Origin of the sequence: Pseudomonas sp. GM17 (genome assembly GCF_000282175.2) — a bacterium.
Taxonomy (GTDB): domain Bacteria; phylum Pseudomonadota; class Gammaproteobacteria; order Pseudomonadales; family Pseudomonadaceae; genus Aquipseudomonas; species Aquipseudomonas chlororaphis.
This window is the reverse complement of sequence record NZ_CP124732.1, coordinates 5,816,576-6,043,597: the sequence shown is the minus strand read 5'-3', so window position 1 is coordinate 6,043,597 and position 227,022 is coordinate 5,816,576. Positions and strand designations below refer to the sequence as shown.

Annotated in this window: 211 protein-coding genes, 1 tRNA gene and 6 pseudogenes (2 of these 218 only partly in view); 120 read left to right on the top strand and 98 right to left on the bottom strand. The window is 62.8% G+C overall.

The window, feature by feature from the left end:
* Positions 1–334, bottom strand: partial view of an ornithine carbamoyltransferase gene (gene argF / locus PMI20_RS26985; protein WP_009045370.1) — the beginning only. Its footprint begins 587 nt before the window's first position; 334 of the gene's 921 nt are visible here — the first part of the coding sequence; its start codon is at positions 332–334; its stop codon lies beyond the left edge, outside the window.
* Positions 335–841: 507 nt separating this feature from the next.
* Here argF and plzR point away from each other — a divergent pair.
* From plzR to grxD, 3 genes are all read left to right on the top strand, one after another.
* A complete protein-coding gene (gene plzR / locus PMI20_RS26980) occupies positions 842–1,135 on the top strand; it encodes a PlzR type 4 pili assembly inhibitor (RefSeq protein WP_007922422.1) in 294 nt (97 codons plus the stop codon).
* Between the two features lie 126 nt (positions 1,136–1,261).
* Positions 1,262–3,370 carry a molybdopterin oxidoreductase family protein gene (locus PMI20_RS26975; RefSeq protein WP_007922424.1) on the top strand — a complete coding sequence of 703 codons (2,109 nt, stop codon included), beginning with the start codon at positions 1,262–1,264 and terminating at the stop codon, positions 3,368–3,370.
* Between the two features lie 96 nt (positions 3,371–3,466).
* Positions 3,467–3,805: a Grx4 family monothiol glutaredoxin gene (gene grxD, locus PMI20_RS26970; protein ID WP_007922425.1), complete on the top strand. Its 339-nt coding sequence runs from the start codon at positions 3,467–3,469 to the stop codon at positions 3,803–3,805.
* Between the two features lie 130 nt (positions 3,806–3,935).
* Here the strand turns inward: grxD and bfr are convergent, their stop codons facing one another.
* Positions 3,936–4,409, bottom strand: a complete 474-nt coding sequence (gene bfr / locus PMI20_RS26965; protein ID WP_007922427.1) for a bacterioferritin — start codon at positions 4,407–4,409, stop codon at positions 3,936–3,938.
* A 201-nt stretch (positions 4,410–4,610) separates the two neighbouring features.
* Positions 4,611–4,829, bottom strand: coding sequence for a bacterioferritin-associated ferredoxin (locus PMI20_RS26960; protein ID WP_007922430.1), 219 nt, complete (start codon positions 4,827–4,829; stop codon positions 4,611–4,613).
* A gap of 326 nt (positions 4,830–5,155) precedes the next feature.
* On the opposite strand from PMI20_RS26960, the gene PMI20_RS26955 reads away from it, so the two are divergent.
* Positions 5,156–5,758, top strand: coding sequence for a peroxiredoxin (locus PMI20_RS26955; RefSeq protein ID WP_007922432.1), 603 nt, complete (start codon positions 5,156–5,158; stop codon positions 5,756–5,758).
* A 70-nt stretch (positions 5,759–5,828) separates the two neighbouring features.
* On the opposite strand, the gene rnt is transcribed toward PMI20_RS26955, so the two are convergent.
* Entirely contained in the window at positions 5,829–6,503 is a 675-nt protein-coding gene (gene rnt, locus PMI20_RS26950; protein WP_007922434.1) for a ribonuclease T, read from the bottom strand.
* On the bottom strand, positions 6,500–7,546 hold the full coding sequence (gene pyrC / locus PMI20_RS26945; protein WP_007922436.1) for a dihydroorotase: 1,047 nt from the start codon (positions 7,544–7,546) through the stop codon (positions 6,500–6,502). The genes rnt and pyrC overlap by 4 nt, the downstream gene beginning before the upstream one ends.
* A 156-nt stretch (positions 7,547–7,702) precedes the next feature.
* Between pyrC and PMI20_RS26940 the strand changes: the two genes are divergently transcribed.
* The 3 genes from PMI20_RS26940 to PMI20_RS26930 all read left to right on the top strand — a co-directional run bounded on the left by PMI20_RS26940 (position 7,703) and on the right by PMI20_RS26930 (position 10,931).
* Positions 7,703–8,611, top strand: coding sequence for a flagellar protein MotY (locus PMI20_RS26940; RefSeq protein WP_007922437.1), 909 nt, complete (start codon positions 7,703–7,705; stop codon positions 8,609–8,611).
* A 126-nt stretch (positions 8,612–8,737) separates the two neighbouring features.
* A complete protein-coding gene (locus tag PMI20_RS26935) occupies positions 8,738–9,955 on the top strand; it encodes an argininosuccinate synthase (protein WP_007922439.1) in 1,218 nt (405 codons plus the stop codon).
* A gap of 349 nt (positions 9,956–10,304) precedes the next feature.
* Complete coding sequence (locus PMI20_RS26930; RefSeq protein WP_007922442.1) at positions 10,305–10,931, top strand: response regulator transcription factor; 627 nt, start codon at positions 10,305–10,307, stop codon at positions 10,929–10,931.
* A gap of 192 nt (positions 10,932–11,123) precedes the next feature.
* Here PMI20_RS26930 and PMI20_RS26925 read toward each other — a convergent pair whose 3' ends face one another.
* The 8 genes from PMI20_RS26925 to metG form a co-directional block, all read right to left on the bottom strand.
* A complete protein-coding gene (locus tag PMI20_RS26925) occupies positions 11,124–11,303 on the bottom strand; it encodes a PA3496 family putative envelope integrity protein (RefSeq protein WP_007922443.1) in 180 nt (59 codons plus the stop codon).
* Between the two features lie 107 nt (positions 11,304–11,410).
* Entirely contained in the window at positions 11,411–12,049 is a 639-nt protein-coding gene (gene nth / locus PMI20_RS26920) for an endonuclease III (protein WP_007922445.1), read from the bottom strand.
* A 7-nt stretch (positions 12,050–12,056) separates the two neighbouring features.
* Positions 12,057–12,656 carry an Rnf-Nqr domain containing protein gene (locus PMI20_RS26915; RefSeq protein ID WP_007922446.1) on the bottom strand — a complete coding sequence of 200 codons (600 nt, stop codon included), beginning with the start codon at positions 12,654–12,656 and terminating at the stop codon, positions 12,057–12,059.
* Positions 12,649–13,260 (bottom strand): RnfABCDGE type electron transport complex subunit G, encoded by a 612-nt coding sequence (locus PMI20_RS26910; RefSeq protein ID WP_007922447.1) that lies wholly within the window; start codon positions 13,258–13,260, stop codon positions 12,649–12,651. Before PMI20_RS26910 ends, PMI20_RS26915 begins: the two co-directional genes overlap by 8 nt.
* Complete coding sequence (locus PMI20_RS26905) at positions 13,257–14,252, bottom strand: RnfABCDGE type electron transport complex subunit D (RefSeq protein ID WP_007922448.1); 996 nt, start codon at positions 14,250–14,252, stop codon at positions 13,257–13,259. Before PMI20_RS26905 ends, PMI20_RS26910 begins: the two co-directional genes overlap by 4 nt.
* On the bottom strand, positions 14,239–15,459 hold the full coding sequence (gene rsxB, locus PMI20_RS26900; protein ID WP_284170338.1) for an electron transport complex subunit RsxB: 1,221 nt from the start codon (positions 15,457–15,459) through the stop codon (positions 14,239–14,241). The genes PMI20_RS26905 and rsxB overlap by 14 nt, the downstream gene beginning before the upstream one ends.
* Positions 15,456–16,043 carry an Rnf-Nqr domain containing protein gene (locus PMI20_RS26895; protein WP_007932688.1) on the bottom strand — a complete coding sequence of 196 codons (588 nt, stop codon included), beginning with the start codon at positions 16,041–16,043 and terminating at the stop codon, positions 15,456–15,458. The genes rsxB and PMI20_RS26895 overlap by 4 nt, the downstream gene beginning before the upstream one ends.
* Before the next feature lie 132 nt (positions 16,044–16,175).
* The gene (metG, locus tag PMI20_RS26890; RefSeq protein WP_007932694.1) at positions 16,176–18,227 is read right to left on the bottom strand and encodes a methionine--tRNA ligase; all 2,052 of its coding nucleotides are present in this window, start codon (positions 18,225–18,227) and stop codon (positions 16,176–16,178) included.
* A 195-nt stretch (positions 18,228–18,422) separates the two neighbouring features.
* Here metG and apbC point away from each other — a divergent pair, with 195 nt between their 5' ends.
* A complete protein-coding gene (apbC, locus tag PMI20_RS26885; protein WP_007932696.1) occupies positions 18,423–19,517 on the top strand; it encodes an iron-sulfur cluster carrier protein ApbC in 1,095 nt (364 codons plus the stop codon).
* Between the two features lie 69 nt (positions 19,518–19,586).
* Here the strand turns inward: apbC and PMI20_RS26880 are convergent, their stop codons facing one another.
* Positions 19,587–20,345: an SDR family oxidoreductase gene (locus PMI20_RS26880; RefSeq protein ID WP_007932698.1), complete on the bottom strand. Its 759-nt coding sequence runs from the start codon at positions 20,343–20,345 to the stop codon at positions 19,587–19,589.
* 163 nt (positions 20,346–20,508) lie between these two features.
* On the opposite strand from PMI20_RS26880, the gene PMI20_RS26875 reads away from it, so the two are divergent.
* The 4 genes from PMI20_RS26875 (at position 20,509) to groL (ending at position 24,023) form a co-directional block, all read left to right on the top strand.
* A complete protein-coding gene (locus tag PMI20_RS26875; protein WP_007932700.1) occupies positions 20,509–21,240 on the top strand; it encodes a HugZ family pyridoxamine 5'-phosphate oxidase in 732 nt (243 codons plus the stop codon).
* 66 nt (positions 21,241–21,306) lie between these two features.
* Positions 21,307–21,783 (top strand): FxsA family protein, encoded by a 477-nt coding sequence (locus PMI20_RS26870; RefSeq protein ID WP_007932702.1) that lies wholly within the window; start codon positions 21,307–21,309, stop codon positions 21,781–21,783.
* A 253-nt stretch (positions 21,784–22,036) separates the two neighbouring features.
* On the top strand, positions 22,037–22,330 hold the full coding sequence (locus PMI20_RS26865; protein WP_007932704.1) for a co-chaperone GroES: 294 nt from the start codon (positions 22,037–22,039) through the stop codon (positions 22,328–22,330).
* 49 nt (positions 22,331–22,379) lie between these two features.
* Positions 22,380–24,023, top strand: a complete 1,644-nt coding sequence (gene groL / locus PMI20_RS26860) for a chaperonin GroEL (RefSeq protein ID WP_007932705.1) — start codon at positions 22,380–22,382, stop codon at positions 24,021–24,023.
* A gap of 152 nt (positions 24,024–24,175) precedes the next feature.
* On the opposite strand, the gene PMI20_RS26855 is transcribed toward groL, so the two are convergent.
* Complete coding sequence (locus PMI20_RS26855) at positions 24,176–24,919, bottom strand: phosphatase PAP2 family protein (protein ID WP_007932711.1); 744 nt, start codon at positions 24,917–24,919, stop codon at positions 24,176–24,178.
* A gap of 219 nt (positions 24,920–25,138) precedes the next feature.
* Between PMI20_RS26855 and colR the strand changes: the two genes are divergently transcribed.
* The 5 genes from colR (at position 25,139) to PMI20_RS26830 (ending at position 28,910) form a co-directional block, all read left to right on the top strand.
* On the top strand, positions 25,139–25,822 hold the full coding sequence (gene colR / locus PMI20_RS26850) for a two-component system response regulator ColR (protein ID WP_007932712.1): 684 nt from the start codon (positions 25,139–25,141) through the stop codon (positions 25,820–25,822).
* Positions 25,812–27,092, top strand: a complete 1,281-nt coding sequence (locus tag PMI20_RS26845; RefSeq protein ID WP_007932713.1) for a sensor histidine kinase — start codon at positions 25,812–25,814, stop codon at positions 27,090–27,092. Before colR ends, PMI20_RS26845 begins: the two co-directional genes overlap by 11 nt.
* 189 nt (positions 27,093–27,281) lie before the next feature.
* Entirely contained in the window at positions 27,282–27,962 is a 681-nt protein-coding gene (locus PMI20_RS26840) for a class I SAM-dependent methyltransferase (protein WP_007932714.1), read from the top strand.
* A 4-nt stretch (positions 27,963–27,966) separates the two neighbouring features.
* Complete coding sequence (locus PMI20_RS26835; RefSeq protein ID WP_007932715.1) at positions 27,967–28,680, top strand: lipopolysaccharide kinase InaA family protein; 714 nt, start codon at positions 27,967–27,969, stop codon at positions 28,678–28,680.
* Positions 28,681–28,682: 2 nt separating this feature from the next.
* Positions 28,683–28,910 (top strand): hypothetical protein, encoded by a 228-nt coding sequence (locus tag PMI20_RS26830; protein ID WP_037004964.1) that lies wholly within the window; start codon positions 28,683–28,685, stop codon positions 28,908–28,910.
* Positions 28,911–28,969: 59 nt separating this feature from the next.
* Here PMI20_RS26830 and PMI20_RS26825 read toward each other — a convergent pair whose 3' ends face one another.
* The 10 genes from PMI20_RS26825 to PMI20_RS26780 all read right to left on the bottom strand — a co-directional run bounded on the left by PMI20_RS26825 (position 28,970) and on the right by PMI20_RS26780 (position 43,141).
* Positions 28,970–31,993 carry a multidrug efflux RND transporter permease subunit gene (locus tag PMI20_RS26825; protein WP_007932718.1) on the bottom strand — a complete coding sequence of 1,008 codons (3,024 nt, stop codon included), beginning with the start codon at positions 31,991–31,993 and terminating at the stop codon, positions 28,970–28,972.
* 13 nt (positions 31,994–32,006) lie between these two features.
* The gene (locus PMI20_RS26820; protein ID WP_007932719.1) at positions 32,007–33,158 is read right to left on the bottom strand and encodes an efflux RND transporter periplasmic adaptor subunit; all 1,152 of its coding nucleotides are present in this window, start codon (positions 33,156–33,158) and stop codon (positions 32,007–32,009) included.
* 136 nt (positions 33,159–33,294) lie between these two features.
* On the bottom strand, positions 33,295–34,392 hold the full coding sequence (locus tag PMI20_RS26815; RefSeq protein WP_007932720.1) for a DUF1513 domain-containing protein: 1,098 nt from the start codon (positions 34,390–34,392) through the stop codon (positions 33,295–33,297).
* Positions 34,393–34,394: 2 nt separating this feature from the next.
* On the bottom strand, positions 34,395–35,459 hold the full coding sequence (locus PMI20_RS26810; protein ID WP_007932721.1) for an imelysin family protein: 1,065 nt from the start codon (positions 35,457–35,459) through the stop codon (positions 34,395–34,397).
* 30 nt (positions 35,460–35,489) lie between these two features.
* Positions 35,490–36,917, bottom strand: coding sequence for a di-heme oxidoreductase family protein (locus PMI20_RS26805; protein WP_007932722.1), 1,428 nt, complete (start codon positions 36,915–36,917; stop codon positions 35,490–35,492).
* A 313-nt stretch (positions 36,918–37,230) separates the two neighbouring features.
* The gene (locus PMI20_RS26800) at positions 37,231–38,574 is read right to left on the bottom strand and encodes an imelysin family protein (RefSeq protein WP_007929763.1); all 1,344 of its coding nucleotides are present in this window, start codon (positions 38,572–38,574) and stop codon (positions 37,231–37,233) included.
* A 163-nt stretch (positions 38,575–38,737) separates the two neighbouring features.
* Complete coding sequence (locus PMI20_RS26795; RefSeq protein ID WP_007929764.1) at positions 38,738–40,789, bottom strand: putative bifunctional diguanylate cyclase/phosphodiesterase; 2,052 nt, start codon at positions 40,787–40,789, stop codon at positions 38,738–38,740.
* A 305-nt stretch (positions 40,790–41,094) separates the two neighbouring features.
* Entirely contained in the window at positions 41,095–41,691 is a 597-nt protein-coding gene (locus PMI20_RS26790) for a superoxide dismutase (RefSeq protein ID WP_007929765.1), read from the bottom strand.
* A gap of 440 nt (positions 41,692–42,131) precedes the next feature.
* On the bottom strand, positions 42,132–42,734 hold the full coding sequence (locus PMI20_RS26785) for a LysE/ArgO family amino acid transporter (RefSeq protein ID WP_007929766.1): 603 nt from the start codon (positions 42,732–42,734) through the stop codon (positions 42,132–42,134).
* Positions 42,735–42,739: 5 nt separating this feature from the next.
* Positions 42,740–43,141 (bottom strand): ACT domain-containing protein, encoded by a 402-nt coding sequence (locus tag PMI20_RS26780; RefSeq protein ID WP_007929768.1) that lies wholly within the window; start codon positions 43,139–43,141, stop codon positions 42,740–42,742.
* A gap of 96 nt (positions 43,142–43,237) precedes the next feature.
* Between PMI20_RS26780 and PMI20_RS26775 the strand changes: the two genes are divergently transcribed.
* The 4 genes from PMI20_RS26775 (at position 43,238) to PMI20_RS26760 (ending at position 47,121) form a co-directional block, all read left to right on the top strand.
* Positions 43,238–44,131 (top strand): LysR family transcriptional regulator ArgP, encoded by an 894-nt coding sequence (locus PMI20_RS26775; RefSeq protein ID WP_007929770.1) that lies wholly within the window; start codon positions 43,238–43,240, stop codon positions 44,129–44,131.
* 84 nt (positions 44,132–44,215) lie between these two features.
* Entirely contained in the window at positions 44,216–45,208 is a 993-nt protein-coding gene (locus tag PMI20_RS26770; RefSeq protein ID WP_007929773.1) for an NAD-dependent epimerase/dehydratase family protein, read from the top strand.
* A 106-nt stretch (positions 45,209–45,314) separates the two neighbouring features.
* On the top strand, positions 45,315–46,151 hold the full coding sequence (locus PMI20_RS26765) for a hypothetical protein (protein ID WP_007929777.1): 837 nt from the start codon (positions 45,315–45,317) through the stop codon (positions 46,149–46,151).
* A 133-nt stretch (positions 46,152–46,284) separates the two neighbouring features.
* Entirely contained in the window at positions 46,285–47,121 is an 837-nt protein-coding gene (locus tag PMI20_RS26760) for a cache domain-containing protein (RefSeq protein ID WP_037035532.1), read from the top strand.
* Between the two features lie 50 nt (positions 47,122–47,171).
* Here the strand turns inward: PMI20_RS26760 and PMI20_RS26755 are convergent, their stop codons facing one another.
* Positions 47,172–48,689 (bottom strand): MDR family MFS transporter, encoded by a 1,518-nt coding sequence (locus PMI20_RS26755; RefSeq protein ID WP_007929778.1) that lies wholly within the window; start codon positions 48,687–48,689, stop codon positions 47,172–47,174.
* A 77-nt stretch (positions 48,690–48,766) separates the two neighbouring features.
* On the bottom strand, positions 48,767–49,951 hold the full coding sequence (pobA, locus tag PMI20_RS26750) for a 4-hydroxybenzoate 3-monooxygenase (RefSeq protein ID WP_177323809.1): 1,185 nt from the start codon (positions 49,949–49,951) through the stop codon (positions 48,767–48,769).
* A 186-nt stretch (positions 49,952–50,137) separates the two neighbouring features.
* On the opposite strand from pobA, the gene PMI20_RS26745 reads away from it, so the two are divergent.
* Positions 50,138–51,028, top strand: a complete 891-nt coding sequence (locus PMI20_RS26745; protein ID WP_007929780.1) for a helix-turn-helix domain-containing protein — start codon at positions 50,138–50,140, stop codon at positions 51,026–51,028.
* Positions 51,029–51,043: 15 nt separating this feature from the next.
* Here PMI20_RS26745 and PMI20_RS26740 read toward each other — a convergent pair whose 3' ends face one another.
* Positions 51,044–51,220, bottom strand: a complete 177-nt coding sequence (locus PMI20_RS26740) for a hypothetical protein (protein WP_007929787.1) — start codon at positions 51,218–51,220, stop codon at positions 51,044–51,046.
* 138 nt (positions 51,221–51,358) lie between these two features.
* A complete protein-coding gene (locus tag PMI20_RS26735) occupies positions 51,359–52,264 on the bottom strand; it encodes a LysR family transcriptional regulator (RefSeq protein WP_037035534.1) in 906 nt (301 codons plus the stop codon).
* A 144-nt stretch (positions 52,265–52,408) separates the two neighbouring features.
* Between PMI20_RS26735 and PMI20_RS26730 the strand changes: the two genes are divergently transcribed.
* On the top strand, positions 52,409–53,293 hold the full coding sequence (locus tag PMI20_RS26730; RefSeq protein WP_007929792.1) for an MBL fold metallo-hydrolase: 885 nt from the start codon (positions 52,409–52,411) through the stop codon (positions 53,291–53,293).
* A 76-nt stretch (positions 53,294–53,369) separates the two neighbouring features.
* Positions 53,370–53,984, top strand: coding sequence for an NAD(P)-dependent oxidoreductase (locus tag PMI20_RS26725; protein WP_007929793.1), 615 nt, complete (start codon positions 53,370–53,372; stop codon positions 53,982–53,984).
* A 158-nt stretch (positions 53,985–54,142) separates the two neighbouring features.
* On the opposite strand, the gene PMI20_RS26720 is transcribed toward PMI20_RS26725, so the two are convergent.
* On the bottom strand, positions 54,143–55,024 hold the full coding sequence (locus tag PMI20_RS26720; protein WP_007931235.1) for a LysR substrate-binding domain-containing protein: 882 nt from the start codon (positions 55,022–55,024) through the stop codon (positions 54,143–54,145).
* A gap of 153 nt (positions 55,025–55,177) precedes the next feature.
* Between PMI20_RS26720 and PMI20_RS26715 the strand changes: the two genes are divergently transcribed.
* On the top strand, positions 55,178–56,815 hold the full coding sequence (locus PMI20_RS26715) for a 5-guanidino-2-oxopentanoate decarboxylase (protein WP_007931233.1): 1,638 nt from the start codon (positions 55,178–55,180) through the stop codon (positions 56,813–56,815).
* Positions 56,812–58,260, top strand: a complete 1,449-nt coding sequence (locus tag PMI20_RS26710; RefSeq protein WP_007931231.1) for an aldehyde dehydrogenase family protein — start codon at positions 56,812–56,814, stop codon at positions 58,258–58,260. Before PMI20_RS26715 ends, PMI20_RS26710 begins: the two co-directional genes overlap by 4 nt.
* Positions 58,261–58,392: 132 nt before the next feature.
* On the opposite strand, the gene PMI20_RS26705 is transcribed toward PMI20_RS26710, so the two are convergent.
* Entirely contained in the window at positions 58,393–59,322 is a 930-nt protein-coding gene (locus PMI20_RS26705) for an AraC family transcriptional regulator (protein WP_007931230.1), read from the bottom strand.
* Between the two features lie 331 nt (positions 59,323–59,653).
* Between PMI20_RS26705 and PMI20_RS26700 the strand changes: the two genes are divergently transcribed.
* Complete coding sequence (locus tag PMI20_RS26700) at positions 59,654–60,019, top strand: antibiotic biosynthesis monooxygenase family protein (RefSeq protein WP_007931229.1); 366 nt, start codon at positions 59,654–59,656, stop codon at positions 60,017–60,019.
* A gap of 9 nt (positions 60,020–60,028) precedes the next feature.
* The gene (locus PMI20_RS26695; RefSeq protein ID WP_037035873.1) at positions 60,029–60,301 is read left to right on the top strand and encodes a hypothetical protein; all 273 of its coding nucleotides are present in this window, start codon (positions 60,029–60,031) and stop codon (positions 60,299–60,301) included.
* 43 nt (positions 60,302–60,344) lie between these two features.
* Here the strand turns inward: PMI20_RS26695 and PMI20_RS26690 are convergent, their stop codons facing one another.
* Positions 60,345–60,974, bottom strand: coding sequence for a flavin reductase family protein (locus PMI20_RS26690; protein ID WP_007931227.1), 630 nt, complete (start codon positions 60,972–60,974; stop codon positions 60,345–60,347).
* 143 nt (positions 60,975–61,117) lie between these two features.
* Entirely contained in the window at positions 61,118–61,543 is a 426-nt protein-coding gene (locus tag PMI20_RS26685) for a hypothetical protein (protein WP_007931225.1), read from the bottom strand.
* 373 nt (positions 61,544–61,916) lie between these two features.
* On the opposite strand from PMI20_RS26685, the gene PMI20_RS26680 reads away from it, so the two are divergent.
* Complete coding sequence (locus tag PMI20_RS26680) at positions 61,917–62,672, top strand: COG4705 family protein (RefSeq protein ID WP_007931223.1); 756 nt, start codon at positions 61,917–61,919, stop codon at positions 62,670–62,672.
* A gap of 131 nt (positions 62,673–62,803) precedes the next feature.
* Here the strand turns inward: PMI20_RS26680 and PMI20_RS26675 are convergent.
* The 4 genes and pseudogenes from PMI20_RS26675 to PMI20_RS26660 all read right to left on the bottom strand — a co-directional run bounded on the left by PMI20_RS26675 (position 62,804) and on the right by PMI20_RS26660 (position 69,102).
* Positions 62,804–64,125 (bottom strand): annotated as a pseudogene (locus PMI20_RS26675) (MFS transporter).
* Between the two features lie 212 nt (positions 64,126–64,337).
* Positions 64,338–65,672: a two-component system response regulator MifR gene (gene mifR / locus PMI20_RS26670; protein ID WP_007931200.1), complete on the bottom strand. Its 1,335-nt coding sequence runs from the start codon at positions 65,670–65,672 to the stop codon at positions 64,338–64,340.
* On the bottom strand, positions 65,666–67,432 hold the full coding sequence (locus PMI20_RS26665) for a sensor histidine kinase (protein WP_007931198.1): 1,767 nt from the start codon (positions 67,430–67,432) through the stop codon (positions 65,666–65,668). The genes mifR and PMI20_RS26665 overlap by 7 nt, the downstream gene beginning before the upstream one ends.
* A gap of 146 nt (positions 67,433–67,578) precedes the next feature.
* Positions 67,579–69,102 carry a fumarate hydratase gene (locus tag PMI20_RS26660; RefSeq protein ID WP_007931196.1) on the bottom strand — a complete coding sequence of 508 codons (1,524 nt, stop codon included), beginning with the start codon at positions 69,100–69,102 and terminating at the stop codon, positions 67,579–67,581.
* A 359-nt stretch (positions 69,103–69,461) separates the two neighbouring features.
* Here PMI20_RS26660 and PMI20_RS26655 point away from each other — a divergent pair, with 359 nt between their 5' ends.
* The 3 genes from PMI20_RS26655 to PMI20_RS26645 are packed head-to-tail and all read left to right on the top strand — an operon-like array spanning position 69,462 to position 72,278.
* A complete protein-coding gene (locus PMI20_RS26655; protein ID WP_037035869.1) occupies positions 69,462–70,568 on the top strand; it encodes a GGDEF domain-containing protein in 1,107 nt (368 codons plus the stop codon).
* Complete coding sequence (locus PMI20_RS26650; protein WP_007931193.1) at positions 70,561–71,499, top strand: iron-sulfur-binding ferredoxin reductase; 939 nt, start codon at positions 70,561–70,563, stop codon at positions 71,497–71,499. The genes PMI20_RS26655 and PMI20_RS26650 overlap by 8 nt, the downstream gene beginning before the upstream one ends.
* 29 nt (positions 71,500–71,528) lie before the next feature.
* Complete coding sequence (locus PMI20_RS26645) at positions 71,529–72,278, top strand: enoyl-CoA hydratase-related protein (RefSeq protein ID WP_007931192.1); 750 nt, start codon at positions 71,529–71,531, stop codon at positions 72,276–72,278.
* A gap of 196 nt (positions 72,279–72,474) precedes the next feature.
* Here PMI20_RS26645 and pyk read toward each other — a convergent pair whose 3' ends face one another.
* Positions 72,475–73,926 (bottom strand): pyruvate kinase, encoded by a 1,452-nt coding sequence (gene pyk, locus PMI20_RS26640; protein ID WP_007931191.1) that lies wholly within the window; start codon positions 73,924–73,926, stop codon positions 72,475–72,477.
* Between the two features lie 157 nt (positions 73,927–74,083).
* Here pyk and PMI20_RS26635 point away from each other — a divergent pair, with 157 nt between their 5' ends.
* Positions 74,084–74,458, top strand: a complete 375-nt coding sequence (locus tag PMI20_RS26635) for a hypothetical protein (protein WP_007931190.1) — start codon at positions 74,084–74,086, stop codon at positions 74,456–74,458.
* A 152-nt stretch (positions 74,459–74,610) separates the two neighbouring features.
* On the top strand, positions 74,611–74,970 hold the full coding sequence (locus tag PMI20_RS26630) for a PilZ domain-containing protein (protein WP_037035875.1): 360 nt from the start codon (positions 74,611–74,613) through the stop codon (positions 74,968–74,970).
* Positions 74,971–74,973: 3 nt separating this feature from the next.
* On the opposite strand, the gene PMI20_RS26625 is transcribed toward PMI20_RS26630, so the two are convergent.
* Genes PMI20_RS26625 through PMI20_RS26600 form a run of 6 tightly spaced genes read right to left on the bottom strand, consistent with a single transcriptional unit; the run spans position 74,974 to position 81,722 of the window.
* Positions 74,974–76,305, bottom strand: a complete 1,332-nt coding sequence (locus PMI20_RS26625; protein ID WP_007931181.1) for a DUF58 domain-containing protein — start codon at positions 76,303–76,305, stop codon at positions 74,974–74,976.
* Between the two features lie 13 nt (positions 76,306–76,318).
* Complete coding sequence (locus PMI20_RS26620; RefSeq protein WP_007931180.1) at positions 76,319–77,344, bottom strand: AAA family ATPase; 1,026 nt, start codon at positions 77,342–77,344, stop codon at positions 76,319–76,321.
* Positions 77,341–78,504, bottom strand: a complete 1,164-nt coding sequence (locus PMI20_RS26615; RefSeq protein WP_007931179.1) for a DUF4350 domain-containing protein — start codon at positions 78,502–78,504, stop codon at positions 77,341–77,343. The genes PMI20_RS26620 and PMI20_RS26615 overlap by 4 nt, the downstream gene beginning before the upstream one ends.
* Positions 78,501–80,039, bottom strand: coding sequence for a DUF4129 domain-containing protein (locus PMI20_RS26610; protein WP_007931178.1), 1,539 nt, complete (start codon positions 80,037–80,039; stop codon positions 78,501–78,503). The genes PMI20_RS26615 and PMI20_RS26610 overlap by 4 nt, the downstream gene beginning before the upstream one ends.
* Positions 80,026–81,003, bottom strand: coding sequence for a stage II sporulation protein M (locus tag PMI20_RS26605; RefSeq protein WP_007931177.1), 978 nt, complete (start codon positions 81,001–81,003; stop codon positions 80,026–80,028). The genes PMI20_RS26610 and PMI20_RS26605 overlap by 14 nt, the downstream gene beginning before the upstream one ends.
* A complete protein-coding gene (locus PMI20_RS26600) occupies positions 81,000–81,722 on the bottom strand; it encodes an RDD family protein (RefSeq protein WP_037035865.1) in 723 nt (240 codons plus the stop codon). Before PMI20_RS26600 ends, PMI20_RS26605 begins: the two co-directional genes overlap by 4 nt.
* A gap of 182 nt (positions 81,723–81,904) precedes the next feature.
* Here PMI20_RS26600 and sbcB point away from each other — a divergent pair, with 182 nt between their 5' ends.
* Positions 81,905–83,335: an exodeoxyribonuclease I gene (gene sbcB, locus PMI20_RS26595; RefSeq protein ID WP_007931175.1), complete on the top strand. Its 1,431-nt coding sequence runs from the start codon at positions 81,905–81,907 to the stop codon at positions 83,333–83,335.
* A 104-nt stretch (positions 83,336–83,439) separates the two neighbouring features.
* Here sbcB and mvaT read toward each other — a convergent pair whose 3' ends face one another.
* Positions 83,440–83,814 (bottom strand): histone-like nucleoid-structuring protein MvaT, encoded by a 375-nt coding sequence (gene mvaT / locus PMI20_RS26590; RefSeq protein WP_007931174.1) that lies wholly within the window; start codon positions 83,812–83,814, stop codon positions 83,440–83,442.
* Positions 83,815–84,152: 338 nt separating this feature from the next.
* Here mvaT and purU point away from each other — a divergent pair, with 338 nt between their 5' ends.
* Complete coding sequence (purU, locus tag PMI20_RS26585) at positions 84,153–85,001, top strand: formyltetrahydrofolate deformylase (RefSeq protein WP_007931173.1); 849 nt, start codon at positions 84,153–84,155, stop codon at positions 84,999–85,001.
* Between the two features lie 93 nt (positions 85,002–85,094).
* Positions 85,095–85,277 (top strand): hypothetical protein, encoded by a 183-nt coding sequence (locus PMI20_RS26580; RefSeq protein ID WP_007931171.1) that lies wholly within the window; start codon positions 85,095–85,097, stop codon positions 85,275–85,277.
* Here the strand turns inward: PMI20_RS26580 and gpgF are convergent.
* The 5 genes and pseudogenes from gpgF to PMI20_RS31060 all read right to left on the bottom strand — a co-directional run.
* On the bottom strand, positions 85,264–86,259 hold the full coding sequence (gpgF, locus tag PMI20_RS26575) for a glucosaminyl phosphatidylglycerol flippase (protein WP_007931170.1): 996 nt from the start codon (positions 86,257–86,259) through the stop codon (positions 85,264–85,266). The two genes, PMI20_RS26580 and gpgF, sit on opposite strands and share 14 nt — an antisense overlap.
* Positions 86,256–87,032 carry an N-acetylglucosaminyl phosphatidylglycerol deacetylase gene (gene gpgD, locus PMI20_RS26570; RefSeq protein WP_007931169.1) on the bottom strand — a complete coding sequence of 259 codons (777 nt, stop codon included), beginning with the start codon at positions 87,030–87,032 and terminating at the stop codon, positions 86,256–86,258. The genes gpgF and gpgD overlap by 4 nt, the downstream gene beginning before the upstream one ends.
* Positions 87,025–88,146 carry an N-acetylglucosaminyl phosphatidylglycerol synthase gene (gene gpgS, locus PMI20_RS26565; protein ID WP_007931168.1) on the bottom strand — a complete coding sequence of 374 codons (1,122 nt, stop codon included), beginning with the start codon at positions 88,144–88,146 and terminating at the stop codon, positions 87,025–87,027. The genes gpgD and gpgS overlap by 8 nt, the downstream gene beginning before the upstream one ends.
* Before the next feature lie 171 nt (positions 88,147–88,317).
* Entirely contained in the window at positions 88,318–89,082 is a 765-nt protein-coding gene (locus PMI20_RS31065; protein ID WP_370686811.1) for a methyl-accepting chemotaxis protein, read from the bottom strand.
* A gap of 93 nt (positions 89,083–89,175) precedes the next feature.
* Positions 89,176–90,207: pseudogene (locus tag PMI20_RS31060) on the bottom strand (HAMP domain-containing protein); the annotation flags it as partial.
* A gap of 180 nt (positions 90,208–90,387) precedes the next feature.
* Between PMI20_RS31060 and PMI20_RS26555 the strand changes: the two are divergent.
* Entirely contained in the window at positions 90,388–91,875 is a 1,488-nt protein-coding gene (locus tag PMI20_RS26555) for a helicase HerA-like domain-containing protein (RefSeq protein ID WP_009045300.1), read from the top strand.
* Positions 91,876–91,890: 15 nt separating this feature from the next.
* On the opposite strand, the gene PMI20_RS26550 is transcribed toward PMI20_RS26555, so the two are convergent.
* Positions 91,891–92,346: a DUF721 domain-containing protein gene (locus PMI20_RS26550; RefSeq protein ID WP_007931160.1), complete on the bottom strand. Its 456-nt coding sequence runs from the start codon at positions 92,344–92,346 to the stop codon at positions 91,891–91,893.
* A gap of 306 nt (positions 92,347–92,652) precedes the next feature.
* Here PMI20_RS26550 and secA point away from each other — a divergent pair, with 306 nt between their 5' ends.
* From secA to PMI20_RS26530, 4 genes are all read left to right on the top strand, one after another.
* Entirely contained in the window at positions 92,653–95,394 is a 2,742-nt protein-coding gene (gene secA / locus PMI20_RS26545; RefSeq protein WP_007931158.1) for a preprotein translocase subunit SecA, read from the top strand.
* A gap of 123 nt (positions 95,395–95,517) precedes the next feature.
* Positions 95,518–96,735 carry a bifunctional glutamate N-acetyltransferase/amino-acid acetyltransferase ArgJ gene (gene argJ / locus PMI20_RS26540; RefSeq protein ID WP_007931156.1) on the top strand — a complete coding sequence of 406 codons (1,218 nt, stop codon included), beginning with the start codon at positions 95,518–95,520 and terminating at the stop codon, positions 96,733–96,735.
* Between the two features lie 104 nt (positions 96,736–96,839).
* On the top strand, positions 96,840–97,472 hold the full coding sequence (locus PMI20_RS26535) for a glutathione S-transferase (RefSeq protein ID WP_007931154.1): 633 nt from the start codon (positions 96,840–96,842) through the stop codon (positions 97,470–97,472).
* Positions 97,469–98,407: a Nudix family hydrolase gene (locus PMI20_RS26530; RefSeq protein ID WP_007931153.1), complete on the top strand. Its 939-nt coding sequence runs from the start codon at positions 97,469–97,471 to the stop codon at positions 98,405–98,407. The genes PMI20_RS26535 and PMI20_RS26530 overlap by 4 nt, the downstream gene beginning before the upstream one ends.
* Before the next feature lie 75 nt (positions 98,408–98,482).
* Here the strand turns inward: PMI20_RS26530 and PMI20_RS26525 are convergent, their stop codons facing one another.
* From PMI20_RS26525 to PMI20_RS26515, 3 genes are read right to left on the bottom strand one after another with little or no spacing between them, the layout of a single operon-like run.
* Positions 98,483–99,061, bottom strand: a complete 579-nt coding sequence (locus PMI20_RS26525) for a cob(I)yrinic acid a,c-diamide adenosyltransferase (RefSeq protein ID WP_007931151.1) — start codon at positions 99,059–99,061, stop codon at positions 98,483–98,485.
* Between the two features lie 2 nt (positions 99,062–99,063).
* Positions 99,064–101,100 (bottom strand): sensor histidine kinase, encoded by a 2,037-nt coding sequence (locus tag PMI20_RS26520; RefSeq protein ID WP_007931149.1) that lies wholly within the window; start codon positions 101,098–101,100, stop codon positions 99,064–99,066.
* A 45-nt stretch (positions 101,101–101,145) separates the two neighbouring features.
* Positions 101,146–102,063 (bottom strand): putative 2-dehydropantoate 2-reductase, encoded by a 918-nt coding sequence (locus tag PMI20_RS26515; protein ID WP_007931146.1) that lies wholly within the window; start codon positions 102,061–102,063, stop codon positions 101,146–101,148.
* A 146-nt stretch (positions 102,064–102,209) separates the two neighbouring features.
* On the opposite strand from PMI20_RS26515, the gene PMI20_RS26510 reads away from it, so the two are divergent.
* Together PMI20_RS26510 and PMI20_RS26505 are read left to right on the top strand one after the other, a co-directional pair.
* The gene (locus PMI20_RS26510; protein ID WP_007931144.1) at positions 102,210–102,695 is read left to right on the top strand and encodes a YajQ family cyclic di-GMP-binding protein; all 486 of its coding nucleotides are present in this window, start codon (positions 102,210–102,212) and stop codon (positions 102,693–102,695) included.
* A 137-nt stretch (positions 102,696–102,832) separates the two neighbouring features.
* Complete coding sequence (locus tag PMI20_RS26505) at positions 102,833–103,672, top strand: mechanosensitive ion channel family protein (protein WP_007931142.1); 840 nt, start codon at positions 102,833–102,835, stop codon at positions 103,670–103,672.
* Between the two features lie 191 nt (positions 103,673–103,863).
* Here PMI20_RS26505 and PMI20_RS26500 read toward each other — a convergent pair whose 3' ends face one another.
* The gene (locus PMI20_RS26500) at positions 103,864–105,228 is read right to left on the bottom strand and encodes an OprD family porin (RefSeq protein ID WP_007931140.1); all 1,365 of its coding nucleotides are present in this window, start codon (positions 105,226–105,228) and stop codon (positions 103,864–103,866) included.
* A gap of 922 nt (positions 105,229–106,150) precedes the next feature.
* Here PMI20_RS26500 and PMI20_RS26495 point away from each other — a divergent pair.
* Entirely contained in the window at positions 106,151–106,576 is a 426-nt protein-coding gene (locus PMI20_RS26495) for an HIT family protein (RefSeq protein ID WP_007931138.1), read from the top strand.
* A 3-nt stretch (positions 106,577–106,579) separates the two neighbouring features.
* On the top strand, positions 106,580–106,786 hold the full coding sequence (locus PMI20_RS26490) for a SlyX family protein (RefSeq protein ID WP_007931136.1): 207 nt from the start codon (positions 106,580–106,582) through the stop codon (positions 106,784–106,786).
* Positions 106,787–106,864: 78 nt separating this feature from the next.
* Here the strand turns inward: PMI20_RS26490 and PMI20_RS26485 are convergent, their stop codons facing one another.
* Entirely contained in the window at positions 106,865–107,470 is a 606-nt protein-coding gene (locus PMI20_RS26485) for a cold-shock protein (RefSeq protein ID WP_007931134.1), read from the bottom strand.
* A gap of 457 nt (positions 107,471–107,927) precedes the next feature.
* On the opposite strand from PMI20_RS26485, the gene PMI20_RS26480 reads away from it, so the two are divergent.
* The 17 genes from PMI20_RS26480 (at position 107,928) to PMI20_RS26400 (ending at position 121,243) form a co-directional block, all read left to right on the top strand.
* Complete coding sequence (locus PMI20_RS26480) at positions 107,928–108,401, top strand: Dps family protein (RefSeq protein ID WP_007931133.1); 474 nt, start codon at positions 107,928–107,930, stop codon at positions 108,399–108,401.
* A gap of 261 nt (positions 108,402–108,662) precedes the next feature.
* A complete protein-coding gene (locus PMI20_RS26475; protein ID WP_007931131.1) occupies positions 108,663–108,884 on the top strand; it encodes an FmdB family zinc ribbon protein in 222 nt (73 codons plus the stop codon).
* Between the two features lie 96 nt (positions 108,885–108,980).
* Positions 108,981–110,756 carry an aspartate--tRNA ligase gene (aspS, locus tag PMI20_RS26470; protein WP_007931129.1) on the top strand — a complete coding sequence of 592 codons (1,776 nt, stop codon included), beginning with the start codon at positions 108,981–108,983 and terminating at the stop codon, positions 110,754–110,756.
* A gap of 116 nt (positions 110,757–110,872) precedes the next feature.
* Positions 110,873–111,619, top strand: a complete 747-nt coding sequence (locus PMI20_RS26465; protein ID WP_007931120.1) for a YebC/PmpR family DNA-binding transcriptional regulator — start codon at positions 110,873–110,875, stop codon at positions 111,617–111,619.
* 156 nt (positions 111,620–111,775) lie between these two features.
* Entirely contained in the window at positions 111,776–112,300 is a 525-nt protein-coding gene (ruvC, locus tag PMI20_RS26460; protein WP_007931118.1) for a crossover junction endodeoxyribonuclease RuvC, read from the top strand.
* Positions 112,301–112,414: 114 nt separating this feature from the next.
* Complete coding sequence (ruvA, locus tag PMI20_RS26455; protein ID WP_007931117.1) at positions 112,415–113,023, top strand: Holliday junction branch migration protein RuvA; 609 nt, start codon at positions 112,415–112,417, stop codon at positions 113,021–113,023.
* Positions 113,024–114,082 carry a Holliday junction branch migration DNA helicase RuvB gene (gene ruvB / locus PMI20_RS26450; protein ID WP_007931115.1) on the top strand — a complete coding sequence of 353 codons (1,059 nt, stop codon included), beginning with the start codon at positions 113,024–113,026 and terminating at the stop codon, positions 114,080–114,082. It abuts the gene before it with no gap.
* A gap of 139 nt (positions 114,083–114,221) precedes the next feature.
* Positions 114,222–114,689, top strand: a complete 468-nt coding sequence (ybgC, locus tag PMI20_RS26445; RefSeq protein ID WP_007931113.1) for a tol-pal system-associated acyl-CoA thioesterase — start codon at positions 114,222–114,224, stop codon at positions 114,687–114,689.
* Positions 114,679–115,374 carry a protein TolQ gene (tolQ, locus tag PMI20_RS26440; protein ID WP_007931111.1) on the top strand — a complete coding sequence of 232 codons (696 nt, stop codon included), beginning with the start codon at positions 114,679–114,681 and terminating at the stop codon, positions 115,372–115,374. The genes ybgC and tolQ overlap by 11 nt, the downstream gene beginning before the upstream one ends.
* Before the next feature lie 14 nt (positions 115,375–115,388).
* On the top strand, positions 115,389–115,841 hold the full coding sequence (gene tolR, locus PMI20_RS26435; RefSeq protein ID WP_007931110.1) for a protein TolR: 453 nt from the start codon (positions 115,389–115,391) through the stop codon (positions 115,839–115,841).
* Complete coding sequence (gene tolA, locus PMI20_RS26430) at positions 115,841–116,920, top strand: cell envelope integrity protein TolA (RefSeq protein WP_007931108.1); 1,080 nt, start codon at positions 115,841–115,843, stop codon at positions 116,918–116,920. Before tolR ends, tolA begins: the two co-directional genes overlap by 1 nt.
* 38 nt (positions 116,921–116,958) lie before the next feature.
* Positions 116,959–118,218 (top strand): Tol-Pal system beta propeller repeat protein TolB, encoded by a 1,260-nt coding sequence (gene tolB, locus PMI20_RS26425; protein ID WP_007931107.1) that lies wholly within the window; start codon positions 116,959–116,961, stop codon positions 118,216–118,218.
* A 52-nt stretch (positions 118,219–118,270) separates the two neighbouring features.
* Positions 118,271–118,768 (top strand): peptidoglycan-associated lipoprotein Pal, encoded by a 498-nt coding sequence (gene pal / locus PMI20_RS26420; protein WP_003178634.1) that lies wholly within the window; start codon positions 118,271–118,273, stop codon positions 118,766–118,768.
* A 6-nt stretch (positions 118,769–118,774) separates the two neighbouring features.
* Positions 118,775–119,599 (top strand): tol-pal system protein YbgF, encoded by an 825-nt coding sequence (ybgF, locus tag PMI20_RS26415; RefSeq protein ID WP_007931106.1) that lies wholly within the window; start codon positions 118,775–118,777, stop codon positions 119,597–119,599.
* Between the two features lie 166 nt (positions 119,600–119,765).
* Entirely contained in the window at positions 119,766–120,413 is a 648-nt protein-coding gene (gene queE, locus PMI20_RS26410; protein WP_007931105.1) for a 7-carboxy-7-deazaguanine synthase QueE, read from the top strand.
* A 1-nt stretch (position 120,414) separates the two neighbouring features.
* Entirely contained in the window at positions 120,415–121,104 is a 690-nt protein-coding gene (gene queC / locus PMI20_RS26405; protein ID WP_007931104.1) for a 7-cyano-7-deazaguanine synthase QueC, read from the top strand.
* Between the two features lie 63 nt (positions 121,105–121,167).
* Positions 121,168–121,243 (top strand) — tRNA-Lys (locus PMI20_RS26400).
* A gap of 100 nt (positions 121,244–121,343) precedes the next feature.
* Here PMI20_RS26400 and PMI20_RS26395 read toward each other — a convergent pair.
* Complete coding sequence (locus PMI20_RS26395) at positions 121,344–122,228, bottom strand: helix-turn-helix domain-containing protein (RefSeq protein ID WP_007931103.1); 885 nt, start codon at positions 122,226–122,228, stop codon at positions 121,344–121,346.
* A 421-nt stretch (positions 122,229–122,649) separates the two neighbouring features.
* On the opposite strand from PMI20_RS26395, the gene PMI20_RS26390 reads away from it, so the two are divergent.
* The 12 genes from PMI20_RS26390 (at position 122,650) to PMI20_RS26335 (ending at position 133,423) form a co-directional block, all read left to right on the top strand.
* Entirely contained in the window at positions 122,650–122,841 is a 192-nt protein-coding gene (locus PMI20_RS26390) for a Flp family type IVb pilin (RefSeq protein ID WP_007931102.1), read from the top strand.
* Between the two features lie 694 nt (positions 122,842–123,535).
* Positions 123,536–123,727, top strand: a complete 192-nt coding sequence (locus PMI20_RS26385; RefSeq protein WP_007931101.1) for a Flp family type IVb pilin — start codon at positions 123,536–123,538, stop codon at positions 123,725–123,727.
* Between the two features lie 27 nt (positions 123,728–123,754).
* Positions 123,755–124,273 carry an A24 family peptidase gene (locus tag PMI20_RS26380; RefSeq protein WP_007931099.1) on the top strand — a complete coding sequence of 173 codons (519 nt, stop codon included), beginning with the start codon at positions 123,755–123,757 and terminating at the stop codon, positions 124,271–124,273.
* A gap of 14 nt (positions 124,274–124,287) precedes the next feature.
* Positions 124,288–125,607 carry a DUF8689 domain-containing protein gene (locus PMI20_RS26375; RefSeq protein ID WP_007931096.1) on the top strand — a complete coding sequence of 440 codons (1,320 nt, stop codon included), beginning with the start codon at positions 124,288–124,290 and terminating at the stop codon, positions 125,605–125,607.
* A 16-nt stretch (positions 125,608–125,623) separates the two neighbouring features.
* Complete coding sequence (gene cpaB / locus PMI20_RS26370; protein ID WP_007931094.1) at positions 125,624–126,430, top strand: Flp pilus assembly protein CpaB; 807 nt, start codon at positions 125,624–125,626, stop codon at positions 126,428–126,430.
* A 37-nt stretch (positions 126,431–126,467) separates the two neighbouring features.
* A complete protein-coding gene (locus tag PMI20_RS26365) occupies positions 126,468–127,805 on the top strand; it encodes a TadE/TadG family type IV pilus assembly protein (protein ID WP_007931093.1) in 1,338 nt (445 codons plus the stop codon).
* Between the two features lie 8 nt (positions 127,806–127,813).
* The gene (locus PMI20_RS26360) at positions 127,814–128,284 is read left to right on the top strand and encodes a TadE/TadG family type IV pilus assembly protein (RefSeq protein ID WP_007931091.1); all 471 of its coding nucleotides are present in this window, start codon (positions 127,814–127,816) and stop codon (positions 128,282–128,284) included.
* Complete coding sequence (locus tag PMI20_RS26355; protein WP_007931090.1) at positions 128,284–128,787, top strand: TadE/TadG family type IV pilus assembly protein; 504 nt, start codon at positions 128,284–128,286, stop codon at positions 128,785–128,787. Before PMI20_RS26360 ends, PMI20_RS26355 begins: the two co-directional genes overlap by 1 nt.
* Positions 128,781–129,998, top strand: a complete 1,218-nt coding sequence (locus PMI20_RS26350; RefSeq protein WP_007931087.1) for an AAA family ATPase — start codon at positions 128,781–128,783, stop codon at positions 129,996–129,998. The genes PMI20_RS26355 and PMI20_RS26350 overlap by 7 nt, the downstream gene beginning before the upstream one ends.
* A 3-nt stretch (positions 129,999–130,001) precedes the next feature.
* The gene (locus PMI20_RS26345; protein ID WP_007931085.1) at positions 130,002–131,435 is read left to right on the top strand and encodes a TadA family conjugal transfer-associated ATPase; all 1,434 of its coding nucleotides are present in this window, start codon (positions 130,002–130,004) and stop codon (positions 131,433–131,435) included.
* Between the two features lie 2 nt (positions 131,436–131,437).
* Complete coding sequence (locus tag PMI20_RS26340; protein ID WP_007931084.1) at positions 131,438–132,424, top strand: type II secretion system F family protein; 987 nt, start codon at positions 131,438–131,440, stop codon at positions 132,422–132,424.
* A gap of 27 nt (positions 132,425–132,451) precedes the next feature.
* Positions 132,452–133,423 carry a type II secretion system F family protein gene (locus PMI20_RS26335; protein WP_007931083.1) on the top strand — a complete coding sequence of 324 codons (972 nt, stop codon included), beginning with the start codon at positions 132,452–132,454 and terminating at the stop codon, positions 133,421–133,423.
* Between the two features lie 74 nt (positions 133,424–133,497).
* Here PMI20_RS26335 and PMI20_RS26330 read toward each other — a convergent pair whose 3' ends face one another.
* The 3 genes from PMI20_RS26330 to PMI20_RS26320 all read right to left on the bottom strand — a co-directional run bounded on the left by PMI20_RS26330 (position 133,498) and on the right by PMI20_RS26320 (position 135,850).
* Entirely contained in the window at positions 133,498–133,770 is a 273-nt protein-coding gene (locus PMI20_RS26330; RefSeq protein ID WP_007931082.1) for a DUF3613 domain-containing protein, read from the bottom strand.
* A gap of 2 nt (positions 133,771–133,772) precedes the next feature.
* The gene (locus PMI20_RS26325; protein ID WP_007931081.1) at positions 133,773–134,495 is read right to left on the bottom strand and encodes a tetratricopeptide repeat protein; all 723 of its coding nucleotides are present in this window, start codon (positions 134,493–134,495) and stop codon (positions 133,773–133,775) included.
* A gap of 107 nt (positions 134,496–134,602) precedes the next feature.
* Entirely contained in the window at positions 134,603–135,850 is a 1,248-nt protein-coding gene (locus PMI20_RS26320; protein WP_007931080.1) for a type II and III secretion system protein family protein, read from the bottom strand.
* A gap of 514 nt (positions 135,851–136,364) precedes the next feature.
* Between PMI20_RS26320 and nadA the strand changes: the two genes are divergently transcribed.
* The gene (nadA, locus tag PMI20_RS26315; protein ID WP_007931079.1) at positions 136,365–137,423 is read left to right on the top strand and encodes a quinolinate synthase NadA; all 1,059 of its coding nucleotides are present in this window, start codon (positions 136,365–136,367) and stop codon (positions 137,421–137,423) included.
* Positions 137,424–137,485: 62 nt separating this feature from the next.
* On the opposite strand, the gene PMI20_RS26310 is transcribed toward nadA, so the two are convergent.
* The 12 genes from PMI20_RS26310 to arcD (PMI20_RS26255) all read right to left on the bottom strand — a co-directional run bounded on the left by PMI20_RS26310 (position 137,486) and on the right by arcD (PMI20_RS26255) (position 152,111).
* Positions 137,486–137,974, bottom strand: coding sequence for an RDD family protein (locus tag PMI20_RS26310; protein WP_007931077.1), 489 nt, complete (start codon positions 137,972–137,974; stop codon positions 137,486–137,488).
* 98 nt (positions 137,975–138,072) lie between these two features.
* Positions 138,073–138,285, bottom strand: coding sequence for a cold-shock protein (locus PMI20_RS26305; RefSeq protein ID WP_007931076.1), 213 nt, complete (start codon positions 138,283–138,285; stop codon positions 138,073–138,075).
* A 393-nt stretch (positions 138,286–138,678) separates the two neighbouring features.
* On the bottom strand, positions 138,679–139,803 hold the full coding sequence (gene gcvT / locus PMI20_RS26300) for a glycine cleavage system aminomethyltransferase GcvT (RefSeq protein ID WP_007931068.1): 1,125 nt from the start codon (positions 139,801–139,803) through the stop codon (positions 138,679–138,681).
* A 41-nt stretch (positions 139,804–139,844) separates the two neighbouring features.
* A complete protein-coding gene (locus PMI20_RS26295; RefSeq protein WP_007931066.1) occupies positions 139,845–141,221 on the bottom strand; it encodes an L-serine ammonia-lyase in 1,377 nt (458 codons plus the stop codon).
* A 159-nt stretch (positions 141,222–141,380) separates the two neighbouring features.
* Positions 141,381–144,239, bottom strand: coding sequence for an aminomethyl-transferring glycine dehydrogenase (gcvP, locus tag PMI20_RS26290; protein WP_007931062.1), 2,859 nt, complete (start codon positions 144,237–144,239; stop codon positions 141,381–141,383).
* Between the two features lie 9 nt (positions 144,240–144,248).
* Entirely contained in the window at positions 144,249–144,632 is a 384-nt protein-coding gene (gene gcvH / locus PMI20_RS26285) for a glycine cleavage system protein GcvH (protein WP_007931060.1), read from the bottom strand.
* 434 nt (positions 144,633–145,066) lie between these two features.
* Positions 145,067–146,575: a transcriptional regulator GcsR gene (gene gcsR, locus PMI20_RS26280; protein ID WP_007926266.1), complete on the bottom strand. Its 1,509-nt coding sequence runs from the start codon at positions 146,573–146,575 to the stop codon at positions 145,067–145,069.
* Between the two features lie 235 nt (positions 146,576–146,810).
* On the bottom strand, positions 146,811–147,173 hold the full coding sequence (locus PMI20_RS26275; RefSeq protein WP_007926267.1) for a DUF5064 family protein: 363 nt from the start codon (positions 147,171–147,173) through the stop codon (positions 146,811–146,813).
* A 63-nt stretch (positions 147,174–147,236) separates the two neighbouring features.
* Positions 147,237–148,166: a carbamate kinase gene (gene arcC / locus PMI20_RS26270; RefSeq protein WP_007926268.1), complete on the bottom strand. Its 930-nt coding sequence runs from the start codon at positions 148,164–148,166 to the stop codon at positions 147,237–147,239.
* A gap of 145 nt (positions 148,167–148,311) precedes the next feature.
* Complete coding sequence (locus PMI20_RS26265) at positions 148,312–149,322, bottom strand: ornithine carbamoyltransferase (RefSeq protein WP_007926269.1); 1,011 nt, start codon at positions 149,320–149,322, stop codon at positions 148,312–148,314.
* Positions 149,323–149,390: 68 nt separating this feature from the next.
* On the bottom strand, positions 149,391–150,647 hold the full coding sequence (arcA, locus tag PMI20_RS26260) for an arginine deiminase (protein WP_007926270.1): 1,257 nt from the start codon (positions 150,645–150,647) through the stop codon (positions 149,391–149,393).
* Positions 150,648–150,683: 36 nt separating this feature from the next.
* Complete coding sequence (gene arcD / locus PMI20_RS26255; RefSeq protein ID WP_007926272.1) at positions 150,684–152,111, bottom strand: arginine-ornithine antiporter; 1,428 nt, start codon at positions 152,109–152,111, stop codon at positions 150,684–150,686.
* A 448-nt stretch (positions 152,112–152,559) separates the two neighbouring features.
* Between arcD (PMI20_RS26255) and arcD (PMI20_RS26250) the strand changes: the two genes are divergently transcribed.
* The gene (gene arcD / locus PMI20_RS26250) at positions 152,560–153,987 is read left to right on the top strand and encodes an arginine-ornithine antiporter (protein WP_007926275.1); all 1,428 of its coding nucleotides are present in this window, start codon (positions 152,560–152,562) and stop codon (positions 153,985–153,987) included.
* Positions 153,984–154,841, top strand: a complete 858-nt coding sequence (locus PMI20_RS26245; protein WP_007926278.1) for a DNA-3-methyladenine glycosylase family protein — start codon at positions 153,984–153,986, stop codon at positions 154,839–154,841. Before arcD (PMI20_RS26250) ends, PMI20_RS26245 begins: the two co-directional genes overlap by 4 nt.
* A gap of 179 nt (positions 154,842–155,020) precedes the next feature.
* Here the strand turns inward: PMI20_RS26245 and PMI20_RS26240 are convergent, their stop codons facing one another.
* The 9 genes from PMI20_RS26240 to gap form a co-directional block, all read right to left on the bottom strand.
* Positions 155,021–156,370 (bottom strand): CoA transferase, encoded by a 1,350-nt coding sequence (locus PMI20_RS26240; RefSeq protein ID WP_007926285.1) that lies wholly within the window; start codon positions 156,368–156,370, stop codon positions 155,021–155,023.
* 183 nt (positions 156,371–156,553) lie between these two features.
* Entirely contained in the window at positions 156,554–158,692 is a 2,139-nt protein-coding gene (locus PMI20_RS26235; protein WP_007926287.1) for a methyl-accepting chemotaxis protein, read from the bottom strand.
* A gap of 218 nt (positions 158,693–158,910) precedes the next feature.
* The gene (locus tag PMI20_RS26230; protein WP_007926296.1) at positions 158,911–159,312 is read right to left on the bottom strand and encodes a YbaN family protein; all 402 of its coding nucleotides are present in this window, start codon (positions 159,310–159,312) and stop codon (positions 158,911–158,913) included.
* A 136-nt stretch (positions 159,313–159,448) separates the two neighbouring features.
* Positions 159,449–160,057 carry a biliverdin-producing heme oxygenase gene (locus PMI20_RS26225; protein WP_007926298.1) on the bottom strand — a complete coding sequence of 203 codons (609 nt, stop codon included), beginning with the start codon at positions 160,055–160,057 and terminating at the stop codon, positions 159,449–159,451.
* A 151-nt stretch (positions 160,058–160,208) separates the two neighbouring features.
* A complete protein-coding gene (locus PMI20_RS26220; protein ID WP_007926303.1) occupies positions 160,209–162,806 on the bottom strand; it encodes a TonB-dependent receptor in 2,598 nt (865 codons plus the stop codon).
* 122 nt (positions 162,807–162,928) lie between these two features.
* On the bottom strand, positions 162,929–163,912 hold the full coding sequence (locus PMI20_RS26215) for a FecR family protein (protein WP_007926304.1): 984 nt from the start codon (positions 163,910–163,912) through the stop codon (positions 162,929–162,931).
* Positions 163,913–164,015: 103 nt separating this feature from the next.
* On the bottom strand, positions 164,016–164,534 hold the full coding sequence (locus tag PMI20_RS26210; protein WP_007926306.1) for an RNA polymerase sigma factor: 519 nt from the start codon (positions 164,532–164,534) through the stop codon (positions 164,016–164,018).
* Positions 164,535–164,608: 74 nt separating this feature from the next.
* Complete coding sequence (locus PMI20_RS26205; protein WP_007926308.1) at positions 164,609–165,073, bottom strand: methylglyoxal synthase; 465 nt, start codon at positions 165,071–165,073, stop codon at positions 164,609–164,611.
* 129 nt (positions 165,074–165,202) lie between these two features.
* Positions 165,203–166,207: a type I glyceraldehyde-3-phosphate dehydrogenase gene (gap, locus tag PMI20_RS26200; protein WP_007926310.1), complete on the bottom strand. Its 1,005-nt coding sequence runs from the start codon at positions 166,205–166,207 to the stop codon at positions 165,203–165,205.
* Between the two features lie 223 nt (positions 166,208–166,430).
* Between gap and edd the strand changes: the two genes are divergently transcribed.
* The 11 genes from edd (at position 166,431) to PMI20_RS26145 (ending at position 180,208) form a co-directional block, all read left to right on the top strand.
* Positions 166,431–168,257, top strand: coding sequence for a phosphogluconate dehydratase (gene edd, locus PMI20_RS26195; RefSeq protein WP_007926313.1), 1,827 nt, complete (start codon positions 166,431–166,433; stop codon positions 168,255–168,257).
* Entirely contained in the window at positions 168,254–169,210 is a 957-nt protein-coding gene (locus PMI20_RS26190) for a glucokinase (protein ID WP_007926315.1), read from the top strand. The genes edd and PMI20_RS26190 overlap by 4 nt, the downstream gene beginning before the upstream one ends.
* Before the next feature lie 213 nt (positions 169,211–169,423).
* Positions 169,424–170,155, top strand: coding sequence for a response regulator (locus PMI20_RS26185; protein ID WP_007926317.1), 732 nt, complete (start codon positions 169,424–169,426; stop codon positions 170,153–170,155).
* A gap of 31 nt (positions 170,156–170,186) precedes the next feature.
* On the top strand, positions 170,187–171,614 hold the full coding sequence (locus PMI20_RS26180; RefSeq protein WP_202949040.1) for an ATP-binding protein: 1,428 nt from the start codon (positions 170,187–170,189) through the stop codon (positions 171,612–171,614).
* 244 nt (positions 171,615–171,858) lie between these two features.
* Complete coding sequence (locus PMI20_RS26175; RefSeq protein WP_007926321.1) at positions 171,859–173,118, top strand: D-mannose isomerase; 1,260 nt, start codon at positions 171,859–171,861, stop codon at positions 173,116–173,118.
* A gap of 118 nt (positions 173,119–173,236) precedes the next feature.
* Positions 173,237–174,544, top strand: coding sequence for an ABC transporter substrate-binding protein (locus PMI20_RS26170; protein ID WP_007926323.1), 1,308 nt, complete (start codon positions 173,237–173,239; stop codon positions 174,542–174,544).
* 183 nt (positions 174,545–174,727) lie between these two features.
* On the top strand, positions 174,728–175,636 hold the full coding sequence (locus PMI20_RS26165) for a carbohydrate ABC transporter permease (protein WP_007926330.1): 909 nt from the start codon (positions 174,728–174,730) through the stop codon (positions 175,634–175,636).
* The gene (locus PMI20_RS26160; RefSeq protein WP_007926331.1) at positions 175,629–176,474 is read left to right on the top strand and encodes a carbohydrate ABC transporter permease; all 846 of its coding nucleotides are present in this window, start codon (positions 175,629–175,631) and stop codon (positions 176,472–176,474) included. Before PMI20_RS26165 ends, PMI20_RS26160 begins: the two co-directional genes overlap by 8 nt.
* Before the next feature lie 3 nt (positions 176,475–176,477).
* The gene (locus tag PMI20_RS26155; protein ID WP_007926334.1) at positions 176,478–177,638 is read left to right on the top strand and encodes an ABC transporter ATP-binding protein; all 1,161 of its coding nucleotides are present in this window, start codon (positions 176,478–176,480) and stop codon (positions 177,636–177,638) included.
* A gap of 121 nt (positions 177,639–177,759) precedes the next feature.
* Positions 177,760–179,109 carry a carbohydrate porin gene (locus PMI20_RS26150; protein WP_007926337.1) on the top strand — a complete coding sequence of 450 codons (1,350 nt, stop codon included), beginning with the start codon at positions 177,760–177,762 and terminating at the stop codon, positions 179,107–179,109.
* Positions 179,110–179,353: 244 nt separating this feature from the next.
* Complete coding sequence (locus PMI20_RS26145) at positions 179,354–180,208, top strand: D-hexose-6-phosphate mutarotase (RefSeq protein WP_007921951.1); 855 nt, start codon at positions 179,354–179,356, stop codon at positions 180,206–180,208.
* A gap of 103 nt (positions 180,209–180,311) precedes the next feature.
* On the opposite strand, the pseudogene PMI20_RS26140 reads toward PMI20_RS26145, so the two are convergent.
* Positions 180,312–181,171: pseudogene (locus tag PMI20_RS26140) on the bottom strand (MurR/RpiR family transcriptional regulator).
* Between the two features lie 209 nt (positions 181,172–181,380).
* Here PMI20_RS26140 and zwf point away from each other — a divergent pair.
* From zwf to PMI20_RS26125, 3 genes and pseudogenes are all read left to right on the top strand, one after another.
* A pseudogene (gene zwf / locus PMI20_RS26135) lies at positions 181,381–182,849 on the top strand (glucose-6-phosphate dehydrogenase).
* A complete protein-coding gene (gene pgl, locus PMI20_RS26130; protein WP_007921957.1) occupies positions 182,836–183,549 on the top strand; it encodes a 6-phosphogluconolactonase in 714 nt (237 codons plus the stop codon). Before zwf ends, pgl begins: the two are co-directional and overlap by 14 nt.
* Before the next feature lie 17 nt (positions 183,550–183,566).
* Positions 183,567–184,232 (top strand): bifunctional 4-hydroxy-2-oxoglutarate aldolase/2-dehydro-3-deoxy-phosphogluconate aldolase, encoded by a 666-nt coding sequence (locus PMI20_RS26125; RefSeq protein WP_007921959.1) that lies wholly within the window; start codon positions 183,567–183,569, stop codon positions 184,230–184,232.
* A 286-nt stretch (positions 184,233–184,518) separates the two neighbouring features.
* On the opposite strand, the pseudogene PMI20_RS26120 reads toward PMI20_RS26125, so the two are convergent.
* A pseudogene (locus PMI20_RS26120) lies at positions 184,519–185,705 on the bottom strand (aminotransferase class V-fold PLP-dependent enzyme).
* Positions 185,706–185,715: 10 nt separating this feature from the next.
* Entirely contained in the window at positions 185,716–185,952 is a 237-nt protein-coding gene (locus PMI20_RS26115; RefSeq protein ID WP_007925076.1) for a DUF3820 family protein, read from the bottom strand.
* Between the two features lie 204 nt (positions 185,953–186,156).
* Here PMI20_RS26115 and PMI20_RS26110 point away from each other — a divergent pair, with 204 nt between their 5' ends.
* The 4 genes from PMI20_RS26110 to PMI20_RS26095 all read left to right on the top strand — a co-directional run bounded on the left by PMI20_RS26110 (position 186,157) and on the right by PMI20_RS26095 (position 189,836).
* Complete coding sequence (locus PMI20_RS26110) at positions 186,157–186,624, top strand: ferritin-like domain-containing protein (protein WP_007925077.1); 468 nt, start codon at positions 186,157–186,159, stop codon at positions 186,622–186,624.
* 156 nt (positions 186,625–186,780) lie between these two features.
* Complete coding sequence (locus tag PMI20_RS26105; protein ID WP_007925078.1) at positions 186,781–188,769, top strand: FUSC family protein; 1,989 nt, start codon at positions 186,781–186,783, stop codon at positions 188,767–188,769.
* Positions 188,756–188,962, top strand: a complete 207-nt coding sequence (locus tag PMI20_RS26100; RefSeq protein ID WP_007925079.1) for a DUF1656 domain-containing protein — start codon at positions 188,756–188,758, stop codon at positions 188,960–188,962. The genes PMI20_RS26105 and PMI20_RS26100 overlap by 14 nt, the downstream gene beginning before the upstream one ends.
* 10 nt (positions 188,963–188,972) lie before the next feature.
* A complete protein-coding gene (locus tag PMI20_RS26095; protein ID WP_007925081.1) occupies positions 188,973–189,836 on the top strand; it encodes an efflux RND transporter periplasmic adaptor subunit in 864 nt (287 codons plus the stop codon).
* A 56-nt stretch (positions 189,837–189,892) separates the two neighbouring features.
* On the opposite strand, the gene PMI20_RS26090 is transcribed toward PMI20_RS26095, so the two are convergent.
* Both PMI20_RS26090 and PMI20_RS26085 read right to left on the bottom strand, forming a co-directional pair.
* Positions 189,893–190,363 carry a MaoC family dehydratase gene (locus PMI20_RS26090; RefSeq protein WP_007925083.1) on the bottom strand — a complete coding sequence of 157 codons (471 nt, stop codon included), beginning with the start codon at positions 190,361–190,363 and terminating at the stop codon, positions 189,893–189,895.
* Between the two features lie 52 nt (positions 190,364–190,415).
* Positions 190,416–191,360, bottom strand: a complete 945-nt coding sequence (locus PMI20_RS26085; protein WP_007925085.1) for an alpha/beta hydrolase — start codon at positions 191,358–191,360, stop codon at positions 190,416–190,418.
* A gap of 224 nt (positions 191,361–191,584) precedes the next feature.
* Here PMI20_RS26085 and fadD2 point away from each other — a divergent pair, with 224 nt between their 5' ends.
* The gene (gene fadD2 / locus PMI20_RS26080; RefSeq protein WP_007925086.1) at positions 191,585–193,273 is read left to right on the top strand and encodes a long-chain-fatty-acid--CoA ligase FadD2; all 1,689 of its coding nucleotides are present in this window, start codon (positions 191,585–191,587) and stop codon (positions 193,271–193,273) included.
* Between the two features lie 389 nt (positions 193,274–193,662).
* On the top strand, positions 193,663–195,351 hold the full coding sequence (fadD1, locus tag PMI20_RS26075) for a long-chain-fatty-acid--CoA ligase FadD1 (RefSeq protein WP_007925088.1): 1,689 nt from the start codon (positions 193,663–193,665) through the stop codon (positions 195,349–195,351).
* A gap of 165 nt (positions 195,352–195,516) precedes the next feature.
* On the opposite strand, the gene PMI20_RS26070 is transcribed toward fadD1, so the two are convergent.
* On the bottom strand, positions 195,517–195,894 hold the full coding sequence (locus PMI20_RS26070; protein WP_007925090.1) for a hypothetical protein: 378 nt from the start codon (positions 195,892–195,894) through the stop codon (positions 195,517–195,519).
* A 227-nt stretch (positions 195,895–196,121) separates the two neighbouring features.
* Between PMI20_RS26070 and PMI20_RS26065 the strand changes: the two are divergent.
* From PMI20_RS26065 to def, 3 genes and pseudogenes are all read left to right on the top strand, one after another.
* Positions 196,122–196,312 (top strand): annotated as a pseudogene (locus PMI20_RS26065) (CsbD family protein).
* A 173-nt stretch (positions 196,313–196,485) separates the two neighbouring features.
* Complete coding sequence (locus PMI20_RS26060) at positions 196,486–197,433, top strand: YihY/virulence factor BrkB family protein (protein WP_007925094.1); 948 nt, start codon at positions 196,486–196,488, stop codon at positions 197,431–197,433.
* A 2-nt stretch (positions 197,434–197,435) separates the two neighbouring features.
* Positions 197,436–197,975: a peptide deformylase gene (gene def, locus PMI20_RS26055; RefSeq protein WP_007925095.1), complete on the top strand. Its 540-nt coding sequence runs from the start codon at positions 197,436–197,438 to the stop codon at positions 197,973–197,975.
* A gap of 84 nt (positions 197,976–198,059) precedes the next feature.
* Here the strand turns inward: def and PMI20_RS26050 are convergent, their stop codons facing one another.
* Positions 198,060–198,497 carry a GNAT family N-acetyltransferase gene (locus PMI20_RS26050; RefSeq protein ID WP_007925097.1) on the bottom strand — a complete coding sequence of 146 codons (438 nt, stop codon included), beginning with the start codon at positions 198,495–198,497 and terminating at the stop codon, positions 198,060–198,062.
* 365 nt (positions 198,498–198,862) lie between these two features.
* Here PMI20_RS26050 and PMI20_RS26045 point away from each other — a divergent pair, with 365 nt between their 5' ends.
* The 9 genes from PMI20_RS26045 to PMI20_RS26005 all read left to right on the top strand — a co-directional run bounded on the left by PMI20_RS26045 (position 198,863) and on the right by PMI20_RS26005 (position 209,928).
* Positions 198,863–199,807: a fatty acid desaturase gene (locus tag PMI20_RS26045; RefSeq protein WP_007925099.1), complete on the top strand. Its 945-nt coding sequence runs from the start codon at positions 198,863–198,865 to the stop codon at positions 199,805–199,807.
* A 22-nt stretch (positions 199,808–199,829) separates the two neighbouring features.
* The gene (locus PMI20_RS26040) at positions 199,830–200,621 is read left to right on the top strand and encodes a phosphate/phosphite/phosphonate ABC transporter substrate-binding protein (RefSeq protein ID WP_007925100.1); all 792 of its coding nucleotides are present in this window, start codon (positions 199,830–199,832) and stop codon (positions 200,619–200,621) included.
* Between the two features lie 219 nt (positions 200,622–200,840).
* Positions 200,841–201,356 carry a sigma-70 family RNA polymerase sigma factor gene (locus PMI20_RS26035; RefSeq protein ID WP_007925101.1) on the top strand — a complete coding sequence of 172 codons (516 nt, stop codon included), beginning with the start codon at positions 200,841–200,843 and terminating at the stop codon, positions 201,354–201,356.
* Position 201,357: 1 nt separating this feature from the next.
* Positions 201,358–202,317 (top strand): FecR domain-containing protein, encoded by a 960-nt coding sequence (locus PMI20_RS26030; RefSeq protein WP_007925102.1) that lies wholly within the window; start codon positions 201,358–201,360, stop codon positions 202,315–202,317.
* Positions 202,318–202,545: 228 nt separating this feature from the next.
* Positions 202,546–205,200 carry a TonB-dependent receptor gene (locus PMI20_RS26025; RefSeq protein ID WP_007925103.1) on the top strand — a complete coding sequence of 885 codons (2,655 nt, stop codon included), beginning with the start codon at positions 202,546–202,548 and terminating at the stop codon, positions 205,198–205,200.
* 93 nt (positions 205,201–205,293) lie between these two features.
* Positions 205,294–206,307, top strand: a complete 1,014-nt coding sequence (locus PMI20_RS26020; protein WP_007925104.1) for an ABC transporter substrate-binding protein — start codon at positions 205,294–205,296, stop codon at positions 206,305–206,307.
* Positions 206,308–206,513: 206 nt separating this feature from the next.
* Positions 206,514–207,443 (top strand): aliphatic sulfonate ABC transporter substrate-binding protein, encoded by a 930-nt coding sequence (locus PMI20_RS26015; RefSeq protein WP_007925105.1) that lies wholly within the window; start codon positions 206,514–206,516, stop codon positions 207,441–207,443.
* Between the two features lie 5 nt (positions 207,444–207,448).
* A complete protein-coding gene (locus tag PMI20_RS26010; protein ID WP_007925107.1) occupies positions 207,449–208,453 on the top strand; it encodes an ornithine cyclodeaminase family protein in 1,005 nt (334 codons plus the stop codon).
* The gene (locus PMI20_RS26005) at positions 208,450–209,928 is read left to right on the top strand and encodes an HAL/PAL/TAL family ammonia-lyase (RefSeq protein WP_007925108.1); all 1,479 of its coding nucleotides are present in this window, start codon (positions 208,450–208,452) and stop codon (positions 209,926–209,928) included. Before PMI20_RS26010 ends, PMI20_RS26005 begins: the two co-directional genes overlap by 4 nt.
* A gap of 70 nt (positions 209,929–209,998) precedes the next feature.
* On the opposite strand, the gene gstA is transcribed toward PMI20_RS26005, so the two are convergent.
* Entirely contained in the window at positions 209,999–210,604 is a 606-nt protein-coding gene (gene gstA, locus PMI20_RS26000; protein WP_007925110.1) for a glutathione transferase GstA, read from the bottom strand.
* A gap of 96 nt (positions 210,605–210,700) precedes the next feature.
* Here gstA and PMI20_RS25995 point away from each other — a divergent pair, with 96 nt between their 5' ends.
* Positions 210,701–211,573, top strand: a complete 873-nt coding sequence (locus PMI20_RS25995) for a LysR family transcriptional regulator (protein ID WP_007925112.1) — start codon at positions 210,701–210,703, stop codon at positions 211,571–211,573.
* 67 nt (positions 211,574–211,640) lie between these two features.
* Here PMI20_RS25995 and PMI20_RS25990 read toward each other — a convergent pair whose 3' ends face one another.
* From PMI20_RS25990 to PMI20_RS25975, 4 genes are all read right to left on the bottom strand, one after another.
* Positions 211,641–212,150, bottom strand: coding sequence for a hypothetical protein (locus tag PMI20_RS25990; protein ID WP_007925114.1), 510 nt, complete (start codon positions 212,148–212,150; stop codon positions 211,641–211,643).
* A gap of 169 nt (positions 212,151–212,319) precedes the next feature.
* Complete coding sequence (locus tag PMI20_RS25985; protein ID WP_007925116.1) at positions 212,320–213,741, bottom strand: MFS transporter; 1,422 nt, start codon at positions 213,739–213,741, stop codon at positions 212,320–212,322.
* A 289-nt stretch (positions 213,742–214,030) separates the two neighbouring features.
* On the bottom strand, positions 214,031–214,660 hold the full coding sequence (locus PMI20_RS25980; protein WP_007925118.1) for a glutathione S-transferase family protein: 630 nt from the start codon (positions 214,658–214,660) through the stop codon (positions 214,031–214,033).
* A gap of 82 nt (positions 214,661–214,742) precedes the next feature.
* Entirely contained in the window at positions 214,743–215,174 is a 432-nt protein-coding gene (locus PMI20_RS25975; protein ID WP_007925120.1) for a PACE efflux transporter, read from the bottom strand.
* Between the two features lie 150 nt (positions 215,175–215,324).
* Between PMI20_RS25975 and PMI20_RS25970 the strand changes: the two genes are divergently transcribed.
* Complete coding sequence (locus PMI20_RS25970) at positions 215,325–216,248, top strand: LysR family transcriptional regulator (RefSeq protein ID WP_007925122.1); 924 nt, start codon at positions 215,325–215,327, stop codon at positions 216,246–216,248.
* Between the two features lie 10 nt (positions 216,249–216,258).
* Here the strand turns inward: PMI20_RS25970 and PMI20_RS25965 are convergent, their stop codons facing one another.
* Positions 216,259–217,218 carry a LysR family transcriptional regulator gene (locus tag PMI20_RS25965; protein WP_007925124.1) on the bottom strand — a complete coding sequence of 320 codons (960 nt, stop codon included), beginning with the start codon at positions 217,216–217,218 and terminating at the stop codon, positions 216,259–216,261.
* Between the two features lie 66 nt (positions 217,219–217,284).
* Between PMI20_RS25965 and PMI20_RS25960 the strand changes: the two genes are divergently transcribed.
* Positions 217,285–217,902 carry a LysE family transporter gene (locus PMI20_RS25960; protein ID WP_007925126.1) on the top strand — a complete coding sequence of 206 codons (618 nt, stop codon included), beginning with the start codon at positions 217,285–217,287 and terminating at the stop codon, positions 217,900–217,902.
* Positions 217,903–217,909: 7 nt separating this feature from the next.
* Here PMI20_RS25960 and gntR read toward each other — a convergent pair whose 3' ends face one another.
* On the bottom strand, positions 217,910–218,941 hold the full coding sequence (gene gntR, locus PMI20_RS25955) for an HTH-type transcriptional regulator GntR (protein WP_007925129.1): 1,032 nt from the start codon (positions 218,939–218,941) through the stop codon (positions 217,910–217,912).
* Between the two features lie 215 nt (positions 218,942–219,156).
* Here gntR and PMI20_RS25950 point away from each other — a divergent pair, with 215 nt between their 5' ends.
* Together PMI20_RS25950 and PMI20_RS25945 are read left to right on the top strand one after the other, a co-directional pair.
* Positions 219,157–219,690: a gluconokinase gene (locus tag PMI20_RS25950; protein ID WP_007925131.1), complete on the top strand. Its 534-nt coding sequence runs from the start codon at positions 219,157–219,159 to the stop codon at positions 219,688–219,690.
* An 83-nt stretch (positions 219,691–219,773) separates the two neighbouring features.
* Entirely contained in the window at positions 219,774–221,126 is a 1,353-nt protein-coding gene (locus PMI20_RS25945; protein WP_007925132.1) for a GntP family permease, read from the top strand.
* 191 nt (positions 221,127–221,317) lie between these two features.
* Here the strand turns inward: PMI20_RS25945 and alaC are convergent, their stop codons facing one another.
* Positions 221,318–222,529 carry an alanine transaminase gene (gene alaC / locus PMI20_RS25940; protein WP_007925133.1) on the bottom strand — a complete coding sequence of 404 codons (1,212 nt, stop codon included), beginning with the start codon at positions 222,527–222,529 and terminating at the stop codon, positions 221,318–221,320.
* 254 nt (positions 222,530–222,783) lie between these two features.
* Here alaC and PMI20_RS25935 point away from each other — a divergent pair, with 254 nt between their 5' ends.
* The 3 genes from PMI20_RS25935 to PMI20_RS25925 all read left to right on the top strand — a co-directional run bounded on the left by PMI20_RS25935 (position 222,784) and on the right by PMI20_RS25925 (position 224,821).
* Positions 222,784–223,446, top strand: coding sequence for a LysE family translocator (locus PMI20_RS25935; protein ID WP_007925134.1), 663 nt, complete (start codon positions 222,784–222,786; stop codon positions 223,444–223,446).
* A gap of 68 nt (positions 223,447–223,514) precedes the next feature.
* A complete protein-coding gene (locus PMI20_RS25930) occupies positions 223,515–224,003 on the top strand; it encodes a GyrI-like domain-containing protein (protein WP_007925135.1) in 489 nt (162 codons plus the stop codon).
* Between the two features lie 320 nt (positions 224,004–224,323).
* Positions 224,324–224,821, top strand: a complete 498-nt coding sequence (locus tag PMI20_RS25925; protein WP_007925139.1) for a GNAT family N-acetyltransferase — start codon at positions 224,324–224,326, stop codon at positions 224,819–224,821.
* A gap of 112 nt (positions 224,822–224,933) precedes the next feature.
* Here PMI20_RS25925 and PMI20_RS25920 read toward each other — a convergent pair whose 3' ends face one another.
* Both PMI20_RS25920 and PMI20_RS25915 read right to left on the bottom strand, forming a co-directional pair.
* Positions 224,934–225,539 carry a pyridoxamine 5'-phosphate oxidase family protein gene (locus tag PMI20_RS25920; RefSeq protein WP_007925141.1) on the bottom strand — a complete coding sequence of 202 codons (606 nt, stop codon included), beginning with the start codon at positions 225,537–225,539 and terminating at the stop codon, positions 224,934–224,936.
* A gap of 20 nt (positions 225,540–225,559) precedes the next feature.
* Entirely contained in the window at positions 225,560–226,045 is a 486-nt protein-coding gene (locus PMI20_RS25915) for a GNAT family N-acetyltransferase (protein WP_037034506.1), read from the bottom strand.
* Positions 226,046–226,241: 196 nt separating this feature from the next.
* On the opposite strand from PMI20_RS25915, the gene PMI20_RS25910 reads away from it, so the two are divergent.
* Positions 226,242–226,676 (top strand): YybH family protein, encoded by a 435-nt coding sequence (locus PMI20_RS25910; RefSeq protein WP_007925144.1) that lies wholly within the window; start codon positions 226,242–226,244, stop codon positions 226,674–226,676.
* A gap of 67 nt (positions 226,677–226,743) precedes the next feature.
* A protein-coding gene (locus PMI20_RS25905) for a YciI family protein (protein WP_007925146.1) crosses the window boundary here: on the top strand, positions 226,744–227,022 show its 5' portion. Its footprint extends 66 nt past the window's final position; only the first 279 of its 345 coding nucleotides appear in the window; it begins with the start codon at positions 226,744–226,746; its stop codon lies off the right edge, out of view.

Sequence of the window (227,022 nt, the reverse complement as noted above, 5' to 3'; positions counted from 1 at the left end):
TCAGGGTGCTATGGGCAAAGGTACGGATCATCACCGCGTCGAGCATGCGCGACATGACGATGGCGCAGTCGCTGATCGGCTCGCCGCGACCCAGTTGGGTGTCGCGCGGGGACAGGAAGATTGCCTGGCCGCCGAGCTGGATCATGCCGGCTTCGAAGGACAGGCGGGTGCGGGTAGACGACTTCTCGAAAATCATCCCGAGAACGCGGTTTTTCAGGGGCTCGAAGAGTACGCCGCGGTTACGCAGGTCCTTCAGCTCGATGCCTCGACGAATCACGCTGACCAGCTCTTCGGGCGTGCAATCCATCAGGGAGAGAAAGTGCCTTGCGCTCATCATTAACTACCTTTTTGCAACAGACCGCAGATACTCAAAGCCTTGTTTTATCGAGAAACGGGCGAGACCTGCGGCGAAAGCCGCACGGGGCGACGAAATAGGGGAAGGCGCGATCTTATAATTAAATGTCGCGTCTTACCAATAGCAGGCTTGGTTTCTAAGGCTTTCACCACTTGCAGCGAGTGGCCTGGGCCAAAAAAGTGGGCCATTCGTGACGTTTTACAGCATGTTCAGATGGGCCCAGTCGGATGTGGAGTCAATCCACTTTGCATAGGTCCGCAGCAGCATTTGTACACTGCGCCTCGGCCGCTTTGCAACGCGCCTCGTGGCGCATGCCGCTATCAGGCATATGGCTGGCGCGGGCTGGGTTTTTCTCTGCCTGGCTCTTGGGCACTTCGAGCAGGGCGGGAAATGGAAAGGCTCGCGGCAGGGGATCTCGGCAGAAATATTTCCTCAGGCAAAGGGCTGGGGTTATAAATGCGCACCGGCAACAGGGAAGTGCTTGGAATGGACTCGAAAGAACAGCAACTGAAGACACTGTTGGGGTTGACGACGCGAACCCTGACCGACCTGACGGCATCGATCACCTCGATGTCCTTCGAGTTGCTACGCAGCGAGGACAGCACCACGCGTAACGCCGCGCGACAGATGATCGAGCGCATGCTGACCATCAGCAGCAATCTCGATGAGCATTGGCGGCTGCTTGCCGAATTCAGCGGGGTGCAGGGCGGTGAGGCGCCGATGGACGGCATGACGCCGATCGCCCGGCAGGACGATCCACCGAGGCTGCCCTCCAACTGAGTCATCGGCTGGCTTGATGCTTGCCGATTCACAGGATGAACGTCTCTGGTGCTGATGCCGGTCTGGCACCATAGTTTTGTTCCCGCGGCCTGACGCTGGCCGCCCCGAATAAAATAGAGACTGGCCATGACCAAGACTCTCCATCACCGTGCCTGCCACCTGTGTGAAGCCATCTGCGGCTTGACCATCGAAACCACCGAAGTCGACGGCGCCGGCCCGCAGATCACCTCGATCAAGGGCGATGCCCAGGACAGTTTCAGCCGCGGCCATATCTGCCCCAAGGCGGTGGCGCTGCAGGACATCCAGAACGACCCGGACCGGCTGCGCCAACCCATGCGCAGGGTCGGTGGCGATTGGCAGGCGATCGAGTGGGACGAGGCCTTCACGCTGGTGGCCGAGCGCCTGGCGGCGATCCAGGAGCGGCACGGCAACCATGCGGTGGCGGTCTATCAGGGCAATCCCAGCGTGCACAATTATGGGTTGATGACCCACAGCAACTATTTCCTCGGCCTGCTGAAAACCCAGAACCGCTTTTCCGCCACCTCGGTGGACCAGTTGCCGCAGCACCTGAGCAGCTACCTGATGTATGGCCATGGGTTGCTGCTGCCGATCCCGGATATCGATAACACCGATTTCATGCTGATCCTGGGCGGCAACCCGCTGGCGTCCAACGGCAGCATCATGACCGTGCCGGACGTGGAGAAGCGCCTGAAGGCGATCCAGGCGCGAGGCGGCAAAGTAGTAGTGGTCGACCCACGGCGCAGCGAGACGGCGGTCATGGCCGACCAGCATGTGTTTGTCCGTCCCGGGGGGGATGTGGCGCTGCTGTTCGGCATGCTGCATACGATTTTCGCGCAGGGGCTGACGCGTGACAGCCATCTGCTGGTGGACGGCCTGACCGAGGTGCGTGAGGCCATTTCCCGTTTCAGTGCCGAAGCCATGAGTCCTTTGTGTTCGGTGCCGGCGCAGCAGATCCGCCAGTTGGCGCGCGACTTCGCCGCAGCGGACAGGGCGGTGTGTTATGGCCGGATGGGTGTGTCCACCCAGTCGTTCGGTACCCTCTGCCATTGGCTGGTGCAACTGCTCAACCTGGTGACCGGTAACCTCGACCGGGTCGGCGGCGCTCTGTGCACCGAGCCGGCGGTGGATCTGGTGGCAGCGACTTCGGGCGGGCACTTCAATGCCTGGCAAAGCCGGGTTTCCGGACGCCCTGAATATGGCGGCGAACTGCCGGTCTCGGCCCTGGCCGAAGAAATGTTGACCGCAGGCGAAGGGCAGGTACGGGCGCTGATCACGGTGGCCGGTAATCCGGTGCTCTCCACTCCCAATGGACGGCAGTTGGAGCAGGCGCTGGAGGGCCTGGAGTTCATGCTCAGTATCGACCTGTACATCAACGAAACCACCCGTTATGCGGACCTGATCCTGCCATCGACCTCGGCCCTGGAGAACGATCACTACGACACCACGTTCAATATGTTCGCGGTGCGCAATGTCAGCCGCTTCAACCGGGCGATCCTGCCCAAGCCGGAAGGCGCGCTGCATGACTGGGAAATCTTCGTCGGCCTGGCCAGGGCCTTCGCCGCGCGGACCGGCAAGGAGCTCAAGCCGACCGTGCCGCCGGCACAGATGATCGACAGGGGGCTACGAGCGGGGCGGTATGGCGAGGCGTCCGGGTTCAATCTGTCGGTGGCGACGCTGGCCGACCACCCCCACGGGATCGACCTGGGGCCACTCAAGCCCAACCTGGCAGCGCGCCTGAAAACCGAGAACCGTCGGGTACAGGCCGCTCCCGCGGCGATCATGGCGGACCTCGAGCGCTTTGCCGCGTTGCAGGCTCCGGCAGCCGATGAGCTGGTGATGATCGGCCGGCGCCATGTACGCAGTAATAATTCGTGGATGCACAACTACCATCGGTTGGTGAAGGGCAAGCCACGGCACCAGTTGCTGATGAATCCCGATGATCTGGCCCGGCGAGGGCTGACTGACGGACAGCGCGTGCGGGTCAGTTCGCGGGTCGGGGCGATCGAGGTGGAAGTCCTTGCCAGCAGCGAGATGATGCCCGGGGTGGTCAGCCTGCCCCATGGCTGGGGGCATGGTCGGCCGGGGGTGCAGATGAGCATCGCCATGGCCCAACCCGGGTCGAGTGCCAATGACCTGACCGACGAGCGTCAGCTGGACGAGTTATCGGGCAATGCGGCGCTCAATGGTGTGCCGGTGACGGTGGAGGCGGCCTGAGGAGTCTGTCGGAGAGGCCGAGCATGGCGCTCGGCTTTCCGTTACAATGCGCCACCGTGTCGACAACAGAGTCGGAAAGTTCAGCCGAGGTGCTCCATGGATATCATCGAAACTATTAAAGAGCAGATTGCCAACAACACCATTCTGCTTTACATGAAAGGCTCGCCGAATGCCCCGCAGTGTGGCTTTTCCGCGAAAGCCGCTCAGGCCGTGATGGGATGTGGTGAGAAGTTCGCTTACGTGGACATCCTGCAGAACCCGGAAATCCGCGCCAACCTGCCTAAATACGCCAACTGGCCTACTTTCCCGCAACTGTGGGTAGCCGGCGAACTGGTCGGGGGCAGCGACATCATGGCTGAGATGTTCGCCAATGGTGAGTTGCAGACCCTGATCAAGGCCGCCGCTGAAAAAGCCGCTGCCAAGACCGAAGCCTGATTTGCCCCCTACAGGAGCGACAAGTTCGCTCCTGTAGGGTTGTGTGGATTTATCCACGCAATTAAAAAGCCCCGCCCTCGTGAAGAGAGGCGGGGCTTTTTTATGGGGTGAAGCTTTTGCTTGGGAGGAATTACTCGTCGCCCATCTGCGATTGCAGGTAGTTCTCCAGGCCGACTTTATCGATCAGGCCCAGTTGGGTTTCCAGCCAGTCGATATGTTCTTCTTCCGATTCCAGGATGTCTTCCAGCAGCTCGCGGCTACCGAAGTCGCCGACCGATTCGCAATGGGCGATGGCGGCTTTCAGGTCGGCATGGCCGGTGCGCTCGATGCGCAGGTCGCACTCGAGCATTTCCTTGGTGTGTTCGCCGATGTGCAGCTTGCCCAGGTCCTGGACGTTCGGCAGGCCTTCGAGGAAGAGGATGCGCTTGATCAGCTTGTCCGCATGCTTCATCTCGTCGATGGACTCGTGGTATTCGTGCTTGCCCAGCTTGTTCAGGCCCCAGTCTTCATACATGCGTGCGTGCAGGAAGTACTGATTGATCGCGACCAGTTCATTGGCAAGGATCTTGTTGAGATGCTGGATGACTGTGACGTCGCCTTTCATGATGGGGTCCTGCCCTGTAATTAGCGGTATATAAGGCAGAGTCTGAGCCGCACGATGATTAGTGTCAAACCTAAGTTATTGAATAATATATGAAAATTAATCGGAATAAGAATGTTTGTGTTCCGCGTTTTGACGCTAAGCGATTGAATTACAGACATAAAAAAGCCGGACACGAAGTCCGGCTCTTTTAAATGGCGTTAATTACGCAACATTAAATTCTACTGGGTAAGGAATCGCTGGCTGGCTGCTTTGCAGTTCGGTCAGGGTTTCACGTACCACCTGCTTGGCGAGGCAGGCACATTTGCCACATTGACTGGCCACGCCGGTCGCTTGGCGTACTTCACGATAGCTGCAGCAACCGTCGTAGATTGCATCGCGGATTTGTCCGTCGGTGACGCCAGTGCAGAGGCAGACATACATAGGGTGAGAACCGTCGCTGGTTATGGCTCAATGCGATGGATCTTAATGTTAACGAGAATGATTGTCAAAGTGGTTTCCTGGGGCTTTTTGCCAGATGCGTATCTGGCAGACGAACGGTTTTTTCTAGCACGGGTGACGAGCTGTCCAGCAGGGCGACTTTTTTGCGGCCTGAATCCGGGAGATGGAAAAACCACTAAGGACAGCTCAAAAACGCGGTGTATGATGTGCGGTCCTTACGAAGCGGGATCGAGTCACAGGGCTGTCGCTTGGCGGCGGCAAACTGGGCTGGGTCTCATTCTTCATTCGATCACACCAGGAGATATCCAATGAGCGTACTCGTAGGCAAACAAGCCCCTGACTTCACCGTTCCCGCCGTTCTCGGCAATGGCGAAATCGTCGACAGCTTCACCCTGTCCTCGGCCATCAAAGGCAAATACGGCCTGGTGTTCTTCTACCCGCTGGACTTCACCTTCGTCTGCCCGTCCGAGCTGATCGCCCTGGACCACCGCATGGCTGACTTCAAGGCACGCAACGTTGAAGTGATCGCGGTTTCGATCGACTCGCACTTCACCCACAACGCCTGGCGCAACACCCCGATCAATGCCGGTGGCATCGGTCAGGTCCAGTACATCATGGCTGCTGACATGAAGCACGACATCGCCAAGGCCTACGACGTTGAGTCCGAAGGCGGCGTGGCTTTCCGTGGCGCGTTCCTGATCGACGACAAAGGTGTCGTTCGTTCGCAGATCGTCAACGACCTGCCGCTGGGCCGTAACATGGAAGAGCTGATCCGTCTGGTCGACGCTCTGCAGTTCCACGAAGAGCACGGCGAAGTCTGCCCGGCCAACTGGAAGAAAGGCGACAAGGGTATGACTGCTTCGCCAGAAGGCGTTGCTGCTTACCTGAGCGAGAACGCCGGCAAGCTGTAAGCCACGCTTCACGCATAAAAAAACCGGCCCCAGGGCCGGTTTTTTTATGCGCGGTCGTTCAGCGGCAGTATCAGTCGTTGAAATCTTGCCAGCCGCCCATTTCCTTCCAGCGATTGACGATGCCGCAGAACAGGTCGGCAGTCTTCTCGGTGTCGTAGCGGGCGGAATGCGCCTCACGGCCATCGAAGTCGATATCGGCAGCCTGGCACGCCTTGGCCAGCACGGTTTGGCCATAAGCCAGGCCGGCAAGCGTCGCGGTGTCGAAGCTGGAGAACGGATGAAACGGGTTGCGTTTCATGTCCAGGCGCGCGACAGCCGCGTTGAGGAAGCCCAGGTCGAAGCTGCTGTTGTGCCCGACCAGGATCGCGCGCTTGCAGCCATTGGCCTTCAGCGCCTTGCGCACGCTGCGGAAAATATCGTTCAGCGCGGTTTCTTCACTGACGGCCATGCGCAGAGGATGGTCGAGCTTGATCCCGGTGAACTCCAGCGCCGCGGCTTCGATGTTGGCGCCTTCGAAAGGCTCTACCCGGAAAAACAGGGTGTGTTCGGGGAACACGAAGCCCTTTTCGTCCATGCCGATGATGGTCGCGGCAATTTCCAGCAAGGCGTCGGTGGCCGAGTTGAAACCACCGGTTTCAACGTCGACGACTACCGGCAGGTAACCACGAAAGCGTGCCGCCATTGGATGACGCGAGCCACCACCGTTATGACCGTCCTGCTCGTCGTCGAAATGGTCTTCACTCACGCGTGTTCCTCCAGCAGGCGCCAGCGCAGTTTTTCACCGGCGCGCAGCGGGATGACGGTCAGCTCGCCGAAAGGCAGGCTGGCAGGGGCGGTCCATTCTTCACGAACCAGGGTGATGCGATCGGTGTTGGCCGGCAGGCCATAGAAGCGTGGGCCGTTGAGGCTGGCAAAGGTTTCCAGCTTGTCCAGCGCGTTGCGCTGTTCGAAGGCTTCGGCGTACAACTCGATCGCGGCATAGGCGGTGTAGCAGCCGGCACAGCCGCAGGCCGCTTCTTTGGCATGCTGGGCGTGGGGCGCGGAGTCAGTGCCGAGGAAGAACTTCTGGCTGCCGCTGGCGGCGGCGTCGAGCAGCGCTTCCTGGTGCACGTTGCGCTTGAGAATCGGCAGGCAATAGAAGTGCGGGCGAATGCCGCCAACCAGCATGTGGTTGCGGTTGTACAGCAGGTGATGGGCGGTGATGGTCGCGCCAACGTTGGCCGAGGCCTCGTTGACGAACTGCACGGCGTCACGGGTGGTGATGTGTTCGAACACCACTTTGAGCGTCGGGAAGCGCTCGACGACACGGCGCATGTGCTCGTCGATGAACAGCTTCTCGCGGTCGAACACGTCGACTTCACCGCGGGTGACTTCACCGTGGATCAGCAGCGGCAGGCCGGCTTCGGCCATGGCCTCCAGCGCCGGGAAGATCTTGTCGATGCTGGTGACGCCCGAGTCCGAATTGGTGGTCGCACCGGCCGGGTAGAGCTTGGCGGCATGGACGAAACCACTGGCCTTGGCCGCGCGAACTTCTTCGGGCTGGGTGCGATCGGTAAGGTAGAGCACCATCAGCGGCTCGAAGCGGCTGCCGGCCGGCCGCGCAGCGAGAATGCGCTGGCGATAGGCGTCGGCTTCAGCGGCGTTGCGCACCGGAGGTACCAGGTTAGGCATGATGATGGCGCGGCCAAAGGTGCGCGCGACATCCGCGACAGTATTGGTCAACACGGCACCATCGCGAAGATGAATATGCCAGTCGTCGGGACGCAGCAGGGTCAGGCGGTCGGACATTGGGGATTCCAGGCGGGTCAAACTCCAGTGAATGCTACCGGAAAAGACTCTTCCAGGCACTCGCTATCAAGTTTTGCGTGAAGCTTCCGATATCCCGAAGGTATGCCGTAAACAGGCATTTCGATTTTCGTGATGTACAAGTCAGTGGAGCCTCCCGTGCGCCAGCGTTATCTAGCCTTGCTCAGTGTGTTCGCCAGTCTTCCCGCGATGGCGCTGACTTTCCAGACTCGCCTGGAGAGCATTGAGTGGACGGTCGAAGGCGATAAATTCGAGTGCCGTCTGAGCCAGCCGATCACCGATTTCGGTTCCGGGGAGTTCGTGCGTCGCGCCGGCGAGCAGGCGACCTTCCGCCTCAAGGCCTACAACCCGATGCTCGCTGGCGGTTCGGCCACTCTGCTGGCGGCGGCGGCGCCGTGGCAGCCGGGACGGGGCGACATCAACCTGGGTTCGGTACGGCTCGGCAGCGGCGATGTGCTGTTCAACAGCTCGCAACTGCAGGCCGGGCGACTGATCGGTGGATTGATGGATGGGCGCAGCCCGGTGGTTCGCCACTACTCCCGCGAGGGTGGGGTGTCCGAGGTGCGCTTGTTGCCAGTCAAGTTCAGCAAGGCGTATGGCGACTACCAACGCTGTGTCGCCAAGTTGCTGCCGAAGAATTTCGATCAGGTCAGGCAATCCGAGGTCGGCTTCCCCGGGGGCGGCATCGACCTGGACGCCAAAGCCAAGGCCAGGCTGCAGGTGATGCTCGAGTTTCTCAAGGCCGATCCGACGGTCAATCACATCCAGCTCGATGGCCACTCGGACAATAGCGGTAACCGCTTGACCAACCGTGACCTGTCGCGGCGCCGGGCGCTGGCGGTGATGGAGTTCTTCAAGGCCAATGGCATTCCCGAGTCGCAGATCGAGATGCGTTTCCACGGTGAGCGCTACCCGTTGGCGCCCAACACCAATGCGGCGAACCGCACGAAGAATCGTCGAGTCAACGTACAACTGCAACGTGTCCCGGTCGCAGAGAAACCGGCACCCCAGGCTGCTGCTCCCGCCAACGCCGCGGCGACTTCCTGAAACGGCTGTCGTCGCCCGCTCGACATAATCTGTCGCTTCGTCGTCATAAGCTGTCGCGCCTCTGTAAATTATCCGCGTTGATCGGTAGACTTGACGGCTTTCCGTAGAACCCCGTGGAGTGATGGCATGGCGGACGTAAACAAGGTCGTTCTGGCGTATTCCGGCGGCCTGGACACTTCGGTGATCCTCAAGTGGCTGCAGGATACTTATAACTGTGAAGTGGTGACGTTCACCGCTGACCTGGGTCAGGGCGAAGAGGTCGAACCTGCACGTGCCAAGGCGCAAGCCATGGGCGTGAAAGAGATCTACATCGACGATCTGCGCGAAGAGTTCGTCCGCGATTTCGTTTTCCCGATGTTCCGCGCCAACACCGTTTACGAAGGTGAGTACCTGCTGGGTACCTCCATCGCTCGTCCGTTGATCGCCAAGCGCCTGATCGAGATCGCCAACGAAACCGGTGCCGACGCCATTTCCCACGGCGCTACCGGCAAGGGCAACGACCAGGTTCGTTTCGAACTGGGCGCCTACGCCTTGAAACCAGGGGTGAAAGTGATTGCTCCTTGGCGTGAGTGGGACCTGCTGTCCCGCGAGAAGCTGATGGACTATGCCGAGAAGCATGCGATCCCGATCGAGCGTCACGGCAAGAAGAAATCCCCGTACTCGATGGATGCCAACCTGCTGCACATCTCCTATGAAGGCGGCGTGCTGGAAGACACCTGGACCGAGCATGAAGAAGACATGTGGCGCTGGACCGTCTCCCCGGAGAAGGCTCCCAACACCCCGACCTACATCGAGCTGACCTATCGCAACGGCGACATCGTGGCGATCGACGGCCTCGAGATGACCCCGGCCACCGTGCTGGCGACCCTGAACCGCATCGGCGGTGAAAACGGCATCGGTCGTCTGGACATCGTGGAAAACCGCTATGTCGGCATGAAGTCCCGCGGCTGCTACGAAACCCCTGGCGGCACCATCATGCTGCGCGCTCACCGGGCGATCGAATCGATCACCCTGGATCGTGAAGTCGCTCACCTGAAAGACGAGCTGATGCCCAAGTACGCCAGCCTGATCTACACCGGCTACTGGTGGAGCCCTGAGCGTCTGATGCTGCAACAGATGATCGACGCCTCCCAGGCCCACGTGAACGGCGTGGTTCGCCTGAAGTTGTACAAGGGCAATGTGATCGTCACCGGTCGCAAGTCCGATGAGTCGCTGTTCGATGCCAACATTGCGACCTTCGAAGAAGACGGCGGCGCCTACAACCAGGCGGATGCGGCTGGCTTCATCAAGCTCAATGCCCTGCGCATGCGTATTGCGGCCAACAAGGGTCGGACTCTGTTCTGATGCCTTGAGTCGTTTTAAAAGAGCCCCGCCATGAGCGGGGCTTTTTTATGCCTGATGTTTTAATCGATCAAGCGGGTGTCTGGAGACCATAACTAAAAGTTTCCACTGGCCATTGTTTCAATGGGACCTCGACTATCTTTCAGTCTGTTCTTTTCAATACGAAGTGTAGGAAAGTCAGGAGTGGTTATATATAGGGGGCGACGTTCAATTTTTCCTTGTAGGGCAAATCCGTATTGTTTGTAAGGAACTTCTCGGGGCGATGCTGGCCCAGGGCATGGCCATGCCACGGGCCAAATGACTGGGTTATGGTGTTTGCTTGAAAAACCAATAGCGGACTCTGGACTTACCCATGAAGAAAGTTTTGATCGTAGATGATCATCCCGTCACTCGTCTGGCTGTGCGCATGCTGATGGAGCGGCACGGCTTTGAAGTAGTTGCCGAGGCGGACAATGGCATGGATGCCCTGAAACTGTCTTATGAACATGTTCCAGACATCCTTATTCTTGATATTGGTATTCCCAAACTCGATGGCCTGGAAGTTATCGCCAGACTTTCGTCAAAAGCCATGTCGACCAAAGTGCTGGTATTGAGCCTGCAAGTACCTGGGCCTTTCTCCATGCGCTGCATGCAGGCTGGTGCGGCGGGTTATGTGTGCAAGCAGCAGGACATCACTGAATTGATCAGTGCCGTCAGGGCAGTCCTGGCCGGCTACAGTTATTTTCCCAACGAAGCCTTGCATACCCTGCGCTCGAGCCTGGGCATCGCCAGCGAGGAGGGGATGTTGTCCAGCCTGTCGGGTCGAGAGTTGATGGTCCTGAAGCAACTCGCCGGTGGGCAGACCAACAAGGAGATTGCCGAGGGCCTGTGCTTGAGCAGTAAAACGGTGAGCACCTACAAAAGGCGGCTGTTGGGGAAACTCAACGCCCGCTCGCTGGTGGACCTGATCGAGTTTGCCAAGCGCCATCAGCTGGTATGAAGGTTGAGGCGCTACAACAAGGCACGGAAGGAAAAAAACAGCGGCTTTTGCGAGCGTTCATTGCGTTGCGGGCCGGCCGGTCTGTCGGCGATGTTGGATCCCTCAGCCGCGCATGGCCTGGTTTGAAAAGAAGTGACTTGGAATGTTGGCTGGTGTAACAAAAAAGCCTCCGTCAAAGGAGGCTTTTTGTTACTAAAGATCAAAGTCGTAATCGGCCAGTTGCTTTTGCAAGCGCCGCTCTTCCAGAAGGTTGTCGATGGTCCGACGTTTGCTCAAGTTGGTCTTGGCCACCTCTACCACAGGCTCTGCATCTTCTGTTTCAACAGGGGTGAAGTCGTCTTCTACGTCCAGTTGTTCTTTGCCAGTACTCATAAGGTTAACTCCAGGCTAAGACTGCCATTGGCGCTCCTTATATCGATATTCTCGGGACTGGTAAAAAAGATTTTTTCAATCGACCTATCATCAAAATCAATAGTTGCTCAATCGTCAGAGGTCTTGTGCTTGTATTCGCACAGGTCCTCGATCCGGCAGCTTCCACAGCGCGGCTTGCGGGCCAGGCACACATAGCGGCCATGGAGGATCAGCCAGTGATGGGAGTCGAGGAGATACTCCTTGGGCACGAATTTCATCAGTTTCTTTTCGACCTCCACGACATTCTTCCCAGGGGCCAGCCCTGTGCGGTTGCTGACCCGGAAGATGTGCGTATCGACGGCCATGGTCAGTTGGCGGAAAGCCGTATTGAGTACCACGTTGGCGGTCTTCCTGCCGACGCCTGGCAGGGCTTCGAGCTCTTCCCGGGTCTGCGGGACTTCGCTGTTGTGCCGTTCCACCAGCAGACGGCAGGTCTCGATCACGTTTTTAGCCTTGCTGTTGTACAGGCCGATGGTCTTGATGTACTCGGACAGGCCTTCGACGCCCAGGGCATAGATGGCGGCCGGCGTATTGGCCACGGGGAAGAGCTTGGCCGTCGCCTTGTTGACCCCGACATCGGTGGACTGGGCCGAGAGAATCACGGCAATCAGCAGCTCGAAGGGCGACGAATAGGCCAGCTCGGTTTTCGGTTCCGGATTGTCTTCGTGCAGCCTGCGGAAAATTTCCAGGCGTTTTGCGGCATTCATGGGTGAGTCATTTCCTTGAAGGCGGTCGATGTGAAGTCGAAGAAGCGGCCCAGGCTTGCCTGGCGGCCAGCAACAGCCCCAGCAGGATAAAACCGCCAGGTGCGAGTGTAAGCAGGTGCAAGCCGCCCCGGGCGGTCAGAACCCAGCCTGGCCAGTCGACGTCGTTCATTCCCAGCAGCCATTGCAGATGATTGCCGATCGAGCCACTGCCGAAGGCTTCGCGCAATGCACCCAGGATAATCAGCAGCAGGCAGAACTGGCCGGCGAAACGCAAGCGCACGGGGCGCAGGAAAAAATCCTGGTATTCCAGCACTACGCATTGCACGGCAATTAAGCCCAGGTAGAGGGCCAACTGTTGTTGCAGCTCGAACGCCCAGGCCTGCGCGGCCAGCATGGCACAACTGGTGAGCGTGGCGCTGAGCAGGATACTGGCGCCCAGGCGGCCCTGGCCAGCCAGGCGTGGGCGCAGGGCATTCATGCACAGGCCGAATACCGCGCTCACACAGAGAAATACCAGGGCCAGCCCCAGGGCCTTGACCAGTGAGTCGCTGGCGCCGATCAGCGGCGCGAGCATCAGGGCGTTCTGCAGGGTCGAGGATTTATTCATGGGCGGGACTTCCCAGCAGTTGTTCGCGGTGCTCGTCGAAGTAACGCAGGCTGTCGTGAATCCCCTCGACCACCGCCCGTGAGGTGATGGTGGCCCCGGCCATCTGGTCGAATTGGCCATTGTCTTTTTTCAGCGCCCAGCCGGCGTCGCCCGGATCACCCAGTGACTTGCCGATAAAACCCTGCAGCCAGGTATTCGGGCGCTCGGCGATGCGCGCGCCCAGCCCGGGCGTTTCCGAATGCCGCAGAGCTTTGCTGCCCAGCAGTTTGCCGTTGGCGGCGACGCCGATCAGCAGCTCGATCGGGCCGCCATAACCGCTGACCTGGCTGCGCAGCAGCACAGCGCTGGGTTGGCCGTTGCGCGTGGCGCGATAACCGGCGAGCAGGGTGCTGTGGCTGAGCTGGATGTTATCGATGGCCAGCGGCTGATCCAGCGGCTGATTGTCGTAGCTGTCGACGGGCAGGAGATCCAGCAGGTTGCGTGCCTGGATGGCGCGCTGTTCGCGCTCGATGCGGGGAGCCGTCGTCTGCTGGACGAAGAAAGTGCCAGTGGCGCCGACAGCCGCCAGCAGTGCCAACACTCCCAGACTCGTTGCGCGGTTCATGGCAGGGAAGGCTCGGGAGGCGGAGTAGCCAGGCGCTCCAGGGCGGGGACGGCGAGGTTCATCAGCAGTACGGCGAAGGCGACACCGTCCGGGTAACCGCCCCAGGTGCGGATCAGGTAAGTCAGCAGGCCGACCCCGACCCCGAACAGCAGGCGTGCCTTTGCGTTCCTCGGGCCGGAGACCGGCTCGGTGACGATAAAAAAGGCGCCAAGCATGGTCGCGCCGCTCAGCAGATGGAAAAACGGCGAGCCGTGGGAGTCCGACCCGGAACCGTTCCAGCACAGCAGGCTGATGACGAACAGGCTGCCGAGCATGCCGGCCGGGGCGTGCCAGCTGAACACCCGTTGCTGCAGCAAAAAGGCGCCGCCGGCGAGAAAGGCCAGGTTGACCCATTCCACGCCCTTGCCGCCGAAATGGCCGAAGGCGGCATTGCCGGCGAACAGTTCATCGATGGTCAGGCTCTTGTTGATGCGCAGGCTGTCGAGTGCCGTGGCCTGGGCCCAGGCATCGGGCGCCGTGCTGTCGAGGGCTATGCCGAAGATCTGCTGCAGGCCGCCCAGCAGGTCCAGGCCATGGGAGGCCGGCCAATGAGTCATCTGCTGGGGGAAAGAGACCAGCACCAGGGCATAACCGAGCATCGCCGGGTTGAACGGATTCTTGCCGACGCCACCATACAGGTGCTTGCCGAACAGCAAGGCACAAGCGGCCGCGCTGACTGTCAGCCACCACGGGCAATACGGCGGCAAGGCCAGGGCCAGCAAGGTGGCGCTGACCAGGGCACTGCCATCGCCAAGGAAAGGACGCAATGGCCACTGGCGCAATCGCAGCACCGCGGCTTCGACGGCAAGGGCGGTGGCACAGGCCAGCAGCAGGTTGATCAGAATCCCCCAGCCAAACAGCCAGAACAGCGCCAGCAGCCCCGGCAGGGTCGCCAGAAGCACACGCTGCATGGCTTGTCGCAGGCGTTCGTCCGGTTGCTCAAGGGGCGTCATGGGCTTGTACCTGGCGCTCGGCTTCGGCCAGTCGCTCGCGGGCCTTGGCCAACAGTGGCGGCGGGGTGTCGCTGTGACGCTCCAGCTTGCTGACTTCTGCCCGTGCGTAAGCCAGTTCGGTTTTCAGTTGCCGCAGGCGGGCGTCGATCGGGCGTTTTTCGACCCGTACCAGATTGGGCGCCGGTTGCCCGCTTGCTTCTTCGGTCGTGTGCAAGGCCTGTTCTGCGTCTTTCAGTGCCTGCTGCAGACTGGCCAGTTGCTCGGCAGGCGCCTGGTTGGCCTGGGCCTTTTTCAGTTCCGCGCGGCGCATCGCCAGCTGGATTTTTGCGCGCTTGAGCTCGGCGTCTTTGGCCGGGGGCGCCGAGGCCACGGTTTCGACCGTGGTTTCGGCCGCGCTTTCGAGCTGGGCAAGAGCCTGTTCGGCGGCCATGAACTGGCGCTGCAGGACGATCAGTTGCGACTGTTGCTCGAAGGTCGGCGGATGGCCGAAGGCTTTCAGCGATTTGTTCAACTGGGCCCGGCTCATCGCCAGATCGATCTTGGCTTTTTTCACCGCCGCATCGGCGGCGGCCGCCTTTTGCGCGCGCACCCGCTCGATGGCCGCCTGCACCGGGTCCAGGCTGGTTTCACTGGGCTGCGCCGCACGTTGCGCGCGGGCGGCACGTTCAGCCTGCTTGTGCTGTTCTTCGCGTTGCAGCCGGGCATTGCGGCGCTCGAAGCGCTGGCGCGCGTGATCGCGTTTGGCGGTCCGGGCGCGCAGTTCTTCGAGACCGGTGGCCAGGCCGCCGACGATCGGCAATACGTCATTCAGCGGCAGCGGATGCATCTCGATACAGTCCACCGGGCACGGCGCCACGCAGAGATCGCAGCCGGTGCATTCGTCGATCAGCACCGTGTGCATCTGCTTGGCCGCGCCGACTATGGCATCCACCGGGCAGGCCTGGATGCACTTGGTGCAGCCGATGCATTCGGCTTCGCGGATAAAGGCCACCTGGGCCGGCGCCGGGCCGCGACTGATGTCCAGTTCCATGACCGGGATATTCAGCAGCCTGGCCAGGCCGGCAATGGTTTCGTCGCCGCCGGGCGGGCACTTGTTGATCGCCTCGCCGTTGGCGATGCCTTCGGCGTAGGGCTTGCATCCGGGGTGGCCGCACTTGCCGCATTGGGTCTGCGGCAGCAGGGCGTCGATGCGTTGAATCAGACTCATGGGTTGAGCAGTCCGTTGAAACCGAGAAATGCCACCGCCATCAGGCCGGCGCTGATCAGGTCGATCGGCAGGCCGCGAAAGGGCAGGGGCACATCGTTGTTGAGAATGCGCTGGCGCAGGTCGTTGAACAGGCTCAACACCAGCCAGAAACCGAGGCCCGCACCCAGGCCCAAGGCGAGGCCATGACCGAGCCCGCGATTGGACTGGACCGCCAGTAGCAACGCGCCGAGTACACCGGCATTGCCCAGCAGCAGCGGCCAGAGGCCGTCGAATGGCAGCCCGGGTAACATCCGGGTCAGCAGCTTGAGCAGCGGTGCGATCAGCAGCACGCCCAGCGGCAGGAACACGAACAGTTGCAGCGAGGCCAGGCCCAGCGGCACCAGCAGCGCCTGATAAAGCCCGTAGCCCAGCAGGCTGCAGAGCAGCATCAGGCAACTGGTGGCGATCCCCAGGGCATGGATCCGCCGCCGCGCAACCTGCGGCTCGGCACTGGCCTGCAACAGCGGATCGACGCCCAGCGGCCACTGCAACACGAAGTTGTTGATCAGGGCAGCGCTGATGAGCGTGAGGACAATCTCGGTCATGTTCGTGGCCGGTGAGGGCGGGCGGATACCTGAAGACTAGGCAATTATCCGGCAAGGGCGCAGGCCCATCCAGATATGAAAATCCCCCCGCCACGCAGCGGCGCGACGGGGGGATCGATCCCGCAAGCGGAGTTACTTGATCCGCTGGCCCGGCTTGGCGCCGCTGTCCGGGCTCAGCAGGTAGATCTCTTCGCCACCAGGGCCGGCCGCCATCACCATGCCTTCGGAGATGCCGAATTTCATTTTTCGTGGCTTGAGGTTGGCGATCATCATGGTCAGGCGACCGTCGAGCTTGGACGGATCCGGGTAAGCGCTCTTGATCCCGGAGAACACGTTGCGTTGCTCGTCGCCGATATCCAGGGTCAGGCGCAGCAGCTTGTCGGCGCCTTCCACATGCTCGGCCTTGACGATCAGCGCCACGCGCAGGTCGACGGCGGCAAAAGTGTCGAAGTCGATTTCCGGCGACAGCGGATCCTTGGCCAGCTCGCCGTTGCCCGCAGGCTTGGCTTCACCGGTGTCGGTCTGGCTGGCGGTCAGGTCTTCTTTCGAGGCGTCGGTCATGGCTTGTACTTTCACGGGGTCGATCCGCGTCATCAGCGGCTTGAATGCGTTCAGCTGGTGGTTGCTCAGCAGGTGCTGGTGGTCGTTCCAGGTCAGCGGGGCGACATTGAGGAACGCCTCGGCGTCGGCGGCCAGCAGCGGCAGCACCGGCTTGAGGAAAATCACCAGCTGGCGGAACAGGTTGACGCCGGTGGCGCAGATGGCCTGGACCTCATCCTGCTTGCCTTCTTGCTTGTTCAACGACCACGGCGCCTTGTCGGCGATCCAGGCGTTGGCGCGGTCGGCCAGGGCCATGATTTCACGCATGGCGCGGGCGAAGTCACGGGCCTCATAAGCGTCGGCGATGCTCGGCGCGGCCGCCAGGAAGGCCTCGGTCAGCTCCGGCGCGGCGTTCTGGTCCACCAGCACGCCGGCGTTGCCTTTGTGGATGAAGCCGGCGCAACGGCTGGCAATGTTCACCACCTTGCCCACCAGGTCGGAGTTGACCTTCTGCACGAAGTCTTCGAGGTTCAGGTCCAGGTCGTCGACGCCGCGGCCCAGCTTGGCCGCGTAGTAGTAACGCAGGTATTCCGGCGACAGGTGGTCGAGGTAGGTCCGGGCCTTGATGAAGGTGCCGCGGGACTTGGACATCTTCTGGCCGTTGACGGTCAGGTAGCCGTGCACGTTGATGCCGGTCGGCTTGCGGTAGCCGGCGCCTTCGAGCATGGCGGGCCAGAACAGCGCGTGGAAGTTGACGATGTCCTTGCCGATGAAGTGGTACAGCTCGGCGGTCGAGTCCTTGCCCCAGAACGCATCGAAGTCCAGCTCCGGCGTGCGGTTGCACAGGTTCTTGAAGCTGGCCATGTAGCCGATCGGCGCGTCCAGCCAGACGTAGAAGTACTTGCCCGGCTCGTCGGGGATCTCGAAGCCGAAATACGGCGCGTCGCGGGAGATATCCCACTGCTGCAGGCCGACATCCAGCCATTCGGCGATCTTGTTCGCCACGGCGTCCTGCAGGGTGCCGCTGCGGGTCCATTGCTGCAGCATCTGCTGGAAGTCCGGCAGCTTGAAGAAGAAATGCTGGGAATCCTTGAGCACCGGGGTGGCGCCGGAAATCGCCGACTTCGGATCCTTCAGGTCGGTCGGCGCGTAGGTGGCGCCGCATTTTTCGCAGTTGTCGCCGTACTGGTCCTCGGTGCCGCATTTCGGGCAGGTGCCCTTGATGAAGCGGTCGGCCAGGAACATTTGTTTTTCCGGGTCGAAATACTGGGTGATCGAGCGCGTGGCGATGTGCCCGGCGTCGCGCAGTTTCAGGTAGATCTGGCTCGACAGCTCACGGTTTTCTTCGGCGTGGGTCGAGTGGAAATTGTCGAAGTCCACCAGGAAGTCGGCAAAGTCGGCGCTGTGTTCGGCCTGGACGTTGGCGATCAGTTGTTCCGGGGTGATGCCTTCCTTTTCCGCGCGCAGCATGATGGCCGAGCCGTGAGCGTCGTCCGCGCAGACATAGATGCATTGGTTGCCGCGATGCTTCTGGAAGCGCACCCACATATCGGTCTGGATGTACTCAAGCATATGGCCAAGATGGATGGAACCATTGGCATAGGGCAGGGCGCTGGTGACGAGGATCTTGCGTGGCTCGGACATGGGGCTCGGCTACTTGATGAAACGGAGGTCGGCCACTATAAAGCGCCGAGAAATATATTTCACCCCGTGAGCCCGGTTTTCCGCGGCCGTCGTAGCCATCGGCGGGCGTGCTATATGATGCTTTGGCATCCCGCCCACGCCACGGAACAGGTAGGATAGCCGCCTGATTTTCCCGTCTTGTTATCGGAGTTGCCCATGAGCGCCGTCAATCGCGCAGCGGTGGAAGCCGTTCTTCGCCAATACACCGACCCCTATCTGAACCAGGACCCGGTCAGCGCCGGTTGTGTCCGTTCCATCGACATCCAGGGCGACGAGGTGCGTGTCGAACTGGAGATCGGTTATGCCGCCGGTCTGTTCAAGAGCGGCTGGGCCCAGTTGCTGAAGCTGGCCATCGAAAACATGGACGGCGTGGTCATCGCTCGCGTCAATGTCACCAGCGTGATTGCCGCGCACAAGGCTCAGGCGCAGATTCCGGGCCTGGCCAACGTCAAGAACGTGGTGGCGGTGGCATCCGGCAAGGGCGGTGTGGGCAAGTCCACCACCGCGGCCAACCTGGCCCTGGCGTTGGCCCGCGAAGGCGCCAAGGTGGGGATTCTCGATGCCGACATCTATGGCCCGAGCCAGGGCATCATGTTCGGCATCGCCGAGGGTACCCGGCCGCAGGTCAAGGACCAGAAATGGTTCGTGCCGATCAAGTCCCACGGGGTCGAGGTCATGTCCATGGCCTTCCTGACCGACGACAACACGCCGATGGTCTGGCGCGGGCCGATGGTCTCCGGCGCCCTGCTGCAACTGGTGACCCAGACCGCCTGGGGCGACCTGGACTACCTGGTGATCGACATGCCGCCGGGCACCGGCGATATCCAGCTGACCCTGGCGCAGAAGGTCCCGGTGGCCGGCGCGGTCATCGTCACCACCCCGCAGGACCTGGCGTTGCTGGACGCGCGCAAGGGCGTGGAGATGTTCCGCAAGGTCAACATCCCGGTGCTGGGCGTGGTGGAAAACATGGCCGTGCATATCTGCTCCAATTGCGGCCATGCCGAGCATCTGTTCGGCGAGGGCGGTGGCGAGAAGCTGGCGACCCAGTACGGTGTCGAACTGCTGGCCTCGCTGCCGCTGTCGATGCTGATTCGCGAGCAGGCCGACGGTGGCAAGCCGACGGTGATCGCCGAGCCGGACAGCCAGATCGCCATGGTCTACCAGGAACTGGCCCGCCATGTCGGCGCACGCATCGTGTTGCAGGAAGCCGCGGCACCGGCGATGCCGAACATTACTGTCAGCGACGACTGAGCCGGTTGGGCCAACAAAAAAGCCCGGTGCAGTGCACCGGGCTTTTTTATGGATGTTTTATGAGCGGGCTCAGATCCGCAGGCCGCCGTCCAGCTCGAGAATCCGGCCGGTGTAATAGTCGTTCTCGAAGATGTAGGCCGCCGAATGAGCGATCTCTTCCGGCTTGCCCATGCGCTTGAGCGGGATACCGGAGGTCATTTTCTCCAGGGCTTCGGGTTTCATGCCCAGGGTCATTTCGGTTTCGATGAAGCCCGGTGCGATGCCGGCCACGCGAATGCCGTAGCGCGCCAGTTCCTTGGCCCAGGTCACGGTCGCCGCGGCGACCCCGGCCTTGGCGGCGGAGTAGTTGGTCTGGCCGATATTGCCGGCGCGGGAAATCGACGAGATGTTGATGATCGCGCCACTGGTTTTCAGCTCGACCATCTTTGCCGCGACTTCGCGGGTGCAGAGAAACACGCCGGTCAGGTTGACGTCGATCACCGACTGCCACTGGGCCAGGCTCATCTTGCTCATCTCGCCGTCCTTGACCTTGAGCAGCAGGCCGTCGCGCAGGATGCCGGCGTTGTTGATCAGGCCGTGAATGGCGCCGAAGTCTTCGGCGACCTGGGCGACCATGTGTTCCACCTGCTCTTCATTGGCAACGTTGCACAGGTAGGTGCGGGCTTCGACTCCCGCCGCCTGGCAGGCGGCAACGGCCTGGTCGAGCTTTTCCTGGTTCAGGTCGACCAGTGCCAGCCTGGCGCCTTTGCTGGCGAAATACTCCGCCATGGAGCGGCCCAGCCCCTGGCAACCGCCGGTGATAATGATTACTTTGTCATTGAGTTGCATTCGCATGCTCCGAAAGCAGAACTGGAGTGGTGTCTTTCAAGGCGCCTCTCTTGTGCGTCGGGCATGGCCTGGCTGCAGATTGAGAATTGCCCCGATGGCGTCGCTGGAACTTTGCTCCAGACGCCCGTCCGTTTTAGACGGATTCTATATAAGGAGTCATAAATTGAGCGTTGAAGCTGCGAAGCATGCACGAGAATTACTGCTCAAGGAATACCGTGGCGTGCTGTCGACGCACTCCAAGGCCATGCCGGGTTTTCCCTTTGGTTCGGTGGTTCCTTATTGCCTGGACGAGCAGGGGCAGCCGCTGATCCTGATCAGCCGCATTGCCCAGCACACCCATAACCTGCAGAAGGATCCCAAGTGTTCGCTGCTGGTGGGCGAGCGCGAAGCTGAGGACGTCCAGGCAGTGGGGCGCCTGACCTATCTGGCCGAAGCCGAAAAGCTCGAAGACGCCGCGGCGATCGAGGCGTCCGCCGAACGTTACTACCGCTATTTCCCGGAGTCGCAGAACTACCACAAGGCCCACGATTTCGATTTCTGGCGGCTCAAGCCGGTACGTCATCGCTACATCGGCGGCTTTGGCGCGATCCACTGGATCGACCAGGTGACGCTGGCCAACCCGTTCGCCGGCAAGGCCGAGCTGAGCATGGTCGAGCACATGAACAGCGATCACGCCAAGGCGATCGCCCATTACGTGGACCTGGCCGGCCTGCCGAAAACTGCTGCGGCGCAACTGGCCGGCATCGATACCGAGGGCATGCACCTGCGGATCGGCCAAGGGGTGTACTGGCTGCCGTTCCCAAGCCCTTGTAATACGCCGACACAAGTACGCGAGGCCTTGGTTTTTCTGGCTCACGCCGAGCAATGGCCGAAAAATGCCGGGGCCGAGGCTTGAATTCACGAATTGCCGACGTCATCTAGGGTCTACTGGAAGGCATTCTTCCGTAGAGGAAACCATTTGATGCGCCCTTTTCTGTTGCTCTTTCTGCTGTTCCCGGTGCTAGAGCTGTTCGTCTTCGTCAAAGTCAGCGGTGCGATCGGGTTTTTCCCGGCACTGCTGCTGATCATCCTGGGCTCGATGCTGGGTGTGCTGGTCCTGCGCGTCGCGGGGCTGGCCACGGCATTGCGTGCCCGTGAAAGCCTGAACCGCGGCGAGCTGCCGGCCCAGACCATGCTTGAAGGCCTGATGCTGGCCCTGGCGGGCGGCCTGTTGATCCTGCCTGGCTTCATCAGTGACGTATTCGGCCTGTTCATGCTGTTGCCGATCACCCGTCGCCTGCTGGCCAACAAGATGCGCCAGCGTGCCGAAGAACAGGCCATTCGTCAGCGTGCCTTCGCCGACGACATGCAGGCCGCCCGTGGCGGACCTGCGCCGCAGCGCCCTCTGGGGCGTGAGCCGAATGTGATCGAAGGCGAGTTCGAGCACCGCGATTCCTGAGTCTCTCAATGATCGACACGGCACCTTCGGGTGCCGTGTTCGTTTTGCCCGACTGAAAATCTAAAAAAATTCACTGGGCAGCCCTTGTAATAAGCATATGCGCCCACATGTATCGGTCACCGCAAGGTTTCTGGTGGCGACACCAGACAGACTTCCGCGTCTCGCTCGTCGAGCCGCAACCGGCCACGCCGGATTTGTTAACCCGCCGGTAACGACACCGGCCGCTGAAAACCATAATTAGGAGAGATCGACAATGAAGCTTCGTCCTCTGCATGACCGCGTCGTTATCCGTCGCAGCGAAGAAGAGAAGAAAACCGCTGGCGGTATCGTTCTGCCAGGTTCGGCTGCTGAAAAAGCCAACACCGGTGAAGTTCTTGCTGTAGGTCCAGGCCGCGCTCTGGAAAACGGTGAAGTACGTGCGCTGGCCGTGAAAGTGGGTGACAAGGTTGTGTTTGGCCCTTACTCCGGCAGCAACACTGTGAAGGTAGACGGCGAAGACCTGCTGGTAATGGCTGAGAACGAAATTCTCGCCGTTATCGAAGGCTGATTACCCGCTCATTTTCCCGTTACTACAAAGTATTTAAGGAATATCGATCATGGCTGCTAAAGAAGTTAAATTCGGCGACTCCGCCCGCAAGAAAATGCTCACCGGCGTTAACGTACTGGCTGACGCGGTAAAAGCGACCCTGGGCCCGAAAGGCCGTAACGTGATCATCGAGAAGAGCTTCGGCGCTCCGACCATCACCAAGGACGGCGTTTCCGTCGCCAAAGAAATCGAGCTGAAAGATCGCTTCGAAAACATGGGCGCGCAGTTGGTAAAAGACGTTGCTTCCCGTGCCAACGATGACGCCGGCGACGGTACCACCACCGCCACCGTACTGGCTCAGTCGATCGTCAACGAAGGCCTGAAAGCCGTCGCTGCCGGCATGAACCCGATGGACCTGAAACGCGGCATCGACAAGGCGACCATCGCCATCGTCAAAGAGCTGAAAGGTCTGTCCAAGCCATGCGCCGATTCCAAGGCCATCGCTCAGGTCGGCACCATCTCCGCCAACTCCGACAACTCCATCGGCGACATCATTGCCGAAGCCATGGAAAAAGTCGGTAAAGAAGGCGTGATCACCGTTGAAGAAGGTTCGGGCCTGGAAAACGAACTGTCTGTCGTTGAAGGCATGCAGTTCGACCGTGGCTACCTGTCCCCTTACTTCATCAACAAGCCGGACACCATGGTCGCCGAGCTGGACGGCCCGCTGATCCTGCTGGTGGACAAGAAGATCTCCAACATCCGCGAAATGCTGCCAGTGCTGGAAGCCGTTGCCAAAGCCGGCCGCCCACTGCTGATCGTGGCTGAAGACGTTGAAGGCGAAGCCCTGGCGACTCTGGTTGTGAACAACATGCGTGGCATCGTCAAAGTCGCTGCCGTCAAGGCACCAGGCTTCGGCGACCGTCGCAAGGCCATGCTGCAGGACATCGCCGTCCTGACCGGCGGTACCGTCATCTCCGAAGAGATCGGCCTGAGCCTGGAAAGCACCACCCTGGAGCACCTGGGTAACGCCAAGCGCGTGATCCTGTCCAAAGAAAACACCACCATCATCGACGGTGCTGGCGTTGAAGCGGACATCCAGGCTCGTGTGACCCAGATCCGTCAACAAGTGGCCGACACTTCGTCCGACTACGACCGTGAAAAACTGCAAGAGCGTCTGGCCAAGCTGTCCGGCGGCGTTGCGGTGATCAAGGTTGGCGCCGGTTCCGAAGTTGAAATGAAAGAGAAGAAAGCCCGCGTTGAAGACGCCCTGCACGCTACCCGTGCAGCCGTTGAAGAAGGCGTGGTACCTGGCGGTGGCGTAGCCCTGATCCGTGCTCTGCAATCGATCAGCGGCCTGAAAGGCGACAACGCCGACCAGGACGTGGGTATCGCTGTTCTGCGTCGCGCTGTCGAAGCACCTCTGCGCCAGATCGTTGCCAACTCCGGCGACGAGCCAAGCGTAGTGGTCGACAAGGTCAAGCAGGGTGAAGGTAACTACGGTTACAACGCTGCTACCAGCGAATACGGCGACATGATCGAAATGGGCATCCTGGACCCAACCAAGGTGACCCGTTCGGCGCTGCAAGCGGCATCCTCCATCGGCGGTCTGATCCTGACCACCGAAGCGGCTGTTGCTGAAATCGTTGAAGACAAGCCTGCAGCTGGCGGCATGCCAGACATGGGCGGCATGGGTGGCATGGGCGGCATGATGTAAGCCAGCCTTACCCCTGTACGAAAAAGCCCCGCCGGCGAAAGCCGGCGGGGCTTTTTTATGGGTGGGCGTTTTTGCCTGGGCCATCGCCGCGAGCAAGCGTGCTCCTACAGGTGTGCGTGGTTTTGTAGGGAGGGCTCGCTCGTGAAAAGACCTCAGGCCTTCACCGGCTCCACCTCCATCGCCGGATCGGCCTTGGCTGCCGGTCGATAGAGAATGAAGTAGTACGCCCCCAGGCAGATCAGCCAGCAGAAGATCGCGGTCCAGACGTTGTGGGAGAAGAAGTGCGCGCCCTGCAGCATGCGCCCGACCGAGAACACCGTGCCGAGGGCAAAGGCGAACACCAGCGCCTTGCGCGCCAGGCGCGGGCGGCGGTCACGCAGGACAAAAAACAGCGCGAACAGGGTGAAACCGGTGGCGGCATGGCCGCCTGGCCAGCAGCGACCAGGCTTGTCGGTCGCTGGCCGGGGGCTGAGCAGTTCGCTGTAGGTTTCCTTGCCGCCGAACTCTTTCAGGCTCCACGGGCACTGCACGGCGGTGACCGCCTTGACCGGGGTGACAAAGGCGGTGGCCAGGCCCAGGGACAGCACCAGGCAACCCAGCTCGCGCTTGAACGGCTTGAGACGCTGGACGAAGAAGGCGCCGATGAAGCCGACAATGGCCAGCACTGAAAAGACGATGACCAGCTGCTTGGCCCGGTCATGCAGGATATTTTCCAGGAAATAACTGTGGCCGCCGATGAAACCGCCAGCAGCGGGGTCATAAAAGTACCGGGCCAGGTCCATGTCCAGGGTGGTCAGTTCAAGCAGCAGCAGGATGACGGCAGCCAGGGCGGGTATGCCCAGGCAGATCCACCAGTTCAGCGCTCTGGAGGCGGGGCGGGCGAGGGTCAAAGCCATGGAAAGTCCTTCGAGGGAAGCGTTGCGGTCGCGGGTTCCCGCGGAGTCTGGAGCGGCCCTTGTCGTCAGCGTGTGAACCCTGGGTGAAAAACTCGTCAAGGCCCTGGAACCCTGCGGCGGCATTCGCCGCGGGGGCTTGAACAACCCTAGCCGTCAGCCACGCTTGGCCTTAAGCTGCGCGAGCCAAGACGGCCGTAACTGTGTGCGGAGAGAGTGCCCATGCGAATTCTACTGGTTGAAGACAACCGCGATATTCTGGCCAACCTGGCCGACTACCTGGGGCTTAAAGGCTACACCGTGGACTGCGCCCAGGACGGTCTGTCGGGCCTGCACCTGGCCGCCACCGAACATTACGACCTGATCGTGCTCGACATCATGCTGCCGGGTATCGACGGTTACACCCTGTGCAAGCGCCTGCGCGAAGATGCCCGCCGCGATACGCCGGTGATCATGCTCACCGCCCGCGATCAACTGGACGATCGCCTGCAAGGCTTCAAGTCCGGGGCCGACGATTACCTGGTCAAGCCCTTTGCCTTGTCCGAGCTGGCCGCGCGCGTCGAGGCGGTCATGCGCCGTACCCAGGGCGGCGGGCGCCGGGCCCTGCAGGTCGGCGACCTGAGTTATGACCTCGACACCCTGGAGGTCACCCGTGCAGGGCGCCTGCTCAAGCTCAACCCCGTGGGGCTCAAGTTGCTGGCGGTGCTGATGCAGAAGAGCCCCCATGTGCTGCGCCGGGAAATTCTCGAAGAGGCGCTGTGGGGCGACGACTGCCCGGACAGCGACAGCCTGCGCAGCCATGTCCACCAATTGCGCCAGGTGATCGACAAGCCGTTCGGCAAACCGTTGCTGCATACCGTGCACGGTGTCGGTTACCGCCTGGCCGAGGGTCGTGATGGAGTTTAAGCAAAGCCTTTCCCAGCGGATCATCATCGCCTTTGCGCTGATGAGCGCGCTGGTCGCTGGAGCCTTCGCCCTGGGTATCGTGGCGACGGTGCACCTGGTGGAAGAAAAGCTGATTTCCGCGGGCCTGGGGGGCGACCTTCAGCGTCTGCTGTTGATGGACAACGTTTCCGACTGGAGCCACCGTCCCGAGCCGGACCAGCTGTTTTACTTCAGCGGCGGGCGCGGCGACTTCGATCTGCCCAAGGATCTGCGGCATCTGAATCCGGGCTTTCATGAGGTCTTCCGCGAACAGCTGTCGTATCACGCCATGGTCGAAGTGGTCGACGGTCGACGCTATGTGCTGCTGCAGGACCAGAGCGATTTCGAAGAGCGCGAACGGGTGCTCTTCGCGGTGGTGCTGGTGGGCTTTGTGCTGAGCCTGGCCTTGGCGGTGTTCCTCGGCTGGGTGCTGGCGCGTCGGGTCATGGCGCCGGTGGTAAGGCTGGCGCGGCAGGTGCGCCATCGCGACCAGTTGCTGGGGCTGGCGCCGCCATTGGCACCGGACTACGCGGCCGACGAAGTGGGGGAGCTGGCGGTGGCCTTCGACGCCACCCTGGGGCGCTTGCGCCAGGCCCTGAATCGCGAGCGCCTGTTCACCAGCGATGTCAGCCACGAACTGCGTACGCCGCTGATGGTACTGGCCAGCTCCTGCGAACTGTTGCTGGAAAACCCGGCGATCGATCAGCGTGGTCGGGCGCAGGTCGAGCGTATCGCCCGGGCATGCGGCGAAATGCGCGAGCTGGTCCAGACCTTCCTGATGCTGGCCCGCGCCCAGCGCGAAGACGGCGGCATGTCGCCCCAGGCAACCTTGAGCCAGGTGGCCGAGGACCTGATGGGCCTGTGGGGCGGACCGATCCGGCAAAAGGGCCTGGAGCTGATCTTCGACGCCGGCCAGCCGCTGGACACCCGCTATAACGCCACCTTTTTGCACGCTGTGATGGGCAACCTGCTGCGCAATGCCTTGCATTACACCGAGCACGGCTTCATTCGCTTGAGCCTTGAGCCGAGCGGCTTTGTGGTCGAGGACAGCGGTGTGGGCATTCCCGAGGAGAAACGCGAGGCGATGTTCGAGCCTTTCGTGCGCGGCAATGAGAAGCGCGGCGAGGGCCTGGGCCTGGGCCTGTCGCTGGTGCAGCGGATCTGCGAGGACCAGGGCTGGAGCGTCAGCCTCAGCACCATGGAGCCCAACGGCTGCCGGTTTCATGTCGAGTTGAACCGCCGCACGGCATGATGGGTCTCCATGACTGCTGCGTGGGTCGTCACGGGAATTTCCCCGATTGATGGCCCCAGGCCACTTATGGGAGCCTGTAAAACTCTGAAATATTTCCACTCTGGACCGGACGAAGTTTTCACAAAGACATGACCTGACGCTGACAAGCCGCTGCCTAAGGTGGGGCCATCAGATTCAGGAGACTGTGTGATGGCGCCCCCGATCAAGCTGGAGTTTTCCGAGAAGTACGACGAACAGCACGCTCAGGAGTATCTGCTCAAGCATCAGGATGGCGTCGCTCGCCGTCTGTCCCACAAGCGTGACGAGCAGTTGGCGCGTGCGGCGCTGGCCATGGCCGGAGAGCCGGGGCTGGTGCTTGACCTGCCCTGTGGTGCCGGGCGTTTCTGGCCGTTGCTGGCGGAGAAACCCAACCGCGTGATCATCGGTGCGGACAATTCCGCGGCGATGTTGAAGATCGCCACGGTGGCGCAACCGGCTGACGTGGTGAAACGGGTACAACCCTTGCAGACGTCTGCCTTCGACATCGACTTGCCGGATAACGCCGTCGACAGCATTTTCTGCATGCGGTTGCTGCACCACATTGGCGAGTCGTCCCATCGCCTGGCTCTGCTCCGGGAGTTCCAGCGGGTTACCCGGGACAGCGTGATCGTTTCACTGTGGGTCGATGGCAATTTCAAGGCCTGGAAACGCAAGCGCATGGAAGTCCGGCGCAAGGAGGAATCCGGGCAGGAAGGTTACCAGAACCGTTTTGTGTTACCGGCTGCCACGGTTGAAGAAGAATTCAAGCAGGCCGGGTTTCGCGTTCAGGATCATCTGGACTTTTTTCCGCTCTACGCCATGTGGCGAGTCTACGTATTACGCAAGAGGTAACAGGATGGCCGTTGAATGTGCACCGGGAATGGAAGTCGCTGCTGCAGATCGTTTCGACTACTTCTGGAGTCAACAGGGGGAGTGGGTCGAAGAGCCCAATCAGCGTCGCGGCGGGGAAAGTGGCGTTCAACGTCTTCCGGGCACTGATGGGTGTGTGCTGTATGCCAAGCGCCAGATCGGCCATATCTATCGCAGCTGGTTGCACCCCTTCGGCCGCCCCACGGTGCTGCGCGAGCAGGATGCGCTCAAGGGCCTGAGCCAGCTCAACGTGGCGGTGCCGCACCTGGTGTTCTGCGGTGCGCAGCGTGACTCCCAGGGCCAGTGGCGTGCGTTGCTGGTGACTGAGGCGCTGGACGGCTTCGTGGAAATCGACCACTGGTATGCCGCTGGCGAGCGCGAGCGCCACGGCGAGGCCCTGCACGAGCGTGTGCTCAAGGAACTGGCGGCCACGCTGGCGCGCATGCACCGGGGCCGCTGGCAGCATGGCTGCCTGTATAGCAAGCATGTGTTCGTGCGGGTCATGGGTGAGGGCGAAGCGGCGAAAGTGGATATCGCGCTGCTGGATTTCGAGAAATGCCGCCAACGCCTGACCGCTAAACAGGCTGCGGCCCATGACATCAAACAATTGCGGCGCCACTCGTCGTGGAGCACCACGGACTGGGACAAACTCTACTATTTTTATAGAACGGCGTTTGGCAGCGCTATCAAAGGCTTATAGTGATGAAGCTCGAAATTGCACGAGGTTTGTTTTTAGTAGGAGCCTTGGCAGTTGCATCCTTGGCGGTGGCTGCATGGGAGCAGCCACGCATGGAAGTCCTCAGTACGGCGCAGGGTGATGCGCATTGCCCGTTGCCACGGGTCGTCAAGACGACCCAGGGAGCCCAGCCCGATCGTGACCTGTTGTTGTTCATGTTCGGCCTGACTCAGGGAATGAGGCCACAGAGTTGAAGACCATCAAGCCCGATAAAAAGGCCTCGCATCGCGAGGCCTTTTTTATTGCGCGTCCTTCACTTGTCCGGCCTGGCCAGCAGGGTGTAGATGCAGGGCAGCACGAACAGGGTGAACAGGGTGCCGATCGACATCCCCGTGGCGATCACCGTGCCGATGTCGAACCGGCTGACCGCGCCGGCGCCCGTGGCCAGGATCAGCGGCACCATGCCGAAGACCATCGCCGCGGTGGTCATCAGTACCGGCCGCAGGCGAATGGCCGCGGCGGCTTCCACCGCCTCGCGCGGCGTCAGTCCCTGGTCCTTGCGCAGCTGGTTGGCGAACTCGACGATCAGGATCCCGTGCTTGCTGATCAGGCCGATCAGGGTCACCAGCCCGACCTGGGTATAGATGTTCATGCTCGACCAGCCGAGAAACAGTGGGATCAAGGCCCCGCAGATCGACAGCGGCACCGTCACCAGGATCACCACCGGATCGCGGAAACTCTCGAACTGCGCGGCCAGCACCAGGAAAATGATCGCCAGCGCCAGGCCAAAGGTCACCCACAGTGCGCTGCCTTCCTGGACGAACTGTCGTGACGCCCCGGCATAGTCGAAGGCGTAGCCTGGTGGGGTCTCTTCCTCGGCGATCTGGCGCACGGTATCGATCGCTTCGCCCATGCTCACGACCGGGAATCCGGAAATGGTCGCGGCGTTGAGTTGCTGGAACTGGTTGAGCTGCCGAGGCCGGGCCCGATCGTGGACGCTGATCAGGGTCGACAGCGGCAGCGCCTCGCCCTTGGCGTTTTTCACGTAGTAGTTGTTCAGCCATTCGGGGTTGTCGCGATAAGGCCGTTCGACCTGGGCGATGACCTTGTAGCTGCGTCCCTCGATAGTGAAGCGGTTGATTTCCGCCTCGCCGAGCAAGGTGGCCAGGGTTCCGCCCAGGTCCAGCATCGACACCCCCATTTGCGCGGCCTTGGCGCGGTCGATGTCGACCACCACTTCCGGCTTGTCGAAGGCCAGGTCGATATCGACAAAGGCGAACTTGCCCGACTCCATGGCGCGCTTCTTCACCCGGTCGGACAGTTCCAGCAGCGACTCGTAATCGTTGGGGCTATTGATGATGAAGGCGAACGGTAGCCCTTCGCCGGTGCCCGGCAGGGACGGCAGGTTGAAACCAAAGACCTGCAGCCCGGCGATGCCCGCGAGCCGGGCCTGGACTTCGGGCAGGATCTGCATCTGCGTACGCTTGCGCTCGTTCCAGGGCTTGAGCAGGAAGCCGCCGATACCCGATTGCACGCCGTTGAAGCCGTTGATCTGGAACGAGGAGTAGTACTCGGGGAACGTCTTGAAGATCTCCAGGAACTCGTCGGTGTAGGCGTTGAGGTAATCCAGGTTGGCCGGCTGGGGTGCGGTGGCCATCATGAAAATGATGCCCTGGTCCTCGTCCGGGGCCAGTTCCGACTTGGTGAAGGTGAGCAGGGCCGGGATCAGGCACAACACGATCAGGGCGAACACCAGGACCACCGGCCGAGTGTTGAGGGTGCCATGCAGCAGGCTCTGGTAGCGGCGCTTGAGGCTTTCGAAAATCAGGTCGAGGCGGTGGGCCAGGCCGCTGGGGTTTTCATCGTGGCGCAGCAGCAGGGCACACATCATCGGCGACAGGGTCAGGGCGACGATGCCGGAAATCACCACCGCGCCGGCCAGGGTCAGGGCGAACTCTTTGAACAGCGCCCCGGTGAGCCCCTGCAGGAAGCCGATGGGGGCGTAGACCGCCGCCAGGGTGATGGTCATCGACACCACCGGCATGGCGATTTCCCGGGCGCCTTCGAGGGCCGCGTCCAGTGGCGTCTTGCCTTCCTCGATATGGCGGTGGATGTTTTCCACCACCACGATCGCGTCGTCCACCACCAGGCCGATGGCCAGCACCATCGCCAGCAGGGTCAGCAGGTTGATCGAGTAGCCCATCAACTGCATGAAGAACATCACACCGATCATCGACAGCGGAATGGTCACCACCGGGATCACCACCGAACGCAGCGCGCCGAGGAACAGGAACACCACCACGATCACGATCAGCACGGCTTCGAACAGGGTCTTCACCACCTCGTTGATCGAGGCCTGGATGAACAGCGTGGCGTCGTAGGCGATCTCCGACTTGAGGTTGGGCGGTAGCTGGGCCTCCAGCTCCGGCATGATCTTGCGCACTTCCTTGATCACGTCCAGCGGGTTGGCGTTGGGGGTTGCCTTGATGCCGATATAGACCGAAGGAATGCCGCCAAAGGAGCTGATGGCGTTGTAGTTCTCCGCGCCCATCTCGACCCGTGCCACGTCGCTGAGCAGCACCCGGCTGTCGCCCTCGGTCCGCAGGGGAATGGCGGCGAAGGCTTCGGCGGATTTCAGTTCGGTGCTGGCGTTGATGCTGGTGACCACGTACTCGCCCTTGATCTCACCGGCCGCGGACAGGAAGTTGTAGCGGCGCACCGCGCTGGTCACGTCGCTGGCGCTCAGGCCGTAGCCGGCGAGCTTGACCGGGTCCAGCCACAGGCGCATGGCGAACACCTGGTTGCCGAGAATCTCGGCCTCGGCCATGCCCGGCAGGGTCGCCAGCTTCGGTTGGATCACCCGCGACAGGTAGTCGGTGATCTGCGGGTTGTTCAACTCCTGGCTGAAGAAGCTGATGTACATCAGCGCCGAGGCGTCGGCGGCTTCCTTGCTCAGCACCGGGTCCTCGGCGTCCTGGGGCAGCTTGTTCTTCACCTCGTTGGCCTTGGCCAGCAGTTCGGTGAACAGGCGGTCGCTGTTGGCGCCGATGCGGGCGTAGACCGAGATTACCGAGAAGTTCTGGCGACTGACCGAGGTCATGTAGTCGATGCCCTCGGCACTGGCCAGGCTCTGCTGCATCGGTTGGGTGATATAGCCCTGGATGGTCTCGGCGTTGGCCCCGGGGTAGGCGGTGGTCACCGTGATCAGGGCGTTTTCCATTTGCGGATACTGGCGCAGCGGCAGTTTGCTCCAGGCCTGGAAGCCCAGCAGCACGATCAGCAGGCTGACCACGGTGGCCAGGACCGGACGACGGATGAACGGATCTGTAAAAGCCATGAGGATTCCTTGATCAGTTCGCGCGTGGCTGGCCGCTCTGTTCGGGGGGCAGCATCTTGTCCGGGGTGATGGCGATGTGGGCGCCATGGTCCAGCTTGATCTGCCCGGCGCTCACCACCTGTTCGCCGCTGCTCACGCCCTTGTTGATCAGCACCAGGCCGTTGCGCCGTTCGCCGGTTTCGATGAAGCGCCGCTCGGCGACCAGCACCGGCTGGCCCTTGTCGTCTTTTTCCGGGCTGCCATCGGCGGCCTTTTTCTCGGCCACCACGTACAGCGAGTTACCGTACAGGGTGTAGGTGATGGCGCTCTCCGGTACCACCACCCGGGGCTGAGGATCGGGCAGCAGCACCTGCAGGTTGGTGAACATGCCCGGCAGCAGCTTGCCGTCGGGGTTGGCCAGGGTGGCGCGCACCTGCACGTTGCGCGTGGTGTCTTCGACCTTGGGGTTGATGGCGCTGATGGTGGCGCTGAACTGCTCCTTCGGATAGGCGGAGACCATCACGCTGACCGATTGGCCCAGGGCGATTTTCGGCACGGCCTGTTCCGGGACGAAGAAGTCCACGTACAGGCTGCTGAGGTCTTGCAGGGTGGCGATCACCGTGCCGCTGGCGAGGTAGTCGCCGACATCCACATGGCGAATGCCGATGGTGCCGCTGAAGGGCGCGAGCAGGCGTTTTTTCGCCAGCGAAGCCTTGAGCTGATTGACCGTGGCCTTGTTCTTTTGCAGCAGTGCCGACAAGCGATCGTATTCGCCGCGGGAAATTGCCTGGCTGCCCACCAGTTGGCTGCCGCGGCCGAAGTCCAGCCGGGACAGGCCCAGGTCGGCCTGGGCGGTTTCCAGCAGGGCGCTTTCCACGTCGCTGTCGAGTTGCAGCAAGGGCTGCCCGGCGCTGACCTTCTGCCCGGACTCGAACTGCAGCTCCTTGACGGTCCCGGCCACTTCCAGGCTGAGGTTGACCCCCTGCAGGGCCTTGAGGGTGCCGACCGTGGGCAGGCGGGTTTGCCACGGTTGTTCGCGAGCCGTGGCCACGGCCACGCTGATCGGCGGCTTGGGCACCGAGAAGAGCTTGACCTGCTGATAGATGGAGAAGGCCTTGTAGCCTGCCAGCAACAGCACGATCAGCAGGACGACACCCAACATGATAAACATGCGGCGACGCAGCATATTCCGGTTCCTTGGAAAACGAAGCTGGGAAAACCAAGCTGATTGCCGAAGACATTACTCCGACTTTTCGGGGGCTTCCAGATGACAATCCGGTCATCCAGAGTCCTGTTTTCCAATCCTGCGCGGTGGCGAAAAACTAGACCAGGTGCAAATGGTTGTCCCAGAGCCCTGCCGGCAAATCCAGGGGGGTTGCCACCAGTTGTTTCTGGCGACAGTCGTAGAAGCGGCAGCGCCCCTGGCCCGAGGTCACGACAAAACCATCCGCCACCGCACCGACCCCGGCACAGTCCGGCAAGGGCGCGTCCAGGCGCACTTCGGCGCTGTCCAGGTCCCAGATGAAAAAGCGGTTGCCGCGCGGGGCGGTGAGGGCCACCAGGCGCAGTTCGCTGTGCACCGCGACGCTGGCGGTGTAATGCGCCATCGCCTGCAACTGGTGCTCGGCCACCGGGAAGGCCTGGAACGGCTGCCCCGGGCGCTTGATCGCCAGCAGTTGCGACGACTCATGGACGTCGCCCATGAACTGCTGGCCGGTGACGATGGTGCCGTCGCCGGCGATGCCCATGTGACGCACGCTGTTCATCTGCTGGGCCAGGGTTTCCTTGCTCAGCAGGTTGCCGTCGCGCTGCATCAGCACCAGGCTCGGCTCCATGGCGTCGAGGTTCATCTCGACGCGGCTTTCCGCTTCGGTGCGAATCCCGCCGTTGGCCACCACCAGGGTTTCGCCGTCCGGCATCCACGACACCTGGTGCGGGCCGATGCCGTGGGTCGGGATCTCGCCGCTGTGCACCAGGCGTTCGCCCTCGAAGCGGTACACCCCGAGCAGGCCACGACCCGGATCGCTTGTGTCGTTCTCGGTGGCGTACAGCCAGTCGCCGCTCTTGTGGATCACCGCGTGGCCATAGAAGTGCCGGTTCGGCTGCGAGGCCAGGGTTTGCAGGAGGGTGCCGTCGCGCAGGTCGATCAGGTAGCTTTCGGTGCCCGGGCGACGGGCGACGAACAGGGCGATTGGCAGCGTCGGGTGGTTGACGATGTCATGGCAGCGTTGACCGACCCGGGTGGCGAACACTTGCGTGCCGTCCAGGCGATAGCCGACGGCGTAGTGCTTACCGTCGCCGTCATCGCGCGCCGAGAGCAGCAGCGGGCCTTGGTCCTTGTGCTTGAACAGCGTCCAGCCACCCAGCGTGACGGCGCTCAGCAGCAGGCTGCCGAGTGCCAGAGCCTGACGTCGCAGCATGATCAGTCACCGTCGTTGGCGTTGAAGCCCAGTTGGATGCCCAGCGCCTTGGCCAGCTCGCCTTCGTGCAGGCGGTGGACGACGTTGAGGCTGTCGTAGATATCGTTCAGTTGCTGGCGGCCGGCGTCGTCGGCCAGCAGCTCGGTCAGCGAACGCTGGGTACTGGCGAACAGCTTCAGCGAGGCGGTGTAGGCGGCGTCGATCTTGTCGGCCAGCGGCTTCTGATCGGCCGGCAACAGGCCGCGCAGGCCCTTGTTGTCGACCCCGGCCCAGACGGTCTGGGCTGCGGCGAGGCTGGCTTCCAGGCTCTGCATGGACGATTGGCTGCGCCAGGCGTCGGCCTGGAACGGCTGTGGAATGCCCTTGCTCTGACGGCCCATCGGCGTGCCGAGCTTCTTCTTCAGGGTATCCAGCGCGGTGACCTGGACCCGCAGCAGATCGGCGATGGCCTCATGGGAGTCGGCGTAGCGCTGGTTGGGGAACTTGCTCATCTGCGCGAGCATGCCGTCGCTGGTGTTCCAGCGCGACAGGATCTCTTCGGCGAGCTGCTTCTGGCGTTCGCCAATGGCGCTCAGCAGCGGGCAGTAGCGGGCTTTCTGCTCGCTGTTTGCCATGTCGATCTTGCTGTCGAACAGGATGTATTCGTAGGCCGAGAGGCCTTGTACCACGACGCTGGACTTGGCCAGGGCGGCGGCGTCGATCTGCGGCGTGGCGCTGACCAGCTGTTCGACCTGACGGCCTACCAGGTTCTTCTTGTCCGGCCAGAACTGCACTTGCCAGGAGCGGTTGCCCTCGGCCAGCGGCCCGATCAGTAAGGGTTGCAGTTCGGCCCAGGCTTTCTGCGCGTGCAGGAAGTCGGCACGGGCGGTGTCCAGGCTTTGCTTGCCTTCACAGAAGGCCAGGGCGCTGATCGCCAGCTGGCGGTCGGCTTCGACCCAGCGGCTGTAGGTCGGCAGGATCACCTGTTTGGCGATGGCCGCCGAGGTCACGGCTTGTGGGTCCTGCGGCGAGCAGGCGCCCAGGGCGAGCGCGGCAAGGCTGGTGAACAACAGCTTGGGACGGAACATGTTCGGGCTCCCGTTTCTTGTAAGAAGGCGTTAAAGAGAATTCAGGAATGCCAGCAACGCAGCGCGCTGTTCGGCATTGAAGGATAAAACCTGTCGCTGCGCCGCCTGGGCCTCGCCGCCGTGCCAGAGCACGGCTTCGAGCAGGTTGCGGGCGCGACCGTCATGCAGGAACTGGGTGTGGCCGCTGACCGTTTGCGTCAGGCCGATCCCCCACAACGGCGGCGTGCGCCAGTCGCGGCCGCCGGCCTGGAATTCGCTGCGGTGGTCGGCCAGGCCTTCGCCCATGTCATGCAGCAGCAGATCGCTGTAGGGGCGTATCACTTGATTGGCCAGCTCGGGTTCCGCGGCGTCGGCGGCGGTGGTGAACCGGGGGGTATGACAGGACTGGCAGCCGGTCTGGTAGAACAGGTTCTTGCCGGCCAGCACCTGTGGCGAGCCAACCTCGCGCCGCGCCGGCACCCCGAGGTTGCGGCTGTAGAACAGCACCAGGCGCAGGATGTTGTCGCTGACTTCCGGTTCGCCATCCGGCCCGTTGCCGTTGGGGGCTTGCTTGCAGGCGGTCTGGGCGTCGGTGCAGTCATCGAAGGGTCTCAGGCTGGTGGTCAGGCCCATATCACCAGAGAACGCGTGAACATTTTGTTGATTGAGGTTGGGTTGTCCGGCTTTCCAGCCAAAACGCCCGAGTACGGTCTTTTGCTGGGCATCGTCCCAGACCCGGTTCGGCCGTCCGGCAATGCCATTGCCAGCCTTGGCTTGCGCTTGGGCATTGGCCAGGATCGCCGCCTCGGGGATGGCTTCGAGCAGGCCCAGGCCGATCATCGGCGGCGCCACGCGGGCCGAGAAGCGGGTGTCGGGATGCATCGGGCCATAACCGAGCTGGGTGATCTGCAGCTTCGGCTTGCGCAGTTCGACTTCGCTGCCGTCCTTGAAGCGCACGGTCAGCGGCTCGTACTCGACCCGCACCTTGCCTTCCGGGGCGACGCCAGGCACCGCCATGTCCTGGAACTGCCCGCCATACACCGGCTCGGGCACTATGCCCAGCTGCTCGATGACCTTGGCGTAGGCCGGCTCATTGGGGATCGACAGGCGCACCAGCATCGACACGGCGTTGTCCGAGTCGGGCGTCGGCGGGTGGCCGCGGCCGTCCTTGATATGGCAGTTCTGGCAGCCGTTGGTGTTGAACAGCGGGCCCAGGCCATCGCGGGCGGTGGTGGTCGAGGGGGCGATCACCCAGGGGCTGCGGAAGAAACTGTTGCCGACGCTGAAGTCCAGGCGCCGGGTTGGCGACAGGTTGGCCGACGGCATGGAAAAGGCGTTCTGGTCGCTCTTGCGCACGGTCGCTTCACCGCCGGAACGCGCTTCGCCCGGCTCGGCCTGGGTAAAACGCGGGGCGTCATCGCAGGCACTCAGGCTCAAGGCCATGAACAGCGCAGACCAGCGAAGCAGCGACGGGGGCATCGGATATCCTGCAGGACGAGCAAAACAAGGGCGCAAAGTCTAACAGGGCAGGGGAGTTTGAATAAGAGGAATTATCGTTCCGCTTGACGTGGGACAACGCAAGCGAAGCCGGCCTGTCCCTGTCCCCCGGCTCTGGTCTGGTCCTGTAGCCGCTGCCGCAGGCTGCGATCGCCACCGAAGGGGGCGCAGGGTTTCAAGATCGCTGAAGGCCTGCGGCCTTATCGCGGCCTGCGGCAGCGGCTACAGGGGCCGCGTCATAGACAGGCACAAAAAAGGCGACCCGAAGGTCGCCTTTTCATTCCCGCAACGCTGATCAGAACTCGTGATCGGCGCTGTCCGGGTTCAGGTCGCTGATACCCAGCTTGCCCGCGGCCTGTTCGATCGAACCGGTCTGCTTGACCAGCGCGGCGATGGCGTCACGCACGATCTGGTTGCCCGCGTCGTTGCCGGCGGCGATCAACTGGTCGTAGTGCTCACCCTTGTTGGCGTGATCGACCATGACCTGGATCTTGGCTTCGGTGGCGGCCAGGTCGGCCTTCAATGCGGTGTCGGCGGCCGGGTCGATTTTCGCCACCAGCGACGACAGGCTGGCGCCGGTCAGCTTGGTGCCGTCGACGCGGGTGTATTCGCCCAGGTACACGTTGCGGATGCCCTTGGCATCGTAGAAGTGCGAGTTGTGGGTGTTGTCGCTGAAGCAGTCCTGTTCGTCTTCAGGGGAGTTGGCTTCCAGGGACACCTTCATGCGCTCGCCCGCCAGTTCGCCCAGGGACAGACTGCCCATGCCGAACAGCATTTTGCGCAGGCCGCTTTCAGCCGGCTCGGCTTCCAGGGTGGCGCGGTAGTTGTCGGCCACGTTCGGCTTCCAGTTGCCGACCATTTCTTCCAGGTCGTTGACCAGCAGTTGGGTCACGGCTTTCAGGTAGGCACGGCGACGGTCGTTGTGGCCGCCGGTGGCGCCGGCACCTTCCAGGTAGTCGGAAGCCGGACGGTTGCCGGCGCCAGGGCCGGTGCCGTTCAGGTCCTGGCCCCAGAGCAGGAATTCGATGGCGTGGTAGCCGGTGGCGACGTTGGCCTCGGAACCGCCCAGCTCGTTGAGGCTGGCGAGTTTTTCCGGTGTGATGTCTTTCACGTCGACCTTGTCTTCGCCGACCTGGACTTCAGTGTTGGCGATGATGTTGGCGGTGGCGCCCGGGTTACCCAGCGCGTGCTCGTAGGACTTGTCGACGTAATCGATCAGGCCTTCGTCCAGCGGCCAGGAGTTCACCTGGCCTTCCCAGTCGTCGACGATGGTGTTGCCGAAGCGGAACACTTCGCTCTGCAGGTAAGGCACGCGAGCGGCGACCCAGGCAGCCTTGGCGGCTTTCAGGGTGTCGGCGTTGGGCTTGGCGAGGAAGGCGTCGATCGCGGTCTGCAGGGTCTTCGCGGTGGATTCGGCATCGCTGTACACGGCGAAGACCATGTCGGCGTAATGCGCGACGACCGCCTTGGCCGCCGCTTCATCGACCTTGCCGGCCGCAGGAGCGGTGGCCGGGGCTGCGGTGCTGGCGGCTGGGGTAGCGGCTTGCGGCGCGGCAGCCTGGTCTTTGCCTTCGCCGCAACCGGCGAGGGAAATAGCGATGGCCAACAGACTGGCGGTAGCCAGAGGCATACGAATCATGGCGAACATCCTGCTTCGAGAGAGGGGTGGAGTGGCGCGGGGGATGCGCAAAACTGCGACATAATGCGAAAGATTTGCATTATGTGTAAAGGGTTGTGGTTGTAAATATTTCCTATTCAGGAAGCGATTGCGCTGGATCAGGCTTATGCGCGCAATCGGGTCTTCAGAGGATGGCTGCGTTACTGCGCTGGGCCTGTTTCAGGTAGGCGCTCAGCTCCCGTGCCGGCAGGGGTTTGCTGTAGTGATAACCCTGACCTTCGTGGCAGCCTTCGGAGATGATGTAGGCCTCTTGTTCGGCGGTTTCCACGCCCTCGGCGATCACCTGCATGCCCAGGCTTTTACCCAGCTGGATGATCGCCCGCACGATGGTCGCATCGTCGTCGTCATCCAGCAGGTCCTGGACGAAGCTCTTGTCGATCTTGATCTTGTCCAGCGGCAGGCTCTTGAGGTAGCTCAGGGACGAGTAGCCGGTGCCGAAGTCGTCGATGGCGATCAGCGCCCCCGAGCGGCGCAGGCTCAACAAGTGCTGGGCGGCGGTGCTGATGTCTTCCATCAGGCCGGTTTCGGTGACTTCCAGCTCCAGGCTGCGCGGCGGCAGGCGGTAGATCTGCAGCAGGTTGTTGACCACCCGCGGCAGCTCGGCGTGGTGCAGTTGCACGGTGGACAGGTTGACCGCCATGCGCAGGTCGCTGAAGCCCAGGTCATGCCATTCGCGCAGTTGGCGGCAGGCCTGGTCCAGCACCCATTCGCCGATGGCGATGATGGTGCCGTTCTGCTCGGCCAGGGGAATGAACAGGTCCGGCGGGACGAAGCCGTGTTCCGGATGCTGCCAGCGCAGCAGCGCCTCGACCCCGACCACACGATGATCGCGGTAGCTGATCTGCGGCTGGTAGACCAGGTGGAACTGCTCGCGGCTCAGGGCTTCGCGCAGGTCTTTTTCCAGTTCGCGGCGCCGGCGCATCTCGCTGTCGACGCTGGCGATATAGAACTGATAACGGTTGCGCGACCGGCTTTTGGCCAGGGTCATGGTCTGCTCGGCTTTCTGCAGCAGCTTCTCGGTGCTGTCGCCGTCTTCCGGGAACAGGGTGATGCCGATGGTGGCGCGCAGGCGGATTTCCTGGTGGTCGAGGGCGAACGGTGCTTCCAGGTCGTCGAGAATGCTCTGCGCCAGTTCGGCGGCTTCGTAGGGTTGTTCGATATCGGCCTGGACCAGGGCGAACTGGTCGCCGCCAAGGCGGGCGAGGGCGCCCAGGCGACCACTGTGGGCCCGCAGGCGATCGGCCAGGGCCAGCAGCAACTGGTCGCCGGTCTGGTAGCTGAACTGTTCGTTGATGCCCTTGAAGTCGTCGAGGCCGACACAGAGCACCGCGACCCGGCGTTGCAGGCGGCCGGCGTCGATCAGGATCTTGTCCAGTTGCTGCTGCAACTGCTGGCGGTTGGGCAGGCCGGTGAGGAAGTCGTACTGGGCCATGCGCAGCAGGCTGTTTTCCGCTTCATGGCGCAGGTGCGTGTTGCGTTCGATCGATGCCAGCAACTGGTTGGCGGTATTGATCCAGATCCCCAGCTCGTTTCGCTCGTGGCCCTTGAGCAACGGGATCTGATGTTCGCTGGGGCGGTCCGGATTGATGGTGGTCAGGTGCTCGATGATCCGCGACAGCGGCTTGGTCAGCAGCCAGTGGTAAACCAGGTACAGCACCAGGCCCATGGCCAGGGCGCGCAGTACGCCGGAAATGAAAATGATCACCGAGCTGACGATAAATCCCTGGCCGTAGGTGGCCGTGTCGAGGGTGATGCTCAGGTCGCCGTAGTATTCGCTGTAGGGCCCGCGACCCACCAGTTGGGTGGTGAAGGTGCGCTCCTTGCCGAGGATCAGATCGGTCAGCCAGCGGCTGGGGGAATTCTGCAACTCACGGGTTTTTTCCGCGAGCATGGTTTCGTTGGGGTGGCCAATGGAGGCCATGCGCACAGCATCGTCCTGGAACAGGCCTTCGATGACTTGCATGCCCATTTCGCGGTCCAGGCTGTAGACGGCCTGGGTCGAGGGGTCGCGAAACATGTCGAGAATGCGCTGGGCATCATTCGCGACCGCCTGCCGAGTCTTATAAGCATCGAAGACGATTTGTGCGCAGCTCAGCACTACGCCCACTATCAGTGCCGACAGCAGCACAACCCGGAGCAACTTCACCGACAAGCTGTTTTTGAGTTCCAGCTTCAAAGGGTTATTCCTTGTTCCGTGCGGGTAGCGTCAAGTTGCCATGAGTATTGGCAATCCCGTGATGGCAGTCAAAGGGACAATCAGGCCCAGGATATTTCACCTGTAGGCTTGGTTGGAATGCCGGGAGCTAGCATATCCGCGCTTATCGGTTATATGTCGGTAGCCAAGCCTTGCAACTTGAGGGACGGCGGAGATTTTTTAGCTGAATAGAGAGGTTGGTCCGCCGGGCTGGCGCGGCAAACCTGGCCCTTGCCGGTAAAACGAAAAAACCCGGCAATGCCGGGTTTTTTTGACTGCAAACGGGCTTAGGCGACGAAGGTCTTGCCTTCGAACTGCTCGGCCACGAATTTCCAGTTGACCAGGTTCCAGAACGCTTCGACGTACTTTGGACGCAGGTTGCGGTAGTCGATGTAGTAAGCGTGTTCCCAGACGTCGCAGGTCAGCAGCGGGGTGTCGCCGCTGGTCAGCGGGTTGCCGGCGCCGATGGTGCTGGCCAGGGCCAGGGAACCGTCAGCCTTTTTCACCAGCCAGCCCCAACCGGAACCGAAGGTGCCGACGGAAGTCTTGGTGAATTCTTCTTTGAACTTGTCGAACGAACCGAAAGCGGCGTTGATGGCTTCAGCCAGAGCGCCGGTTGGTTGACCGCCGGCGTTTGGTGCCAGGCAGTTCCAGTAGAAAGTGTGGTTCCAGACCTGAGCGGCGTTGTTGAAGATACCGCCCGAGGAAGACTTGACGATCTCTTCCAGGGTCTTGCCTTCGAACTCGGTGCCTGGCACCAGGTTGTTCAGGTTCACGACATAGGTGTTGTGGTGCTTGTCGTGGTGGTATTCCAGGGTTTCCTTGGAAATGTGCGGCTGCAGGGCATCGTGTGCGTAAGGCAGCGGCGGCAATTCGAAAGCCATGATGATTCTCCTAATCAGGTCAGTTGCGGTGAGCGCAAGGCCGATCACGGGCGGCCAGACAAGCGCCGGGGAGTTTGTACTCTTTGCGGCGCAGGGTTCGGATCATAGCACCGGGGGTGCGGCATAACCACGCAACAACTGTGTGGGATAGAGGTTCAAGGGGATGCCCTCGCTAAATGACGAAACGCGTTGGCGCTGTGATCGTGCCAGGCAAGGCGCGGGACGCAGAGGATGCTTTTTGCCTCTTCAAGTCCCGCAACGCAGCATGGCACGATCACAGCGCCAACCCGAAGGGCCGTCGCCCCGCAAAGCGCAATCCGTCGTTGTTCGTCGCTCATTTGGACCACCAAACCACGCTCCTCACGCCTAGTCTTGCGCTTTGCGGGGCGGCGGCGCGCTCGTCATTTAGCGAGGGCATCCCCTTAGCCTTTTGGAATAAATCACCTGGCGGTCATCAACTGAACCGCGACACTGAACATCATCACCGCCACCAGCAGGTCGAGAATGCGCCAGGTGCTCGGCCGTGCCAGCCACGGAGCCAGCCATGCGGCGCCGAGGGCGAGGGTGAAAAACCACAGCAGCGAAGCACTGGCCGCGCCGACCACATAGGCGCCAGGCTCGGTCTGTTGCGCGCCCAGCGAGCCGATCAGCAGCACCGTGTCCAGGTACACATGGGGGTTGAGCAGGGTCACCGCCAGCGCACTGAGCAGCACCGCGCGCAGCGAGCGCACGGTCTGGTTCTCGCCCTGTTGCAGGCTCTGCCTGGAACAGGCGCGACGCAGGGCCTGGCTGCCGTACCAGATCAGGAACGCGGCGCCGCCCCAGCGGGCAACTGCCAGCAGTGTCGGGCTCTGCGCCAGCACCGTGGCCAGGCCGAATACCCCGGCCGCCACCAGCAACGCATCGCAGGTCACGCACAGCACGGCCACCGGTAGGTGGTGTTCACGGCGCAGGCTCTGGGCCAGGACAAACGCATTCTGGCTGCCGATTGCCATGATCAGCCCGGCCGCCACCAGCAGCCCGTTAACGTAGCTCTGCCACATGGCGTTTACTCCTCGCCCGAGGCCAGTTGCCGCAGCACGCCCATGGCGCGTTCGGCATCGGCCTTAGCGACAAACAGATGATCGTGGTAGTAGCCGGCGATCACGTTGCAACTGATCCCGGCCTTGCCCAGGGCGCTGGCGAACGCGGCGGTCAGGCCGACGGCTTCCAGGGCCGAATGCACATTCAGGGTGATCCAGGCCGCGACGTAATCGAAACCCAGCCCCAGGCGTTCGGCCTGCTGGCGCTCGAGGATCACCGTGAGTCCTTCCTGCTCGCGAAAGCTGCCCAGGACGTCGCTACCTTCGAGCAGCGCGCGATCGGCGATGGAGCAGAATACGTAGTCGCCGTGGTTGAGCTGCGGGCTCATGCTGCGCAGCAGGGTATCGAGGGAGGTTTCGCCAGCCATGAAAAAGGTCCTTGAACGAGAAAGCATGCTGGCTATTCTCCGGTTGCAGGCTGTATAAGAAAAACCAATATTACTGATCGCTCATTAGGAAAACTGATGTTCGACTATAAATTGCTGTCCGCCCTGGCCGCGGTGATCGAACAGGCCGGATTCGAGCGTGCCGCGCAGGTGCTGGGGTTGTCGCAATCGGCCATTTCCCAGCGGATCAAGCTGCTCGAGGCGCGGATCGGCCAGCCGGTGCTGGTGCGGGTCACGCCGCCGGCGCCGACGGAAATCGGCCGGCGCCTGCTCAACCATGTGCAGCAGGTACGCCTGCTCGAACGCGACCTGCAGAGCCAGGTGCCGGCCCTGGACGAGGAAGGCTTGCCGGAGCGTCTGCGCATTGCCCTCAACGCCGACAGCCTGGCCACCTGGTGGGCCGAGGCGGTGGGCGACTTCTGTGCCGAGCAGCACTTGCTCCTCGACCTGATCGTCGAAGACCAGACCGTGGGCCTCAAGCGCATGCGCGCTGGCGAAGTGGCGGCCTGTGTCTGCGCCAGCGAGCGGCCGGTGGCGGGCGCCCGCAGCGTGCTGCTGGGTGCCATGCGCTACCGTGCCCTGGCCAGCCCGGCGTTCCTTGCGCGGCATTTTCCGCAAGGCGTGCAAGCCGAGCGCCTGGCCCGCACGCCAGCCCTGGTGTTCGGCCCGGACGATTTCCTGCAGCACCGCTACCTGGCGGCGCTGGGGGTCGATGGCGGGTTCGAGCATCACCTGTGTCCCTCGTCCGAGGGCTTCATCCGCCTGACCGAGGCCGGCCTGGGCTGGGGGCTGGTGCCCGAATTGCAGGTGCGCGACCAGTTGGCGCGGGGTGTGTTGGTGGAGTTTTTGCCAGATAAGCCGATCGATGTGCCGCTGTACTGGCATCATTGGCGCAATGGTGGCCAACTGCTGGGCCTGCTCACCGAGCACCTGGTGCGTTCTTCGGCGCAATGGCTGGTGCCGTTGGCGTGACACAAGGCGTCAAGGCATCAGGCAATAGCGTTAAGCAATACATAGTGCGACAGGCATGAAACACGAAAGCAATCGGAGCAAGTCATGAAAATTCTGGTCACCGGCGCAAGCGGCTTCATTGGTGGACGCTTCGCGCGTTTTGCCCTTGAGCAGGGCCTGGATGTACGGGTCAACGGGCGTCGGGCCGAAGGTGTGGAGCATCTGGTGCGGCGCGGGGCCGAGTTCGTCCAGGGCGACTTGAGCGACGCAGAGCTGGTGCGCGACCTGTGTCGCGACGTCGATGCGGTGGTGCATTGCGCGGGGGCGGTGGGGCTCTGGGGGCGTTATCAGGATTTTCATCAGGGCAACGTGCTGGTCACCGAAAACGTGGTAGAAGCCTGCCTCAAGCGCCATGTCCGGCGCCTGGTGCACCTGTCGTCGCCGTCGATCTATTTCGACGGTCGCGACCATCTGGGCCTGACCGAGGAGCAGGTGCCCAAGCGCTTCAAGCACCCTTATGCCGCCACCAAATACCTGGCGGAGCAGAAGGTGTTCGGCGCCCAGGAGTTCGGCCTGGAGGTGCTGGCGCTGCGCCCGCGTTTTGTCACCGGTGCCGGCGACATGAGTATTTTCCCGCGCCTGTTGAAAATGCAGCGCAAGGGCCGCCTGGCGATCATCGGCAACGGCCTGAACAAGGTCGACTTCACCAGTGTGCAGAACCTCAACGAAGCGCTGCTCAGCAGCCTGCTGGCCAGCGGCTCGGCCCTGGGCAAGGCCTACAACATCAGTAACGGCACGCCCGTGCCGTTGTGGGACGTGGTGAACTACGTGATGCGCCAGATGGGCGTGCCGCAGGTCACGCGCTACCGCTCCTTTGGCCTGGCCTACAGCGTGGCGGCCCTCAATGAAGGCTTCTGCAAGCTCTGGCCGGGCCGTCCGGAGCCGACCCTGTCGCGCCTGGGCATGCAGGTGATGAACAAGAACTTCACCCTGGATATCAGCCGCGCCCGCCATTATCTGGATTACGAACCTAAGGTCAGCCTGTGGACGGCCCTGGATGAATTCTGCGGCTGGTGGAAGGCCCAGGACATACGCTGAAAATAAACACTGAACCGAGTTCGGGGTTCAGGGTCGATCAGGGCGGCGGGTTAGCGGTTTATACTCGCCGCATTCAGCGATCACCGCGGTTTAGAAAGGTTTCCCCATGCGTAACGATGCCAACGACGACTTCGACGATGTTCCAAGCCTGCGTGCCGATACCCTCGACGATGATTTTCCGACCACCGTCGCGGGCCGCGCGCGTACTTCGGTGCATTCGCGCAGCGTGCCGGCCGCCAAGGTCAAGACCCCGAATGCCGGGCCGCTCTGGGCGCTGGTCGGCGCCTTGTTCTTCGCCTTTATCGGCCTGGCCTGGTGGAGCTTCCAGCAGATCTCGCTGATGGAGCAGCAACTGGTCGCCACCCAGGAAAGTTTCGCCCGCATCAGCGAAGAAGCGGCGGGGCGCCTGCAGGATATTTCCGGCAAGGTGGTGGCCAGCCAGTCCAGCGTCAACAGCGACAGCGAAGCCTTGAAGCTGCAGATCAAGCAGCTGGAAAGCCGCCTGCAGGACCAGGGCAAGCAGCAGCAAGGCGTGGCCGGGCAGGCCACGGACCTGGACAAGCGCCTGGCCCAGATGACCGCGCAGGCCACCGAGCAGCAGGCGGCCAATACCCAGTTGCAGGCACAGGTGAAAACCTTGAGCAGCGAACTGGCCGCCCTGAAAAGCGCGCCTGCCGACACCAGCAAGGTCGATGCCCAGTTCAAGGGCCTGAACGCCGAGATCGCGGCCTTGAAGAAACAGGGCAACCCGAGCGCCGCCATCGAGCGTCTGGAGCAGGACATCATCGTGCTCAAGAGCCAGCAGGACAATCGTCCCGCCGCGGCCCAGGGCGGCACCAACACCGCCGAGTTCGACGCTTTCCGCGGCCAGGTCACTCGCAACATCAATACCCTGCAGAGCCAGATCCAGAACCTGCAGCAGCAGCTCAATACCCGCCCCTGACCCTGGCGACCTTCCCGCGCGTGGCGTGGGAAGGTCGCGGTTTTGCTTCTCGCCTCCCTGCTTCGCTGAATACTCGACCATATCCCACAGCCGTCTACGCTCTTGAAACACCAACAAGAACGAGGGACGCGCAATGAGGGGATTGCTTAGAGCCACGGTGCTGGGAGGGTTGCTGATGTTCTGCGCCAGCCAGGTCCAGGCGGCGGACGATGCCACGGCGGCCAAGGCCCTGCTGGAGAAGGCCCTGGCCTATTACCACGACCACGGTGACAAGGCCTTCGCCGCGTTCAGCCGCCAGGGCGAGTTCGTCGACAAGGACCGTTACGTGTTTGTGGTCGACACCAAGGGGGTGATGCTGGCCAGTGGCGGGCCGTCGTCGGCGCTGATCGGCCGCGATGTTTCCGAGGTGCTTGGGCCGGATCTGCAAAAGGCCTTCAAGGACGCGCTGAAGATTCCCGAGGGCAATGGCATCCAGCAAGCCGAATACCGCTGGCAGAACTGGGCCGACGGCAAGGTCGAGCGCAAGCATGTGTATTACCAGCGGGTCGGCGAGCGGATCCTGGCGGTCGGCTATTACCTGCCACGGGCTTCCGCCGAGCAGGCCAAAGCCTTGCTGGACAAGGCGGCGACCGAACTGGTCAAGGACGAGAAGGGCACGCTGACAGCGATCAACTCGCTCAAGGGCGGCTTCCTGCAGGACGACCTGTATGTGTTCGTGGTCGACCTGGACAACCAGCGCTACGTGGCCCACGGCACCAATCTGCGGTTGATCAATACCGACTTCGGCAAGGTCAAGGACCCGGACGGCAAACCGGTGGGCGAGCCGATCCTGGCGCTGATGGCCACCCAGGAGCAGGGCGAGTATGAGTACCGCTGGAAGAACCCGGTGACGGCCAAGGTGGAAGACAAGCACGCCTACCTGCGCAAGGTCGGGCACTTCCTGGTGGCGGTGGGGTACTACAGCCCGTAAAGGTCGGTCGCCAGCCAGCTCGCCTGTGGAAGAGCTGGTTGGCGATGCCGTTATTTGACCTTGTCTTCGCGCCCGCGCAGCAGCGTGTTGGGCATGGCCAGCGCCGCCGCCAACCCCAGCAACGACACCGCCGCGCTGACCATCAGCAAGTGTTTGAAGGTCAGCAGCAACTCAGCCCGCAAGGCGCCCTGTTCCGGACCCGGCGCGGCGTTCAGGCCGTCGAGCAGCACATTGCCCGAGTGGCCTTCGCCGATCAGCGCCGAGCCGCTCAACTGGGCGAAGCTGGAATCCTGCAACAGCGCCAGCAACAGCGCCGACATCAAGGCCACGCCCACCGCACCGCCCAGGGAGCGGAACAGGTTGGTGGTACTGGTGGCGACGCCGATGTCCCGTTGTTCCACCGAGTTCTGGCTGCCCACCAGCGACGTCGGGAACTGCATGCCCGAGGCAATCCCGCTGAACAACATGAACACACTGCTCAGCAGCACCGCCTGGGGCGGGCTGAAGGCCATGCCAAGAACGGTCAGTGGCATCAGCAGGGCGCCACCGAGGATCATCGGCTTGTAGCGGCCGGTCACCGAGGTCATGCGCCCGGCGAAGTAGGCGCCCATCGGCAGGCCGATGGCCAGCGGCAGCAGGTGCAATGCCGCGCTGTCGGCACCGGCGCCGGTGACGCTCTGAAAGCGCAACGGCATCAGCACCGTCAGGGAGATGGCCTGGAAGCTGGTGAAGAACACCGTGCACCAGCACAACATGGCGTTGCGGTTGGCGAACAGGTGCATGGGCAGCAGCGGCTCTTGCGTGCGCCGTTCATGCCAGGCGAACAGGGCCAGGGCGACGACGGCACACGCCAGCAGGCCTAGCACTTCGCTGCTGCGCCAGGCGTGGCCCTGGCCGAAATGGGTGATCGCCAGCAGCAGGGCCGTCAGGCCGATGATCATCAGCAGCGTGCCGAGGTAGTCGATGATCGGTTTGCGCTGCGGAATCGGCAGCCCGCGCAGATTGCGCCTGGCCACCAGCCAGGCGCCCAGGCCCAGGGGCAGGTTGATCAGGAACACCCAGCGCCAGGACAGGTATTCGGTCATGTAGCCGCCGAGCACCGGGCCGGCGACGCTGGCCGCCGCGTACATGCTGCTGAAATAGCCCTGGTAACGCCCGCGCTCGCGGGGCGGCACGATGTCGCCGATGATCGCCTGGCTGACCGAAATCATCCCGCCGGCGCCGATGCCCTGGAAGATCCGCGCCAGGACCAGCTGTTCCATGTTCTGCGCCATGCCGCAGAACAGCGACGCCAGGGTGAACAGGCCCATGCCGAACAGCATCAGCTTGCGCCGCCCGTAGAGGTCGCCGAGCTTGCCGTAGATCGGCACCGACACAGTCATGGCCACCATGTAGCCGGAAGTCACCCAGGCCAGCAGGCTGACGTCCTTGAATTGCGCGGAGATGGCGGGCATGGAGACCGCGACTATGGTCTGGTCCAGGGCGCCGAGGAAGATCGCCAGCATCAGGGCGATCAGTACGCTGCGAAGAGCCGGTTTGGGCTGGCCAGGCTGGTTGGGATTGGACACGAAATAACCTGCGGGCAGTGATTGACCCGCAGGGTGCAAGGCGAGCGGGAATGCTCGCCAGTGTACTCGATAGGCTCCTACTCGATAGCCTCGTAAGGAAGGCCGACGTAATTTTCCGCGATGGTTTTGCGCCCGGCCTCGGAGTCGACGAAGTACGCCAGCTCCGACTCGGCGATGCGCTGGCTGAAGTCGTCGGAGTCGGGGAAGCGGTGCAGCATCGCGGTCATCCACCAGGAGAAACGCTCGGCCTTCCAGATCCGCCGCAGGCAGATTTGCGAATACTTCTGCAGCAGGTCGGTGCGCTGCTCGCGGTAGACCTTGAGCAGGATGTTGAACAGCGTGCTGACATCGCTGGCGGCCAGGTTCAGGCCCTTGGCTCCGGTGGGGGGCACGATGTGCGCGGCGTCGCCGACCAGGAACAGCCGCCCGTATTGCATCGGCTCGACTACGAAGCTGCGCAGCGGCGCGATGCTTTTCTCGATCGACGGCCCGGTCACCAGGCGTTCGGCCAGCTCCTCGGGCAGGCGCCTCTTGAGCTCGTCCCAGAAACGTTGATCGGACCAGTTGGCGACATTTTCCTCTGCCGGTACTTGCAGGTAGTAGCGGGTGCGGGTGGTCGACCGCATGCTGCACAGGGCAAATCCGCGTTCGTGGCGGGCGTAGACCAGTTCGTCGTGGACCGGCGGGGTGTCGGCGAGAATGCCGAGCCAGCCGAACGGATAGACGCGCTCGAACACCTTGAGTTTGTCGGCCGGGATCGACTGCCGGGCGACCCCGTGGAAACCGTCGCAGCCGGCGATGTAGTCGCAGTCCAGGCGATGGGGTTCGCCCTGGTAATCGAAGGTCAGGTAGGGCTGGTCGCTGTGCATGTCGTGGGGGCGCACGTTGTCGGCCTGGTACAGGGTCCGGGCGCCGACGGCCTGGCGGGATTGCATCAGGTCGCGGGTGACTTCGGTCTGGCCGTAGATCGTCACGCTCTTGCCATTGGTGAGGGCGTGCAGGTCGATGGCCACCCGGCGGCCGTCGAGGGCCAGTTCGAAACCACCGTGCACCAGGCCTTCGGCGTCCATGCGCTGGCTGACCCCGGCCTGGCGCAGCAGGTCGACCATGCCTTGTTCCAGCACCCCGGCGCGGATGCGCCCGAGTACGTAATCCGGGGTTTGTCGTTCGAGGATCAGGGTATCGATGCCGGCTTTGTGCAGCAGTTGGCCGAGCAGCAGTCCGGAGGGGCCGGCGCCAATGATGGCGACTTGAGTTTTCAGGGTTTTCATTGTTTTTATGACTCGCAAGCTTCACGCGAACAGGTTCGCTGACTGATTTTTATGTTTCGAGTGCCTGCATTTTTCACTTGTGATGCTGTCAGTTGAAGGTGAAAACTGAGCCGATACCTGTTCATTTCACCAATCGGTGCGATTATCGCCCGTCACCCAGAGGCCTGGATTGCAGTTATGAATAAGCCTGCCTTGCCTTCAATTCCGGTGTTCAAACTCTATGGGGAAAGCCTGGATTGGCCGACACCGGACCTGCTGCACTGCGAAACCATTTCCAAGCGCAGCCGCGAGCACCATTGGGAAATCAAGCCGCATCGGCATGCCGATCTCTGTCAATTACTGTTCGTGCATCGCGGCCAGGCCGAGCTTGAGATCGAAGGCCAGCGCACGTTGCTGGGGGAGTCGGCGCTGCAGATCCTGCCGGCCCTGTCGGTGCACGGCTTTCGTTTTTCCGAAGACATCGACGGTTATGTGGTGACCCTGGCGGCGCCCTTGATGGCCCATCTGCAAGCCCAGCTGGGGCATTCGGTGAATGCCCTGGCCGTGGCCGAGAGCTACCCGGCGGGCGCCGACGGCGACTACCTGAATAACCTGTTTGCCGCGTTGCAGAACGAGTACCAGGGGCGTGAGCCGGCGCGGGAAATGCTCATGCACTCGCTGGTCAGCGTGATCATGGTGTGGGTCAGCCGCCAGGCGATCCGGCGCCGCAGCGCCAGCCAGCGACCGCAGAGGGCGCGGGAGTATTTCAATGGCTATATCCAACTGGTGGAGGCCCACTATCGCGAGCATGTGAAGGTCGAGGACCTGGCGCACAAGCTGGGGATTTCCGTTTCCCACCTCAATGGCACCTGCCGTGAACTGGCGGGCCAGCCGGCTCTGCAGATCATGCATGAGCGTCAGTTGCTGGAGGCCAAGCGCCTGCTGACCTACACCAGCATGACCATCTACGAGATTTCCGACACCCTGGGGTTTTCCGATCCCACCAACTTCACCCGGTTGTTCCGCCGCCGGGTCGGGATCTCGCCCAAGGCTTTCCGCGACCGGCTGAAGGCCGATCACGAACCGTGACGCCGCGCGCCTGCATCATTTCAGGGAGTTGAGGGTCGCGTTGTGCGGGATGCACTGGTCGACGTTGCAGCTGGCGTAGACACGTGGCTGTTGCCGGGCCTGCTCGACGCGATAGGCCGCTGTTCCATACAACGCCAGGGTCGCGGTGCAGGTGACGAAAATGGCCAGGTATCTTCTTGTTTTGATGTTCATGGCAAACACCTCTGAACGAATACCCCTGCGCGTGTGGGGGTACTGTTATCAGCATAGATCAGCCATGTGGATCAGCCATGGCCGCCGGCCAGGTCGCGGGCAGCGTGTTGACGCGGTATTCAGCGGTCTTATCGGGCTTTAAAGGCCCTTGTCCCACTCCGGCTCCTCGGGGAAGCGCAGCACCAGGAAATCCAGCATGCTGCGCAGGGCCGCCGGCATGTGTTTGCGCGAGGCGTAGACCGCGTACATGTTCATTTGCCGGGGCTCTGCGTGGGGCAGCAGGCGCACCAGTTCGCCGCTGTGGATATGCACCCCGGCCTGGTAGCTGGGCAGCATGGCCACGCCAGCCCCGGCCATGGTCGCGCGCAACAGGGTGCTGGCTTCGTTGGCGCTGATATTGCCCTGCACCGGGACCGAAACCTGTTCGCCGTCCTGCTCGAAATGCCACAGGCTCTTGCCGAAATAGGAGTGGGTCAGGCAGTTGTGTTGGCTGAGTTCCTCGACGCGTTGCGGTGCCGGGTGCTCGCGCAGGTAGGCCGGCGAGGCGCAGATCACCGAGCGGCAGACCGTCAGGCGCCGGGCGATCAGGTTCGGGTCCAGGTCGTTGCTGGTGCGGATCGCCAGGTCGATGCGCTCGTCCACCAGGTTCACCGTGCGGTCGAGCATCTGCAGGTCGATGCTGACGCCGGGGTAACGCTTGACGTAGGTGGCCATGGCATCGGCCAACTGGGCCTGGCCGAACGAGGTGCTGACGCTGATGCGCAGCAAGCCGCGGGGCGCGTCGTCGGGTTCGCTGACGGCGGCCTGCATGTCCGTCGACAACTCGAGCATCTGCCGGCAGCGCGGCAGGATCTCCGTGCCCGCCGCGGTCAGGCTCAGCTTGCGGGTGGTGCGGTGCATCAGCCGGGCGCCGACCCAGTCCTCCAGTTCCGCCAGATAGCGCGAAACCACCGGCCGCGAGAGGTCCAGGTGGTCGGCGGCGGCCGACTGGCTGCCAAGGTCGACTACGGTGACGAAGACGCGCATTGCTTGAAGACGATCCATGATTTGCCCGCTTTCAGAAACAAACTATGTCCAAGCATCGCATTTTTTGTAACGAGTGCGGCAACTAAGCTTCATCTCCATCGCCACTTACCTATCGCCACCTACCCCTGGCCACTTACGGCCGACAGACCATCGGAGCTGCACATGATCGGATTCACCTCACTCAAGCGCCTGCTGCTGGCCACCGCCACCCTGGGTTTCGCCGCCCATGCCGCCGCCGTCGAGCCGGCCCTGAGCCTGGATGTGTACAACCCGGGCGCCGCGGCGATTTTCCCGGTGACCTCGGTGCTGGTCAGCGGCAAGAAGGAAGCGATCCTGGTGGATGCGCAGTTCGGCAAATCCCAGGCCGAGCAACTGGTGGAGAAGATCCGCGCCAGCGGCAAGCAATTGACCACCATCTACATCAGCCACGGTGACCCGGACTACTACTTCGGCCTGGACACCATTACCCGGGCCTTCCCCAAGGCCAAGGTCGTGGCGTCGCAGCCGACCGTCGAGCACATCAAGGCCACGGTCGACGGCAAGCTCGCATTCTGGGGCCCGAAAATGGGCGCCGACGTGCCGGCCAAGACCATTGTGCCGGGCGTGCTCAAGGGCCACAGCCTGAGCCTGGAAGGGCAGAAGCTGGACATCATCGGCCTGGACGGCAAGCAACCTGACCGTACCTTCGTCTGGATCCCGTCGATCAAGGCGGTCGTCGGTGGCGTGGTGGTCGCGGAAAACATCCATGTGTGGATGGCCGATACCCAGACCGCGCAATCCCACAAGGACTGGCTGACCACCCTGGACACCATCGCCGCGCTGAAACCCCAGACCGTGGTGCCCGGCCATTACCTGGGCGAAAGCGCCCGCTCCCTGGCTCCGGTGCATTTCACCGCCGACTACATCAAGGCCTTCGATGAAGAAACCGCCAAGGCCAAGGATTCCGCCGAACTGATCGCGGCGATGAAAAAGCGTTACCCGGACCTGGGCGAAGACAGCTCCCTGGAGCTGAGCGCCAAGGTCGCCAAGGGCGAAATGAAGTGGTGATTCGACCGTCCCCGCGCCTGGCGCGGGGGCACTCCCTGTAAGGCTTTGCGTCACTTATCGGAACTGGAGAACTGTCATGAGCAAGATCGCAATCATTGGGGCCACCGGCCGTGCCGGTAGCCAACTGCTGGAAGAAGCTCTGCGTCGTGGTCACAGCGTTACCGCGATTGCCCGTAACCCGGCGAAAATCGGCAATCGCGCCGGTGTGGTGAGCAAGGCGGTCGACGTGCTGGACGGCGCCGCGTTGCAAGCGGCGATCGCCGGTCACGATGCGGTGATCAGCGCGGCGCACTTTTCCACCATCGCGCCCAAGGCAGTGATCGAGCCGGTGAAAAAGGCCGGGGTCAAACGCCTGCTGGTGGTGGGCGGTGCCGGTTCGTTGCTGTTGCCCGACGGCAGCCGGGTGATCGATGCCGCCGGTTTTCCGGACGAATACAAGGCCGAAGCCAGTGCCGGCAGTGTGTTCCTCGATACCCTGCGCCAGGAAAAAGAGCTGGACTGGACCTTCCTGTCGCCATCGGCGGAGTTCGTCGAAGGCGAGCGCCGCGGGCAGTTCCGCCTGGGCCAGGACCACCTTCTGGTGAGCGCCGAAGGCAAGAGCTGGATCACCTTCGCCGACTTCGCCATCGCCATGATCGATGAGCTGGAAACACCGAAGCACTCCCGCCAGCGTTTCACGGTCGGTTACTGAGACATCCTGTAGCCGCTGGCGAAGGCTGCGATCGGCTGCGCAGCAGTCGTAAAACCAGATACCGCGTTTTTGCAGGTACAACGTGTTGACTGGATTACGACCGCTACGCGCTCGATCGCAGGCTGCGCCAGCGGCTACAGGGCTACAGGGCTACAGGGCTATCTGGCCCGGGCCTGTTCCACCAGCCAGTCCAGCAACGCCCGCAACTGCGGCGACGGTGCCGAGCGATCGGGGTGCACCAGGTAGTAGCCCAGCCCCGTACGGACCTTCAATTCAAATGGCATGACCAGCCGCCCGGCGCTCAGGTCTTCGCCGATCAATGCCCAATCGCCAATGGCCACTCCCGTCCCCTGGGAGGCGACCGACATCGCCAGGTCCAGGGTTTCGAAATGCTGCCCCTTGCCGATGTTGTTCAGCACCGTCCCCGAGGCTTTCAGCCAGGTATTCCAGTCATGGGTATCCAGGGTCGGGTGCAGCAGCATGTGTTGCTGCAGGTCGGCCGGGGTCTTCAGCGCTATCGCCCCGTCGAGCAATGCAGGTGAACACACCGGCGTCAGCTGTTCGTCGAACAGGTGATAGGCCCCGAGGGTGGAAGGTGGCGGGGCACCGTAAATCACCGCGGCGTCGAATTGCTCGCGGCTGAAGTCCACCCCATGCTGCACCGTGGTGGTCAGCCGCACAGGCACGTCCGGTCGCTCTTTCTGCCACTGCATCAGGCGCGGCAACAACCAGCGCATCACACAGGTGGACGCCTTGAGTTGCAGGGTGTCGCGGTTCACCCCGACCTGTTCCACCCCCTCGCTGATCAGACTGAACACCTGTTCCACCCGTGGCAGCCATTCCCGGCCTTCGGCCGTCAGGCTCAGGCCGCGGGCCTGGCGCTGGAACAAGGCATAACCCAGGTGACTCTCCAGGCCGGCGATCTGCCGGCTCACCGCACCCTGGGTGATATGCAGCTGCTCGGCCGCGTGGGTGAAGTTGCAGCAGCGCGCGGTGATCAGAAAGGTGTGCAGCGCGGGCAAGGGCGGGAGGCGTTTCATAAAGGGCCAAGGCATGACGTGAGGACATGGCGAGTATGACTTTTTATCCATTGTTCCCGCTACACGCGGCCCGTTCCAATGACGCCTTCCCCGTGCCTGGCCATGCAGCGGCCAGCCAGGCACACCGTCTCAAGCGAACAAGAAGGGCAAGACATGGCGACGTGCGGCGAAGTGTTGGTCAAGTTACTCGAAGGTTATGGCGTCGAGCAGGTCTTCGGCATTCCCGGGGTGCACACCGTCGAGCTGTATCGCGGCCTGGCCCGTTCGAGCATCCGGCATGTCACGCCGCGCCACGAGCAGGGCGCCGGTTTCATGGCCGACGGCTATGCCCGTACCAGCGGCAAGCCGGGGGTGTGCTTCATCATCACCGGCCCGGGCATGACCAACATCACCACCGCCATGGGCCAGGCCTACGCCGATTCGATTCCGATGCTGGTGATCTCCAGCGTGCAATCGCGCAGCCAGCTTGGCGGCGGCCGCGGCAAGCTGCATGAGCTACCGAACCAGGGCGCCCTGGTGGGCGGCGTGGCGGCGTTCTCCCATACCCTGATGTCCGCGGCGGAACTGCCGGGTGTGCTGGCCCGCGCCTTCGCCCTGTTCCAGGCCGGTCGCCCGCGCCCGGTGCACATCGAAATCCCCCTCGACGTGCTGGTGGAGGAGGCCGACGACCTGCTCGACAGCGAGCCGGTGAGCATTGCCCGGGCCGGTGCCGCGCCTGCCGCCATCGCGCGGATGAGCCAGCTGTTGGCGGGCGCCAGGCGTCCACTGATCCTCGCCGGCGGTGGCGCGATCAATGCCGCCGCGTCCCTGGCCCGCCTCGCCGAATCGCTCCAGGCGCCCGTGGCCCTGACCATCAATGCCAAGGGCATGCTGCCGTCGCGGCACCCGCTGCTGATCGGTTCGACCCAGTCGCTGGTGGCGACCCGCGCCCTGGTGACCGATGCCGACGTGGTCCTGGCCATCGGCACCGAGCTGGCCGAAACCGATTACGACGTGACTTTCGCTGGTGGTTTCGAGATTCCTGGCGCCCTGCTGCGCATCGACATCGATCCTGACCAGACCGTGCGCAACTATCCGCCGAAAGTGGCGTTGGTGGCCGACGCGCACAGCGCAACCGAAGCCTTGCTGGCCGAGTTGGGCAAACAACCGCTGAGCGAGCGCGACAGCGCCTGGGGCGCGGCCCGTGCCGCTGCCCTGCGTAGCGCACTGGAGCAGCAGTGGGACGCACCGACCCGGGCGCAGACCCTGTTCCTCGAAACCGTCCTGCAGGAGCTGCCGGAGATCGTCATCGTCGGCGACTCCACGCAGCCGGTGTACAGCGGCAACCTGACCTTCAACCCCGAGCGTCCGCGCCGCTGGTTCAACTCCTCGACCGGCTACGGCACCTTGGGTTATGCCTTGCCGGCGGCGATCGGCGCCTGGCTCGGTGGCGCTTCCGAACGCAAGGCCCGGGGCCCGGTGGCGTGCCTGATCGGCGACGGCGGCCTGCAGTTCACCCTGTCGGAACTGGCCTGCGCGGTGGAAGCACGCACGCCAATCATCGTGCTGCTGTGGAATAACCAGGGCTATGAAGAGATCAAGAAATACATGGTCAACCGCGACATCGAGCCGGTGGGCGTGGACATCTACACGCCGGACTTCATCGGCGTGGCCAAGGCCCTGGGCTGCGCCGCCGAGGCCATCGACAGCATCGACGGATTGCGCGATGCGTTGCGCGCGGCCAGCGATCGCCAGGGCCCGACCCTGATCGAAATCGACCAGGCTGGCTGGATGCGGGCGGTGCAGGCATGAACCCGACAAACCTGTTGAACGGCCTGTACATCGATGGCCAGTGGCATGCCGGCAGCGAGCGGTTGCCGGTGATCAATCCGTCTACCGAAGAGCCACTGGCCGTGGTCGGTGGCGGCGACCAACACAGCGTCGAGCAGGCGGTAAGTGCCGCCCAGGCCGGGCTCGCCGAGTGGGCCGCCACCTGCGGCGCCGAGCGTGGCGCGGTGTTGCGGCGGATCGCCGCCGGTGTCGCCGAGCGTCGTGAACGCCTGATGCACCTGCAGTCGAGCAACAACGGCAAGCCGCAATTCGAAGCGGCCATCGACGTCGACGACGTGATTGCTACCTTCGAGTATTACGCGGGGCTGGCCGAAGGCCTGGACGCCGCCCAGGACCGCGATGTGCCGCTGCCCAGCGATGATTTCAGCGCCCGTGTGCGGCGTGAGCCCTGTGGCGTGGTCGGCCTGATCGTGCCGTGGAATTTCCCGATGGTCACCACCGCCTGGAAGCTCGCGCCGGCCCTGGCCGCCGGTTGCAGCGTGGTGCTCAAGCCCTCGGAAGTCACCCCGCTGCCGGAACTGGAGCTGGCGGCGATCATCGCCCGGAGCGGCTTGCCCAAGGGTGTGTTCAACCTGGTCTGCGGCACCGGCCTGGCGGTGGGCGCGCCGCTGGCGGCCGATCCGCGGGTGGCGAAGATTTCCTTTACCGGCAGCAATGCGGTTGGGGTCCAGGTCATGCAGCGCGCGGCGGAGACGGTCAAGGGCGTGAGCCTGGAACTGGGTGGCAAATCTGCGCTGCTGGTGCTGGCCGATGCCGATCTCGAACTGGCGGTGGAGCTGGCCTGCGGCGGCGGTTTTTTCAACGCCGGGCAGATGTGCTCCGCCACCAGCCGGGTGCTGGTGGCCGACGAACTGGCGGACGAATTCCTCCTGCGCCTCAAGGCGCGGGCCGAGGCGATTCGGGTGGCGGACCCTTTCGATCCGGACGTGCAGATGGGCGCGCTGGTCAACCAGGCGCAATACCGGCGCGTGCTGGGCCATATCGATCGCGGGCTGAGTGTCGGGGCCAAGTTGGTATGCGGTGGCGAGCGCCCGGCGGACCGCGCGCGCGGCTTTTTTATACGGCCGACCATTTTCACCGAAGTGCCCCTCGACAGTGCGCTGTGGCGTGAGGAGATCTTTGGCCCGGTGCTCTGCGTGCGCAGTTTCGCCAGCGAGGCCGAGGCCATCGCGCTGGCCAACGACAGCGAATTCGGCCTGGTGGCCAGTGTGGTCGGCGCCGATGTGCCGAACGCCGAGCGAGTCGCCAATGCCTTGCAGGCCGGGCTGGTGTGGATCAATGCACCGCAAGTGATCTTCCCGCAGACCGCCTGGGGCGGCTACAAGCAGAGCAGCATCGGCCGCGAGCTGGGGCCTTGGGGGTTGCAGGCGTTCCAGGAGATCAAGCACGTGGTTCGCGCGCAGTAAACAGTCTTTTGGAGCGAGATGGTTCTCTGTAGGAGCGAGCTTGCTCGCGATGCGGGTCAAGGATGACGCCGTGCGACAGATAGAGCGCCGCCTTGCGGCTATCGCGAGCAAGCTCGCTCCTACAAGGGGGAGTCAGACGCTGCTGCGCAGGCGCGCCATGTCGCGCAGCGGCGGGGCGCCGAACTGGCGGCTGTATTCGCGGCTGAACTGCGAAGGGCTTTCGTAGCCGACCCGGTACCCGGCGGCGGACGCCTCCAGCCCTTCAGTCAGCATCAGGCGCCGGGCTTCCTGCAGGCGCAGTTGCTTCTGATACTGCAAGGGGCTCATGGCGGTCATGGCCTTGAAACGGTGGTGCAGGGTGGACACGCTGAGGTTCACCCCTCGCGCCAGATCGTCGATGCGCAGCGGTTGCTCGTAGTTGCCGTTCAGCCACTTGATGGCCTGGCTGACCCGGTGGCTCTGGCTGTTGGCGATGGCGATCTCATACAACCGATGGCCCTGCGGACTGCGCAACAGCCGGTAGAGAATTTCCCGACGAATCAGCGGCGCGAGCATGGCGATGTCTTTGGGCGTGTCCAGCAGGCGGGTCAGGCGCAGCACGGCGTCGAGCATCGGCGTGTCCAGGCGTTCCACATACAGGCCGCGGCCGACAGGACGGTTCGGCACCCCCAGCGGCCCGGCATCGGCGATCAGCGTGCTGATCTCGGCCGGGTCGATGTCCAGGCGCAGGGCCAGGACCGGTTCCAGCGGCGAGACATCGGCCAGGCGCCCGCTCAACGGCATGGAAACCGAGACCACCAGGTAGTTGAGCGGGTCGTAGTTGAACTCCTCGTCGGCCAGCCGTACTTCCTTGCGCCCCTGGGCCATGATGCACAGGGCCGGCTGGGCCAGCACCGAGGCGAAATCGTGGGAGTGGCTGTAGCGCGAGACGAACAGCGACTGGATCGCCGTGGCATAGCTGCCGTCTTCGCCGGTATTGCGAGCAATGATCCCGGCCAGCTCCGCCCGCTGTTTTTCCATTTCCGCATCCAGTGGCGGCTGCTGGGTTTCGAGCGATGACATGAAGGCCCCTCCGAGAAGATTGCGAATGGCCACAGCTTAAATTTGTGCAAGCGCCAGGGGTAGGCGATTCCTGCGTAAATCTTGCCTGATCCTGCCACGCGTGTGCGCGTGAGTAGAGCCGAGTCCTGTGTGCGGGCTGTCACTTGCTTGAAACAACGTTGTGGTTTTTTTCCGCTTGTCGGGCAGGATTCGGCGTTCCCGGGCAAGACTCGCAGGATTGTGCAATAGGCCGGCAGGAATCGACTAACGAGCATTACGCCGGGCGCTTAATCTTGGATCCTGTCGCAGCCCGTCCCATGGCTGCCTCGACACCACCCTGGGAGGGTCGCACATGTCCACGCATATTCCCGTCAGCCACATGGCATTCGTTCGCGCCCGCGCCGGCCGCTCAACGGAGTTGGGTGCTCGCTTGAGCAGTCTGATTGAACCATCCCGCCAGGCCACAGGTTGCCTGCAGTTCGCCTTGCAGCATTCGCAGTGCGACGCTGACCTGTGGCTGATATCCGGATTCTGGAGCAGCCAGCAGGCGATGACCGATTACTTCTGTTCGCCGGCCATGGCGATCTTCGCCGAGCTGGTCCAGGACCTGGTGGTCAACAGCCTGGATTTCCATACTTTCAGAGACGTCTCGGCGGCCCAGGCCGAAGGCGAATACGCGCAACTGAACGGGGCACCGGTACACCAACTGGCCAGCTGAGGGTTTAGAATGGCCGACTTTCCATTGGCCAGGACCAGCAACATGGCACGTAAAGAGTTTGCAGCATACGAAGCGGTTTCCGCCGTGGTTCCAGGTGAAGGGGGCTACAGCGCCGCCATCGCGGTCAAGGCCCTGGGTGGTTCAGGGGCACCGCGCTTTCACAAGGTCCTCGACGACCAGAAATTCAAGACCGCCCATGACGCCGACCAGGCTGCCGCGCAGAAGCTTGAGCAGTTGATCGACGTGACCGAAGACGGCGAACTGGCCTGGGCAACGGCCTGATCCGGGTCGCTACCTGATCTGAGCAGCTAGTTGGTTTGAGCAGCTACCTGACCGCCCCCGGGCGGAACATCTTGAACAAGGCCTCTGGCCCCAGCTGGAAATAATCCGCCGGCCCGCCGCCGCGCAGAATCGGCTCTGCCGCGGCGGTGTCGTATATCCCGTCCTTGAGCAGCCACTTGGCGATATGCACGGCGACCACTTCGCCGAGGATCAGCCAGCTGGGCACCAACTCCTGATCCGCGCGCTGCAGTTGAATGATCTGCGTGACCTTGCATTCGAAGGACACCGGGCTTTCGGCTACCCGCGGCACCGCAATCACTTTCGAGGCCACGGGCGTCAGCCCCGCCAGTTCGAACTCATTGACCTCGGCCGGCACGGCCGCGCAGCTCTGGTTCATCCGCTCGGCGAGCGGGCGGGTGGCGAGGTTCCAGGCGAACTCGCCGGTCTGCTCGATGTTGTTCAGGCTGTCTTTGCGACCGACGCTGGAGAAGCCGATGATCGGTGGAATGTAATTGAAAGCGTTGAAAAAACTGTAGGGCGCCAGGTTCAGCCGACCTTGCTGGTCCTGGGAGGAGATCCAGCCGATCGGGCGAGGGCCGACGATGGCGTTGAACGGATCGTGGGGCAGGCCGTGGCCCTGGGCGGGTTCGTAGTAATGGATGTCTTCGGACATGATGGGCTCTTGCGCGGACAAAGAGGGAAGGCCGCCATAGTGCAAGCCATTGAAAGTGAATGCCAGCCTTGCGGCGTGCGGTTTTCCCCGGGCCATAAACAACTAAGCCCGGCCGAAGCCGGGCTGCGGGGCATCCCTGAGGGTTAGCCGATGGCGGCGGCAGTCCCGGTGCGATCGAAGCCGTCGGCAGCGATTGCGCCTGCGGTACCGGTGTGGTCGAAGCCGTCGGCAGCGATTGCGTCAGCGGTGCCGGTGTGGTCGAAACCATCGGAAGCGATTGCGCCTGCGGTACCGGTGTGGTCGAAGCTGTCGGCAGCGATTGCGTCAGCGGTGCCGGTGTGGTCGAAACCATCGGAAGCGATTGCGCCTGCGGTACCGGTGTGGTCGAAGCCATCGGAGGCGATAGCGTCAGCGGTACCGGTGCGATCGAAACCGTCGGAAGCCAGGCTGGCGCTGGCCGAGCTGCCCGAGGTGAAAGTAGCCGAGCCGGTGCGGTCGTAACCATCGGCGGCAAAGGTATTGGCAGCCAGTACGGAAAGGGTCAGGGCGAGGATCAGTTTGCTTTTCATGAGGGTCACTCCAGGTTCGGTGAGTTTTGTGCAGTGGGTGTGAAATGGATACTACGCCAGTTAATTTGATTAAAAAGCGCAAATAAATGCTTAAAAATATCGAATTAATAGATGCTTGTGGCGTCAAGAATCACTGCATAAGGCCTCTTGCCTGCTTCTGCCGCGTTTGACGCGCCGACACCGATTTCGATGGAGGCAGAGTGAGGGCTGGGCATTAACCGGTCATTAACCTGCCCGCACCACTGAAAAAACCTGCTCAACGGTTTTTTCATACACCCCTTACCTATTTTTCACCGCTCGCCCCGCAGCCTTCGCTCCCACATAGAAGTCCAAGACGGACCGTCTTCACTCGAGCCCTGGAGCACTGCAACGAATGAATAAACTCCCTCAGATCACCCTGGCGTTCTGGGTCATGAAAATCTGCGCGACGACCCTCGGGGAAACCGCCGGCGACTTGCTGTCGATGACCCTGAATGTCGGCTACGCCATCAGCTCGATGATCCTGATCAGCGTGTTCCTGCTGACCCTGGTCACCCAGCTGTTTTCGAAAACCTACAACCCGGTGCTGTACTGGATTGTGATCCTCTCCACCAGCACCGCCGGCACCACCATGTCGGACTTCATGGACCGCACCCTGGGCCTGGGTTACGCCACCGGCTCGGCGATCCTGATCGCGATCCTGCTGGCGATCTTCGCGGTCTGGCGCCTGAGCGGAGATTCGCTCAACGTCAACAAGATCCAGACCCTGCGCGGCGAGCTGTTCTATTGGCTGGCGATCCTGTTTTCCAACACCCTGGGCACGGCGCTGGGGGACTACCTGGCGGACGACTCGGGGTTGGGTTTTGCCGGCGGCGCACTGCTGATCGGCTCGACCATCGCCCTGGTGGTCGTGCTCAAGTACTGCACCCGGATCTCCTCGGTACTGTTGTTCTGGGTGGCGTTCGTGCTGACCCGGCCGTTCGGCGCGACCCTGGGCGACTTCCTGACCAAGCCCCTGGAAAAGGGCGGCCTGGACTTCGGCACTATCGGTTCGTCGGCGGTATTGGCGGGGATTCTGCTGGTGATGATTGCCGGGGCTTCGTACTACAAGAACCGTAGCGAGCGGCAGGTGGCAGCTGAATTGGGGTGATGATCCGCGCATCGCGTTGCGGTTATCGCGGGCAAGCCCCGCTTCTGTAGGAGCGAGGCTTGCCCGCGATAGGCTTTACCTGATGACACCACAGCGCGAGGGCCTTGCACCCTCGCGCTTTTTTTTGCCGGTCAGTCAGTCTCGATCCGCGAGTGTTTGCGCGTATCTTTCATGGTGATGTAGACCAGCAGCGACACGGCGATGCAGGCGGTGACATACCAGTAGTAACCGGTTTCCATGCCGACGCTCTTGAACCACAGCGCGATGTATTCGGCGGTGCCACCGAAGATCGATACGGTCAGCGCGTAGGGCAGGCCCACGCCCAGGGCGCGGATCTCGGTCGGGAACAGCTCGGCCTTGACCACCGCGTTGATCGAGGTATAGCCGCTGACGATGATCAGCGCCGCCATGATCAGGAAGAACGCGCCCCACCAGCTCTGGACGGTGTGCAGGGTGGTGAGGATCGGCACGGTGAAAAGGGTACCGAGGATGCCGAAGGCGATCAGGATCGGACGGCGGCCGATCTTGTCCGACAGCGCGCCGACCACCGGTTGCAGGCACATGAACAGGAACAGGGTTGCTGCGGAAATGGTGGTGGAGTCGGAGATGCTCATGCCGACGGTGTTCACCAGGTATTTCTGCATGTAGGTGGTGTAGGTGTAGAAGGCCAGGGTGCCGCCCATGGTCAGGCCGACCACGGTCATCAGCTCTTTCGGATGACGCATCAGGGTGCGCATCAGGCTTTCTTTCGGCTTTTCCTTCTTCTTGGTGAAGGACTCGGTTTCTTCCATGCCACGACGCAGGTACAGCGCGACGATCGCGCACAGGGCGCCGATGCCGAACGGAATGCGCCAGCCCCAGGATTGCAGCTCTTCGGTGGTCAGCACGTTCTGCAGCACGATCAGGACCGCCAGGGCGATGAGCTGGCCGGAGATCAGGGTCACGTACTGGAAGCTGGAGAAGAAGCCCCGACGTTCCTTGGTCGCCATCTCGCTGAGGTAGGTGGCCGAGGTGCCATATTCGCCGCCGACCGACAGGCCCTGCATCAGGCGCGCCAGGACCAGCAGGATCGGGGCGCCGACGCCAATGGTCTCGTAGCCGGAGTCAGGGCGATGATCAGCGAGCCGAAGCACATCAGCAGCACCGAGGCCATCAACGCGGCCTTGCGGCCCTTGCGGTCAGCGTAGAGCCCCATCAGCCAGCCGCCGATCGGACGCATCAGGAAGCCCACGGCGAAGATCGCGGCGGTGTTCAGCAGTTGCGCGGTGGTGTCGCCCTTGGGGAAGAAGACTTTGGCGAAGTACAGGGAGAAGGCGGCGTAGACGTACCAGTCGTACCACTCGACCATGTTGCCGACCGAACCGCTGAAGATCGATTTCAGGCGGCTGGCGGTGGTCTTTTCTTTGGCAGGCGCAGCTGCCGACCCAAGAGGCAGGGTTTGCGAGTTATCCATGACGGATCCTTCATTTAATTGTTTTTGTGGAGCGCGCCGAAACGCAGCCTGCTGGAGCTATAGCAGGAGCTGTGCCAGGAGCCGAAAGGCCCGGTTTAGAAGGGTCTGGAGATTTTAATGAGCGGAAATCCGCTCATTGCTGGAAGGGAGTAAGCGGAAAGCCGCCGACTTGCCCGCGAAGACGTCAGAATGAACGACACAGCCCTTGAGCTTCACTCCTCCCCAAGAAACATCTCCCGCGCCAGCCCATGGCGCTGCATCTTTTCATTGAAGGTGCGGCGCGGCAGTTGCAGCTCAACGAGCACCGCCTTGATGTCGCCCTTGTGCCGGGTCAGCGCGGCCCGCAGGCATTGCGCCTCGAAAGCTTCCTGCTGCGCCGCGAGGGACTGGCCGGGGTCGATGGTTTCCGGCTCGGGCTCGCCCAGGCCAAGCACCTGGCGTTCGGCGACGTTGGCCAGTTCGCGCACGTTGCCCGGCCAGTCGTGGCTCAGCAGGCGGCTCAACTGCGCCCCGCTCAGGGGCGCGACGCTACGGCCCAGGCGCTCGGCGGCGGCGTGGGCGAAATGTTCGTACAGCAGCGGGATGTCCTCGCGCCGCTCGCGCAGCGGCGGCAGGCGCAGTTGCGCGACGTTCAGGCGGTAGGCCAGGTCTTCGCGAAAACGCCCGGCGCGGGCTTCGTCCAGCAGGTCCGGCTTGGTCGCGGCAATGATCCGCAGGTCCACCTCGATGCTCTGGTTGGACCCTAGGCGTTCGAGCTTCTGTTCCTGCAGCACCCGCAGCAGCTTGACCTGCTGGGCCAGCGGCATGCTTTCGATCTCGTCGAGGAACAGGGTGCCGCCGTCGGCGTATTCCAGCTTGCCGATGCGCTTGCCCTGGGCGCCGGTAAAGGCGCCGCTTTCATGGCCGAACAGTTCGGCTTCGAACAGTTGCTCGGGGATCGCCGCGCAGTTCAGGGCGACAAAAGGTTTGTCGGCGCGCGGCCCGAAGTCGTGCAGGCAGCGGGCGACCAGTTCCTTGCCGCTGCCGGTCTCGCCGCGGATCAATACGTTGACCGGCAGCGCGGCCAGGTCGACCACCTGGCGCCGCAGGGTCTGCAAGGCGCGGGACACGCCGAGCAGGGTGGAGTCGATTTTCTCCCGGGTATCGGCCTGTTCGTGCAGGCGTCGGTTCTCCAGGACCAGGCCGCGTTTGTCCAGGGCCCGGCGCAGGCTGCTCAGCAGGGTTTGCGGGCTGAAGGGTTTTTCTAGGAAGTCGTAGGCGCCGTCGCGCATCGCTTCCACCGCCATCGGCACGTCGCCGTGGCCGGTCAGCAGGATCACCGGCAGGTCGGCGTCGCGCTGCTGCACTTCTTTGAGCAGCTCCAGGCCACTGATGCCGGGCATACGCACGTCGCTGAGGATCACCCCGGGGAAGTCCCTGGGCAACCGGGCCAGGCAGTCCTCGGCGCGACTGAACAGCTGCACCGCGAAGCCCGACAGGTTCAGCCATTGTTCGACGGCGGTGCGAATACTGGCTTCGTCGTCGACCAGCATCACCGAATTCAACATGGGATATGTGCCTCCAGGTCGATGGGCAGGCTCAGGGTGAAGATCGCGCCCTGGCCTTGATTGCCGGCGCTCAGGCGCCCGCCCAGTTCGTGGACGATAGCGTAGGACACCGCCAGGCCGAGGCCCAGGCCGTCGCCCACCGGCTTGGTGGTGAAGAACGGATCGAAGACGTTCGGCAGGTGTTCTTCGGCGATGCCGCCACCGCTGTCGATGACGCTCAGGCTCCACAGCTGCTGGTCGGCTTCGAGGCGGATTTCCAGGTGCTTGAGGGGCTTGTCGCGCATGGCGTCCAGGGCGTTGCGCAGCAGGTTGATCAGCACCTGCTCCAGGCGTATGGCATCGCCGCGGACCCAGGCCGGGCGCATCAGTTGCAGGTGTGTGTCGATCTGTTCGTCGCGCAGCCGGGTGTCCAGCAGTTGCAGGGCCTGATCCACCACCGCCGCCAGGTCCAGGCGTTCGCGCAGGCCGCTGGGGCTTTTGCGGGCGAAGGTTTTCAGGTGGCCGGTGAGGCTGGCCATGCGGGTCAGCATATCGTCCAGCGGTTTCAGGGCCTGGTAGGCCTCGTCGATCCGCCCGTGATCGAGCAGCAGGCGCAGGGTGGCCAGCTGCATGCGCTGGGTGGTCAGCGGTTGGTTGATTTCATGGGCCAGGGCTGCGGACATCTGCCCCAGGGCCGCCAGCTTGGCCGATTGCACCAGGCCGTCCTGGGCGGTACGCAGGTCGCGGGTGCGCTCCTCGACCAGGCGTTCGAGCTCCTCGCGGCTGCGCTGGCGCAGCCTGGCCAGGCGCCAGCGCTGGTTGAGGAACAGCAGCAGGAATACCAGGGTCAGCCAGGCGCCAGCCGCGGCCAGGCCGGCATTGCGGCGGTCCTCAAAAGCGATCTGCGGGCGGCGCAGCAAATGCAGGGTCCAGCCTTCGGTGGCCAGGGGCAGGGATTCCCACAGGTAGTCGACGCTGCCGTCCGGGCCCTCGACCCGGGTCAGCGTACTGTCGTCGTCAAAGCGTCGCAGCGGCCGGTGTTCGAGCGGCGTCAGCCGTTGCTTGTCGTATTGCCGGGTGGCCTGGAGTTCGGCGCGGTCGCTGTCCGACAACGGGCGCAGCTGGCGATAACGCCAGCCCGGCTGGTTGGCGATGAACACGATGCCCCGGGCATCGCTGACCAGCAGGGTGTCGCTGCCCTGGCTCCATTCGCGCTCCAGTTCGGGGAACTCCAGTTTCACCACCATGGCGCCGAGGAACTGCTCCTGCTCGCCCTTGACCGCGCTGGAGAGGAAATAACCGGGAATGCCGCTGGTGACGCCCACCGCATAGAAGCGTCCGCTGCCCTGGCTGCGGGTCTGGCTGAAGTAGGGGCGAAAACCGTAGTTGTGCCCGACATAGCTGCTGGGCAGGCGCCAGTTGCTGGCGGCCACGGCGAGGCCGGTGTGGTCCAGCAGTTCCAGGGTCGAGGAGCGGGCGGCGCCGTTGATTTGTTCCAGTTTGCGGTTCAGGGCGTCCTGCTGTTGCGGGCCGACCGGGCCCTTGAGTGCCGAGCGCAGTTCCGGGTCCAGCGCCAGCACGGCGGGCAGGGCGCGGTAACGCTCGATCAGGGTATGCAGGGAGTTGGCATACAGCGCCAGTTGCTCGCTGGCGCGGGCGGCATCGTCCTCCAGAGCCTGGCGCTCGGCATGGCGCATGGCGAAGGTCGCGCTGACCATGGCGCCGGCGAGAATCACCAGGGTATAGAAGGTCAAGCGCAGCGGGCGGGAGATCTGGACCATGAGTCAAGGGCAGGCTGAAAGGGGGCAGGAAAGATAACACGCCTGTCCGAGGCTTCGTTGATCGTGGACAGTCCTTGCCCGGCCAGGCATGAAAAAGGCGGCGCTGCTCATCGAGCAACGCCGCCTTGGGTAACAGCAAGCAGCGCTTACTGCACTTCTACCGCCAGGCTTTCACTGATCTTTTTCTGCCAGATGGCAGGACCGGTGATGTGCACCGACTCGCCTTTGCTGTCGACCGCGACAGTGACCGGCATGTCTTTGACTTCGAACTCGTAGATCGCTTCCATGCCCAGTTCGGCAAAGGCCAGGACCTTGGACTTCTTGATCGCCTGGGCTACCAGGTAGGCAGCGCCGCCGACGGCCATCAGGTACACGGCCTTGCTGTCCTTGATCGCTTCGATCGCGGTCGGGCCGCGCTCGGACTTGCCGATCATGCCCAGCAGGCCAGTCTGCTCGAGGATCTGGCGGGTGAACTTGTCCATCCGCGTCGCGGTGGTCGGGCCAGCCGGGCCAACCACTTCGTCACCGACCGGATCGACCGGGCCGACGTAGTAGATGAAGCGACCCTTGAGGTCCACCGGCAGGGTTTCGCCCTTGTTCAGCATCTCGACCATGCGCTTGTGCGCGGCGTCGCGACCGGTGAGCATCTTGCCGTTGAGCAGGACGGTTTCGCCCGGCTTCCAGCTCTGCACTTCTTCCGGGGTCAGGGTGTCGAGGTTGACGCGACGGGCCGACGGACCGGCTTCCCAGACGATTTCCGGGTAGGCGTCCAGAGGTGGCGCTTCCAGGGACGCAGGGCCCGAGCCGTCGAGCACGAAGTGCGCGTGACGGGTCGCGGCGCAGTTCGGGATCATGCACACCGGCAGGGAAGCGGCGTGGGTCGGGTAGTCCATGATCTTCACGTCGAGCACGGTGGTCAGGCCGCCCAGGCCCTGGGCGCCGATGCCCAGCTGGTTGACCTTCTCGAACAGCTCCAGGCGCATCTCTTCGATACGGTTCTGTGGGCCGCGGGCCTTCAGCTCATGGATGTCGATGGATTCCATCAACACTTCCTTGGCCATCACCGCGGCTTTCTCAGCGGTGCCGCCGATGCCGATGCCGAGCATGCCCGGCGGGCACCAGCCGGCGCCCATGGTCGGAACGGTTTTCAGCACCCAGTCGACGATCGAGTCGGACGGGTTGAGCATGGCCATCTTCGACTTGTTCTCGGAGCCGCCGCCCTTGGCCGCCACGTCCACTTCCACGGTGTTGCCGGGAACGATGGAGTAGTGGATGACCGCCGGGGTGTTGTCCTTGGTGTTTTTACGAGCGCCCGCCGGGTCGGCGAGGATCGAGGCCCGCAGGACGTTTTCCGGCAGGTTGTAAGCGCGACGCACGCCTTCGTTGATCATGTCGTCCAGGCTCATGGTCGCGCCGTCCCAGCGCACGTCCATGCCCACGCGTACGAATACGGTGACGATACCGGTGTCCTGGCAGATCGGGCGGTGGCCGGTGGCACACATGCGCGAGTTGATCAGGATCTGCGCCATGGAGTCACGGGCCGCTGGCGATTCTTCGCGCAGGTAGGCTTCGTGCATCGCCTGGATGAAGTCCACGGGGTGGTAGTAGGAAATGAATTGCAGGGCGTCGGCAACGCTCTGAATCAGGTCGTCTTGCTTGATCACGGTCATGAGTCGCGCTCCTCTAAAAGACGGGAACATTTAATAAGGTGCTTGCAGCTTGGGTGCATCGGTCGGTTGCAAGCACCTTCAAGGCACGCCGGACACACTGGCGCGACGCTAAAAAGGCGCGGCAGTATACCGCGCCTCGGAGCCGGGCACACGCGCCGGCAGTCAAACCAAAGTCGCATGCCGGGGATGCGCCAGTCGGGGGATGGCGCCAGGCATGACGGTGGGCGCGGCCCCGGGCCGGATGGCGCTGGGCGGGAACAAAAATGGGATAGTTATTTTTTGGCGACACCACTAAAGTGGCAAGTGGCCTGTAGGGTAGGAAACTCTTTAAAGCCCCCTTTCGCATGGTGAGTCAACGATTGACCCATAACGCTATCCAGAGTCTTTTACTCAAGCGCTTCGTTCTTGCGGCGGGTACCTATGGACTGGCGTTGCTGCTGCTCTGGCTGGCCATTTTCAGTGGCTACTATTCGGCGCCGGTGCATTCGGCGCTGATCGATACCGGCCTGGTGGTGCTGAGCCAGGCGCTGCTGTTCTGGCTGTTTGTCTCCGGGCGCAACCTGCGCTTTCGCGACCCGAGCCTGACCGAGATCCAGATACTCCTGGCCATCGGCTGGCAGACATGGCTGCTGGCCCACCTCGATACGGCGCGCGGCACCTTCCTGGTGTTCTATCTGTTGACGCTGCTGTTCGGCCTGTTCCACCTTCCGCGCCGGGCCTTCGTGCGGTGCGCCCTGTGTATTTTCATCGGCTTTGCCGGAATCACGCTGTGGGACGGCTACCACTTCCGGCTGGCCGATCCGATGCTCGCCGTCCTGCAGGTGTGCGTGCTGTTCGCGGTGCTGATCTGGCTGTGCCTGTACGCCAGCTATGTGCAGACTTCCCGGCAGCGCATGCGGCAACGGCGCTTCGCCTTGCAGGCGCACCAGGACACCTTGCGCGGCATGATGCGACAACTGGAGGATCTGGTTGCCACCGACGAACTGACCGGCCTGTACAATCGACGGCATTTCCTGCGGCTGGCGTCGCGTGAACTGCACACGATGAGCCTGGAGCAGATGCATGGCCTGGCGCTGATCGACCTCGATCACTTCAAGCGGATCAACGACGTGCACGGCCATGCCGCCGGCGATCAGGTGCTGCAGGCGTTCGCCGCCGTAGCCAGCGCCTGTCTGCGCGATGGCGATGTATTGGCCCGCTACGGCGGCGAGGAGTTTGTCATGTTGTTGCCCGATTGCGATCCCGAACGCCTGACCTCCTGCTGCGAGCGTCTGCGCGTGGCCTTTATGGACGCCCAGTTGATCGGGGTCGAGGTGCCTGGCCTGAGCCTGTCCGTGGGGATGACCCTGGTGGAGCTGGGCGACGACCTGGACGATGCCCTGCAACGTGCCGACCAGGCGCTGTATCGGGCCAAGCGCGACGGACGCAATCGCTGCGCCGCGGCCTGGGAAAATATCGATGCCTGAGCTGCGTGTCGGTGAGCGGCAGTGGTCGGTGGTCGCGGGCAGCAATCTGCTGGATGCCTTGAATCAGGCCGGCGTGGCGGTGCCTTACAGCTGCCGCGCCGGCAGTTGCCATGCTTGCCTGGTGCACTGTGTCGAGGGCCTGCCCAGCGACAGCCGGCCCGATGCCTTGAGCGACGATCAGCGCCAGCGCGGCTGGCGGCTGGCCTGTCAGTGTCAGGTGGTGGAAGACCTGCGGGTCGAAACCTACGACCCGCTGCGCGATGGCGCGCCGGCCGAGGTGGTCGGTGTGGACTGGCTGTCGGCCACAGTGCTGCGCCTGCGTTTGCAGCCGGAGCGCAACCTGCGTTATCAGGCCGGCCAGCACTTGGTGCTGTGGACGGCTTCCGGCGTGGCGCGGCCGTATTCGCTGGCGAGCTTGCCTGGCGAAGACCGCTTTCTCGAATTCCATCTCGATTGCCGCCAGCCCGGCGAGTTCAGCGACGCGGCGCGCCAGCTCAAGCCCGGCGATGGGTTGCGCCTGGGCGAGTTGCGCGGCGGGGCGCTGCACTACGACCCGGACTGGCAAACCCGGCCATTGTGGCTGCTGGCGGCGGGCACCGGGCTGGGGCCCTTGTTCGGCATCCTGCGCGAGGCTTTGCGCCAGGATCATCAGGGCGACATCCGCGTCATTCACCTGGCCCATGACGCCAGCGAACATTACCTGGCCAAGCCCCTGGCGGCGCTGGCGGCGAGCCACGCCAACCTCAGTGTCGAGCTGTTGACCGCGACCGAGCTGCCAGCGGCTTTGGCACAACTGCGGCTTGTTTCGCGGCAAACCCAGGCTTTACTCTGCGGGCACCCCGACAGCGTCGATGCTTTCGCCCGACGCTTGTACCTGGCGGGGCTGCCGCGCAATCAACTGCTGGCCGACGTATTCCTGCCCCGTGGCTGAGCGCTGATCCGTCCTGAGCGAGACCACCCATGACCGATACCATCCTGCTTGAACGCGAGGGCGGGCTGCTGACCCTGCGCCTGAATCGCCCGGACAAGAAAAATGCCCTGACCCGGGCCATGTACAGCCAGCTGGCCGAAGGGCTGCGGCAAGCCGACGCCGACCCTGAGGTCCGCGCGGTACTGCTCAGCGGCAGCAGCGATTGCTTTACCGCCGGCAACGACATTGCCGACTTCCTCCGGCAACCACCTACCGGTCTCGACAGTCCGGTCTTCCAGTTCATGCTCAGCCTGTTCGAGTGCCGCAAGCCGGTGGTCGCCGCGGTCGCCGGGCCGGCCGTGGGGATTGGCACCACCCTGCTGCTGCATTGCGACCTGGTGTACGTCAGCCGCGATGCCCGGTTGCGCATGCCTTTCGTCAATCTCGGTTTGTGCCCCGAGTTCGGTTCCAGCCTGATCCTGCCGCGCTTGCTCGGGCAGGCCAGGGCCGCCGAACTGTTGCTGCTGGGCGAAGGTTTCAGCGGTGAACAGGCTGCGCAGTGGGGGATTGCCAACCTGGCCTTGGCCGATGGCGCGGCGACCCTGGACAAGGCCCGGGAGATGGCGCTGCGTTTCGAGAAGCTAGCGCCGCAGGCGGTGCAGATCAGCAAGCAGCTGATGCGCACGCCCGATCGCGAACAGCTGCGCAAGGTGATCGAGGAGGAGGGCGCCCTGTTCACCCAGCGCCTGCATTCGCCGGAAGCACTGGCTGCCTTGTCGGGCTTTTTCGCTAAAAGCTGAAATCGGCACCGTTCGTGTCGCCGCTACCGGAGGCTGCGATCGATTTGGGCGGCATTCCGACGAAGGGGGCGTAAGGTCTCAAGATCGCTGAAGGCCTGGCGGCAGCGGCTACAGGTTCGTGAGTTCCATAAATGTGCCCCTATGAAAAAGCCCCGCAGTCTTCACTGCGGGGCTCTTTATTGTTGCGTCAGGGGACTCAGACCATCGGGTCGCCAACGTGCAGGATCTTCATGCCGTTGGTGCCGCCGGTGGTGTGGTAGCTGTCGCCCTTGGTCAGGATCACCCAGTCGCCTTTCTTCACGACGCCGCGCTTGACCAGCTCGTCGATGGCCTTCTGGCTGACTTCGCTTGGCGGCAGGGACGCCGGGTCGAACGGGATGGTGTAGACGCCACGGAACATCGCGGTGCGGGCCTGGGCTTCGCGGTGCGGGGTGAACGCGTAGATCGGTACCGAGGAACGGATACGCGACATGATCAGCGGGGTGTAGCCGCTTTCAGTCAAGGCGATGATCGCCTTCACGCCCGGGAAGTGGTTGGCGGTGTACATGGTGGCCAGGGCGATGCTCTCGTCGCAGCGCTCGAAGGTCTTGCCGATGCGGTGGCTGGAGGTCTTGCTGGTCGGGTGCTTTTCCGCGCCGATGCAGATGCGGTCCATGGCCTGGACGGCTTCGAGCGGGTAGGCGCCGGCGGCGGATTCGGCCGAGAGCATCACGGCGTCGGTGTAGTCGAGCACGGCGTTGGCCACGTCGGACACTTCGGCGCGGGTCGGCATCGGGTTCTGGATCATCGACTCCATCATCTGGGTTGCGACGATCACCGCCTTGTTGTGGCGACGGGCGTGCAGAATGATTTTCTTCTGGATGCCCACCAGCTCGGCGTCGCCGATTTCCACGCCCAGGTCGCCACGGGCCACCATCACGGCGTCGGAGGCCTTGATCAGGCCGTCGAGGGTTTCGTCGTTGGCCACGGCTTCGGCGCGCTCGATCTTCGCCACCAGCCAGGCGGTGCCGCCGGCCTCGTCGCGCAGTTGGCGGGCGTATTCCATGTCAGCGGCGTCGCGCGGGAAGGACACGGCCAGGTAGTCCAGGTCCATGGCCGCGGCCAGCTTGATGTCGGCCTTGTCTTTTTCGGTCAGGGCTGGAGCGGTCAGGCCACCACCGCGACGGTTGATGCCTTTGTGGTCCGACAGCGGGCCGCCGATGGTCACGGTGCAATGCAGTTCGGTGCTGGTGGCGGTGTCGACGCGCATCACCACGCGGCCGTCGTCGAGCAGCAGTTCGTCGCCCACGCCGCAGTCCTTGACCAGGTCCGGATAGTCGATGCCGACGATGTCCTGGGTACCTTCGGTCAGCGGGTGGCTGGTGGAGAAGGTGAACTTGTCACCGATCTTCAGCTCGATGCGCTTGTTGGCGAATTTGGCGATACGGATCTTCGGGCCTTGCAGGTCACCCAGCAGCGCGACGAAGCGCCCATGCTTGGCGGCCAGGTCACGCACCAGCTTGGCGCGAGCCTTGTGCTCGTCCGGGGTGCCGTGGGAGAAGTTCAGGCGGGCGACGTCCAGGCCAGCCAGAATCAGCTGTTCGAGAACTTCCGGCGAGTTACTGGCCGGGCCAAGGGTAGCGACGATTTTGGTACGACGGACGGACATGCAAAGACTCCTGAGTTCAAGCGCAACGAGAGGCTACTATGGTCCGCAGCTGTAGTCATTGTTCGTTTGCACTACTTATTCGTTTGTTTCTTTAAACGAACATTCCTGAAGATTTTCCAACTCGGGTCGATAACGTGCACAAGACAGGAGAACCCCCATGCGATTCGTGCTCATTGCTGCCCTGGCCGTCAGTGTTGTCGGCTGTACCCGCTGGTCGATGGACCATCATCTGAATACCGCCTACCGCGCCTACGACGCCGGCAACTGTGAACGGGTGATGCTCGAACTGAGCCAAGTCGACCGCACGAGTCGCTCGCGCCCTTATATCCAGCCTGAAGTATCGATGCTGCGCGGACAGTGCCTGGAGCGGCAGAAGCTGTTCCTCGATGCCGCGCAGACCTACCAGTACATCATCACCGAACATCCGAACAGCGAGTACGCCTACCGCGCCCGCGCGCGCCTGGAAACCCTGCAGCAACTGGGTCATTACCCTTTGCGCAACAGCGCTCAGGCGCGTCCGACCGCGTTGTAATATTCGTCATCAGGCTATTGCTGATCTCGCGTGAGCCTTGAGCTAACATCTGTGGGCCTGTTTTAGAGTATTGTTTCTAAAATGGGCCGGCCGGGGCCGACAGTCCTCGGCGCGACGATGCGCAATGACCTTCCTAAATAGCGATGCATGACATGTTCACGGACCGGCGGATCGAGCGGCACCAGTTGCCGTGTTTTTTGAAAGTCTTCAATCGGCTGACCGATCGACCCATCGGTTATCTGGGCAACGTTTCCGAAGATGGCTTTATGTTGATCAGCCAGTTGCCGATGCTGATCGGCGCCGATTTCGAGTTGCGCCTGCAGGTTCCCGGCCGCGACGGCCAGCTGCAACCGATCGAGATCACCGCCTCCTGCCGTTGGTGCCATGAAGATGTCACGCCCCATCATTACGACACCGGCTTCGTGCTGCTGCGTTCGCCTCCCGAGTACCGCGAGCTGGTGACGGCCTTGCGCAGCTACTTCAGTTTCTACCCGGTGCAGACCTCCGCCTGACCGCTACAGCGTCCCGGCCTTTTTCCAGCTGAGGTAACGGGTCACCAGTTCCGCCCCCAGTTCACCCGGCCGCACATCGAGCAGGGCAACGCCCTGGGCGCTCAGGCGTTCATGCAGGTCGGTGCGGGCATTCAGGTAATTGATCGTGCCGCAGTAGGTCAGGGCATCGGGCAGGTTGTGCACCGGCGCCTGGCGCAACTGATCGAGGACTTCCTCGCGCAGGCTGGCCACCAAGACCCGGTGCTGGCGCCCGAGGCGCTTGACCGCGGTTAGCAGTTCCTCGTCGTCCTCGTCCCGCAGGTTGGTCACCAGCACTACCAGGGCCCGGCGTTTCTGTCGGGCCAGCAGCTCGCTGGCGGCGGCCTGGAAGTCGGCGCAGCGCTGGCTGCTGTCCAGGTCGTAGACAGTGTTGAGCAAGGCGCTCAACTGGCCCGCGCCCTTGACCGGCGCCAGATAGCGGCGGCGTTCGCCGGCAAAGGTGCAGAGGCCTACCGCGTCGCCCTGGCGCAAGGCGACATAACTGAGCAGCAGGCAGGCGTTGAGCGCGTGGTCGAAATGCGCCAGTTCGCCGTCCTGGCTGCGCATGCGCCGTCCGCAGTCGAGCATGAAGACGATCTGCTGGTCGCGTTCGTCCTGGTACTCGCGGGCAATCGGCGTGCGTTGCCGGGCGGTGGCTTTCCAGTCGATCTGGCGCAGGCTGTCGCCCTCGCGAAACTCACGTAGTTGGTTGAACTCCAGGCCCAGGCCACGACGCGGCTGTTGCCGCACGCCGATCTGGTTCAGCCAGTTGTCGACGGCCAGCAGCCGGGCGCCGTAGAGGCGGGCGAAATCCGGGTAGACGCGCGTGCTGTCGTCGAGCTTCAGCAGCCGACGCGCCGACCACAGGCCCAGCGGGCTGGGCAGGCTGACCTCGCAGCGCTCGAAGTTGAAATGACCGCGCTTGAGCGGGCGCACCCGATAACCCAGTTCCTGCGACTGGCCCGGCTCCAGGAGCAGCGACTGCGGCAGGTATTCGAAGCCCAGGCCATCGGGCACATGATCGAACAGCTCCAGGGTCAGCGGCTGGGTAAAGTCGTGGCGAACCTCTAGGCGCACTTCGCTCCAGCGCCCCAGGGGCAGGCTGCCGGGCAACTGGCGTCGGAGCTGGGGCGAAGGCAGGCGCCTGAGCCGGAAGGCGTCCAGCACGGCCAGCAGCAACAGGGCCAGGAGCAGGCCCCAGGCGATCGCTTGCAGGCTGGCCGCGACCGCCAGGCCGTAGGCACGCGCGGCGCCGAGCAGCACGTCCAGCGCCAGCAATACGCCGAGCCAGGTCAGAAACAGGCGTGAGGGTTTCATTGCTTTGGCGGGCTCACAGTCGTGGTGCCGGCACTTGATCGAGCAGTTGCTTGAGCACCTGCTCCACCGACAAGCCTTCGATATCCAGCTCCGGGGCGATCCGCACGCGATGCCGCAGCACCGCCAGGGCGCAACCCTTGATGTCGTCCGGAATGACGAACTCGCCGCCGCGCAGCAAGGCCCTGGCCCGAGCCCCACGGACCAGGGCGATCGACGCCCGCGGCCCGGCGCCGAGGGTCAGCCCCGGCCAGCTGCGGGTGGCCCGGGCCAGCCGCACGGCATAGTCGAGGACCTGCTCGTCCAGCGGCAGGTCGCTGGCGATCCGCTGCAGGGCCAGCACGTCCTTGGCCTGCAGCAGGGTGCGCAGCGGCTGCACGTCGAGCATGTCGGCCCGGGGTGAGCGGGTGACCTGGCGGACCATGTGCAATTCCTGGTCGCTGTCCGGGTAATCCATGCGCAGCTTGAGCATGAAACGGTCGAGTTCGGCTTCCGGCAGCGGGTAGGTGCCTTCCTGTTCGATCGGGTTCTGCGTGGCCAGGACCATGAAGGGCTGGGCGATGGGCAGCGCCCGGCCTTCGAGGGTGACCTGGCGCTCCTGCATGGCTTCGAGCAGGGCGGCCTGGGTCTTGGCCGGCGCGCGGTTGATCTCGTCGGCCAGCAGTAAGTTGGTGAACAAGGGGCCCTTGCGCAGCTTGAACTGCTCGGTCTGCAGGTCGTAGACCGCATGGCCGGTGACGTCGCTGGGCATCAGGTCCGGGGTGAACTGGATGCGCGCGAACTCTCCGCCAAAGCAGCGGGCCAGGGCGCGCACCAGCAAGGTCTTGCCCAGCCCGGGCACGCCTTCGAGCAGCACGTGGCCACCGGCGATCAGGGCGGTGAGCACGTCGTCGATCACCGCGTCCTGGCCGATCACCACCTTTTGCAGTTCGTGGCGCAGGGCCTGGGCCAGCTGGCTGGCGCGCTGGCGTTGCTGGACGGCATGCGCTTGCGCATGACCGGGCTCGGTGGCGGGAAGCGGTTCGGCGGGAAGGTCGCTCATAGGGCATTCCTGAGAGTTTGCAGGTGGGTGACCAGGCGGCTGAAGTCGGCGCTGGAAAGGCGTTGTGCCGGCTGGGGAGCCAGGGCCTGGCTGATGACGCTGTCCGGTTGCCGGGTAAGGCGGGCCAGGACCTGCCCTTGTTCGGCGGCGGTGAGTCGTTCGAAACCGGGATGACGATGCTGGGCGCGGCGCAGGATGTCCTGCTGCAGGCTATGCAGCAGCCCCTGCTGACCGGTGTGGCGCAACAGGAAGTGGGCGCTGGCTTGCAGGTGCTCGCGCAACTGACGCCGGGCCCTGGGCATCGGGGCCTGCATCGGTCCGTGGCGAACCCCGACATGCCACAGCCACAGGCCGAGCAGTGCGGCCAGGGCCACCAGCGCCTGGGGGAAATACTTCAGCAGCAGGCTCCAGAGGCTGTCGTGATCGGTGTCGAACAGCAGGGTGACGTCGCTGTCGGCGCTCAGGTACCAGAGCAGCCAGGCGTTGTCGTACTTGGCAATCAATGGCGTCTTCCAGATCTCGGCATCGGTGAGCACGGTCACCGAACCCTGGCCGTAGCTCAGTTGCATCATGTGGGTGGCCCGGGCGCTGTTGGCCCAGGACTGGGCGAGGTTGTCCGGGTCTTCCAGGTGGAAGTCGGTGTCGAAACCGATATAGGCCGGCGCATCTTCGTCTTCCAGGTAGAGCTTGGTCAGTTTCGGGTAGGGCTCTTTGCCGGCGCCTGGCGGCGAGGCTTTGAGGTCCTTGCTGAGAAACTGGCGCAGGTGCAGGCGATCGAGCAACAGGTCGCCACTGCGTCCGGCCTCTTTGTTCCACAGTGCTTCGGCGACGAACAGCAGGCGCCCGCCGGCCCGGGCCCAGTCCAGCAGTTGCTCGACCTGCTGCGGCGTCATGTTCGAGCGCTCGCCCAGCAGCAACAGGCTGTTCTGCTGCGGCTTGAGGGTCGGCAGCACCTCCAGGCCGTTGGCGTGGTGAACCTGCAAACCGCGCTGGCGCAGGAACATTTCCGCCGCCAGGTATGGGTTGGCGCGGGCTTGCGGGGAGGGGCCGTGATCGATGGTTTCCTGGTAGGGCCTGGCGTTGAGGTAGAGGTACAGCAGCAAGCTGCCGAGCAGGCCAGCGACCAGTAGCGCGAGCAGCGGCAGCAGGCGCCGGTTCATCGTGGGGCTCCCGGGCCGAACAGGGTGCGCCAGCCATCGCACAGTTCCTGCTTCAATTGCGCGGGAGGCAGGCGATGACCGTAGGCCAGGTTCTGCCAGTGCTGGGTCAGGCTGTTGCTGAACGCCTGCAGCTGGGGCAACTGCAAAGCCTTGATCAGCTCGAGGACCTGGCCCTCGGTGTCCGCCGGTTTCAACGGCAGGCGGAAGTCATGCAGGAGCCGGCTCAGCAGCGCGCGGTACAACAGCCCGAGGGCTTCGCGTGGCTGCTGTGGCCAGAGTGCCTCGGCAGCGGCGGCGACATCCTCGGGCAAGGCGTCGGGGCTGAGGTCCAGGCCGAACAGCTGGTGCGGAGCGGCTCGCGCGGGTAACTTGCCCGGCAGCGGACGGCGGCCGACAAAGGCCCGTAACCACTGACGATGACGCCACACCAGCAGGGCCAGCGCCCCCAGCAGCAGGGCCCAGAGCAGGATCTCCAGGGCCTTGGCCGCGGCGCCAAAGGCCCTGCTGTCTAGCAGGTCGGTCAGGGCCTTGAGCCAGCCCGGTAGCTCAGATTGTTCAGCGCTTTTCGGGCTGTCTTCGTCGAACCGGTAACGGGTCACGGTCTGCGGGTTCTTGAAGGGCGGCTGGTCGAGGATCTGGTTGATGCTGTCTTTCGCGGCCTGGCTGGTCAGCGGCTGATCCAGCAGGCGCGGGCTGTCAGGGCCAGTGGCCGGCTCGGCGGCCCAGGCCTCTGGCGCCAGGGGTAGCAGGCTCAGGCTGCCCAGGACCAGCAGCAGGGCGGCGCCACTCAAGCGCTGCCGCAGGCGGCGCAGCACCAGTTCGATATCCCAGGCCTCCAGCAGCGTGCGGCGATTGAGGTAGAGGCTGAAGCCGCAGGCGACGTACACCGGCTCCCAGACAATCAGGACCAGCGCGTAAAAAGCGTTGGTCAGGTGTTCGAGCCAGAGCCAATCCTGCTCGGCGGCGGCAATCAGCGTCTGCCAGTCCCAGTCCAGCTCGATCTGTTGTGGCAGCAATAGATAGAACAACGCCAGCAGGCCGATCCACAAGATGCCTTCCAGGTGCACGCCGATCAGGGTCAGCCAGTGCGCGGCCCCGGCATTGCGCTGTTGCAGCACCCGCACCCGTTGCTGGCGCGCCTCGCCACTCAGGCCCTCGAGCTGCACCACGGGCATGATGAAACTACGGCTCAGGCTCAGGCGGCGCCAGGTCAGGCTGGCCAGCAGTTGCGGCTTGAGCAGCCTGGGCCATTGGCGCAGGGCCTGGCGCAAGGTCGGGGTTTCGCCGAACAGGGCCTTGGCGAGGATGTACAGCGGCAGCCGTTCGAAGGCCGGCTTGAGCCACCAGAACAGCAGCAGGGCGAGGGTAGGCGAGTCCCAGAGCAACAGGCTGAGCAGGGCGAATACCGGCAGGGTGATCAGCGCCCAGCTGGTCATCAGCAGGCGTCGGTGGCGCTGGCTCAGCAGTACTCCCAGGTCCATGGCTTCCCAGGTCGTGCGCGGGCGAATCACCACGCTGGCTTCACTCAGGCGCATGGCGGCGTCCAGCGAATATCAGATAGGACAGGACCAGCAGCCAGCAGATGCCACCGACCAGGTATTTGATCCAGGCCGCGGGCCAGGTCAGGGAGGACCAATAGGCTTCGATAAAGGCAGCGATCAGCAGGAACAGGATGACCCCGCAGATCAACTGCACGCTGGTGCGCGCGGCCAGCAGCAAGGCTTCGCCGCGGGGCAGGCGTCCGGGGGCGATCAGCGCCCAGCCCATTTTCAATCCCGCCGCGCCGGCCAGGGCGATGGCGCTGAGCTCGAAGGCACTGTGGCCGACGACAAACGACCAGAAGGTGGCGCCATAGCCGATCTGGGTCAGGTGCCCGGCCACCGCGCCGATGGTCAGGCCGTTGAAGAACAGGAAGAACAGGCTCCCCAGGCCAAACAGCAGGCCGCTGGCAAAGGTCTGAAAAGCGATGCCGATGTTGTTCATGATGTAGTAGCCGAACATCATCCAGTCTTCGCCGGCGGCCCGATTGGCGAGGCGGCCCAGGCGACTGGCATCTGGATCGTAGAGGCGTTGCATTTCGGCCACCTGTTGCGGGCTGACCACGCTGTAGATCAGTTCGGGCACCAGGTACACCAGCAGGCCGATACCCAGCAGGCTGCCAAAGAACACCAGGCTGGCGGCCAGGACGAAGCGCCATTGTTCGCGCACCAACTGCGGGAAACCGGCCAGGACAAAGCCCAGAACCCGGGCGCCCAACGGGCTGCGTTGGCGATAGAGCTGCTGATGGCCGCGCAGCGCCAGTTGTTGCAACGGGTCGACCAGGAAGCTGCTGTAGCCGCGTTCCTGGGCCAGGGACAGGTGTTGGCACACGCGGCGGTAATCCTCGGGAAAACGGGCATGGGTCTCGGGCGTCGCCTGGCCGCGTTCCAGTTGTTCGAGCTGTTCGCGCAGGCGCTGCCACAAGGCGTGATGACGGTTTTCGAACAGGCTCTGTTTCATGTCGGCCCCAGCAGTCCGCGGGCAATGCCATTGAGTTCGTCACGGGCCTGCGCGGGCGTTACATGCAGGGGCTCGGCGAGTAGTGCGGCCAGCTCCTGGACCCGGTCCGCGGACAGTTGTTCCTGGCGTTCGGCGAAGCTGAGGATGGCCCGTTGTTCAGTCAGGCTCAGGGCGAAGGCGGCGGTTCTGGCGGGCACTGCCGGCAAGGTCGGGCGAACCACCGGCTGCTCGCGGTAGATCACCAGGGTGCCGGCCGCCAGGTCGCCGAGGCGCTTGAAGGTCGGGTGCTGCAGGCAACTGATGGCGCCGAGGCAATAACCGAACGGCAGCATGTCGACAAAACGCAGCAGGTTGCGGGTCAGGGAAGGGCCCCAGCCGATAGGTGTGCCATCGTCCTGCACGACCCGCAGGCCCATCAGCTGCTTGCCTGGCGAGCTGCCCTGATTCAACACCTCGAACAGCACCATGTACCACCAACTGACCAGAAACAGCAGGATCGAGCCCAGCCCCATGCCGAGCTGGCCGAGAAACCCCAGGACAATAAACAGCATGCCGAGGATCAGGCCACGAAAGCCCAGGTCGATGGCAAAGGCCAGGGCGCGCGACATCAGCCCCGCCGGCCGCAGCGGCAGGTCGATGCCTTCTGGCGTTTCGACCTGGTAGCGGGTGTCCAGTGGCGGGGGCAATGCTTTCCCTGGCAGTGCTGTCGTCTCGAGCATAGGCAACTTGAGGCTGGCCTGGTGGCGATGGATGACCGCCTGATGCTAGCAGTGTCGGAGGGGCGAACGACATCATTAACTGTGCCGCGTGACGTGCGCCGTTACCCTTGAATCATCACAAGGCTGGCCGCGGCCGGTGCCAAGCGCCTAGACTTTGCCGGTCTTTTGCTCAGGAACAGCCCGTGACTTCCATCTTCTGGTACGACTACGAAACCACCGGCATCAACCCGCGCTGCGATCGGCCGTTGCAGGTGGCGGGGATTCGCACCGACTTCGAACTCAACGAGATCGGCGAGCCGGTCAATCTTTACTGTCAGCCCAGCGACGACATCCTGCCCCATCCAGCGGCCTGCATGATCACCGGCATTACCCCGGGCCGGCTGGCCGAACAGGGGCTGAGCGAAGCCGATTTCATGACCCGGGTGCACGCCCAGCTGGCGGCACCGGGCACTTGTGGCGCCGGCTACAACACCCTGCGCTTCGACGACGAGATGACCCGCTACAGCCTGTACCGGAATTTCTTCGACCCTTATGCCCGCGAGTGGCAAGGCGGTAACAGCCGCTGGGACCTGATCGATGTGGTGCGCACTGCCTATGCCTTGCGCCCGGAAGGAATTGTCTGGCCGCGGGACGAGGAGGGGCGGGTGACCCTGAAGCTGGAGCGCCTGACCGCCGCCAATGGCATCGATCATGGGCATGCCCACGAAGCGCTGTCTGATGTGCGCGCCACTATTGCCCTGGCCAGGTTGATTCGGGACAAGCAGCCGAAGTTGTATGAATGGCTGTTCCAGTTGCGCACCAAGCAGAAAGTCATGGACCAGGTTCGTCTGTTGCAACCGCTGGTGCATATTTCCGGACGCTTTTCCGCGGCGCGCAGTTATGTCGGCGTGGTCCTGCCGCTGGCCTGGCATCCGCGCAACCGCAACGCCCTGATTGTCTGTGACCTGCACCTGGACCCACAGGGATTGCTCGACCTGGACGCCGAGACGCTGCGCCAGCGTTTGTATACCCGCCGCGAAGACCTGGCCGAAGGCGAGTTGCCGGTGCCGTTGAAGCTGATCCATATCAACCGCTGCCCGGTCGTCGCACCGCTGAATGTATTGCGTGGCGAGGACCAGCAGCGTTTGCAACTGGACATGGCGGAATATAAGGCTCGGACGCTGCGGCTAAGTGACGCACAAGAAGTTTGGCGGGATAAACTTGCGGCAATTTATGCCAGCGAGGATTTTGCCCCCAGCGTCGATCCCGAGCAGCAGTTGTACGACGGTTTTATCGGTGATCGCGACCGACGCTTATGCGAACAAGTGCGCAATGCCGAGCCGCTTCATTTAGGGCAAGAGCAATGGCCGTTCGATGATGAACGTTTGCCTGAATTATTATTTCGTTATCGCGCCCGTAACTTTCCTGAAACCTTGAACGGGGAGGAGCAAGAGCGCTGGAAGTCATTCTGTCAGCAGCGCCTGTGCGACCCGCAGTGGGGAGCGCCCAATACCCTGGAAAGTTTCAATCAAGCGGCTGACGAACTACGGCTGAGCGCTACAACGATTCAGCGTCAGGTGCTGGATGAATGGCAGGATTACAGCCGGTCGCTGGCCCTGCGTTTCGGGCTTTGATTGTTCGGCTTAGTACATTCCGGGCATTTGCCGGAAATAAAAAAACGCCAGCAAGCTGGCGTTTTTTCATAAGGTCGCAAATCCCTCTGTGACGGGTGTACGGCTTAACCCAGCAGGGTTGCCCAGCCTTCGACCACGTCGCCGCCCCACTTGGCTTTCCACTCTTTCAGGGTTTTGTGGTTGCCGCCCTTGGTTTCGATGACTTCGCCGTTGTGCGGGTTCTTGTATTGTTTGACCTTGCGTGCGCGCTTGGTGCCGGTAGTTTTGGCGGCAACACGTGGCGCCTTAACTTTCGAGTCCGGATCCAGCAGCGCGATGATGTCGCGCAGGGACTTGGAGTATTCACCCATCAGGGCGCGCAGTTTGCCTTCGAATTCCAGCTCGGCTTGCAGTTTGTCGTCTTGCGACAGGTTCTTCAAACGGGCTTGCAGCTCTTTGATAGCTTCTTCTGTGGCGCGGTATTCGTTGATCAGGGACATGAGAATTGCCTTATGTTGAGTGCTGAGTGGCAGGTGACAGTGGCGTAATAATAGTCAGGCAGTTTCCTCAAGTAAACAATAAAGCCAGCTTTTATTTAATTTGATTAGAGTGTTTAGCAAAGATCCTGATTGATGAGTTAAATATTGTGAACGAGTCCGCACGACTATTTCCCACAAAGTTATAGGACTATTTCCAAGTGTGACTGATTTCCCTCTCGCATCGGGCATGAGCCCTACAGGCTGCTCAGAGGAATCGGATTCCGACATCACGAATACTGCAGTTTTGTCGCGCAATCGCTAGAATGGCGGCCTTTGCGAAGTTCTGGAGTTTCCCCCTCATGCGCACTTTTCGGTTGGTGATTTCCTGCCCGGACCGCGTTGGCATCGTTGCCAAAGTCAGTAACTTTCTGGCGTCCCACAACGGCTGGATCACCGAAGCCAGTCACCACTCGGATGACCTGAGTGGCTGGTTCTTCATGCGTCACGAAATACGTGCCGACTCTTTGCCGTTCGGCCTTGAAGCCTTTCGTGAAGCCTTTGCGCCGATTGCCGAAGAGTTCTCGATGGACTGGCGCATCACCGATACCGCGCAGAAGAAGCGCGTGGTGTTGATGGCCAGCCGTGAGTCCCACTGCCTGGCGGACCTGTTGCACCGCTGGCACAGCGACGAACTCGACTGCGAGATCTCCTGTGTGATTTCCAACCACGACGACTTGCGCAGCATGGTCGAGTGGCATGGGATTCCTTATTACCACGTGCCGGTCAACCCTCAGGACAAGGAGCCGGCGTTCGCCGAAGTCTCGCGCCTGGTCAAGCAGCACGACGCCGAAGTGGTGGTGCTGGCGCGCTACATGCAGATCCTGCCGCCGGAACTGTGCAGCGAATACGCGCACAAGGTGATCAACATTCACCACAGCTTCCTGCCGTCGTTCGTCGGCGCCAAGCCTTACCACCAGGCTTCCCTGCGTGGTGTGAAGCTGATCGGCGCGACCTGCCACTACGTGACCGAAGAGCTGGATGCCGGCCCGATCATCGAGCAGGACGTGGTCCGTGTCAGCCACAGCGACAGCATTGAAGACATGGTGCGTTTCGGTCGTGACGTCGAGAAGATGGTCCTGGCCCGCGGCCTGCGCTACCACCTGGAAGACCGCGTGCTGGTGCACGGCAACAAGACTGTCGTGTTCTGATTCAGAGTGTTCTGATTAAAAGCGCTCTGATCGAATCCGCCGGGCCCGGGCATCCAATCCCCAGGTCCGGCGATTTTTCATGAGGATCGACCGATGAGTGATCCACTGGACAAAGCCACATCCAAGGCACCCGCCACCCTCGGCGAGGGCTGCCTGAGCCGTTACGACCCGGACGACATGAGCGCCGAGGACGGCACCGAGTTTCCCGGCGCCGCCGAGTTGTGGCAGCAGTTGCAGCAGGATGCCCCGGATACAGAGCCGCCTAAGCCTGCTTGAGCTTCATCAGGGTGCGCAGCAAGGGGCGCCCGACCATCATCAGGAATACCGGGCCGCCGGCCAGCAGATAGAAATAGTAGGTGACGGCCCGCCAGATCAGGATGGCTGCGGCCGCCGTCGATTTTCCCACCATGGGCGCCAGCAGCGCCGCCGATGTCAGCTCCGCCGCTCCCGCGCCGCCGGGCAGCAGGCTGAATTGCCCTGCGCTCAGGGCGAGCATCTGGATCAGAAAGGTCCAGGCCCATTGCAGGTCCACCCCCAGCCCGCGCAACGCCAGGTACAGCACGCTGTAGCGCAGCGCCCAATGCATGCAGGTCAGGGCAAAGACCCCCGTCAGGGTCTGCCAGGGCAGTTTCAGGCTATCGCCGAAGGCCTTGAGGAAATGCAGCCATTTGCGCGCCCGGCGCCGACGGGTCGCGGGGCGAATCTTGAAGGGCGCAAGCAGATGGCCGCTGAGCAGGATCAGGCGACGGTGGTAGCGAGCTATCGCCAGGCAGATGCATAACCCGCCGAACAGCGAAAGGCTGCTGAGGGCCAGCAGCCATTCCAGATGCTGGCTGAGGTTCTGGAACAGCGCGTAGAACAGGATCCCCAGCAGCGCGCAGAGGAAGAACAGCAGGTCGCTCAATTGATCCATGGCAAACACCGCGCTGCCGCGAGCCGGGCGCACGCCGTTACGCGCCAGCAGGGCCATCAAGGTCAGGGGGCCGCCACTGCCGCCGGGCGTGGCGCACATGGCGAACTCGGTGGACATCACCACCGCGAGACTCTTCCAGCGTCCCAGCCGGCCGCGATGTCGGCCCAGCAGCAGGCTCAGGCGCAGCGAATTGATGATCCAGCACAGCAGAATCATGCTCAGCATGCCCAGCAGCAATGGCAGGGAAAAACGCTGGACCCGCCCCCACAGTTCGCCGCCGCCCAGCAGCAGCGGCACCAGGAGCGCCGCCAACAAGGCCATGGCCAGCCAGATCGCCCGGCTCATGGGGTACCGCGTGCCCTTGGCGGCTGGGTATCGAGCCAGTCGGCCTTGGTCAGCGGCTGGCGTCCTTGCTCCAGCAGGCGTTCGAGGGTGTCCAGCCAGTACTGGCGTGAGTCGGGGTGACGCATGTCCACCGGGTGCAGGCCGAGGCGAATCACCGATGCCTGCTGCCAGTGTCGTTCGCGTTGCAGGCTGACCAGCCGGGAGGCTTTGCGGCGCCAGGCGCTGCGGGCGCTCCACACCAGGCCGGGGGCGGCAATCGGCGAGAAGTCCGGCAGCCGGTACAGATGCTGCGGGCCGCTGGTGTAGCGCAGGGGCAGTTGGCGCAGGGCCTGGCGTGTACCCGGGCTCATGAGCCAGGCGGGGGCGACGAACCCTTGCAAGGGCCAGTTGTAACGCTGGAACAGTTCCAGGCCGGCATGCAGGCGTGCCAGGGCGGCGTTTTCCGAGAGGCTGTAGAACTCACCCTCATGGGTGTACACGCGACGCATGAACCAGTCATACGGGGTGCGTGGTGGCGGACCCTCGTCGCAATGGAAGTAACCGTGCAGCACCAGTTCGTCGCCGCGTTCCAGGCGCGCGCTGAGCAGCCGGCGAAAGCCGGGATGGGCATCGAGCGGGTTGTGTCGGTGAAAATCCGGTACCACCAGCCAGGTCATCGGCACGTTGCCCATGGCGTCGACGGTTTCGACGAAGGGTTGGTAGTCGATCCAGGTTTGTGGCGCGACATCGTGCAATACCAGCAGCACGCTGGGCACCCCGGCGGACTCAACCATGGGCCAGCATCGGCTGCTGGGTGCCGAGCACGGCGCGATAGTGCTCCAGCAGGCTGGCGACCACCGTATCCCAGGCGTAATAACGTTCGACATGGCGGCGCGCCCGTTGGCCCCGCTCGGCGCAGCCCTGGGCGAACAGCTCCTGCACGGCATGGGCCATCGCCAGCGGATTATTCGGCGCACAGAGCAAGCCGCCTTCCGCGGTGACGATTTCCTGGAAGGCCCCGGCGGCCACCGCCACCACGGGAATACCGCTGGCCATCGCTTCGAGGATCACCAGGCCAAAGGTTTCCTGATCCCCGGCATGGACCAGGGCATCGGCGCTGGCCATCAGGCGGGCGACCTGAGGGGCCGGGCAGAACTCGTCGATCACCGTGACGTTCTCCGGCACGGCGGTCGGCATGGCCGAGCCCACCAGCAGCAGGTGGTAGCGCTTGCCCAGGCGTTGTATGCAGCTGAGCAACACCGGCAGGTTCTTTTCCTTGGAACCGCGACCGGCAAAGATCAGCAGGCGGCTGTCTTCGGCAATCCCCAGTTCGGTGCGCAGGCCGGGGTCGCGATGACTCGGGTGGAAGGTCTGCAGGTCGACGCCCAGCGGCTGCACATAGACGTTGCGCACGCCCAGGCCGATCAGTTTGTCGGCCATGACCTGGCTGGGGGCCAGGACCCGGTCGAAGTTGCCGTACAGCTTGCGCACGTAGGCCTCGACATTCGGGGTGAACCAGGGGCCCATGCGGTTGCTGACCAGCAGCGGCAGGTCCGAGTGATAAAAGCCGATCACAGGTACGTCCAGCTGGCGCCGCGCATCCAGGGCCGCCCAGGCGGTGAGGTAAGGGTCGCCGACTTCGATCAGGTCCGGTTGCAGGTCATGGAGAATATTGCGCCAGGGCCCCAGGCGCAGGGGGAAACGGTAGCCCTTGCCAAAGGGCAGGGCGGGAGCGGGGACTTTATAGATGCCGTCGCGTTCGCTGAAGTGGGCCCCGGGGATCAGCAAACTGTGGCGGATTCCTGGTTGGCGTCCCAGGCGACGATGCTTGGCGTCCAGATAAGTGCGCACGCCACCGCTGGCAGGGGCGTAGAACATGGTTATGTCAGCGATATGCACGATGATCATCCCTCCGATCCGGTGTTCTCCCTAGGGTTGACCCTTATCAAGGATAGATGTTCGGTCGGGATGCCGTGGCGGTTGGCGATGTGCCTGGATGAACGGTTTGCTGCGGATGCGGGAGGGATTGTCGGCAGTCCGGTGCCTGGGTTTTGCCCAGGCACCGGATGGCTGAAGGGATCAGATACGGAAGCTGCCGACTAGTTGTTTCAGGCGTGCGGCCTGCTGCTCCAGGTCGGAACAGGCGCGCAGGGTCGACTGCAGATTTTCCACCCCTTCCTGGTTCAGGGTGTTGATCTCGGTGATGTCCATGTTGATCGACTCCACCACCGAGGTCTGTTCCTCGGTCGCGGTGGCGACCGACTGGTTCATGCCGTCGATCTCGCCGATGCGCTGGGTCACGCTGTTCAGGCGTTCGCCGGCCTGGTTGGCGATCTCCACGCTGTCCTGGCTATGGCGCTGGCTGTTGCTCATGGTGCTGACCGACTCGCGGGCGCCGACCTGCAGCTCCTCGATCATGGTCTGCACCTGTTGCGCCGATTCCTGGGTGCGGTGGGCCAGGTTGCGCACCTCGTCGGCAACCACGGCGAAGCCGCGCCCGGCTTCGCCCGCCCGCGCCGCCTCGATGGCCGCGTTGAGGGCCAGCAGGTTGGTCTGCTGGGAGATGCTGGTGATGACTTCGAGGATCTGCCCGATGTTCACGGTCTTGCTGTTGAGGGTTTCGATGTTGCTGCTGGAGGCGCTGATCATGTCCGACAGCTGGTTCATCGCCAGGATGCTGCGGTCCACCACTTGCTGGCCGTCCTCGGCCAGGTTGCGCGCGTCGCTGGCCTGTTGCGAGGCCTGGGCGGCGTTGCGGGCGATTTCCTGGGCGGCGGCGCCGAGCTGATTGATCGCCGCGGCCACGCTGTTGGTGCGGCTGGCCTGCTCGTCGGAATTGAGCATCGACGAATTGGAGGCACTGACCACGCGCAGGGCGACTTCGTTGACGTGCTCGGTGGCCGACGAGACTTCGCGGATCGAACCGTGGATGCGCTCCACGAAGCGGTTGAACGCGGTGCCGAGGATGCCGAATTCATCCTGGTTCTGGATGGTCAGGCGGCGGGTCAGGTCGCCTTCGCCGTCGGCGATGTCCTGCATGGCGCGGGTCATGACATGCAGGGGCTGCATCAGCACCCGGATCAGCATGCCCAGCAGGGCGATGATGATGGCCACGGCGATAACGGTGGCAATGATGGCCGAAGTGCGGAACTCGCTGAGCATCGAGAACGCCTTGTCCTTGTCCACGGACAGGCCGATGTACCAGTTCACCGATGGCAGGCCCTTGATCGGGGTGAAGGTGACGATGCGCGTCTTGCCCTCGACTTCGATTTCGCTGAAATCGCCGTTGATGCGTGGCGTGTTCTGTGGGTAGGCCTCGCTCAGGCTCTTCATCACCAGCGCCTTGTCCGGGTGCACCAGGATCTTGCCGTCGGCGCTGACCAGGAAGGCATAGCCCATGCCGTCGAAATCCAGGGCGTTGAGGGTTTCGATCAGGGTTTGCAGGCTCAGGTCGCCGCCCACCACGCCGATGCTCTGCCCGCCATTACGCGAGGCGGTGGCGACGGAAATGATCAACTGGCCGGTGGCTGCATCTATATAGGGTTCGGTGAGGGTCGAGCCGCTGCTGCTTTCGGCGCCCTTGTACCAGGGACGAACGCGCGGGTCGAAGCCGTCGGGCATCTTCGCGTCCGGGCGGATGGTGAAGCTGCCGCTGGCATCGCCCAGGTAGGAGGCCATGAAGGTCGAGGTCAGGGCCTTCTGTTCGAGCAGGCTGGCCACCTTGGTCGATTGCGGGTCGATCGCCAGGTTTTGCGCCAGGTTTTCGATCAATAGGATGCGCCCGGTGAGCCAGGTTTGGATGTTGCTGGCGGTCACATCGCCCATTTCATGCAGGTAATTGTCCAGGTCTTCGCGGATCGCGTTGCGCTGTAAGTAGTCGTTGTACAGCGTGAAGGAAGCGAAGGCGGCAATAACGATGAGGGCGGCGGCAAGCAGGATTTTATGGCTGAAGCGCAGGTTTTTGTTCATGGCTTGTGGTGTCCGCTAGGTCTTAATGTCACGAGCGTGCTCTTATAAAAGCGCGCAAAATGGGCGGGGTTGAAAGTAAGTTGATATTTCCACCTCTCCTTGGGGAATTATCTGAACTATTTTTCAGTCTTTTCTGATCTATCGGCCGGTCAAGGCTAAAGATTAACCATGGGTGACAAAATGCCGGATTCATCGCAACTCGTTATCGGTGCCGATCTCGCGGGGCAACCGATTGCCCAGGCCATGCGCCTGGCAAACCGTCACGGGCTGGTGGCAGGCGCTACCGGGACAGGGAAAACCGTCACATTGCAGCGACTGGCGGAAGCGTTCAGCGATGCCGGTGTCGCGGTGTTCGCCGCGGACATCAAGGGTGACCTGTGTGGCTTGGGCGCCGCGGGCAATCCCCAGGGCAAGGTCGCCGAACGTATTGCCGGGATGCCGTGGCTGAACCACAAGCCCCAGGCTTATCCGGTCACGTTGTGGGACATTCACGGGCAGTCCGGGCACCCGCTGCGCACTACCCTGAGCGAAATGGGCCCGCTGTTACTGGGCAGCCTGCTGGAACTGACCGACAGCCAGCAATCGGCGTTGTACGCGGCATTCAAGGTGGCTGACCGCGAAGGGCTGTTGCTGCTCGACCTGAAAGACCTCAAGGCGTTGCTCAACCACCTCAAGGACAACCCGCAGTTGCTGGGGGATGACGCGGCGCTGATGACCACCGGCTCCAGCCAGGCCCTGTTGCGGCGCCTGGCGACTCTGGAACAGCAGGGCGCCGAAGCCCTGTTCGGCGAGCCGGCCCTGCAACTGGAAGACATCCTGCAGCCGGCCAGTGACGGGCGCGGGCGGATCCATCTGCTCGACGCCAGTCGCCTGGTGCACGAGGCGCCCAAGGTCTATGCGACCTTCCTGTTGTGGCTGCTGGCCGAGCTGTTCGAGCAACTGCCGGAGCGCGGCGATGCGGAAAAGCCGCTGCTGGCGCTGTTTTTTGACGAGGCCCACCTGCTGTTCGCCGGCACGCCCAAGGCGTTGCAGGACCGGCTGGAACAGGTGGTGCGGCTGATTCGCTCCAAAGGCGTGGGTGTGTACTTCGTCACCCAGTCGCCAGGCGACTTGCCAGACGACGTGCTGGCGCAACTGGGGCTGCGCGTCCAGCACGGCTTGCGGGCCTTCACCGCCAAGGAACAGAAGTCCTTGCGCGCGGTGGCGGACGGCTTCCGGCCGAACCCGGCGTTCGATGCGCTGTCGGTGTTGACCGAGCTGGGGATCGGCGAGGCGCTGGTCGGTACCCTGCAGGAAAAAGGCACGCCGGAGATGGTCCAGCGAGTGCTGGTGGCACCGCCGCAATCGCGCATCGGGCCGCTGACCGAGGCCGAACGTACCGCGCTGATCAACAGTTCACCGTTGGTCGGCCGCTATGACAAACCGGTCGACCGCGAGTCGGCCTATGAAGTGCTGATGGGGCGCAAGGGCCTGGCACCAGAGGCCGAGGCTGCGCCGGGCAAACCGGCCGCGGAGGAGCCGAGCTTTACCGATCGGGCCGGCGAGTTCCTCGGCACTGCCGCCGGTCAGGCCCTGAAGTCCGCCATGCGTCAGGCCGCCAATCAGTTGGGCCGGCAACTGGTGCGCGGGTTGATGGGGTCTCTACTGGGGGGCAGCAAGCGCCGCTGATCGGCGGCTGGCCAGTTACGCCCGTGGTTTGGCGTGGCTGGCCAGGCGCTCCAGGGCAGCGCGCAGGTTGGGATCGGTGATGCCGTCGGCGGTGGCCTGAATGGTCTCGGCGGCGTTGCTCGATAGGTCCATGGTGTGGCCGGCTGCGCCGCGTTGCACGGTGGGAGGCTGCACTTTGAACAGAATCCGCGTCAGATTGTTGAACTCATTGAACTCCAAAAGCTGACGTTGCAGGCGTTTTTGCTGATAACGCAGGCGCGTTGCCCAGTGGCCGTCGGTGACGATCAGTAGCAGGCTGCCTTCACGCCAGGAGGCGACATGGCAGTGCTCGCGCGCGGCCGGTTGCAGCTGGCTTTCCAGCAGACGCTGCAAATGCGCCAGGCGCTGGGCGTGGCCGAGTATGGCTTTGAGAGGCTTGGCTTCGCGAAGGAGTACGGCGGGTGCTCTGGCCGTAAGAGGGCGAAATGCCATGATCAGACACCTGAAGTTACAGAGCCGCCATGGTAGCAGAAAGCGCTGGCCGGACCTCGTTCATCGCTGCGGCTGCGCTTTATCCATTAAATCAATGGTTAACTTCGTACTCGTCCGGGTTGAAACTGGCGCAAAAGGCCTTATTGTAAGTGAGCCCCGTCACAGCGCTGTACCAGCATCGTGGAATAACGCCACTTTCCTCACCATCGTTTCCGGGTAGAATGCTCGTTCGCATGCGGCCATGAGGGCTGCACGGGCGACTCACGGGGCCGCCCTCCATCCCTATGTGTGGAAGATCCTGCCGATATGTTTGCGCCTTTGTTAAAGAAACTTTTTGGAAGCAAGAACGAGCGTGAAGTCAAACGCATGCTCAAGACGGTACAGATCGTCAATGCCTTCGAAGAGCAAATGGTGGCCCTTTCGGACGATCAGTTGCGCGCCAAGACCGAAGAGTTCAAGGCTCGCATAGCCAAAGGTGAAACCCTCGACAAACTGCTTCCCGAAGCCTTTGCGGTCGCCCGCGAAGCCGGCAAGCGGGTCATGGGTATGCGCCACTTCGACGTACAGTTGATCGGCGGCATGACCTTGCATGAAGGCAAGATCGCCGAAATGCGTACCGGTGAAGGCAAGACCCTGGTGGCAACACTGGGCGTTTACCTCAACGCGCTGTCCGGCAAGGGCGTACACGTGGTCACGGTGAACGACTATCTGGCCCGCCGCGACGCCAACTGGATGCGCCCGCTCTATGAATTCCTCGGCCTGACGGTCGGCGTGGTCACGCCGTTCCAGCCGCCGGAAGAGAAGCGTGCCGCCTACGCCGCCGACATCACCTACGGCACCAACAACGAATTCGGTTTCGACTACCTGCGCGACAACATGGCTTTCAGCATGGAAGACAAGTTCCAGCGTGAGCTCAATTTTGCCGTGATCGACGAAGTCGACTCGATCCTGATCGACGAGGCCCGTACCCCGCTGATCATCTCCGGCCAGGCTGAAGACAGTTCCCGCCTGTACACCGAAATCAACAAGCTGATCCCGCGCCTTGAGCTGCACGTCGAGGAAGTGGAAGGCGAGGTCACCAAGGCCGGTCACTTCACCGTCGACGAGAAGACCCGTCAGGTCGAACTCAACGAAGCCGGTCACCAGTTCATCGAAGAGATGCTGACCCAGGTCGGCCTGCTGGCGGAAGGCGAGAGCCTGTACTCGGCGCACAACCTGGGCCTGCTGACCCACGTCTATGCCGGTCTGCGCGCACACAAGCTGTTCAACCGCAACGTCGAATACATCGTCCAGGATGGCCAGGTGGTCCTGGTGGACGAACACACCGGTCGTACCATGCCGGGTCGCCGTCTGTCCGAGGGCCTGCACCAGGCCATCGAAGCCAAGGAAAACCTCAACATCCAGGCCGAAAGCCAGACCCTGGCGTCGACCACCTTCCAGAACTACTTCCGTCTGTACACCAAGCTGTCCGGCATGACCGGTACCGCGGACACCGAAGCCTTCGAGTTCCATCAGATCTACGGCCTGCAGGTGATGGTCATCCCGCCGAACAAGCCGCTGGCTCGTAAAGACTACAACGACCTGGTGTTCCTGACCGCGGACGAGAAATACGCCGCGATCATCAACGACATCAAGGAATGCATGACCCAGGGCCGTCCGGTTCTGGTGGGCACCGCGACCATCGAAACTTCCGAGCACATGTCCAACCTGCTCCAGAAGGAAGGCATCGAGCACAAGGTCCTGAACGCCAAGTTCCACGAAAAAGAAGCGGAAATCATTGCCCAGGCCGGTCGTCCGGGCGCCCTGACCATCGCCACCAACATGGCCGGTCGTGGTACCGACATCCTGCTGGGCGGTAACTGGGAAGTCGAAGTTGCCTCCCTGGAAAACCCGACTCCTGAGCAGATTGCCCAGATCAAGGCCGACTGGCAGAAGCGCCACCAGCAAGTGCTGGAGTCCGGCGGACTGCAGGTAATCGCGTCCGAGCGTCATGAATCGCGCCGTATCGACAACCAGCTGCGTGGTCGCGCCGGTCGTCAGGGCGACGCCGGTTCCAGCCGTTTCTACCTGTCCCTGGAAGACAGCCTGATGCGCATTTTCGCCTCCGACCGGGTGAAGAACTTCATGAAGGCCCTGGGCATGCAGTCCGGCGAAGCGATCGAGCACCGCATGGTGACCAACGCGATCGAAAAGGCCCAGCGCAAGGTAGAAGGCCGCAACTTCGACATTCGCAAGCAACTGCTCGAGTTCGACGACGTCAACAACGAACAGCGTAAAGTGATCTATCACATGCGTAACACGTTGCTGGCCGCGGACAACATCGGCGAGACCATCTCCGACTTCCGCCAGGACGTGCTCAACGCCACCGTCAGCGCGCACATTCCTCCACAATCTCTGCCTGAGCAGTGGGACGTGGCCGGTCTGGAAGCTGCGCTGCAAAGCGACTTCGGTGTGACCCTGCCGATCCAGCAATGGCTCGACGAAGACGATCACCTGTACGAAGAAACCCTGCGCGAGAAACTGCTCAACGAGCTGGTGGCGGCGTACAACGAGAAAGAAGACCAGGCCGGTGCCGAAGCACTACGCACCTTCGAGAAACAAATCGTTCTGCGCGTCCTGGACGACCTGTGGAAAGACCACCTGTCGACCATGGATCACCTGCGTCACGGTATTCACCTGCGTGGTTATGCGCAGAAGAACCCGAAACAGGAATACAAGCGCGAGTCCTTCACCCTGTTCTCCGAGCTGCTGGATTCCATCAAGCGCGACTCGATCCGCGTGCTGTCGCACGTTCAGGTTCGCCGCGAGGACCCGGTCGAGGAAGAGGCGCGCCTGCGCCAGGAAGCCGAGGCACTGGCCCAGCGCATGCAGTTCGAACATGCCGAAGCCCCGGGCCTGGAGCAGCCAGAAGCGCTGGAAGAGGGCGTCGATGTCGACGTGGCCCTGGCTTCGGCTCCGGTACGCAACGAGCAGAAACTGGGCCGCAACGAACTGTGCTACTGCGGTTCGGGCAAGAAGTACAAACACTGTCACGGCCAGATCAACTAAGATTTTCGCCAGACACTGAAATACCCGCGCCGCGACCGGCATCAGCCGTCGCGGCGTTTTTCCATTCGCCGCACTGCCTTTTGCGATGGCGGTGCACACATCAGGTTAAAGAGGAGCGCATTCATGGCTGTTGGTCTTGGTCCTTTGCCAACGTTGCACCCGGTTGCCGGTTTTGAACTTGGTATCGCTTCGGCGGGCATCAAGCGCACGGGGCGCAAGGATGTTGTGGTCATGCGCTGTGCCGAGGGCTCTACGGTGGCCGGTGTGTTCACCTTGAACGCGTTCTGCGCCGCTCCGGTGATCCTGGCCAAGCAGCGCGTGCAAGGCCCTGTGCGTTACCTGCTGACCAACACCGGTAACGCCAACGCCGGCACCGGTGAGCCAGGCCTGGCCGCCGCGACCCGCACTTGCGCCAAGCTGGCCGAGCTGGCTGGTGTCGATGCCAGCGCCGTACTGCCGTACTCCACCGGGGTCATCGGCGAGCCGCTGCCGGTCGAGAAGATCGAAGGCGCGCTGCAGGCCGCACTGGATGACCTGTCCGTGGACAACTGGGCCGCCGCCGCCACGGGCATCATGACCACTGACACCCTGCCCAAGGGTGCCAGCCGTCAGTTCCAGCACGATGGCGTGACCATCACCGTCACTGGCATCAGCAAGGGCGCGGGCATGATTCGTCCGAACATGGCGACCATGCTCGGCTACATCGCCACCGACGCCAAAGTCTCCCGTGAAGTGCTGCAGAACCTGCTGCTGGATGGCGCCAACAAGTCGTTCAACCGCATCACCATCGACGGCGATACCTCCACCAACGACTGCTGCATGCTGATCGCCACCGGCCAGGCAGCCCTGCCGGAAATCACCGAGGCCAGCGGCTCGCTGTTCGCCGCGCTGAAGCAGGCGGTGTTCGACGTGTGCATGGAAGTGGCCCAGGCCATCGTGCGTGACGGTGAAGGCGCGACCAAGTTCGTCACGGTCGAAGTCAACGGCGGTGGCAATCACCAGGAGTGCCTGGATGTCGGCTACACCGTGGCCCACTCGCCGCTGATCAAGACCGCGCTGTTCGCGTCCGACCCGAATTGGGGGCGTATCCTGGCCGCTGTCGGTCGTGCCGGCGTGCCGGACCTGGATGTGAGCAAGATCGACGTTTTCCTCGGTGAGGTGTGTATCGCCAGCCGTGGCGCGCGTGCCGCCAGCTACACCGAAGCCCAGGGTGCGGCGGTGATGCAGCAGGAAGAAATCACCATTCGCATCGAGCTGGGACGCGGTGATTGCAGCGAAATCATCTGGACCACCGACCTGTCCCACGAGTACGTGAAAATCAACGCGGAATACCGTACCTGATACACCGCTACTCGCTTCTACATGGACGCGACGCATCACGTGTAGGAGCGAGTCCGCTCGCGATGGAGGCCCCGGGCCTCCATCTCCTCTGAAAGGTGCCCGACATGAATCTTCACCTGATCATCGGCGACAAACTCTATTCCTCCTGGTCGCTGCGCGCCGCCCTGGCGCTTGAGCTGGCCGGCGCGACTTACACCGAAGAACTGATCAAGCTGAACCAGCCCGATACCCGCGAGCTGATTCTCAAGCATTCGCCAACCGGCAAAGTCCCGTTGCTGAAGACCGAGCACGGCACCATTGCCGACTCCCTGGCGATTGCCGAATACCTGGTCGAGCGTTTTCCCGAAGCCGAGCTCTGGCCGCGGGATGTGGCCGCCCGTGCCCAGGCCCGCTCCGCCTGCGCGCAGATGCACAGCGGCTTTTTCGGCTTGCGCGGCAACCTGCCGTTCGACCTGAGCCGTGATGCCGCGCTTTCACCCATGCCGCCCGAGGCCCAGGCCGATATCGAACGGATGCTGGCGTTATGGGCCGAATGTCGCATGGCTGCGACCGAGCCAGGGCCTTTCCTGTTTGGTCGGGTCAGCCTGGCGGACGCCTTTTTTGCGCCAATCGCCGTGCGCCTGCGCACCTATCGGGTGGCGCTGCCGGCTGTCGATGCCGCCTATGTTGAAACGATCTATCAATGGCCAGCCTTCAAGGCCTGGCAGAAAGCCGGTTTAGAGGAAGCAGTGCGGTGAAACGAGTACATGTGGCGGCGGCCGTTATCCGTGATGCCGACGGCAGGATCCTGATTGCCCGACGTGCCGATACCCAGCATCAGGGCGGCCTCTGGGAGTTTCCCGGCGGCAAGGTCGAAGCGGACGAGGCGGTGGAAGCGGCGTTGACCCGTGAGCTGCAGGAGGAGCTGGGCATTCTGGTGTCCCAGGCGCGGCCGTTGATCAAGGTGCAGCACGATTACCCGGACAAGCAGGTGTTGCTGGATGTCTGGGAAGTGTGCGCCTTTACCGGCGAACCCCACGGCGCCGAGGGCCAGCCTTTGGCCTGGGTCACGGCCCGTGAGCTGGAGAACTACGAGTTCCCTGCGGCCAACCAGCCGATCGTGGCGGCGGCGCGCTTGCCGAGCGACTACCTGATCACCCCGGAAGGCCTGGAAACACCGGCGCTGTTGCGGGGCATGCAGAAGGCCATTGCCGGTGGCAGCAAGTTGATCCAGCTACGCGCGCCCAATGGCTACGACCCGCAATACCGCGACCTGGCGGTGGATGCGGTCGGCCTGTGTGCGGGCAAGGCACAATTGATGCTCAAGGGGCCGTTCGAATGGTTGGGGGATTTCCCCTCGGCGGGCTGGCATATCACTTCGGCGCAGCTGCGCAAATACGCCAGCGCCGGACGTCCCTTTGGCAAGGAGCGCTGGCTGGCGGCGTCTTGCCATGACGCTGAAGAGTTGTCCCTGGCACAGCAGATGGATGTGGACTTCGTGACGCTGTCGCCGGTCCAGCCGACCCAGACCCACCCTGAGGCGCAGCCACTGGGTTGGGAGCAGGCCGCCCGACTGATCAGCAGCTTCAACAAGCCGGTGTACCTGCTGGGCGGCGTCGGTCCGGATCAGCGCGAGCAGGCCTGGCAGGCTGGTGCGCAAGGGGTGGCGGGGATTCGCGCGTTCTGGCCCTGAGGTCAGGCTCTAGCCAGTTCGTTCCTGCATGAGCCGCAGGGGCGAGCTGGCTCGCGATCAACAGGAAAACGCCCGCTATTCGGGTTTGGCCGCCGCTTGCCAGAGAATCTCGGCAATCCCCTGGCGCTTGGCAATCAGGCGCGCCGCCACGAACAGCAGGTCGGACAGGCGATTGATGTAGGCCAGGCCGACCCCCTCCAGCGGTTCCACGGCATTCAGATGCTGGCAGCGTCGCTCGGCACTGCGCGCCAGGCTGCGACAGACATGGGCCTGGGCAATCAAGGCTGAACCGCCCGGCAAGATGAAGTTCTCCAGCGGTCCCAACTCTTCGTTCCAGGTATCGATGGCCGCTTCCAGGCGTTCGACTTCCGCGATATTCAGTGCCTGATACACCGGCATGGCCAACTCGCCACCCAGGTCGAAGAGGCGGTGCTGGCAAGGCGCCAGGACGTCGATCAGTTCCTGCAGGCCGGGATGCTCGGTGCATTGTTCGATCAGCCCGGCCAGGAGCAGCCCCAGCTGGCTGTTCAGCGTATCGACTTCTCCGATGGCCTCGACCCGCGGATGGTCCTTGGGAACCCGGCGCCCGTCACCCAGCCCGGTTTCGCCTTTGTCGCCGGTGCGGGTGTAAATCTTCGACAAGCGAAAGCCCATGCTTACCTCTCCAGTGGGGGATGTTCCAGTGGTGGCGGCTGACTGCCCGCCAATGGCAAACGCAAGGTGAAGCAAGTGCCCTGGCCCTGCGTCGACTGCACTTCCATCTGGCCTTTGTGATTGTTGGTGATGATGAAGTAAGAGACCGAAAGCCCAAGGCCGGTGCCCTGGCCGATTTCCTTGGTGGTGAAGAACGGCTCGAAGGTGCGTTTGCGCACGTTTTCGCTCATGCCGATGCCGTTGTCCTCGACCTGGATTTCCGCCCAGGGCGGGTTCAGCCGGGTGCGCAGGATAATGCGCCCGGGTTCGCTGTCATCCACGCGCTGGTGAATGGCCTGGGCGGCGTTTTTCAGCAGGTTGAGCAGTACCTGCTCCAGTTCGTTGGCGGTGCCGGGCACCGGCCCCAGTTGCGGGTCGAACTGGCGGATGATGGCCTGGCCCTTGAAGTCGAAGCCTATGGCCAGGTCGAAGTCGTTGCCGGCAATCTCCACGGCCTGGTCGATCAATGCCGGCAGGTCGCAGGGCGCCATCTGCCGGTTGCTGCGCCGGCTGAAACTGAGCATATGGGTCACGATCTTCGCCGCCCGGGCACCAGCCTGCTGAATGCCATCGAGCAGTTGCGGCACTTCGCGGCTCTGCAGGTAATGGTTGACGGTTTCCAGCTCGATGCCAATCTGCTCGGCATGTTCCTGATTCTTCGGCAGCTCGGGGGACAGGCGCCGGCGAATGTTCTGCACGTTGTGCAGGATGGCCCCCAGCGGGTTGTTGATTTCGTGGGCCATGCCGGCGGCCAGGCCGCCCACGGAGAGCATTTTTTCCGACTGCACCATCATTTCTTCCAGGGACAGGCGCTGGGTGATGTCGTCGATCCGGATCACCACGCCGCGCCCGGCACCGCCCATCAGCGGGTAGAAGGTCAGGGCGTAATGCCGGGCTTCGTCGTCCTTGACCCAGGTGACCCGCTCGACCTTGGTGACCGTATGTTGCTCCACGGTTTCCTTGAGTTGCGGCAGGAACGGCTTGAGCGGTTCGAAGGCGAGGAAGATCGGCTGATTCAGCGCTTCGTCCAGGCGGGTGCCGGAGAGGGCGCTGGCCTCCTGGTTCCATTGGGTGACATAGAGCTGCTCGTCCAGGGCGATCAGCGCCGAGGGCATCGAGTCGATGATGCTGTTGAGGTAGTTCTGAAAGCCGGTGAGTTTCTTTTCGATCTTGCTGCGCACCTGGACTTCCAGCTCCAGCTTGCGGTTGGTGTGGCGGGTTTCCTCGGCCAGTCCCTGGGCCTGGTCATAGGCCGCCTGGGAGTCGTCGCGGGCCCGCTTGAGTTGCTGTTCTCGCGCTTCGATGCGCGACAGCATGGTGTTGAAGGCCTCGGCCAGGCTGCCGATTTCATCGTGGTTGCCACGGGCGGCGCGCAGGGAATAGTTTTCCTCGCGTGTCACCTGCCGGGACAGTTCTTCCAACTGATGGATGGGTTGGGTGATCAGCCGTTTGATCTGCCGGGCAATGATCAGCCACAGCAGCACGCTGAAGATCAGGATGCCCAGGCTCGCGGTCAGGGTGCCGGTGTAGAAGGCCATCGGCAGCTCACTGCTGGCCACCAGCAACAGGTGACCGGGGGGCTGGCCGGCGCGGGGCAGGGTAATGATCTGGTTGCTGCGAAATTCGGTCAGTTGCCAGGCTTCGATATGCCGATAGCGCTCCGGCAGGTTCAGGCGTTCGCCATGTTGCAACTGGGCCAGGCGCGTGCCCTTGCCGTCATAGATCGCTGCGGCGCGCAGGGGAGAGTAGCTGTTAAGTTCGTTGAGCAGCTTCTCGGCGTTTTGTGGCGAGTCCAGCGCCTGTGCGGCCAGGGTCGGGTTGGATACCAGTCGGCCGATGGTCTGCAAGGCTTGCGGCGCCATGCTTTCCTGAGAGATCCAGTAGGCGGCGCTGATGAAGGTCAGGTTGGCGACCAGCAGTACGGTAATCAGCAGGACGAGCAAGGCGGCCAGCAGTTTTTGGCCGACCGGCAGGTTTTCAAGGCGCTGGCGCAATGGCATCGGGGACGTCGCTAGAGATGAACACGTGGGCAGCGTAGCCGCTGCTCAGTCGCTGGGCAATCCGCGTTGTTGCAGGTGTTCCACCAATAGCCGGCGCAGGCGGCCGAGGTTGGGCAGGTGCAACTGGTGCCTGGCGGCAACGTCGCAGGCATGCCCCAATAAATAGCTGATTTCGGTTCTGCGCCGACTGGCAACGTCCTGGTACATGGAGGAGTAGTTGGCGGCGGTCGCCTGGATCACCCGCTCCACTTCCTGCTGCAGGTTCTCGGCCGCGGCGGGCTGGCCGCAACGTTCCAGCAGTTCGCTCAGCTCGACGCACAGCATCGCCACTTCGCAATGGTGCTGCAGCAGGCCGCCGTTGCGGCAGTCGTGCAGGACCGTCAGGGGGTTGATTGCGCAGTTGAGCGCCAGCTTGCGCCAGAGGCGGGTCAGGATATCCGCGCTCCATTCATGGGGGATGCCGCTGGCGCTCAGGTCGTCGAGCCAGAAGGGCGCGGTGGGGTGGCTGGCGTCCCCCAGCCAGGTGTAGCCGTGGCCGGCGAACACCACGCGCCAGTCGCCATCGCGAAAGGCGCCTTCGGTGCTCGAGGCATAAATGCAGCGGGCCTGCGGCACTTGGGCGGCCACGGCGTCCTGGCTGCCCAGGCCGTTCTGCAGCAGGATCAGTTCGGCATCCGGCGTCAGGCGCGAGACTAGCTGGCTGACGGCCTGTTGCGCGTCATAGGCCTTGCAGGCCACCAGCAGCCGAGTGATGGGCTCAGGGCTGTCGACCGTCTCGCCGGGAATGGCGTGAAAACTGGCCTGCCCTTGTTCCACCAGCGTCAGCCCACCCGCGGCCTGGTAGGCCTGCAGGCGGGCCTGATCGCGCAGGATCAGGCGTACCGGCAAGCCGGCCCGGGCCAGGCGTGTCGCCCACAGGGTGCCGAGGCTGCCTGCGCCCAGAATGTGCCAGGTCGTCGACATCAGCGTGGTGCTCGGTTTGGCAGGCGCATGCGAGGCTCGCAGTGAAGGAGGGGAAAGACCCGTTATAATGAGCCCGGATTTTAACCGCAAACCGGGCGTGCTCCATCTTTATCGAGCTGCGCCCCTTTTTTTATTGGAGAAATTACATGCCGTCGTTCGACGTGGTATCCGAACTGGACAAACACGAAGTCACCAACGCAGTGGAAAACGCCGTCAAGGAACTGGACCGCCGCTATGACTTGAAGGGCAAGGGCAGCTTCGAGTTCAAGGAAAAGGAACTCACCGTCAACCTGACCGCTGAAGCCGAATTCCAGCTGGAAGCGATGATCGAGATCCTCAAGCTGGCCCTGGTCAAGCGCAAGATCGATGTGCAGTGCCTTGAGGTCAAGGACGCTTACGCTTCGGGCAAGGTGATGAAGCAGGAAGCCACCCTCAAGGAAGGCATCGACAAAGAGCTGGCGAAAAAGATCGTTGCCCACATCAAGGACGCCAAGCTGAAGGTCCAGGCTGCGATCCAGGGCGAGCAGGTACGGGTGACCGGCAAGAAGCGCGACGATCTGCAGGAAGCCATCGCCGCCCTGCGGGCGAAAGAGTTCGGCATGCCGCTGCAGTTCAACAACTTCCGCGACTGATGGGATTTTTCGGGAACCTCGCGAGCTTATTGGCGTCCGAGGCCCGAGTAGTGGGCAGAAACGATTGAGCCTTTATAAAGCTACTCGTTCTGCCCTTGTTTTTTGTGTGCCCGGCAGCCGGGAATCAGGAGAGATAGATGGATTTGAATGCTGAAGTGGACAACCTGGTCAAGGCTTCCCAAGCCTGGATTCCAATGATCATGGAATACGGCAGTCGGGTACTGCTGGCCGTCATCACGCTGGCCATCGGCTGGTGGCTGATCAACAGGTTGACGCACAAGGTCGGCAAGCTGCTGGCACTGCGTAATGCGGACCAGGCCCTGCAGGGTTTTATCAGCAGCCTGGCGAACATCATTCTCAAGGTGCTGCTGATTGTCAGCGTGGCCTCGATGATCGGTGTCGAAACCACTTCGTTCGTTGCCGCGATCGGTGCGGCGGGCCTGGCCATCGGCCTGGCCTTGCAAGGCAGCCTGGCCAACTTCGCCGGTGGCGTGCTGATCCTGCTGTTCCGTCCTTTCCGCATCGGTGACGTGATCGAAGCCCAGGGTATTAGTGGCACGGTCGACAGCATCCAGATCTTCCACACGGTGCTGCGTACCGGTGACAACAAGACCGTCATCGTGCCAAACGGCAACCTGTCCAACGGCATCATCACCAACCACAACCGCCAGCTGACCCGCAAAGTGATCTTCGATGTTGGTGTGAACTACGAGGCTGACCTGCAAAAGGCCCGTGAGGTTCTGCTGGACCTGGCCAAGGACGAGCGTGTGCTGGCCGATCCGGAGCCGGTGGCGGTGGTTTCCATGCTGGGTGACAGCGCCATTACTCTTTCCTTGCGAGTCTGGGTGAAGACTGCCGACTACTGGGATGTGATGTTCCGCTTCAACGAGTTGTCCCGTGATCGCTTGAAGGCAGCGGGTATTGATATTCCGTTTCCACAGCGCGTGATTCGTGTGGTTCAGGAAGCGGCTGTTTGAGTCAGTAACGGGGATAGGGATTAAAAGTCTGATCGAGTGGTCAGGCTTTTAACGCGGTATTCGCTGGAGAGTATTTGAAACCTGGTTGTAACAATAAGCTGTCGATAACCGGAGCTTCAGCGAGCTGCCAGCCCCAATAAAAAGGCCCATCGAATGATGGGCCTTTTTTATTACTCGCGAAGTAACCGCTATTACAAGATCGACAGTGGGTAGTCGACGATCAGGCGGAACTCCTTGATATCGCCTTCACCCTGGTCGCTGTTAGCGAAGTGCCAAGCTTGACGAACGCGGAAGGAGAGATCTTTTGCCGGGCCAGACTGAACAACGTACTTGGCTTCGAAGTTGGTCTCGTTGTGTTTGCCATCGGCACCGTAAATCGGATCACCGTTGTTTTTACGGTACACGCTGTTGTCAGCCAGACCGGTGCCGTCGATGTCCCAGCCTTTAACATAACGGGTCATGAAGCTCAGACCAGGAACGCCGTACTCGGCCATTTTCAGATCGTAACGGATCTGTGCGGACTTCTCGTTCGGGCCGTTGAAGTCAGAGTACTGGATGGAGTTGGCGAGGAAGATCGAGTCGCCGCCACGGTTGGCACCGCGCCGGGAGGTGTCGTGACCACCTACACCGATGTAGTCGAATGGAGTATCACCATTGACCTTCTGGAAAGCGACGGTAATGGTGTGTGCTTTCAGGAACGAGAAAGCAGCTGCCAGGGAGAACGTGGTGTTGCTGATGTCACCAGCCTTGGCGCTACCAGCATCGGTGGTGCGGTAGATGTTACCGTCCAGGTTCAGCGACTGATCGCCACCCATCGGGATGGTGTAGTTCAGGTTGGCGTAGTACTGGTTCCAGATGTCTTCCAGCTTGGCACCGTAGAGCGATGCACTCAGGTTGTCGGTGATGCCGTACTTGCCGCCGAAGTAGTCGATGCTGTTGGATGCGATGCCGGCATAGTTAGCATACAAGTTGCCGTTACGGGCGTTGGAGTCCTGGCTGGTGGCCGAATAGAAGTGACCACCTTCCAGATCAAGGTTTTTGATCTCGCTGCTCTGCAGTTGGAAACCGCTGGCAGTTTGAGGAAGGATACGGGAACCGCCGACCGCGAAGACCGGGGAGGTGCTTGGCTGCATATCGCCAGCTTTCAACTCGGTTTTGGAGATGCGGAATTTGACCGCAGCGCCTGCTTTGCCCTGGCTGTTGTTGACGTCGCCATCGGAGTCGCGGCTCATGTTGCCGGTCCCGCCAGTGCCGTCGCCGCCGTCCAGTTTGATCGCCAGGTAACCGAACGCATCGACGCCGACGCCTACGGTGCCCTGGGTGTAACCGGAGCTGAAGTTACCCCAGATACCCTGGGTCCAGTCTTTCTGATCGTTGCTGTGGTCTTTGTTGTCACGGTTGAAGTAATAGTTACGCAGCAGTACGTCGAATTTTGCGTCTTCAACAAAGCCCTTGGCTTCAGACTGGTCACTTACAAAAGGTGCGGCCGTAGCCACTTGAGTACTGGCGGCTGCTGCAACTGCCAGTGCGATCATGCTCCACTTCATCACGCGCATCGTGATTTGCTCCTTTGGTTTTTAGAAGAGTACTGCCGTCCCACCTGTTTTATTATCTGGGCGGCTCTTTCTTTTTGTGTCGGCGCAAACTTATATCACGCCGACAATGTTGGCGATACTTGCGTATCAGTCCTTTCAGCTTCTTTACGACCCTGTCGCAAAATGCTCGATCAATGTCGCAAATCCGCAGTCCGCATGTACCCGGGCTGACAACTTCAGCGCTGTTTTCGAAGGCTTGAACCTGGAACAAAAAGAACTTTGGTCAAGCAGTCAAATCTCCATGGGGCAGCCTTGCCACTATTGTTATTAGTCACAGGAGAAGCCTTTTCCGATGGCTACTCCTGGGACAATGTAGGTGTGAATGCAACAAGCGTGCACAAAACGCAAAGGCACCGAGTTTTTTTCGGTGATAGCCCTTCTGGCTGTAAAAACCGCATAAAACAGTGGTTTTAAGGTCGTTTTGTTTGGGCTTGACGTTCCCTGTCCTCCTGGTGTTGATCCCTGAAAAAAACGCATGACATTCCAAAACGTTACCGGTTCACCCTGCTGAGTGAGTAGATGGCGGATGGTTAACGCACTGAGCGTAGACGCACTGTGAGGTTTTGGTGCAAAAGTTTCTTGATGCAGCTCAATCGTCATCTGGCGTCGGGCCCTGGAAGAATGCGCAGGCAAGGGGGGCTTTCGTGGTTTTCTCCTTGTTTTTTATGAGCTTCGTTCTGTCGTGGTGCAGCCCGCTGGAAAATGTTCCAGGCCGGGGCGCTCTGACGTGTGGCATCGAGGATGAATGTTGAGGCGGGATCTGCGCAGCAGAGCGATGAACGCAAGAGCTTTCGCAGGTATGCTGCCGTTCTGTCGCTTGGCGGGCAGCCGGTCATGGCGTTCGCTAAGCTGAAACTTGATGAGCTGAGCGGGAGTGCGCGCGGTGTTCGCTTTAGATCCACGACTTCAACAAGACACACTGCCCATTGGGGATTTCCCCCTTTGCCGGCTGCTGTTGTCCAACGATTCCAATTACCCGTGGTTCATCCTGGTACCGCGCCGGGAAGATATCAGTGAGTTGTTTCAATTGGATGACGCGGACCAGCAGCAACTATGGCGAGAAACCACGGCGCTGGCGGAGTTGCTTAAAGACTCGTTCGATGCGGACAAGTTGAATGTGGCGACTCTGGGTAATGTCGTCAGCCAGTTGCACATGCACGTTATCGTTCGCAAGCGCGACGATGCGGCCTGGCCTGCTCCGGTGTGGGGCAAGCTGCCTGCCAAGCCCTACGACGCCGAACAGGTGGCTGCGATTCGTGAGCGGTTACGACTGGTCTTGACCGATGATTTCAAGTTTCTGGAGGGCTGAGTCATGAACCTGGAAGAGCGGGTAACCGATCTGGAAAGCCGATTGGCTTTTCAGGATGACACCATTCAAGCCCTGAACGACGTGCTGGTAGGGCAGCAGCGGGTGGTCGAACGTCTGCAATTGCAGATGGCCGCCTTGCTCAAGCGTCAGGAGGAAATGGTGGGGCAGTTCGAGTCATTCGAAGAAGAGGCTCCGCCACCACATTACTGAGCATCGGGCGGCCTGCCGTTCAGGCAATAAAAAACCGCGAGCAGCATGGCTGCGTCGCGGTTTTTTTATGGGCGTGAATCAGCGCCGCGGCAATGCCGCAATCACGTCTTCGGCTTGCAGGCCCTTGTCGCGATTCATGACGGAGAACTCCACGCGCTGGCCTTCCACCAGGACGCGGTGACCTTCGCCACGGATGGCGCGGAAGTGCACGAAGATATCATCGCCGGAGTCGCGAGAGATGAAGCCGAAACCCTTCGAAGTGTTGAACCACTTGACGGTGCCGGTATCGCGATTGCTCATGTCATAGGTTTGCGAGGTATTGGCCGAGGGAGACGATTTGTAGAAGCTGACGGCCAGGTGCAGAAGAACGGCGATCGCCGCGGTCAGCAGGCTGAACAGCACAGCCGGTTGACCTGCGATAACCGGCATTGGTGCCAGCAGGGTCAAGGTCTGCAAGACCACCGCCAGCACCAGGAGCGCGCTGACCAGGTTTTGCAGTTGGTGACGCGGGCCTTTGTTCCAGTAGGGGATAACCGGAGCCAGTGTCAGGTTGAGCAGGCCGAAAAAGGCCAGGTAAAGAGCATCGGGTTGTTGCAGGAAGGGAACGGCTTCAGATCGCAGGCTAGGGATAAAGGACAGCAGCAAGGCTGCTGCGCCCGTTAGCAGGTGGACGATTTTCAACATTTTAATGAACTCACGTTAAGACGGATCACAAGGAAGAGCTGAGCGTGCACGGTTCGCTTCTGAACAATGGGAGGCGGTGAGCACGTGCGCGGGATCAGCCTATGCGCTGAGGCCGAGAAATAGGCAACAACGACACGGCCTCTATTTAACAGCAAAGCCCAGGCCTTCTCAAATCAGGCGCTGTGGCCGGGAGGAGGGAGAAAGCCCTGATTGTCCTGAGGGAATACCGGACTATCGGGCAAAGCCTTGTTCTAGAGAGCCAGCCCCCAAAAAAGTAGAACGGCGGCTTTTCAGGCGGGTCACAACTGTCCAGGGCCTTCTTGCAGGTACTGGTCGCCCGCTTGGTGGGCAATCTGTCGCAGTGCCTCGGGCAATCCCGGGCTGCGGGTGCAGAGCAGTCTTGCTAGAGTGGTCCGGTACCTGACCTGTTGAATTCAATGTGCTAACGGAGATAGACATGGCAATCGATATCGGTATCGGCGCAGAAGATCGCAAATCCATCGTGGAGGGGCTCTCTCGCCTGCTTTCAGATACTTATGTGCTTTATCTGAAGACCCATAATTTCCACTGGAACGTCACGGGGCCGCAATTCCGCACGCTGCATCTGATGTTCGAGGAGCAGTACAACGAACTGGCGCTGGCGGTGGACCTGATTGCCGAGCGTATCCGCGCCCTGGGGTTCCCGGCGCCGGGTGCCTATTCCATCTACGCGCGTCTTTCTTCGATCAAGGAAGAAGAGGGTGTGCCAAGCGCCGATGAGATGATTAAGCAACTGGTGGCGGGGCAGGAAGCTGTGACCCGTACTGCCCGTGGCATTTTCCCGATCATCGACAAGGTCAGCGACGAGCCCACCGCAGACTTGCTGACCCAGCGGATGCAGGTGCATGAGAAAACCGCGTGGATGCTGCGCTCGCTGTTGAGCGAGCAATAGTCCCGCAGACCGAATGGCGCCGTTATCGGCGCCATTTGCCTTTATGGGGCGCGACTTGTCGTCCGATCATGGCTGTTCGTCCTCAGGCCGATGAGTGGGGTATGGCAGCGGGAAGCTGGCTTTGTTTCGGCGGGCGGTGGTCTATCGGCGCCGTCATACGGCTGCACAGGGCCGATTTAATGGATATAATCCCGCCCTTTGCTATATAACCCGGGCCTCGGCACGGGTTAAGCCAGACGTTAAGTACGCCGAGACGCTCTCATGCCCATGTACGACTACCAATGTGCTTCCTGTGGTCATCAGCTGGAAGCCATTCAAAAGATCAGCGCGCCTGCGTTGGTCGATTGCCCTGCCTGCCAGGCGCCCGAGCTGAAAAAAATGCTGTCCATGCCAGGTTTCCGCCTCAGCGGTTCGGGCTGGTATGAGACCGACTTCAAAACCGGCGCCAAGAAGAACCTGGCCGGTGGCGACAAAGCTGATTAAGTTGAACGACACGCGCGAGCTCTTGCATTATCCGGTACCCCGAGGTGCGCAAGGCCTCCCATCGAATTTCGAATTACGAGAAGTGAAACCACTACCATGATGCGCAGCCATTATTGCGGCCAACTGAACGAAAGCCTGGAAGGTCAGGAAGTCACCCTTTGCGGATGGGTCCACCGTCGTCGCGACCATGGCGGGGTGATCTTCCTCGATATCCGTGATCGTGAAGGTCTGGCCCAGGTGGTGTTCGACCCGGACCGCGCTGAAACCTTCGCCGCCGCCGACCGCGTGCGCAGCGAATACGTGGTCAAGATCACCGGCAAGGTGCGCCTGCGTCCGGCCGGTGCCGGCAACGCCAACATGGCTTCGGGCATGATCGAAGTCCTGGGCTACCAGCTGGAAGTGTTGAACGAAGCGGAAACCCCACCGTTCCCGCTCAACGAATACTCCGACGTGGGCGAAGAAACCCGCCTGCGCTATCGCTTCATCGACCTGCGCCGTCCGGAAATGGCCGAGAAGCTGCGTCTGCGCTCGCGCATGACCACCAGCATCCGTCGCTACCTGGACGAGAACGGTTTCCTCGACGTCGAAACCCCGATCCTGACCCGTGCCACCCCTGAAGGCGCGCGTGACTATCTGGTGCCGAGCCGTACCCACGCCGGCAGCTTCTTCGCTCTGCCGCAATCGCCACAGCTGTTCAAGCAGCTGCTGATGGTCGCCGGCTTCGACCGCTACTACCAGATCGCCAAATGCTTCCGCGACGAAGACCTGCGTGCCGACCGTCAGCCTGAGTTCACTCAGATCGACATCGAAACCAGCTTCCTCGATGAAAAAGACATCATGGGCCTGACCGAAGGCATGATCCGCAACCTGTTCAAGGAAGTGCTGGATCTGGAATTCGGCGAATTCCCGCACATGACCTTTGAAGAAGCCATGCGTCGCTACGGTTCCGACAAGCCGGACCTGCGTAACCCGCTGGAGCTGGTGGATGTTGCCGACCAGCTCAAGGACGTGGAATTCAAGGTGTTCAGCGGTCCGGCCAACGATCCGAAATGCCGTATCGCCGCCTTGCGCGTTCCTGGCGGGGCGAGCATGCCGCGCAAGCAGATCGACGATTACACCAAGTTCGTCGGCATCTACGGTGCCAAGGGCCTGGCCTACATCAAGGTCAACGAGCGCGCCAATGGCGTTGACGGTCTGCAGTCGCCAATCGTCAAGAACATCCCGGAAGCCAACCTGAATGTGATCCTCGATCGCGTGGGTGCGGTTGACGGCGACATCGTGTTCTTCGGCGCCGACAAGGCCAAGATCGTCAGCGAGGCCCTGGGCGCGCTGCGGATCAAGCTCGGTCACGACCTGAACCTGCTGACCTGCGAATGGGCGCCGATGTGGGTTGTCGATTTCCCGATGTTCGAAGAGAACGACGACGGCAGCTTCACCGCCTTGCACCACCCGTTCACCGCGCCGAAATGCTCGCCGGAAGAACTGGAAGCCAACCCGGCGACCGCGCTGTCCCGTGCCTACGACATGGTGCTCAACGGCACCGAGCTGGGTGGCGGTTCGATCCGTATCCACCGCAAGGAAATGCAACAGGCGGTCTTCCGTCTGCTGGGCATCGATGAAGCGGAGCAGGAAGAGAAGTTCGGCTTCCTGCTGGACGCCCTGAAGTACGGCGCGCCGCCGCACGGTGGCCTGGCGTTCGGCCTGGACCGCCTGGTGATGCTGATGACCGGCGCCCAGTCGATCCGTGAAGTGATCGCCTTCCCGAAAACCCAGAGCGCCGCTTGCGTGATGACCCAGGCTCCTGGCCTGGTCGACGCCAAGGCGCTGCGCGAACTGCACATCCGTTTGCGCGAACAGCCAAAGGCTGAGTAAGGCCGGCCTGAAGGCGCATCTGCGGATGCGCCTTTTTCTATTGGGTCGAGATATTTGTTGCCCGCCCGCTGTTACAGGCGTGCGGGCAATGTTTCAAAGAGAATTTGGAGCGCGTTATGGCAGGTCATTCCAAGTGGGCGAACATCAAGCACCGCAAAGAGCGTCAGGATGCCAAGAGAGGCAAGATCTTCACCAAGTGGATCCGTGAGCTGACGGTTGCTGCTCGTCAGGGCGGTGGCGAGCCGGGTTCCAACCCGCGTCTGCGCCTGGCCCTGGACAAAGCCCTGGGCGCCAACATGAGCCGCGACATCATCGATCGCGCCATCGCCCGTGGTGCCGGTGCGACCGAGGCCGACAACGTCGAAGAGCTGACCTATGAGGGTTATGGCCCGGGCGGCGTGGCGGTGATGGTCGAATGCATGACCGACAACCGCAACCGTACCGCCGCGGCCGTGCGCCATGCGTTCAGTAAATGTGGCGGCAATCTTGGTACCGACGGTTCGGTGGCGTATCTGTTCGAACGCAAGGGGCAGATCAGCTTCGCGCCGGGCGTCGATGAGGACGCACTGACCGATGCGGCGCTGGAAGCCGACGCCGATGACGTGGTCGTTCACGAAGACGGCTCGATCGATGTGTTTACCTCGTTCACTGGCTTCTATGCGGTGCGTAACGCGCTCGAAGAGGCCGGTTTCAAGGGCGATGACGCGGAAATCGTCATGCAGCCGACCACCAGTGCCGAACTGGATCTGGAAGGCGCCGAGAAGATCCTCAAGCTGATCGACATGCTCGAAGACCTGGACGACGTGCAGAACGTCTACTCCAACGCGGATATTCCCCAGTCGGTTGCCGAGCAACTCGGCTGATAGCGCGATAAAAGATCGCAGCCTTCGGCGGTTTCCCCCCTTTACACACAGGGTTACGCTGTACCTGTAGGGGAGCTGTCGAAGGCTGCGATTTTTTGTTTTTCCGGCTTCTCCCGGCGTTACCTTAGGCAACCGAATTTTCTCTTTGCAGGCGTTATGACTCTTATTCTTGGTATCGACCCGGGTTCGCGCATCACCGGTTACGGCGTGGTACGTGATACCGGGCGTGGCTGCGTGTACGTGGCTTCGGGCTGTATTCGCACGGGCGCCGGCGAGCTGCATGAGCGGCTGCAAATCGTCTATCGCGGGGTTCGCGAGGTCATTCAGACCTACGGTCCGGTGACCATGGGCATTGAAAAGGTGTTCATGGCGCGTAATGCCGATTCGGCCCTGAAACTGGGTCAGGCCCGTGGCGCGGCCATCGTGGCGGGAGCCGAGGAGAGCCTGGAAATCGCCGAATACACCGCCACTCAGGTCAAGCAGGCCGTCGCGGGCACCGGTGGGGCCAACAAGGAACAAGTGCAAATGATGGTCATGCACTTGCTCAAGTTGACCAGCAAGCCGCAGATCGACGCCTCGGACGCCCTGGCGATTGCCATCTGTCATGCCCACACCCGTTCCAGTCTGCTGCCCCACGGCCTGGGTACCGCACGCAGTCGTGGCGGTCGCCTGCGTCTCTGATAGCATCTGCGCAAACATTTGATGAGTGGAGCATCCCACGCCTGTCTGCCCGGCCCGGATCTTCGCTCTATGACTCGCCGGCCGCTGATCTGGCCTGAGCTAAGGATCTGAAACGTGATTGGACGCTTGCGCGGCACCTTGGCTGAAAAACAGCCGCCGTACCTGATTCTCGATGTAAACGGCCTGGGTTACGAGGTGGAAGTCCCCATGACCACCCTGTACCGCCTGCCGTCGGTCGGTGAACCGCTCACCCTGCACACCCATTTGGTCGTGCGTGAAGATGCCCAGTTACTCTATGGCTTTGCCAGCAAGCGCGAGCGGGACTTCTTTCGCGAACTGATTCGCCTCAATGGCGTGGGGCCGAAACTGGCGCTGGCGCTGATGTCCAGCCTGGAGGTCGACGAGCTGGTGCGTTGCGTGCAAGCGCAGGACACCTCGGCGCTGACCAAGGTGCCGGGGGTCGGTAAAAAGACCGCGGAGCGCCTGCTGGTCGAGCTCAAGGACCGCTTCAAGGCCTGGGAAACCGTACCGAGCATGTTTGCCCTGGTGCCGAACCAGCCGGATGCGCCGATGCCGGTGGCCAGTGCCGAGACCGATGCGGTCAGCGCCCTGATCTCCCTGGGCTACAAGCCGCAGGAAGCCAGCAAGGCCGTTTCCGCGATCAAGGAAAAAGGCCTGAGCAGTGAAGACATGATTCGCCGCGCCCTGAAGGGAATGATTTAAGTGATAGAAGCAGATCGTCTGATCGCCGCCACGGGCCCCCGTGAGCGCGAGGAAGTCCAGGACCGTGCGATTCGCCCCGTCAGCCTGGCCGAATACATCGGCCAGCCGACGGTGCGCGAGCAAATGGAGCTGTTCATCCAGGCTGCCCGCGGGCGCAACGAGTCGTTGGACCACACCCTGATCTTCGGCCCGCCGGGCCTGGGTAAGACCACGCTGGCCAACATCATCGCCCAGGAAATGGGGGTGTCGATCAAGAGCACCTCGGGGCCGGTGCTGGAGCGCCCAGGGGACCTGGCGGCGCTGCTGACCAATCTCGAACCGCACGACGTGCTGTTTATCGATGAAATCCATCGCTTGTCGCCGATCGTCGAGGAAGTGCTGTACCCGGCCATGGAAGATTTCCAGCTGGACATCATGATCGGCGAAGGGCCGGCGGCCCGTTCGATCAAGCTCGACTTGCCGCCGTTCACCCTAGTGGGGGCGACGACCCGCGCGGGTATGCTGACCAACCCGCTGCGCGATCGCTTCGGTATCGTCCAGCGCCTGGAGTTCTACAGCACCGCCGACCTGGCGACCATTGTCGGGCGCTCCGCCGGTATTCTCGGCTTGCCGCTGGACCCGGACGGCGCCTTTGAAATCGCCCGGCGTGCCCGCGGGACGCCGCGTATCGCCAACCGTTTGTTGCGTCGGGTGCGGGACTTTGCCGAGGTTCGCGCCAAGGGGCATATCACCAAGCCCATCGCCGACCTGGCGCTGAACCTGCTGGATGTCGACGAGCGTGGCTTCGACCACCAGGACCGGCGCCTGCTGCTGACCATGATCGAGAAGTTCGACGGCGGGCCGGTGGGGGTCGACAGTCTGGCGGCCGCCATCAGCGAAGAGCGGCATACCATCGAGGACGTGCTCGAACCCTATCTGATCCAGCAAGGCTATATCATGCGTACGCCGCGCGGGCGTGTGGTGACCCGGCATGCCTATCTGCATTTCGGTCTAAACATCCCGTCACGATTGGGGGAGATGCCCGTGGTAGACGAATTCCTCGATGCCATGGACGATTAATAACCGCTTGGGCAGCGATTTATTCGCAGCTTGTGCGGTCCTAGGGGGCTGGCATTGCCGTTATTTCGCCAGAAAGCCGTTCGAGAATGAAAAACAGTTGCCCGGCCGGATTGGCAACCTGAGGAGTAAGCACTAGAGTATGCGCGCGCAAAACGGGCTTGAGTCGTTCGCACATCGTTGTCGCGTTTATTACGAAGACACCGATGCCGGCGGCATCGTGTATTACGTTAATTACCTTAAGTTTATGGAACGGGCTCGAACCGAACGGCTACGAGATCTGGGCTTTGCCCAATCGCAGCTGGCAGGGGAGAACCTGTTGTTCGTCGTGCATTCCAGCGAAGCGCGCTACCACGCGCCGGCGCGACTGGACGACGAGCTTCTGGTAAGTGCAGAAGTCATCGAATTGAACCGGGCCAGCCTGCGCTTCAAACAGCAGGTCAGGCGAGCCACGGATAATGCACTGCTCTGCGAAGGGCAGTTTCTGGTGGCCTGTGTGCGCACCGACAATTTGAAACCCCGGGCCATTCCCGAAGCTCTACGTGCGGCCTTTGCCGGCGTGAGCGGCGCGGGTACACACTCAGAGCAGGAGATAAAGCGTGGAAGCTAACGTCGTCGACCATTCCTCCATGTGGAGCCTGGTCAGCAATGCCAGCATCGTTGTGCAGTTGGTAATGCTGACCCTGGTAGCCGCATCGGTGACCTCATGGATCATGATCTTTCAGCGCAGCAACCTGCTGCGTGCCGGTCGACGCGCCTTGGAGAGCTTCGAAGAGCGCTTCTGGTCGGGTATCGACCTGTCCAAGCTGTACCGTCAGGCGGGCAGCAACCCGGACCCTGATTCGGGCGTGGAGCAGATCTTCCGTGCCGGCTTCAAGGAATTCTCGCGCCTGCGCCAGCAGTCGGGCGTTGATCCCGAGGCGGTCATGGAGGGTGTCGCGCGTGCCATGCGTGTCGCGATCTCCCGAGAAGAAGAGAAGCTCGAGCAGAGCCTGCCATTCCTCGCCACTGTCGGTTCGGTCAGCCCGTATATCGGTCTGTTCGGTACCGTCTGGGGGATCATGAACTCCTTCCGCGGCCTGGCCAGCGCCCAGCAGGCGACTCTGGCGACCGTTGCGCCGGGTATCGCCGAAGCCCTGATCGCCACCGCGATCGGCCTGTTTGCCGCGATCCCGGCCGTTATCGCCTACAACCGCTTTGCGGCCCGTGGCGAGACCCTGATCAGCCGTTACTACACCTTCGCCGACGAGTTCCAGGCGATCCTGCACCGTAAAGTGCACACCAGCGAAGAGTGAGCAGGTAAATCCCCATGGCCCGAGTTCGCCACAAACGCAAGCCGGTTGCCGAGATGAACGTGGTGCCCTACATCGACGTGATGTTGGTACTGCTGGTTATCTTCATGGTGACCGCGCCGATGCTCAATCAGGGCGTGAAAGTCGATCTGCCCAAGGTTTCCAGCGAAGCCTTGCCGCAGGACAACAACACCCAGGTCCTGACCATTTCGATCAAGGCTGACAAGACCTACTACTGGAACCTTGGCAGCGAAGTCGACACCGACAAGCAGATGGACAAGGCCATGACCTTGCCGCAGATGACCGACGCCGTGACCAAGATCATTCGCGCCGGCAATGAAGGCGGCAAACATACCCAGGTGTTCATTCGCGGCGACAAGTCCGTCGACTACGGCGCCGTCATGGGCGCCATGGGCGGACTGCAGAAGGCCGGCGTCGGTAACGTTGGCTTGATTACCGAGGCGCCCTGATGCAGCAACAGCGAGAGCCGTCCGCCTCGGAAAGCTACTTCTGGCCTAGCGTGTGGGCAATTGCCCTGCACGTTCTGGTGTTCGGCATGCTGTTCGTCAGTTTTGCCATGACGCCGGAGTTGCCGCCGTCCAAGCCGATCGTCCAGGCGACCCTGTATCAGCTGAAATCGAAAAGTCAGGCGACCACCCAGACCAATCAGAAGATTGCGGGTGAGGCGAAGAAATCCGCCGCGCGCCAGACCGAAGTCGAGCAGATGGAGCAGAAAAAGGTCGAGCAGGAAGCGGTCAAGGCTGCGGAACAAAAGAAAGAAGAGGCTGCTCAAAAAGCCGAGGAAGCGAAAAAGGCCGACGAAGCCAAGAAAGCGGATGAGGCGAAGAAGGCTGATGAAGCCAAGAAAGCCGACGACGCGAAGAAGGCTGCGGAAGCGAAAAAGGCTGAAGAGAAACAATTGGCTGATATAGCCAAGAAGAAAGCCGAAGAAGAAGCCAAGAAAGCCGCCGAAGAAGAGGCCAAGAAAAAGGCCGCTGAAGAGGCGAAGAAAAAGATAGTCGAAGACGCGAAGAAGAAAGCCGCGGAAGACGCCAAGAAGAAAGCTGAAGCGGACGAGGCGAAGAAGAAGGTCGCCGAGGACGCGAAGAAGAAAGCCGCCGCCGACGCAGCCAAGAAAAAGGCTCAGGAAGCAGCGCGTAAATCCGCCGAAGATAAAAAGGCCCAGGCCCTGGCTGATTTGCTTTCCGACACGCCGCAGCGTCAGCAGGCCTTGGCGGACGAGCAGGGCGATGAAGTCGCGGGCAGTTTCGACGATCTGATTCGTGCTCGTGCGGCGGAAGGCTGGGCTCGTCCTCCTTCGGCGCGCAACAACATGACTGTCGTGCTGCAAATCGGCATGTTGCCGGATGGTACGGTGACTTCCGTGTCGGTGGCCAAGTCCAGCGGCGATGGTCCGTTCGATGCCTCGGCGGTAGCTGCGGTCAAGAACATTGGACGTTTGACAGAAATGCAGGGAATGAAGCCGAGCGATTTCGCTCCGTATCGTTCATTCAAGATGACATTCACACCTGAGGATCTAGCCTTGTGAGAAACCTTCTTCGAGGATTGCTTGTCGTTATTTGCTGTATGGCAGGGATAGCGACAGCGGATGAAAAGAACATTCTGGTCACCAGTGGCAGTGACCGGGCCACGCCAATCGCCGTAGTGCCATTCGGTTGGCAAGGGGGCAGCGTGCTGCCCGACGACATGGCGGAAATCATCGGCAACGACCTGCGCAATTCGGGTTACTACTCGCCGATTCCAAAGCAGAACATGATCAGCCTGCCGACCCAGGCCAGCGAAGTCATCTACCGTGACTGGAAGGCCCTGGGCGCCCAGTACATCATGGTCGGCAGCATTGTCCCGGCGGGCGGTCGCCTGCAGGTGCAATACGCCCTGTTCAACGTCGCCACCGAACAGCAAGTGCTGACCGGCAGCGTCTCGGGCAGCGTCGACCAGTTGCGCGACATGGCTCACTACATCTCCGACCAGTCGTTCGAAAAGCTCACCGGTATCAAGGGCGCCTTCTCGACCCGCATGCTGTACGTCACGGCAGAGCGTTTCTCCGAGAAGAACACGCGCTACACCCTGCAACGTTCCGACTATGACGGCGCGCGCGCGGTGACCCTGCTGCAATCCCGTGAGCCGATCCTATCGCCGCGTTTCGCGCCGGATGGCAAGCGCATTGCCTATGTGTCGTTCGAACAGAAGCGCCCGCGCATCTTCGTTCAGCACATCGACACTGGCCGTCGCGAGCAGATCACCAACTTCGAAGGCCTGAACGGCGCGCCTGCCTGGTCGCCGGACGGCCAGCGCCTGGCGTTCGTGCTGTCCAAGGACGGCAACCCGGACATCTATGTGATGAACCTGGGTTCGCGTCAGATCTCGCGTGTGACCGCGGGGCCTGGCATCAACACCGAACCGTTCTGGGGCAAGGATGGTTCGACCATCTACTTCACCTCGGACCGTGGTGGCAAGCCACAGATCTACAAGACCAGTGCCGGTGGTGGCGGTGCGGAACGGGTGACTTTCGTGGGCAACTACAACGCCAACCCGAAACTGTCCGCGGATGAAAAAACCCTGGTCATGATTCACCGGCAGGACGGCTTCACAAACTTCAAGGTAGCTGCTCAGGATTTGCAGCGTGGCAACGTAAAAATCCTTACCGACAGCACACTTGATGAGTCGCCTACTGTTGCGCCCAACGGCACCATGGTAATCTACGCCACCCGCCAGCAGGGCCGGGGAGTCTTGATGCTCGTGTCCATTAATGGACGCGTGAGGCTCCCGCTTCCTACCGCTCAAGGCGAAGTCAGAGAACCGTCCTGGTCCCCTTACCTGAACTGACGCGGCGCTTTACGTTTTACTTAACACACTGGGGTTCATTAGGAGTTTCACGATGGAAATGCTGAAGTTTGGTAAGTTTGCTGCGCTGGCTCTGGCCATGGCTGTAGCTGTAGGTTGCTCCTCCAAAGGCGGCGACAACGCTGGTGAAGGCGCTGTTGATCCAAACGCTGGTTACGGCGCTAATACCGGTGCAGTTGACGGCTCCCTGAGCGAAGAAGCTGCTCTGCGCGCAATCACCACCTTCTACTTCGAATACGACAGCTCGGACCTGAAGCCAGAAGCCATGCGCGCTCTGGACGTTCACGCCAAAGACCTGAAAGCAAACGGCGCTCGCGTTGTTCTGGAAGGCAACACCGACGAACGTGGTACTCGTGAGTACAACATGGCTCTGGGCGAGCGTCGTGCGAAAGCCGTTCAGCGCTACCTGGTGCTGCAAGGCGTTTCCCCAGCTCAGCTGGAACTGGTTTCCTACGGCGAAGAGCGTCCAGTTGCTACCGGCAACGACGAGCAGTCCTGGGCTCAAAACCGTCGCGTCGAACTGCGTAAGTAATTCGTCATGCGAACGTGCCGTCGTGCTCTAACTGTCTTGGCTCTCAGCCTCGCGCCGCTTTCGGTGTGGGCTGCGGTTCCTGTGGTCGATAACAACTCGGGCTATAACAATAGCGGAGGCAGTTATCCGCCAGCGGGTTATGGCACGAACGGCGCCTATGCCGGGGGAGGGGTTTCGACCCCTGTCTCGGCACAGGGCGAGCTGTTCCAGCAACTGCAGCAAATGCAGGATCAAATCGCTCGGCAGCAAGGTGTGATTGAAGTACTGCAAAACGATATTGCGCGTATGAAGCAGGAAAGCCTGGAGCGTTACCAGGATCTTGATCGACGCATTGGAGCGGGCGGTGCACCTGCCGCGACTCCTGATAATTCTTCTGCCGGTGGCGATGCCAGTGCCGCCGGTGCAGCTGCCGGGGCTGCCTCGCAAGCTCCAGCGGCAAGCAGTGAACCGGGCGATCCGGCGAAGGAAAAGCTGTATTACGAAGCAGCCTTCGACCTGATCAAGGCCAAGGATTTCGACAAGGCCAGCCAGGCTTTCGCCGCGTTCCTGCGCAAATACCCAAACAGCCAATACGCGGGTAATGCCCAGTACTGGTTGGGCGAAGTGAACCTGGCCAAAGGCGACCTGCAAGGTGCCGGCCAGGCATTTGCCAAGGTTTCCCAGCTGTATCCGAAGCATGCCAAGGTGCCGGATTCGCTGTATAAGCTGGCTGACGTAGAGCGCCGTCTGGGCCACACTGACAAGGTCAAGGGCATTCTGCAGCAGGTGGTGGCCCAATATCCGGGTACTTCCGCCGCCCAGCTGGCTCAGCGCGATCTGCAACGTATGTAATCGAGTTTGAGCTGTTTTGAAGAAACCCGCGCTTGCCGCGGGTTTTTTCGTTAGAATCCATGCCCTTTTTATGAAACACGCTTCCTGGGATTACCGTGTTTGCGGGATTCCTCGAGGTGCCTGACGGAGGCGGACAGCCTGTTTAGCTGTTACGCCCGTGGCGACTATGCAAGACACATTGAGAATTACCGAAGTTTTCTACTCGTTGCAGGGTGAAACTCGGACTGCCGGCCTGCCCACGGTATTTGTGCGCCTGACCGGTTGTCCGCTGCGTTGCCAATACTGCGACAGTGCCTACGCCTTCAGCGGTGGCAGCATCCGCACCCTCGAGAGCATTCTCGAGCAGGTCGCCGGTTTCCGCCCGCGTTATGTCTGTGTGACCGGTGGCGAGCCTCTGGCGCAGCCTAATGCCATTCCCTTGCTCAAGCAGCTGTGTGACGCCGGTTACGAAGTCTCGCTGGAAACCAGCGGAGCCCTGGATATTTCCGCGGTCGATCCGCGTGTCAGTCGAGTGCTCGACCTGAAGACGCCGGGGTCGCAGGAAGCTCAGCGCAATCGTTACGAAAACATCGAACTGCTGACGCCGAACGATCAGGTCAAGTTTGTTATCTGTTCCCGCGAGGACTATGACTGGGCGGTTTCCAAGCTGATCCAGTATGGTCTGGAACGGCGGGCGGGCGAGGTGCTGTTCTCGCCGAGCCATCACGACCTGAATGCGCGCGATCTGGCGGACTGGATCGTTGCGGACAACCTGCCGGTGCGCCTGCAATTGCAGCTGCATAAATACCTTTGGAATGACGAGCCGGGGCGCTGATATGAATGAACAAGTTGCCACTGAAAAGCGTGCAGTAATCCTGCTGTCCGGCGGTCTGGACTCGGCCACCGTAGTGGCCATAGCCCGCGCCGAAGGGTATCGCTGCTACACCATGAGCTTCGATTACGGCCAGCGTCATCGCGCCGAGTTGCAGGCGGCTGAACGTGTCGCTCACGACCTGGGTGTGGTGGAGCACAAGGTGATCGGCCTCAACCTCAACGGTATCGGCGGCTCCGCGCTGACTGACAGCTCCATCGATGTGCCCGAGGCTCCGAGCGAAGGGATCCCCATCACCTACGTGCCGGCGCGTAACACCGTGTTCCTGTCCCTGGCACTGGGCTGGGCGGAAGTGCTGGGCGCGCGGGACATCTTTATTGGCGTCAACGCCGTGGACTATTCGGGGTATCCGGATTGCCGTCCGGAGTTTGTCGAGGCCTTCGAGCGCATGGCCAACCTGGCGACCAAGGCCGGGGTAGAGGGGCAGGGGTTCCGTATCCAGGCACCGCTGCAGAACCTGAGCAAGGCCGATATCGTCAAGGCGGGCGTCAAGCTCGGGGTTGATTACGGCCTGACCGTGTCCTGCTACCAGGCCGATGATCAAGGGCGTGCCTGCGGCAAATGCGACAGCTGCCGTCTGCGTGCAGAAGGTTTTGCCGCGGCCGGTGTTAGCGATCCAACACCTTATTTTTGATTTTTTTCATATTGGGTGTTGAATTCTTTTTATAAATCAGTATTATACGCGCCACCACACAGCGGGTCGTTAGCTCAGTTGGTAGAGCAGTTGGCTTTTAACCAATTGGTCGTAGGTTCGAATCCCACACGACCCACCATTTTCTAGCAGTATTTAAAATCCGAAAGGCCCACGAAAGTGAGGATTTTCGGGTTTTTTTTTGCCTGCAGAAAATGTAATGGCGCACTGGATTGGCCTGTTCAGCGACCTTCGATACGCAGCGGCAGGCTGTCGATCACCTGTGACAGCGTTTGCTCCAGTTCCACCTCTTCTTTTTTTACCCGTTCCGGGATTCTTCGACGTTGTCGGTATTCGCTGGGGCTGGCGCCCGCGAATTGCTTGAAGGCGCGGGCAAAGTAGGACGGGTCCTTGAAGCCGACCTCATAGCCGATGCTGGTGATGGGCATCTGGCTGTTGTCGAGCAGATTCTTGGCGCAATCCATGCGTTTGCTCAGGATGTAGTCCATGAATCCCAGGCCATGGACCTCCTTGAACAGCCGGCTGAAGCGAAACGTGGTCATGCCGCAACGCTTAGCCAGCTCTTTCTGGTCGATGCTTTCACGAAAATTCTGCTCGATGTACAGCAGCACATCGCTGAGTGCCTGATGTTTCTGGTGCTCTACGGTCAGTCGGATGCTGTCCGGCAGGGACGGGCCGTGTTCGATCTGTAGCGTCTTGTTGCCGGGGCCGCTGCTGTGGCGCAGTTCGTAGAGTTGCTTCAGCGCATGCAGGAAGCGCCGGATCTCGGCACTCGAGAGAGGGAGCACCATGTATTCCCAGACACGCGAGCGCATGGCCCAGACGGCGAGTTCTTCGGAGTGTTGCACCGTGAACATGGCGATGGGAATGGAGGGAATCTTGTGTTTGATCTCCAGCAACAGATTGAGCCCCGGCATGTCCGGGCGGTCATAGTGCATGCAGATCATGTCCGGTAGAGGATGGGTGTCCTTTTCGGGCAGGGACGCATCTGTCGACACCCGGCAATCGCAGGTTGGGCGAAACAGCGCGATCAGTTCTTCAGAGGACCGGTCGCGCGTGAGGTCGAACCATAAAAGAAAGGGTTTTTGGGCCGACTCAGGTTTCATTTCCTTATTCCTTCCTGGTGTCTCGCTGTCACTTCCTGGGCTGTCAGTATCGCCACTGGGCTTTGCGGGCAAAGGATCAAGTTCTGATAACGCTTCATGGATTTTCTTGATTACCTTCTATGTCTGACAGCGAGATAAGAGTCACAGGCAGCTCCTTGCTGTTGCGATCGCCTTTTCTTGCAGCACTGGGCACAGCTGAATCAATTTAGTGTTATATGAGAACAGTTCCCTTTCTGAAAAATTCCATCTGCCAGGTTTAGTTTCACTGGAGTTTCTTTGCTGTCTTGCCAAGGGGCGCAAAAAAGTCCTAGAAACCGACAATAAACTCCTAACTCTTTGTGTTAGCCCCTGACTAGGATTCAGTCAGGCGGCACAAATACTGATCGCCTTAAAGCAACTTTTCTTATATGAGGTGAACAAGATGAATCTGCAAACAATCAAAACCTCGGTGCTGGCATTCATCAAGGACGAAGAGGGTCTGACCATCGTGGAATACGCCGTGGCCGGAGGCCTGATCACCCTGGGCGCCGTTGCCGCGTTCGTGACTCTGGGGGGCAACGTGGCCACCGCCATTACCAGCCTGGGTTGTGCCGTTCAGGGCCAGGTGTGCTGACGACAGCCGTTGTGCCGGATCCTCGGCCCTGGGCTGGAGCTGCTTGTCGCTCGTACGCGGCCAGACTTCTCGGGTCTGGCTGCGACGAGCGGTTTCCCTCGGGCTGAGGCCGTACCTGTGGTGCATGTGTGTTTCCGCCGTTGTTCTGTCTGCACCCGCCTGGACAGGATGGAGCCTTCTCAATCGGTATGTGCAGTCAGCGCACAGTAGATGACGGATGGCTCCCGTCTTGCTATCGAGCGAGTTCAAATCGTCAAAGTGACCTTTGGCCGAGCACCGCTCCATCGCTCTGCCGCAGCCTGCAAATTCTCTTTCCAGCTTCAGGAGTATCGTCGCTGTATTGCTCGCGTGAAGATCAAATCCTGATATGGAAGCCCCGGTTTACTTCGTTTCGCACTATGGTTTGGGTGCAGCGAATATGGTCGGGGCTTTTGTCTTTGTCGGCCAGTGCTCAGGCCGGTCTTGCATCGACGGCGAGATTGTTTCAAGGCGACTCTTCAATTATTCCTTCCTTAGATAAATCATCTGTTCCTTGTGTTGTTCCTGGTGCTTTTTTGCATCTTTCAACAACAGCAATAAAGTCCTAACGATCAGCAAAAATCTCCTAACCCTTCCAATGCTTCCCTGACTAATGTTCAACCAGGCAGTACGACAGTGCTGCTCTTACATAAAAACACTTGAGTGAGGTGGGAAAATGAATCTGCAAACGATCAAGACTTCGATCATCAAGTTCGCCAAAGACGAAGACGGCCTGACCATTGTGGAATATGCAGTGGCCGGCGGCCTGATCACTTTGGGCGCTGTTGCTGCATTTATCACCCTGGGCGGCAACGTGGCCACTGCCATCACCAGCCTGGGATGCGCTGTCCAGGGGCAAGTCTGCTAACGCCAACTTCCACCGAGGGCTGCAGTCATGGGCAAAGAGCAATTATTCGTTGTTGCATTGATGCTGGGACTGCTGGGGATTGCGGTGGTGAGCGATCTTCGTCGCCACCGTATTCCCAACCTCTTGGTGCTGTTGGGGCTGGGGCTGGGGATTGCCGGCCAGGTCTACTCCTCAGGCGTCATCGGGTTTGGTTATGGACTGCTGGGCATGTTGATCGGTTTCGCCGTTTTTCTCCCCCTGTACGCCTTTGGCGGGATGGCGGCCGGCGACGTCAAGCTCATGGCCATGGTTGGCACTTTTCTCACTCCGCAGCACGCCCTCTGGGCTGCGTTTTTCAGCCTGATCGCCGGCGGTGCGTGCGGGGTACTGATTGTGTTGGTACGTGGTCAAGTTCAACAGACCATGGGGCGCTACTGGCAGATTTTGAGAGCCAGGGCCTATTTTTCGCCGGCGGACGATGAAGTGGCCGGCAAACCCTTTCCCTATTCGGTTGCGATCCTGCTCGGCACATTGGCCAGCTTTCTCTGGTTGCCCCTTGGCCAGTAGCTCAGGAGAACATTATGTACGCCATCAGTAACAGCCGTCCGACCGGCAATGACCGGGAAGCAGTGCAGCGACTGGCTCCACAGCCACGCACGATCCTTGAGACCGGGCTGGCCGACAATTTCCTGGGAGACCTGGTCTGCAAGCATTTGCACGATGCGGGTGTACTGGACATGCCCCGACTGGTAGAGCGCCTGGCGCTGACGGGAGCAGTGATTGAAGAAGTCCTGACCTTCCTGCGTCAGGATCACCGGGTCGAGATCCTCGGCCAAGCCGGTGGCCAGGGCTTGCGCTACGGGCTGACCGAGCGCGGCCGCAATGCTGCCCGCGATGCCTTGTCGCGCAGTGGTTATATCGGCGCGGCGCCCTTTCCGGTGAGCGCCTACCGCTCGCTGCTCAAGGTACAGACCATTCACCATGGCCGTATCAGCGCTCGGGACATGCAGGCTTCCTTCGGCTCCATGGTGCTGGCGCAGAACATGCTCGATCAGTTGGGCGTGGCCCTGAATTCCGGGCGCGCCATCATGATTTACGGGCCGGCGGGGACGGGCAAGACCTATGTCAGCAGTCGCTTGATCCGGCTGTTTTCCGAGTCCGTCTGGGTGCCCCATGCGATTGCGATCAACGATGCGGTGATCGAGATCTACGACCCCCAGGTACACCGGCGCCTGGATGTCGGCGATCCGCAGTACAGCCTGATGCTCAATGAAGGGATCGACCGCCGGCTCCTGTGCTGCGAACGGCCGATCGTCATCACCGGCGGCGAGCTGACCATGGAACAGTTGGATATCCGCTACGACCCCTTCACTCGCCAATACCAGGCACCGTTGCAGCTCAAGGCCAGCAATGGCCTGTTCGTCATCGACGACATGGGGCGCCAGCGCATGGCGCCCGCGGAATTGCTCAATCGCTGGATCGTACCGATGGAGGAGAAACGCGATTTCCTCAACCTCGGCGGCGGGCGGCACTGCGAGTTGCCGTTCGACCTGATCCTGGTGTTTTCCACCAACCTGAACCCGTTGGAACTGGCCGACGAGGCGTTCCTGCGGCGGATTGGCTACAAGCTGCAGTTCGGCTACCTCAAGCCCGAGGAGTACGAACGTATCTGGATTCAAGAGACAGAGCGCCTGAACATCCAATACGACCCGCTGCTGTTGCGCTACGTCCTGGATGAACTCTATGGCGTTGAAAACATGCCGCTGGTGCCTTGCCACCCACGGGATCTCTTGAGCATGGCGCTCGATCGCCAGCGTTATCTGGGCGCCAGCGGACCCCTGTCAACCCTGGAACTGGAGTGGGCATGGCACAGCTACTTCGTCCAGCTCGACTTTCTTTGAGTAAGGAGATTTCGACATGAGTTCTCGTACTTTCACACTGGTGACCCTGTCCGTGGTTCTGGGCCTGGGCGCGGCATGGATGGCCAACAGCTGGCTCAATGCAAGGCTCAATGCCACCCCCGACGATAACCAGCAGAACGTGGTGGTGGCGACCGTGGAAATCGCTTTCGGGCAAATGGTCGAGCCACAGCAGGTCGCGCTGGTCCGTATGCCCAAGGAGACAGTGCCCGAGGATGCTTTCGACGCGACCGAGAAGGTCGTGGGCAAGATCGCCACCTTCTCCATGTTGCGCGGCGACATCCTGCGCGGTGCGCGTCTGGCCGAACACTTGGGCGGCAGCACCCTGGCGTCGCTGATCGAGCCTACCAAGCGTGCGATCTCGGTCCGGGTGGACGACGTGGTCGGCGTGGGTGGGTTCCTGTTGCCAGGTAACCGGGTCGATGTGCTGGCTACCCGGCAGACCGGCAATACCGGCGACGCCGAATCCAAGACCATCCTGGAAGACCTGCGGGTGCTGGCAGTGGACCAGACGGCCAGTACCGACAAGACCCAACCGGTGGTTGTGCGTGCCGTGACCCTGGAAATGACCCCCCTCCAGGCCGAGGAATTGGTCAAGGGGATGGCGGCTGGCAAGCTGCAACTGGCCCTGCGCAATCCGCTGGACAACCAGAAGCAACCGGCGATGGTCGAGCCGGTCGCGATGATCCAGGAAGTACCTGCCCCTCCCGTGGTTCGGCCGATTGTCCGGCGTCGTGCCAGCGGCGACAGCGGGATCACGGTGATTCGTGGGATCGAGGTCAACGTTGTGAAGTCCCAGCTGTAAATGATCGGGTACGACATAAACCAACGATGAGGGCTTGATGATGAGCGCGCGTATCCAACAGCCATTGAGTGCATTTCCACGGCAACAGCGTGGAGCCATGCTCGTCCTGGTCGTGATAGCCCTGGCCTCGATGCTGCTGATGGGGGCCCTGGCGCTGGATGGCGGCCATATGCTGGTGAACAAGTCCCGCCTGCAAAATGCGGTGGATGCCGCGGCGCTGAGCGGTGCCAAGACCCTCAGCACGGTAATGGGCACGACAGGGGCCGCGACCCTGGCGCAGACCGCCGCGCTCAATACCCTGACCCTGAATGCCAGTGCCAGCGGCAATCAGGAGCTGGCCACCGCCATCGGCAACAATGTCGGCGGTTTTGCCACGGTGGAATTGGCGTCCACTGTCTATGGACCTTTCTCTTTCCCGGGGCCGGCCAATGCGAGCTATGTGCGGGTGACGGTCACGAACTATTCCCTGGCCGGATTCTTCTGGGGCGTCTTTCAGACCCTGGGCAATGGTGTCGGTAACAAGTTTGTGAGCGCGGTCGCTACCGCCGGGCCAAGCCCTGCCAGCCCTTGTGACCTAACGCCGCTGATGGTGTGCGGCGATCCAACGAAAAACAACCCGGCCACCGGGATGTTCTGGGGGTTCCAGTTCGGCGATGCGCAGGTGTTGAAAACTGCCGCGGGCAACAGCTCGCCGATTGGCCCCGGCAACTTCCAACTGCTCGATTTCGGCTCGGGCGGCAGTACGATCAGGCAGGGGCTGGCTGGCGGGATCAAGCAGTGCAACAGCGTCGGTTCGAATGTCCAGACCAAACCGGGGAACACTGTCGGGCCTGCCTCGCAGGGGCTCAATACGCGCTTCAACCAGTATTCCGGTGGCCTCAGCGCGGCGAACTATCCTCCGGACCTGGTGATCACGACCAACTCCAAGTCGTTCACTTACGACGATACGCTCAAGCAGATTCAGTACAACAGTCAGGCGGTTACCTCGAGCAGCGGCAATTTGTCCGCGGGCGGCAGCGCCTTGTACGACTACAACAACTGGGTGCAGGAGTCCGCCAACTGCGTTGCCGGTGGCGGCGGTGGCTGCCAGAACGGCGGGGCGTTCGAACGGCGGATCATCAAGATCGTGATCGGTGATTGCTCGGGCAAGAACGATGGGTCGTCCTCGATACCGGTGCTGGGTTTCGCCTGCTACTTCGTCCTGCAACCGGCATCGCAAAAGGGCAATGAGGCGCAGATATTCGGTCAGTTCGAGAAGGTGTGCGAAGGCGACAACGTGCCGGGTCCCAACCCGGCCAATACCACCGGGCCGCAGATCATCCAGCTGTACAAGACCTATATCGATAACAGCCAGACGCCAAGTACCGACTCTTAGGAGGTTTTATGGGACGCAGAGGATTCAGGTCGCCGCGCAACCAGAGCGGATTGGCGATGGTGGAGCTGGTGTTGACGCTGCCGCTGCTGTTGTTGCTGATGCTGACCTTCGCTGAGTTCGGCCGCATGTTGTTCCAGTACAACAGCCTGATGCAGGCCAGTCGCGACGCCGGGCGTTATGTCGCTGACAAGGCGTGGAACTCCACCCTCGGCAAGCTCGAGCTGAGCGGTACGCTGCAGACCCAGGCCAAGAACATCGCTGTCTATGGCGTGCCCGCCAATCCCAATGGCTACCCAGCGGCGGTGTCGGGGCTGACGCCGGCGAATGTCACGGTCACCGCGGTGGGGGCCGAGCATATCCAGGTCAGCATTACCTACACCTATGTGCCGGTGATCGGCAGTGCCTTGCCCGCCTTGTACGGCAGCAACGTACCGCTGGGCCTGGCCTTGACTTCCACTGTCGTCATGAGGGCCTTGTGATGAACGTCAAAGGTATGCGTGGGCTGTACACCGTCGAGTTCGCGATCACCAGCCTGGTGCTGTTCACCGTGCTGTTCGGTGTGCTGGAAATGGGCCGGCTGTACTTCACGGTCAATGCCCTGAATGAAACCGTGCGCCGCGGTGCGCGTCTGGCGGCAGTGTGCGATATCCAAGATCCGGTGATCCTGCGTCGGGCGATGTTCAACGCTTCGACCAACGGCGGTCCGAGCAGCCTGCTCAATAACCTGACGACCGCCAACCTGAACCTGGTTTATCTGGACGCCAACGGCGCGGTCGTCGCCAGCCCCAACGATCTGACCGGTACCAACGGCTTTGTCGCCATTCGTTATGTCCAGCTACAGGTATCCAATTTCAGTTTCAATCTGCTGATTCCTGGGTTCAACGGGGTGTTTGTCCTACCGGTATTCAGGTCGACCGTGCCACGTGAAAGCCTCGGTCGGCAGCCCCAGGCAGCAGTCACACCGGAGATCACGCCATGTTGAGTACCCGAGAAGCGCCCGTCGCTGCCGCTACTGAAAAGCAAGGCAAACGCCTGCTGATCAGTGGGCGCGACGTGACCACCTTGAATCATCTGAAAGCGTTGAGCCAAGGGTTGCCGAACTTGCAGGTAACCACTCGCCTGGTGAGCAACGGTCATACCGATCCGCTGTATGGGCTGGAGCAGATGCCCGACTTCCTGCTGTTGCGCGTCAGCCATCTGTGGCGCGAAGAGCTGGCGGCCTTGTTGCAGCACCCACTCAAGGAGCGCCCACCGCTATTGGTCTGCGGCCCGCTGGATGAGCGCGAGGGCATGCGCCTGGCGATGCAGGCCGGCGCCCGGGACTTTCTTCCCGAGCCGGTAGCGGCAGAAGAGTTGCAGGCGGCCATCGGCCGTATGCTCATGGAGGCCAATGCGGAGCAGGGGACCGGTGGCAAGCTGATTGCGGTGATGAACGCCAAAGGCGGTTCGGGAGCCTCGATGCTGGCTTGCAACCTGGCGCATCAGCTCTCCATCCGCGGTGGCAGGACCCTGCTGCTGGACCTGGACCTGCAGTTCGGCAGCGTGGCGCATTGCCTGGATGTGGTGCCTACCCACAGTCATGTGGATGTACTGAAGCAGGTCGAGTCCCTGGACAGCATCGCCTTGCGTGGCTATTGCAACCACTTCAGCCCGACCCTGCATGTGCTGGGCGGGCGTACCGGGGAGCTGTGCCTGACGCAGGATGTGCACCTGGATCAGCTGGAAAAACTGTTGCGCCTGGCCCGTGGGACCTACGACTGGGTCGTGGTGGATCTGCCACGACAGATCGATCACCTCACCGGCGTCACGCTCGAACAGGCCGATCGCATCTACGTCGTGCTGCAGCAGAGCCTGAGCCACCTGAAGGACGGTACCCGCCTGACCCGCATCCTGCGCGACGACCTGAATGTGCAGAGCAACCGGATACAGGTGGTGGTCAACCGCTACAACAAGGCCTCGCCAGTGAGCCTCAAGGATATTGCCGATGCCCTGCGCTGCACGACCCTGCAAGCCGTGCCCAATGACTATGCGGTGGTCAGCGAGAGTCAGAACACCGGTGTGCCGCTTGAGCTGCATGCGTCACGTTCGGGGGTGACCCTGGCCCTGCGTGAGCTGACCCAGAACCTGATCGGAATCGAGGTCGCCGAGAAGAGTTTGTTCAAACGTACCTTCAATCGTCTGTTCGGAGGCTAGGCCATGCTCAGCGACTTTCGTAATCGCCTGCGTCAGCAACCCGGTAAACAGGCACCGGCAGAAACGCAGGACGCGTCCCTCGACGGCAAAGAGTGCGCCAGCGTGCTCATGGCCTGGGAGGCCAGTGTGCCGGACCTGCTCTATGAAACCAGGACCAAGCTTGGCCCGATGGAGGCCGAGTGGCGGGAAAAGATCTACCAGCAGTTGCTCAAGGTCATGGACCTGTCGCTCCTTGATTCCCTGGAGCCGGCCGAAGCCGGGCGGCAGATCCGCGACATCTGCCAGCGCCTGCTCGACGAGCATTCGGCGCCGGTCAATTCCAGCAGCCGTCAGTTGATCCTCAAGCAGATCGCCGACGAGGTGCTTGGCCTCGGACCTTTGGAGCCGCTGCTGAACGATGCGAGTGTGTCCGACATCCTGGTCAACGGTCATGCCTCGGTGTACGTCGAGCGCTTCGGCAAGCTGCAAAGAACGGATGTGCGTTTTCGCGACGACCAGCACCTGCTGAATATCATCGATCGCATCGTTTCCAGCCTGGGGCGGCGCATCGATGAGTCCTCGCCGCTGGTGGACGCTCGCCTGAAGGACGGTTCGCGGGTCAACGCCATCATTCCACCGCTGGCCATCGACGGGCCGAGCATGTCGATCCGCCGCTTCGCCGTGGACTTGCTCAACACCGAGAGCCTGGTGCAGATGGGTACCCTGACCCCGGGTATCGCCCTGATGCTCAAGGCCATCGTCCGCGGCCGGCTGAATGTCCTGATCTCCGGGGGGACCGGCAGCGGCAAGACCACCATGCTCAACGTGTTGTCCAGTTTCATTCCGCACAACGAGCGGATCGTGACCATCGAAGACTCGGCCGAGCTGCAACTGCAGCAGCCCCATGTGGTACGCCTGGAAACCCGTCCGTCGAACATCGAGGGCCGTGGCGAGGTGGGTCAGCGGGAGCTGGTGCGCAACAGCCTGCGTATGCGCCCGGACCGCATCGTCATCGGTGAGGTGCGTGGCGCCGAGGCGCTGGACATGTTGACGGCGATGAATACCGGCCACGACGGCTCGCTGACCACCATCCACGCCAACACCGCCCGCGATGCCCTGGGACGGATCGAGAACATGGTGTCGATGACGGGGGCGACCTTTCCGATCAAGGCCTTGCGTCAGCAGATCGCTTCGGCCATCGGTGTGGTCATCCAGTTGGAGCGGCAGGAGGACGGCACGCGGCGGCTGGTCAGCGTGCAGGAAATCAACGGCATGGAAGGGGAAATCATCACCATGACCGAGATCTTCTCTTTCGTGCGCAGTGGTCTGGGCGAGAAAGGCGAGGTCCTGGGCGAATTCCGCCCCACCGGCATGGTTCCGGCGTTTCGTGATGTGCTGGCCAAACGGGGCATCGAGCTGCCGCTCAGCCTGTTCCGGCCAGACTGGATGGAGGGCTAGTCATGCATCAGATCCCCAGCGAGTTCATCCTGGCGTTTCTCGGCATGGTGTTCACCGCCATATTCCTGCTCAGCCAGAGCGTGGCGGTGCCGGTGTTCGGCGAGGCCGGCAAGGTGCGCAAGCGTATCCGCAGTCGCCTCGACCTGCTGGAACGGGCCAGTAACCTGGAGAACATGCAGTCGGTACTGCGCCAGAAATACCTGCGTCGCCTGTCCCCGCTGGAGGCGCGTCTGGAGCAATTGCCAGCGATGGAGGCCCTGGCGCAAATGATCGAGCAGGCCGGGCATGAGTACCGCGCCTATCGGGTGCTGATGCTCAGCCTGGTCCTGATGATGGTGGCTGGCATGGGGACGTGGCTGTTCACGCAGCTGTGGTGGGCGGCGCTCCCGGCTGCTGCTATGGCCTTCTGGCTGCCGGTGTTGAAAATCTCCCGGGACCGTAACAAACGCTTTGCCCTGTTCGAGGAGCAATTGCCGGATGCGCTGGATGCCATATGCCGGGCGCTGCGTGCCGGACATCCGTTCAACGAAACCCTGCAGTTGGTGGCCGACGAGCACAAGGGGCCGGTTGCCCACGAATTCGGCCTGACCTTTGCCGACATCAACTACGGCAACGATGTGCGTCGGGCCATGCTTGGCCTGCTGGAACGCATGCCGAGCATGACCGTGATGATGCTGGTGACCACTGTGCTGATCCATCGCGAGACGGGCGGCAACCTGACCGAGGTACTGGATCGTTTGAGCAGCCTGATTCGCGGCCGCTTCCGCTTTCAGCGCAAGGTCAAGACGCTCTCGGCCGAAGGGCGCATGTCGGGCTGGATCCTGGTGGCGATGCCTTTTGTACTGGCGGCGGGGATTGTGCTTTCGAGCCCGACCTATCTGCCTCTGCTCATCAATGAGCCGCTGGGACAGAAGATGGTGCTTGGCGCGTTTGTGGCGATGCTGGTGGGAATCTTCTGGATACGCAAGATCATCCGGATCCAGGTGTGAGCACAATCACTCGTAGGGGGTGAGGTCATGGAGTATCTGCTGAGTCTGATCAAAAGTGTGGTCGGTAGCGAGCAACTGGCGCGCCTGCTGTTCGCCGGGGCCATCGGCCTGAGCGTGGTGCTGGCCGTGGCGACCCTGATATTGCTGGTGCAGGGGTTGCAGGACCCGGTGCACCGCCGTCTTCTGCTGATCAAGCGCGGTCATGGCGGCGACGGTCACCGGCAGCAGGGCGCGCCGAGCAACCTGCAATTGATGCTGGAGCAGGTCGGCCAGCGTTTTGCCTCCGGTGAACAGGAGCAAGCCTCGGCGACCCGGACCTTGCTGATCCATGCGGGCTTTCGCTCCCCGGCCGCTGTCCAGATGTACTGGGCGGTGCGCCTGCTGACACCGTTGGCATTGGTGGCGCTGGCGGTCCTGGCGCTGCCGCTGATACCGAAGGTATCGCTGCTTCTGGGGACGGGGCTGGTGATCCTGGCGTTGGGGGTAGGCTGGCTGGTACCGGCCATCTATGTCGACAGCCGCAGGAACGCGCGGATGACCCGTTTGCTCGTCGCCTTTCCGGATGCGCTGGACTTGATGGTGGTCTGCGTGGAGTCAGGCCTTGCCTTGCCCCAGGCGATCGAGCGGGTATCGGAAGAGATAGCGGTCAGCCAGCCTGAGCTGGCCATGGAGCTGGCACTGGTCAACTCCGAGATCCGGGCCGGGATTCCCAGTACCGAAGCGCTCAAGCATCTGGCCGAGCGTACTGGGCTGGAAGACATTCGCGGGCTGGTGAGTCTGCTGGCGCAGAGCATTCGCTTCGGGACCAGCGTGGGGACGACCCTGCGTGTCTATGCCGAGGAGTTTCGTGACCGGCGCACCCAGCAGGCCGAAGAGAAAGCCGCGAAAATCGGCACCAAGCTGGTGTTTCCGCTGATCTTCTGCCTGTGGCCAAGCTTCTTTCTGGTAGCCATAGGACCGGCGATCATCGGCGTCTTCAAAGTATTCGGGAAGTTATGAAAGAGGGGAGGGGCAAGGGCCATCGGTATGGATGGCATTGCCCCCTCTGAACTGAACGCCATCGTGACTTGCTGTCACTTCGAACCACCTGACCCACCCGAACCTACGTACTCCTTGTAGTACTCGGGGATCGGGTGTTTGTAGTTGTCCAGCCAGCGCTGCAGGGTCAGTTCCCGTTCGCTGGGCGAGGCGTTCTGCGGGATGAGCGACTTGACCTGGTTACGACTCTGCAGCAGCAGCCAGGTTTCGGTCGACTGTTGTGACAGGGAGGCCGGGCCGGGTTCGATAGCCTGGGTCACCAGCGGAAGAAGCAAGAGTCCCAGGCAGCTAAGCGTTTGGTATTTCATCACTACCTCTGCGTTATTGGTTGATTGACACTCGATGGCGACGAATCCGTTGCAGTGACTGCCTGATCCTTAGCTGACTTCTTCGTCGCGTTCCTGAGTTTTTCGGCCCGCTCCTTGGCACTGGTGACTTGTTCGGGTTTCAGGCCGGCACGATTGACCAGGTCCGAGGCCTGTTTCCAGTTGCCTTGATAAATCAGCAAGGTCACCAGGTTGAGGGTTGCCAGCTGGTTGTCCTGTTTCAGCTCCATGGCCGTGAGGAACTCAAAGCGGGCCTGGTTGGTATTCCCCTGGTTGAGGTAGACCACCCCCAGATCGTTGCGGATTTTCTCGTCGGTGGGGGACAGCCGTGCCGCTCGCGTCAGATGTTCCAGGGCCAGAGCGTTATCGTTGCGTGACGCTGCCAGTTGGCCCAGGCCATGCTCGCCTTCGGCGGCCAGGCAGGTGCTGAGCAGGCTGCGGTACAGGGGTTCGGCCTCGCTTTGGCCGAGCTGGCGATAGACCTTGGCCTTGCGCATGCGAACCTGTGCCAGGTCATCCGGCAGGCGTTGCAGATTGGCCAGGCCGGCATGCAGCTTGCCTTCGCCGATCATGTCGTCGGCCAGGCTCAGCGACAGTTCCTGATCCGAATCCAGCTTGCTGCATGCCTGTTTCGACCAGGCACCGCCGCCATTCGTGGCACAGCCGCCGAGCATGAGCAGCCCTAAGGCAGCAATGACTACTTTCATTTTTCCCTCCTGGAACAATCCGATTGTCGAGGAATGGCCGGCACCGGACTTGCCGAGTCCGGTGCCATTGAGCTTGAGCGCGGTAAGCGACGAGTCAGAACCTTGGGTCATTGCGAAAGCCCGCTGGCGGCCTGGTCATAGTTGCCGTTTTCCAGGAAGTACAGACGGAACCAGTTCGGGTCGTAGTTGCGCAGTGGCTCGCCAGGCAATACTGGCAGCTTGGCGTTGACCGCCAGCGGTTGCACCAGATGCGGGGTGACGATCATCAGCAGTTCCTTCTCTTCGCGTCTGATCGAAGAATCACGGAAGAATGCACCGAGGATCGGAATATCTCCCAGGCCGGGGAACTTGCTCACGGCCGTGCTATTGGTGGTGCTGATCAGGCCGCTGATCACGAAACTCTCGCCGTCGGCCAGGGAGATGCTGGTGTCGGTGCGACGCACAACCAGGGCTGGCACCGAGATATCGTTGACGGTAATCCCGTTGGTGAAGTCCAACTCGCTGACTTCCGGGGCGACTTTCAAGGCGATGCGGTTATTTCCGACGATTGTGGGGGTCAGGGTCAGGCGAATACCGAATTCCTTGTACTGGATGGTAATACTGTCGCTGCCGCTGCTGGGGACCGGGATCGGCACTTCACCACCGGCCAGGAAGCTTGCGCTCTGTCCGCTCAGTGCCACCAGGCTCGGACGCGCCAGGGTATAGGCAAACCCACTGCCCTCCAGGGCGTTGATCAGCCCAAGGACGTTACCGCCGCCAATGCCGATATTAAACATGCCGTTGTTGAGCGGTATGTTCGGCCTGACGCCACCGATATTGCCGGGCGTCACCGTCGTCCCCACCGGGGCGGTGCCTGGGGAGCTGAACAGGAAGTTACCGCTCTTGCCGAAGATCGAGGTGCCGGCCTCTTTCAGCTTGGTGCGGCTGACTTCGACAAAGCGGATATCGGTCTGCACCTGGCTGGGCAGAGACGGATCTTCGGAGGGGGGCAATAGCGAACTCACCATTGAATGCGGGCCTTTGCCCTGGACGAACACCATGCTCTGGCGGGGTTCCTTGTCGCAGGCTGTCCAGACCATCAGGCTGGTGGCGCCGGGCGCAATACCCGTCAGCAGGTATGAATCTCGCCCATTGAGGTACACATCGGCAATTTTCGGGTCGCCCACGGCCAACCGGGTAATGGCGACGGGGGAGTGCATTATCGTCTGCTGACCCTCTCCCACTTCCACCGTCGACGGCAGTGGCTGCAATCCAGCGCAGTTATTTGACGCCGCCATGGCCATCCCTGTGGGAAGGCCAGCGACAATCAATGTCCACGCCACTCTCCTGAGCACCTGTACACAATCACTGTTCATGCACTGCATCCTTGTTTGGGCTGGGGGAAACCGCAAGGGCCGGTCAGCAGGGATCATTTCTCCGTCATCTGAACCAGAGCCCGCCAAGTGTTGCTGCAACCAACCAGCAGTTAGCTGTTTCTGTAACTGACGTTAGCGCAGAAAGGTAAAATTGCTATGAAGTGTAAAAAAACGCTTGGTCGATCGAGGGGATTCACCGCCAGGCCGAGACTCGCCTGCATGCAATGCGCATAAATGGTGCAAGTGCGCGTTGCGCGTCACTGAACCGTTTGCGCCGTCGGGGCTGCAATTGGCAGGTTTTCGTGCCCCTTGACCGATACCTGCTCCGTGCCGGGGCGAGCCGTGTGACACAGGTCAGAATCATCTTTTACATCAAGGGGATATTCTGTAGCCTTGCGCAGTTTCAACGCTGCACCACCTGATGAATACTCACTCTCCCGGCGGTGCCCTCAACGGGTCCGGAGCCGGGTGTATACTCGACTTTCGCGCATAAGCGCCCGCAGGTCTTGCGATCATGACGCACATTTCCGAACGCCTTCTGGTTCAGGCCCACCTTGACGCCAAACAGCCCAAGCCGCTGACGGCCGCGGAGGAAGCCCATTACCGTGCCGCGATTGCTGCCGAGCTCAAGGCTCAGGACGCCGTGCTGGTGGCTCACTTCTACTGTGACCCGGTGATTCAGGCCCTGGCCGAAGAGACCGGCGGCTGTGTGTCCGACTCCCTGGAAATGGCCCGTTTCGGCAACGCTCACCCGGCCAAGACCGTGGTGGTTGCCGGTGTCAGGTTCATGGGCGAGACGGCGAAGATCCTCAACCCCGAAAAGCGGGTGCTGATGCCTACCCTGGAAGCCACCTGCTCCCTCGACCTGGGGTGCCCGGTGGAAGAGTTCTCGGCGTTCTGCGACCAGCATCCGGAACGCACCGTGGTGGTCTATGCCAACACGTCGGCGGCGGTCAAAGCCCGTGCTGACTGGGTGGTGACCTCCAGTTGCGCCCTGGAAATCGTCGAAAGTCTGATGGATAACGGCGAAACCATCATCTGGGGGCCGGACAAGCACCTGGGCACCTATATCCAGCGCCAGACCGGTGCCGATATGCTGCTGTGGGACGGTGCCTGCATCGTCCACGAAGAGTTCAAGTCCAAGCAACTGGAGGACATGAAGGCGCTGTATCCCGATGCGGCCATTCTGGTCCACCCTGAGTCGCCGACCTCGGTGATCGAGCTGGCCGATGCGGTGGGTTCCACCAGCCAGCTGATTGCTGCCGCGCAACGCTTGCCGAACAAGACGCTGATCGTGGCGACCGACCGCGGCATCTTCTACAAGATGCAGCAGCTGTGCCCGGACAAGGTGTTCATCGAGGCGCCAACGGCCGGCAACGGCGCGGCTTGCCGCAGCTGCGCCCACTGCCCGTGGATGGCCATGAACACCCTGGAGCGCACCTTGCAGAGCCTGCGTGAGGGCAGCAACGAGATATTCGTCGACCCGGCGCTGATTCCCCAGGCCATTCGCCCGCTCAAGCGCATGCTGGATTTCACTCAGGCGGCGCGGATGAAGCTGGCGGGCAATGCCTGATCGTCTTCGACAAGCGCACAGAAAAACGCCCCGAGATTCGGGGCGTTTTTCTGTGCGGCGGATTATTTTTTCTGCTTGGGAATGCGCACGATCTGGCTGGAAGAGTAGATGTCGTGCCAGCTGCGCTTCTGCTTGTCTACCAGGATCCAGATGAAACCCAGCCCGGCGCACAGCCAGGAAGCGATCGAGACCATGAAGCGCAGGAGGGCCTGCCACAGGCTGATGCGGCTGCCGTCGGCGTTCTGCACACGAATGCCCCAGACCTGCATGCCCAGGGTCTGGCCGGAATGGGTCCAGAACTTGGCGAAGAAGGCGAACAGCACGAACAGCAGGACGGTCGAGTAGAGCGGATCGCCGTCCAGGGCGCCGGATTCGGTCAGGGTGCGCATCCGGGTTTCACCGAGGATCTGCAACTGGATGAACTTGTAGACGCCGCCCGTGACGATCAGCAGTGCGGTGCACAGCAGGAAATCGTAGAACATCGCTGCCAGACGACGGCCCAGGCCAGCGGCGGGGAAATCGCCCTGGGGGGTTAGCAGGTGCTTCGGCATCACAGGCCTCTCGATCGAAAGAAAGAAGCCATTTTACGGAATTGCGCGCACAAAAAAGCCCCTGATGTCAGCATCAGGGGCTTTTTCGTTACAGACGATCAGCCTTCGGCTTGAACTTCGTCAGCCTGCATGCCTTTTTGGCCTTGCACAGCGATGAAGGTCACTTTCTGGCCTTCTTTCAGGCTCTTGAAGCCGTTGCCCTGAATAGCGCGGAAATGCACGAACAGATCCGGACCGCTTTCTGGAGTGATAAAACCAAAACCTTTCTCGTCGTTAAACCACTTGACGGTACCGCTCTGACGTTGGGACATTTCTTATTTCCTTTGACGCTAAAAAATTAATGACAGTCTCTTTCTCATGAAGGAGTACTGGGCTGGGTTGCAGGAAAGTAAGAGACGTCGAACGGGTTGTAGCAAACTTGTTAGCTACTGCCCAGGTCACGATTCCAAGCGACCCATGCAAACACAGTGGGGAAACTCTACGCCAACTATGGGAGAAAAAACAAGCCCTGCGAAACCCCGGTTTTCCTCAGCTTGGTGGCTGTTTGCCGGAACTAGGCATCTGGGCTTATTCGATAGGGTCGTTCAATTGTTTTCAACTGTTATAAGGCAAGTTCAATATCGAAGATATGCACTATTTTATGGCGGTTGCGTTACAGATTAGTGCACTTTTAACGCAACCGCGTTACTTATAGAAACAGTTGATCAACCACGATAGTAGCGTTGTGCAACGAATGGCATTTTGCTTACAAGCATTGGCACCTTTTTCCCACGAACAATTGCCCAAACTGGCGTATCGAGTGCGACATAAGCGCTATCGATGTAACCCATGGCCAACGGACCACCCAGGGTCGGGCCAAAACCGCCGCTGCAGACGCTGCCGATCACCTCGCCCGCTTCGTTGACGATCTCCGCACCTTCACGCACCGGTGTGCGTTCCTGGGGCAGCAGGCCCACGCGTTTGCGCTTCACGCCATTGAGTTGTTGGGCGAACACCTGTTCCGCGCCAGGGAAGCCGCCAGCCCGCGCGCCATCGGCGCGCCGTGGCTTGGAGATGGCCCACAGCAGGCTGGCTTCGATCGGCGTGGTCTGGCTGTTCATGTCATGGCCATACAGGCACAGGCCGGCTTCCAGGCGCAGCGAATCCCGGGCGCCGAGGCCGATGGCGGCCACTTCCGGTTCGGCCAGCAGGGCGCGGGCCAGGGTTTCGGCGTCAGCCGCCGGTACCGAGATTTCAAAACCGTCTTCGCCGGTGTAGCCCGAACGGCTGACAAAGCAGTCCACGCCCAGCAGCTTCACGCGGGTGAATTGCATGAAGGTCATCTTCGCCACTTCCGGCGCCAGGCGCGCCAGCACGGTGACGGCCGCCGGGCCTTGCAGGGCGAGCAGGGCGCGCTCCTCGAACAGCGGCTCGATGCTGCACAAATGGCCGATGTGCTGGCGCAGATGAGCCAGGTCCTGGTCCTTGCAGGCGGCGTTGACCACCAGGAACAGCTCGTCGTTGCCCAGGTTGGCGACCATCAGGTCGTCGAGGATGCCGCCGTTTTCATTGGTGAACATGGCGTAGCGCTGCATACCCACGGGCAGGTCGATGATGTCCACCGGCACCAGGGTTTCCAGGGCCTGGGTGGCCTTGGCGCCGGTCAGGCGGATCTGGCCCATGTGCGAGACGTCGAACAGGCCGGCCTGCTCGCGGGTGTGCTGGTGTTCTTTCATCACGCCCAGCGGGTATTGCACGGGCATGTCGTAACCGGCGAACGGCACCATGCGCGCGCCGAGTTCGAGGTGCAGCGAATGCAGCGGGGTCTTCAACAGTGTTTCGGTGGACATGTTCAGCTCCTGGGTAAACGTGAGATGCGTATGTGCATGCATCAGCACTCGATGATGTTGACGGCCAAACCGCCGCGGGCGGTTTCCTTGTATTTGCTTTTCATGTCGGCGCCGGTCTGGCGCATGGTGCGGATCACCTTGTCGAGGGAGACGAAGTGTTGCCCGTCGCCACGCAAGGCCATGCGCACGGCGTTGATCGCCTTGACCGAGCCCATGGCGTTGCGCTCGATGCAGGGCACCTGCACCAGGCCACCAATCGGATCGCAGGTCAGGCCGAGGTTATGTTCCATTCCGATCTCGGCGGCGTTTTCCACTTGTTGCACCGTACCGCCGAGCACTTCGCACAAGGCCCCGGCCGCCATCGAGCAGGCCACGCCGACCTCGCCCTGGCAGCCGACTTCGGCGCCGGAGATGGAGGCGTTTTCCTTGTAGAGAATGCCGATGGCGGCGGCGGTCAGCAGGAAACGCACCACCCCGTCTTCGTTGGCGCCGGGGATGAAGCGCATGTAGTAGTGCAGCACTGCCGGGATGATGCCGGCGGCGCCATTGGTGGGCGCGGTGACGACGCGCCCGCCGTTGGCGTTTTCTTCGTTGACCGCCAGGGCATACAGGTTGACCCAGTCCAGTACCGACAAGGCGTCGCGCAGGGCCGCCTCGGGGTGCTTGCACAGCTGGCGGTGGAGGGCGGCGGCACGGCGCTTGACCTTCAGGCCACCCGGCAGGATCCCTTCGTTGCGGCAGCCGGCATCCACGCAGTCCTGCATCACTTGCCAGATCTTCAGCAGGCCGGCACGGGTTTCCGCTTCCGGTCGCCAGGCACTTTCGTTGGTCAGCATCACCTGGCTGATGGACAGCCCATAGGTGGTGCAGTGACCGAGCAAGTCCTTGGCGCTTTTGAAGGGGAAGGTCAGCTTGGTGGTGTCTTCGACGATGCGGTCGGCACCGGCGGCGTCCTCGTCGACCACGAAGCCGCCGCCCACCGAGTAGTACTCGCGGCTGCGGATCTGCAATCCGGCGGCATCGAAGGCACGAAAGATCATGCCGTTGGGGTGGTAGGCCAGGGGTTTGCGGATCATGGCCAGGTGTTCTTTCTCGTTGAACGCGATGAGGTGTTCGCCGAGCAGGTTCAAGCGTCCGCTGCTGCGTATTTCCTGCAGGCGAGCGGCGATGTTTTCGGTATTCACGGTATCCGGGTGTTCACCTTCCAGGCCCAGGAGTACGGCCTTGTCGCTGCCATGGCCCTTGCCGGTGGCGCCGAGCGAGCCGTACAGCTCGACCTTGACGCAGGTGGTGGCGCCCAGCAGTCCGTCGCGCCGCAGGCCTTCGACGAAGCGCGCGGCCGCGCGCATCGGGCCAACGGTGTGGGAGCTGGAGGGGCCGATGCCAATCTTGAACAGGTCGAACACGCTCAAGGACATGTTGGTTCTCCGGTTTCTTATTGTGTTGATCGGCACGCACGGGGGAAGCGGGTATTGCGGTTCGGTCTGGCCGGTATTCGTCGCCAGCCGCCTCGCTCCTACAGGTATACGCAGAAACCGTAGGAGCGAGGCTTGCCCGCGATGGACGGCGATGCCGTCTTAGGCGTCCTGATAGCTTTCGATCGACGGGCAGGCGCACACCAGGTTGCGGTCGCCGAACACGTTGTCGACGCGGCCGACCGGAGGCCAGTACTTGCCTTCGATCAGCGAGGCCACGGGATACACCGCCTGTTCACGGCTGTAGGGGTGCGACCACTCGCCAACGATTTCCGCTGCGGTGTGCGGGGCGTTTTTCAGCGGGTTGTCGTCCTTGTCCAGGCTGCCGTTTTCCACCGCGCGGATTTCTTCGCGGATGCGGATCATGGCGTCGCAGAAACGGTCCAGTTCTTCCTTGGATTCGCTTTCGGTCGGCTCGATCATCAGGGTGCCTGCCACCGGGAACGACATGGTCGGGGCGTGGAAGCCGAAGTCGATCAGGCGCTTGGCGACGTCGTCGACGCTGATGCCGCTGCTGTCCTTGAGCGGGCGCAGGTCGAGGATGCACTCGTGGGCCACCAGGCCGTTGCTGCCGGTGTAGAGCACTGGGTAGTGTTCTTCCAGGCGACGGGAGATGTAGTTGGCATTGAGGATCGCCAGCTGCGAGGCACGCTTGAGGCCTTCGCCGCCCATCATGCGGATGTACATCCAGGTGATCGGCAGGATGCTCGCGCTGCCGAACGGCGCGGCGCAGACCGCGCCTTCCTTGCGTTCCATGGCCGCGTGGCCAGGCAGGAACGGCGCCAGGTGCGACTTGACGCCGATCGGGCCGACGCCCGGGCCGCCACCGCCGTGGGGAATGCAGAAGGTCTTGTGCAGGTTCAGGTGCGACACGTCGCCGCCGAACTTGCCCGGGGCGCAGAGGCCGACCATGGCGTTCATGTTGGCGCCGTCGATGTACACCTGGCCGCCGTTGTCATGGATGATGCCGCAGATTTCGCGGATGCCTTCCTCGAACACGCCGTGGGTCGACGGGTAGGTGATCATCAGCGCCGCGAGGTGCTCGCGGTGCTCGATGGCCTTGGCCCGCAGGTCTTCGATATCGACGTTGCCACGGGCGTCGCAGGCGGTGACCACCACGCGCATGCCGGCCATGTTGGCGGTGGCCGGGTTGGTGCCGTGGGCGGACGAAGGGATCAGGCAGATGTCGCGACGGTCGTCGCCACGGCTCTGGTGATAGGCACGAATGGCCAGCAGGCCCGCGTATTCGCCCTGGGAGCCGGCGTTCGGCTGCAGGGACACCGCGTCGTAGCCGGTGGCGGCGCAGAGCATGGCTTCCAGTTCGCTGGTCAGTTGCTGGTAGCCGGCGCTTTGCTCGGCCGGGGCGAACGGGTGCAGGGCGCCGAATTCGGCCCAGGTGATCGGGATCATTTCGCTGGCGGCGTTGAGCTTCATGGTGCACGAGCCCAGCGGGATCATGGTGCGGTCCAGGGCCAGGTCCTTGTCGGCCAGCTTGCGCAGGTAGCGCATCAGCTCGGTTTCCGAGTGATAGCGGTTGAACACCGGGTGGCTGAGGATCGCCGACTGACGCACCAGCGGCGCCGGGATACGGCTCTGTACCGTGCTGGCCAGCGCGGCGAAGTCCGGCAGCGCCTGACCGTCGGCCAGCAGGCTCCACAGCGCTTGTACATCGGCCTGGCCGGTGGTTTCGTCCAGCGACAGACCCAGGCGTTCGGTGTCGATCACCCGCAGGTTGAGGCGCTGGGCGCGGGCCTTGTCGTGCAGCGCCGCGGTGCGCGCGCCGGTGTGCAGGGTCAGGGTGTCGAAGAAGTTTTCCTGCTCGACCTTGATCCCCAGCTTGCTCAGGCCCTGGGCCAGGATCGCGGTCAGCTGGTGGATGCGCCGGGCAATCCGGCTCAGGCCTTGAGGGCCGTGGTACACGGCGTACATGCTGGCGATGTTGGCCAGCAGCACCTGGGCGGTGCAGATGTTGCTGGTGGCTTTCTCGCGACGGATATGTTGCTCGCGGGTCTGCATGGCCAGGCGCAGCGCCGGCTTGCCGAAACGGTCCACGGATACCCCGACCAGACGGCCCGGCATGTCGCGCTTGAACGCGTCCTTGGTGGAGAAGTAGGCCGCATGCGGGCCACCGAAGCCCAGCGGCACACCGAAGCGCTGGGCGCTGCCGATGGCCACGTCGGCGCCGAATTCACCTGGTGGGGTCAGCACGGTCAGCGCCAGCAGGTCGGCGGCGACCGCCACCAGGCCGTTGGCGGCGTGGAAGCGCTCGGTCAGTTCGCGGTAGTCGAACAGGTCGCCGTTGCTCGCCGGGTATTGCAGCAGGGCGCCGAAGAACGGGCTGACGTCGGTCAGCTTGCGCTCGTCGCCGACCACCACGTCGATGCCCAGCGGCTCGGCACGGGTGCGCAGCACGTCGAGGGTCTGCGGGTGGCAATGGCTGGAAGCGAAGAAGGCGTGGCTGCCCTTGTTCTTGCTCAGGCGCTTGCAGAAGGTCATGGCTTCGGCGGCGGCGGTGGCTTCGTCGAGCAGGGAGGCGTTGGCGATCGGCAGGCCGGTGAGGTCGCTGATCAGGGTCTGGAAGTTCAGCAGCGCTTCCAGGCGGCCCTGGGAAATTTCCGGCTGGTACGGGGTGTAGGCGGTGTACCAGGCCGGGTTTTCCAGGAGGTTGCGCAGGATCGGCGACGGCGTGTGGCAGTTGTAGTAGCCCTGGCCGATGTAGGTCTTGAACAGCTGGTTCTTGGCGGCGATGGCCTTGATCGAGGCCAGTGCGTCGGCTTCGCTCTGCCCGGCGGGCAGGTCGAGGACGCTGGTGCCCTTGATGCTGTCGGGGATCACGCTGGCGCTCAGGGCTTCCAGGGAGTCGAAGCCCAGGCTGTTGAGCATGGCTTGCTCGTCGCCTTGGCGCGGGCCGATGTGGCGCGCGATGAATTCGTTGGCGGTGCTCAGGTTGACTTGAGTCATGGCGGTTCCTCAGGCGTCGGCGTTGGCTTTGATCAGGCGGTCGTAGGCGTCCTGATCCAGCAGTTGGCCGACAGCGGCGGCGTCCGCGGGAATGAAGCGGAAGAACCAGCCTTCGCCCAGCGGGTCTTCGTTGACCAACTCGGGGCTGGTTTCCAGGGCCGGGTTGGTTTCCACCACTTCCCCGTCCAGGGGCATGTACACGCCGCTGGCGGCTTTTACCGATTCCACGGTGGCAGCTTCGGCGCCCTTGTCGTAGGCCTGCAGTTCCGGCAATTGCACGAATACCACATCGCCCAGGGCGTTTTGCGCGAAAGCCGTGATGCCGACGGTAACGCTGCCATCGGCTTCGGTACGCAGCCATTCGTGATCTTCAGTAAAACGCAACTCGCTCATGGAAACTCCTCAAGGGGCCAGATTCGTCTGGTGGACGCGATTGAATGCTCGTGCAGGGCCGAGCGGAATGGATAAGCCCTTAGCAAAAATGCGGCCAATGTTTTTTAATTGTTATTAATCAATGAGTTATGAGTTTTTGGTGATGGCCGGAAGCTAACGACTGTAGCGAAAACGCTACAGCTGGAGGGTCAGGGAAAAGCCTATGGGGATCAAAGCCTTGCGTAGCGCCGATTACAACTGGTTGTAGCGATATCGTTCCGCTGTAGCGCTTTCAGTACAGGTGGAGGTCGCTTTCAGATGCGACTACACCACCTGTAGCCGTTGCCGCAGGCTGCGATAAGGCCGAAGGCCTTCGGCGATCTTGAGAGCTTGCGCTCCCTGCGGGAGCGATCGCAGCCTGCGGCAGCGGCTACAACATCAAAAGCCGCGGCGGCTCAGGGCTTGCTGGGGATACCGTATTTGCGCAGGCGATGGGCGATGGCGGTGTGGGAGGTCTGCAGGCGGCTGGCCAACTGGCGAGTCGAGGGGTAGTTGACGTAGAGGCCTTCGAGCAGTGCCTTCTCGAACTCCTCGACGGCCTGTTCCAGGCTTTCGACTTCGGTGTCGTTCTGGCGCGCCACCGAGGTGCCGGCGATATCCAGGTCGCCGATGTCCACCAGGCTGCTTTCGCAGATCGCCGCCGCGCGGAAGATCACGTTCTGCAACTGGCGCACGTTGCCGGGCCAGCGGTTGCCCAGCAGCGCCGGATAGGTGCCGGGCGCCAGGCGGCAGACCGGGCGCTGGATCTGCGCGCAGGCCTGCTGCATGAAGTAGCGCGCCAGCAACAGGATGTCCTGGCCGCGCTCGCGCAGGGGCGGGACTTCCACATTCAGCACGTTGAGGCGATAGAACAGGTCTTCGCGAAAGCTGCCCTCGGCGACCATCTTTTCCAGGTCGCGATGGGTGGCGCTGAGGATCCGCACATTGACCTTGACCTCACGGTCGCCACCCACCCGGCGAAAGCTGCCGTCGTTGAGAAAACGCAGCAGCTTGGCCTGCAAGTAGGGCGACATTTCGCCGATCTCGTCGAGAAACACCGTGCCCTGGTTGGCCAGCTCCATCAGCCCCGGCTTGCCGCCGCGCTGGGCGCCGGTGAAGGCGCCGGGGGCGTAGCCGAACAGCTCGCTCTCGGCGAGGTTTTCCGGCAGGGCGGCGCAGTTCAGCGCCAGAAACGGCGCGCCGTGCCGCGTACTGATGGCGTGGCAGGCCCGCGCCACCAGCTCCTTGCCGGTACCGGTTTCGCCCTGGATCAGCAGCGGCGCATCCAGCGCGGCGACGCGCTGGGCGCGGGCCTTGAGGGTGCGGATGGCCGGGGAGTCGCCGAGCAGCGCATCGAAGCCTTCGGCATGGTCGTGGTGCAGGGCCGACAGGCGTTCGCCGATGCGATTGGGCTGATACAGGGTCAGCAGCGCGCCGGCGTCGGTGATCGGCGTGGCGTCCAGCAGCAGGGTCTGGCCATTGAGAGTGATTTCCCGCAGGGGCAAGCGAAAGCCCTGTTCCAGCAAGGTTTCCAGCAGCGCCGGGTCGTCGAACAGCTCGGCCACGCTTTCCCCGGCCGGCTCGCGGCCATAGAGGGCAATCAGCGCCGGGTTGGCCAGCAGCACCTTGCCGGCGCTGTCCAGGGCCAGCACCGGGTCGGTCATCGCCGCCAGCAGGGCGTCCAACTGCAGGTGGCGGCGCTGGCCGGGCAGGATGTCGACCACCGTCACCGCCTGCACGCCGCGCACGCTGAACAGCGCGTCGCGCAGCTCTTCCAGCACTTGCGGGCTGAGGGTCGGGGCGTCGATGTAGACGTTGGGCGGCACCATCTCCACCGCATCCAGGTTGAGGTTGCGCCCACCGAGCAGGGCCAGGACTTCCTGGGTGATACCGACGCGGTCGATAAAGCTGACGTGGATGCGCATGGGGCGGTCAAGGGTTCTGGAAAACGGAGGGTGGCAAGTATGCCTTGGCGGACGCTGTTTGGTGAAATTCGCCGTGGCCACGGGCTTCTGTAGGAGCGAAGCTTGCTCGCGATAGCCTCAACGATGACGCGGGAAGCCTGGCCTGATACGCCGCGGCGTCCTTGAGTTCATCGCGGGCAAGCCTCGCTCCTACAGGTTAAGCGGGCAGGGGAAGCCCGCGACCCACGGGCTGGGGTTACTCGAGGTGTTCGGGGTTGATTGGATCCCCGGATTTCATATTCAACTGCACCCGCACATCCTCAAACATCGCGTCGTAATATTTGTGCAGCGAGCCGATGCTGCTCAGTGCCTTGGGAATCCCATACTTCTCGGCGATTTTCGTCACGTTGCTGGCGAAGTTGTAAGCCTGATCCTTGGGCAGAAAGAACGGTTCATCGAGCTCCTTGCCCTGAATCGTTCCATGCATCTTGAACTGCATCCCTTTGCCTTCCTTGGGGTCCTGCGCGACTTCATAGTCGATACAGATGTTGTAGCTGACATCGTCCTTGGTCAGTGCGTGTCGCTCGATGTGTAAATGACCGGGTTCGAACTGGGCCATGGCTCTCTCCTTTACAAGGCATGGGGAGCGGTGCAGGCCAGCGGCCTGCACCCTGAGTTGCTCTTATCGGTAAGTGATGCCCGGCTGGGCCGTGCTGATGCGCGTACCGGCCTTGCCCTGGACGATCGCTTCGATGTCCGAGAGTGAACCGATCACCGCGACTTTTCCAGTATGGCGGGCGAACTCGCAGGCCGCCTGGACCTTCGGTCCCATGGAGCCGGCGGCGAAGCCGAGCTTTTCCATTTCGTCCGGGTGCGCCTGGGCAATGGCTTTCTGCGACGGCTTGCCCCAGTCGATAAAGGCCGCGTTGACGTCGGTGGCGATCACCAGCAGATCGGCCTCCAGCTGTTCGGCCAGCAGTGCCGAGCACAGGTCCTTGTCGATCACCGCCTCGATGCCCCGGAGCTTGCCATCCTCACCGTACATGGTTGGAATGCCGCCACCGCCGGCGCAGATCACGATGCTGCTCTTTTCCAGCAGCCATTTGATCGGGCGGATTTCAAAGATGCGCTTGGGTTTCGGACTGGCCACCACGCGGCGGTACTTGTCGCCATCGGGGGCGATGGCCCAGCCTTTTTCCTTGGCCAGTTTTTCTGCTTCGTCCTTGCTGTAGACCGGGCCGATGGGCTTGCTCGGGTTCTGGAACGCCGGGTCCTTGGCATCGACCTCGACCTGGGTCAGCAGGGTGGCGAAGGGCACTTCGAAATCCAGCAGGTTGCCCAGTTCCTGTTCGATGATGTAGCCGATCATGCCTTCGGTTTCGGCGCCGAGCACGTCCAGCGGGTAAGGCGACACCGAGGTGTAGGCCGCTGCCTGCAGCGACAGCAGGCCGACCTGCGGACCATTGCCGTGGGCGATCACCAGCTGGTTGCCGGGATGGATCTTGGCAATTTGTTCGGTGGCGATGCGGATATTGGCGCGTTGATTGTCCGCGGTCATGGGTTCGCCCCGGCGGAGCAGGGCGTTGCCGCCCAGTGCGACGACGATACGCATAATGCATTCCTTCCAGAATTCGGTGATCCCGTGGGCGCGTGGCTTGCCTGCGATGGTGGGGTGTCAGGTTTGACGCCTTCGCGGGCGAGCCTCGCGCCTACAGGTCGAGGGCCGACCGCCAGGCGGTCGGCCACGGACGTCGGGGTTACAGGTCGGCCAGGGTCGAGACCAGGATCGCCTTGATGGTGTGCATGCGGTTTTCCGCTTGCTCGAAGGCGATGCAGGCCGGCGACTCGAACACGTCGTCGGTCACTTCGATGCCGTTGGCCAGGTGCGGATACTGCTCGGCGATCTGCTTGCCGACCTTGGTATCGCTGTTGTGGAACGCCGGCAGGCAGTGCATGAACTTGGTCCGTGGGTTGCCGGTGGCCTTCATCAGCTCGGCGTTGACCTGGTACGGCAGCAGTTGCTGGATACGTTCGGCCCAGGCTTCCACCGGCTCGCCCATCGATACCCAGACGTCGGTGTGGATGAAGTCGACGCCCTTGACCGCGGCTTTCGGGTCTTCGGTCAGGGTGATGCGGGCACCGCTTTCTTGCGCGTACTGCTTGCAGCGGCTGACCAGGTCGTCATGGGGCCACAGGGCCTTTGGCGCGCAGATGCGCACGTCCATGCCGAGCTTGGCGCCCACCAGCAGCAGGGAGTTGCCCATGTTGTTGCGGGCATCGCCCAGGTAGGCGTAGCTGATGTCGTGGATCGGCTTGTCGGCGTGCTCACGCATGGTCAGCACGTCGGCGATCATCTGGGTCGGGTGGTATTCGTCGGTCAGGCCGTTGAACACCGGCACGCCGGCGAACTTCGCCAGTTCTTCGACGATTTCCTGCTTGAAGCCGCGGTACTCGATGGCGTCGTACATGCGCCCGAGCACGCGGGCGGTGTCCTTCATGCTTTCCTTGTGGCCGATCTGCGACGAGTTCGGGTCGATGTAGGTGACGTTGGCGCCCTGGTCATAGGCGGCGACCTCGAAGGCGCAGCGGGTACGGGTCGAGGTTTTCTCGAAGATCAGGGCGATGTTGTTGCCCTTGAGGTGCTGCTGCTCGGTGCCGGTGTACTTGGCGCGCTTGAGGTCGCGGGACAGGTCGAGCAGGTAGCGCAGCTCGCGCTCGGTGTGGTGTTCGAGGCTGAGCAGGTTACGGTTGTGGATATTGAACGCCATGATGATTCTCCAGGGATTCTGTAATCGGCCCGGCCAGCACCGCAGAGGTGCGGCCGGGGGAAAGTCGTTTAGTAATCGATCGGGTCACGCACGATCGGGCAGGTCATGCAGTGGCCGCCGCCACGGCCGCGGCCGAGTTCGCTGGCGCTGATGGTGATCACTTCCACGCCGGCCTTGCGCAGCAGGGTGTTGGTGTAGGTGTTGCGGTCATAGCCGATGACCACGCCCGGTTCCAGGGCCACCACGTTGTTGCCGTCGTCCCACTGCTCGCGTTCGGCGGCGAAGCTGTTGCCGCCGGTTTCCACCACGCGCAGTTGCTTGAGGTTCAGGGACTCGGCCACCACCTCGATGAACGATTTGTTCTCCCGTCGCACGTCCATGCCATAGGGCTTGCTGGTGTCGGGGCGGATGACGAACGGCACGATTTCCTTGACCACTTCCGGGAAGACCGTGACCAGGTCGCGGTCGCAGAAGCTGAACACGGTGTCCAGGTGCATCGCCGCGCGGGATTTCGGCAGGCCGGCGACCACGACTTTTTCCACCGCGCCCTTGGCGAACAGGGATTGCGCAAGCTGGCCGATGGCCTGGCGCGAGGTCCGCTCGCCCATGCCGATCAGCACCACGCCATTGCCGATCGGCATGACGTCGCCGCCTTCGAGGGTGGCCTGGCCGTGATCCTTGTCCGGGTCGCCGTACCAGACTTCGAAGTCGGCGTTGGCGAACTCGGGGTGGAATTTGTAGATGGCGCTGGCCAGCAGGGTTTCCTGGCGCCGGGCCGGCCAGTACATCGGGTTGAGCGTCACGCCGCCGTAGATCCAGCAGGTGGTGTCGCGGGTGAACTGGGTGTTGGGCAGCGGCGGCAGCAAGAAGCTGGAGTGGCCCAGGTAGTCGCGGTACATCTTGATCACGCTGGCGCCTTCGCTTTCCGGCAGGTCCTCGCCGGCCACGCCGCCGATCAGGAATTCGGCCAGCTTGCGTGGCTCCAGGCTTTCGAGCCAGCTGCGCACTTCGTTGGTCAGGCCGACACCGACGGTGTCGGGGGTGATCTTGCGATCCAGAATCCACTTCAGGGCTTCGGGGTTGTGCACCGTATCGGTCAGCAGGTTATGCATTTCCAGGACTTCGATCCCACGCTCGCGCATTTTGGTGACGAAGTCGAAATGGTCGCGCTTGGCCTGGTTGACCCAGATCACATCATCGAACAGCAGTTCATCGCAGTTGTTCGGGGTCAGCCGCTGATGGGCCAGGCCTGGGGAGCAAACCATGACTTTGCGCAGTTTGCCGGCTTCGGAATGGACGCCGTACTTAACTTTTTCCGTGGTCATTACCGTGATCCTCCAGAGGTAGAAACAATCGTGCGGTTACAGGGTCAGGAAGCCGTCGTAGAGCCCGTAGGCGGCCAACAGGGCGCCTATGACCACTGCGGCGAAAATCAGCTTCTCGACGTTGGTGAAAATCGGTTTGCCCAACTCCCGCTTGGCCTTGGCGAACAGGATCGCGCCGGGGGCGTAGAGCAGGGCGGAGAGCAGCAGGTACTTGACCCCGCCGGCGTACAGCAGCCAGATCGCGTAGAACAGGGCGATGGAGCCGATCAGCAGGTCTTTCTTGCGTTCGGCCAGGGCCGCTTCGTAGGTTTCGCTGCGCACCGCCAGCAGCACGGCATAGGCCGCCGACCACAGGTAGGGCACCAGGATCATCGAGGTGGCGAGGTAGATCAGCGACAGGTAGGTACTGGCCGAGAACAGGGTGATGACCAGGAAGATCTGCACCATGGCATTGGTCAGCCACAGGGCGTTGACCGGCACGTGGTTGGCGTTCTCCTTGCGCAGGAACTCCGGCATGGTGTGGTCCTTGGCCGCGGCGAACATGATCTCCGCGCACAGCAGCACCCACGACAGCAGTGCCCCCAGCAGCGAGATGATCAGGCCGACGCTGATCAACACCGCGCCCCAGTGGCCGACCACATGCTCGAGCACCGCCGCCATCGACGGGTTCTGCAGCTTCGCCAGCTCCGGCTGGGTCATGATGCCCAGCGACAGCACGTTCACCAGCACCAGGAACAGCAGCACGGTGATGAAGCCGATCACGGTGGCCTTGCCCACGTCCGAGCGTTTTTCCGCGCGGGCGGAGAAGATGCTCGCGCCTTCGATGCCGATGAACACCCACACGGTGACCAGCATCATGTTGCGCACCTGGTTCATCACGCTGCCCAGGTCAGGGTTCTTCACGCCCCAGATGTCCGCGGTGAAGATGTCCAGCTTGAAGGCGAACAGGGCGATCAGTACGAACAGCAGCAGCGGCACCACCTTGGCGACCGTGGTCACCAGGTTGATGAACGCCGCTTCCTTGATCCCGCGCAGTACCAGAAAGTGCACGGCCCACAGCAGCAGCGAGGCGCCGATCACCGCGGCCGGAGTATTCCCCTCCCCAAATAGCGGGAAGAAGTAGCCCAGGGTGCTGAACAAGAGTACGAAGTACCCCACGTTGCCCAGCCAGGCGCTGATCCAGTAGCCCCAGGCCGAAGAAAAGCCCATGTAATCGCCGAAACCGGCCTTGGCATAGGCGTAGACACCACCGTCCAGATCAGGCTTGCGGTTGGCCAGGGTTTGAAACACGAAAGCCAGTGTCAACATACCGACAGCGGTAATAGCCCAGCCAATAAGAACGGCGCCTACATCGGCACTTGCCGCCATGTTTTGTGGCAAGGAAAAGATCCCGCCGCCAATCATCGAGCCGACTACCAAGGCGACTAACGCACCAAGCCGTAGTTTTCCGGGAGTGTCAGACATTGCGTGACTCCATTGCAGGAGAAGAGAGACGTCAGAGTAAATCTGCGAGAAATCCGAACAGCTGATTTAGATCAGGTCATTGCTACATTCCATTGTGAATGAACGACTTAAGCTGTCTTTGCGGAAACCGGTGGGAAGCCTGAAAGCGCCACTCCATAAGGCCTCGGGTTCCGGATGAAAGGTCTTCTCATTGGCGCCAGGTTGAAGCTAGCCCGCTTTCAAGAATGCGCAACTCATTAAAAAGTTATAAGGCTGCCCGGCGCGCTGATGGCATTTAGGTTTTATGCATAATAAAAAGCCAAACTATTCAATATGTTCTGATCCTCGTCATGTCGATTGATCCAAAAAAGATCAATAATTGACTCTTTTAGTCCGTTTCCAATCTGTGGAAGTTAATTAATTTCATATAGTTTGTTGTCGGACAATTGGACCGGACGCAGAGGTAGGCATGCCACAAACCACACAAAAACTGCGACTCGGCGCCTTGATCGCCCTGGTGGTGGGTTCGATGATTGGCGGCGGGATCTTTTCCTTGCCACAAAACATGGCGGCCCGGGCCGACGCCGGGGCGATCCTTATCGGTTGGGCGATCACCGCCGTGGGCATGCTGACCCTGGCCTTCGTGTTCCAGACCCTGGCCAACCGCAAGCCTGAACTCGACTCTGGGGTGTACGCCTACGCCAAGGCCGGGTTTGGCGACTACATGGGCTTTTCTTCGGCCTGGGGCTACTGGATCAGTGCCTGGCTGGGCAACGTCGGCTACTTCGTGCTGCTGTTCAGCACCCTGGGTTATTTCTTCCCGGTGTTTGGCCAGGGCAACACCCCGGTGGCGATCGCCTGCGCTTCGGTCCTGCTGTGGGCGGTGCACTTTCTGGTGCTGCGCGGGATCAAGGAAGCGGCGTTCATCAACCTGCTGACCACCGTGGCCAAGATCGTGCCGCTGGTGATGTTCATCGTGATTGCCGCGGTGGCGTTCAAGGCGGACATCTTCACCCGCGACATCTGGGGCCGTGGCAACCCGAACTTTGGCGGGGTGATGGACCAGGTGCGCAACATGATGCTGGTCACGGTCTTCGTGTTCATCGGCATCGAAGGCGCCAGCGTCTATTCGGCCCGGGCCGAGAAGCGTGCGGACGTCGGCCGGGCCACGGTGATCGGCTTTATCGGCGTGCTGGCCCTGCTGGTGCTGGTCAACGTGCTGTCCCTGGGGATCATGAGCCAGCCGGAACTGGCGACCTTGCAGAACCCGTCGCTGGCGGCGGTGCTGGAGCACATCGTCGGTCCCTGGGGCGCGTTGCTGATCAGCGTCGGCCTGGCGGTTTCCCTGCTCGGTGCCTTGTTGTCGTGGGCGCTGCTGTGTGCCGAGATCCTGTTCGCCACGGCCCGCGACCGGACCATGCCGGCCTTCCTGAAAAAGGAAAACGCCAACCATGTGCCGGTCAACGCCCTGTGGCTGACCAACAGCATGATCCAGGTGTTCCTGCTGATTACCCTGTTCTCCGCCGGGACCTACACCAGCCTGATCTACCTCGCGTCGTCGATGATCCTGGTGCCTTACCTGTGGTCGGCGGCCTATGCGGTGTTGCTCAGCGGCCGCGGCGAAACCTACGAGCGGGCCTCGGCCGAGCGCATGAAAGACCTGTGCATCGGTGGCGTGGCCCTGTGTTACGCGGTCTGGCTGTTGTACGCCGGTGGGGTCAAGTACCTGCTGCTGTCGGCCCTGCTGTATGCCCCCGGGGTGATCCTGTTCGCCAAGGCCAAGCGCGAGCAGGGCGAGCCGTTGTTCACCGGTATCGAGAAGGGCATTTTCGCTTGCGTGGTCGCCGGGGCCAGCCTGGCCGCCTATGGCCTGTACAGCGGTGTGCTGTCGCTGTGAGGCTGGTTTACCAGCCGCCCTATGACTGGCCGGCGATGCTGGCCTTTCTCCGGGCGCGGGCCATCGAGGGGTTGGAGACTGTCAGTGGCGACCGCTACTCGCGCAGCATCAGCCTCGATGGCGTACACGGCTGGTTCAGTGTGAGCCCGGGCGACAGCGATGCGCTGGCGCTGACCCTGCACTTTCCCGATCCGCAGGCCCACGCGCGGATCGCTGCGCGCATCCGCCGCCTGCTGGACCTGGATACCGATCTGGCGCCGATTCACCGGCAACTGTCCGCCGATGCGTTGATGGCTCGCTTGATCGCCTCGCGGCCGGGGCTGCGCGTACCCGGTGCCTGGGACGGTTTCGAGCTGGCGGTGCGCGCGGTGCTGGGGCAGCAGATCACGGTGGTGGCGGCCATCCGCCTGGCGGGCAAACTGGTGGCGCAGTATGGCCAGCCATTGAGCTGCAGGGAGGCGCCAGCGGGGTTGAGCCATGTGTTCCCCGAGCCGGGGCGGATGGCGAGCGCCGATCTGGCGAGCCTGGGCATGCCGCGCAGTCGGGGCCGAACCCTGTCCGGCGTGGCGCAGGCGCTGCTCGACGATCCGCAGCTGTTTGCCCCCAAGGCCAGCCTCGAACACAGCCTGTCGGCCTTGCGGGCGCTGTGGGGTGTCGGCGACTGGACCGCGCATTACGTGGCCCTGCGCCAGTTCCGTGAAGCGGACGCCTTTCCCGCGGCGGACGTGGGCCTGCTCAACGCCCTGGCGGCGCTCGAAGGCGGACCGGTCAGCGCCAGCCAGTTGCTGGCCCGCGCCGAGGCCTGGCGGCCATGGCGCGGTTACGCGGCGCAGCATTTGTGGACGGCTTTGTAATCTCCCCAGCACCTGTAGCCGCTGCCGAGCCTGCGAGGCTGCGCTCGAGGACGCAGTCCTCGCCAACCCTGCGCACGCGGTATGAATGACGTAACGCGCGGCCTGATTTACGTCCGCTTTGCGGCCGATCGCAGCCTCGCGTTGCTCGGCAGCGGCTACAGGGTTACGCGCCACAGGGCTCACCATTTTGGGCGATGCGCGCCCAGGTCGCTGGCGGGGTAGGCCCATTGCAGGGGCGTGCCGCTGATCTGCAAGGGTACTTGCAGGCGATGGGCCGGGCCCCAGGAGGTCTGCTCCACCAGCAACCCCTGATCGTCCTGGTCTTCGGTGCGCAAGGCGGGCTCGGCGTTGCCAGGGGGGCGCTCGATCAACAGCTTGGCGGTCCGTGCCAGCGACAACCGTGCGCTGCCGACGGCCCCGGTTTTCAGTCGTTCGTTCAGGGTGCGGATCGCGGCGGCGGCCATCAGGTAGCCGGTGGCGTGGTCCAGGGCCTGCACCGGCAGCGGTACGGGTTTATCGGCCTGCTGCCAGCGCTGGCCGGCCTCGGCAATGCCGCTGCTCATCTGCACCAGGCTGTCGAAGCCACGGCGGTTCTGCCAGGGGCCGCTCCAGCCATAGGCGTTCAGGCACACGTCGATCAACCCCGGGGCGAGGCGCTGGCGTTCGGCGGCCCCGTAGCCGAGGCGTTCCAGGGCATCGGCGCGGTAGCCGTGCAGCAGCAGATCGGCTTCCCCCAACAGGCTTTCGAAGACCTGGCGATCGGCGGCGTCGTGCAGATTCAGGCGGGCGCAGCGTTTGCCCAGGGTGACTTCCGGGACCACGCCGGGCTCGTTCCACTCCGGTGGGTCGATGCGCAGCACATCGGCGCCCAGCCCGGCCAGAAAGCGGCTGGCGATGGGACCGGCCAGTACCCGGGTCAGGTCCAGCACCTTGATCCCGGCCAGGGGGCGTGACAGTGATCCGCGCCAGGGCTGCGCGGCGTCTGCACCTTGCTTCACGTAATGCACCAGGGGCTCGGCATTCACGGCCTGTCCCTGGGGATGGGCTTGCCACTCGGCCCAGCTGCGCATTTCCGCAGCACAGCCGCCTGCCTCGACCACCGCCTGCTCCAGGTCGCTCTTGTTCCACTGCGCAACCTTGGCGGCCATGGCCGGACGGTCCGCGACCCGGCCGAGTACCTGTTCGGCCGCCTGGCGATGATGGGGCGCGTTGGTGTGCAGGCGAATCCAGCCGTCCTGGGTGGCGTAGTCGCCGGCGACCGGGTCCCACAGCGGCGGCACGCTCCAGCCCAGCGGACGCAGGGAGGTGGCGAACCAGAAGGAGGCCAGGCGTCGGTCGACGCTCAGGGTGGGCATGCGCCCGGTCTGGCTGAACAACAGCCCGGCCGCCGCCTGGCCAGCCGCGGCGATGCTGGCGCTGGCCAGTTCGGTCACGGCGAAGGCCGAGGGCAGGGCGCCGCCCGAGGTCAAGGCAATCGGGGTAAGAGGCAAGCCCAGCGCGGCTTGAACAGACGACAGCACATCGGTCATTGCAGGCCCTCCGCAAGAGAGGGGGCAGCATAGATCAAAAAAGTGAAGCGCCGCAGCCCCCCGCCCCGTAGGAGCGAAGCTTGCTCGCGATGAACCGGAGAGCGCCACGTTGAGCCAGTGAGTGCGCGTCATCGTTGGCGACCATCGCGAGCAAGCTTCGCTCCTACAGAATCAGGGGCAAGGTCAAACGCGGAACTGGTCCATCAGCTTCATCTGCTGGGTGGTCAGGGCGTTGAGCTGGCTGCTGACCTGGGCCGATTCGGTGGCCTGCTCGGTGAGGGATTCGGTCACGCTGCGGATCGCTGAAACGTTGCGGTTGACCTCTTCGGCCACCGCGCTCTGCTGTTCGGCGGCGCTGGCGATCTGCAGGTTCATGTCGCTGATCACCGTGACCGCGTCGCTGATCTTGCCCAGGGCCTGCACCGCTTGCTGGATCTGCCCGGCGTTGCTCTGGGCCTGGGCCTGGCTCGAATGCATGGTCGCCACCACGCCCCGGGTGCCGCTCTGGATGCGCTCGATCACCAGGCGGATTTCTTCCACCGAATCCTGGGTGCGCTTGGCCAGGTTGCGCACCTCGTCGGCGACCACCGCGAAGCCGCGGCCGCTTTCCCCGGCGCGCGCCGCTTCGATGGCGGCGTTGAGGGCCAGCAGGTTGGTCTGTTCGGCAATGCTGCGGATCACTTCCAGCACCGAGCCGATTTGTTCGCTGTTGACCGCCAGGGCCTCGACCTCGACCACCGCCTTGCTGACTTCCTCGGCCAGGGTGCTGATATCGCGGGTGCTGCGTTCGATGATGGTCATGCCGTCCCTGGCCGACTGGTCGGCGCCACGGGCGGCGTTGGCGGCGTTCGAGGCACTGTTGGCGACATCGTGGGCGGTGGCGCTCATTTCGTTGGAAGCGGTGGCCACCTGGTCTATTTCGCGGAACTGCACCTGCATGCCTTCGCTGGTCTGGCGGGCGATCTCCGAGGACTGGTCGGCGGTGCCGCGGGCGTCGGTGATGCTCTGCTTGATCTGCGCGATGGTCGGTTGCAGCTTGTCGAGGAAGCGGTTGAACCAGCCCACCAGCTCGCCCAGTTCGTCTTGCTTGCTGTACTTCAGGCGCTGGGTCAGGTCGCCGTCGCCGCTGGCGATTTCCTTGAGCATCTGCGCGACGCTGTTGATTGGCCGGGTCACGCCGGAGGCGGTCAGCCAGATCAGCAGCAGGCCGATCACGCCGGCGACCGCCGCCACCAGCAGCGACACCAGGGTGCCCTGGGCCTGGGCGTCGTCGAGCACGCCCTGGAGTTTCACGGTGTCGGCCAGCAGCACTTGCTCCGGCAGGTCAATCACCACGCCCCAGGGACGGGCGTCGGCGATCGGGCTGACCGGATACACGGCGCGGATCAGGTCGCCCTGCTTGAGGATTTTCGGGGTATTGCCGGCCAGCAGTTGCAGCACATCCCTGCCTTCGGCGCCAAGGGTGTCGGCGATGCCTTTGCCGACCTTGGCCGTATCGTTGCTGTAGGCCGCGAGGATGCCGCTGCCGGCGACGATCAACATGTGCCCGGCCCCGTCGAACAGCCCGCGCTGGGAGTCGGCGGCCGCGGCCTGCAGGGCATCCAGGGCGATGTCCACGCCGACTACGCCTATGACTTTGCCGTCGACGATCAGCGGCAGGGAAATGGTGGTCATCAGCATCAGCTTGCCGCCCACGGTATCGGCGTACGGGTCCAGCAAGCAGGTGCGCTTGCTGTCGCGCGGGCAGGTGTACCAGCTGTTGTAGGGGGTGCCGCTGACGCTCAGGGTGGTCTTGTTCATGTCCTCTTCGACCATCACCGTGTTCAGCCCGGTGCCGCCGGCACGGCTCCAGTAACTGGCGAAGCGCCCGGCTTCGTTGGAGGCGTGGCCGGCGTCGTTGGCGAACTCGCTGTCCTTGCCGTCGAGGGCGTTGGGCTCATAGGCGAGCCAGATGCCCAGCACCTTGGTGTTGCGTTCGAATGCGGTTTTCAGGCTGTGGTTGAGCTCTTCACGCAGCGCCGCGGCGTCCAGCGAACGCTTGCCGGCCATGGCCCGCAGGTCGTTGATCTGGTCGGCCAGGGCGGTGATCACCAGCAGGCTCTCGCCAAAGGTTTTCTGTACCCGCACCGCCTGCTCCGCAGCCCTGGCCTGCAGCAGGTTCTGCACGCTGTCGGTGAGCATTCGCGAGCTGGAGCTGCTGACCAATTGATCGTTCTGGTTGGTCTGGTAGATGTTCATCCCGACGATCAGGCCCACCACGCCGAGCAGGCAGAGTCCGGACAACAGCACGATTTTCAGGCGAATGGACAGAGAGTCGAACATGGGGCGATCTCGCGAATGGATAGGGGGGAGCGGTGAGTCGGATGACTCCGGTCGCCAAGTCCATTCAGCGCCATGCCCGGAACATCGGCTTGGGCGGCATTTGTCTGAGAAAAAGCCGACGAGCGGTCATGTGTTTGACATAAACGAGGAGCAGGGCGATTTCGCTGGAGGGCATGTCGCGAGCAGCCGAACGTCGACCGGCTGCTCTTGCAGAGGAATCAAGAGGCCTGGGCCAGAGCCTCCGGGCGCGACCAGATCCACAGGTTGCCCAGGCCCATGCCGGCCAGTGCCAGGTACAGGGTCCAGTGATGGTTGAGCAGGCTCAGCATCAGGCCGGCGCACAGCAGCATGCTGACGGTGGCGCTGACCTTGGCCCGGCGGCTGACGATCCGGCCGTTGCGCCAGTTGCTCAGGATGGGGCCGAACAGGCGATGGTTTTCCATCCAGGCGCTCAGGCGTGGCGAGCTCTTGGTCGCGGCCCAGGCGGCGAGGAGCACGAACTCGGTGGTCGGCAGGCCGGGGACGACGATGGCGATCAGGCCGATGGCCAGGCTGATGTAAGCCAGGCAGCCGAAGAACAGGCGGGAGGCCTTGGACGGGGATCGGGTTGTGCCGGTCATGGGTTCGATGATGAGGTGACGAGCATGGGGCTCAATCCACAAAAGGTGGGAATAACGGCTGACGCCAGCGGGTTCGTTCCTGCAGCGGGCGTGAGTCTACGCCTTCAATACAGGAACGAGGGTGCCGGCGAAAAAATCAGGCCAGTTCAGGCGCCGTGTCGTAGGCCTTTTCCAGCAGCACGGTAAAGCGGTTGAAGGCATCCAGCGCGCCTTTTTCCGCCGCGGCTTCCTCTTCGGCACTGAACGCCAGGCCATCGAGGGTGCGGGTGAAGGTTTTCCAGCCTTCGGCGCGACCGCCGGCCGGCTCGCCCAGGTGCCGGGCACCGAAGGTTTCGCCGAGGCCCAGGCCCACCGCGCGCTTGATCAGGAACGCCGCGCCGAGCTTGGAGCCCTCGGAGACGAACAGCCAGCCCAGGGCCTCGGCCTTGCTCGGGTTCTGCACCGCGCCCGCCACCGGGGCCGGGACTTCGGTGTCCAGGTCCGCCAGGTCGGCCTTGGCCGCTTCGGCGCGGCAACGTTCTGCCAGGTCCGGGACGATGGCGATCAGCGCGGGGTCGTTGTACAGGGCGACCAGTTCGGACTGGAACAGGTACTGGGCGACGACGAAACGGGCAAAGCTGCTGGCGCTTTCGAATGGCGCGTGGGCCTTGACCAGGGCGTCGAGCCTGGCATGGGGTTCGTGGGTGATCTGGTTCAGGCGCTGGGAGCGCAGGCTCGGGCGCTGTGGGGAATCCTGGGTGGTCATGACGATGTCCTTGGTCAATGGAAATGAGAGCTGCTTAAAAATAAGAGCGGCTTGAAATGAGAAGCACTTGCTAACTAGACGAACAAGTAGACGCGGCACAGTAAAAAATCCTCACTGCGCCCCATCGAAAAGCGCAGTGAGGCAGACCGGATCAGATGTCCCAGATCAGGTTGACCGCGAAGTTGCGGCCCGGCTGGGTCAGGCGGTCGAGGTTGGCCGGGCTGAGCACGGCGGCTTCGCCGACGCTGTCGTAGCCGCGCACGTCATCCCACAGCCAGTACTTCTTGTCGGCCAGGTTGTAGATACCGGCGCTGACGGTGACGTCGTCGCTGACCTTGTAGAAGCCGGTCAGGTCGAGCACGCCGTAGCCCGGGGTCTTGAACTGGCTGCTGGTGCCGTCCGGGGTCTTGAAGCTGCTGCTGTCGACGCGGTCTTTCTTCTTCACCAGGGTCCAGCTGAGCAGGGCGCCGTAGTTATCCTGGTCGTAGCCCAGGCCGAACACGCCGGTCAGCGGGTTGACCGCGTTCAAGGGTTCGCCGGTGTCGTTGTTGCGACCGTAGGCATAGGCCACCGAACCCTGGGTGTACAGGCCCTGCGGCGCGCCTAGGGCGTCGAGGTTGAGCCGGCCTTTGACTTCCACGCCCTTGATGGTGGCGTGCTTGATGTTGTTGCTCTGGAACGTCAGTTCGTCGTAGCCCGGGGTCACCGCGTCTTCGTTGATGAAGTCGCGGTACTTGTTATAGAACACCGCCACGTCGAAGTTGCCGGACTCGAAGTTGCCGCGCAGGCCGGTTTCATAGCTCTGGCTTTTCTCCGGCTTGAGGTTCGAGTTCGGCGCCACGCGGTAACCGGTAGTGGTGTTCTCGAAGCGGCCGTACAGCGCCTTGGCGGTCGGGGTGCGGAACCCTTCGGCGTACTGGCCGTACCAGGTGTACTGGTCACTCAGGGCATAGGTCAGGCCGAACTTGGGCGATACCCGGTGCCAGGTCTTGTTCTGGTCGCTCACCTCACCATTGCCATCGGCGGCCACGGTGTTGAGGAACTCCTGGGTGATGTGCGGCTTGAGCTGGGTGTAGTCGTAGCGCAGGCCCGGCAGGAAGGTCCACTGGTTCCAGCTGATCTGGTCCTGGGCGAACAGGCTGTAGGTGTTGATGGTCGGGTCGGGGAAGTCGCTGGACTTCTTCAGCACGTCGGACGGGCTGATGGCGCCGACCGCCGCGCAACCGCGACCGACTGCCAGGCAGGTGCCGCTGCCACTGCGCGAGCCGGTGACCTTTTCCTGCTTGATGGTGGTGCCGTAGGTCAGCAGGTGCTCGGTTTCACCGATGGCGAAGGCCTTGTCGGCCTGGGCGTCGAAGACCCACTGTTTCTCCTGGTAGAGGGTTTCGCGGCTGCGCATGACGTTGCGGCTGAACGGGAAGTAGTTTTCCAGGGTGCTCTGGTCGGTCTTGGCGATCTGGTAGTTCAGGCTCCACTTCACGTGATCGGCCAGCAGGCTGTCGAGGACGAAGTGGTTGTCCAGGCCGAAGCGTTCGCGGGTGATGGTGTCGTTACCGGTGCGCGAGCGGTACATGCCCAGCGGCTGGCCGGCGTTGAACGGGCCGCCCACGGCGCTCTTCTGGTTGGTGTCGCGGTCGTCCTTGTACTTCTCGTAGGTCAGGCCCAGGCGCGCGTCGTCGGCGTAGTTCCAGCCGGCCTTGGCCAGCACGTTGCTGGTGCGCACGTCTTCCGGGTTGGCGGCGGTGCGCGCCAGGCCGGTGCCGTTGTGGCTGCCGTAGGAGTCGGTTTCGTGGCCGTCGCGCTGGCTGAAGTGCAGCAGGCCGTCGAACTGACCGCTGCGCCCGGCCACGGTGGCGGATTTGAGCCAGCTGTCGTCGACCGAGCTGTAGCCGGTCTTCAGGCGGGCGCCGACGTCTTTACCGGGCTTGATGATGTCGTCCGGGTCGAGGGTGAAGTAGCTGACCGCGCCGCCGATGGCGTTGCTGCCGTACAGCACCGAGGCCGGGCCGCGGAGGATCTCCACGCGCTTGATGATTTCCGGGTCGACGTAATTGCGCTGGGTCTTGGCATAGGGGCCGTTGAAGAAGCCGTTGGGAATCTCCACGCCGTCGACCTGGGTCAGGATACGGTCGCCGTCGATGCCGCGGATGTTGTAGCCGCTGATGCCACCGCCGCGCTGGCCGGCTCCGCCGACCGAAACGCCCGGCTCGTAGCGCACCAGATCCTTGATGGTGTTGACGTTGTTGCGGTCCAGGTCCTGGCGGTCATGCACGGTCACGGTGCTGGGCACGCTGCTGACGTCCTGTTCCTGGCGCGTGGCGCTGATGGTCACCTGTTGCAGGTTCAGGGCGCCGCTGCTGCCGCGTTTTTCCAGGACGATGTTGTTGGCGCCCAGCTTGCGGTAGCTCAGGTTGGTGCCCATCAGCAGGCGGTCCAGGGCTTTTTCCGGTGGCAGCGAACCGCGCACGCCCGGGGAAGCGATGCCTTCGCCCAGTTCCGCCGGCAGGCCGACCTGCCAGCCGGTGACGGCGGTAAAGGCGTTCAGCGCCGATACCAGCGGCTGCTGGTCGATGGCGAAGCTGTAGTCGCCCATGTTGCGCGCCGGCAGGGCCTTGGCCCCGGCGGTGGCGGCCATGACTGGCGCGGTCCCGGCCAGCAGGATGGCGGCGGTCAGCAGGGACAGCGTGCAGTTCTGCAGGCGGGCCTGGCGGGAGGATGAAGAGGACCGGCTGTTGAGGCGAGAGGACATCGATAGCGCTCCGTGTCGCACGAATCTTTATAGGTGCTGATTCGCCATTTTTAATGCGAATCAATTGCATTGGCTATAACGAGACGAACGACCGACAGCGATCGCGTAAAAATAAATGCGCTTTAGTTGAGGATGACCAGCGCCGGGAATTCCTGCAGGCGCGCCGAGGTGATGTGAGCCAGGGAGCGCACCACGTCCAGCGGCTGGTCGAGGCGGTAATTGCCGGTGACCGCGACATCGGCCAGGCGCTCGTTGTTGTTGACGATCCAGCCCGGGTAATACCGACGCAATTCGGCCAGCACCTGGTTCAGCGGGCAGTTCTCGAACACCAGCCGGCCCTGGACCCAGGCCAGGTCCTTGTCGAGGTCGAGCTTGGCCGGGCGGTCGAAACCGTTGGGGCCGATGCGGATGCTTTCGCCGGCCGACAGGCGCACCCGGGCATCGTCGTGGGTGGCGCGCAGGTCGACATCGCCGCGCTGCACCCGTACCTGGGCCACGCCGTCCAGGTAACGCACGGCGAAGGCGGTGTCGCGCACGCTGGCGCGTACCGGGCCGGCGTCGAGTTCCAGCGGCTGGCCGCGGCTGGCGGGGATCTCGAAGAAGGCTTCGCCCTGGTACAGGCGGGCCACGCGCTGGCGCTCGTCGATGCTGCTGGAGAAGGCCGAGTTGGTGTTGAGCAGGACTTTCGAGCCGTCCTCCAGTTGCAGGCGCTGGCGCTCGCCGACCACGGTCAGGTGGTCGGCCTGCAGGCGCAGGGGCAGGTTGCTGAAACTGAACAGGCCGAGGATCAGCACCGCCGCGGTCGCCAGGGGCCGCCAGTGCGGACGCAGGCGCGACAGCAGGCTGAGCTTGGTTTTTTGCGTGTCCAGGTTTTGCGCGCAGCGCACCACTTGCGGGCCGTTCCAGATCGCCTGGGCCTTGTCGAAGGCTGCGCTGTGCAGGGGCGAGGCGTTCAGCCAGTCGTGGAATTGCCGGGTCTGCTCGGGGCTCGGGTTCTCCAGCAGGATCAGCCAGTCCAGGGCCTGGTCCATGGCCTGATCCGCAGTACGGCGAGTGGCTGTTTCCCCGTCCTGGGCGGTCGGCTGGGTGCGGTGGATGTCCGTCACGGGTGTTCCTCGGCTGTGTCTGTGCACGGCTGTTTTTTAGATGGAGAGCGCAGGGCGGTCAAGGGTAGCAAAGGGCCGCGGCTGACGCTCGCCCGGCTGGGCCTCAATGACCGTTCAAGCGCTCGGCGACGCCGATGCAGATGGCCATGATCAGCTTCAGTTCCTTTTGTACCGTGCTTTGGGAGACCTCGAGTTTCTCGGCGATTTCCAGGTAGCTGTGGCCGTGCAGGCGGCTGAGGATGAAGATCTGCTGTTGGCGCGGGCTGAGTTGGGCAAGGCTCATGTTCAGGCGTTCCAGCAACTGTTCGGCATGGGCGGCATCCTCGGCGCTGCTCAGGGGCGCGGCCACGCTTTCGACCACGTCCACCGGCACGTCTTCGAGCAGGGTGCGGGCCTGGATGCGTCGTGCGCGCAGGTGGTCGAGCGCCAGGTTGCGGGCGGTCTGGAAGACGAAGGGTTCGAGGTGGTCGATGGCCCGTTCGCTCAGGGCCCGGGTCACCCGCAGGTAGGTTTCCTGCAGCAGGTCCTCGGCGGTGCTGTGGTTGTTGACCATCCGCTCCAGCGTGCGCAGCAGCGAAACGCGCTGGGTGAGAAAGACGTGATTGAAGCGGGATTGGCTCACAACAGGACCTGGCTGATTTTTTTCAGTAGATGATAATGCTTATCATCTACGTCGAAGGTCAAGCCCTGAGTGAATCATCGACGCCCGGAGAGGTAGGCCGGGTAGTCCGGAATCCGGTAGCTGTGCGCCTGCTCCATCAGCGGGCTGCTGAGCAGGTAGTCGGCGCTGCATTCGTTGCAGGCCACGGGAATGTTCCAGACCGCCGCGACCCGTAGCAGGGCCTTGATGTCCGGATCGTGGGGCTGGGGTTCGAAGGGGTCCCAGAAGAACACCAGCATGTCCACCCGCTGCTCGGCGATCCGCGCGCCGAGTTGCTGGTCGCCGCCCAGGGGGCCGCTGATCATGCTTTCCACCGGCAGGCCGAGACGTTTGTGCAGCAACTGGCCGGTGGTGCCGGTGGCCAGCAGATCGTGCTCGGCGAGCCGGTCTTTCTGTCGCTCGGCCCAGTCGAGGAGGAAACTCTTGCAATGGTCGTGGGCCACCAGGGCGATGCGCTTGCGCGCCGCCATGCTGGCCTGGGTGAAGCTGATACCGATCATCGGTGGTGGCTCCGGGAGGGAGAGAGTCTGCAGGAGCTGCCGAGGCTGCGATCTTTGCGCGCTTGAACCTCGAATGTGAAGATCAAAAGATCGCAGCCTGCGGCAGCTCCCGCGCCGCAGGCCGTGGGTTTACTCGGCGCTGCACAGGGCCAGGCAGTTATCCAGCATGCGGTTGGAGAAGCCCCACTCGTTGTCGTACCAGGCCAGGACCTTGAGCAGCTTGCCGCCGCTGACCTTGGTGTGATTGGCGTCGAAGATCGACGACAGCGGGTTGTGGTTGAAGTCGCTGGAGACCAGCGGCAGGCTGTTGTAGCCGAGGATCTTCGAGTGCTGGCTGGCGCTCTTGAGCAGGGCGTTGACCTCCTCGGCGGTGGTGTTGCGCTTGAGCTGCACGGTCAGGTCCACCAGCGATACGTTGATCACCGGGACGCGCACCGCCATGCCGGTCAGCTTGCCCGCCAGCTCCGGCAGCACCAGGCCCACGGCTTCGGCCGCGCCGGTCTTGCTCGGGATCATGTTCTGGGTGGCCGAACGGGCGCGGTACGGATCGCTGTGGTAGACGTCGGTCAGGTTCTGGTCGTTGGTGTAGGCGTGGATGGTGGTCATCAGCCCGCTTTCGATGCCCAGCTCGCGGTTCAGCACCTGGGCCACCGGCGCCAGGCAGTTGGTGGTGCACGAAGCGTTGGAAATGATCTGGTGCGACTGGCGCAGAATGTCGTGGTTCACGCCATACACCACGGTGGCGTCGGCGCCTTTGGCCGGGGCGGAAATAATCACTTTGCGGGCGCCGGCGCTGAGATGGGCGGCAGCCTTGGCACGGTCGGTGAACAGACCGGTGCATTCGAATACTACGTCAATCTTCTCGGCGGCCCAGGGCAGTTCGGCCGGATTGCGGATGGCGCTGACGGCGATCCGGTCGCCGTTGACGGTCAGGCTTTCCTGATCGTGCTGCACCTCGGCATCGAAGGTGCCGTGGACGGTGTCGTATTTGAGCAGGTGGGCATTGATCGAGCTATCACCCAGATCGTTGATGGCGACGATCTGCAGATCCTGACGATAGCCTTGGGTATAAAGTGCGCGCAGGACGTTGCGGCCGATGCGGCCAAAACCATTGATTGCGATTCGTAGAGTCATTAGAAAAGCGCCTGCCGTAGTTTTGTTGTTGGAATTACAAGATTATTCGCAAAAAAATAGAAAACAAGCCTTTTTGATGGCAATATTTTGTTTTATCTACAACGAGTGACCTGAATCAACTGGTCCAAATGGTCAAGAAACCCTCTGCCATCCCCTGTGCCGCGGGCGTTTTGACCAGCATAGACAAACAGGTCGCCACATCCGTTAGCCTGGAGTTCTACACATGCATCCCCGCGTTCTTGAGGTCACCGAACGGCTTGTCGCCCGCAGTCGCGCCACTCGCGAGGCTTACCTCGCCCTGATCCGCGGCGCCGCCAGCGATGGCCCGCAACGGGGCAAGCTGCAGTGTGCGAACTTCGCCCACGGCGTTGCCGGCTGCGGCTCGGAAGACAAGCACAGCCTGCGCATGATGAATGCCGCCAACGTGGCAATTGTTTCGTCATATAACGACATGCTCTCGGCGCACCAGCCGTACGAGCACTTTCCCGAACAGATCAAGAAGGCCCTGCGCGAGATGGGCTCGGTCGGCCAGTTCGCCGGCGGCACGCCCGCCATGTGCGATGGCGTGACCCAGGGCGAGGCCGGCATGGAGCTGAGCCTGCCGAGCCGCGAGGTGATCGCGCTGTCCACCGCGGTGGCCTTGTCCCACAACATGTTCGACGCCGCGCTGATGCTCGGCATCTGCGACAAGATCGTCCCGGGCCTGATGATGGGCGCGTTGCGCTTCGGCCACCTGCCGACCATCTTCGTCCCGGGCGGGCCGATGCCGTCGGGCATTTCCAACAAGGAAAAGGCCGACGTGCGCCAGCGTTACGCCGAGGGCAAGGCGAGCCGCGAAGAGCTGCTGGAATCGGAGATGAAGTCCTACCACAGCCCGGGCACCTGCACCTTCTACGGCACCGCCAACACCAACCAGCTGCTGATGGAAGTCATGGGCCTGCACTTGCCGGGCGCGTCCTTCGTCAACCCTTACACGCCACTGCGTGACGCCCTGACCCATGAGGCGGCGCAGCAGGTCACCCGCCTGACCGCGCAGAGCGGCAACTTCACGCCGATCGGCGAGATCGTCGACGAGCGTTCGCTGGTCAACTCTATCGTCGCCCTGCACGCCACCGGCGGTTCGACCAACCACACCCTGCACATGCCGGCGATTGCCCAGGCCGCGGGCATCCAGCTGACCTGGCAGGACATGGCCGACCTCTCCGAGGTGGTGCCGACCCTGTCCCACGTCTATCCGAACGGCAAGGCCGACATCAACCACTTCCAGGCCGCGGGCGGCATGGCGTTCCTGATCCGCGAACTGCTGGAAGCCGGCCTGCTCCACGAAGACGTCAATACCGTGGCCGGCCGTGGCCTGAGCCGCTACACCCAGGAGCCGTTCCTGGACAACGGCAAGCTGGTGTGGCGCGACGGCCCGATCGAAAGCCTCGACGAAAACATCCTGCGCCCGGTGGCCCGCGCGTTCTCGCCGGAAGGCGGCCTGCGGGTGATGGAAGGCAACCTCGGTCGCGGGGTGATGAAAGTCTCCGCCGTGGCGTTGCAGCACCAGATCGTCGAAGCGCCGGCGGTGGTGTTCCAGGACCAGCAGGACCTGGCCGATGCGTTCAAGGCCGGCGAGCTGGAAAAAGACTTCGTGGCGGTGATGCGCTTCCAGGGCCCGCGCTCCAACGGCATGCCGGAACTGCACAAGATGACGCCGTTCCTCGGTGTGTTGCAGGACCGCGGCTTCAAGGTCGCGCTGGTTACCGACGGGCGCATGTCCGGGGCCTCGGGCAAGATCCCGGCGGCGATCCACGTCAGCCCGGAAGCCCAGGTCGGCGGCGCGCTGGCGCGAGTACGCGACGGCGACATCATTCGCGTGGATGGCGTAAAGGGCACGCTGGAGCTTAAGGTAGACGCCGACGAATTCGCCGCCCGCGAGCCGGCCAAGGGCCTGCTGGGCAACAACGTCGGCAGCGGCCGCGAATTGTTCGGTTTCATGCGCATGGCCTTCAGCTCGGCGGAGCAGGGCGCCAGCGCCTTTACCTCTGCCCTGGAGAACCTTAAGTGAAGTTAGCGCTGGTCGGTGACATTGGTGGAACCAATGCGCGTTTTGCGTTGTGGAAAGACCAGCGCCTGGAGTCGATCCAGGTGCTGGCGACGGCGGACCACGCCAGCCCGGAAGAAGCCATCGGCGTCTACCTGGGCGGCCTCGGCCTGGCGCCGGGTGCGATCGGCGCGGTGTGCCTGTCGGTGGCCGGCCCGGTCGGCGGCGACGAATTTCGTTTTACCAACAACCATTGGCGCCTGAGCCGCAAGGCCTTCTGCCAGACCTTGCAGGTCGATGAGCTGCTGCTGGTCAATGACTTCTCGGCCATGGCCCTGGGCATGACCCGCCTGCAGCCCGGCGAGTTCCGGGTGGTTTGCGAAGGCACCGCCGAGCCGTTGCGCCCGGCGGTGGTGATCGGGCCGGGCACCGGCCTGGGCGTCGGCACCCTGCTGGATCTGGGCGAAGGCCGCTGGGCCGCCTTGCCGGGCGAGGGCGGGCATGTCGACCTGCCGTTGAGCAGCCCGCGGGAAACCCAGTTGTGGCAGCACCTCTACAGCGAGATCGGCCACGTCAGCGCCGAGACCGCGCTCAGCGGCGGCGGCTTGCCCCGGGTGTACCGGGCGATCTGCGCGCTGGACGGGCACGAGCCGTTGCTCGATACCCCGGAAGCCATCACCGCCGCGGGCCTGGCCGGCGACCCCATCGCCCTGGAAGTGCTCGAGCAGTTCTGCTGCTGGCTGGGCCGGGTGGCGGGCAACAACGTGCTGACCACGGGTGGGCGCGGTGGCGTGTACATCGTTGGTGGGGTGATCCCGCGGTTCGCCGACTTTTTCGTCGAAAGCGGTTTTGCCCGTTGTTTTGCCGACAAGGGCTGCATGAGCGATTACTTCAAGGGCATCCCGGTGTGGCTGGTGACGGCGCCGTACTCGGGCCTGACCGGTGCCGGGGTGGCGCTGGAGCAGGCGTTTGCCTGATCCAGTGCGCTACATCCGTAGCCGCTGCCGAGCCTGCGATAAGGCCGAAGGCCTTCAGCGATCTTTAAATCCCTGCGCCCGCTTCGTCGGAATGCCGTCCAGGTCGATCGCAGCCTCGCGGGCTCGGCAGCGGCTACAGAGCCTTGGTATCTACGTTTCGTTGATCGGTAAGGCATAATCCGGCCCCATCCATAACAACAAAGGACGGCCCGCGTGAGTTCAGTCAGTAAGTCGATCTTGTTGGTTGATGACGATCAGGAAATCCGCGAGCTGCTGGAGACCTACCTCAGTCGCGCCGGCTTCCAGGTCCGCAGCACGCCCAACGGCGCCGGCTTTCGCCAGGCGCTGAACGAGGCGCCGAGCGACCTGGTGATTCTCGACGTGATGCTGCCGGACGAAGACGGCTTCAGCCTGTGCCGCTGGATTCGCCAGCATCCGCGGGTCGGCCAGGTGCCGATCATCATGCTCACCGCCAGCTCCGACGAAGCCGACCGGGTGATCGGCCTGGAGCTGGGGGCCGACGATTACCTGGGCAAGCCCTTCAGCCCCCGGGAATTGCAGGCGCGGATCAAGGCCCTGTTGCGCCGTGCGCAGTTCGGCCAGGAGCGCGCCGGTGGCGAGGTGCTGTGCTTCGACGAGTGGCGCCTGGACATGGTCAGCCACCGGCTGTTCCACAACGACGGCGAGGAAGTGATCCTTTCTGGCGCCGACTTCGCCCTGCTCAAGCTGTTCCTCGACCACCCCCAGGAAATCCTCGACCGCGACACCATCGGCAATGCCACCCGCGGCCGAGAACTGATGCCCCTGGACCGTATCGTCGACATGGCGGTCAGCCGCCTGCGCCAGCGCCTGCGCGACACCGAGAAACCGCCGCGGCTGATCCGCACCGTGCGCGGCAGCGGTTACCAGTTGGCAGCCAATGTGGTTGCCGGCAATGCTCACTGAGTGGCCGCGCAAGCTGCTGGCGCGGGTGCCGGTGCCGCGTTCGCTGCTCGGCCGGATGTTGCTGCTGACGCTGCTGGCGGTGTTGTTCGCGCAAACCTTGTCCAGTGTGATCTGGGTGTCGCAATTGCGCGCCACCCAGCTCGAAGGCCTGGTCACCAGCGCCCGCAGCCTGGCCCATTCGATGACCGCCAGCGTCAGCTACTTTCGCTCGCTGCCGGTGGCGTACCGGCCGCTGGTGCTCGACCAGTTGCGCAGCATGGGCGGCACCCGTTTTGTCGTGACCCTCAACGACAAGCCGCTGGGCATGGAAGTGCTGCCCATCACGCCGCGCAAGCAGGCGGTGCTCAAGGCGGTGGAGGAAGTGCTGCGCCAGTCCCTGGGCAACGATGCCTACATCTCGGTGACCTTCGTCAGCCCCGAGGACCTGCGGATTTTCAACGGCGGCCTGAAACTCGATGAGTTGCCGCGTTCCTGGGCCCACTACGCCCTGACCCTGGAGCCGGTGAACCCGCCGGTGCTGGTCACCCAGATCCAGATGGCGCCGGGGGAGTGGCTGTACATCGCCTCGCTGTTGCCCGAGCCCTACACCAGCCTCGAAGAGCAGGGACTGCCGGCGCAGCAGGTGTGGTTCATCGTGCTCACCAGCGGTTTCCTGCTGCTGTTCATCGGCCTGCTGGTGCATTGGCAGAGCCGGCCGCTCAAGCGCCTGGCGCGGGCCGCGCGGGACATGTCCCTGGGCGCCGATGTGCAGCCGGTGGCCGAAGGCGGCGGCAGCGAAGTGGTGGAGGTCGGCCGGGCCTTCAATGCCATGCGCGAGCGCATCAGCCGTTACCTGACCGAGCGCAGCCAGTTGTTCAGTGCGATTTCCCACGACCTGCGCACGCCCATCACCCGGCTGCGGCTGCGGGTCGAACTGCTGGAGGACGAGCAGTTGCAAACCAAGTTCGGCCGCGACCTGGATGAGCTGGAATTGCTGGTCAAGGGCGCGCTGCAATGCGTCAAGGACACCGATATCCACGAGAACATCGAGCCGGTGGACCTCAACCAGGTGCTCGACTGCCTGGTGGAGCCTTACCTGGCGCCCAACGGCAACGGCCGCGTGACCCAGCAGGGGCGGGCGCTGGCGCCTTATCCGGGCAAGCCCCTGGCGCTCAAGCGCTGCATGGGCAACCTGATCGACAACGCGCTGAAGTACGGGCAGAACGCCCACCTGCACATCGACGACGATGCCAATGCGTTCATCCTGCATGTCGACGACGAAGGCCCGGGCGTGCCGGAGCAGCGCCTGGAGCAGGTGTTCGAGCCGCACTTTCGCCTGTCCGGCCAGCAGCAGGGCTACGGCCTGGGCCTGGGCATCGCGCGCAACATCGCCCACAGCCATGGCGGCGAGGTGAGCCTGCAGAACCTGCGCGAAGGCGGTTTGCGCGTAACCCTGTACCTGCCGCGCTCCATGGATTGATGCTTTCGTAGCCGCTGGCGAAGCCTGCGCCCGGCCGCGTAGCGGTCGTAAAACGTTATGCCGCGCTTGGCCGTATGACCGAGGCGCCGGTTTTGCGAGCCCTGCGGTCTCGAGCGCAGCCTGCGGCAGCGGCTACAAGGTTGTTTGTCACGGCTTGGTGACATTTCCTGTGACCTTCGTTACCTGCCCGCGCGAACCCGTTGTTTAGACTCAAGGCCTTGATAAGAACAACAACAGGTTCGCCATGAACACTATTCCACTGACGTTCAGCAACTGGCTGAACGCTCCTGCCCATCATCAATGGCTGGCCGCCGAAGGCCAGCGCCTGCTGGGGTTCGCCCGCGCGGCACGGCTGCCCGAAGGCTTCGGCGACCTGGACGAGCGCGGGCGCCTGCCGAGCGGTGCCCGCGCCGGCACCATGAACACCGCGCGCATGACTCACAGTTTCGCCATGGCCCATATCCAGGGCATTCCCGGCTACGCCGCGCTGGTGGACCACGGCATCGCCGCGCTCAACGGTGCGCTGCACGATGGCCAGTACGGCGGCTGGTTCGCCAGCCCCGGACAGGGCGACGGCAATAGCGGCAAGGCCGCCTACCTGCATGCCTTCGTCGCCCTGGCGGCGAGTTCCGCGGTGGTGGCTGAGCGTCCCGGCGCCGAGGCCTTGCTGGCGGAGGCGATCCGGGTCATCGAAACGCATTTCTGGAGCGAGGAGGAGGGCGCGATGCGCGAGTCCTTCAACCGCGACTGGAGCGGCGAGGAGGCCTATCGCGGCGCCAACAGCAACATGCACGCCACCGAGGCGTTCCTCGCCCTGGCCGATGTCACCCAGGACCCGCGCTGGCTCAACCGTGCCCTGCACATTGTCGAGCGGGTCATCCATGAGCACGCCGCCGCCGGCGATTACCGGGTCATCGAGCATTTCGACCGGCAGTGGCAGCCGCTGCCGGATTACAACCAGGAACATCCGGCCGACGGTTTCCGCCCCTATGGCACCACCCCCGGGCACGCCTTCGAATGGGCCCGCCTGCTGCTGCACCTGGAAGCCGCGCGCTGCCAGGCCGGCATGCTCAGCCCCGGCTGGCTGCTGCTGGATGCCCAGAAACTCTTCGAGAACGCCTGCCGTGACGCCTGGGACGTCGATGGCGCGCCGGGCATCGTCTACACCCTGGACTGGCAGCAGCGCCCCGTGGTGCGCCAGCGCCTGCACTGGACCCATGCCGAGGCCGCGGCGGCGGCCAGTGCCTTGCTGCAACGCACCGGGGAGGCGCAGTACGAAACCTGGTATCGGCGCTTCTGGGAGTTCACTGCCGAGCATTTCATCGACCCGCTGCACGGCAGCTGGCATCACGAGCTGGATAGCAACAACAGGCCCAGCGCCGAGATCTGGGCCGGCAAGCCGGACCTGTATCACGCCTGGCAGGCGGTGCTGATTCCGCGCCTGCCCCTGGCACCGAGCATGGCGTCAGCCCTGGCCGAAGTGTCTAGACTGGGCATTGTGTAACCATGTGGTGACATTCGCGCATCCCTTCGTTACCTGCGCGGGTGGGTCCCCTGTTTAGAATCCTATGCAGCGCAAGCACCAGACTTGCATGCATAACAACAAGAAAGGTACACCTCAGATGAATGCGATTTCTCGTCTAGCTGCTGTCATTTCCGTTGCCTCGTTGTTTCCCCTCAGTGCATTCCCTCTCGTTTCCGTTGCCGCCGATGCCAAAGGCTCCGTGGAAGTCGTCCATTGGTGGACTTCCGGCGGTGAAAAAGCGGCGGTCGATGTGCTCAAGGCCCAAGTCGAAAAAGACGGTTTCACCTGGAAAGACGGCGCAGTCGCCGGCGGTGGCGGTGCCACGGCCATGACCGTGCTGAAAAGCCGCGCCGTTTCCGGCAACCCGCCGGGCGTTGCCCAGATCAAGGGCCCGGACATCCAGGAGTGGGGCAGCACCGGCCTGCTCAGCACCGACGCGCTGAAAGATGTGGCCAAGTCGGAAAACTGGGACGGCCTGCTTTCCAAGAAAGTCTCCGACACCGTGAAGTACGAAGGTGACTATGTCGCGGTGCCGGTGAACATCCACCGCGTCAACTGGCTGTGGATCAACCCGGAAGTCTTCAAGAAGGCCGGGATCGACAAGGCCCCGACCACCCTCGAAGAATTCTATGCCGCCGGCGACAAGCTCAAGGCCGCCGGCTTCATCGCCCTGGCCCATGGCGGCCAGCCATGGCAGGACAGCACCGTGTTCGAAGACGTGGTGCTCTCGGTCATGGGCGCCGATGGCTACAAGAAAGCCCTGGTCGACCTGGACCAGAAAACCCTCGCCGGCCCGGAGATGACCAAGGCTTTCACCGAGCTGAAGAAAGTCACCGGCTACATGGACCCGAACCGCGCCGGGCGTGACTGGAACATCGCTGCCGCCGACGTCATCAACGGCAAGGCCGGCATGCAGATGATGGGCGACTGGGCCAAGAGCGAGTGGACCGCGGCGAAGAAAGTCGCCGGCAAGGACTACCAGTGCGTGGCTTTCCCGGGCACCGACAAAGCCTTCACCTACAACATCGACTCCCTGGCGGTGTTCAAGCTCAAGGCCGATCGCAAAGGCGATATCGCCGCGCAGCAGGACCTGGCCAAGGTCGCCCTGGGCAAGGACTTCCAGAAGGTCTTCAGCATCAACAAGGGTTCGATCCCGGTGCGCACCGACATGCTCAACGACATGGCCGCGCAAGGTTTCGACTCCTGCGCCCAGGCGGCGGCCAAGGACTTCCTGGCCGACGACAAGACCGGCGGCCTGCAACCGAGCATGGCGCACAACATGGCCACCTCCCTGGCCGTGCAGGGCGCGATCTTCGATGTGGTGACCAATTTCATGAACGACAAGGACGCGGACCCGGCCAAGGCCAGTGCGCAGCTGGCGTCAGCCGTCAAGGCTGCTCAGTAACTCCGAATGCCGCAGGTCTGCCTGCGGCGATTTATCTGACGGCTCTTTCCCCTGTAGGAGCGAGCTTGCTCGCGATGACTGCATGACATTCGACAGAGGTGTCGGCAGTCGGATCGCTATCGCGAGCAAGCTCGCTCCTACAGGGGGCGTGTCGGACCTCACTTCTTCAACTGGATTATCCCGATGAGCTCTGTGGCGGTTTTCAGCAAAGCCTCACCGTTCGACGCGCTGCAGCGCTGGCTCCCCAAGTTGGTCCTGGCGCCAAGCATGCTGATCGTCCTGGTCGGTTTTTACGGTTACATCATCTGGACGTTCATTCTGTCCTTCACCAATTCCAGCTTCATGCCGAGCTACAAGTGGGTCGGCCTGCAGCAATACATGCGCCTGATGGACAACGACCGCTGGTGGGTGGCGAGCAAGAACCTGGCGCTGTTCGGCGGCATGTTCATCGGCATCAGCCTGGTGCTCGGCGTGTTCCTGGCGGTGCTGCTGGACCAGCGCATCCGCAGGGAAGGTTTTATCCGCACCGTCTACCTGTACCCGATGGCGCTGTCGATGATCGTCACCGGCACCGCCTGGAAATGGCTGCTCAACCCCGGCCTGGGCCTGGACAAGATGCTGCGTGACTGGGGCTGGGAAGGCTTTCGCCTGGACTGGCTGGTGGATCAGGATCGCGTGGTGTACTGCCTGGTGATCGCCGCCGTGTGGCAGGCCTCCGGCTTTGTCATGGCGATGTTCCTCGCCGGCTTGCGCGGCGTCGACCAGTCGATCATCCGCGCCGCCCAGGTCGATGGCGCGAGCCTGCCGACCATTTACCTGAAGATCGTCCTGCCGAGCCTGCGCCCGGTGTTCTTCAGCGCCTTCATGATCCTCGCGCACATCGCGATCAAGAGCTTCGACCTGGTGGCGGCGATGACCGCCGGTGGCCCTGGCTACTCGTCCGACCTGCCGGCGATGTTCATGTATTCCTTCACCTTCAGCCGTGGGCAGATGGGCATAGGTTCGGCCAGCGCCATGCTGATGCTGGGCGCGGTGCTGACCATCCTGGTGCCGTACCTGTACTCCGAACTGCGAGGCAAACGCCATGACTAACCAGCTCGGAAAACCTGCGCTGAACTTCAGCCGCATCGCCATCTACGCCACCTTGCTGCTGGCCGCGGCGGTGTACCTGGTGCCGCTGGTGGTGATGCTGCTCACCAGCTTCAAGACCCCGGAAGACATCCGCACCGGCAACCTGCTGAGCTGGCCGGCCGTGATCGACGGCATCGGCTGGATCAAGGCCTGGGACACCGTGGGTGGCTACTTCTGGAACTCGGTGAAGATCACCGTGCCGGCGGTGATCATCTCGACCTTCGTCGGTGCCATGAACGGCTACGTGCTGTCGATGTGGCGCTTCCGTGGTTCGCAGCTGTTCTTCGGCCTGCTGCTGTTCGGCTGCTTCCTGCCGTTCCAGACCGTGCTGCTCCCGGCGTCCTTCACCCTCGGCAAGTTCGGCCTGGCCAACACCACCAGCGGCCTGGTGCTGGTGCACGTGGTCTACGGGCTGGCGTTCACCACGTTGTTCTTCCGCAACTACTACGTGAGCATCCCGGACGCCCTGGTCAAGGCCGCGCGCCTGGACGGCGCGGGCTTCTTCACCATCTTCGGCAAGATCCTGCTGCCGATGTCGGTGCCGATCGTCATGGTCTGCCTGATCTGGCAGTTCACCCAGATCTGGAACGATTTCCTGTTCGGCGTGGTGTTCGCCAGCGGCGATGCGCAACCGATCACCGTGGCCTTGAACAACCTGGTCAACACCAGCACCGGGACCAAGGAATACAACGTTGATATGGCGGCGGCGATGATCGCCGGGCTGCCGACACTGCTGGTCTACATATTCGCTGGCAAGTATTTCCTGCGTGGGCTGACGTCCGGCGCGGTCAAGGGGTAAAAGATGGCAACTCTCGAATTACGCAACGTCAACAAGACCTACGGCAGCGGCTTGCCGGACACCCTGAAGAACATCGAACTGAAGATCGATGACGGTGAGTTCCTGATTCTCGTGGGGCCCTCGGGCTGCGGTAAATCCACCCTGATGAACTGCATCGCCGGCCTGGAAAACATCAGCGGCGGGGCGATCCTGGTGGACGACGCCGACATCAGCGGCATGAGCCCGAAAGACCGCGACATCGCCATGGTGTTCCAGTCCTACGCGCTGTACCCGACCATGAGCGTGCGCGACAACATCGCCTTCGGCCTGAAGATCCGCAAGATGCCGGCCGCCGAGATCGACGAGGAAGTGGCGCGGGTGGCCAAGCTGCTGCAGATCGAACACCTGCTCAGCCGCAAACCCGGCCAGCTGTCCGGCGGCCAGCAACAGCGCGTGGCCATGGGCCGGGCCCTGGCGCGGCGGCCGAAGATCTACCTGTTCGACGAACCGCTGTCCAACCTCGATGCCAAGCTGCGGGTCGAGATGCGCACCGAAATGAAACTGATGCACCAGCGCCTGAAAACCACCACGGTCTACGTCACCCACGACCAGATCGAAGCCATGACCCTGGGCGACAAGGTGGCGGTGATGAAGGACGGCATCATCCAGCAGTTCGGTACTCCGAAACAGATCTACAACGACCCGGCCAACCTGTTCGTGGCCAGCTTCATCGGCTCGCCGCCGATGAACTTCATCCCCCTGCGCCTGCAGCGCAAGGACGGCCGCCTGCTGGCCCTGCTGGACAGCGGCCAGGCCCGTTGCGAGCTGCCTTTGGGCATGCAGGACGCGGGCCTGGAAGACCGTGAAGTGATCCTCGGCATCCGTCCGGAGCAGATCAGCCTGGCGAACGGCGAGGGCAACGGCCTGCCGACCCTGCGCGCCGAGGTCCAGGTCACCGAGCCGACCGGTCCCGACACCCTGGTGTTCGTCAACCTCAACGGCACCAAGGTCTGCTGCCGCCTGGCGCCGGATGTGGCGCCGCAGGTCGGCGAAACCCTGACCCTGCAATTCGATCCGGCCAAGGTTTTGCTGTTCGATGCCAAGAGTGGCGAGCGCCTGGGGGTTGCGGCCCCTGCGCAGGCCGAAGCCCATGCCAGCAACGTGGCGCAGTTCAAGGGGCGTTGAAGCCTGCGTTATTGGAGCAAGGACATACCGAATGCGCGGCGGATGGCCTGTCATCCGTCGCATCAGGTGTAAACCGCGTTAGAGAAAAACAGTTAATAACAATAAAGACGAGGATGTAGGGATGAAAAAGAAGAGCACTAATGCACGCTTGATCTGCCAGTTGTCAGCGATTGCGGCAATGACCCTGGCCGGTAGCGCGCACGCTGACGAAGCGTTCAGCGCCGATTCGAAATGGATGACCGGCGACTGGGGTGGCGAGCGGACCAAGCTGCTCGAGAAGGGGATCGACATCAAGGCCGATTACGTTGGCGAAATGGGCGCCAACCTGCACGGCGGCTACAACGACGACAAGACCGGGCGCTACAGCGACCAGTTCGGCCTGGGCGTGGCGCTGGACCTGGAAAAACTCTGGGGCTGGGACAATACCCAGGCGAAGATCCAGTTGACCAACCGTAACGGCCAGAACATCTCCAATGACCGTATCGGCGATCCGCGTGCCGGCACCCTGAGCTCTTCCCAGGAAGTCTACGGCCGTGGCCACATGGTGCGTCTGACCCAATTGTGGATCCAGCACCAGTTCCTCGACGGCAAGCTCGACGTCAAGGCCGGTTACTTCGGCGAAGGCGAAGACTTCAACACCTTCCCCTGCGACTTCCAGAACCTGGCGTTCTGCGGCTCCCAGGTGGGCAACTGGGCGACCAACATCTGGTACAACTGGCCGGTCAGCCAGGCGGCACTGCGGGTGAAGTACCACATCACCCCTGAGCTGTACGCGCAGATCGGCGCGTACAACCAGAACCCGTCGCAACTGGAGCACGGCAACGGCTTCAAGCTCAGCGGCAGCGGTACCAAGGGCACCGTCCTGCCGGTCGAGCTGGTCTGGTCGCCGAAGGTCAACAACCTGCCGGGCGAGTACCGCGTCGGTTACTACAAGAGCACCGCCGATGCCAGCGACGTGCGCGAGGACGTCAATGGCCAGGACGCCGCGGTCACCGGCGACAGCTATCGCGTGCACAGCAGCAAGCACGGCTACTGGTTCGTCGGGCAGCAGCAGCTCACCACCCACAACGGCGATGCGACCCGCGGTCTGAACATCGCGGCCAATGCCACGTTCCACGACAAGGACACCAACTTCATCGACAACTACCAGTCGCTGATGCTGGTGTACAAGGGCCCGTTCGACGCACGTCCGAAGGATGACGTCGGCATTGGTTTCGCCCGTATCCATGTCAACGACGACGTGAAGAAAAACGCCCAGTTGCTCAATGACACCAACGGCGTCAGCAACTACGACGATCCGCTGTTCTCGCCGATCCGCGAGACTGAGTACAACTACGAAATCAACTACGGCTTCCATGTCACCAACTGGCTGACCGTGCGTCCCAACCTGCAGTACATCACCCATCCAGGCGGTGTGGATGAAGTCGACAACGCCCTGGTGGCCGGCCTGAAAATTCAGTCGGTGTTCTAACGCTGTTGCGATAAGCTCCTCCTCTATGTGCGCATTTTTGCGGATGGCCTTGGCTATCCGCTTTTTTTTGCGGGACAATTCGCCCCCTGTAGCCGCTGCCGCAGGCTGCGATAAGGCCGCAGGCCTTCAGCGATCTTGAGGACGCTACGGCCGTTCCGGCCGATCGCAGCCTGCGGCAGCGGCTACAGGAGCTTGCGCAGCATGATGACTATCAGGACAGCAATGATCTTCAGGACCGTGGCCCATGCATGAGCATCCGCTACAACGCTTTTTCAAATCCTTGCGCGAGCGCCCGACCTTCGCCTGGGAGCGCTATCAGATGCGCGATGTGCTGGTGATCGACCATCCACTGTGCCAGGCGGTGTTCAGTCGCCAGGGCGCGCAGCTCCTGCACTTTCAGCCGACCGGGCAGAAGCCCTGGCTGTGGTGCGCGGCGAAGTGGCCGCAGGTTGGGGCGATCCGTGGCGGGGTGCCGGTGTGCTGGCCCTGGTACGGCCGTCACCCGAGCGAAAACGCCTGGCCGTCCCATGGCTGGGCCCGGCTGATCGACTGGAAGCTGCTCGACAGCCGCAGCGATGACGAGGGCGTGTACCTGCACTGGCAGTTGCAACTGTGCGACTGGCAGGTCGACCTGCACGCGCACCTGGGCGAAAGCCTGGACCTGCGCCTGAGCACCGAGCACCAGGACAGCCTGCCGTGCCAGCTGAGCCAGGCTTTGCACGCCTACTGGCGTATTGGCGACGTCGGTGAGGTAGCGCTGTCTGGGCTCGATGGCGCCGAGGGTTACGACCAGTTGAGCCGCCAGGCGTGCCGGCAAACAGGCGAACTGCGGGTCGATGGCGGCTGCCAGCGGGTGTTCCAGCATGAGGGCGAATTGCAGCTCAAGGATCACGCCTGGCAGCGCGAATTGCGCATCGACACCGGCGACACCGCCGACACCGTGGTCTGGCATCCAGGCAGCCGGCCGCTGCTGGGGGTGAGCTGGAACGAGGTGTCCGGGTTCGTCTGCGTCGAGGCGGCGGCGGGCGGCACCGACAGCCTGTGCCTGGCGCCGGGGGAGCGGGCGCATCTGAGCCTGCAGGCGCGAGCGGGGGCGTAGTGGCGGGTTGGCGGTGTGGCTGCTGCCGTCATCGCGGGCAATCGAGCGTCGACCGGCCGCTCCTACAGTTCGATGTGTTCCTGTAGGAGCGGCCAGGCGAAACTCAGTTGTACTCGTCGCCCACCGGATAACGGCTGGCGTTGAGGCTTTCCTTGATCTTGCGCAGGTGCGGCTGGAAGTCCACGCCGCGGCGCAGGGTCATGCCGGTGGCGAGGACGTCGAGCACGGTGAGCTGGATGATCCGCGAGGTCATCGGCATGTAGATGTCGGTGTCTTCCGGCAGCGGGATGTTCAGGCTCAGGGTACTGGCCTTGGCCAGCGGCGAGCCGGCGGCGGTCAGGCCGAGTACCGAGGCGCCGTTTTCCCGGGCGATGCGCGCCACTTCCACCAGCTCGCGGGTGCGCCCGGTGTAGGAGATGATCACGAACAGCTCGCCGGTGTGCGCCACCGAGGCGATCATCCGCTGCATCAGCACATCGGCATGGGCGGTCACCGCCAGGTTGAAGCGGAAGAACTTGTGCTGGGCATCTAGGGCCACCGGGCCGAGGCGCCGAGGCCGAAGAAGTGGATCTGCCGGGCCTGGATCAGCAGGTCGACGGCGCGGCTGATCAGGTTCGGGTCCAGGGCCTGGCAGGCGCTGTCCAGGGAGGCGATGGCGCTACCGAAGATTTTCTGGGTGTAGGCTTCGGGGTTGTCGTCGGCTTCCACCGCGCGGCTGACGTAGGCCGCGCCGCTAGCCAGGCTCTGGGCCAGTTGCAGCTTGAGTTCGGGGTAGCCGCTGACGCCGAACGAGCGGCAGAAACGGTTGACCGTCGGCTCGCTGACCGAAGCGGCCTGGGCGAGGGCAGCAATACTGAAGCGGGTCGCCTGCTGTGGGTTGAGCAGGATGACTTCGGCGACTTTACGTTCCGCCTTGTTCAATTCTTCAAGGCGATTCTGGATCTGTTCCAGAAGATTTCGCACGCGGTCCATTAGGGTTTTCCTGGTTCGGCAATGCAAAGGAAGCCGGTCTTAACCGGTCTTTGGCGGTGGCCTATCCTACTGATGGCTCCGACGGACCACCACTTCGAATCTATATTTTGCTAAAATGTTGTGGTTATTACTACATTTTCCCTTGAGTGATGCCTTGAAAAAAGGTATTTGTAGCTTAACTTGATAAAAGAACAAACATCATGCCTTCGATAACGGTTGAACCGTGCACCTTTGCCTTGTTCGGCGCGCTGGGCGATCTGGCGCTTCGCAAATTGTTTCCTGCCCTCTACCAACTCGATGGCGCCGGCCTGCTGCATGACGACACGCGCATTCTGGCCCTGGCCCGCGAGCCGGGCAGCGAACAGCAGCACCTGTCATTCATTGAAGCGCAATTGCGCAAGTATGTCGGTGCCAAGGAGATCGACGCAGCGGTGCTGGAGCGCTTCCTGGCGCGCCTGACCTACCTGCACGTGGACTTCCTCAAGGCCGAGGATTACCAGGCCCTGGCCGAGCTGGCCGGGCGCGAGCAACGCCTGATCGCCTATTTCGCCACGCCGGCGGCGGTGTACGGGGCGATCTGCGAGAACCTGTCGAAGGCTGGCCTGGCGGAAAACACCCGCGTGGTGCTGGAAAAGCCCATCGGTTCGGACCTGGAGTCGTCGCGCAAGGTCAACGACGCGGTGGCGCAGTTCTTCCCGGAGAACCGCATCTATCGCATCGACCACTACCTGGGCAAAGAGACGGTGCAGAACCTGATCGCCCTGCGTTTCGCCAACAGCCTGTTCGAGACCCAGTGGAACCAGAACTACATCTCCCACGTGGAAATCACCGTGGCCGAGAAGGTCGGCATCGAAGGCCGCTGGGGCTATTTCGACAAGGCCGGCCAGCTGCGGGACATGATCCAGAACCACCTGTTGCAACTGCTCTGCCTGATCGCCATGGACCCGCCCGCCGACCTCTCGGCCGACAGCATCCGTGACGAGAAGGTCAAGGTGCTCAAGGCCCTGGCGCCGATCAGCCCGGAAGGCCTGACCACCCAGGTGGTGCGTGGCCAGTACATCGCCGGGCACAGCGAAGGCAAGGCCGTGCCGGGGTATCTGGAGGAAGAGAATTCCAACACCCAGAGCGACACCGAAACCTTCGTCGCCCTGCGGGCCGATATCCGCAACTGGCGCTGGGCCGGGGTGCCGTTCTACCTGCGTACCGGCAAGCGCATGCCGCAGAAGCTGTCGCAGATCGTCATTCACTTCAAGGAGCCGTCGCACTATATCTTCGCCCCGAGCAGCGCCTGCAGATCAGCAACAAGCTGATCATCCGCCTGCAGCCGGACGAAGGTATCTCCCTGCGGGTGATGACCAAGGAACAAGGCCTGGACAAGGGCATGCAACTGCGCAGCGGCCCGTTGCAGCTGAATTTTTCCGATACCTATCGCAGCGCGCGGATTCCCGATGCCTACGAGCGGTTGTTGCTGGAAGTGATGCGTGGCAACCAGAACCTGTTTGTCCGCAAAGATGAAATCGAAGCCGCGTGGAAGTGGTGCGACCAGTTGATCGCCGGTTGGAAGAAATCCGGTGATGCGCCCAAGCCGTATGCGGCCGGGTCGTGGGGGCCGATGAGCTCCATCGCATTGATCACGCGGGACGGGAGGTCGTGGTATGGCGATATCTAAATTGAAACTGCCCGCGGGCGTGCACGCCCACGAGTTCCATAGCCCGGCGCTGTTGGCCGAAGGCCTGGCGCTGAAGGTGGCCGGGCAACTGAGCCAGGCGATCCAGGTGCGCGGCGAAGCCACGCTGGTGGTGTCCGGTGGGCGCAGCCCGGTGGCGTTTTTCCAGCACCTGGCCAAGCAGCACCTGGACTGGTCCAAGGTGTTGATCACCCTGGCGGACGAGCGCTGGGTACCGGTGGAGCACGCCGACAGCAACGCCGGCCTGCTCAAGCGCTACCTGCTCCAAGGGCCGGCGGCCAAGGCGAAGTTCCTCAGCCTGTACAACGCCGCGGCGAACCTCGAACAGGCCGCGGTGCAGGCCGATCGTCTGCTGGCCGAGTTGTCGGCCATCGACGTGCTGATCCTGGGCATGGGCGACGACGGTCACACCGCCTCGCTGTTCCCCAACAGCCCGAACCTGACCGAAGCCCTGCGGGCCGACGGCCAGCGACGCTGCTGGCCGATGCTGGCGCCGAGCGTGCCCCATCAGCGCCTGAGCATGAGCCGCGCCTTGCTGGCCTCGGCCACCTACAGCGTGCTGTCGATTTCCGGTCAATCCAAATTGACCACCCTGAGTGCCGCACTGGCCGGTGACGATGTCGCCGCGATGCCGATTCGTGCCTTCCTGCAACCTCCGTTAGAGATTTACTGGTGCCCATGAGCCAAGGATCAGCCGCTATGACAATCCCACAACCGACCGTTTCCATGGCGGACAAAGTTGCCCTGATCGACAGCCTCTGCGCCAAGGCGCGGATTCTGCCGGTGATCACCATCGCCCGCGAACAGGACGTGCTGCCCCTGGCCGACGCCCTGGCCGCCGGTGGCCTGACCGCGCTGGAAGTGACCTTGCGCTCGCAGTTCGGCCTCAAGGCCATCCAGATCCTGCGCGAGCAGCGTCCGGAGCTGGTGACCGGCGCCGGTACCGTGCTCGATCGCCAGATGCTGGCCGCCGCCGAAGCCGCCGGTTCGCAGTTCATCGTCACCCCGGGCATTACCCGCGACCTGCTGGAAGCCAGCGTCGCCAGCCCGATCCCGCTGTTGCCGGGGATCAGCAATGCCTCCGGGATCATGGAGGGTTACAGCCTGGGCTATCGCCGCTTCAAGCTGTTCCCGGCGGAAGTCAGTGGTGGTGTGGCCGCGATCAAGGCCCTGGGTGGCCCGTTCGGCGAAGTGAAATTCTGCCCGACCGGCGGTGTCGGCCCGGCCAATATCAAGAGCTACATGGCGTTGAAGAACGTGATGTGCGTCGGCGGTAGCTGGATGCTCGATCCCGAGTGGATCAAGAACGGCGACTGGGCGCGGATCCAGGAGTGCACGGCCGAAGCCCTGGCGCTGCTGGACTGACAGCTTTCCTGCTTTTTTCAAAGATTCGTTGGTGTGTTCTACGGCTTTACGGTGCGCTTGGTCGGTGCACCGTTTTTTTTTGCCCGGAGAAAAGTTGCCTAGCGACGCTGGGGCTTCTGTAGGAGCGCAGCTTGTTCGCGATGACGCCGGGGCGGACAACGCGATCTGAATGGTCGCTACTGTCTGTAGCCGCTGCCGCAGGCTGCGATCGGCCGAAAGGCCGTAGCGTCATCTGGATCGCAGAAGGTCCTTCGGACCTGTCGCAGCCTGCGGCAGCGGCTACAGGTCATTCAACTGCCAGTTCGTTCAATGCCTCGACCAGCATCTGGATATCCGTGCTCGGCGTGGTAAAGCCCGGTGTCACCCGGATACAGGGCCCGCAACGCGAACCGCTGCGCGCCACGGTGAACAGGTTGTATTCCTGGAGCAGCCGCTCGGCCATCGCCTGCTGGTCCGGCTGGCGGGTGAAGCGAAACGAGGTGATGCCGCAATACAGCCGTGGATCGTCCGGGGTCATGACTTCAATGCCGGGCAGGTCGCGCACCTGGCTCACCCACAGGTCGCGCAGGTAATTCAGGCGTGCGCCCTTGAGGGCCGAGCCGCCCATGCCGCGGTGCTCCTCGAACACCCGGGGCAAGGTCAGCCAGGCCGGGATGTTCGGCGTGCCATAAGGCGCCCGTGAGCGGATATCGTCCAGGGCATAACGTTGCTCGCCCATGTCCGGATCGATATCGGCCAGGCGTTGCGGGTCGATATAGACAAAACCCAGGCTCAGCGGCGCGCCAATCCACTTCTGCAGGTTATAGCCGGCGAACGCCACGCCCAGTTCACTGAGCTGGAAATCGACCTGGGCCAGGGCGTGGGCGCCGTCGAGGATGACGTCGATTCCCCGTTCTCGGGCATCCAGGGCGATGGCCTGGACCGGCAGCACCAGCCCGGTGCGGTGGGTGACGTGGGTCAGGGCCATCAGTTTCAGTCGCGGGTAGCGTTCGAAGGCCTCGCGGTAGCTGGCCAGCAGGCTGTCGAAACTCGCCGGATGAGCATGCTCGATCTCGATGACCTCGACCCCGCGATGGCGCGCCAGCCAGCGCATGGCACCCTTGACGCTGTCGTATTCCAGGTCGCTGATCAGCACCTGATCGCCCGGCTGGAGGCGGTTGTAGTTGCGAATCAGCGATTGCAGCGCCTCCGAAGCGCTGCGGGTGAGGGCGATGGCCTGGCGATCGACGCCAACCAGTTCGGCCAATTGCTGTCGAATCTGCAAATTACCGATCTGTTCGAAATGCTGGCGCACATGCACCGAGTTGCTGCGGTTCACGAAGTCGATCTGGCGCTGGTATTCCTCGACCACGGCGCGGCTCATGCGCCCGAAATAGCCGTTTTCCAGGTTGATCGGCCGGGTTCGACGTCATATCGGCGGGCAATCGCCAGCCAGTAATCTTCGTCGCGGGCGAGTTGGGCATTACATGGCATGGCGGTCTTCTTAATGACGGGGTTTGGGTTTGCCGTGTTTGGCGCGCAGCGGGTCCAGTAGATCGGAAAGGCCGTTGTGATCGATTTCCTGCATCAATGCCAACAGGCCGCCCAGCTCGCCGTGGGGGAAACCTTCGCGGGCGAACCAGTTCAGGTAGGGGCCGGGCAGGTCGGCGAGGATGCGGCCCTTGTACTTGCCGTAGGGCATTTCGCGGGTGACCAGAAGTTCAAGTTTTTCGGGATTCATGGCGGCTGTCTGTAGAGGTGACGAACACCTTGGAAAATACAGGCATTCTGCATGCAGGCCAAATGACAGATCATGCAAATAACGCGGATACAGAAAGCGGTAAAAAACTTAACTATTTGAAAATAATGTAAAAATTTTAACTCCAGGGCTGGCATGCAGGGTGCAACACCTATGACAACTCCCTCAACCCGGAAGGAATGAAAAATGACTGACATCAACAAAGAAGCGATTTCGATCCTCAACGACCTGATCGAAACCAGTAAGGACGGTCAGGAGGGGTTCAAGACCTGCGCAGAAGACGTCAAGCAGCCTGAGCTCAAAGCGCTGTTCGTCAAGCGCTCCGCCGATTGCGCCACTGCCGCGGCCGAATTGCAGGCCAGCGTGCGTTCCCTGGGCGGCGATCCGCAGACCTCCACCAGCGTCAGTGGCGACCTGCACCGCCGTTGGGTCGACCTCAAGTCCCTGGTGACCGGCAAGGGCGAAGAAGCGGTGCTCAACGAAGCCGAGCGCGGCGAAGACCACGCCCTGAAGGCCTACAAGGATGCGCTGGAGAAAATCAGCAAACACAACCTGGTCGGCATTCGTGACCTGGTGGAGCGTCAGTACCATGGCGTACAGCGCAACCACGATCAGGTCAAAGCCTTGCGCAACCAGGCCCGCGCCCGTTCATAGCGGGCTAAACCTGTCAAAAACGCCAGCCTGCCTGGCGTTTTTTTGTGGCTTGAAATTAATGCTGGACGACTGATAGTTAGCTAGCTAATAATTTGCGGGCGTCATCTCTCGCTCCCGTGCATCTATCGTTGTTTTGTCCTTCCCAGGGTTCTTTCCGTGCGTATCACTTTGCAGGCGTTGTTCGCCCCCAATCTTGCGGCCGTGCAGTTCGCGATCAAGACCGTGCTCGGCGCCGGGCTGGCGTTGTGGTTGGCCATGCGCTGGGGCCTGCAGCAGCCGTCCTGGGCCCTGATGACGGCGATCATCGTCGCCCAGCCGCTGTCCGGGATGGTCCTGCAAAAGGGCATGGCACGGCTGGTGGGGACTTTGGTGGGAACCTGCATGTCGGTGCTGTTCATGGGGCTGTTCGCCCAGACACCGTGGCTGTTCCTGCTGGCCCTGGCGCTGTGGCTGGGGCTGTGCACCGCCAGTTCGACCCTGCTGCGCAGCGCCTGGTCCTATTCCTTCGTGCTGGCCGGCTACACCGTGGCGATCATCGCCTTGCCGGCGATCTCCCATCCGTTGTCGATCTTCGACCAGGCCGTGGCGCGCTGCACGGAAATTTCCCTGGGCATTATCTGCGCCACCGCCAGCAGCGCCTTGCTCTGGCCGATGCGGGTCGAGAGGCAGTTGACCGCCCAGGCGCGCAGCGCCTGGCAAAGCGGGATGCAGGCGGCGCGGGCGACCCTGGCCGGCGATGCCCTGGCGCGCAAGGGCCTGCTGGAAATCCTCGGGCGCATCGTCGCCGTGGACTCCCAGCGCGAACATGCCTGGTTCGAAGGTCCGTCGGGGCGGCAGCGGGCGCGGGCGATCAGCGGCCTGAGCCAAAAGCTGCTGATGCTGCTGCGGATCTCCCGTTCGGTACGCCGGCAATGGAAGCAATTGGACCAGGCCGAGGCGCAGCAACTGGCGCCGTGGATGGAGCAAGTGCAGCACGCCCTGGCGGCCATGGACAAACCGACCTTGCAGGCGTTGCGACCGCAGTTGCTGGACGCTTCCCATGACTCGGCGATCAGCTCGGCGCAAAGCTATTGCCTGGCCCGTTTCACCCTGTTGCTGGATACCGCCCTGGCCACCGGCGAGGCGCTGCGGGCGGTGGAGGAGGGCAAGGCGCCGGTGGAGCAGCCCGCCACCCTGAGCCCCCATCGCGATCTGTCGCTGGCGCTGCTGTTTGGCGCGCGCAGCGCCCTGGCTTTCCTCACCGTGGCCTGCTTCTGGCTGGCCACGGCCTGGCCGGCGGCCTCCGGGGCGATGCTGCTGACCTGCGTGGTGTGCGGCTTGTTCGCCAGTCGCGAAAACGGCGCGCAGATCGGCATGAGTTTCATGCGCGGCATCTTCCTGGCGATTCCGGCGGCCTTCATGGTCGGGCAGATCCTGCTGCCGCAGTGGAGCAGTTTCGCCCTGCTGGCGATGGCCATGGGCGTGCCGTTGTTTTTCGGCGCGCTGGGCATGGCCAACCCACAGATCGGCGCCACGGCGACCTCGTTCTGCCTGCACTTCGTGGTGCTGATTTCACCGCAGAACCCGATGACGTTCGACGTGGCGAATTTCTTCAACAGCGCCCAGGCGATGGTGCTCGGCGTAGGCGCCGCGGTGTTGGCGTTTCACCTGCTGATCCTGCGCGACCCGGCCTGGCATGGGCGGCGCCTGCTGGCGGCGACCCTGCAGGATCTGGTGCGCTTGACCCGGCGCAATCTGCGCGGCGCGGAAAGCTGGTTCGGCGGGCGCATGGCCGATCGCCTGCTGCAACTGGCGCGGCATTACCCGGAATTGCCGGAACAGGCGCGCAGCCGCTGGGACGATGGCCTGCTGGGCCTGGATATCGGCGATGAACTGATGCATTTGCGGTTGAGCCTGGCGGTAGCCCAGGTGCCCGCGGATGCTTCGCAGCGAAGTTATTTCGAGCATCTGGAACAGGTGCTGGAACAAGGGCCGGCCGCCGGTCGCGACGATGCGCTGGCTGACGCCAGCACGGCCTTGCTCGAGGCCCTGGGCAGCCAACCGCCGAGCGATGCGTTGAAGCTGGCCCAGGGCGCGGTGGTGCAGTTGCAGAAGAGCTGGCGCACCTGGTGCCGGCAGCAGGAGGAAAACCATGGGGCTGCGTGAGTGGTCGCTGGGCGGAGTGTTGCTCAGCCCGTTTCTGATTTATGTGGTGCTGGCGCTGGTGCTGACCGGGGTGTTGCGCATGCTGTTGCGCGCAACGCCTCTGGGGCGCTGGATCTGGCACGAAGCACTGTTCGATGTGGCCTTGTACGTCTGTGTCCTGACGTTGGTCACTGTCGTACTCGGACCTTTATAAGGAGTTGTTCATGCGTGCCTCCGTGCGTATCGCTTTTACTTTGTGCCTGGTGGCTGCGGCGCTGTTTGCCGGCTTTCATCTGTGGCAGTACTACATGCTCACGCCCTGGACCCGGGATGCGCGGATTCGCGCCGACGTGGTGATAGTCGCCCCCGATGTGTCGGGCTGGGTGCGTGAACTCAAGGCCTATGACAACCAGGCGGTGAAGGCCGGCGACCTGTTGCTGAGCATCGACCGCGACCGCTTCGAGGCGGCGCTGGAAAAGGCCCAGGCGGTGGTGCAGACCCGCCAGCAGCAACTCAGCCTGAAAGAGCACGAAGCCAGCCGCCGGGCCAGCTTAGGCCCGCAGGCGATCAGCGCCGAGCTGCGGGAAAACGCGCAGATCAATGCCGGGGTGGCCCGTGGCGAGCTGCGCCAGGCCCAGGCCGATGCCAAGGTCGCCGAACTCAACCTGGCACGCAGCCAGGTCCGCGCGCCGCGCAGCGGGCACATCACCAACCTGCGCCTGGCCGAAGGCAACTATGTGAACGCCGGGCAATCGGTGATGGCCCTGATCGACGATTCGACGTTCTACGTGCAGGCCTATTTCGAGGAAACCAAACTGCCGCGGATCAAGGTCGGCGACCCGGTCAAGGTGTGGCTGATGAGCGCTGGAGAAGCCTTGCAGGGGCATGTGGAAAGCATCAGCCGCGGCATCACCGACCGCAACGCCACGCCGGACGGGCAACTGCTGGCGGAGGTGGAGCCGACCTTCAACTGGGTGCGCCTGGCGCAGCGGATTCCGGTGCGCATCAGGCTCGACAAGGTGCCCGAAGGCGTCAACCTGAGCGCCGGGATGACGGCGAGTGTGCAGGTGGATGAGGGGGGGCGCTAATCCCGCCTGTAGCCGCTGCCGAGCCTGCGAGGCTGTGCCAGCGGCTACAGGGCGGTTCAGCCGATATTGATGGCCGGCAAGGTCGGCAGGGTGACGGTCTGCTGTTTGCGTGGGGCGAGGATTTCGGCTTCGCCGTCCACCACCAGCTCATCGCGCTGGTTGAACACGCGGGTGGCGATACGCACGCGGAACTTCGGCAGTTTTTCGAGGATTTCCAGGCGCACGGTCAGGGTGTCGCCGATCTTCACCGGCTTCTGGAAGCTCATCTGCTGGCCGATATAGATGGTGCCCGGCCCAGGCAGCTCGCAGGCCACCGCGGCGCTGATCAGTGCACCGCTGAACATGCCGTGGGCGATACGCTCCTTGAACATGCTGGCGGCGGCGAATTCGGCGTCCAGGTGCACCGGGTTGTGGTCGCCGGACATGGCGGCGAACAGCTGGATGTCACGCTCTTCCACATGCTTGCTGTAGCTGGCGGTCTGGCCGACTTCGAGGGCTTCGTACGGGGTGTTGGTAACCTGGGTCATCTCTCTCAAGTCCTGTGCTGAGCGTTGATTGGCATATCGATTTGAAACAGGGTCATTCAGTCTTCGGCGGTCGGCGATGCCGCAGGGCCTGGTCGAGCCAGGCCAGTACATCGGCAGTCACTTCGTCGCGGTTGCTTTCATTGAACAATTCGTGCCGCGCCTGCGGGTAGATCGTGAGCTGCAGGCACTGGCTGCCGGCCTCGCGCAGAGCACCGGCCAGATCCTTGAGACGTATGCCATTGCTCACCGGATCACATTCTCCGCCGATCACCAGCAATGGCAGGCCCGGATCGATCTGGGCCAGGTTGGAGGCCTTGCTGATTTGCTGCAGGCCACCCAGCAGGTCGACCCACAGCTGGTTGCTGCAGCGGAAGCCGCAGAGCGGGTCGTGGGCGTATTTGTCGACTTCGTCGGGGTCGCGGCTGAGCCAGTCGAAGGCGGTGCGGTTGGGTTTGAAGGCTTTGTTGAACGAGCCGAAAGACAGCCATTCGATCAACGCGCTGCGTCCCAGGGGGCCCTGGCGCCAGCGTTCGAAGCGGGCGATCTGGCGGGCCGCGCGGTACAGCGCCACCGGCTGGAAATTCGAGCCGCTGAGGATCGCCCCGTCGAGGCTGGCGCTGTGGTGCAGCAGGTAAGCCTGGGCGATGTAGCTGCCCATGCTGTGGCCCAGCAGCACGATCGGGATTCCCGGGTGCTGCTGGCCGATGTGCTGGTTGAGGCTGGCCAGGTCGCCGACCACCTTGCACCAGCCGTCATCGTCGGCCAAGTGCCCGAGTACCCCGTGCTCGGCGGTCTTGCCGTGGCCGCGCAGGTCCAGCGCATAGACCCCGTAGCCTTCATTGCACAGCGCCTCTGCCAGCCTGGCGTAGCGCCCGCTGTGTTCGGCCATGCCGTGGACCAGCAGGATCACGGCCTTGAGCGGGGCCGCCGGGAGCCACTGGTTGACGTAGAGCTGGCTGTGGTCGCTCGCGGTCAGCCAGAAAGAGTGGTGGATCATGGCGATTCCTTTGCACGGGGTCTTTGCACGGGGTCGTTGCATTGTATAGCTCATCGTCGCGGCCCCGTCCGATCCGCGCGCGCCATGGCGGCAAGATTCACGTTATCAATGACGCGCTCGGCCTTGTTTGCCCTATTCCTCATAGCTGCTAACGTCCGCAGAGCCCCGCCTTTCGTAGCGTCAGAGAAGCGGCCCGGACAACTCAGGTAACGAGGACAAGAACAATGCAGCCTGATTTCTGGAATGACAAACGCCCGGCCGGAGTGCCCATCGATATCGATCTGGGTGCCTACAAGTCGGTGATCGAGGTGTTCGAGCGTTCCTGCAAGAAATTCGCCGACCGCCCGGCCTTCAGCAACATGGGCGTGACCATGACCTACGCCGAGCTGGAGCGCTACAGCGCGGCCTTTGCCGGTTATCTGCAGAGCAGCACCGACCTGGTGCCGGGCGATCGTATTGCGGTGCAGATGCCCAATGTCCTGCATTACCCGATCGCCGTGTTCGGCGCCTTGCGCGCCGGGCTGATCGTGGTCAACACCAACCCGCTGTACACCACCCGGGAAATGCGCCACCAGTTCAAGGATTCCGGAGCGCGGGCCCTGGTGTACATGAACCTGTTCGGGCAGAAGGTCGAGGAGGTGCTGCCCGATACCGATATCCAGTTCCTGATCGAGGCGAAGATGGGCGACCTGATGCCGTCCGCCAAGGGCTGGCTGGTCAATACCCTGGTCGACAAGGTCAAGAAGATGGTGCCGGCCTATCGCTTGCCCCAGGCCGTTTCCTTCAAGAGCGCGCTGCGCCTGGGCCGTGGCCAGCCGATCAAGCCTTTGAACGCCCGCCTGGACGACGTCGCCGTGCTGCAATACACCGGCGGCACCACGGGGCTGGCCAAGGGCGCGATGCTGACCCACGGCAACCTGGTGGCCAACATGCAGCAGGCCCGTGCCTGCCTCGGGCAACTGGGGCCGGACGGCCATCCGTTGCTGCGTGAAGGCCAGGAGGTGATGATCGCGCCGCTGCCGCTGTACCACATCTATGCCTTCACCGCGAACTGCATGTGCATGATGGTCACCGGCAACCACAACGTGCTGATCACCAACCCGCGGGACATCGGCGGTTTCATCAAGGAGCTGAAGCAGTGGCGCTTCTCGGCGCTGCTGGGGCTGAACACGCTGTTCACCGCGCTGATGGATCATCCCGAGTTCAAGAACCTCGACTTCTCCAATCTCAAGCTCACCAACTCCGGGGGCACGGCGCTGGTCAAGGCCACCGCCGAGCGCTGGACGCAGGTGACCGGTTGCCGCATCACCGAAGGCTACGGCCTGACCGAAACCTCGCCCGTGGCCTGCACCAACCCTTACGGCGACCAGTCGCGCCTGGGCTCGGTGGGCTTGCCGGTGCCGGGCACGACCCTCAAGGTCATCGACGATGAGGGCGTCGAGCAGCCGCTGGGCGAGCGCGGCGAACTGTGCATCAAGGGGCCGCAGATCATGAAAGGCTACTGGCAGAAGCCGGAGGCCACCGAGGAGGTGCTGGATGCCGAGGGCTGGTTCAAGTCCGGCGATATCGCGGTGATCGATCCGGATGGCTTCGTGCGCATCGTCGATCGCAAGAAGGACATGATCATCGTCTCGGGTTTCAACGTGTACCCCAATGAAATCGAGGACGTGGTGATGGCCCACCCGAAAGTCGCCAACTGCGCGGTGATCGGCGTGCCGGACGAGCGTTCGGGGGAGGCGGTGAAGCTGTTCGTGGTGGCCCGCGAGTCAGGGGTCAGCCTCGAAGAGCTGAAGGCCTACTGCAAGGAAAACTTCACTGGCTACAAGGTGCCGAAACACATCGTGTTGCGTGAGTCGTTGCCGATGACGCCGGTAGGCAAGATCCTGCGCCGGGAGTTGCGCGACATCGCCTGATGTTTCACCGCATGTAACAGTCCCGCGCTATAGCGCGGCTATCGCGAGCAAGCTCGCTCCTACAGGGATCCGTACACTTCCTGTAGGAGCGAGCTTGCTCGCGATGCTTTTGAAGGGTCGAAAAGCCCATTCCAGAGCCTTGCATGGCTAGATAGAATTTTTACTCTAAAAATGACTATTGAATATTCTTGAGTCACTAAAGTGACTGTTTAGGCCGATTTTGGCTCTAGGCGGCCTTTGGCAAAGCTGCTACTCTCGGCGCGCTTTGTGACTTCTCGGCCTATGTAGACAGCCAGACTCACCAACAATAGACATCAATAAAAAACACACACAAATAATAATCGCATCAAATGCGCTGACGAATTCGCGTTGCTGAGGAGTGGGCTTCCATGATCCAAGACTTTTGGAAGGATAAGTACCCAGCTGGGATTGCTGCCGATATCAATCCAGACGAGTATCCGAATATTCAGGCGGTGTTGAAGCAGTCCTGCCAACGTTTTGCCAACAAACCGGCCTTTAGCAACCTCGGCAAGACACTCACCTACGGTGAGCTGTACGAACTGTCCGGTGCTTTTGCCGCGTACCTGCAACAGCATACCGATTTGCAACCCGGCGATCGAATCGCCGTGCAACTGCCCAACGTCCTGCAGTACCCGGTCGCGGTATTCGGCGCCATCCGCGCCGGCCTGATCGTGGTCAACACCAACCCGCTGTACACCGCGCGGGAAATGGAACACCAGTTCAACGACTCCGGCGCCAAGGCCCTGGTCTGCCTGGCCAACATGGCGCACCTGGCCGAAGCCGTGGTGCCCAAGACCGGCGTCAAGCATGTGATCGTCACCGAAGTGGCGGACCTGCTGCCACCGCTCAAGCGCCTGCTGATCAACAGCGTCATCAAGTACGTGAAGAAGATGGTGCCGGCCTATCACCTGCCCAAGGCCGTCAAGTTCAACGACGTGCTGAGCCAGGGCCACGGCCAGCCGGTCAAGGACGCCAACCCGGCCAGCAGCGATGTCGCCGTGCTGCAATACACCGGCGGCACCACCGGCGTGGCCAAGGGCGCGATGCTGACCCACCGCAACCTGGTGTCGAACATGCTGCAGTGCAAGGCGCTGATGGGCTCCAACCTCAATGAGGGTTGCGAGATCCTGATCACCCCGCTGCCGCTGTACCACATCTATGCCTTCACCTTTCATTGCATGGCGATGATGCTGATCGGCAACCACAACATCCTGATCAGCAACCCGCGCGACCTGCCGGCGATGGTCAAGGAACTGTCGAAGTGGAAGTTCAGCGGTTTTGTCGGCCTCAACACCCTGTTCGTCGCTCTGTGCAACAACGAAGCCTTCCGCAAGCTGGATTTCTCGGCGCTGAAAGTCACCCTGTCCGGCGGCATGGCGCTGCAACTGGCGGCGGCCGAGCGTTGGAAAGACGTGACCGGTTGCCCGATCTGCGAAGGTTACGGCATGACCGAAACCAGCCCGGTGGCCACCGTCAACCCGATCCAGAACATCCAGATCGGCACCATCGGCATCCCGGTGCCGTCGACCCTGTGCCGGATCATTGATGACGCTGGCACCGAGCTGCCCCTGGGCGAAATCGGCGAGCTGTGCGTCAAGGGCCCGCAGGTCATGAAGGGCTACTGGCAGCGCCAGGAGGCCACCGACGAGGTGATGAGCGACGGCTGGCTGAAGACCGGCGATATCGCGCTGATCCAGCCTGATGGCTACATCCGCATTGTCGATCGCAAGAAAGACATGATCCTGGTGTCCGGTTTCAACGTTTATCCGAACGAGCTGGAAGACGTGCTGGCGGGCCTGCCGGGCGTGTTGCAGTGCGCGGCGATCGGCGTGCCGGACGAGAAGTCGGGCGAGTCGATCAAGATCTTCATCGTCGCCAAGCCGGGCGTGACCCTGACCAAGGAGCAGGTGATGGAGCACATGCGCGCCAACGTCACCGGCTACAAGGTGCCCAAGGCCGTCGAGTTCCGCGATGCGCTGCCGACCACCAACGTCGGCAAGATCCTGCGTCGCGAATTGCGCGACGAAGAGCTGAAGAAGCTGGGCGTGAAGAAGTAACACACCAGGCAAACAAAAAGCCCCGCATCCGCGGGGCTTTTTATTGGGCGCTATCGCCTCAATTCCCTGTAGGAGCGAGCTTGCTCGCGATTGCGTTCTTCCAGTCGCCATCTCAATGGCTGACAGACCGTAATCGCGAGCAAGCTCGCTCCTACAAGGGCCTGTTTACTGCTGGAACTGCGCGAAGTTCACACCGGTGCCGGCGGGGCGTACGTCCTTGAGGAACGAGTCCTTGTCGGCGCTCAGTTCCAGGCTCAGGGCCGCCTTGCGCTTGCCGGCGTTGCGTACCACCAGGCCTTCGAGCTTCTCCCGCAGGAACAGGGTCGGCACTTTTAGGTGCAGCAACTGGTCGGTGCTTGGGGTGTACAGCAGCAGGTGGACCCATTCGTACTGCCCGATGGCCAGGCGGCCGACCGGCAGATCGAACCACCAGATATTGCGGCTGCGGCTCAGTTCCGCGAAGTGGCAGTTGTTGACGCCCAGCACCGCACCGCCCAGTTCCTGGTTCCGGCGGGCGATGGCCAGCTTTTTATCGAGTTTCATAACATTCCTACGGGATTGGATCTTCAGCGCAGTGCCTGAATACGTTGCGCATTCTCGTGGGTTGGTCGCCAAACATAAAGCGCAACCTGCGTGCGGCGGGCAAATAAGGCGATGAAATGCCCCGCCGAAAATAATTGAAACTCCGCGCAAGGGCCTTGGGTCAACCTCAGGGCATGACCCCCAACCCTCGATTGTTCTACGGATCTATGGATCTACGGAGAAACACCATGGGCAGCACAGCGGACAAGGCAAAAGGCCTGGCCAACGAGGCCATTGGTCATATCAAGCAAGGTGTCGGCAAAGCGACTGATAACGATCGGTTGGAAACCGAAGGCAAGATTCAGGAAAGAAAGGCGAAGCGCAGCAAGCCCTCGGCAAGGCCAAGGATGCGTTGAAAAAGACCATCGACAAGGCCTGATTCACTGGCTCGCACTGCGACACGACGGCCATCCGCGGATGGCCGTTTTTACATCGGCCATGGCATCAAAACAGGACGAAACGGTTCAAAATCGCCAAACTAGGCTAGTTTGTTGTACAAAACGGCCCCTGAGTCGCCACCGACCCTGAATTCTTGCGGCGAAAGGAGACGCTATGTTCTTGCCGAATTTGAAAGGCCTGCCCCTGCATCGTGTGCTGGTGCGCACGGTCACTGAGTTCATCGACGATGAAATGTCGACCTACGCCTCGGCACTGGCCTATCAGATGCTGTTTTCGTTGTTCCCCTTCATCCTGTTCCTGATCGCCTTGATCGGTTTCCTGCACCTGCCGGACTTCTTCTCCTGGTTGCGCCTGCAATCGGAACTGGTGTTGCCGCCCCAGGCGCTGGAGCAGGTCAACCCGGTGATCGACCAGTTGCAGCAATCCAAGGGCGGCCTGCTGTCGGTGGGTATCGTGATTGCCCTGTATACCGCCTCGGCCGGCGTGCGGCTGATGATGAGCGCGATGAACGCCGCTTATGACGTGGTGGAAAAGCGCCCGTTGTGGAAACGTTTTCCGCTGTCGATTTTCTACACCATCGGCATCGCCGGCATGCTCCTGGCGGCCGCGGCCTTGATGGTGCTCGGGCCGCAGGTGATGGGCTGGATCGCCGCGCAGGTCGGCCTGGAAGACTTCATCGTCACGGTCTGGACCATCCTGCGCTGGCCGGTGATCGTGATCCTGATGATGGTCGCCGTGGCGCTGATCTACTACGTGATGCCCGACGTGAAGCAGGAGTTCCGCTTCATCACCCCGGGCTCGGTGCTGGCGGTGGTGGTGTGGATCATCGCCTCGTTGGGCTTCGCCTTCTACGTGAAGACCTTTGCCAACTACAACGCCATGTATGGCAGTATCGGAGCGATCATCGTCCTGCTGCTGTACTTCTATATTTCCTCGGCAGTGCTGTTGCTGGGGGCCGAGATGAATGCGGCGATCGAGCACATGTCGTCCGACGGCAAGAACCCTGGAGAAAGGGTGCCCGGCGAGCACGACGAACCCAAACAACACGTATCGGGACTGGGCCGGGACCACTCGCTCAAGCCGACCACTGACGAAGTCTGATCATGATCCGTGAAATCCTCAAAATGGGCGACGAGCGCCTGCTGCGCATCGCGCCACCGGTGCCGCCCGAGATGTTCGACAGCCCCGAGCTGTGGCAACTGATCGACGACATGTTCCAGACCATGGAAAGCGTCGGCGGGGTCGGCCTGGCCGCGCCGCAGATCGGCGTCGACCTGCAACTGGTGATCTTCGGTTTCGAGCACAGCGAGCGTTACCCGCAAGCCGAGGCCGTGCCGCAGACCATCCTGATCAATCCGCTGATCACGCCCTTGAGCCCGGTGCTGGAAGAAGGCTGGGAAGGCTGCCTGTCGGTGCCGGGGCTGCGCGGCGCGGTCGAGCGCTATCAGCACATTCGCTACGAAGGTGTCGACCCCAGGGGCGAGCCGATCGTGCGGGTAGCCTCGGGTTTCCATGCGCGGGTGGTGCAGCATGAATGCGATCACCTGATCGGCCGCCTGTACCCGTCGCGGATCCGCGACTTCAGCAAGTTCGGTTTTACCGAAGTGATGTTCCCCGACCTCGATCCCCACGCCGACGATTGAAACAGACAGCCAGAAGTGTCGGTTTCATGGACCTGCCGGAGGCCGGTTTGTCGCCGAGGCGGGCACGCGCTCCAGGGCCCGCGATCACACCCTGTCGCGGGTCGAGCTGACCAAAGGATCGATGCCCATGGCGATCAGGCTCTTGCTCCTGCGATAACGCTCCAGGCGATCCGCCAGGGCCTGGGGCAGGGCGGGGGCGGTGGCAAAGCCCATGCGTTCGTACAGGGCTTGCAGGTCCGGATGACAAAACAGCCACAGCGGCCCCGGCAGCTGCGCGCGTGCCCGTTCGACCAGCATCGCGGCAATGCCCTGGCCGCGATGGGCCGGGTCGACGAACAGCCCGGTCAGCCAGTGGCCCTGGGCGATGGGCGTGAGGTTCAGCCCGGCAATGATCGCTCCGCGTTTCGCCACCCATGATTGCCCTTCCCCGGCCGCGCGCATTGGCGAATTGTGGGCGCGATAGAACTTGTTCAGCAGCGGTCGCAGGGTGTCGGCAAGCAGCAGGTATTGGGTGTCGGGCATGGGTTTTCGCAGGGTGGGCCGGGGCGGTGATTATAAAAGTACGAAGTGCGCGGGATAGGTGTATACCAGATGAACGATCCCCTGCGAGTGGAGTGTGCATCATGTCCAAAGGTATGAATGCCAAAAAGACGGCGAAGAAAAAACCCAGCCGGACCGCCGATGAAAAGCGCGCGGACAAGAAAGCCAAGAAGATCGAGCACAATATTTTCGGTCATTGATCCCCTGCGAAGCCCGCCCCGCGGGCTTCCTTGTTTTTGCTTCTAAGTAAATAACCCATCGATCTGCAAGTTTTCCCCTTCTCGTTGCACAGAACAGCAAGACGCCGAAGGTTCGCCCCTCGGCCAGCCCCTGTCCTGAGTAGCGCCATGGCCCATTACTTTGATCCGCTGCACCGCGAACAAATCGACACCCTGCGCCAGAGCTTCAGCGCCCGCACCGAATGGCCCACCTGGCTGTTGCTGATCGGCACCAGCGCCAGCTGGTTCGCCGTGCTGCTGGCCAGCCCGCTGCTGGGGCTGTGGCCCAGTACCTTGTTGCTGATTCCGATCCTGGTGCTGTGGCTGTCGGTGCAGCACGAGCTGCTGCACGGTCATCCCACGCGCTGGCTGTGGCTGAACAAGCTGCTGGGTTATGCGCCGTTTGCCGTCTGGTACCCCTATACCCTCTACCGCGACAGCCACCTGCAGCATCACCGTGACGAAGACCTGACCCTGCCCGGTCGCGACCCGGAGAGCCGTTACCTGGGCCAGCGGCAATGGCACAGCCGTTCGCTGTTCGAGCAGGGCCTGCACTGGCTGAACAAGACCCTGCTGGGGCGGCTGCTGCTCGGCGCGCCCCTGGCCTTGCTGGCGCTGGCGCGGGAGGAAGGGGCGCGCCTGCGCCAGGGGCAACGCCAGGCCTGGCTGATGTGGCTGACCCATGGTGCGCTGACCCTGCTGATGCTGGCCTTCATTGCCCGCTACAGTGTGTTGCCGGTCTGGCATTACCTGCTGCTGGTGAGCGTGCCGGCGCTGTCGGTGGCGATGGTCCGTTCCTACTACGAACACCGTCCCCATGCCCGGGTGGAGCAGCGCACGGTGCTCAACGAAGCGGCGTGGCCCTGGAGCTGGCTGTTCCTGCACCTCAACCTGCACCTGGTGCACCATGATTTGCCCGGGCTGCCGTGGTATTGCCTGCCACGGGCCTATCGGCAGCGCCGCGAACAATGGCAGGCGCGCAGCGGCGGTTTTGTGGTGCAAGGTTATGGCGAGCTGTTGCGGCGCCATGCCCTCAAGCCGATCGATAGCCCGGAACATCCCTTCGCCCTGTAGTCGTGCCCGAAGAGCCTGAACCATGACCGCTTGTTATGCCGAACTGCTGATGTACGTCGCCCCCGAGCCGGTGCGCCAGGCCAATGAGCAGTGGCTGGCGGCGATCCTGCAGCGCCTCGAAGGTGACCGGCTCGATGCCCGGGAACTGGACCTGATGCAGCTGTGGCTGTCGCCGCGCCTGCTGCTGACCCAGACCTGCGGTTACCCGCTGATGACCGCCCTGCGCGGCCAGGTCCGGGTCATCGGCCGGCCACGTTACGAGCTGCCGGACAGCACCGCCGGCAATCATTGCAGCCTGCTGCTCGGTCGCGACGACGACCTGCGCCGGACCTTGCAGGCCCTGCGGGGCAGTCGCGGGGTGATCAACGGCGAAGACTCCAACAGCGGCATGAACCTGCTGCGCCAGCGCCTCGCGCCGCTGCAGCGCGACGGCCGGTTTTTCGCCAGTGTCGGCATCAGCGGCAGCCACCGGGAAAGCCTGCGCTGGCTGCGCGAAGGATGGGCCGACCTGGCCGCCATCGACAGCGTGACCTTCGCCTACCTGGCGCGTTATGCCGAGGAGGAGGTGGCCGGCCTGCGGGTGATCGCCCGCAGCGCCTTCAGCCCGACCCTGCCTTATATCGGGGTGGCCGGCCTTGGCAAGGAACAGGCCGAAGGCATTCGCGCGGCGATGAACCAGGCGCTGGTGGCACTGCCCGCGGTGGCCGAAACCTTGGGGTTGCGCGAGGTGCTGCCGGCCACCGAGGCGGACTACCAGATCCTGCTCGACTATCAGCGCGAAGCTGAAGAACTGGGTTACGCGCGGCTACGGTGATGCCTTCGACCCTATCGCGAGCAATCGCTCCTACGGTCTGTGCATACCCTGTAGGAGCGAGCTTGCTCGCGAAAAAAACCATCAGGCGCTATGTTTTTTTAATTCCTTAAGATTCTATAAAAATGAAATTTAAATATTATTAAAGAATAAGCCTTCCTTGTTAGGATCGCCGCACCGGAACACCGGACATACCGCGCAACCTTCTTCATTGGAGCCACTATGTCCGGCGCCGACACCACCCACAGCGACTATGTGGGCGGCCTGTTCCGCAGTCATTACGACTGGCTGTGCAGCCGCCTGCGTTACCACCTGCACCACTCCCTGGATGCCAGCGCCGAAGACATTGCCGCCGATACCTTCGTCCAGCTGTTGAGCAGGCCCGAAGTGCTGCCGATCCGTCAGCCACGGGCCCTGCTGACCACCATTTCGCAACGCCTGGTGTACCAGCTGTGGCGCCGCCGCGACCTGGAGCGGGCCTACCTCGATGCCTTGCAGCATGACGAGGAAACCGTGCAGCCCTCGCCCCAGGACCTGGCGCAGATGCTCGAGGCGCTGGAGGCCATCGACCGCCTGCTCGACGGCCTGCCGGCCAAGGTCAGGGCGACCTTCCTGCTGTCCCAGGTCAACGGCCTGACCTACCCGCAGATCGCCGAGCAACTGGGCATTTCGCAACGTTCGGTCAGCGACTACATGACCCGGGCCGCCCAGCGTTGTCTGCGCCTGAGCCTGGAATGACATGAGCTGCGAACCGAGTCGGGAACAACTGATCGACGATGCCACCCGCTGGTGGGTGCTGATGAATTCGGGGCAGGCCAGCGAGGCCGAGCGTCGTGCCTACCAGCGTTGGCGCGACGCGGATCCGCGGCACGAGCAGCTGTGTCGCCAGCTGGAAACCCGCCTTGGGGTGTTCCAGGTGCCGATTGCCCAGGGCGTCGATGGCGAGCTGTTGCAGCGGGCGCTGAACGCGCCGAGCAGTCGGCGCAAGGTGCTGCAGCGGGCCTTGCTCGGCGCCGGGGTGGTACTGGGCGCCGGTGCGCTGGTCAGCCAGCGCGGCCTGCCTTTGGCCGAGCTGACCGCGGACCTGCACACCGGCACCGGCCAGCGCCAGTCGCTGACCCTGCCGGACGGCAGCGAGTTGCGCCTGAATGCCCGGAGCGCGGCGAACATCGATTTCGATCGCCAGCGTCGGGTGGTGCATTTGCTGGACGGCGAAGTGCTGCTGAACCTGGCCAACGATCCGGCCCGACCGTTTTTCATCCACACCGCGCAGGCGCGGATCCAGGCCACGGGCAACCGCTTATTGGTGCGCGAACGCGATGGCCAGGGGCATGCCACGGCCCTCAACGGCCCCTTGGATATCGCCGCGGGCGGTGGCGAGCGCCTGCAATTGCCCGGCGGCCATGAGGTGGCCTACGACGCCTTGCATTTCGGCCCGGTGCGCCCGAGCCGTGGCAGTGCCACGGCCTGGGTCGACGGCTTGCTGGAGCTGCGCGATACGCCGCTGTCGGAGGTGGTCGAGGCACTGCGCCCGTATCGACGCGGGGTGTTGCGCCTGGATCCGGCCATCGCCGGGTTGCGGGTCAGTGGCCTGTTCCGCCTGGACAACCCGCAACAGATCCTCGACAGCCTGGCCCGCACCTTGCCGGTCCGCGTCACCCGCCATACCGAGCTGTGGGTGACCCTGAGTGCTGCCTGAACCTGCTTCTGTAGGAGCGAGGCTGGCCTGCGATCGCGGTTTCCCTGGCCCACCGCGTCGGCTGCATCGCGCGCAAGCTGCGCTCCTGCAGAAGCATTGGCCTGCGCCGCTTGCGGTGGTTCTAAGGCCATAACCAAACGATCTGCAAGTTTTCCCCCGGCCGTTGCACATCACTCCCGTAAACGCTGCGGGGAGCAGCGTTGTTGGATGTTTTTGGGGGAGAGAGTCATGTTGCCTATATCCACAACCGTGCAGCGTCGTTCGCGCCTGGCCTTGGCCATCGGCCCCTTGGCCGCGGTGTTTTTCACGGGCGCCCAGGGGGCCGACGCCGCCCGGCAGCAATATCACCTGGCACCCGGTCCGCTGGACGAGGTGCTGCTGAGCATCAGCCGGCAAAGCGGCCAGGTGATTTCCTTTACCCCGCAGCTGGGCAGCTACTCTTCGGCCACGGTCGACGGTTCGTTGTCCGCCGAGCAGGCGGTGGCGGCCGCCTTGCGCGGCACCGGCCTGCAACTGCAAGTCAGCCCGGATGGCGCGTTCATCATCAAGGAAGGCCCGCAACCGGCGAGCTCGGCTGGCAGCAGGGTCAAGGCCGAGGCCAGCGAAGCCGCGGCGCCGACCCTCGACCGGGTGGTGGCCATCGGCACCCGGCGCAGCGACGCCACGGCCCTGACCAGCGCGGCGCCGGTGGACGTGATCAACAGCGAAGAGCTGGTGCAGACCGGCGCCACCAGCCTCAACCAGGCGCTGTTCCAGCTGCTGCCGTCGTTCAACTTTCCGCAGAACCAGAGCGCCACCCGCGGGCAGAACCCCAAGGGCGCTTCCCTGCGCGGGCTGTCGCCGGACCAGACTCTGGTGCTGATCAACGGCAAGCGCCGGCATGCCTCGGCGGTGGTCAACATCTCCGGCGGCGTGCCATTCATTGGCGCGCAACCGGTGGACCTGGACATGATCCCCATCAGCGCCATCGACCATGTCGAAGTGCTGCGCGACGGCGCCTCGGCACAGTACGGTTCCGACGCGGTGGCCGGGGTGGTCAATATTGTGCTCAAGGAGCGTGACAGCGGCGGCCAGCTCAACAGCCAATTGGGCCAGTACGCCCAGGGCGACGGCTTCAGCAAGAGCGCCGACGGCTGGTATGGCCTGGGCCTGCCGGGGGATGGTTTCCTGACCCTGAGCTTCAATGGCCTGAACAACAAACCCACCGACATCGGCGACAAATATGAAGCCGGCGGCCAGTTGCAGGACCCGCGCTGGGGCGGCGCCAGTCGCGACAAATACAACCTGGCGGCCAACGCCGAAGTCGGCCTCAGCGATCAATGGCGGCTCTACAGCTTTGCCACCTTCGGCCAGGACAAGTCGGTCAATAACACGCCGCCGCTGCTGGCCAGCAACCCCAACAACGTCGCCTCGATCTACCCCAACGGCACCATTCCCAAGTACCGCTACCGCTATGAGGATGGCGCGCTGACCGTGGGCAGCCGCTACGAGGACGAGCGCATCGGGCGCTTTGACCTCAGCGCCACCTACGGCCGCGACAAGCACGACGAACTGGCCTTCAACACGCTCAACCCGAGTTACGGCGCCAACAGCCCGACCAAGTTCGACGTGGCGACGCTGGTCAACGAACAGACCAACCTGACCCTGGATTACGCCAAGGACCTGGACGTCGCCTGGTCGGAGCATCCGCTCACCGTCTCGGCGGGGGTGGCCTATCGCGACGAGCAGTACCGGCTGGAGGAGGGCGACTATGCCTCCTATTCCTTCGGCGGCATCGATGGGGTGCAGGTCGGCGCGGTGCAGGCATCCGGCCTGACCCCGGACGATGCCGGGACCTACAAGCGGCATGTCGGCGGGGTGTATTTCGGCCTGGAAAACCAGGTCACCGACAAGTTCCAGCTCGGCCTTGCCGGGCGCACCGAGCACTATTCCGACTTCGGCTCGGCCACCACCGGCAAGCTCTCGGCGCGCTACGACTTCACCCCGCAGGTAGGCTTGCGGGCCACGGTCAACAACGCCTATCGCGCGCCGACCCTGGGGCAGATCGGCACTTCCTGGACCACCACCACCAACGTCGATATCAACGGCAACCCGGTGCTGACCCGCATGCTCCCGGCTGACCACCCGGCAGCCCGCGCCCTGGGCGCGCAGTCGCTGAAGCCGGAGAAGTCCACCAACTATTCCCTGGGCCTGGTGCTGCGGCCGAGCGAGCAGGCGTCGCTGACCATCGACGCCTACCAGATCTCCATCCGCGACCGCCTGCTCTACAGCGGCGGGATTTCCGGGCCGGACGCCGAACGGATTCTCAGCGAGGCCGGGTTCGGCCAGTACACCTGGGCGCAGTTCATGACCAACGCCGCCGACACCCGCACCCGCGGCGTCGACATCGTCGGCAAGTACAACCTCGACCTGCAACGCTACGGCGCCCTGAGCCTGTCGGCCGGCTACACCAAGGCGCGCACCACCATCGAGAAGATCCATTCCAACCCGTTCGGCTTCGACGTGCTGACCCGCGAAGCCCAGGGCTTCCTCGAACATGGCTACCCCGAAGACAAGCTGGTGCTGGGGGCGATCCATCGCTACGGCCCCTGGACCATCGCGCTGTCCGAGACCCGCTACGGCGAGTACCGCAAATACGCGGCGTCGGCGGCCAACGCACAGTACGACCAGACCTTCTCCGCGCAGTGGAACACCGACCTGGACGTCAACTACGCCTTCACCCGGCAACTGCGCCTGTCGGTGGGCGCCAACAACCTGTTCGACAGCAAGCCCGACGACTTCAACAGCCGCCTGCGCCAGACCCCGGGGCAGCAGTACAGCTACCTGTCGCCGTCGGCGCCGGAGGGGGCGTTCTATTACACCAGGCTCAGCTACGACTTTTAACCCTGTAGCCGCTGCCGAAGGCTGCGCCAAGGTCCGCAGGACCTTCCCGGCGGGCGGTCTTGAAACCCACGAACAACCAGCAAGAGGCTCACCATGAAGATCATCAAACACCTGCTCGGCACCTCGCTGCTGACCTTCAGCCTGCTGGCCCAGCAGGCACCGGCGGCGGACAAGCCGGCGCCGATCCACTTCGGCGACATCACCTGGGAAAGCGGCAGCCTGATCACCGAGGTGCTGCGGCTGATCGTCGAGAAGGGCTACGGCTATCCGACCGAGACCCTGCCCGGCAGCACCGTCAGCCTCGAAGCGGCGCTGGCCAAGAACGATATCCAGGTGATCGGCGAAGAGTGGGCCGGGCGCAGTCCGGCCTGGGTCAAGGCCGAAGCCGAGGGCAAGGTGTTCGGCCTGGGCGATACGGTCAAGGGCGCCACCGAAGGCTGGTGGGTGCCGGAGTACGTGATCAAGGGCGACGCCGAGCGCGGTATCAAGCCGCTGGCGCCGGAGCTGAAATCGGTGGCCGACCTGGCGCGCTACAAGGAGGTGTTCCGCGATCCGGAAGACCCGGGCCGTGGGCGCTTTCTCAACAGCCCCACCGGCTGGACCTCGGAAATCGTCAACAGCCAGAAGCTCAAGGCCTATGGGCTGAGCGACAGCTTCGTGAACTTCCGCACCGGTTCCGGCGCGGCCCTGGATGCCGAGGTCAGCTCGTCGATCCGCCGCGGCAAACCGGTGCTGTTCTACTACTGGTCGCCGACGCCGCTGCTGGGCAAGTTCAAGCTGGTGAAGCTCGAAGAACCGGCCTTCGATGCCGAGGCCTGGAAGACCCTGGCCGATGCCGGCAACCCCCATCCGCGGGGTACCCGGTCGATGCCGGCGCACCTGGCCATCGGCGTGTCCGCGCCGTTCAGGGCGCAGTACCCGGAACTGGTGAGTTTCTTTGAAAAGGTCGACCTGCCGATCGACCTGCTGAACCGCACCCTGGGCCGGATGAGCGAAACCCGCCAGCCACCGCGCCAGGTCGCCGAGGCCTTCCTGCGCGAGCAGCCGCAGGTCTGGCAAGGCTGGGTGCCGAGCGAAGTCGCCAGCCGCGTCAGCGCAGCCCTGTAAGCCGCTTGTGCCTGGCGCGGCAGCGCCTCTGTAGGAGCGCAGCTTGCGCGCGATGCAGGCGGCGGGGTGTGTCAGGGGGATCGCTTTCGCGGGCAAGCCTGGCTCCTACATTGGCCGGCGGCGTTTCTGGCTTCTGTAGGAGCCAGGCTTGCCGGCGATGAGGCCGTCATGGCCGACAGTGTTTTTAATTGGTTTGGGAGTCACCGATGTTCAAAGGTTTTATCGTCACCCTGTGTCTCACGCTCTGTGCTGCGCTGGCCCTGGCCGCCGAGCCAGGGCAATTGCGTATCGGATATCAGAAAAGCTCGGTGAGCATGGTCCTGGCCCGCGAGCACCAGTTGCTGGAGAAAGCCTTGCCGGGCACCGAGGTGCAATGGATCGAATTCCCCGGCGGCCCACAGCTGATCGAGGCGCTGAACGGCGGCAGCGTCGATGTGGGCAATATCGGCGACATCCCGCCGATCTTCGCCCAGGCCGCGGGGATCGACTTGCAGTACATCGGCGTCGAGCCCAGCGACGGCAAGACCGAAGCCATCCTGCTACCCAGGAACAGTCAAGCGCAGAGCCTGGCCGACCTCAAGGGCAAGCGGGTGGCGTTGCTCAAGGGCTCCAGCGCGCACAATTTTTTCCTCAAGAGCCTGCAGCGCGCCGGGCTGAAACTCAGTGACCTGAACCTGGTGTACCTGTCGCCGGCCGACGCCCGCGCGGCGTTCGAGCAGGGCAAGCTGGACGCCTGGGTGATCTGGGACCCTTACTATTCGGCGGCCCTGCTCGACGGCAGCGCCCGCCTGCTCAGCGATGGCCAGGGCCTGGATTCCGGCGGCAGCTACTACATCGCCAGCGGTGCCTTCGTGCGCCAGCACGGCGCTGCCGTCGCGCCCATCCTCAAGGCCTTCGGCGCGGCCCAGCAGCTGTCCTTCGACCAGCGCGACGCCAGCATTGACAGCATGGCGCGCATCCTCGGCCTGCAACGGCCGGTGGTGGAAAGCTACTTCAGCCATCGTTCGCGCTCGCCGCTGCAGGGCATCGATGCCCGGGTCGTGGCCAGCCAGCAGCGCACCGCCGACCTGTTCCTCGCCAACCACTTGATCCCCAAGGCCGTGCGGATCGAGCAGATCGTGTTCAAGAGCGAGTGAGCCCCATGCAACCTATCTATATCGATTTTCTCAACGGCCTGGACATCGCCGAGCTGGCCCTGAGCAACGACGAAATCCTCACCGCCATCGAAGCCAGCCTGGCGCTCCAGGGCCGTGGCGAGGCGGTGATCGAGCCGCGCACCCACCTGATTCCCGGGGGCGTTATCAACGGCCATTTCAACGTGCTGCGCGGGGTGCTCGGTGGCGACATCGGCCACGCCGGGGTCAAGGTGGTGGGCGACTTCGTCGACAACTACCGCCAGGGCCTGCCCTCGGAACTGGCGATCCTCAACCTGCTGGACCCGGCCACCGGCGTACCCCAGGCGATCCTTGACGCCTCGGCGATCACCGACATGCGCACCGGCGCGATCACCGCCATCGGCGCCAAGTACCTGGCGCGCCCGGACAGCAAGGTGCTGGCGCATATCGGCGCCCGCGGCACGGCGTACTGGAACGTGCGGCTGCTGGACCACCTGTTCGACTTCGAGGAAATCCGCGTGCATTCGCGCCGCGAGGACAGCCGCGAGGCCTTTGCCGAACGCCTGCGCCGCGACCTGGGCAAGCCGGTGATCGTCACCCACGACTGGGAGAGCGCGGTGCGCGGCGCGGACATCGTGGTCGAGGCCTCGCGGCTGAACCAGCCCGAACCTTTGCTGCGCACCGAATGGATCAAGCCCGGCGCCTTTGTCGTGCCCTACGGCACCATGAGCGCGGTGGAGCTGTCGCTGACCGACATCATGGACAAGCTGGTGGTGGACGACTGGGGCCAGTGCAAGGGCGGCCTGTTCGGTTCGCTGCGGGCCCATGTCGAGGCCGGCAAACTCAGTGAGCAGACCCTGCACGCCGAGCTTGGGCAGATAGTCGCAGGCCATAGAAGCGGCCGGCAGCACGCCGAGGAGAACATCCTGTTCTGGCACCGCGGCCTGAGCCTCAGCGATATCGCCCTGGGCCACGCCCTGCTGCAAAAAGCCCGGCGCCTGGGCATCGGCCAGCGGCTGCGTTTCGCATGATCGGCCTGGGCCCGGAAGGCCTGGCGCTGACTGACCTGCTGCGCGTTGCCCGCGAGGAGGCGGCGCTGCAATTCACCCCGGCCACCCGGCAACGGATCGCCGCCGGCCATGGGCTGTTGCGGGAGCGGATGGCTGCGGGCGATGCCATCTACGGCGTGACCACGGGCCTGGGCGCGGCGGTGGATGTGGCCCTGACCCAGCCGGATGACGACCTGCAACGGCGCATTCCCCTGGGCCGGGCCGTTGGGCTTGGGCGCCTGGCCACGCGGCCTGAACTGCGGGCGATGATTGCCGCGCGCCTGGCCGGGCTGGCCCAGGGCCGCTCGGGTATTTCCCTGGCCAGCGCCGACAGCCTGCTGGCCTTGCTCAACGCCGGGATCGAACCCGAGGTGCCGTTGCTTGGTTCCCTGGGGGAAAGCGACCTGGCGCCATTGGCGCACCTGGGCCTGGCGCTGATCGGCGAAGGTTGGGTGCACTGGCGCGGCGAGCGGCTGCCGGCGGGGGAAGCCTTGCAGCGCAATGGCCTGCAACCGGCGCGGCTGGTGGACAAGGACGGTCTGGCGCTGGTCTCGGCGAATGCCGCGAGCATTGGTTTGGGTGTCCTGTTGCTGGCCGAGGCCGACCAGGCCCTGGACAGCCTGCTGGCGGCGCTGGCGCTGTCTTGCGAAGGCTATCGGGCCAACCTCAGCCCCTTCCAGCCCTGGGCGTCGCGCTTGCGGCCGGCGGCGGGCCAGGCCGAGCAATCGGCGGCGCTGCTGGAGTTGCTGGAGGGTGGCCAGTTGCGCCAGCCCGGCAGCGCCCGGCGCTTGCAGGATCCCTTGAGCTTTCGCTGCGCCGGCGTGGTGCAGGGCGCGGCGCGACAGGCCTGGGCACAACTGCGCGAACATCTGCAACTGGAGCTGGCCAGCGGCGCCGACAACCCGGCCTTGATCGACGAGCAGCGCCAGGTCCTGGCCACCGCCAATTTCGACAGCACGCATCTGGCACTGGCCGGGGAAGGCCTGGGGTTGGCTTTGAGCCGGGTCGCGGCCTGTTGCGCCGAGCGCATCGCCAAGCTGCTGTCTCCAACTTCCAGCGAGCTGCCGCGCTTTCTTATCGAGCGGCCCGGGCATGTCGGCATGGCCGCCTTGCAACGCAGTGCCGCGGCGTTGCTGGCGGAGATCGGCCATCTGGCCAATCCGCTGCCGGCGGTCTGCGTGCCGGTGGCCGATCGGGTCGAAGACTACGCCGGCCAGGCCCTGGCGGTGATCGAGAAAACCCGGCAACTGAGCCAGCGCCTGGCCTGGCTGGCGAGCATTGAGCTGATAGTCGCGGCCCAGGCCATCGACCTGCGCGGGCCCTTGCAGCTGGGTATTGGCAGCGCCCGCATCCAGCGCGCGGTGCGCAGCCAGGTGGCGTTTCTCGATCAGGATCGGCCGGGCTCGGTGGATGTGCTGGCCCTGACTGAATTTATTCAACGGGGAGGGCTGGGCTGAGCAGGCGAGCGGTTTCTGTAGGAGCCAAGCTTGCTGGCGATGCGGGCAATCGAGCGTCGATCGGCCGCTCCTACAGAACAATCTCGGCTGCGAGTGCCGCTTGCACCGCTTTGCGCTGGGCGATTCGCGCCTGGAAGCGCGCCAGCGCCGGCCATTGTTCCAGGTCGATGGCGAAGCCGGCGGTCCAGCGCAGCACGGTGAACAGGTAGGCGTCGGCGACACCGAAGGATTCGCCCAGCAGGTAACTCTGCTGCTCCAGCGTGCGGTCCAGCAGCGCCAGGCGCTTGAACAGTTTCTGCCGGATCAGCGCCTGGGTCGCTTCGGGAAACTCAGGGTTGAACAGCCAGCCGAGGCCGCCATGGATCTCGCTGGAGACGAAGTTGAGCATCTCCTGCAACCGCACCCGTTGCCAGCTGCCATTGGCCGGCGCCAGGCCCGCCTGCGGCTTGAGGTCGGCCAGGTATTGCAGGATCGCCGGGCCTTCGGTCAGCACCTGGCCGTCCTCCAGTTCCAGCGCTGCCACATAACCCTTGGGGTTGATCGCCAGGAAGTCGCCGCCGTCGGCCGTGGTTTTATTGCGGTTGTCGACCCGAACCAGGGTGAACGGCAGGGCCAGTTCGCGCAGCACGATATGCGGGGCCAGCGAGCAGGCGTGGGGCGAGAAATACAGGTTCATCGAGGGCTCTCCAGAGGGGGGAGATCAGTGTCATAGTCCGCGCTGCTCTCAGTAAAATTAATCTTTCAGAAAAACCCCATAAGGACAGCTACTGCCATGATGAACCTGATGCACTGGCGCATGCTGGTGGCCGTGGCGGATACCGGCAACATCACCCGCGCCGCCGAGCGGGTCGGCATGACCCAGTCCGGCGCCAGCCAGGCCCTGGCGTTGCTCGAAGACAACCTGGGCGTGCAGCTGTTTACCCGGGAGAACCGCCAGACCCTGCCCACCGCCATTGGCGAACAGGTGGTCGAACAGGCGCGGCTGATGCTCGCGGCGTTGCAGAACATCCGCGACACCGCGGACGCCTGCCGGGACATTCAGCGCGGCACCATTCGCCTGGCGAGTTTCCCCATGGTGCTGGCGACTTTCCTGCCGCCCTTGCTGCGCCGTTTCAAGCAGCTGTATCCGGGCATCCAGGTGGTGGCGCTGGAGGTCAGCGACGACGAGGTCGAGGCCTTGCTCGAGGCGCGCTTGATCGATGTCGGGGTGCTGCTCAACCCTGCGCCCGAGCGCAGCGTCGGCCTGCTGGGACGCGATACCTGGGTGGCGGTGCTGCCGACGGGGCATGCCCTGGCGCGCCGCGGTCAGGAGCAGGGGGTGACCTTGCAGGAACTGGTGAGCCAACCCTTCGTGCTGGCCACCGGCGGCTGTTCGGTGAATGCCCGCAGCCTGGCGGCGGATGCCGGCCTGGAGCTGGCGGATGTGCGGGTCGAGGTGCGGGAGTGGAGCAGCGCCTTCACTCTGGTTCGCGAGCAAGTGGGGGTGACCCTGGTGCCGCAGATGACCTTGCCGGAGCAACGCCACGGTTTGTGCGTACTGCCATTGAGCGAGCCGATCCCGCGCACCTTTGCCCTGGTGCTGGCCGAGGGCAGCGAGCCGTCGCCGGCGCTGCGGGCCTTGCTCGATATGCTGGCCCAGGGCTGAGCGCAGCCGCTCAAGCCGACTCATAAAAAAGGGTTCCCGTGGGGAACCCTGTTTCGGCTGGCCGCTTTTAAAGCGCCGCGAGGAACTTGTCGGTGACTTGTTTCTCGACGCCGCTGGCGTCCTTCTCGACTTGCGCCAGCTTCAGTTTGTCCTGAACCCGCTGGGCAATTTCCTGAGCCACCGCCTGCTGTTTCTCCGGCGGCATGTTTTTCAGGTCTTCCTCGGTAATGCCCATCTCTTCGAGGATGCGGTCGCGCATGCGCTGCTCAGGGGACTTGCTCATGTAGTCCTTGAACTCATCCAAGGCCGAGCTCTGGGTGGCGCTGTTGGCCTGCGCAGTGCTGGCGGTCGGCGGGGTGGCCTGCAACAGCACGCGGGTCTTGGCGAAGGCCGCGGCGACATTGTCGCTGACCGTGTTGCTGGCCTGCTGCACGGCCTGGGACGCTTGCAGGGTCGCGGTGTTCTGCACGTTCTGCATCAAACCGCTGTACAGCGCGCTGGCGGCCGCGGTGCTCGGGTCCATGTCGGACCGCTGGGTGGGCTGGATCGCCGTGGTTTTCTGGGCACTGACCAACATGATTGGGTACCTGTGTGTAAGGGCTGTCGAAGGCTGCGCAGCAATTTGCATGCCGCCACCGCGCAGCGCCCCGGGACGGGGCTCTTTGCCAGGGCTCTGCGCCGATTGCCCGGCAAGGCTGGCGGCACGCGGCGGACAAGCCTTGCCGCTTGCGGCCAGCGGCGACCGGTCAACGCTGGGCGATGTTCTCCAGGGCCAGGTTGCGGGTACGCGGGCCGAAACGGCCGATGGTGAACATCACGATCAGCATGCTGCCGACAATGAACGCCAGGACCCCGGGCGTGCCGAAGTGATCGAGGAAAAAGCCGATCAGCAGGCTGCTGAACACCGTCGACAGGCGGCTGAACGAGTAGCAGAAACCCACCGCCCGGGCGCGGATGTTGGTGGGGAACAACTCGCTTTGATAGGAGTGGTAACTGAAGCTCAGCCAGGCGTTGCAGAAGGTGATCATTACCCCGCAGACGATCAGCCCCAGGGCCGTGCTCTGCCAGGCGAACAGGGTGCCGAAGGTCATGGCGCCGAGGGCCGAGCCGACGATCTGCCACTTGTTCTCGAAGCGGTTGGCGAACTTGACGAACAGCAGCGGCCCCAGCGGATAGGCGAGGGTGATGATAAAGGCGTACATCAGACTGTGGGTGACGCTCACACCCTGGCCCGAGAGCAGCGCCGGTAGCCAGTTGCCGAAACCGAAGAAACCGATGGCCTGGAACACATGGAACACGATCAGCATCAGCGCCCGGCGCCGATAGGGCGGTTGCCAGATATCGGCGAAACGCCCCGAGCCCTGGACGCCGAGGGCCTCGGGTTGCGGGGTGTCCAGCGGCTTGCCGTGGTCCTTGGCGCAGCGCGCCTCGATGCTGTCCATGATCCGCTCGGCCTCGGCGAAGCGCCCATGCTGGGCCAGCCAGCGCGGCGACTCGGGCAGGCGTGAACGCAACCACCAGATAAACAGCGCGAACACAGCGCTGGCCAACACCACCCAGCGCCAGCCGGCGATGCCGAACGGGTCCTGCGGCACCAGCCACCAGGACATCAGCGCCACCGCCGGCACCGAGAGAAACTGCACGAAAAAGGCAAAGGCGAAGGCCGAGCTGCGCATGTGCTTGGGCACCAGCTCGGAGAGGTAGGCGTCGATGGTCACCAGTTCGATGCCCAGGCCGATGCCCACCAGAAAGCGCATGCCGATGATCCCCAGGGCCGAGGTCTGCACGCCCATCAGCACCGTGGCCACGGTGTACCAGATCAGGGCGAAGGTGAAGATCGCCCGGCGCCCGAAGCGGTCGGCGATCGGGCTCAGCAAGCTGGCGCCGAGGAACAGCCCGAGAAAGGTCGCCGAGGCGAAGGCCGCCTGGTCGGAAAAACCGAACACGCCCTGGCTGCCGGTGGCGAAGATCCCGTCGCGGATCAGGCCGGGGCTGATATAGGCGGTCTGGAACAGGTCATACAGCTCGAAGAAACCGCCAATCGACAGCAACGCCACCAGGCGCCAGACCGTGGCGACGGCGGGCAGGCGATCGATGCGGGCGGAGATATCGGCGGCGCGGACCGGGTCGAGGCCGTCGGTGGCGACAGTGGGGGCGAGGGACGACATGGGCGGGATTCCAGGTTTCGGTGAGGAGGAATCTTAGCTGGCTAACGGAAATCAATGATTGTGAATGCGGGGTCGGAAGCCGGGCTGTGCGCTGATTTATTGTCGTATTTCGTTACATCTTGCGGTTTTATGCCGCTGCTGCAGCCGAAGCGGCATCCAGCTTCCGTAGGAGCGAGGCTTGCCCGCGAAAGCGCCCTTGATCGCAACACCGATTCAGGGATCGAGTTGGGTGGCGCCTGTCATGGCCTTATCGCGGGCAAGCCTCGCTCCTGCAGAAGAAAAAGACGACTCAGGGAATGCCATTGCGTCCATGCAGCAGGAAGGCCGGGCGTTCGCTGAGCCGTGCGTAATAGGCGGCGATGGCGGGGAAGTCGGGGCGCTCCATGGGCGTCATCATCCAGCGATGCACCGACAGCCCGAGGACGATATCGGCCAGGCTGAACTGCTCGCCGAGCACATAGTCGCCGCTGTTCGCCAGTTGCTGTTCGAGCAGGGCCATCTTGGCGTTCCAGCCGCGAAGGCCGGCGGCGATCCGCTGCGGGTCCTGAAAGTCCGGGTTCTGCCGGACCAGGGCGACGAAGGCGTAGCTCCACGCCGGATTGAGCTCCGTGGCCTGCCAGTCCATCCATTGTTCAACCAAGGCCCGAGCTCGGGGTTCACTGGGCAGTAGCCGTTGCCCGGCGACCTTGCCGGTCAGGTACCGGCAAATACTGTTGGATTCCCACAGCGCGCCAGCGTCATCGACCAGCACCGGCACCTGGGCGTTGGGGTTGAGCCTGAGAAACTCCGGTGTGTGGGTCGACTGGAAGTCGCTGCCCCAATCCTCGCGTTCGTAGGGCAAGCCCAGTTCCTCGCAGGTCCACAGCACTTTTCGGACGTTGATCGACGAGGCTTTACCGAGAATTCTCAGGGTTCCCATGCAAGCGTTCCTTGGCGGGTGAAGGGCCCTGGAAATCTAACAGCGGCGCCGGTCTTAGGCGATACCGATTTGCACTCTGGCCTCAGACCGGATCTGGCAGCGCCGACGCCGGCAGGCCAAAGACCCGGTCGAACAGCCAGTTGAAGACGAAGGTGTAGCAGGGGATGAACAGGATCAGTGCCAGGTCGAGCAGGAAGGCCTGCACCAGGCTGATGTGCATCCACCAGGCGATCAACGGAATCAGGAACAGGATCAGCGTCAGTTGGAAACCCACGGCATGGGCTATCCGCCGCTTGACCGTGCGGGTCCGCGAGACCTGGTGGCTTTCCCAACGCTCGAACAGGCTGGTGTAGATGAAGTTCCAGGTCACCGCGATGCTGGTGATCACCACCGCCAGCGGGCCGGTGCTGCTCGGCGAGGTGCCGGACAGCAAGGCCAGGCCCAGGGCCGAGAAGGTCATGCCGAACACCTCGAACAGTGACACGTAAACCAGTTTGCGCTTGATGCCTTGCATGCTTTTTTTCCTCCGCGTTCGTTGGCCCGGGCCGCTCCTTTTGCAGGAAGGGCTGGCGAATGCGGCGCAAGATAGCTTCAATGTACCTGACAGAAAAAGTCAGTAGCTTTCAGGTTTACTGATAGGTCGACATTCTAGACAGGCGTCTGCATGAATTTCTCCAGCGACAGCATCCAGTTGTTTCTCGCCGTGCTCGAGCGCGGTTCGTTTTCCGCGGCGGCCCGGGCCCTGGGCAAGGTGCCGTCGGCGGTGAGCATGGGTATCGCCAACCTTGAGGCGGAGCTGGGCTACCCCCTGTTCGATCGCCGCCATCGCGAGCCGGTGCCCACCGCCATGGCCAATGCCCTGGCGCCCCACGCGCGGCTGATCGCCGAGCAGCTCAAGCACTTGCAGGTGCATGCGGTGGAGTTGTCCCTGGGGTTGGAAAGCCGGCTGTCCATCGGCGTGGTCGAGGACATCGACAAGTCCCGGGTGCTGGCGGCGATCAAGCGGATCGCCGAGCGTCATCCGTTGCTCGACATCGAGGTACTGAGCGCGCCCCAGGACGATCTGTTGCAACTGCTGCACACTGGCCGGATCGCGGTCGGCGTGGCCTTCGCCGGGCTGAGCCTGAACGTGCTGGAGTATTTCCAGTACGTCGGCAGCGAGCGGATGATCGCCTGCATTTCCGCGCGCCATCCATTACCCGAGGCGCCGGATGCCACCCTCTATCTGGAAGAGCTGGTCAACGTGCGTCAGGTGGTGGTTGCCAGCCGCGACCTGCCGATCCGCGACACCCGGCCGCTGATCGCCGAGTCCTACTGGCGCACCGACAGCCTGGCCATGGCCCTGGACATGGTCGAGTCCGGCATTGGCTGGGGCAATTTCCCGCTGTCGGTGATCGCGCCCTTGCTCAAGGCCGGGCGGCTCAAGCGCCTGACCTTCAAGAACATCGACAACGGCCTGCTGCTGCCGGTGCACGCGGTATGGCTGAAGAACCAGCCCCTGCAAAAGGCCGCCCAGGCTTTTGTGCAGTTGCTGGGTGGGCAGGACCCGGCGCTGGCCCCGCAGGTTCATGCCGAGGTGAGGCCGTAAGCCTGTCCGCTTATGGGGCCGGGCGGGCGGCGTCGTGCTGCTCGCTGCCCAGCGCCTGGTGACGCAGCCAGTCGAGCAAGCGGGCAACGGGCGAGTCCGGGTCGACTGCCTCGGGCGACAACAGGTAGTAGGCGCTGCCGTCGGCGATAAAACCGAAAGGCGCGACCAGCAGGCCCGACTCCAGGTCGTCGCGCACCAGTTGCCAGGGCGCGATGGCCAGCCCCAACCCAGCCACCGCCGCTTGCAGGCTGAAGTAGAAATGCTCGAAGACCTGCTCCGTGCCCGGCGCCTGTTGCATTCCCTTGAGGTTCAACCATTGCTCCCAGGCCGCTGCCCGGGTCGCGCTGTGCAGGCGTGGCGCCGTATCCGATAGCCGCACTCTGCCGCTTGCGTCGCGGGTCCAGCCGACGGCCTGGTCCGGGCGACACACCGGGCCGATGGCTTCATCGAACAGCCACTGCGCATGGGTGTGGGGCGGCCAGGGAAAGTCGTTGCGGCGGATCGCCAGGTCGATGCCTTGAGCAAAGGCGAAGGGCCCGCCGCCGGCCACCAGTTGCAGGGGGATATCCGGATGAGCGGCGAAGAATGTCGGGATCCGTGGAATCAGCCAGCGCATCAGCAGAGTCGGTTCGCAGGACAGCACCAGGGCCGCGGCCTTGTCGGGCGTTCGCAGTTTGCGTGCGGTGGCGTCGATCAGGTCGAAGGCATGCTCCACGCTGTGCAGCAATTCGCGGCCGGCCTCGGTGAGAAAGACCCGATGGCTGCGACGCTCGAACAGCCGTGTGCCGAGGTCTTCTTCCAGGGTGCGGACGGCACGGCTGATGGCGCCGTGGGTCAGGTGCAGGGCTTCGCCGGCGCGGGTGAAGCTTTCCAGGCGAGCGGCGGCCTCGAAACAGCGCAGGGCGCTCAGGGGCGGCAGGCGGCGATGGGTTGTCTGTGAGTTTTTATCACCGGGAATGTCAGTTTTCATCGTTCGCTCTGTGACGGTTCGTGCCCATAAAGTATGGGCCGGATTCTATAGCGAAGGCGCTTGAAAATGACTGAACTGTTAGTAGTAATCACCATCACCATCCTCGCGGTGCTCAGCCCGGGGCCGGATTTCGCCATGGTCACGCGTAACAGCCTGGTGCTGTCGCGTCGGCATGGGGTGTTCACGGCGCTGGGGATCGGGCTCGGGGTGATGCTGCATATCGGCTACACGCTGTTGGGCGTCGGCCTGCTGGTCAAGGAATCGCTGCTGCTGTTCAGCGTGCTGAAAATCGCCGGGGCGCTGTACCTGGTTTATCTCGGTATCGGCATGCTGCGCAGCCGCGCGGTCGAGGAAGAGGTAGCGGTCGATGCGCCGCGGGTCTCGGCGTGGGTGGCATTGCGTACGGGGTTTTTGACCAATGCGCTGAACCCCAAGACCATGATTTTCGTGGTCAGCCTGTTCATGCAGGTGATGCAGCCAGGTACCGCGCCGGGTGTGCAGATCGGCTATGGCGCGATCATTGTCCTGGCCCATGTGCTGTGGTTCGTGGCGGTGGCGCTGTTCTTTTCGGCGCCGGGCATCCGGGCCCGGCTCATGGCTTACAAACGGCGTATCGACCAGTTGTTCGGCGTTCTGCTGGTGGGCTTCGGTGTGCTGCTCAGCGCCCTGAGCCTGCGTTCCTGAACGCGGCTCAGGTGCTCTCGCGCACCATCAGCTCGAAGCCCATGTCCACCACCGGCTTGGCCACGCTGTTGCCGGCCATCAGGGTCAGCAGCTGTTCCGCGGCGCGGCGGCCGATGGCTTCGCGCGGGGTGCTAATGCTGCTCAGGCGCGGCACCATGTGCGCCGAGGCGGGCAGGTCGTTGAAGCCCATCACCGCCACTTGCTCGGGGATCCTGATGCCGCAGCGCATGGCTTCCAGCAGGGCGCCGTGGGCCAGGTCGTCGTTGCCGAAGAAGATCGCGTCCACGTCCGGGTGGCTGTGCATCAACTGCAGGAAGAGTTCGCCGCCCAGGCCCACCGACGAGGGGCGCGGGGTGAGGACTTCCAGTTTCGGGTCGTAGAGGCCGGCTTTCTCCAGGCCTCGGCGGAAACCTTCGCCGCGCATCAGGGTGCGCTGGTCGAGCTGGGCACCGATATAGGCCAGGCGCTTGCGGCCGCGGGAGATCAGGTGCTCGGCGGCGGTTTCCCCGGCGTTGTGCTGGGAGAAACCCACGCAGTTCAGGCCGGCCTCGGGGTTGAGGTCCATCATGTAGACGCAGGGAACGTTGCTGGCTTCGACCATCCGTCGGGCGCTTTCGGTCCGGTCGAAGCCGGTCAGCAGCAGGCCGCGGGGCTGGTAGGCCATGTAGTTGCGCAGCAGGTTTTCTTCTTCGTCGGGGGAATAGTGGAAGTTGCCGATCAGCACTTCGAAGCCCTTGGGCCGCAGAACCTGATGAATGGCTTCCAGGGTATCGATGAACAGCAGGTTGGACAGCGACGGCACCAGCACCACCACCGAATGGCTCTGGGCCGAGGCCAGGGCGCGGGCGGCGGGGTTGACCACGTAGTTGAGTTCGCGGGCGGCCTTCTGCACCTTTTCCACCAGTTCAGTGGCCACCGTGTCGATGCCGCGCAGGGCTCGCGAGGCGGTGATCGGGCTGACGCCGGCCAGGCGCGCGACTTCGTTGAGGGTCGGGCGCCCCGTGGTGCGGGTATTTTTATCGTTCTTGGAGGAGGTCATCAGACGGCTTGCCAAACAAAATTCAAGTCACTAAGGTAGCGCTGTCTCGAAACAGCTGCAATGCGTGAGCGCGGTCGGCCTGACCCGCACTCTTTGGTTTCGCGGCCTATATACGCGGCAACCCACAAAAATGACAAGAAGGCGTCGGCAGAAACTATTTTTGCACTAGAGTTTCGAAGAGCGAAGGTAGCGCTGTCTGCGCGCTGAGGTGTTTCATGAGTCAACCCATCACCGCCCTGGTCATCATGGGCGTTGCCGGCTGCGGCAAGTCCAGCGTCAGTGAAGCGCTGTGCCAGCGCAGCGGCGCCACGGCCATTGAAGGCGATACGTTCCACCCTGCCGCCAATATCGCCAAGATGAGTGCCGGTATTCCCCTGAACGACGACGACCGTGCCGGCTGGCTCGACAGCCTGTGCGACGAGTTGCGTCGCGCCCTGGCCGCCGGACAACGTCCGGTGCTGACCTGCTCGGCGCTCAAGCGCAAGTACCGCGACCGCCTGCGCAGCGCCACGCCCGGCCTGGGCTTCGTTTTCCTGCAATTGACACCACAAGTGGCCGCCGATCGCGTGGCCCACCGTCCGGGGCATTTCATGCCTTCGACCCTGATCGACAGTCAGTTCGCGACCCTCGAATCTCCCGTGGGCGAACCCCTGACCCTGGCATTGGACGCCACCATCCACAGCGTTGACCGGCTGGCCGAACAGGCCCATGGCTGGTGGCTGGAGCACGGGCTGGACTCATCCCGATAAGCTTCGGCTCACCTAGATAGCGCTATCCCACTCGGCTCACGTTTTTAACGCTTGAATAAAAACAACAAACCGGAGGCAACCCCATGTTTGGCATGTCCCAAGAGACCTATCTGCTGGTAGACGCAGTGGTCACCATTATCGGGCTGATCGTGCTGATCACTCGATTCAAGCTGCATCCCTTCATCGCCCTGACCATCGCCGCGGGTTTCCTCGGCCTGACGTCGGGCATGCCGGTGGACAAGATCATCAAGGCGTTCCAGGACGGCTTCGGTGGGGTGCTCGGTTTCGTCGGGATCATCCTCGCGCTGGGCACCATGCTCGGCAAAATGATGGCCGAATCCGGCGGCGCGGATCAGATCGCCCAGACCCTGATCCGCTCGTTCGGCAAGGAGCGGGTGCAGTGGGCGATGATGTTCGCCGCCTTCCTGGTGGGCATCCCGCTGTTCTTCGAGATCGGCTTCGTGCTGCTGATCCCGCTGGTGTTCATCGTCGCCCGGCGCACCGGCGTGTCGATCATCAAGATCGGTATCCCGCTGCTGGCCGGCCTGTCCGCGGTGCACGGCCTGGTGCCGCCGCATCCGGGCCCGCTGCTGGCCATCGGCGTGTTCGGCGCCGACATCGGCAAGACCATTCTCTACGGCCTGATCGTAGCCCTGCCGACCGCGATCATCGCCGGTCCGATCTACGGCACCTTCATCGCCAAGCACATCCCGGGTCATCCGAACCAGGAACTGGTGGACCAGCTGGCGCGCGAAAACACCTCGGCCAACCTGCCGAGCTTCAGCGTGACCCTGCTGACCGTGCTGCTGCCGGTGTTCCTGATGCTGCTCAAGACCTTCGCCGACGTGGCCTTCCCGGACGGGCATTTCTTCCGCATCTGGATGGACATGATCGGTCACCCGATCAGCGCGCTGCTGCTGGCTCTGTTGCTGTCGCTCTACACCTTCGGTTCGCGCCAGGGCATCGGCTCCAAGCAGATCCTCAAGCTGCTCGACGCCAGCCTGGCGCCGACCGCGGCGATCATCCTGATCATCGGTGCCGGCGGTGGCTTCAAGCAGATGCTGGTGACCAGCGGCGTGGGTGACGTGATCGGCCACATGGCGGTCAACGCGCAGATCTCGCCGATCCTGTTGGCGTGGCTGGTGGCGGCGGTGATCCGGATCGCCACCGGTTCGGCGACCGTGGCGACCATCACCGGCGCGGGCATTGTGGTACCGGTGGTCGGCATGATTCCTGGGGTCAACCGCGAGCTGCTGGTGCTGGCCACCGGCGCCGGCTCGCTGATCCTGTCCCACGTCAACGACGCCGGTTTCTGGCTGGTGAAGCAGTACTTCAACATGACCGTGGCGGAAACCTTCAAGACCTGGACCGCGATGGAAACCATCCTCTCGGTGGTAGGCCTGATCTTCATCCTGCTGCTGTCGCTGGTGGTGTGACCCGAGCCCTGTAGCCGCTGCCGAAGGCTGCGATCGGCCGGTACGGCCGTAGCGATCTTGCGCTGAAGGCCCTTCGGTCCTTATCGCAGCCTGCGGCAGCGGCTACAGGATCATGTCGGCTGGTTATTAGCCGGACACAAAAAAACCGCATCGCTGCGGTTTTTTTGTGCCTGCTTATAGGGCGACGCGGATCAGCCTTTCTGCACCAGGCCATCGGCGCGGAACATGCCGCGGATGCCGCGCACGGCCTGGCGGATACGGTCCTGGTTTTCGATCAGGGCGAAGCGCACATGGTCGTCGCCGTACTCACCGAAACCCACCCCTGGCGAAACGCAGACCTTGGCCTCGGCCAGCAGCTTCTTGGCGAACTCCAGCGAGCCCAGGTGCGCGTAGGCCTCGGGAATCTTCGCCCAGACGTACATCGAGGCCTTGGGGTTCTCGACCATCCAGCCCAGCTCATGCAGGCCCTTGACCAGCACATTGCGGCGCTGGCGGTACTGCTCGGCGATGTCTTTCACGCACTGCTGGTCGCCTTCCAGCGCAGCGATGGCCGCCACCTGCAGCGGGGTGAAAGTGCCGTAGTCGTGGTAGCTCTTGATCCGCGCCAGGGCGCTGACCAGTTCCGGGTTGCCGACCATGAAGCCAATGCGCCAGCCGGCCATGTTGTAGCTCTTGGACAGGGTGAAGAACTCCACCGCGATGTCCTTGGCGCCCGGCACCTGCATGATCGACGGGGCTTTCCAGCCGTCGTAGACGATGTCGGCGTAGGCCAGGTCGTGGATCACCAGCACGTCGTACTGCTTGGCCAGGGCGATCACCCGTTCGAAGAAGTCCAGCTCGACGCACTGCGCGGTAGGGTTGGATGGGAAGCCGAGGATCATCATCTTCGGTTTCGGGATCGAGCCGCGGATGGCCCGCTCCAGCTCGTCGAAGAAGTCCACGCCCGGCACCAGCGGCACCGAACGCACCTGGGCGCCGGCGATCACCGCGCCGTAAATGTGAATCGGGTAGCTCGGGTTGGGCACCAGCACGGTGTCGCCCTGGTCCAGGGTGGCGAGCATCAGGTGCGCCAGGCCTTCCTTGGAGCCGATGGTGACGATGGCTTCGCTTTCCGGGTCGATATCGACCTCGTAGCGATCCTTGTACCAGCGCGAAATGGCCCGGCGCAGACGCGGAATACCCTTGGAGGTGGAGTAGCCGTGGGTGTCTTCGCGCTGGGCGACGGTGACCAGTTTCTCGACGATGTGCGGCGGAGTCGCACCGTCGGGGTTACCCATGCTCAAGTCGATGATGTCTTCGCCGCGCCGACGCGCAGCCATCTTCAGCTCGGCAGTGATATTGAATACGTAGGGGGGGAGTCGATCTATGCGCGCAAAGCGGCGCGGCGAACCTTGTTCGGCCATTGTTGCCTCGAGTACGTGAGCGCCCGGAACCGTCCGAGCGACGTCGGCCACTGCGGTGGCCTGGGGGCAGACGATAAGGGCTGTGGCGCCAGGCTGTCCAGAGGGGCGCGGCAACTATTTTTTGCCGGCAGCGGCGTTGCCTGGACAGGGATTTGCATCATGCAGGCTGGATTCGCAGCCCGTGCATTGTGTTTGCCGGGCCCTCCCGCGTTAAATACCCCCCACTCGAACAACCGCATCGAACAGGATGAATGATGGAGTTTACCAGCGGCTTTCTGCTGAGCCTTTCGCTGTGCCTGGACATAGGCGTGGCCAATATCGCGATGATTACCCTGGCCATGCAGCGTGGTTATTTCCAGGGTTTCTGCCTGGGCCTGGGCACCTGTGTCGGTGACCTGGTCTACGCCGTGCTGGCGCTGGCCGGCATGACCGTGCTGCTGCAGTACGAAGCGGTGCGCTGGGTGCTGTGGATCGGCGGATCGGCGCTGCTGGTGTACTTCGCGGCGAAGATGATCTATTCGGCGATCCACCATAGCGCGGTGCTGGCCGAGGCCGGGGAGGTGGACAACGGTTCGCCGCGCAAGGAGTTTTTCCGCGGCATTTTCCTGGCCATGTCGTCCCCCAGCGCGATCCTCTGGTTCGCCGCGGTGGGCGGTACCCTGATTGCCCGTTCCGGCGGTGGTGACCTGCTCAGTTCCGGGCTGTTCCTCAGCGGTTTCTTCTGCGCCGGTCTGGCCTGGGTCGTGGGCCTGTGCTTTGCCGCGACCCAGGGCGGCAAGCTGCTGGGCGACAAATTGTTGCGCTACTCCTACCTGGCATCTGCGGCGATCTTCTGCTATTTCGCGGTCTACGTGATCCTGTCCGGTTACCAGGAGTTCATCGTCGGCGCGGCGGTCGCGGAGCTTCCCGCGCTCTGACCCAGCGATCCGGGTTGTTTGGCCTCTATACTCCCTGCCGAACCCATTTTTCAGGCAGGAGTCGCATCATGGATGAGCAAAAACAGGTCAGCGGGCCGGTGCCGCGTTTCGAGAAGGGGCGCTTTCTGCTGATCGCCGGTCTGGGCGGGCGTTTCACTCCCGAGACGACGCAGGGCATTCCTGAACTCTGGAAACGCTTCATTCCCCATATCGGCAAGGTTCCCGGCCAGGTCGGGGAGGAGACCTACGGCCTCTGCTGCAACCCCGACGGCAAGGGCGGGTTCGAATACATCGCCGGGGTCGAAATCAGCAAACTCGACGACTTGCCCGAGCTGTACCGCTGGGTCGAGGTGCCGCCGCAGCACTATGCGGTGTTCGAGCACCAGGGGCCGCTTGCGGGCCTGCCGCAGACCTTCCAGTACATCTGGAAAACCTGGCTGCCACAGTCCGGGCGCGAAGCCGCCGATGCGCCGGAATTCGAACGCTACAGCGCCGACTTCAACCCCGATACCGGCCAGGGCGTGCTGGAAATCTGGCTGCCGCTCAAGGAACAGTGACCCGCACCGCGAGCACCGGCCGGGCCCGCGGTGGGCCCGGTCATTTGCCTTTGTTCGGCCGGCGGGCGCGCCACAGGTCGATGGACAGGGTGACAAAACCGAACGCACTGATACCGAACAGCACCAGCAAACCGATCTGAACATTGCTCATGGTGACTTCCGTACTCGACCAGGATGGGATTGATTGAGCCCTGATAAATAACCCGCTCGGCGCGCGGATGACAGCGACTCTACGCAGGTTTTACGGGCTTGCCGTCATTCGATATGCAAGCCTTATTACTTTATGATCGGCGGCATTTCCCATAGCCGATCCGTTCCCCATGACCTTATCCAGCCTGTTGATCCGTCAGGTCGCCGCCGCTGACCTGGACCGCTGCTTCGCCATCGAAACCCAGGCCTACGAAGGCGACGAAGCCGCCACCCGGGAAAAGATCGCCACCCGCATCGCCACCTGGCCCGAGGGCTTCATCGTCGCCGAAGTGGAGGGCGTGGTGGCCGGCTTCATCAACTCCGGGGCGGCCTTCGAGGTGGAGATGGCCGACGAGGCCTTCAAGGAACTGATCGGCCACGACCCGGCCGGGCCCCATGTGGTGATCATGTCGGTGGTGGTGCATCCGGACTATCAGGGCCAGGGGGTTTCCCGGCGTCTGCTGGAGGCCTTTATCGAGCGCATGCACGGCCTGGGCAAGGCCAGCATCAACCTGATGTGCAAGGAGCGGCATGTGCCCTTGTACGAGCGCTTCGGCTTCGTCTATCTCAAGGCTTCGGCGTCGGACCATGGCGGCATGGCCTGGCACGAGATGGTGCTAGAACTGTGAGGTCGTAACGCCGCGGCGTAGGAGCGAGGCTTGCCCGCGATAGGCGCGCCGCGGTCTGGCTGATGTACTGCGTCAGCCTTCATCGCGAGCAAGCTTCGCTCCTGCAGGGCCTTCAATACAGGCTGTTGCGCACCCGCTCCGGCATTTCCCGGTCGTAGCGGTCGGCGTCGAACTGGCCGTCGCAGAGGCGCTTGAGGATGGCGCCGGCCGAGGGCAGGGCCGAGCGTTCCAGGTAGTGCTCGGGGTTCCACAGGTCGGAACGCACGATGGCCTTGGAGCAGTGGAAGTAGGCCGCCTCGACGTCCACCAGGATCACTGTGCGCGCCGGCTTGCCATTCACCGCGAAGCTGTCCAGCAGCGCCGGCTCGGCCGAGATCCGCGCCCGGCCATTGACCCGCAGGGTCTCGCCTATGCCCGGAATGATGAACAGCAGGGCCACCCGCGGGTCGCTGACGATATTGCGCAGGCTGTCGATGCGGTTGTTGCCCGGGCGGTCGGGCAGGGCCAGGGTGCGCTCGTCGATGATCCGCACGAAACCCGGGGTATCGCCGCGGGGCGAGCCGTCCATGCCGTCCGGGCCGCTGGTGCTCAGGATCACCAGCGGCGAGGCGCGCACCATGGCCTGGTAGTCCGGGTTGAGGAAGGGGATTTCCTTGCGCACGGCCCGCTCAATGGGCTGGCCGTAGATTGCTTCCAGTTGCTCGAGGGTGGTCAGCATCATGCTTCTCCTGGGTAATGTCAGAACATCAGGACCAGACGGCGTTCATAGCCGATGCGGCCCCTGTAGGCCTCGCCGCTGTCGACCCAGCCTTGCTTCAGATAGAGGCTGAAGGCCGCGGCGTTGTCCGCGTCCACCGACAGCATCAGCCCCTTGATCTCTGGCCACGCCTGGCGCGCGGCGGCGGGCAGGGCTTGCAGGCAGGCCCGGCCGTAGCCCTGGCCCTGGACCCGCTGATCGACCTGCAAGGCATGCAGGGTGGCGGTGTCGGGGTCGGCCCAATGGGGCAGGAACGGTGGGCGCTTGAGCAGCAGGAACGCCACCGGGACCTCTTCGGCCAGCAGGGCGAAGCCCTTGATACCGGGCTCCGGCGCCTTGAGCAGGGTATGCAGCGCGGTGTAGATATCGCCGGAATAACTCTTCTGCCGCGGGTGCACCTCGAGCGCGTCGAGCTGCTGCAATTGCCTGGCGTCGAGCTGTTCGTAAGGCACGAGTCGGGTGGTCACTGGGCTGTCCATATCCGGGCACTGAGGGTGGGCTGTATGAGTGGCGATTCTAGCGATTTCGCCCAGGGTTCCGGTTTTTTTTCCGGGCCCTGTCGATTTACCGGGCGGCCAGACGACTAAGGGTGTCTTCACGATTTAACGGTCGCCTGTGGCGGCCACCTTGAGCCTGTATCACTCAATCGCAAGGAGAATCGCCATGAATGCCCAAACCACCGAAAGCGAAATCCGCAGCCTGATCGACGCCTGGCGCCAGGCCGTGATGGCCAAGGACATCGAGCGCATCGTCAGCTATTACGCCGACGACATCACCGCGTTCGACGCCGTGGCCGCGTTGCAATTCAAGGGCAAGCAAGCCTACCGCGAGCACTGGAAGGCCTGCATGGAGTTCTGCCCCGGCCCTGGCATCTTCGACTTCGAACAACTGCACATAGTCGGCGCCAGCGACAGCGCCTTCGCCCACTGGCTGGCCCACTGCGGCGGCACCGACGACAAGGGCGAGACCAAGGCCTGCTGGATGCGCGTGACCGCCGGTTACCAGCGCCTGGGCGGCCAGTGGAAAGTGGTCCACGAACACTGGTCGGCGCCGTTCGACATGCAGAGCGGCACCGCCTTGTTCGACCTGCAACCCTGATCGTCGGGTTTTTCGCCAAAGCCTGAAACTGCAGCCATAGTTGATCAGCCCGATCGAGGAGAGCCCCATGAAATACCTATGCCTGGTCTACAGCGACGAACAGCTGTTGCACAGCCTGCCGGAGAGCCCGAAGGACGCCGAGTGCATGGCGTATGCCGAGTCGGTGCAAGGCAGCGGCCGGATGCTCGCCGCCGAGGCCCTGGAGTCGGTGCAGACCGCGACCACGGTGCGCATGCGCGGCGGCCGGCTGTCGATCACCGACGGCCCGTTCGCCGAAACCAAGGAACAGTTGGCCGGGTTCTATCTGATCGATGCCAAGGACCTCAACGAAGCCATCCAGGTCGCC

Coding starts and splice junctions, on each gene's coding strand:
- plzR (WP_007922422.1), top strand. CDS start 842: ATGGACTCGAAAGAACAGCAACTGAAGACACTGTTGGGGTTGACGACG.
- PMI20_RS26975 (WP_007922424.1), top strand. CDS start 1,262: ATGACCAAGACTCTCCATCACCGTGCCTGCCACCTGTGTGAAGCCATC.
- grxD (WP_007922425.1), top strand. CDS start 3,467: ATGGATATCATCGAAACTATTAAAGAGCAGATTGCCAACAACACCATT.
- bfr (WP_007922427.1), bottom strand. CDS start 4,409: ATGAAAGGCGACGTCACAGTCATCCAGCATCTCAACAAGATCCTTGCC.
- PMI20_RS26960 (WP_007922430.1), bottom strand. CDS start 4,829: ATGTATGTCTGCCTCTGCACTGGCGTCACCGACGGACAAATCCGCGAT.
- PMI20_RS26955 (WP_007922432.1), top strand. CDS start 5,156: ATGAGCGTACTCGTAGGCAAACAAGCCCCTGACTTCACCGTTCCCGCC.
- pyrC (WP_007922436.1), bottom strand. CDS start 7,546: ATGTCCGACCGCCTGACCCTGCTGCGTCCCGACGACTGGCATATTCAT.
- PMI20_RS26935 (WP_007922439.1), top strand. CDS start 8,738: ATGGCGGACGTAAACAAGGTCGTTCTGGCGTATTCCGGCGGCCTGGAC.
- PMI20_RS26930 (WP_007922442.1), top strand. CDS start 10,305: ATGAAGAAAGTTTTGATCGTAGATGATCATCCCGTCACTCGTCTGGCT.
- PMI20_RS26925 (WP_007922443.1), bottom strand. CDS start 11,303: ATGAGTACTGGCAAAGAACAACTGGACGTAGAAGACGACTTCACCCCT.
- nth (WP_007922445.1), bottom strand. CDS start 12,049: ATGAATGCCGCAAAACGCCTGGAAATTTTCCGCAGGCTGCACGAAGAC.
- PMI20_RS26915 (WP_007922446.1), bottom strand. CDS start 12,656: ATGAATAAATCCTCGACCCTGCAGAACGCCCTGATGCTCGCGCCGCTG.
- PMI20_RS26910 (WP_007922447.1), bottom strand. CDS start 13,260: ATGAACCGCGCAACGAGTCTGGGAGTGTTGGCACTGCTGGCGGCTGTC.
- PMI20_RS26905 (WP_007922448.1), bottom strand. CDS start 14,252: ATGACGCCCCTTGAGCAACCGGACGAACGCCTGCGACAAGCCATGCAG.
- rsxB (WP_284170338.1), bottom strand. CDS start 15,459: ATGAGTCTGATTCAACGCATCGACGCCCTGCTGCCGCAGACCCAATGC.
- PMI20_RS26895 (WP_007932688.1), bottom strand. CDS start 16,043: ATGACCGAGATTGTCCTCACGCTCATCAGCGCTGCCCTGATCAACAAC.
- metG (WP_007932694.1), bottom strand. CDS start 18,227: ATGTCCGAGCCACGCAAGATCCTCGTCACCAGCGCCCTGCCCTATGCC.
- apbC (WP_007932696.1), top strand. CDS start 18,423: ATGAGCGCCGTCAATCGCGCAGCGGTGGAAGCCGTTCTTCGCCAATAC.
- PMI20_RS26880 (WP_007932698.1), bottom strand. CDS start 20,345: ATGCAACTCAATGACAAAGTAATCATTATCACCGGCGGTTGCCAGGGG.
- PMI20_RS26870 (WP_007932702.1), top strand. CDS start 21,307: ATGCGCCCTTTTCTGTTGCTCTTTCTGCTGTTCCCGGTGCTAGAGCTG.
- PMI20_RS26865 (WP_007932704.1), top strand. CDS start 22,037: ATGAAGCTTCGTCCTCTGCATGACCGCGTCGTTATCCGTCGCAGCGAA.
- groL (WP_007932705.1), top strand. CDS start 22,380: ATGGCTGCTAAAGAAGTTAAATTCGGCGACTCCGCCCGCAAGAAAATG.
- PMI20_RS26855 (WP_007932711.1), bottom strand. CDS start 24,919: ATGGCTTTGACCCTCGCCCGCCCCGCCTCCAGAGCGCTGAACTGGTGG.
- colR (WP_007932712.1), top strand. CDS start 25,139: ATGCGAATTCTACTGGTTGAAGACAACCGCGATATTCTGGCCAACCTG.
- PMI20_RS26845 (WP_007932713.1), top strand. CDS start 25,812: ATGGAGTTTAAGCAAAGCCTTTCCCAGCGGATCATCATCGCCTTTGCG.
- PMI20_RS26840 (WP_007932714.1), top strand. CDS start 27,282: ATGGCGCCCCCGATCAAGCTGGAGTTTTCCGAGAAGTACGACGAACAG.
- PMI20_RS26835 (WP_007932715.1), top strand. CDS start 27,967: ATGGCCGTTGAATGTGCACCGGGAATGGAAGTCGCTGCTGCAGATCGT.
- PMI20_RS26830 (WP_037004964.1), top strand. CDS start 28,683: ATGAAGCTCGAAATTGCACGAGGTTTGTTTTTAGTAGGAGCCTTGGCA.
- PMI20_RS26825 (WP_007932718.1), bottom strand. CDS start 31,993: ATGGCTTTTACAGATCCGTTCATCCGTCGTCCGGTCCTGGCCACCGTG.
- PMI20_RS26820 (WP_007932719.1), bottom strand. CDS start 33,158: ATGCTGCGTCGCCGCATGTTTATCATGTTGGGTGTCGTCCTGCTGATC.
- PMI20_RS26815 (WP_007932720.1), bottom strand. CDS start 34,392: ATGCTGCGACGTCAGGCTCTGGCACTCGGCAGCCTGCTGCTGAGCGCC.
- PMI20_RS26810 (WP_007932721.1), bottom strand. CDS start 35,459: ATGTTCCGTCCCAAGCTGTTGTTCACCAGCCTTGCCGCGCTCGCCCTG.
- PMI20_RS26805 (WP_007932722.1), bottom strand. CDS start 36,917: ATGCCCCCGTCGCTGCTTCGCTGGTCTGCGCTGTTCATGGCCTTGAGC.
- PMI20_RS26800 (WP_007929763.1), bottom strand. CDS start 38,574: ATGATTCGTATGCCTCTGGCTACCGCCAGTCTGTTGGCCATCGCTATT.
- PMI20_RS26790 (WP_007929765.1), bottom strand. CDS start 41,691: ATGGCTTTCGAATTGCCGCCGCTGCCTTACGCACACGATGCCCTGCAG.
- PMI20_RS26785 (WP_007929766.1), bottom strand. CDS start 42,734: ATGTGGCAGAGCTACGTTAACGGGCTGCTGGTGGCGGCCGGGCTGATC.
- PMI20_RS26780 (WP_007929768.1), bottom strand. CDS start 43,141: ATGGCTGGCGAAACCTCCCTCGATACCCTGCTGCGCAGCATGAGCCCG.
- PMI20_RS26775 (WP_007929770.1), top strand. CDS start 43,238: ATGTTCGACTATAAATTGCTGTCCGCCCTGGCCGCGGTGATCGAACAG.
- PMI20_RS26770 (WP_007929773.1), top strand. CDS start 44,216: ATGAAAATTCTGGTCACCGGCGCAAGCGGCTTCATTGGTGGACGCTTC.
- PMI20_RS26765 (WP_007929777.1), top strand. CDS start 45,315: ATGCGTAACGATGCCAACGACGACTTCGACGATGTTCCAAGCCTGCGT.
- PMI20_RS26760 (WP_037035532.1), top strand. CDS start 46,285: ATGAGGGGATTGCTTAGAGCCACGGTGCTGGGAGGGTTGCTGATGTTC.
- PMI20_RS26745 (WP_007929780.1), top strand. CDS start 50,138: ATGAATAAGCCTGCCTTGCCTTCAATTCCGGTGTTCAAACTCTATGGG.
- PMI20_RS26740 (WP_007929787.1), bottom strand. CDS start 51,220: ATGAACATCAAAACAAGAAGATACCTGGCCATTTTCGTCACCTGCACC.
- PMI20_RS26735 (WP_037035534.1), bottom strand. CDS start 52,264: ATGGATCGTCTTCAAGCAATGCGCGTCTTCGTCACCGTAGTCGACCTT.
- PMI20_RS26730 (WP_007929792.1), top strand. CDS start 52,409: ATGATCGGATTCACCTCACTCAAGCGCCTGCTGCTGGCCACCGCCACC.
- PMI20_RS26725 (WP_007929793.1), top strand. CDS start 53,370: ATGAGCAAGATCGCAATCATTGGGGCCACCGGCCGTGCCGGTAGCCAA.
- PMI20_RS26720 (WP_007931235.1), bottom strand. CDS start 55,024: ATGAAACGCCTCCCGCCCTTGCCCGCGCTGCACACCTTTCTGATCACC.
- PMI20_RS26715 (WP_007931233.1), top strand. CDS start 55,178: ATGGCGACGTGCGGCGAAGTGTTGGTCAAGTTACTCGAAGGTTATGGC.
- PMI20_RS26710 (WP_007931231.1), top strand. CDS start 56,812: ATGAACCCGACAAACCTGTTGAACGGCCTGTACATCGATGGCCAGTGG.
- PMI20_RS26705 (WP_007931230.1), bottom strand. CDS start 59,322: ATGTCATCGCTCGAAACCCAGCAGCCGCCACTGGATGCGGAAATGGAA.
- PMI20_RS26700 (WP_007931229.1), top strand. CDS start 59,654: ATGTCCACGCATATTCCCGTCAGCCACATGGCATTCGTTCGCGCCCGC.
- PMI20_RS26695 (WP_037035873.1), top strand. CDS start 60,029: ATGGCCGACTTTCCATTGGCCAGGACCAGCAACATGGCACGTAAAGAG.
- PMI20_RS26690 (WP_007931227.1), bottom strand. CDS start 60,974: ATGTCCGAAGACATCCATTACTACGAACCCGCCCAGGGCCACGGCCTG.
- PMI20_RS26685 (WP_007931225.1), bottom strand. CDS start 61,543: ATGAAAAGCAAACTGATCCTCGCCCTGACCCTTTCCGTACTGGCTGCC.
- PMI20_RS26680 (WP_007931223.1), top strand. CDS start 61,917: ATGAATAAACTCCCTCAGATCACCCTGGCGTTCTGGGTCATGAAAATC.
- mifR (WP_007931200.1), bottom strand. CDS start 65,672: ATGTTGAATTCGGTGATGCTGGTCGACGACGAAGCCAGTATTCGCACC.
- PMI20_RS26665 (WP_007931198.1), bottom strand. CDS start 67,432: ATGGTCCAGATCTCCCGCCCGCTGCGCTTGACCTTCTATACCCTGGTG.
- PMI20_RS26660 (WP_007931196.1), bottom strand. CDS start 69,102: ATGACCGTGATCAAGCAAGACGACCTGATTCAGAGCGTTGCCGACGCC.
- PMI20_RS26650 (WP_007931193.1), top strand. CDS start 70,561: ATGCCTGAGCTGCGTGTCGGTGAGCGGCAGTGGTCGGTGGTCGCGGGC.
- PMI20_RS26645 (WP_007931192.1), top strand. CDS start 71,529: ATGACCGATACCATCCTGCTTGAACGCGAGGGCGGGCTGCTGACCCTG.
- pyk (WP_007931191.1), bottom strand. CDS start 73,926: ATGTCCGTCCGTCGTACCAAAATCGTCGCTACCCTTGGCCCGGCCAGT.
- PMI20_RS26635 (WP_007931190.1), top strand. CDS start 74,084: ATGCGATTCGTGCTCATTGCTGCCCTGGCCGTCAGTGTTGTCGGCTGT.
- PMI20_RS26630 (WP_037035875.1), top strand. CDS start 74,611: ATGTTCACGGACCGGCGGATCGAGCGGCACCAGTTGCCGTGTTTTTTG.
- PMI20_RS26625 (WP_007931181.1), bottom strand. CDS start 76,305: ATGAAACCCTCACGCCTGTTTCTGACCTGGCTCGGCGTATTGCTGGCG.
- PMI20_RS26620 (WP_007931180.1), bottom strand. CDS start 77,344: ATGAGCGACCTTCCCGCCGAACCGCTTCCCGCCACCGAGCCCGGTCAT.
- PMI20_RS26615 (WP_007931179.1), bottom strand. CDS start 78,504: ATGAACCGGCGCCTGCTGCCGCTGCTCGCGCTACTGGTCGCTGGCCTG.
- PMI20_RS26610 (WP_007931178.1), bottom strand. CDS start 80,039: ATGCGCCTGAGTGAAGCCAGCGTGGTGATTCGCCCGCGCACGACCTGG.
- PMI20_RS26605 (WP_007931177.1), bottom strand. CDS start 81,003: ATGAAACAGAGCCTGTTCGAAAACCGTCATCACGCCTTGTGGCAGCGC.
- PMI20_RS26600 (WP_037035865.1), bottom strand. CDS start 81,722: ATGCTCGAGACGACAGCACTGCCAGGGAAAGCATTGCCCCCGCCACTG.
- mvaT (WP_007931174.1), bottom strand. CDS start 83,814: ATGTCCCTGATCAACGAATACCGCGCCACAGAAGAAGCTATCAAAGAG.
- purU (WP_007931173.1), top strand. CDS start 84,153: ATGCGCACTTTTCGGTTGGTGATTTCCTGCCCGGACCGCGTTGGCATC.
- PMI20_RS26580 (WP_007931171.1), top strand. CDS start 85,095: ATGAGTGATCCACTGGACAAAGCCACATCCAAGGCACCCGCCACCCTC.
- gpgF (WP_007931170.1), bottom strand. CDS start 86,259: ATGAGCCGGGCGATCTGGCTGGCCATGGCCTTGTTGGCGGCGCTCCTG.
- gpgD (WP_007931169.1), bottom strand. CDS start 87,032: ATGGTTGAGTCCGCCGGGGTGCCCAGCGTGCTGCTGGTATTGCACGAT.
- gpgS (WP_007931168.1), bottom strand. CDS start 88,146: ATGATCATCGTGCATATCGCTGACATAACCATGTTCTACGCCCCTGCC.
- PMI20_RS31065 (WP_370686811.1), bottom strand. CDS start 89,082: ATGCTCAATTCCGACGAGCAGGCCAGCCGCACCAACAGCGTGGCCGCG.
- PMI20_RS26555 (WP_009045300.1), top strand. CDS start 90,388: ATGCCGGATTCATCGCAACTCGTTATCGGTGCCGATCTCGCGGGGCAA.
- PMI20_RS26550 (WP_007931160.1), bottom strand. CDS start 92,346: ATGGCATTTCGCCCTCTTACGGCCAGAGCACCCGCCGTACTCCTTCGC.
- secA (WP_007931158.1), top strand. CDS start 92,653: ATGTTTGCGCCTTTGTTAAAGAAACTTTTTGGAAGCAAGAACGAGCGT.
- argJ (WP_007931156.1), top strand. CDS start 95,518: ATGGCTGTTGGTCTTGGTCCTTTGCCAACGTTGCACCCGGTTGCCGGT.
- PMI20_RS26535 (WP_007931154.1), top strand. CDS start 96,840: ATGAATCTTCACCTGATCATCGGCGACAAACTCTATTCCTCCTGGTCG.
- PMI20_RS26525 (WP_007931151.1), bottom strand. CDS start 99,061: ATGGGCTTTCGCTTGTCGAAGATTTACACCCGCACCGGCGACAAAGGC.
- PMI20_RS26520 (WP_007931149.1), bottom strand. CDS start 101,100: ATGCCATTGCGCCAGCGCCTTGAAAACCTGCCGGTCGGCCAAAAACTG.
- PMI20_RS26515 (WP_007931146.1), bottom strand. CDS start 102,063: ATGTCGACGACCTGGCACATTCTGGGCGCAGGCAGCCTCGGCACCCTG.
- PMI20_RS26510 (WP_007931144.1), top strand. CDS start 102,210: ATGCCGTCGTTCGACGTGGTATCCGAACTGGACAAACACGAAGTCACC.
- PMI20_RS26505 (WP_007931142.1), top strand. CDS start 102,833: ATGGATTTGAATGCTGAAGTGGACAACCTGGTCAAGGCTTCCCAAGCC.
- PMI20_RS26500 (WP_007931140.1), bottom strand. CDS start 105,228: ATGCGCGTGATGAAGTGGAGCATGATCGCACTGGCAGTTGCAGCAGCC.
- PMI20_RS26490 (WP_007931136.1), top strand. CDS start 106,580: ATGAACCTGGAAGAGCGGGTAACCGATCTGGAAAGCCGATTGGCTTTT.
- PMI20_RS26485 (WP_007931134.1), bottom strand. CDS start 107,470: ATGTTGAAAATCGTCCACCTGCTAACGGGCGCAGCAGCCTTGCTGCTG.
- PMI20_RS26480 (WP_007931133.1), top strand. CDS start 107,928: ATGGCAATCGATATCGGTATCGGCGCAGAAGATCGCAAATCCATCGTG.
- PMI20_RS26475 (WP_007931131.1), top strand. CDS start 108,663: ATGCCCATGTACGACTACCAATGTGCTTCCTGTGGTCATCAGCTGGAA.
- aspS (WP_007931129.1), top strand. CDS start 108,981: ATGATGCGCAGCCATTATTGCGGCCAACTGAACGAAAGCCTGGAAGGT.
- PMI20_RS26465 (WP_007931120.1), top strand. CDS start 110,873: ATGGCAGGTCATTCCAAGTGGGCGAACATCAAGCACCGCAAAGAGCGT.
- ruvC (WP_007931118.1), top strand. CDS start 111,776: ATGACTCTTATTCTTGGTATCGACCCGGGTTCGCGCATCACCGGTTAC.
- ybgC (WP_007931113.1), top strand. CDS start 114,222: ATGCGCGCGCAAAACGGGCTTGAGTCGTTCGCACATCGTTGTCGCGTT.
- tolR (WP_007931110.1), top strand. CDS start 115,389: ATGGCCCGAGTTCGCCACAAACGCAAGCCGGTTGCCGAGATGAACGTG.
- tolA (WP_007931108.1), top strand. CDS start 115,841: ATGCAGCAACAGCGAGAGCCGTCCGCCTCGGAAAGCTACTTCTGGCCT.
- tolB (WP_007931107.1), top strand. CDS start 116,959: ATGGCAGGGATAGCGACAGCGGATGAAAAGAACATTCTGGTCACCAGT.
- pal (WP_003178634.1), top strand. CDS start 118,271: ATGGAAATGCTGAAGTTTGGTAAGTTTGCTGCGCTGGCTCTGGCCATG.
- ybgF (WP_007931106.1), top strand. CDS start 118,775: ATGCGAACGTGCCGTCGTGCTCTAACTGTCTTGGCTCTCAGCCTCGCG.
- queE (WP_007931105.1), top strand. CDS start 119,766: ATGCAAGACACATTGAGAATTACCGAAGTTTTCTACTCGTTGCAGGGT.
- queC (WP_007931104.1), top strand. CDS start 120,415: ATGAATGAACAAGTTGCCACTGAAAAGCGTGCAGTAATCCTGCTGTCC.
- PMI20_RS26395 (WP_007931103.1), bottom strand. CDS start 122,228: ATGAAACCTGAGTCGGCCCAAAAACCCTTTCTTTTATGGTTCGACCTC.
- PMI20_RS26390 (WP_007931102.1), top strand. CDS start 122,650: ATGAATCTGCAAACAATCAAAACCTCGGTGCTGGCATTCATCAAGGAC.
- PMI20_RS26385 (WP_007931101.1), top strand. CDS start 123,536: ATGAATCTGCAAACGATCAAGACTTCGATCATCAAGTTCGCCAAAGAC.
- PMI20_RS26380 (WP_007931099.1), top strand. CDS start 123,755: ATGGGCAAAGAGCAATTATTCGTTGTTGCATTGATGCTGGGACTGCTG.
- PMI20_RS26375 (WP_007931096.1), top strand. CDS start 124,288: ATGTACGCCATCAGTAACAGCCGTCCGACCGGCAATGACCGGGAAGCA.
- cpaB (WP_007931094.1), top strand. CDS start 125,624: ATGAGTTCTCGTACTTTCACACTGGTGACCCTGTCCGTGGTTCTGGGC.
- PMI20_RS26365 (WP_007931093.1), top strand. CDS start 126,468: ATGATGAGCGCGCGTATCCAACAGCCATTGAGTGCATTTCCACGGCAA.
- PMI20_RS26360 (WP_007931091.1), top strand. CDS start 127,814: ATGGGACGCAGAGGATTCAGGTCGCCGCGCAACCAGAGCGGATTGGCG.
- PMI20_RS26355 (WP_007931090.1), top strand. CDS start 128,284: ATGAACGTCAAAGGTATGCGTGGGCTGTACACCGTCGAGTTCGCGATC.
- PMI20_RS26350 (WP_007931087.1), top strand. CDS start 128,781: ATGTTGAGTACCCGAGAAGCGCCCGTCGCTGCCGCTACTGAAAAGCAA.
- PMI20_RS26345 (WP_007931085.1), top strand. CDS start 130,002: ATGCTCAGCGACTTTCGTAATCGCCTGCGTCAGCAACCCGGTAAACAG.
- PMI20_RS26340 (WP_007931084.1), top strand. CDS start 131,438: ATGCATCAGATCCCCAGCGAGTTCATCCTGGCGTTTCTCGGCATGGTG.
- PMI20_RS26335 (WP_007931083.1), top strand. CDS start 132,452: ATGGAGTATCTGCTGAGTCTGATCAAAAGTGTGGTCGGTAGCGAGCAA.
- PMI20_RS26330 (WP_007931082.1), bottom strand. CDS start 133,770: ATGAAATACCAAACGCTTAGCTGCCTGGGACTCTTGCTTCTTCCGCTG.
- PMI20_RS26325 (WP_007931081.1), bottom strand. CDS start 134,495: ATGAAAGTAGTCATTGCTGCCTTAGGGCTGCTCATGCTCGGCGGCTGT.
- PMI20_RS26320 (WP_007931080.1), bottom strand. CDS start 135,850: ATGAACAGTGATTGTGTACAGGTGCTCAGGAGAGTGGCGTGGACATTG.
- nadA (WP_007931079.1), top strand. CDS start 136,365: ATGACGCACATTTCCGAACGCCTTCTGGTTCAGGCCCACCTTGACGCC.
- PMI20_RS26310 (WP_007931077.1), bottom strand. CDS start 137,974: ATGCCGAAGCACCTGCTAACCCCCCAGGGCGATTTCCCCGCCGCTGGC.
- PMI20_RS26305 (WP_007931076.1), bottom strand. CDS start 138,285: ATGTCCCAACGTCAGAGCGGTACCGTCAAGTGGTTTAACGACGAGAAA.
- gcvT (WP_007931068.1), bottom strand. CDS start 139,803: ATGTCCACCGAAACACTGTTGAAGACCCCGCTGCATTCGCTGCACCTC.
- PMI20_RS26295 (WP_007931066.1), bottom strand. CDS start 141,221: ATGTCCTTGAGCGTGTTCGACCTGTTCAAGATTGGCATCGGCCCCTCC.
- gcvP (WP_007931062.1), bottom strand. CDS start 144,239: ATGACTCAAGTCAACCTGAGCACCGCCAACGAATTCATCGCGCGCCAC.
- gcvH (WP_007931060.1), bottom strand. CDS start 144,632: ATGAGCGAGTTGCGTTTTACTGAAGATCACGAATGGCTGCGTACCGAA.
- gcsR (WP_007926266.1), bottom strand. CDS start 146,575: ATGCGCATCCACGTCAGCTTTATCGACCGCGTCGGTATCACCCAGGAA.
- PMI20_RS26275 (WP_007926267.1), bottom strand. CDS start 147,173: ATGGCCCAGTTCGAACCCGGTCATTTACACATCGAGCGACACGCACTG.
- arcC (WP_007926268.1), bottom strand. CDS start 148,166: ATGCGTATCGTCGTCGCACTGGGCGGCAACGCCCTGCTCCGCCGGGGC.
- PMI20_RS26265 (WP_007926269.1), bottom strand. CDS start 149,322: ATGGCGTTCAATATCCACAACCGTAACCTGCTCAGCCTCGAACACCAC.
- arcA (WP_007926270.1), bottom strand. CDS start 150,647: ATGACCACGGAAAAAGTTAAGTACGGCGTCCATTCCGAAGCCGGCAAA.
- arcD (WP_007926272.1), bottom strand. CDS start 152,111: ATGTCTGACACTCCCGGAAAACTACGGCTTGGTGCGTTAGTCGCCTTG.
- arcD (WP_007926275.1), top strand. CDS start 152,560: ATGCCACAAACCACACAAAAACTGCGACTCGGCGCCTTGATCGCCCTG.
- PMI20_RS26240 (WP_007926285.1), bottom strand. CDS start 156,370: ATGACCGATGTGCTGTCGTCTGTTCAAGCCGCGCTGGGCTTGCCTCTT.
- PMI20_RS26235 (WP_007926287.1), bottom strand. CDS start 158,692: ATGTTCGACTCTCTGTCCATTCGCCTGAAAATCGTGCTGTTGTCCGGA.
- PMI20_RS26230 (WP_007926296.1), bottom strand. CDS start 159,312: ATGACCGGCACAACCCGATCCCCGTCCAAGGCCTCCCGCCTGTTCTTC.
- PMI20_RS26225 (WP_007926298.1), bottom strand. CDS start 160,057: ATGACCACCCAGGATTCCCCACAGCGCCCGAGCCTGCGCTCCCAGCGC.
- PMI20_RS26220 (WP_007926303.1), bottom strand. CDS start 162,806: ATGTCCTCTCGCCTCAACAGCCGGTCCTCTTCATCCTCCCGCCAGGCC.
- PMI20_RS26205 (WP_007926308.1), bottom strand. CDS start 165,073: ATGATCGGTATCAGCTTCACCCAGGCCAGCATGGCGGCGCGCAAGCGC.
- gap (WP_007926310.1), bottom strand. CDS start 166,207: ATGACTCTACGAATCGCAATCAATGGTTTTGGCCGCATCGGCCGCAAC.
- edd (WP_007926313.1), top strand. CDS start 166,431: ATGCATCCCCGCGTTCTTGAGGTCACCGAACGGCTTGTCGCCCGCAGT.
- PMI20_RS26175 (WP_007926321.1), top strand. CDS start 171,859: ATGAACACTATTCCACTGACGTTCAGCAACTGGCTGAACGCTCCTGCC.
- PMI20_RS26170 (WP_007926323.1), top strand. CDS start 173,237: ATGAATGCGATTTCTCGTCTAGCTGCTGTCATTTCCGTTGCCTCGTTG.
- PMI20_RS26165 (WP_007926330.1), top strand. CDS start 174,728: ATGAGCTCTGTGGCGGTTTTCAGCAAAGCCTCACCGTTCGACGCGCTG.
- PMI20_RS26160 (WP_007926331.1), top strand. CDS start 175,629: ATGACTAACCAGCTCGGAAAACCTGCGCTGAACTTCAGCCGCATCGCC.
- PMI20_RS26155 (WP_007926334.1), top strand. CDS start 176,478: ATGGCAACTCTCGAATTACGCAACGTCAACAAGACCTACGGCAGCGGC.
- PMI20_RS26150 (WP_007926337.1), top strand. CDS start 177,760: ATGAAAAAGAAGAGCACTAATGCACGCTTGATCTGCCAGTTGTCAGCG.
- PMI20_RS26145 (WP_007921951.1), top strand. CDS start 179,354: ATGCATGAGCATCCGCTACAACGCTTTTTCAAATCCTTGCGCGAGCGC.
- pgl (WP_007921957.1), top strand. CDS start 182,836: ATGGCGATATCTAAATTGAAACTGCCCGCGGGCGTGCACGCCCACGAG.
- PMI20_RS26125 (WP_007921959.1), top strand. CDS start 183,567: ATGACAATCCCACAACCGACCGTTTCCATGGCGGACAAAGTTGCCCTG.
- PMI20_RS26115 (WP_007925076.1), bottom strand. CDS start 185,952: ATGAATCCCGAAAAACTTGAACTTCTGGTCACCCGCGAAATGCCCTAC.
- PMI20_RS26110 (WP_007925077.1), top strand. CDS start 186,157: ATGACTGACATCAACAAAGAAGCGATTTCGATCCTCAACGACCTGATC.
- PMI20_RS26100 (WP_007925079.1), top strand. CDS start 188,756: ATGGGGCTGCGTGAGTGGTCGCTGGGCGGAGTGTTGCTCAGCCCGTTT.
- PMI20_RS26095 (WP_007925081.1), top strand. CDS start 188,973: ATGCGTGCCTCCGTGCGTATCGCTTTTACTTTGTGCCTGGTGGCTGCG.
- PMI20_RS26090 (WP_007925083.1), bottom strand. CDS start 190,363: ATGACCCAGGTTACCAACACCCCGTACGAAGCCCTCGAAGTCGGCCAG.
- PMI20_RS26085 (WP_007925085.1), bottom strand. CDS start 191,360: ATGATCCACCACTCTTTCTGGCTGACCGCGAGCGACCACAGCCAGCTC.
- fadD2 (WP_007925086.1), top strand. CDS start 191,585: ATGCAGCCTGATTTCTGGAATGACAAACGCCCGGCCGGAGTGCCCATC.
- fadD1 (WP_007925088.1), top strand. CDS start 193,663: ATGATCCAAGACTTTTGGAAGGATAAGTACCCAGCTGGGATTGCTGCC.
- PMI20_RS26070 (WP_007925090.1), bottom strand. CDS start 195,894: ATGAAACTCGATAAAAAGCTGGCCATCGCCCGCCGGAACCAGGAACTG.
- PMI20_RS26060 (WP_007925094.1), top strand. CDS start 196,486: ATGTTCTTGCCGAATTTGAAAGGCCTGCCCCTGCATCGTGTGCTGGTG.
- def (WP_007925095.1), top strand. CDS start 197,436: ATGATCCGTGAAATCCTCAAAATGGGCGACGAGCGCCTGCTGCGCATC.
- PMI20_RS26050 (WP_007925097.1), bottom strand. CDS start 198,497: ATGCCCGACACCCAATACCTGCTGCTTGCCGACACCCTGCGACCGCTG.
- PMI20_RS26045 (WP_007925099.1), top strand. CDS start 198,863: ATGGCCCATTACTTTGATCCGCTGCACCGCGAACAAATCGACACCCTG.
- PMI20_RS26040 (WP_007925100.1), top strand. CDS start 199,830: ATGACCGCTTGTTATGCCGAACTGCTGATGTACGTCGCCCCCGAGCCG.
- PMI20_RS26035 (WP_007925101.1), top strand. CDS start 200,841: ATGTCCGGCGCCGACACCACCCACAGCGACTATGTGGGCGGCCTGTTC.
- PMI20_RS26030 (WP_007925102.1), top strand. CDS start 201,358: ATGAGCTGCGAACCGAGTCGGGAACAACTGATCGACGATGCCACCCGC.
- PMI20_RS26025 (WP_007925103.1), top strand. CDS start 202,546: ATGTTGCCTATATCCACAACCGTGCAGCGTCGTTCGCGCCTGGCCTTG.
- PMI20_RS26020 (WP_007925104.1), top strand. CDS start 205,294: ATGAAGATCATCAAACACCTGCTCGGCACCTCGCTGCTGACCTTCAGC.
- PMI20_RS26015 (WP_007925105.1), top strand. CDS start 206,514: ATGTTCAAAGGTTTTATCGTCACCCTGTGTCTCACGCTCTGTGCTGCG.
- PMI20_RS26010 (WP_007925107.1), top strand. CDS start 207,449: ATGCAACCTATCTATATCGATTTTCTCAACGGCCTGGACATCGCCGAG.
- PMI20_RS26005 (WP_007925108.1), top strand. CDS start 208,450: ATGATCGGCCTGGGCCCGGAAGGCCTGGCGCTGACTGACCTGCTGCGC.
- gstA (WP_007925110.1), bottom strand. CDS start 210,604: ATGAACCTGTATTTCTCGCCCCACGCCTGCTCGCTGGCCCCGCATATC.
- PMI20_RS25995 (WP_007925112.1), top strand. CDS start 210,701: ATGATGAACCTGATGCACTGGCGCATGCTGGTGGCCGTGGCGGATACC.
- PMI20_RS25990 (WP_007925114.1), bottom strand. CDS start 212,150: ATGTTGGTCAGTGCCCAGAAAACCACGGCGATCCAGCCCACCCAGCGG.
- PMI20_RS25985 (WP_007925116.1), bottom strand. CDS start 213,741: ATGTCGTCCCTCGCCCCCACTGTCGCCACCGACGGCCTCGACCCGGTC.
- PMI20_RS25980 (WP_007925118.1), bottom strand. CDS start 214,660: ATGGGAACCCTGAGAATTCTCGGTAAAGCCTCGTCGATCAACGTCCGA.
- PMI20_RS25975 (WP_007925120.1), bottom strand. CDS start 215,174: ATGCAAGGCATCAAGCGCAAACTGGTTTACGTGTCACTGTTCGAGGTG.
- PMI20_RS25970 (WP_007925122.1), top strand. CDS start 215,325: ATGAATTTCTCCAGCGACAGCATCCAGTTGTTTCTCGCCGTGCTCGAG.
- PMI20_RS25965 (WP_007925124.1), bottom strand. CDS start 217,218: ATGAAAACTGACATTCCCGGTGATAAAAACTCACAGACAACCCATCGC.
- PMI20_RS25960 (WP_007925126.1), top strand. CDS start 217,285: ATGACTGAACTGTTAGTAGTAATCACCATCACCATCCTCGCGGTGCTC.
- gntR (WP_007925129.1), bottom strand. CDS start 218,941: ATGACCTCCTCCAAGAACGATAAAAATACCCGCACCACGGGGCGCCCG.
- PMI20_RS25950 (WP_007925131.1), top strand. CDS start 219,157: ATGAGTCAACCCATCACCGCCCTGGTCATCATGGGCGTTGCCGGCTGC.
- PMI20_RS25945 (WP_007925132.1), top strand. CDS start 219,774: ATGTTTGGCATGTCCCAAGAGACCTATCTGCTGGTAGACGCAGTGGTC.
- alaC (WP_007925133.1), bottom strand. CDS start 222,529: ATGGCCGAACAAGGTTCGCCGCGCCGCTTTGCGCGCATAGATCGACTC.
- PMI20_RS25935 (WP_007925134.1), top strand. CDS start 222,784: ATGGAGTTTACCAGCGGCTTTCTGCTGAGCCTTTCGCTGTGCCTGGAC.
- PMI20_RS25930 (WP_007925135.1), top strand. CDS start 223,515: ATGGATGAGCAAAAACAGGTCAGCGGGCCGGTGCCGCGTTTCGAGAAG.
- PMI20_RS25925 (WP_007925139.1), top strand. CDS start 224,324: ATGACCTTATCCAGCCTGTTGATCCGTCAGGTCGCCGCCGCTGACCTG.
- PMI20_RS25920 (WP_007925141.1), bottom strand. CDS start 225,539: ATGCTGACCACCCTCGAGCAACTGGAAGCAATCTACGGCCAGCCCATT.
- PMI20_RS25910 (WP_007925144.1), top strand. CDS start 226,242: ATGAATGCCCAAACCACCGAAAGCGAAATCCGCAGCCTGATCGACGCC.